The following is a 187,662-nucleotide window of genomic DNA, read 5'->3' on the forward strand; positions in this document are numbered from 1 at the left end:
GGATCGGCTCGCCTGTGGCGCTCATCCGCTCCCGCGTCGCCTCTGCGAGCTGGACGAGGGTCTTCGCCTCGAAAGGCTTTACCGCGAGCACCTGCTCGACCATCGCCGGGAGGTTCCGGAAACCGGACTTCCGAGCGACCGTCTCCGATCTCGGAGACTCGTCTTCGCGGCGCAAGAGTTCGCCAGCTACCTCAACGAGTGCGGCATCCAGCACGCGTCGGCGAGCCGCGAGCTCGCGGAGCACAACCACGATCTCCGCGTCCGGGAGACCCGTCAGCGGGCACCTCGCCTCGAGAAGCGCATCCACGACAGGCGTCTCCATTGACGACCGTGTCGACGACTGTCCTGACATCGCCGACGACTGTCGACCCGATTCCTGCTCCGCCTGCGATGCCACGATAACCTCCCCCAAGATTGATTCGAGTGTAGCAAATTGGCCCGGTTCGATCAACATTTGAACAGGACTTTTCCCAAGAAATTAGTCCTTAGTTTCGAATGCACAAGTGGAGGTTCTAACCAGGTACGCCCCGGTGTCACCGGCACGCGCTCCATCTCACGTCGCCGGAGGGAGCGCCCGGGCTGCCACGCGGGCCCGCCTCTCGGCTCAGCAGACCACGTGCCACCGACAGTGGGCCCGAGCTTCATCCCAGGCACGTCTGGCGATAGACAGCCGGCCCGGATTCCTCCCGACTCGCGCCGGACCCCTCCGGTCCCGGACATGCCCGTCCCGAAAGCGCCTGCCCTCGAAGGTGTCTGCCCTGGCAGTGCCCGCCCCCGAAAGTGTCTGCCCTGAAGGTGTCTGCCCTGAAGGTGTCTGCCCTGGCAGTGCCTGCCCCGAAGGTGCCTGCCCCGGCAGTACCCACCCCAAAAAGTGCCAGCTCCGATAGCGCGTCCTCCGGCAGCGCTCGCCCCCGAAAGCGCTCGCCCCGGCAGTGCCAGCCCCGGAAGCTACCCCTCGACTCGCGGCAGTGCGGCAGCGGCGACGACGTCGCCGCTTTCCCCGCGGATCTCGACGCTCGTGACCTCTTCGCGCAGCGCTGCAGCGTTGACGGCGCAGTTGATCTCGACCTCGGAGCCGAGGAAGGTCCCTGATCCGACGTCGTCTCCGGTCGCATCCACGACGACCACCGAGTAGAACTCGCCGCTCGGCAGGCCGGTGACGGTGAGGAGGGTCTCGGTGCCCCAGGTGTGCGCGACGACGCTGCCGTCGATCTCGACGCCGGCGGGTTCGCCTTGGAAGTCGACGGGTTCGACGGCGCCGAGCGTTCCTGGGTCGCCGACGGGCGGCGGCGTCTCGGGGCGGGGGAGGAAGAAGCCGCCGACGACGCCGACCAGGAGGCCGACGGCGGCGACTCCGGCGAGCAGGGCGCCGCCGAAGCGCCGGCGACGCAGTGGCGTGACCGGCGCGGCCTGCGCTTCTGCGTCACGGTCACTGCCACTGCCACTGCCACGGTCACTGCCACTGCCACGGTCACCCGATTGAGGACCATCGGCACCGCCGTCGACGGCCCCGAATGCCAGCACGGCGTCACGAAGCTCATCGCTGGGCGTCGCATCCAGCCACTTGGGGTGGTCGGAGAGCTGTCCCGTCAGGGCGTGCAGCTCGGCCAGCTCGGCGTCGATGGTGGGGTCGGAAGCGCGCATCCGCTCGAACTCGGCGGCCTCGACTGCGCTGAGTTCGCCGACGAGGGCGGCGGCGATGAGCTCGCCGCGGCGGTCTGCGTTGTGGTCAGTCACGAGCTCCTCCAGGTTCGTCGAGGTGGCCGCGGACGGCGCGGAGGCCGTAGAAGACGCGGGTGCGGAGAGTGGCGACGGGCACCCCGCAGCGGGCGGAGAACTCAGCGTAGCTGTACCCGGTCAGGTGGATGGCGACGATCGCTTCCCGCTGCTCATCCGGCAGGCGGGCGAGCGCTTCCGTGAGGCCGAGCCCGGTCAGCGGGTCCGGGATCTCGGCGGGGAGGTCCGCGGGGGCGGTGGATGCGTCGGGGGCTGCGATGCGGGGGAGCCGGTCGCGGGCTCGCAGCGTGTCGGAGATGACGTTGCGGGCGATCGCGAAGAGCCAGGTTCGCTCGCCGCCCTTGGTGGGGTCGAAGCTGTCTCGGGCGCGCCAGGCTCGGAGGAAGGTCTCCTGCACGCAGTCCTCGGCGAGCGGCCGGTCGCGGAGGGCGTTGACGGTGAAGCCGAGGAGCACGCTGCCGTGGTCGCGGAACGCCGAGTGCAGGTCGAACGAGTGGGGCGCATCCGCCATACGGGCGTGTCCTCTCGTCGTCGACCACCGTGCGCGGTCAACGATAACGGCAGTGCTCACGGCTGCTCCCTCCGGTGACTCAACTCGGGTTGGTATACCCCAACTCGGGTTGGTACAGGGGAGTACCGCCGGATCGGGTCCAGCGTTCAGGGGGCTTCCCGAAATCTTCGTCAGAAAAAGTTCGAAGTCCGATGAACGCGCGACGGGTCGCCGCCGTATGCCCCTGTACGACGGCTCCATCGGGGAGCTGCGAAGCAGGAAGGCACCCCTCATGCCCAAGCACACGTTCGCGAAGTCGCTCGCCCTCGGCGCCACAGCTGCCGCCGCCATCGCCCTTGTCGCCGCCGCTCCCGCCACCGCTGAGACGGAGGTCGCCGAGCCGGACTCGTTCACGAGTGCCTACACGGTCATGGCGACTCCGGATGCGGTCATCAACAACGACGGTGTTGTGACCCCGGGTGAGCCGGGGGCGATGGGCCAGTTCGACTTCCGCATCAACTCGGACCTGAACATCATCTGCTACGACATCACCCTCACGGGAGTGACCGGCGAGTACGAGAGCCCCGCGAAGACCGCGACGCACATCCACGAGGCTGCCGAGGGCCAGGCTGGTCCGCCGCGCATCGCCTTCCCGAACCCCACCGACAACGGTGATGGCACGCGCACGAGCAGCGGATGCCTCGAGGGCCCGTTCACGACGGGCCTCAACTCGGACGCCGGCACGGACACGGGTGAGGGCTTCACGCTCAAGCAGATCGAGGCGAACCCGGCCGGCTTCACGGGCGACTCGCACACGGCTGACTTCAAGGCCGGCGTCGTCCGCGGCCAGCTCGTGCAGGTTCCGGTCGGCGGCGTCGACACGGGTGCCGGCGGAGCCGCAGCCGCTGGTGGCCTCGACGCGATGACGCTCAGCTTCCTCGGTCTCGGTGGCCTCGCCGTTGCCGGCGTCGCCGGGCTCGCGGTTGCGCGCAAGGCTCGCGCAGCGGGTCAGTGACCAGGAACTCTTCTCGGGCGCCGGGGCGCGCGTTGCGCGTCCCGGTGCTCGTCGTTGCGGCCGCGCTCCTCGTGAGCGGATGCGCGGCCGCCCCGAGCGGGGACGCCTCGCCTCCCGAGGGCGTCCAGTCTTCGACGACTGCGGTCGAGTCCGCTCCGGAGTCCGCTCCCGAATCCGCTCCGGAGGCGACCCCGCCGGCGCAGGTCGAGTCCCCGGCGGCACCCCCGGCGGGTGGTGTCGAAGTGCTCCAGGAAGGCGTCGCCCCTACGGCGGTGTCGATTCCGGCGATCGGCGTCGAGGACACGCTCATCGACCTCGGCATCGCCGCCGACGGCAAGATGGAGGTGCCCGTGGACTTCGACGAGATCGGCTGGTTCACGGGTGGCGGCAAGCCTGGCGGTCGGGGGCCGACGGTCATCGCGGCCCACGTCGACGGTCTCGCCGGCCCCGCCGCGTTCTTCCGGCTCGACGAGCTCGCCGCTGGCGACGTGGTGGACGTGAGCGACGTCGAAGGTGGCATCACCAGCTATCAGGTCACCGAGGTCGTCACGGTGGAGAAGGCCGAGTTTCCGACGGCGCGCGTCTTCGGCGCGGTGCCTGGCGACGAGCTGCGGCTCATCACGTGCGGCGGCTACTTCGATCGCGACGTGGGGCACTACGACAAGAACGTCGTCGTGTTCGCGACGGCGGTCTAGCGCTCGGCTCGGGGTTCGGCTCTCGCCGCTCGGCCGGTTGCTCAAGATCGGTCTGTGGCTCATCGCTGAGGGGCGGCCGGTTGCCCAGGTCCTGCCTGTGGCCAGTCGCTGCGGCGAGTCCCGTCGCGCCTAGAAGAAGGTGGAGATCGCCGTGGCGATTCCGGTGCTGATGATGACCACCACGCCGCAGATGGCGATGGCCTCTCGTGGCATCGTGCTGCGCTGGTAGGCGTCCCAGAAGCCGTCGGCGGGGGTTGCCTGTCGGTTCTCGACTTCGTGGTCGACGCTTGTATCGGACATATAGCTAGTCTAACTAACTAATCCCGAGGAGCAAGCCAAACGACGATCTGAGTTGGGCCAGCGCAACCGGAGGTCACGGTCACGCATCAGCACTCGAAGGCTCGCAATCCCATCTCTCATTCGCTCCGAATGGATGGCAGGCGCGGCGATGCGCCCGGGTTCCGCGGGCCACTCGAAGGAGTGGGGAGCCCTCCAAGAGTGGCGCGTCTGATCTCACGTCGGGCAGCCGGAGGTGAGGTCCGTGTCCATGCTTGCCCTTGACGCTCCACGGCAGACATCCGCCGCATCCCGACCGAAGACCCGCGGTCGCTCGCAGGCCCTCGCACAGTTCCGGAGTGTGGCGGACGCCGACGACAGCGATGAGTTCCTCGCTGGCCTCGCCTCGCTCGGCGACGCGCGCGCCTTCGACCTGCTCGTGCAGCGGTACCGGACCCTCATGTACGTCTGCGCGCGGCGTCGCCTCGGCTCCGACGCAGAGGCCGACGACGTGGTGCAGGAGTCGCTCGCTGACGCGTGGACCAAGATCTCGACGCTCAAGGATCTGGCCGCAGTGCGGTCCTGGATGCTGCGCATCGTCGCATCCCGAAGTGTCGACGTGCTCAGGCGCCGACGCGAGCACGACAGTGTCGAGGACGGCGACTATGCCGCGTCGGACACGCAGTCGCCGACGACCAACGCGCAGCTCGCGCTGCTCTCCGCCGCCCTGCACATCGCACTATCGCGGCTTCCCGAGCAGCAGCGGCGCTGCTGGGTGATGCGCGAGCTGGAGTCGATGAGCTACCAGGACATCGGCGACGAGCTCGAGCTGCCCGTGAGCACCGTCCGCGGTTCGATCGCCCGGGCCCGCAAGGCCCTCGCGATCGCCATGGCCGACTGGCGCTGACCCGCGTTCGGGGTGCATCCGGTCGTGACGGCTGCCGGCGCATCCTTGCCTGCGCACCTGGGTGACGCTGCTTGCAGGGCGCATCGAATGATTGTGGCCCGCGGGGCTGTTCTCTAGGCTCGGGTTCATGAGAGCGACGCGTCTGCTGGCCGTGCTGAGTGCATCCGCCGTGTCGCTCGGCGGGTTCGTGGGATGCGTGAGCGACGTGACCTATACGCGCAACGGCGTCGAGGTGACCCCGGATGAGGCGCTCGTCGTGTCGGGCTACGCCGACATCGACCCGTGCACGGCGATCTCCGACGAGACGTTGAAGGCGGCGGGGTTCATGTCGCCGTCGTCAGGGCAGACGCTCTCGCCCGACCCTGATTGCGAGTGGCGCGATGGCATGAAGTCGGCGCCGACGCTGCTGCTGTGGGTGGATGGGCCGACCGAGGCCGACGAGCTCTCGCAACTCATCGAGGTGAGCGGCGTCGAGGTCGAGGTGTTCTTCCAGGCCGGCGCATCGGGCCGCTACGTCGCCAGGTTCGACGACCTCACGCTGACGCTCAACGCCGACCTCGAGCTGGAGGGCGAGTTCGACGAGAACTCCGACGCCTTCGGCAAGGACATCCTCGCGCGGGGGCTGACCGACGCGATGGAGGCGTACGGGAAGCTCTGAGGCGTCGCTAGGCGGGTTCCCGCGCTTCGGCATCGTCAGCCGACCCGTCCAGCCGCTCCCCGACGAGCGCCAGCGCGCGCTGCTGCGTCGCGTTGAGCACCGACTCGGAGTACTCGTCGAAGAGGCCGGCCGCGTCCGACAGGTCGAGGTCTGGCGCATCCGTCCGCAGCGAGTCGACGACCTGCGCGAAGGTCGCCACGAACCGCTCGACGAAGTCGTCGAATGCTGCCTCGCTCGTCTCATCACCGAGTCCGTGGAAGTCAGCCGTGATGGCCACGATCTGCGGCACCAGCGCGGGGTCGCTGAGCTGCTCGTAGTACCCGACCAGGTGCGGCATGCCCTCCTCGCCGACGAGGTGGGCGAGCAGCACCGTCTGGTCGCGGTCCATCTGCTCGAGCTCGGGGGAGAGGTGGCCGGCGAGCGTGCCCATGTACGCGGCGAGCTCCGGCGGCAGGTCCGGCGTGGTCGGGAGGGGTCGCAGCTGCGCGATGAGCTCGCGCTGTGCGGTGAGGTGGTCGATCTGCGCCGCGAGCTCGGCGTCGAGCCGGTCGAGCACCGCTGGCGCCTCGGCGCCGTGCTCGTCGAGGAGGCGCGGCATCTCCTCGAGCGCAATCCCGAGCGCGGAGAGGCGGCGGATGCGCAGCACCCTGATCAGGTGGTGCACCCCGTACTGCCGGTACCCGTTCGAGGAGCGAGGCGGCTCATCCAGGACTCCGACCTGGTGGTAGTGCCGCAGGGCGCGCACCGTGACCCCGGCGCGACGGGCGAGCTCGCTGCTGTTCACCGCACACCACCCGCGTTCGCGCTCGTTGCCTGGGGCTCCAGTGTACGAAGCGGGCGGGCGACGAGGCCGTAGAGGAACGCGCATCCCCACGCCCCGAGCAGCGCCAGCGCGGCGATGTTGACGCTGGTGTACTCGGTGAGCACGGCCGCGAGCATGATGCCGAGCGACGGGGCCGCCGTGGTGAGGGCGTTCTGGGTGCCCATGATGCGGCCGCGCAGCTGCTCGGGGATGCGCTCGATCATGAGCACGCCCATGAGGCTGCCGAAGAGGCCGCTCGCGGCGCCCATGACGAAGGCGCCCGCGAACACGACCCAGACCGAGGTGAGGAGGCTGATGAGGCCGATGCCGATGGTCGTGCCGATCATGCCGACCACGAACCAGGCGCGGCGGGGGCCGCGCGTGCCGGCGACCGCGTAGGCGCCGCCGCCGAGGAGCATGCCGAGGGCGAGCGCGCTGAGCACGAACCCGAGCAGTCCCGGCTGCTCGACCAGCGTGAAGTAGACCGGCAGCACGAGTCCCTGCAGTCCGGCGAGCACAAACACCGAAACGAGGCTCAGCGCCGTGGTGGCGACGAGGAACGGGCTGCGGAACAGAGCCCGCCAGCCGTCGCGCAGCTGCGTCCATCCGGTGCCCGTCGGGGCGGATGCGCGAGATCCGTCGTCGGCGACGATCACGCCGACCGCCCGCGGGATGAGCAGGGAGATGAGGGCGGCGAGGAGGGAGGTGGCGGCGGTGATCCACAGCACGGTGGAGCCGTCGAAGAGCACCATCAGGGTGCCGGCTGCGGCGGGGCCGACGAAGATGGCGACGGCGCTGAGACTCTCGCGTACGCCCACGAGCCGTTCGGCGCTGATGCCGCCGTGGCGGACGATGGCCGGGAGGAGCGCTTCGCGGGCGGTCATGCCCGGCACGTCGCCGAGGGATCCGACGATGCCGAAGAGCACGAACCAGCCGAGGTTGAGCCCTGAGACGAGGTCGATGATCGGGAGCGCGGCGATCGAGGCGGCCGAGATGAGGTCGGTGACGACGGACGAGGTGCGCCGGTTGATGCGGTCGATGACGACGCCCATGAAGAGGCCCGCGAGCACCGCCGGGATGGCGGTGGCCGCCGCGACCGTGCCGGCCCCGAGGGCGCTGCCCGTCGTCGAGAGCACGATGAGCGGAAGGGCGATGCCGGCGATCGAGTTGCCGAGGAGGGACAGGACATGCGACGCGAGGTACGTGACCGGCAGGAGGTTCATGCGGTCAAGCAGAAACTATGACGTTGGGGCGGGGTCAAGTAGGGCAGGTCTGTCAGCGAAACGCACGCTCAAGCCCGCAGTTGGACCTGCAACGCTTGGCGCAAGATGTCCAGGGGCTGCGATCTCCGGGGAATTCGCGACTCCGCCCGACTCGACATTCGTATTTGATGTCTGCATGTCTCCTGAAGCCAGCGTCAACACCGTGTCGATTGCCTTCGATCCTGAGCGCCTCGATGAGCCCGCCTTGCGCAGCGGACTGGACGCAGCCGAGCCGTCGGAGCTTCGAGTAGCTCCGCTCCTCCAGGTGTCCGGGCGAGCGGGATTCGACCGGACCGTGGTGATCGGCTACTGCATCATTACTGCCCCCGCGAAGGACGAAATTCAGGTGCGGGTCATCGTGCAGGCTGCCTGGACGGCGCACCATTCGGAGGGTGGTCGTGGTCGCGCATCGGCCTTCGCGGTGGTGCCGATCAGCAACGTCGGCGACGCGAACCCGTCCAGGCGGCGTCCGAGCGTGGACAGAGTGAGCGTCTCGCGCGATTTAGAGCAGTTCATCGTTGAACACCTTTCTTCGACACCTTCAGCCGATCCCGCCTCCTCGGTCTCTTCTGCGGCAAAAGCGTTGTCGGAGGGGTCTCGAGGCATGGCCGGTGAATTGCGAGAGCTCAGGTATGTTCTCGAGGAGGAACTGGCGCGAATTGCGGGCGGTCCGCAGGCCTCGAGTCAAGCGTCGGCGGTTGGCGCGCTGCTGCAGCTCGGCGTTGTCGCCGATCGGGCAAGGGACATCGTTCGCGAAATTGAGCGTGAAGGCCTGTATCTCCACCTCACAGAGCCGGATATCTATCACGCATATCGCCAGCTCCAGGACCCGCGGCTCCTGACGGGCGTGACGCCGGCGACACAGAAGACCGCGCCTTGGATCCGACAACATGATGCTGCCATTCGCCAGTGCCGGGCCATGCTCAGTCAACTGGATGAGGAGTGCAGATCCATCCGGGCACTGCTCAATGCAGCCGCGAGTATCTCAAGCTCACACGAGGCTGACACACAGGCGAGATTCAACGTCATCGCCGCCATCGCCTCTATTGCGCTCGGACTTCCCGCCCTCGTGCTCGCTCTCTACGGAGCCACCGTCATGCTGCCGATGGACGAGTCGCGGCTTCCACTGTTTCTGCCTGTCGTCATCGCTCTCATGACCGCCGCGGCTATCGCCGTCTGGCAGGGCATCGCGTTGAGGAGGGGGTTCGTCTGGATAGGAGTTGCTGTGCTCGTGCTCGCGCTGGTCGGTGTGCTGCTGTTCTGGGCCGGGACTACAGCGTCATCTGCTGCGGGATTGAGTCTCTGAGCGGTACGCAGAGAAGTTGCGCGGACTAGGGGCGAGTTTCTGCGGAATTCCCTCCGAGCGGTGCGAACTCACCGCCTCGTTCTTCGCTGGTGGTGGAAGCGAGTCTGAGCGACTGATCGAGTTCGCACGGGTGAATCTTGCGGTTCCCCAGGTAAACGGCCGATCGCGGTAGCTTCTATTCTTCGGTTATGCGCCGTCTCCTTACCCCAGTGGCTCTCATCCCGATCTTGTTCCTTGCAGCATGTTCGGGTGTCGACGGCGAACCTGCCAGCGCTCCGCCCGCGGGATCGAACGACACTGCGGCTGCTGTCGAGACGCAGGCGCCGCCGGCGGCGCCACTGGATCTCACCGGTGACTGGGTGCAGACCAACTCGAACTCCGAGTCGAGCTATCAGGCGGCCACCATCAGCGACGGCGAGATCGTCATCAACTGGGTCAACGATGCCGAATCGACGAGTGCGCTCTACTGGGCCGGCACCTACGTTGCTCCCACCGAGGATGTCGAGAGCTACACCTGGGATTCCGCGAACGACACCACCCAGACAGAATCGGCGCTCATGGCGTCAGGCGATGCGACAAAGGTGTTCACGTTCGAAGGCGACGTCCTGACCTACGAGCTCACAGCCTTGGGCGTGACGATGACCGTGGAGATGAGCCGCCAGTAGCGCAGTCCAGCGCCCTGCGCCTCCATCCCGCGCCACGCCACCTCGAGGCCGGCCCGGCAGCGCGCTCGCGCGGCGGGGTCGTCGAAGCGGCAGCCGCGGACGACGAGCTGGTAGTAGAAGATGCCGGCGATGAGGTCGAAGCAGGCCTCGACGTCGAGGTCTGCGCGCAGCGACCCCTCGGCGATGCCGGCGCGGAGGGCATCTTCGATGGGTCGCCGACGCACGGAGACGTGCGACTCCCAGTACGCCTGCTGCAGCTCCCGGTCGCTCATCACGAGGCGGATGCGCTGCCGGAACCGCTGGTCGGGGTAGCTGGTCTCGTCGAGGTCGGCGGATGCGCCCATGAGGAAGTCGACGATGCCGGCACGCAGGTCGCCGGGTTTGCCCAGCGTCGGGGGTATCGTGCGCCGTCGCCCGGAAGAGTGGTGCGCAGTCTATTCCGCCGTGACGTGACGGGTGAGTGCTCGCTGCCGGTTCCACTCGTCCGCGAACTCGTCGTCCACGGACCAGAACCACTGTCCGCCGCGATCTTCGTAGAATACTGGTCCACGGTCACGGGCGAACTGGCTCCGCACCATGGTGGTCAAAGCCCCGAGCGCGCTATGCGGGTGCGAAGTTAGGTTGCGCTCCCGGAAATCTGCCCCCGACCAACTTCTGCGCGGCGTGCTCGAGAGAGCATCGAGCACCGTCATCAGTGTCTCGCCGGCCCGTCCCGAGATGGTTGCAATGTGAGCGGGTCCCCAACCCTGGTCGTCGGTGAATTCGACAGGCTCGTGAAGATCGGCGAGTGCTTCCACCTGCAAGCTCTCGTCTGGCCCAGGCCAAATCCGTGCGATGTCCGTGACGACTTCCTTGGACCGCCTGCGAATATCACCTTCAGTCCATTCAAGGACGTGATCGTGCACTATCTCCTTGTTGAGTACCAACAGACTGTACTGCTCGAGCAGTGCTCGCTTACCTTTCCCTGGGGCGCCTCCCTCGCTAAGGGCAACGGACGAGGCGTCGGTCCATGGCCTGTTTGACAGCGATCCATTGAGAGATCTAGTAATCAGCGTGAGATTGCCAATCGTGTGTACGAGTCGGTCCCGAGCTGCTGCCTCTTCTGCGTTCAATCGCGGTTCAAGATCCCAGTGGGTGCGCCACGCTCGGGGCATAACGTGCTCGAGCTCGAGACGCTCGGGTACTGGGACATCTTCGTGCATTGGATTCGATGCGCGCTTGAACTGCTCCACTGCTCCAAGAATTACCCGGAGTCGGCTCTGACGAATATTCCCGTAGACCTTGGCATCCGTGAGTGCTGAATTCAGGTCAGCATCGGACGGCCAGATCCTGCTGGTTGCGGTCTGCCGTGACAGCAGCTCCACGATCAGCTCTCCGAGATCTCGTCCGTCGGCTGAGGAGAGCGCTCGCAACACGACGATCATGAACTTGTTCACATCCTTGGTGGTCAGCTGCAGGAGAGTGCGTCGAATCACCCAGCTCTCCACTGCTTCCAAAGCACGGTGGCGCTCGTCCGGAGTCGTTGGATGATGCGGGGAGAGCAGCCAGAGGAAGACGGGTGTGGTCGTGGCGAGTTCCATGGCTTCGATCACGCGACGGTAGAACCGACCCTCAGGCGATGACTCATCAAGCTGGGCGAACGCGCGATACGTGTCGGCGTCTGCCCGGAGGCTTCGGAGAAGTGACTCGGCACTGTCTACGGTTGTCGTCTGTGATTGCGCGTGTGACACGAAGTCGCGGAAGATGTTGTCGCCACGAACATCGTCCGCCGTGCGCATTGTCAACCAGTACTGGAGGAAAATGTCGATGCGCGAACGCTGCGTTCGCCCCTGTCGTATCTCCTCTCTCCACCAGGAACCATCGAACTCGGCCCAGTAGGTTCCGGCCCAGCGGTCGACGTCCGCGCCAACGTCCTCGCCACGGCGAAAGATCCAGTTCTTAATCAGGTCTGCTTTGAGGAGCGGGGTGCCGCGGTCGTTGAGCGTTTCGAAGATCATCTGCGAGTCGTCGTGACCAGAGAGATCGATGGCGACTACGACAAGGCGATCCTGGAGGGTACCAGAGAGCGCGTGGGCCCGCGCCGCAGCAGTTCCGGGCGGTGGCGTGCCATCGAGATCGGAGACTCCGCTGACCCAGTTGAAAACTTCTCCACGGAAGTACGCGTGTGCTTCGAGAATCCGTGACGGTAGTTCTGCGATTGCATGGCTCGTGGGGTCCATCGCGCGTTCGAACGCCGCGCGGTCAGTTTGTGACGGCCAGAGCTTAAACCGTTCGCGGGTTCCACGGAACTTCGATTGCGAGTTGAGCACAAGTCCCTCCAACGCCTCTGCCTCATCGTCGTAGCCCAGGGTCGCAAAAACCTCGTGTGCCGCGTCGATGGCGACCTGCAGCGTTGTCATTCGCTGCTGCCCGTCGATCACATCGTGCCGGACGACATCCCCCGAAACCGCAGGCCTTGAGCCGTAAACCACTGCTCCGAGGAAGTGCTGGGCCACGTCCCTCGTAGCCATCGTTTCGGCGGCCAAGGCGCTATCGGCGACGCGGACGATGTCTTCCCAGAGCGGTTCCCATTGCTCCTCGCGGCTCCATACATAGGGCCGTTGGAACGTGGGGATCTCGAAGTGCACTCGTCCTTCGAAAAGATCTCTAGGGGTCAGCGGGTTGGCTTCCAATGTTGAGCTCCTCGCGTCGATGTTTTGACTACTCCACGCTACAGATTGAACGCAACTGCTCGTCAATCTATCGAACTTCGAAGCGCTTTTTCGGGGCGTCTCGCTCGTCTTCCTGGCCGACGCTTCGCAGCGCCACCAATAGGTTCGCCTTGGTGCCCCGCGAGTGCCTACAACTCCTGCCTGGCAAGCTACGGTCAGGCTAGAGGCGGATATATTCTCAACGGGACGGTGTCGCATGGCTTCAGCAGCTTCCTTGTTGCCTGAGACGGCTTCAAGCGTCGGAGGCTGATCGCGGAGAGCGTGACGGAATGGCAGGAAGCCGTAGCCGAGGTCAAGCCCAGTAGGTCGAGCGCCGTCCGGCAGGGTGTTGCTGGCTCGGTCACACCCAGATTCATGGGAAAAGCCGCAGCCGCTGCGGTAGGAGCGGCCCATTGTGCAGGGCAACCATCACACACAGTGCGAGTGTGCTAGAGCGATGGCAAGTCCTCCCTACTGAAACTGCCCGAGAGGCTCTTCGTGCACCGCGAACTCGTGCTCAAGTCCAAGCAGGTGGCAGCGGAGGTACGTGAATCGATGTCGAGACCAGAGGTGTCCGCTTCCCCACCCCTTGCCGAGCAGGTGCTCTCGCAAATCTCTGTTCTGCTTCAGGACAAGCTGCCGTCGTGAGCCTCGAGGAAAGGTGAACCGTCGCCCTCCAGCGCTGCCAGCCCCGTCGGCCTTGGCAGCACACCTCAGACAGCTGGCGTCGTTGCGCGACGACGGGATTCTGAGTGAGGAGGAGTTCTCGACCAAGAAGGCGGAGGTCCTGGCCCGCCTTTGAGCTGGGGTTGGAGCGAGCCGAGGGCAAGTTTTCAGTTGATTCGGGCGTAATTCGAGACCTCGTGTGGCACCGTCGCCGAGTTTGTAAAAGTTGAAGTGGGCGCCCGCGACCGACCAGAGAACCGCGCTGGCGGCGGCGACGGGGATGCCGAGCAGGAAGCGCGCTCGCGGGATCGAGAAGGCGCGTTCGAGACGGTCGCGTTCGCTCGGAGTAAGCGAGGGTGCCGTGGATGCGCGGGGCGGTTTAGGCGCGGTGGTTGTCATCGTGGGCCTCCTCGTCGTCGTAGAGCACGGAGAGCTTCTCGGCATCGAGCGCGCCGGTGGGGGCTGAGACGAGCATCTCGCCGTGGCGGAGGCCGATGATGCGGTCGGTGTGGCGGAGCGCGAGGGGCAGCACGTGGAGGCTGACGAGTACAGGGATGCCGTCGCGGGTGGCGATGTCGCGCAGCAGTTCGAGGACGGAGTCGGCGAGCTTCGGGTCGAGGGATGCGACGGGTTCGTCGGCGAGGATCACGCGCGGCTGCTGCATGAGGGCGCGGGCGATGGCGACGCGCTGCTGTTGGCCGCCGCTCAGCGAACGGGCGGGATCTTTCGCCTTGTGGGCGATGCCGACCCGGTCGAGGAGTTCCATCGCGCGTCTGCGGTGCTCGCTGCTGAAGCCACCGACGAGGTTGATGGGGCCCGCGCTGTGGAGGGCGCCGGTGAGCACGTTCGTGAGCACACTGAGGCGGGGGATGAGGTTGAACTGCTGGAACACCTGCCCGACGCCTGCGCGCAACTGCCGCAGCTCGCCCCGGCGGAGGTTCGTGACGTCGTGCCCGGCGACGCGGGCCGTGCCGCTCGTGATGGGGGCGAAGCCGGTGAGGCTGCGCATGAGCGTCGACTTGCCGGAGCCGGACGCGCCGAGGAGGGCGACCAGCTCGCCGGGGTGCAGGTCGAGGTCGACGCCGTCGAGCACGGTCGTCTCGTCGTAGGCGACCCGGAGGCCGCGCACGGTGACGAGGGGGAGGCGGGTGAGTGCATCCATGTCACTGGCGGTGGTTGCTGCTGACGGCGCAGCGTTGGCGCTAGGTGCCGGGGCCAGGTTCGTCATTCGAGGTCCTCGAGCTTCACGCCAGCGACGCCGGCGATCTCCACGAAGCCATCGAAGACGGAGGGCTCGGGGTCGACGGAGACGGGGAGTCCGATGAAGCCGGAGCCGAGGGCGCCGAGGGCTTCGGCGTTCTCTTCGACGAAGACCGCCTGGATGGCGTCTTGGATGACGGTGCGCTTCTCGTCGCTGAGTTCGGGGCTGCCGAGGACGCTGCCCATGACGGGCATGGGCGCGCTCTCGCCGACGCCGCGCCACTCGCCGTCGGCGAAGGGGAACATGGGTTCGCCGAGCTCGGTGAGCATGATGGAGGTGCAGGCGGCGTCGACCTGGCCCTGTTCGAGGGCCGCGAACGAGCCCTAGTGGCCGCCCGCGAAGATCGCCTCGTAGTCGGTGCCCTGCTCGAGGCCCGCCTCGTGGAGCATATGGACGGGCATGAAGTAGCCGGAGCTGGAGGCCTGGTCGGCGAAGGCGACGGTCTTGCCCTCAAGATCGGTGAGCTCCTGCACGGGGGAGTCGTTCAACACGACGCAGGTGGAGACGGGGTCTTCGCTGCCCTCCCAGGCGAGCAGCGCATCCACTTCGCCGGTGTTGACGGCGAGCGCGGAGGGGAAGCCGCTCATGATGCCCATGTCGACGTGGTCGGCGCGGATGGCTTCGACGACGCTGAGGTAATCGGGTACGTCGGTGACCTCGACCGTGTAGCCGGTCTCGGCTTCGAGGAGCTCGACGAGGGCGTCGATGGGGTTCGCCTGCGTGGGGTCTTCGCCGAGGGGGATCGTGGCGATGGTGATCGTCGTGTCGTCTGCGGTGGCTTCGGCCGTCTGGCAGCCGGTGAGGGCGAGGGCGCTGACGCCCATGATGCCGAAGGCGAGGAGCGGTGAACGGCGCATGTTCGGGGTCCTTCCGAGGGATGCTCCCGGGATTTCGAGAACACCGGTATGCAAACTCGCGAAGGTGACCGGCAATTACGAGACCGGTGGACTGGAAATTGGCGCGGAAGTGGACAGTTGGGGCGGGTTCACGTAGCACGCAGGTTCGCGCGCATTGAAGCAGGCCTTCGAACCGTCGATGCCGCCAGTGTCGGACTCTGTCGCGTTTCTCCCGGTGCCCGGTTTGCTTTCTTGTTGCTCAGTACCAACGGTACGGAAACTTCGCAGAGGGTCGCGGTGGGTCGGCGCCATGGGATGAAGCGTTGCCGCACGCATGAAGCAATCCCGGTCAGTCGAGCGATGGCGCTATTGACGGTTTTAGGGACTTTATTCACCGCGATGACAGTGGAGAGGTCGGCGACCGCTGAGCGGCAATTTCGGTCGTGGCTGCCCTGAGTTCCCAGGTCGTGGCCAGTGGTACCGGCTATGCAGTTGCCGCAACAGGGAAGAAGTGCGTAGCGCGCGGCCTTAGCGGGAGCTGCGCACTGTCCTCCAAAGAACACGGCCGGGGGGAAATGAGCTTACTCACCTCCACCTAGGAGGTGGGCGGTGCCGCTGTTTGGTTGCCGAGTTTTCAAACAGTTATAGATGTGCCGGGTGGTGCACCCTATTTGGCGGTGAGCTCTCCGACGGTGTCGGGCGGCGCAACGCATCCAGGTTGATTGCAAGGCGGAGCCGGTTTCGTCTGTTTCCAAGAAATGGTTCGATGCGAGTCCCAGATCTTCTTAATGTCGACTACCTCAAGGTTCTTATGCATGGCTCGCAGCGCGTTGTCGGAATATCTACGCACCCTTTGACTGCCGAATTTGAAGACGTGTGAGAAATGATCGTTTGCGTCGTCCAACCCCAGATGTCGACGTAGCGCTGTTGCCTGGACTCGACCTACGCCCGCCCTATCAGCAAGATCGTAAGCGCCCATGTGGAACTTCCTCTCGAGGTCCACTTCACGGATCGCTGCCGTCTCTGCCGCGGGGTCCTTCGTAAAGGTGACAGCGAGCCCATCAGTCTTAACAAAACGTACTTCAATCGCTAGACCCGTCCCAGAAGACTCTGAGGTAATTCCTGTGAGTTTAGGGAACACTTGTTGGCGATCCTTTCCCTCACGAATACCGCGTGCAGTGCGATCCACATCTGACTCGCTTATGTCGATCGCGTCCGGGTCAGACAGCGCCTCAGTGGCCAGAAGGCTCCGAATCCTTCCCTTCGCCTCTGCAGTCGCTCGCCGACCTGGCTGCAGTAGGTCAGCGATTCTCGAGTACTCGCGATCTATCAGAAAGTCCAGTTCCTGGGGAGGTTCTGAACTTATGGGCAAGACCCGAAGGGGCAGATGTTCTGAGAGTCGCTGTTCCCAAACTCGATGCAGTAGATCGTCGAATAGAGTGACAGCGGCGCGAGAATGCGTATAGAGAAGGCCCTCATCCACTACCTGATGCCAATGCTGCTCGCCGTCACGGAGATTATCTAGGACACGGATCGTTCCAGCCTCTGAGTCCGAGAGCTTTATCCCTACCTGTTGCTGACACCGGTTTATGCAAGATTCCATACCTATGGCCATGCGCTTTCGCTTGTCGAAGACCGTCTTATCGCCAGTTGCGAGAAGTGCAGCTTTGAGTAGCATCTCGAAGGAGTGCTGCAGACTGAGCAGTACTGAGGTCACGCGCCCCTGCTCATCCAGTGAGTTAAACGAGGAGACGCCAGCTCTCAGTGAGTTAACGGCCTTAGAACGCAAGACCCGAACATTGTATGACTCTCTTGGCACAGTATTGATGCTAACAGGGTTAGTCGCTCAGCGCGACTCAGAATTCGTGTCCAGTCGATGTTTGAGCAGTTCAGGCGGTCATCCAGAGGAGACCCTCGCGACAATGCACCCTTAACTGCACTTGGAGGTGAATCCATATATGTCTCTGGACGACGTCCAGTGCCTCAGGTCGATGCTTGCTTTAGATGTCCTGAATGCTTCACCTCGACGGGGTGCCGTAACAGTCCTTGACGTGAGTGAATAGACCTTTTGTTTGCGCTCATGGTGCCCCATCTCAGCGACATGGAAGACCACGTGACTGTGAGCTATTCGCTCGGGGTAAACGAGAGAGCAGTTTGAACGCACAGGTCAGCATTCGCTCATATGGCACCCAACATCAGGGTAATTGGACCGCTTGTGGCGGAACTGCGCCCAGAGCGCGACCTGATCTATCGTTTGACTAGAATAGTTGACGAACGATTTGGAAAGTTCTAAGTGCATACAGGTGCTGAGGTCAGCAATATCCTAGGCGAGTCCGTAGGCCTCTAGAATCAGCCTAAATAGAGGTTCAGCTGCGCGGTGTGCTGTGTGTGTTTTTCCTCGATTTTGTTCTGGAGATTTAGGAATGCGATAACTGTAGCGCTGAGGTTGACTTGCTCTCCGGTCTGCTTGGAGCTGGCCTGCGTAAACTCTAGACTCATGTCCCTGGAAAACTTCTCACTTTGGCCGACCACGAGAATCAGTACGACTATGCTTGGCTCGCTGCCGTTCTCGTCTTGTGAAGAGTCAACAAATGACGGACGCGGGCCTGTGAGTCTTCGAATGGGCCGACCTGGTAGAGGCCATCTACAAATTTGTCGACTTCGGTATGTGCCTTCCTTAGAACTCGGGGCATAAGTAGTGGGTCGTAGAGGTTTGACATGGACTCACCCTTCTCGGCTGACCGAGCGGTGAGTACTCGTTGGCCCAGTTCAGTCAGGGCCTGTTTGTCTGCTTCGCTTATTTGTGGAAAAACGAAGTTGTTGTACACGACATCTTTCGAGTATCGAAAATCACTCTTTATTCTGCCGCCCACAACCCCAAGCCAAGCCATGTGCATTCGCGAAGTAAGCACCGCGAACTGCCAAACCTCGGCATTTGGGATCACGAGGCACGCGTTGGTGGCAACGGTTCCAGCTTCGTAGAAACCCATCGGAACGTAATCCCTACGAGCAGAACTGTGTGCCGGGATGAGTAGGAACGGTTGGGTAGGCTTTTGTGTTCTCTGTGCGAACAGGTGTGGAATCTCCGCCAGATCTGGCCTTGCCGACTCTTTCCGCACTTCTTGTACTAGTGCAATCCGCTGGAGGACGAGCGGCATCGCTTTACGTTCACCGAGCGTCGAGCCCTCGAGCCAAAGGCAGTACCTTGCCTTGCTTCTCAAGAATTCTCGCGATCCCAAGCAGGGATAAATCCACTTTTCCGCCTGAGGTTCTTTGAGTATGAGGTCAGCCCTCTCGGTCTCAGACAAAAGAAGATTTCCCTTGTCGGCGGGCATGTTTCCCCACGCAATTTCAGCTTCCCCAGAGATCTGTTTGCCACGATTGGTCACGACATGCTCATCTCCACTGATCAAGTAAGGGCTGATTGCGTCAACCAAGTCCAGGATTGGTTCGCCCGACACGTCGGGGTAGTCGAAAAGCTGCTTTTGTTCGCGCTCATTTCGGCCGAATCCGACAATGACGCAATGGACATTGGCTTCGCCGGGTGCACCATTCATCCACCGGAAGGTTCGGTGAGCAAAATTGATATGGTTGCCGTGCTCGAAGAATGTGGGCCAAACAATACCCGGTTGCTCGCCTTGTGCGATCGAATTCGTCGATACGAGCGCAACTTCGATTTTTGGATTCAAATCCAAGAACCGGTCGGCGAGAATGTACCAAGCGGTGACGTAGTCGAGGAAACCAATGTGCTTGAACCCTTTGGCGACTGCCTTCAGCTCTGCCTTCTGTTCCTTTTCCATTGTGCGTGAGCCATTAAAGGGTGGGTTTCCCATGATGTAGTCGATCTCCGACGCATCGAACATGTCAGCCCAAGGCCGAGTTAGTGCGTTAGACCAGTGTATGTTTGCGCCTTCAGTGAGGGGGAGGCGAGTGTAATGCATTCCGAGTTGCGCGCTGGCCTCAAGGTTCATCTGGTGGTCTGTAAGCCATAAAGCCGTCCGTGCAACGAGGGCTGGGAACTCCTCGATTTCTATTCCGTGGAATTGCTCCACGCGAACGTTCAGTAAATCACGTACGTCGAGGAGGGCTGTTCCTTCGGACATTGCGGCAACGACGCGGTGCTCGAGGCGACGGAGTTCTCGGTAGGCGATGACTAGGAAATTTCCACAACCGCATGCGGGGTCTAAGAAATCTAGGTTCGCAATCTTAGAGTGAAATTCATGCAGTTTCCCCAATCGACGCTCTCGTGTTCTAGCGTCCTCGCGCCGTTCCTGGTGAGTTCGACGTCGACGGGTAGCAAGCGGCTCGAATTCAGCATATAAGTCGTCCAGGAAAAGAGGTTTGATGACCCTGAGGATGTTCTCCTCGCTTGTGTAATGGGCACCTATGTCGTGTCTCTTCTTCTCATCCATCACGCCCTGGAACATCCCTCCGAAAATGGCAGGAGATACCTTTGACCAGTCGGGTCTACTTGCCTGAAGGAGCGTTAGTCGAAGAGGTGCGTCGAAGTCTGCGGCTACTGTTGTTTCCGCGAACAGTCCTCCATTTATGTAGGGGAACGCTGCGATATCCTCGTCGAGTTTGGACGAGCGATTCTTGATTGGCGTATTGAGTATCTCAAAAAGTTTGTTCAGGCGTGGTCCCAAGTCGGTTCCGTCGTCGTCTGTACGGTCTCGAATGAAATTCTCAAATTGCCTTGGCGTGAAAATTTGCGAGTCCTCGGCGAATAAGCAGAAGACCAGCCGTACCAACAATAGCTCGAGCTTATGTCCGTTATAGCCGGAGTCGGATAGTACGTTGTGGAGGGCTGCCATGCGTTCAGCTGCCTCTCGGTTGACGGGGTTCTGTTCCTCGTATTTCTGGGGTTTTTCGTCTACTAGCACGGCTAGCATGCGTACGTGCTTGGGCAGATCTACTAACGGGAACGATGTGGTCTCGCGAGTATTGAGGTCCAGTATCTGGAAGCTTTGAAAATCGCAAGCAATGATAATCTCTGGGAGGTCGTAATCGACGATTCCGTCGAGGTAGCCGAGGGCTTGGCCTTGCGCTGTGGATAGGTCTCGGCCTGCACTTTTTTGTTCCACGAGCAGCTTGCCGGGGAGGAACATGTCGATAAACCCATACTTTTTGCCGGCGAGCTTGACTCCGTACTCGAAGTAGCCACCCGCTCTTCGGCGATTAACGCCAAAGACTTCGAGGAGTTCGGTCCAAAACGATTGCGATTCACCTTTTTCGTAGGTTGTCTCAGACCAATCTGTCGCAAATTTTCCCGCCCGGGCGGTGATTTCATTCCAAGAAAGACGCACAGGTGCAGTATATGGCCGCGGGAGAGTCGTTCAGCGTCGGCACAAACAACCCGGTGCCTGACCGAGGAAGCGCACGTTGAGGTTGCCGAGTTTCGCGTCGCGCGGCAGCTCCGCCAAGGGTTGACCGGATCTGCAACGCGTCGTGCGCCGAGCATCAGTTTGAGCAGGCAGTCGTGCTCCTTGGCTCATGCGTCGCTGTCTCTTGAGGCTAGATGTCTCAGATAAATCTGCACGGTTGAGTCACTGGCCTGCGTGCTGTAGCTCAAGCCAAGTATCAATCCGATCGGCGGTGGCCGAGCCTGTGGCACCGTCGGGGCCCCGAGCAGCATGAGCCACACGAGAACATCTGGCGTTCCCTAGGGTGCCCCGCGAGCTCGTGCACGGTGTTCTACCCTGATGAACCCGCTCTCCGACAGCGTCCGCGCGTGCCGGGGCAGATGCAGCCGGAACGCCGTCTATGCGTTGACGGGCGCATTAAGAAGTGAGAATCTGCTTACTCAGTCGGGCAACTTTTCGCAGGTGGCCCCGGCCTAGGAGCAGTGGCGCGCGGCTCACTAGACTGTCCGAATCAGGGAAGGGCTTCGCGAACCTGTGTGGGCACGCCTGATCCGTGGTTTGCGACCACGTCTGGGGTGCCATCGAAGCTTGGTAGGCCGTCTCGAGTTCCGGATCGTGAATTAGGCCGATTTTCCAAGCTGGTCGGTAGGACGAGCACCAGCACAGCTGCATCTGCGTCTCGGTCCAGTGTGGTTGCGTTCGCGCTGTCACCGGAACCCGCCTAAAGTTAGCCAGGCCAGCAATAGCGCTCTTGCGCGCAACCCAGGGTCAGGTGCCCCGAGGTTTCGGAGGCATCGATCGCGGCCGCCGCGCCCATCACCGTGGTCGCCGCGAACCTCCCGATCATCTTCGGCGTCTCCGGCTCCGTCGGCGCACCGCTCATGGCGCTTGTCGCGACCGCGATCCTGCTGCTCGCGAAGCGCGGGGCGGAGGCCAACGGGATGCCGACGATCGACCTGCGTCCGCCGGAGCCTTCCCGAACGTAACCTTGGACACGGCGCCGCGAGTTTTAACTTTAAACGCACTAAAGTTAAGCAAGTACCCGCGCGCCAAATCATGGAGAGGAGAGCCCATGGTCTACGTCGATCGCAGCAGGGAACCACAGGACACCTTCGGCGTGAGCCGGAAAGACCGCGCGGGCGGCCGCTACCGCGCCTTCGTGCCCGACGAGCTCGACCCCGCCCTCACTCCGCTTTCGCCGGCTGCCGAACGCGCGGCACAGGACGCGCTCCAGGCGCTCACTCGCGCAGACGAGCGCGTAGGAACGAATGGCCGGTTCCTCAACCACCTGCTCATTCGATCCGAGAGCATCTCCTCATCCTGGATCGAAGGGAACCGCGTCACGCCAAAGCGCCTGGCGATCGCCGAGCTCTTGCGCCAAGGCAAGCCCGTGGCGCTCGACGTGGTCGCCAATGTGCGCGCCACGGAAGACGCGATCGCCGCCCTCGCCGACCACACGCGACCCATCCAAGTCGCCGACATCGAGGCGCTCCAGCACACCATCGAACCCAGCCTCACGCTCGGCATCCGCACCGAGCAGAACTGGGTCGGCGGCCCGGGCTACTCACCCCTCCGCGCAGACTTCATCCCGCCGCCCGAAACGGACGTTCGTCGCCTCATCGGCAACCTGTCCGAATTCGTGACCGCCACCGACGGGAACCCCGTCGTTCGCGCCGCCATCGCGCACGCGCAGTTCGAGACGATCCACCCCTTCGTCGACGGCAACGGGCGCACCGGCCGTGCCCTCATCCACACCGTCCTCAAGCGCGCGGATGCCCTTCGCAACATCCTCATCCCCATCAGCACGGTCTTCGCGGTCGCCAAGAACGCGTACATCGATGGTCTCACCCAGTACCGATCGGGACGCGTCGACGAATGGGTCATCGCGTTCTCTGAGGCCGCGGAGCTTGCGGCCGCCAATGCGGTTCGTCTCGCGGACGACGTGCAACGACTCGACGAAGAGACCCTCGAGCAGCTCATCGGATGGCGCACCCAGCAGCAACTGTCGCCCGCACGTCCCAGGCGCGACGCGGTCTCGCTGCGCATCCTCGGCCGGCTGGCAACCGAGCCAGTTGTCACCACCGACTCCGTTGCTGCGGCCCACGGCGTGTCCAACGTTGCCGCCCACAAAGCTCTGACGCAACTCTGCGATGCCGGGGTGCTCTCCCGCAACACGGACCACAAGGGGCGCGTCGTCTGCTGGAGTGCCGACCGACACCTGGCGCTCGTTGCACTCACCGAACGCAGCAATAGAGTCGGCGGCGCCGACACCGCGGGCCGCACGCCACCACGCGGGCCAGACGCCCCCGATCGCAGTGTCGTCGGGAACCTCCGAGGCGACTGACGCCTGCTTCCGAGCAACAGCCATCGGCCACGGTGCCGGAAGAGCCCGAATCCCAGCGCGCACTGCTCGGCTCCGCGCATCCGTGTGGGCCCAACCCCACTACAGTTCTCAGGTACCCGCGCGAGCCCCACCCCCTTCTTCGGCTCGCCCGAGAAGAGGACTACCCCTTGACGCAAACGCTCACCCGCAAGCTCGGCGTGCCCGGAATCGTGTTCATGGTGATCGCGGCCGCCGCGCCCATCACCGTGGTCGCCGCGAACTTCCCCATCATCTTCGGCGTCTCCGGCTCCGTCGGCGCACCGCTCATGGTGCTCGTCGCGACCGCGATCCTGCTGCTGTTCTCCGTCGGCTACGCGTGGATGACCCCGCACGTGCCCGACGCTGGCGCCTTCTACTCGTACGTCGACCGCGGACTCGGGCGACGCCTGGGACTGGGCACCGCATCCATCGCCCTCCTCTCGTACGTGCTGCTCACTGTCTCGATGACCTGCTACCTCGGCGTGCAGGCCGGCAACCTCTTCGAGCTGTGGACCGGGATGCAGGTGCCCTGGTGGCTCATCTCGGGCCTCATGATCGCGATCGTCGGGTTCCTCGGCTACCGCAACATCGACCTCTCCGCGAAGGTGCTCGGCGTCGTCCTGGTGCTCGAGGTCGTCGCCGTCGTCGTCATCGACGTGGGCGTGCTCGCCTCCGGGCGGGAGCTCACGACGCTGCCGTTCAGCATCAGCGAAGCCGTCTCCGGCACCCCGGGCCTCGGCCTGCTGTTCGCGTTCCTCGGCTTCTTCGGGTTCGAAGCCACAGCGGTGTTCCGCAACGAAGCCCGCGACCCCGAGCGCACCGTTCCCCGCGCCACCTACATCGCCGTCATCGCCGTCGGCGCGCTCTATTTCGTCTCGTCCTGGCTCGTCATCACGGGCCTCGGCGCCGACAACGCGGTCGCCCTCTCGAACGAGGACCCGGCCGGCGTCGTCGTCGGCCTCGCGGGCGAGGTGGTCGCGCCGATCATGGCCGACATCGTGCAGGTCCTCGTCGTGACGAGCATGTTCGCGTGCATGCTCGCGTTCCACAACATCGTCACCCGCTACCTGTTCACGCTGGGGGAGCGCGACGTGCTGCCGCGCACCCTCGCCGCCGTGCACCCGAAGCACTCGGCCCCGTCGCGCGCATCCCTGTGGGTGACGATCATCACCGGCCTCGTGGTCGTCGTCTCCGCGCTCGCCCAGCTCGACCCCGTGCTGCAGATCTACACCTGGTACTCCGGCGCAGGCGCGGTGGGTGTCATCGTCATGATGACCCTCGCGAGCTTCGCCGTCGTCGCCTTCCGCGCGCGCCTCAAGCGGGATGCCGCCGAAGGCACAGCCTCGTCGTGGGTCACCGTCGCGTCCCTGGCCGGCGGCATTGGGCTTGTCCTCGTGCTGATCATCGCCATCTGGAACTTCCCGTTCCTTGTCGGTGGCATCGTCGCCGCGATCATCTGGGGTGTCGTGCTCGCCGGCTTCTTCGCGATCGGGATGCTGCTTCCCGCTCGAGTCGCGGCGAAGGAGCGGATCGAGGAGAACGCGTGAACGCTGAGTAACCCGCTGCGATTCCCCGGGGAGTCCTGCAGGGGTCGAGCTGGCCTATCATTCAGGAAATTCCCAGCGAGAGAACGCGAGCCTCCGATGTCGATGCAGCCACCGGCCCCTCACTACGGCCACCCGAACCAGCCGCAGCAGCAGTACTTCGCGCCGGCGCCGGTTGTTCAGCCGCGAACCACGAGCGCGATCTCCTGGACGGCGCTTGGATTCGGCATCACGGGGATGCTGGCAGCGATCATTCCCGGGGTGTCCTTCTTCGCCTGGATCTTCACCCTGGTTGCGCTCGTTCTCGCGATCGTCGGGCTCGCCCAAAAGCACCGCGCGAAGGCAGTCGCCGGTGTTTCGCTGGGGCTCTCGACCGTCGCCTTCGTGACCGCCGTCATCGTCTCCATGGCGACTCTGGGGAGCGCAGGCACCGAGGGAGCTGAGATCGTCGCGGAGCCGGAGATAGTCGCAGAATCCGCAGCCCCCGCCGCATCGGTCGAAGAACCGGAAACTACTCCAGAGGCGCAGCCTGAGGTGTTGGCTCCGGTCGGGATCGGACAGACCGTCACCGGCCATTACGGCGTCACGTTCACCGTTGACGCTGTGACGTGCGGCATGACGTCGTACTCGTATGCCAGCGGATACCTGGAGGAGACCGCGCTCGGTCAGTTCTGCGAGATTCGATTCACCACGTTCAACGGCAGCACGTCGCCGTTCGATTTCTACTCCGACAGCGTCTCCGGCACCATCGGGGACGCGTACTACGAGGCAGAGTCATCGCTCAGCACGGTCGGTGAGGACTCCTGGTTCAGCACCGTGAACCCGGGTCTAACTGTCAGCGGCGTCACCGTCATCGACATCCCCGTCGGCGCGCAGCTCGAAACCGTGCACCTGCAGACCAACTACTTCAACGGACAGGACATCGTCGTTCAGCTGGTCTGAGCGAGCTCGTCGGATGTTCAGGGGGGAACTCACCGCACGACGCTCACCCCGGCTCAACTCGACCGCTCCCGCGGTGCCGTGCTCGCCGGACTCTCTGTGATCGGGATGTTGCTTCCGAACGGGCGCTGAGCATCTGCGTCCGAGCCGCCACGACTACACACCGTCGAACCTGATCGCCGTCTCAGCGCATTCCGCGGTCGTGCCGACTCCCTCGAGCGCGCATCCACCGTCGACAAGCGCACGCGAACCGAGGGGCTCGGTCAGGGCGACGGAGATGCGGACGGCGTCATTGCCCGGACAACTCTGCGGACCCCCACCGACCGGGGCGACGTCCACGCGAATCAGGATCTGTTCCGCCTCGTAGGTGACCTGGGGTTCGAGGACCTCCCCGGTGGTGCCGCTCGCGCAGCCGAGGCGAGTCACCTCGATATCGATCTGCTCGCTGTCAGCAGTCACCGCGGTCGGGTCCGCCAAATGCCACGTCGCTGGTTCACCGTTGCTCGCCGGCGCCGACATCTGCTGACAGGCGGCAAGCGAGAAAGCAGCTGACGCGAGCAGGACTGCCGTCAGGGCTGTTCTTGTCGACCTCATGTGCTCATCCTGGCCCAGGCGGCTCCCTCCCAACTACCCCGACCGGTCACAGGCGGTGTCAGTGCTCCTCCACCCGTCCTCAGAGACGCAGGCACTCCACGCGCTTCGGCACGGTCGCCTCCGCACAGCCTCCGCTCGGCCCCTGAAGTGCTCTTCTGAGCGCGCATGTGAGCACGTTTCGCGAGTGGCAGTGCTCACATGAGCAAAGCACTGCTCAGCTGTTGCCGAGGGCCTCGCAGCCGACCTACCTTGTCCTCAGTCATCCGGACCAAGGAGGTCATTTCAATGAAGAAATCGGGCTTGTTTCTCACCACCGTCGCCGCAGCATCGTTGCTGCTGACCGGCTGCTCTGTCACCACCACCCCAGGAGGGGAAGGCGCCAGCGCAGGTGGAGCCGACGACGGCACCATCTCCATCGGCTTCAGCCAGGCCACGCAGCAGTCGCCGTTCTACGTCGAGCTCGGCGTCGGCGTGCAGGAAGCCGCAGACGCGGCAGGCGCTGAACTCGAGTACGTCGACGCCAACGGCGACGTCACCAAGCAGAACAACGACATCGAAGACCTCATCACCAAGGGCGTGGACGTCCTCCTCATCAACCCGGTCGACCCGCAGGGCATCGCGCAGAGCATCGCCTCCGCCGAGGCCGCGGGCATCCCCGTCGTCACCGTCGACCGCTCCGCGGAAGGCGCCATCGCCCACGTGGGTCGCGACAACGTCGAGATGGGCAAGCTCGTCGGCGAGCAGGTCAAGGAAGCGCTCGGCGCCGAAGGCGGCAAGATCATCGAGATCCAGGGCGACGCCGGCGGAACCGTCGCCATGGACCGCTCGGAAGGCTTCCACAGCGTCTTCGAGGGCGACTCGTCGGTGAACATCGTCGCTGGCCCGTACGCGGAGTACATCCGCTCGAACGCCGTCACCGCCATGCAGGACCTCCTCCAGTCGAACTCCGACGTGAAGGTCGTGTACGCCCACAACGACGACATGGCGCTCGGCGCCCTCCAGGTGCTCCAGGAGAACGGACGCACCGACGTCCTCGTCGCCGGAGTCGACGGACTCATGGAAGCCGTCGACGCGATCGCCGAAGGCGAGCAGTACGTCGCGACCTCGCTCAACGACCCGATCGCCCTCGGCACCGTTGCGGCCGAGACCGCACTCAGCGCCGCGGCCGGCGAAGACGTGGAAGCGGAGATCGACGCGGGCACCGAACTCGTGACCAAGGACAACGCGGGCGACCTGGTCGGAGACACCCTCTTCGCGCAGGGCGGCAAGTAATCCTCTCGCCCCGAGCGACACCACCAACCATCATCGATTCCTGGAGGAAGCGACAATGACCGAGACGATGACCGCGGCAGTGATGCACGCGCCGGGCGACATCCGCGTGGAAAGCGTGGACGTGCCAAAGCCGGGCACCGGCGACGTGCTGCTCAAGGTCGCCGCGTGCGGCGTGTGCGGCTCCGACATCCCGCGGATGAACTTCGCCGGCGCCTACCTGCTGCCCATCATCTGCGGGCACGAGTTCTCAGGCCACATCGTCGAGATCGGCGCTGACGTCGAAGGCCTCGAGATCGGCCAGCTCGCGACCGTGCCACCGCTCATCCCGTGCAACGAATGCGAGAGCTGCCTCGACGGGCACTTCAGCCTCTGCGAGAACTACGGCTACTTCGGCAGCCGCCAGGACGGCGCCTACGCGCAGTACGTGGTCGTCAACGCGGGCAACATCTTCCTCATGCCGGAGGGCGTCGACCCGCGGGCGGCGGCCATGATGGATCCGTCCGCCATCGCGCTCCACGCCATCTACAAGACGAAGCTCGGCGAGGGCTCCCGAGTCGCCGTCATCGGGGCCGGCCCCATCGGGCTGTTCGCCATCCAGTGGGCGAAGCTCATGGGGGCGAGCGAAGTGCTCGCGGTGGATGTGAACCAGCAGAAGGCCGACATGGCGCTCGAAGCCGGGGCCACCCTCACGGCCGTCAACGACGAGGAAGCCATCGCCCACGCGGGCAAGGGCTTCGACGTCATCATCGAGTCCGCCGGCGTGCCAGCGACGATCGCCCTCGCGACGCAGCTCACGGCACGCCACGGCGAGGCGGCCTTCATCGGCATCCCCCACAAGACGGTGGAGCTCGAGAAGGCGGTCTTCAGCCACTTCCTCCGCAAGGAGGTGTCGCTCCACGGCAGCTGGAACTCCTTCTCGGCGCCCTTCCCGGGCCGAGAATGGGTCGAGTCGGCGCGAGCCTTCGCGGACGGCAGCCTCAAGTGGGAGTTCATGATCACCCACGAGCTCAGCCTCGACGAGCTTCCGCTCACCATGAAGCAGCTCGGTGAGCGCTCCATCTTCAGCTCGAAGGTGCTCTTCCTCCCCAACCGAGACTGACCCCCGCCCGCGCACCCCAACACAACACGAAGGACAGAACAGTGGCGTTCTACTTGGCAATCGACATCGGCACGGAAGGCGCGCGCGCCGGAGTGTTCGACGAGGCGGGGACACGAGTCTCCACCGCGTCGGCCCCGTATCAGACCGCGTACCCGCACCCAGGCTGGGCCGAGCAGAACCCGCGCGACTGGTGGAGCGCCACCGTGCGCGCCTCCAGGGAAGCCCTGGAGGCGGCCTCGGTGCGGTCCGTCCGCGCCGTGGGCGTCGCCACGACCTCCTCCTCCGTCGTCGTGCTCGACGACACCGGTGCCCCCATCCGCCCCGCCCTGCTGTGGATGGACAGCAGAGCGGGCGCGGAGTCCGAGCGCACCGCCGAGATCGACCACCCGTCGCTGCGGTTCGCGGGCGGCTCGGACAGCTCCGAGTGGCTGGTCCCGAAGGCCATGTGGCTCGCCCGCAACGAGCCGGAGAACTACGCGGCAGCCACGCACATCGGCGAATCCGTCGACTACATGACCCTCCGCCTCACTGGGCGCTGGGTGGGCTCGCGGCTCAACGCGACCTGCAAGTGGAACTACGACCACCGAGAGGATGCGCTCCCGTCCGACCTCTACGCGCAGCTCGGCATCCCCGACCTCGCCGAGAAGCTGCCGCACGACATCGCCGCGGTCGGCGACGTCGTCGGCGAGCTCAGCCGTGCGGCCGCCGCCGAGCTGGGATTGGAGCCGGGCGCCATCGTCTTCGCCGGCGGCATCGACGCCCACCTCGCGCTCGTCGCCCTCAGCGGCGTCAGCAGGAACCCGGTCGCGATCGTCGCCGGAACGTCGAACGCCTTCATCGCGGAGCTCGACGAGCCCGTCTTCTCGCCCACCATCTGGGGGCCGTACCCCGGCGCGCTCACGCACGACCGCTGGCTCATCGAGGGCGGCCAGGTGTCTGCCGGGTCCGCGCTCTCGTGGCTCTCGGAGCGCATCCTCGGGGTGCCCCGCGACAGGCTCGGTCAGCTCGTCGCCGGCGCGAGCGAGGTGCCGGCAGCCGAGCACGGCATCCTCGTGCTCGACCACTTCATGGGCAACCGCACACCCCACCGCGACCCGAGCCTCCGCGGCGCGGTGCTCGGCCTCTCGCTCGGCGCGACCCCGGCCCAGCTCTACCGGGCCACGGTCGAAGCCGTCTCCTTCGGCACCCGACAGGTGCTCGAATCCTTCGAGGCCGTCGGGGTCGACTCCGACGACGTCTTCCTGACCGGCGGCATCCGGCACAACCCGCTCTGGCTGCAGACGACAGCGGATGCACTCGGCCGCCCCGTCAACCTCGTCTCGGGGGAGAACCTCACGACCCTCGCGCTCGGAATCCTGGGGGTCGCCGCAGACACCGGCGAGGACCGCGCCGAGGTCGCCAGACGCTTCGCCCCGGACCACGTCATCGTGGAACCGAACCCCGCCGCGACCCAGCCGCTTGCGGACGCCTACGAGCGGTACGAGCGGTCGACGCAGCTGCTCACCGGCATGAGCCACGAGCTCGTGAGATCGACGCAGACGACCGCGAGAGTCGGCGCAGCATGAACGGCGAGGACGAGCTCCTCGCGATCCGCGCCGCCGAGCTGTACTTCCAGGACGACAAGAACCAGTCGGAGATCGCCGCCCGCCTCGGCGTGACGCGCTGGAAGGTCGGTCGCCTCCTCGCGCAGGCGAAGGAACGCGGCTTCGTGCGCATCGAGATCGTGCACCCCAAAGCCAGGCGGCTGCCACTCGAGCGCGAACTGCAGGAGCTCTACGGGCTCGCCGACGCGATCGTCGTCCCGAGCTCGAACAACGACGCCGAGACGCGCATTCGAGTCGCCGAAGCAGCAGCCGACTACCTCGCGACGCTCCGACCCCGCGTGCGAACGCTCGGCGTCTCCTGGGGGCGCACCCTCCAGCAGGTCGCCGACGCGCTGCCAGACGGGTGGGCAGACGGGGTCGACGTCGTCCAGGTCAACGGAGGCGTCACCGTCAACCGCCGCGTGGGCATGGCATCGATGACGGCCACCACGATCGCCTCGAAGGGCAGGGGGACCGTCACGCTGCTCCCGAGCCCCGCGATCCTCGAGCAGGCAGCCACCCGCGAGGCGATCGAGAGCGACCGGTTCGTGTCGACGATCCTCGACAAGGCGCGGGAGGCGTCGACGGTCGTCTTCAGCGCAGGCCCAGTCGACACGAAGTCGGTGCTTGTCTCGAGCGGCTACCTGACCGCGGACGACGTGCGAACGCTCGAACGCAAGGGCGCCGTCGGCGACGTCCTCGGCCGGTACATCGACGCCGACGGACACATCGTCGACCCGGGCCTCGACGCCCGAACGCTCGGCCTCGAACTCGACACCCTCAGCAGCGCCCGCACCGCCGTCGCGGTCATCTCGGGGCGCGAGAAATGGCCCGTCTGCCACGCGGTCGTCGACAACAAATTCTGCTCGGTGCTCGTCACGGACGACGAGTGCGCCAACTACCTCAGAGAAGCGAGGAAACGATGACTGCTGTCATTGAAGAAGCAACGCCTCCGGTCCTCACGATGCGCGGCATCCGCAAGGGCTTCCCGGGCACGCTCGCCCTCAAGTCGGTCGACCTCGACGTCTATCCGGGCGAGGTGCACTGCCTCCTCGGCGAGAACGGGGCAGGCAAGTCGACGCTCATGAAGATCCTCGCCGGTTCCTACACGCCGGACGCGGGAGTGATCTCCATCGGCGGTGCGGAGGTGAAGTTCTCCGGTCCGCTCGACGGCATCCGCGCCGGCATCAGCGTCATCTACCAGGAGCTCGATCTCTTCGCCGACCTGACCGTGGCGCAGAACCTGTTCCTCGGCCACACGCCGAGCGTCGGCGGCCTCGTCAAGCGCTCGACGAGGCGACGTCTCGCCGCCGACTACCTCAAGCGCGTCGGGGCGAAGTTCTCGCCGGACGCCGTCGTCGGCACCCTGCCGCTCGCCGACCAGCAGCTCACCGCCATCGCGCGCGCCCTCACGACGGATGCCCGCATCATCGTCATGGACGAGCCGACCGCAACGCTCGGCGAGGCCGACGTCGAGAACGTCTTCAACGTCATCCGTCGCCTCACCGACGAGGGCCGCGCCGTCATCTACATCTCGCACCGGATGGACGAGATCCGGGACATCGGAACGCGCATCACCGTGCTCCGTGACGGGTACAACGCCGCCAAGTACGCCGTCGCGGACACCGACGCGGATCGCTGGATCGGCGACATGATCGGCGACAAGAAGGCCGAGCTGACCGAGCACCGGGATGCACGGGAATTCAGCGACGTCGAGGCCCTCAACATCAAGAGCGTGTCGATCGACGGCCTCATCGATGTGCGGGACATCGTCGTCCGCAAGGGCGAGATCGTCGGGCTCGCCGGCCTCGGCGGGGCCGGGCGCACCACGCTCCTCTCCGCGCTCTTCGGAGCACGCAAGGCCAAGCGCGACGTCCAGGTCTTCGGCAAGCAGGCGACCCTCACCTCCGTGCGAGCCGCGGTCAACCACCACTTCGGCCTCGTTCCCGAGAGCCGAAAGACGGAGGGGCTGTTCCTCGGGCTCTCCGTGGCCCGAAACGCCGGCATCGCCTCGCTCCGCGGCTCCTCCCAAGTGCTGCCGCGCGAACGGTCCTGGGCGACGTCTGCCCCCATCCTGGAACGCCTCTCCGTCAAGTTCGGCAAGCCCGGCCAGGAGATCCGTCTGCTCTCGGGCGGCAACCAGCAGAAGGTCGTCCTCGCCAAGTGGCTCGCTCGCGACACGAGAGTGCTGCTGCTGGACGAGCCCACTCGAGGCCTGGACATCGGCGCCAAGGCCGACCTCTACCGCCAGGTCCGCATCCTCGCGGACCAGGGCGCCGCCGTGCTCGTCGCATCAAGCGAGCTCGGCGAACTCATGGCGAATGCCGACCGCATCGTCGTCATGCACGAGGGACGCAACGTCGCGGACTTCGACCCGCTCATCTCGAGCGAAGCACGCATCAGTCACGCAATCATCAGCGGGAAGGCATCATGAACGCGACCACCACAACGCCGGCTCCAACCGAGGAGCGCGCGAGCGCGAAGACCTGGAAGCAGCGCAGCTCGAGCTGGCTCATCAAGGGCAACCTGCTCATCGTGTTCGTCATCATCTGCGCGCTGGCGGCCATCCTCAGCCCCGAGTTCCTCACCGTCCGGAACGTCTCCAACCTGCTGCAGCAGTCGAGCCTCACGGGCATCATCGCCATCGGCATGACCCTCGTGATCCTCACGAGCGGCATCGACCTCGCCGTCGGCTCGATCGCCGCCTTCAGCGGCATGACCGTGGCGATCCTGCTCGACGGGCGCATGCCCGTGGTGCTCGCGATCCTCATCTCCCTGGCCGCCGGCATCGGCATCGGGCTCCTCATGGGCGCGGTGTCGTCCTGGGTGCGACTCCCCGCCTTCATCGTGACGCTCGCCGGACTCACCGCCGTGCGGGGCTGGGCCTACACGCTCACCGACGGGCGCCCGGCTGGCACCAACCTGCCGGCCGAGTTCACGATCATCGGCGGCGGCTACCTCGGGCTGCTCCCGCTCACCGGCCTCATCTTCATCGGCGTCACCCTCCTCACCGCCGTCATCCTCCGCTACACGACCTTCGGCGAGTACATCTACGCCGTCGGCAGCAACGAGGAGGCAGCACGCCTCTCGGGCATCCCGGTCAACTGGGTCAAGGCCGCGGTCTTCGGCTTCTCCGGGTTCACGGCAGCGCTCGCCGGGGTGCTCCTCACGAGTCGCCTCACGATCGGCCAGCCCACGGCCTTCCAGGGAGCCGAGCTGGATGCGATCGCGGCCGTCGTCCTCGGCGGCACGAGCCTCTTCGGCGGTCGAGGCGGCGTGGGCGGCACGTTCATCGCCGTCCTGCTCCTCTCCGTCCTGAAGAACCTCTTCAACCTCATGGGAATCGGGTCCTTCGTGCAGATGATCGCGACCGGCATCATCCTCGTGCTCGCCCTCATCCTCAACAAGTTCCTCGACAGCCGCGCGCAGGCATCCGCGGCGTGACGACCTCCAACCAGCAAAGGACAGCAGAACCCATGACCAGTGCACGCCCCCTCGCCACGTACCTCGACCACACGCTCCTCAAGCCCGAGGCCACCCGCGCCGACGTCGAGGCCACCATCGCCGAGGCAGCGGAGCTCGGCGCCTACAGCGTCTGCCTCTCGCCCTCCGTGCTGCCCGTCACCCTCCCGAACGGCTCCGACCTCAAGCTCACGGTCGTCTGCGGGTTCCCGAGCGGTCGCCACCAGAGCAACGTCAAGGCGCTCGAAGCGAAGACGGCCGTCGAGCAGGGAGCCGACGAGATCGACATGGTGATCGACATCGGGGCGGCGATCGACGGCGACTACGACTCCGTCGAGGAGGACATCCGTGCGGTTCGTGACGCAGCACCGGCTCCGATCGTGCTCAAGGTGATCATCGAATCGGCGGCGCTCTCGGACGATGCCATCGTCGCCGTCTGCCGCGCGGCCGAGCGCGCCGGTGCCGACTTCGTGAAGACCTCCACCGGGTTCCACCCCGCCGGTGGCGCCAGCGTGCACGCGGTCGAGCTCATGAAGAGCACGGTCGGCGATCGGCTCGAGGTCAAGGCCTCCGGGGGTGTCAGGACGCGGGCTGAAGCGGATGCCTTCATCGCGGCGGGAGCGACCCGTCTCGGCGTCTCGGGCAGCCGAGCGCTGCTGAACGACGACGCCGAGTCCTCGGCGCCTGCCGGCTACTAGCGTCCCCGACCCCTCCCGCCAGCGGTGGCCAGTCGATGCTGGCCACCGCTTTGTCGGCGGTTCGTTGGACACTGGAGCCATGACACTCACGCCAGCCCAACTCGACCGTGCCCACGGCGCCGTGCTCGCCTCCGCCGTCGGCGACGCCCTCGGCTCCCAGTACGAGTTCGGGCCGCCGCTCTCAGACGACACACCCGTCGTCTACGGGGTCGGCGTCTTCGGGCACGGCGCGGGGGAGTGGACCGACGACACCTCCATGGCCATGCCGATCCTCCAGGCGCTCTCGGGCGGAGCATCCCTGAACGACCCGGCAACCCTCGCGAGCGTCGTCGTGGCCTGGCGCGAGTGGGCCCGCGACGCGAAAGACGTCGGCGCCCAGACGCGGACCGTGCTCTCCGTCCTCGAAGGGGACGTCACGGAAGACCGGGCTCGCGCCGCCGCCCACGACGTGCACACGCGAGCCGGCCGCAGCGGCGGCAACGGCGCCCTCATGCGCACCGGCCCCGTCGCCCTCGGCCACCTCGCCGACGGGCAGGAACGCGCCCTCGTCGAAGCCGCGACCCGCATCGCCGAGCTCACCCACTGGGAGAGCGACAACGCCGACGCGTGCGTGCTCTGGTGCCTCGGCATCCGCCACGCCATCCTCACCGGCGAACTCGATCTCCTCGGCCAGCTCGACGCGATCCCCGCCGAGCGTCGAGACCGCTGGCGCGCCTTCACCGAGGAGGCCCTCGCACCCGGTGCGCACCCACGCGACTTCTCGCAGCAGAACGGCTGGGTCGTCCGCGCCTACCAGGGCGCCCTCGCGGCCATCGCCGGCGCCAGCTCCCTCACGGATGCACTCGAACGGGCGGTGCGGGGAGGAGGCGACACCGACACCGTCGCGGCCATCGCCGGTTCCCTCGCCGGCGCGGTCCACGGCTCGCGGGCACTCCCCGCAGCACTCGTCGAGACGGTGCACGGCTGGCCCGGCCTCCGCAGCGGCGACCTCGAAGCGCTCGTCGACACCGCCGTGATCATCTAAAATAGAGATGTAAAACTGTTGGCAATATCTCCGTAACATATTCGAAACGAGGGGCCATGCGCTCACCAGGCCGCAGCGACGTCTCGCTCACGCAGCTCCGCTACTTCGTGGCGGCCGCCGAGCACGGCAGCATGACGTGGGCCGCCGACGAGCTGTTCGTCGCCCAGTCCGCGGTCTCCACGGCCATCGCCAACCTCGAGACCGCCGTCGGCGCGCAGCTCCTCATCCGCCGCCGCGCCAAGGGGCTGCAGCTCACCGCGACCGGCGCCGATTTCCTCGTCCGCGCGCGCGGCATCCTCGCCTCCGTCGACGACGCCCTCGGCGCCCTCCGCCCCGAGAACACGGCCGGCCGCCTCACCGTCGGCTGCTTCCGCACCCTCGCACCCTTCTACCTGCCATCCGTCATCAGCGGACTCGCCGACGAGCATCCCGAACTCCTCGTCGACGTCACCGAGATGACCGCCGAGCAGGTCCCGGATGCGCTCGCCAGCCAGGCCATCGAGATCGCCCTCACCTACGACCTGGGCTTGGACGCCGCCGTCGAACGCGAAGTGCTCGCCGAAGTTCCCCTCTACGCGGCCGTCAGCGTGCACCATCCACTCGCCGACCGCGACAGCGTGAGCCTCGCCGAACTCGCCGAGCTGCCCATGGTGCTGCTCGACATGCCCGTCAGCCGCGACTACTTCCTCCAATGGTTCACGCGCGCCGGCCTCCGCCCCCACGTGCGCTACCGCTTCGCGAGCTTCGAGGCCGTGCGCGCCATGGTAGGAAGCGGGCACGGATTCACGCTCCTCAACCAGCAGCCGCGTGTCGCCTCCACCTACTCCGGCGGCGAACTGCGGCACCTGCATATCACCGACGACCTGCCGCCCCTCGAGCTCGTGCTCGCCCGCTCCGGAGGCTCGAAGCAGCTCACCAAGAAGGCCGAGCTCTTCGCCGCCCAGTGCCGGAAGTCAGTCGCCGAGCAGGACGCGACAGCGCCTCACGGCGCCTGGTAGACGACCACCCCGCCGACGTACGTGCGGCGCACGCTCGCCGAACCGTAGGCGTCGAGGTCGCTGAGGTCGGCGTCCACCCACACCAGATCGGCGAGGCGGCCGGCCTCGAGCCGACCCGTCTCGCCCTCGAGCCGGTTCACCCAGGCCGCCTCCGCGAGGTACGCGTCCAGGGCGACCCCGAGCGGCAGGGCCTGCTCGCCGAGCAGCGGATGCGTGAGCACGCCGTCGCCGATCGCGTGCGGATCCTCGACCAGCCCCGTGCGCGTCACGGCCGTGCGAATCGACCAGAGCGGATTCGGCGTCGTCACCGGCCAGTCGCTGCCGCCCACGATGCGTGCCCCCGCACGATGCAGGTCGCCGAACGGGAAATGCGTCAGTTCCCGCTCGGCGCCGAGGAGCGGCAGCTTGCGGTGCACGATCTCCTCATCCCGCCGCGCCCACACCGCCGTGACGTTCGCCGCCACGTCGAGCTCCGCGAACCGCGCGATGTCGGACGGGTCGATCAGGTCGAGGTGCGCCACGTGGTGGCGATTCCCGCGGCGCCCATTGCGGCTGATCGCCGCCTCCACCGCGTCGAGCGCGTGCCGGGTCGCCGCGTCGCCGACGGCGTGGAAGTGCACCTGGAAGTCGGCCGCGTCGAGCGCCGTCGTCAGCTCGACAAGCGCCTCGGGGGAGAGGAAGGCGATGCCCACGTCTCCCGGGTGCCCCGCGAACGGTTCGAGCATCGACGCCGTGTGGTTCTCCACCATGCCGTCGATCATGACCTTCACGGTGCCCGCACCCACCCCCACCGCGGCGGCCTCCGCCCGGACGCGCTCGAAGTCGGCGATCTGCTCCACACCACGCGCCCGGTCCCACCACTGCGCGAGCACGACCCGCGCGGTCAGGCGGCCGTCGGCCGCGAGGCGCAGGTACGCGGGGAGCGGGTTCGGGCCGAGGTCGCTGTCGCCGACGGCCGCGTCCTGCCACGCCGTGACCCCCACCGAGTGGAGCTCGCGCTGCGCCGCCTCGAGGGCCGCCTCGACAAACGCCTCGTCCGGTGCCGGCATGAGGTGCTCGACCAGCGCGACCGCAGACTCCAGCAGCATGCCCGTCGGCTGGCCCAGTCCGTCGCGGATGAGGCGGCCGCCCTCCGGATCCGGAGTCGCCCCGTCGATCCCGGCGGCCCGCAATGCCGCAGTGTTCACCCACATGCCGTGCGCGTCGTGGCTGTGCAGCATGATGGGTCGCTCGTCGACGCCCTCCAGCTCGGCCGCCGTCGGGAACCCGCCCTCGAAGACGTCGCCGAACCAGCCGCCGCCCGTCAGCACCGGCGCCGTAGGGTTCGCGGCCGCGTAGTCCGCGATGAGTCGCAGGTACTCGCAACGGTCGTGCACGGGCTTGAGGTCGATGCCGAGCGATTGCAGCCCGGCGAGCAGTGGGTGCACGTGCGCGTCCTGGAACCCCGGGAGCAGCGTGCCGCCCGCCAGATCGACCAGGTGCGCGGCGGTCGGGAGAACGCCGCCGGCGGGGATCACGTCGACGATCCGGTCGCCGACGACCAGCAGCGACGCCCGCTCGAAGGCGCCCGCGCCGAGGTACAGCGTGCCGTTCGTGAAGAGAGTGGCGTCCATGGGGCTCCCGTCTCGCGCGGCCGCGGTGACCGACGCTCCTCGCCACACTGAGCACCCCATGTTTCGTATGCATTTCGCCGATATTGCTGGTCAATTGCATCTCTCTTTTGGATCTCGAGCTTCGAGTCTCGCTATTTGCTTGTCGCCAAGGACCTGCCGATTCTTGACCCAAGTCGCTCCCAGCGAATCCGTCCCGGAAGGACCCTCATGACCACCACCAAGAACGCACTCCGCACCGTGGGCGCCCTCGCGTTGAGCGCCGCGCTGCTCGCCACCACCGCCTGCACGGCGGACTCGGCAGCCTCGAGCGAAGGCGACGCGGAAGCCGTCGGGATGGGCATCCAGCCCTGGCTCGGCTACGGCCCCTGGTACATCGCACAGGAGAACGGCTACTTCACCGACGCCGGCGTCGAGGTCGAGATCACGAACTTCATGAACGACGCCGACATGACCGCGGCGTTCGCCGCCGACCGCATCCAGGTCGCGAACGTCGCAAGCCACAGCGCGCTCCAGTTCATCGAGCAGGGCCTCGACGTCAGCATCGTGCTGCTGCTCGACGCGTCCCTCACGGCCGACGCCATCCTCTCCGACGGCAGCGTCACCGACGTCGCCGACCTGGCCGGCCAGCAGGTCGCCTTCGAGGAAGGCTCCGTCAGCAACCTCCTCCTCGGCTACGCGCTGCAGGAGAACGGCCTCTCGCTCGACGACATCGAGCCCGTCCCCATGGACCCCTCCGAAGCGGCAACCGCGCTCATCGGCGGCAGCGTCCCCGTCGCCGTCACCTACGAGCCCTACATCTCCGAGGCCCGGTCTTCGAGCCCCGACATCACCGAGATCTACACGGCGGCCGAGAACGCGGGCCTCATCAGCGACGTCCTCGTCGTCGACAACACCTACCTGGCCGAGAACGGCGAGACCGTGCAGGGCATCGTCGACGCGTGGGGCCCATCAATCGACTTCTACGAGTCGGACACCGACGCGGCGCGCGCGATCATCGCCGAGAACATCGGCAGCGACGTCGAGTCGCTCGACAGCGCGTTCGACGGCGTGCAGTTCTTCACCCTCGAGGAGAACGCCACCGAGCTCGGCGGCCACTACCTCGACACCGTCCTCCCCAGCGTCGACAGCGTCGCCACCGACATCGGCATCCTCACGGGCGGCACCGACCTCCCCTCCGTCGTCGACCTCACCTTCGTCGGCGGCGCCGAGTAGCCACCGGCACCGCGACGGCACAGGCACCCAGCACCCCCCGGCACCAGTAGCCACCGGCGCACAGCAACCACAGGAGACCAGAGCCCCATGGCAGTTCAGAGCACGGCCCCGGTCGCGAGCACGCAGCCCGCGACCGGGGCGCGCCGGAAGCCGGTCAGAGCACCGCTCACCAGGCGCCAGTACCTCATCACGTCCGTCATCACCTTCATCCTGCTGCTCGCGGCATGGACGGCGATCTCGACCAGCGGCCTCGTCCGCCCCCTCTTCCTGCCGTCGCCGATCGCGGTCACCGAGAAGCTCATCGACCAGGGCGTCAACGGCCAGCTCTGGTCGGACATCGCCGTCAGCACCTACCGCGTCATGGTCGGCTACCTCCTGGCCAGCGTCATCGCCGTGCCGATCGGCGTGCTCTGCGGTTCCATCCCGCGGGTCGAGGCCGCGATCGAGCCGATCATGGACTTCATCCGCTACATGCCGGTCGTCGCGTTCGTTCCGCTGACCATCCTCTGGGTCGGCACCGACGACTCGCAGAAGGTGCTCATCATCTTCCTCGGCACCTTCTTCCAGCAGGTGCTCATGGTCGCCGACGCCGTGCGGCGCGTGCCCATGTCGTACCAGAACCTCGGCGCGACGCTCGGCCTCAGCCGCACCAAGATCCTCATCCGCATCGTCTTCCCCTCCGCGCTCCCGCGCATCTGGGATGCGCTCCGCATCAGCCTCGGCTGGGCCTGGACCTGGCTCGTGGTCGCCGAGCTCGTCGCCGCGACCGAGGGCATGGGCTACCGCATCACGCAGGCGCAGCGCTTCCTCGAGACCGACCTCATCATCGGCTACGTGATCGTCCTCGGGCTCCTCGGCCTCCTCTTCGACCAGGTCATGCGCGGGCTCGGTCGGCGCTTCTTCCGCTACCTGAAGGGACGTGTCTGATGACCGTCGAAACCGCCCTCCGCGACCCCAAGGTCGTCGTCTCCGACGTCACGAAGCGCTTCGGCGAGGTGACCGCGCTCGCCGACGTCGACCTCGTGCTCGGCGACCGCGAGTTCGTCTCCGTCGTCGGCGCATCCGGATGCGGCAAGAGCACCCTGCTCTCCGTCATCGCGGGCCTCGAGGCACCCACCTCCGGCACGGCATCGCTCAGCGGCCACGAGATCCTCGGGCCGGGCCGCGACCGCGGCGTCGTGTTCCAGCAGGCGACGCTGCTGCCGTGGCTCAGCGCCATCGACAACGTCGTCTTCGCCCTCGACGGCGAGCCGGGCCTGACGAAGAAGCAGCGCATCGACCGGGCTCGGGACGTGCTCGACCAGGTCGGCCTGACCGGCTTCGAGTCGAAGTACCCGGCGCAGCTCTCCGGCGGCATGCAGCAGCGCGTCGCCCTCGCCCGCTCGCTCGCCTACGGCCCGGACGTGCTCCTCATGGACGAGCCGTTCGGCGCCCTCGACGCGCTCACCCGACGCACCATGCAGGAGCTGCTCACCGAGGTCTGGGAGCGCCACCGCATGACGGTCATGCTCATCACCCACGACATCGAGGAGGCCGTCTTCCTCTCCGACCGCGTCATCGCGATGACCCCGCGCCCCGGCAAGGTCGCGGCCGAGTACGCGATCGACCTCCCTCGCCCCCGCGAGGTCGACGTGCTCGGCAGCCCCGAGTTCCACGGCTACTACACGGAGATCCTCGACCTCATCCACCGCGGCTGATGACGGTGCCGCGGCCCGGCATACTGAAGAGATGTCACACGAAGCTGAAGCCGACCGCCGATGGATGCAGAACGCGATCCGGATGCTCGAAGCCGACGCCAACCGCAGTGCTGACACGCACCTGCACGTCTTTCCGCTGCCACGCGAGTGGGGCATCGACCTGTACCTGAAGGACGAGTCGGTGCACCCGACAGGCTCGCTCAAGCACCGCCTCGCCCGCTCCCTCATCCTGTACGCCATCGTGAACGGGCAGGTGGGGCCGCGCACGACGCTCGTCGAGGCGTCGAGCGGCTCCACAGCCGTGTCGGAGTCGTACTTCGCCCGGATGCTCGGCCTGCCGTTCGTGACCGTCGTGCCGCGAACCACGAGTCCGGAGAAGATCGAGCTCATCGAGTTCTACGGCGGCCGCTGCCACCTGGTCGACGAGCCACTGCAGGTCTACTCGGAGGCGGAGCGCCTCGCCGCCGACGTCGACGGGCACTACCTCGACCAGTTCACGAACGCCGAGCGCGCCACCGACTGGCGAGGGAACAACAACATCGCCGAGAGCGTCTACTCGCAGATGTCGCTCGAGCGCTTCCCCATCCCGAGCTGGATCGTCGTCAGCGCCGGAACCGGCGGCACCTCCGCCACCTTCGGTCGCTACGCCAGGTACTGCGGGCACGACACCCGCCTCGCGGTCGTCGACCCCGAGGGGTCGGCGTTCTACGAGGCCTGGAAGACGGGCGACCGCACCCACGCGACCGGCCGGGGGTCCAAGATCGAGGGCATCGGACGCCCGCGCGTGGAGCCGTCGTTCATCGAGACGGTCATCGACGACATGATCCAGGTGCCGGATGCGGCCTCGGTCGCGGCGATCCGCGTGCTCCGCGAGAAGACGCAGCACTGGGCGGGCGGATCGACGGGAACGAACCTCGTCGGCGCGTTCCAGATCATCGCCCGCATGCTCGCCGCGGGGGAGCAGGGCAGCGTCGTGACACTCATCTGCGACGGGGGAGCGCGCTACGCGAACACGTACTACGACGATGCCTGGGTTGCGGCCCAGGGGTGGGACCTCGAGCCGCACCTCGAGCGGATGCACCGCTTCCTCGACACGGGCACCTGGGTCGACTGACTTGGCTGCGGCCGGTCAGACGACCTTCTTGACGACGCTCGATTTCAGCTGCATCTGCCCGAAGCCGGGCACCTTCGCGTCGATGTCGTGGTCGCCGACTCCGTCGGAGATGAGGCGGATGCCGTTGACCTTCGTGCCGACCTTGACGGTTCCGCCGCCCGCGCCCTTGACCTTCAGGTCTTTCGCGATCGTGACGGAGTCGCCGTCGGCGAGCACGTTCCCGACCGCATCCTTGATCGCCGGTGCCGCGTCGCTGTCGCGGTCGCTGTCAGCGTCAGCGTCGCCCGGCGCCCACTCGTGCCCGCACATCGGGCAGACCAGCAGCGCACCCATCTCGTAGGCGAGGTCGCTCGCGCATTCCGGGCACGGGGGCAGCTGCTCAGGCATCGAAGGTGGCCTCCAGGAGAACTCGCCGATCAGGGAACATCGACCACGTTAGGGCACCGGGCGGCCCGATCTCGCCGATCCCGTGTTGCGTGCGCAACCGTGCGAGTCCATTTTCTGGACAACTGTCCTAAACTTGCTAGGCTCGTGGTGTGCCAACGACCGCCACACCCCGCTCGCCCGACCCTCGTCCAGCCCGCACCCAGGCCGCGATCATCGACGCGGTCGAGCGCCTCTCGGCTCTCGGCGAGGAGGTCACCGTGCCGGCGATCGTCGCCGAAGCCGGCGTGAGTCGCTCGACGTTCTACACGCAGTTCCGCGACCTCGACGCGCTTGCCGTGCGCATCCTCACCGAGGTGTTCGCCGAGATCGAGGCGCTCGATTTGCGACTCCGCGCAGCCGCGACCCCCATCGAGACGGCGAGGGCGACCACGTCGCAGCTCGTCGCCGAGTTCGCGAAGCGGCGCACCCTCTACGCAGGGGTGCTCGGCAGCCGAACGACGACGGAGGCCCACCGGACGGTGCGCGCCGCGTTCGCCGACCAGGCCCTCGGCACCATGCAGCTCACCGTGCCGGAGGGCCTCGACCCGAAGGTCGCGGCCGACTACGTCGCCGGCGGCACGCTGGCCGTGCTCACCGCCTGGCTGCTCAGCGACGCCCCCGAACCCACCGAGCGCGTGCAGCAGCAGCTGCTCGCGCTCCTCCCGACCTGGCTCATCAACGAAGACAAGGACCCAACCTCATGACCCGTACCTACGTCGTCACCGGCTCCGCCTCCGGAATCGGCAAGGCCACCGCCGAGAAGCTCCGCGCCGACGGGCACACCGTCATCGGCGTCGACCTCAAGGGCGCCGACATCAACGCCGACCTCACGACCGCCGAGGGCCGGGAGGCGCTCGTCACCCGCGCGAGCGAGCTCAGCGGTGGAGTTGTCGACGGTGTGCTGGCCATCGCGGGCCTCGTCATCCCGGCCCCCGTCACCGTCGCCGTGAACCACTTCGGGGCCGTCTCGACCCTGGAGGGGCTGCGGCCGCTGCTCGCGAAGTCCGACGCGCCACGCGCCGCGGTCGTCGCGTCCCTCGCCGCCCTCGAGGAGGTCGACGGGCAGCTGCTTGATCTCATCGAGTCCGGCGACGAGGCCGCCGCCCTCGCCTACGCCGACTCGCTCGGTGCGACCGCCAACGCGACCGGCTCGTCGGTGCTCTACACGACCTCGAAGCTCTCCATCGCGCGCTGGGTGCGCAAGAACGCGCCGAGCGCCGAGTGGGCGAAGGCCGGCATCGCGCTCAACGCCGTCGCTCCAGGCGTCATCCTCACGCCGATGACCGCCGCGGCCCTCGAGACCGAAGAGGGCCGAGCGGCACTGGATGCTGGCGCCCCGGCACCCTACAGAGGCCCGGCCGCCGACCCCCGCCAGGTGTCCAACCTCCTCGCCTGGCTCACGAGCGAGGACAACGGCTACGTCACCGGCCAGGTCATCTTCATCGACGGCGGAGCGGAGAGCATCCGCCGCCCCGAGCTCGTCTGACTGGCGGCCGCTCGCGTCGGCAGGCGTCAGCGGGCGTCGGCAACCGTCGCCGATAGGTCACTTTCGCACCGTGTGGAGCGCTCGGGTGGGGTGAAAGTGCCCCATTGTTGGCGGGTACATCCCACAGTCTCGCCTGTGGGTCACTTTCGCGCCGTGTTCAGCGCTCGGGTGGGGTGAAAGTGCCCCATTGTTGGCGGGTACATCCCACCCCCTCGCGTGTGGGTCACTTTCGCACCGTGTGGAGCGCGCAGGTGGGGTGAAAGTGCCCCATCGTGGGCGGGCATATCCCACAGCCTCGCGTGTAGGTCACTTTCGCACCGTGTGGAGCGCGCAGGTGGGGTCAAAGTGCCCCATCGGCGGAGGCGGAGGCGGAGGCGGAGTCGGAGTCGGAGTCGGAGGCGGCGGCGGCGGCGGTGGGGCGAGCGGCGGCGGGGCGAGCGGACCGGTCCGGTCCGGCTAGGCTGGGGTGGATGGATGACTCCCTGGTGCTCAGAAGCGTACTTTCGCTCGTGATGATCGGATCCGGACTCCTCGTGGTCTGGATGGCGAGCGCGGCAGCCTCCGGTCAGCTGCAGCGGAACTCGCTCGCGGGCATCCGCACGCCGAGCACGATGTCGAGCGATGTGGCGTGGGTCGCGGCGCACGTGCGGGCGAAGCGCCCAACGATGATCGCCGGATACCTCGCGCTGGCGACCGGCCTTGTTGTCCTCATCCCGATGCCGGAGTGGGGGATCGCGGTGGTTGTGCTCGGCGGATGCGGGGCGCTGCTCGGATTCGTGCTCTACGGGGCTCGCGTGGGCGTCCAGGCTGCGAAAGCCGTGCTGAAAGCTCCCGGCGCCAAGCCTGCGGCCGAGCCTGACGCCTAGTCCGTGGGTGGCACGTCGCCGTCCATGACCACAGACTGCGTGTCCTCATCCCACGTGAAGGTCGCCTGGACCCGCCCGCTGGATTCGGCGTTCGCCTCACCGGGCAGCGTGTACGTGTAGGTCACCTCGATGCTCGCGTCGTCCAGGCGGGCGACGCTGGGCAGGAAGCCGTACGCGTCCGCGGTCGCGGTGCCCAGGTAGCGGCCCTGGTTGAAGAGCATGATGTGGCACGGCGTGGAAACGGTGCCGCCAGACAGCGTCACCACGACGTAGGAGAGTTCCGCGCACTCGTCGTACGTTGCCGCGTCTGGCGTGGCGGCGACCCACTCGTTCGACTCGAGGCCCGGGAACGGGGCGATGGAGCCGATCGACGCCGAGACGGCTTCCTCCTGCGTGAGTCCGGAGCACGCAGGCACCTCCGGCGTGGCGGTTGCCGTCTCCGCCGGACTGGCCGGCGGTGCCGACGCCGGAACGGTCTGCGTGACCGTGACGGTCGGGGCGGCGGATTCGGGGGCCGCCGACGGCGAGCATCCGGTCAGTGCGACCAGCGTCAATGCCGCACACGCGACGACAGATGGTGTCAGGAAGCGGGGAGCCATGCCCGCAACCTAGCACCGGGACTCAGGCGGATGGCCCGACTTTGGCTTCGATTTCCACGAACGTGAACGGTACGTCGCGGTCGTTGACGAGGTTGTGGTGGGCTCCGGGCTCTCGGCTGTAGCTGACACCCGCCGTGCAGTCCATGGCGAACGGGTCCGCCGACGTCGTCTCGACCGTCAGGGTGCCGGTGGTCTGCGGCACCACCACGTAGGGCAGCTCGTGGGTGTGCCAGCCGGTCTCCGCTCCGGGCGCGAACCGCCACTCGGTCACGCGGAAGCGATCGTCGTCGACCTGGATGGTTGGGGTGGCGCTGGGGCGAGTCATGTCTCGACGCTAGCGGCTGCGCTGCGTGCCACGCGTGCGCCTAGTTCTGCTCCTCTGCCGGGTCCTCGTCTTCCTGCTTCGTCTCCTCGGTGCGGTCGCGCAGCTTGTCGGCCATCGCGGCTGCACCCTCGCGTCCGTGTTCGCTCTCGACCTGTTCGATGATGTCGCGCAGGTTCTCGCCGCCGGTCGAGTCGTCGGATGTGGGGGACGCGTTCTGTGGGGTGGTCATGCCGCGACCGTACGCACCGAGGCTGGGCGGCCGCACATCACCGCCGGACTGCGGGCTCCCGTGGGTCCGCGGGGCGCTCGCTCCGCTGGAGCCCCAGCTTCTCGATCGCCCGCACCGCGTCGCGTCCCGCCCGGTTCGCGCCGACCGTCGACTGCGACGGGCCGAAGCCGATGAGGTGGATGCGCGGCTCGTCGGCGACCTGCGTGCCGCGCATCGTGATGCCGCCGCGGGGGTTGCGCAGCCCGAGCCCGTCGAGGTGCGCGAGGTCGGCGCGGAACCCCGTGGCCCACAGGATCGCGTCGACCGGAGTGAAGGACCCGTCGGCCTCGCGCACGCCGTCCGGCTCGATGGCGGTGAACATGGGCCGCCGCTCGAGCGCGCCCCGATCCCGGGCCGCTACCGCGTAGGTCGACCAGCCGAGGCCCGTGTACGAGACGACGCTGCTCGACGGCTTGCCCGCCTCGACGTCGGCCGTCACCTTCGCGATGGTGCTGCGCCCCTCCACCTCCGGGTTGAAGCCGTTCTCGAGGAAGACCGGCTCGCGTCGCGTGTACCAGAACGTCTGCGCCCCGCGCGAGATCTCCTCGAGCTGCTGCACCGCCGAGATGCCGCCGCCGACGACCGCGACCCGCTGGCCTTCGAAGGCCGACGCCGACACGTAGTCGCGCGTGTGCAGCTGCGTGCCGCGGAACGAATCCTGGCCCGGGATGCTCGGCAGCAGCGGGTTGTTCCACGTTCCGGTCGCGTTGATGATCGCGTCGGCGCGCCACCCTCCGGCGCAGTCGGTCGCGACGAGGAGCGCTCCCTGCGGGTCGTCATCGACGCGCGACACCTCGAGCACCTTGACCGGGCGCAGGATGGGCAGGGGCTTCGCGCGCTCGAACTCGGCGAAGTACCGGGGCACCGCGTCGCGACTCGGCTCGTCCTCGCTGCCAGGGGTGCGCGCGAACGTGGGCAGGTCGAAGATGCCGTTCACGGTCGCCATCGTCAGGGACTCCCAGCGGTGCTGCCATGCGCCGCCGGGCTTGGGGTTCGCATCCAGCAGCACGAAGGTGCGCTCGGCGTCCGGCTCGTCGAGGGCGCTCGCGAAGCCGCGCCGCGATAGGTGGAAGCCGGCCGAGAGGCCCGCCTGGCCGGCGCCGATGACGACGACCGTCGCGGAGCGTGGTGCCTCAGGCACGGTCGGCGCCGCCCTCCGCCTCGTCGAGCCCCAGGTGCTCGCGCAGGGCCTCCGTGATCGACGCCACCTGGGTCAGCTGCTCGGGCGACAGTGCGTCGAGGAAGAGTTCCTGGATGGCCTTGAGGTGGGGCACCGAGCCGTGCCGGAACGCGGCGGCGCCCTCTTCGGTGAGGCTCACCATCGAACCCCTGGTGTCGTCGGCGCAGGGGTCGCGGCGCAGGAGGCCGCGCTTCTCCATGCGGCCGAGCTGATGCGAGAGGCGACTGCGCTCCCAGCCGATCGTCGCCGCGAGCTCCGACGAGCGCAGGGAACGGCTGGGCGCCTCGCGCAGTGCGAGCAGGACGCTGTAGTCGCCCGTCGAGAGCGCTGATTCGCTCTGCATGCGGCTCGCGAGGCGCGAGTTCAGCACGCTCGTGGTCTCGATGAACCCGCGCCAGACCCGCAGCTCCTCGGCGCTGATCTGCGTTCGCTTCTGCGTGCCCATGGGTCCTCCATCGCTGGTTTCGCCCCCATCATGCCACGTAGTTGACATATCAACTACTCGGATGCATGATTGACGCGTCAACTACCTGGAGGACCCATGAGCACGCAGAAGGGCACGCAGATGAGCGCAGTGGATGCAGCCCAGTTCGGATTCGAGATCGGCCTCAACTCGTTCGGCGACGTGCCGAACGTCGACGGCCGTCCCATGTCCGACGCCGAGACGGTGCGCCTGCTCGTCGACGAGGCGCGCCTCGCCGAGCGGGTCGGTCTCGACGTCTTCAGCATCGGCGAGCACTACCGGGAGGGCTTCGTCGACTCCGCGACCCCCGTCATCCTCGCGGGCATCGCCACGGCGACGGAGCGCATCGGGCTCGGCTCTGCCGTCACCGTCCTCAGCACGAACGACCCCGTGCGCCTCTACAACGAGTTCTCGACCCTCGACGCGCTCTCGAACGGGCGCGCGCAGATGGTCGTGGGGCGCGCATCCCAGACCCAGTCGTTCCCGCTCTTCGGCTACGACATCGCCGACTACGAGCAGCTCTTCGAGGAGAAGCTCGACCTCTTCATGCAGCTGCAGCGCAACTCCTCGGTGACCTGGTCTGGCACGGTCCGCGCGCCGCTCGTCGACCAGACCCTGCACCCGACGATGCGCCCTGGTGGCATCCCCACGTGGGTCGGCGTCGGCGGCAGCCCCGACTCGGTCGTGCGGGCGGCGCGCTACGGTCTGCCGCTCATGCTCGCTATCATCGGCGGCCAGCCCGAGCGATTCGCCGGCCACGTCGACCTGTACCACCGCGCGCTCGAGAAGTTCGGGATGCCAGCGAATCGCGTCGGCCAGCACGCGCTCGGCCTCGTCGCCGAGACCGACGAGGAAGCGGCCGAGACCTGGTGGGAGTCGTGGAAGCCCATGGTCGAGATGATGGGCAGGGAGCGCGGCTTCTCCCCGCCCACGAAGGACCGCTACCTCCAGGAGCTCGAGACGGGCGCCCTCTTCGTCGGCTCCCCGGACACGGTCGCGAAGAAGATCGTGCGCATGGTCGACGCGCTGCGCATCAGCCGCTTCGACCTCAAGTACGACGTCATCGGCCTGCCAATCGATGCACGCTCGCAGACCATCACCCTGCTCGGCACCGAGGTCGCACCCCGCGTGCGCGCCCTGCTCGCGAAGGAGTCCATCGATGTCTGACGCTCAGCCCAACCCGGGCCGGACGGCAGCGAGCCTGCCCACGATCGGCATCCTGGGGGCCGGCAAGGTCGGCACGGTACTCGCTCGCCTCCTCATCGCGAGCGGCTACCGGGTGCTCATCGCGGGTTCCGGCTCCCCGAGCAAGATCGAGCTCATCATCGACGTGCTCGTGCCCGGCGCGACCACGGGCACCAGCGCCGAGGTGGCCCGGCAGGCCGACGTCGCCATCCTCGCGCTGCCGCTCGGGAAGGCCCTGCCGCTCGATGGGCACGAGGCGATTCCCCGCGACGAGCTGCGCGGGAAGCTCGTCATCGACGCCATGAACTACTGGTGGGAGATCGACGGCGTGCGCGACGACCTCAACGACCCGTTCACGGCAACAAGCGAGCTCGTCCAGGAGCTGCTCTCCGAGTCGCGAGTCGTCAAGGCCTTCAACCACATGGGCTACCACGACCTCGACGAGGGGCCGAAGCCCGCTGGCGCCGTCGGCAGGAGGGGGATCGGCATCGCGGGCGACGACCCCGCGGACATCGCCGACGCCTCGCTGCTCGTGGATGCCGCCGGCTTCGACCCCGTGCTCGTCGGCACCCTGCACGACAGCTTCTCCCTGCAGCCGGGCAGCGAGCTCTTCGGTGCGAACTTCGCCGCAGCGGAGGTGCGCTCGACCGCCGCGCGCTTCCCGACCACCGAGCGGGGCCTCGAACTCGAGGCCCTTCGCGAGGAACGGATGGGCACGGTACCAGCCGGGCAACCGCGATCCTGAGTCGCGCCAAGCTGCCGCACACCGCGCATCCACGTGCGGATGCTGGACTCGTCGCATGGCGCAATCGCGTCGAACCGACGAAGTGAAGGAGACCGAATGGTATTCGAGAACATCGGCGACAAGGCAGCGCAGGCGGCGAACAGCGAGCAGGGCGAGCAGTTCACCGATCACGCGTTCGACGCGGCCGGAGACCACGCGGACACCGCGATCGGCAATCAGCACGACGAGCACATCCAGAAGATGCGCGACGGCGCCGACGCGGCAGTCGGCACCGAGTAGCACCGCCGTCGCGGCGCAGCCGCAGACCACGAAGGCCCGCCCAGGTGGCGGGCCTTCGGCGTCTGCTGGCGGGCTGGCGGGCTGGCGCTGGCGGGACGGCGTCAGCGGATGCGGGTGCGCAGCTCCTCGGTCGACGTCACGCCGTCGTCGATCACGGCTCGGGCCGCGTCGCGGAGCGCTTCGCTCTCCCCGACGTCCCAGAGCAGCACGCCGACGGGTGCCCCCGACTCGTCGCGGAAGTAGCTGACGCGGCTGTGGTCGGACTCACCGGACTCGGGGAGCGGCGCGTCCAGCACGTCGAGCTCGGGGTCGAGGGTGCCGACCGCTTCCCACCGCGTGCCGAACACCATCGAGTAGAAGTACGGGGTGTGCGAGTACGGTTCTGCGGCGCCCGCCATCGAACGGCCCGCGGCCGCCCCCATCTCGGTGGCGTTGTCGACGTGCTCGACGCGCGTCTGGCCGAGCACCGGGTCCGGGTAGACGGCGATGTCGCCGGCCGCCCAGATGGCCGGGTCGATGGTGCGGAGCTGCTCGTCGACGACCACGCCTCCGTCGTCGACCACGAGGCCGGAGTCCTCAGCCAGGTCGACGACGGGCTTCGCCCCGAGGCCGAACACGACGAAGTCGGCCTCCGTCTCCGCTCCGTTGTCGAACACGACGGTCACACCATCCGGGGTGGTCGCGGGGGAGGGGGCGCCAGTCGCGGTCTCCACGGTCTCCACGGTCTCGGCTGCCTCCGCGGTCGCCTCGTCGTAGGGTGCCCGCACCTCGGCGCGCACGCGCTCGACGCGGCGCCCGGGCACGAGCCCCACGCCGTGCTCCACGAACAGCGCCTGGAATCGTTCGGCGAGCGACGGCGGGAACGTGGATGCGCCGAGCACCTCGTCGGGGAAGACCAGGTCGACCTCCACGTGGTTCTGCGCGAGGGCCGCCGCGATCTCCGTGCCGATGTATCCGCCGCCGACGACGACCGCGTGGGCGTTCCCCTCGCTGAGCTCGCGCAGGCGTCGGTAGTCGCTCGCCGAGCGGAAGAAGAGGATGCGCGTGCTCTCGGGCACGTCGATCTCGACGGGCTTCGACCCCGTCGCGAGCAGCAGCTTGCCGTAGCTGACGGTCTCGCCGGTGTCGGTCGTGACGGTCTTCGCCTCGCGGTCGATGCCCGTCACGAGCGTGCCGAGCGTGATCTCGGCGCCCGTCGCGTCGCTCGTGCCGAGCGGCGTCTGCTCCCACGTGAAGTCGGGGTCGACCCAGAGCTTCTTCGAGAGCGCGGGCCGCGCGTAGGGTTCGTCGATGTCGGCGCTCAGGATGCCGATGGTGCCCGTCTCGTCTCGTTCGCGGATGCCGCGGGCGGCCGCATCCGCGACCATTCCTCCGCCGATGATCAAGTAGTCGTAAGCGCTCATGTGCTCCACGCTACGAACCGAGCTCGGGTGGCGCCTGGGAGCGGGGGCGGGGAGTTGCCCGCTGCTCGGGCTCGCGCGTGCGGCGAATCGGAAAGCGCTCCCTGGATCACTGACGGTTGTCTCGCGGATCATTCCACGTTATGTTGGAGCAATCGGGAAAGCGGTTACCCACCGTGAGAGCTCAACCGGGTGCCGCGTTCGACCGAGTCCCCTCTTACAACGCTGTAAGGAGCTCCGCATGACGAGCGCAACCACCAACACCCCAGTCATCGGCTCGCCGACTGACGCAACGCCCCCACCCGTGAAGCGACGCTCCATCGCCAAGGGACTCTCCGGCTACACCTACCCGGCCATCTTCCTCATCGTCGCGTTCGCGGCCTGGTGGGCGGTGACGGAGACCGGGACCGTCGCCTCCTACATCCTGCCCTCGCCCGCCGACACCCTCGCGGCGTTCACCGACAACCCGCAGTACCTGTGGGACAACACGTGGGTGACCACCGTCGAGACCGTCATCGGCTTCGCCCTCTCCGTGGTCCTCGGCGTCGCGGTCGCCGTGATCATGGTCTACTCCCGCACCCTCGAGCGCACCTTCTACCCGCTGATCCTGTTCGCGCAGGTCATCCCGAAGATCGCCATCGCGCCGCTCTTCATCGTGTGGATGGGGTTCGGTCCCGAACCGAAGATCCTCGTCGCCGTGCTCATGGCCTTCTTCCCCATCGTCATCGCCGGCATCAGCGGTCTCCGCACGATCGACCCCGAGATCCTGGAGCTCACGAGCACCATGGGCGCTTCACGATGGAAGACGTTCGTGAAGGTGCGCTTCCCCGCCGCGCTGCCGGAGCTGCTCTCCGGTATGAAGGTCGCCGCGACGCTCGCCGTCACGGGAGCCGTCGTCGGCGAGTTCGTCGGCGCCAACGCCGGCCTCGGCTACGTCATCCTGCAGGCCAACGGCAACGTCGACACCGCCATGCTGTTCGCCGCCCTCATCATCATGTCCCTCCTCGGCATCCTCCTCTTCGCCGTCATCCTCGTCGCCGAGCGCTTCCTCGTGCCCTGGCACGCGTCGCGTCGCAACCTCGAGAGCTGACAGCAGCCATCTCCCACCACCTCGACCCACACCGCCTCGACCCACAACTGGAAAGGCCCCTCATGTCAAAGAAGACAATCCGCAACGGGCTCGTCACCGCCGTCGCCGCCAGCGCGCTCCTCCTCACCGCGTGCTCCGGGAACGCATCCCCCGAACCGGGAGCCGCCGGAGCCGACGGCGAAGCCGGCCTCACCGACGTGACGCTCATGCTCAACTGGTACCCGTACGGCGAGCACGCCCCCTTCTACTACGGGGTCGAACAGGGCATCTTCGAAGAGCACGGCATCAACCTCACGATCCAGGCGGGCCAGGGGTCGACGAAGACCGCCCAGGCCGTCGGCCAAGGGCAGGTGGACTTCGGCTGGGCAGACACCCCGGCCGTGCTCGCCAACATCGACAAGGGCGTGAGCATCCGCAGCGTCGGGGTCTTCCTGCAGACCACGCCGTCCGCCGTGCAGGTCTTCACCGACTCCGGCATCTCGACGCCCGCCGACCTCAAGGGCAAGACCATCGCGACGTCCGCGGGAGACGCGCCGACGACGACGTTCCCGCTCTACCTGGAAGCCGCCGGCCTGGAAGAGGGGGATGTCACGCAGCAGAACCTCGACGCCGCCGGCAAGATGGCCGCGATGATCAACGAGCAGGTCGACGGGCTCATCGGCTTCGCCCACGACCAGGGCCCGACGATCGCCGCGCAGAGCGGCAAGGACGTCACCTACCTGAAGTACTCCGACGTCGGACTGAACTTCTTCAGCAACGGCCTCATTGCCAACACCGACCTCATCGAGAGCAACCCGGACCTCGTCGAGAACATGGTCGCCGCGACCTCCGAGGCGTACGCGGCAGCCACCGAGGCGCCTGAGGATGCCGTCGCCGCCATGGACGGCAAGGACCCGCAGATGCCCGCGGCCGAAGTGCTCATCGAGCAGTGGAACAACACCATCCCGCTCCTCACATCCCCCGAGAGCGACGGCAACGCCCCCGGCGTCAACACGACCGGAGACTGGGAGGCGACCATCGAGGTGCTCTCCACGGCCGGGCTCATCGAGGAGGCGAAGCCCGTCGAGGACTACTTCGACGCGAGCTTCGAGCCGAGCGGAGCGGCAGAATGAGCATGACGGTCAACGAGCGCACGGCGCCCTCCTCGGCGGGCGGCCACCAGGACTACCTGCTCGGCATCGACGACGTCGGCATCCGCTTCGAGACGAAGCGACGCAGCGTGCAGGCGCTGCGCGACGTCGACCTGCACGTCCGCAAGGGGGAGTTCGTCTCCATCGTGGGGCCGTCGGGATGCGGGAAGTCGACCCTGCTGCGGGCGGTCGCCGGCCTCACCGTGCCGACCGAGGGAACCATCGAGCTGCGCGGCTCCCGAGTCACCTCGCCGCGGCAGGACGTCGGGTTCGTCTTCCAGCGACCGGCCCTGCTGCCGTGGCGAGACGTGCGCGGCAACATCCTGCTGCAGGCCGAGATGCGAGGCCTCGACAAGGCGGCAGCGTCGAAACGGTGCGACGAGCTCCTCGAGCTCACGAGCCTCACCGACTTCGCGAAGGCCCTCCCGCACGAACTGTCTGGCGGCATGCAGCAGCGCGTCTCGCTGTGCCGGGCCCTCCTGCATGACCCCGATGTCCTCCTCATGGACGAGCCATTCGGGGCCCTGGATGCGCTCACGAGGGAGCACCTCAACGTCGAGCTCCAACGCCTCTGGGCGCAGACCGACCTGACCGTGCTCCTCGTGACGCACTCCGTGCCCGAGGCTGTCTACCTGGCGAGCAGGGTGGTGCTCATGGGGCCGCGCCCCGGCACGATCATCCAGGAGTTCGACGTCGACCTGCCGCGCGAACGCGAATACGAGCCGACGCTCGAGGACCCGCGCTTCCACAAGGTCGCCGGGCGCATCCGCGAACTCCTCGGCAGCCCTCTCGGCGGCGACTGAACGCCCCGCCGAACCGCGACCCTCGAAGCACCTGGCCCGCTCGCCGCAAGGTGGGCGGGCCTCTTCGTGCGCCGGCAGGTCCGCCCCGGGTCCCGGCAGAGCAGCGCGGGCACCGTGCGCCCGCACGCCCGCGCCCGGCACGCCCATCCCGTGCTCCGGCAGAACAGCGCGGGCACACAGCAGAGCGCCTGCCCCGGATCGGGGCAGGCGCTCTGCTCGCTCGTGCGGGGGCTGGCCTCAGCCGCGCACCGGCAGCGCGAGGTGCGTGCCGACGTGCGTTCCGAAGGCCTCGACCGTGTCGGCGAGCGCCTCGTCGAAGTCCTTCGCCCACAGCTCGGCGTTGAAGACCTCGACCTCGACGTCGCCCGTGTAGCCGGCATCGGTGACCCAGCTCGTGAGCTCAGCGAAGTCGATGATGCCGGCGCCGGGGAGGTGGCGGCTCAGCAGCACGTCGGCGGGGAGGGGAGTTGCCCAATCGCACACCTGGTACGAGGCGATTCGGCCGTCTCTCCCGGCCCGGGCGATCTGCTCCTCGGCATCCGGATCCCACCAGACGTGGAACGAGTCGATCACTACGCCGACGGCGGGGCTCCCGACACGATCGGCGAGGTCGAGCGCCTGCTTGAGGGTCGAGAGCACCGCCCGGTCGGACGCGTACATGGGGTGCAGGGGCTCGAGCACAAGCGTGACGCCCGCCGCCTGCGCCTCGGGCGCGAGCTCGGCGATGGCCTCCTCGAGGCGGCCGCGGGCCCCCGCGAGGTCGCGGCTTCCCTCCGGGATGCCGCCCGCGACGATGATGAGCGACGCGGACGACCCGGGAGCGCCGGCTGCGGCAAGCGTCGCCGCCTCCTCGATGGCCCTGCGGTTGTCGTCGATGGCCGCCCGACGCTCAGCGCCCTCCGGCATCGTCACGAACCCGCCGCGGCAGTGGCTGGAGAACCGCAGCCCGGAGTCGGCGAGCATGCGCGCCGACTCCGCGAGGCCGACATCCGCGACCGGCTCCCGCCACAGCCCGATGCTCTGCACGCCCTGACGCACGGTCGCATCGACGGCCTGCCGCAGCGAGGCGTGCTTGATCGTCGCCTGATTGATCGACAGGCGGGGGTGCGCGCTCATGCGAGCACCCCCGAGGTGGCGTCGACGCCGTTGAGGCGCAGCATCGCGTGCCAGCGTTCAGCCGCGAGCTCGGGCCGCTCGAGCGCCCCGGACGTGTTCGCGAGCTCCACGATGCGCGAGAGGTGCGGGAGGCTGCGGGCCGCGTGCAGCCCGCCCACCATCTGGAACGCATCCTGGTGGCCGTTCAGCCAGCTGAGGAACGCGACGCCCGTCTTGTAGTAGAAGGTGGGTGCGGCGAAGACCTGCCGCGACAGCTCCTGCGTCGGCTCGAGGATGCGCCGGAACCCAGCGGGGTCGCCCGCGTCGAGGGCCTGCACGGCAGCGGATGCGCTCGGCGCGAGCACGCTGAACGCGCCGAGGAGGGCGTCGGAGTGGATGCCGTCCGCGTCGTCCTCGATCAGCTCGACGTAGTTGAAGTCGTCGCCCGTGAACATCGTGACGCCCTCGGGGAGGCGTGCGCGAACGGCCCGTTCGGCGTCCGCATCCAGGAGGCTCATCTTGATGCCGCTGACCTTGTCGGCGTGCTCCTCGATGAGGGTGATGACAAGGTCGGACGCCTGCTGCCAGGCGTCGGCGCCGAAGTAGCCGCGCAGAGCAGGGTCGAACGCGGTGCCGAGCCAGTGCAGCACCGCCTTCGACGAGACGGCGCCGAGCACGCGCGTGTAGACGCGGGCGTAGTCGGCGGGGGACTGCGCCGCGCGGGCCAGGTGTCGGCTCGCCATGATGACGGGAAGTGCGCCTTGCTCCTCCGCGAACGCCAGCTGCTCGAGGTAGGCGCGCTCGATCTCGTCGAGGGTCAGCACCTCCTCCGTGCGGGAGTCGGTGTTGACGCCGACGGCGATGCTGCCGCCCTCCTCGCGCGCGGCCGCGGAGCTGCGGGCGATGAGCTCGCGCGTCGCCGGAGCGTCGAGTCCCATGTTGCGCTGAGCCGTGTCCATGGCGTCGGCGACGCCGAGCCCCCACGACCAGAGCTGCCGGCGGTAGCCGAGCGTCGCATCCCAGTCGATGTCGGCAGGCGCGCCAGGCACGTTGTCGGCCGTCGCGCGGGGGATGACGTGCGCCGCCGCGTACAGCTCACGGGAGCGGAGCCCGCCCGCCGGGCGCTGGAAGGCGGGGGCCTCGAGCAGCTCGACCCGCGACGACTCGCCGGCGGGGGAGAGCAGGGCGAGCCGAGTGCCGGTCGCCGTCCGGGGGCTGTCGATCACCTGCGTCGCCGTCACTTCGCACCCGCCTGATCTGCGAGCGATACGCGGCGGCCAGACGCGTTCGACTCGAGCGCGGCCTCGGCGAGCAGCATGCCCTTGGCTCCCGAGCGGAAGTCGTAGTCGTGGGTGCCGTCCTCGAGCACGTAGCGGAGGAACTCGATCCACTGCAGCTTGAAGCCGTTGTCGACGGCGTCGTTCTGCGGCACCTCGATCCAGTCCGCGGAGTAGTCGTGCTCGTCGCGCAGGTCCGGGTTCCAGGTGGGCTTCGGGGTGACGTTGCGGGGCTGCACCTTGGCGCCGAAGAGGCCGACGACGGCGCTCCCGTGCGTGCCGTCGACGTGGATCTCGACGAGCTCGTCGCGGTTGACGCGCACGGTCCAGCTCGAGTTGAACTGCACGATCGGTCCGTCGGCGAGGTCGAAGATCGCGTACGCCGCATCGTCGGCGGTTGCCGTGTAGCGCTTTCCCGCCTCGTCGACGCGCTCGGGGATGTGGGTGCGCGTCTCGGCGTAGACGGAGGAGATCTCGCCGAAGAGGTTCTCGATGACGTAGTTCCAGTGCGGGAACATGTCGACGACGATGCCGCCGCCGTCCTCGGAGCGGTAGTTCCAGCTCGGTCGCTGCGACGGCTGCCAGTCGCCTTCGAAGACCCAGTAGCCGAACTCGCCGCGCACCGAGAGGATCTCGCCGAAGAAGCCACTCTCGATGAGGCGGCGCAGCTTGATGAGGCCCGGCAGGTAGAGCTTGTCGTGGACGACGCCGTTCTTGACGCCGGCCGCCTCCGCCTCCTCGGCGAGGGCCAGCGCGTCGGCGTAGCTCTCCGCCGTGGGCTTCTCGGTGTAGATGGCCTTGCCGGCGGCGATGGCCTTGCGGATCGCGGGGACGCGCAGCCGCGTGATGAGCGCGTCGAAGTAGACGGGGAAGTCTTCGTCGGCTAGGGCGACGTCGAGGTCGATCGTGTACTTGTCGATGCCGTGCTTCGCGGCCAGCTCGCGGAGGCGTTCCTCGTTGCGGGCGACGAGGTAGAGCTCGATCGGGCGACGCGTGCCGTCCGACAGCGGGATGCCGCCCTCGTCGCGGAGGGCGAGCAGTGAACGGACGAGGTGCTGGCGGTAGCCCATGCGCCCCGTCGCGCCGTTGACGATGATCCCGAGCTTGTCCGTGGTCATATCCATCCTCTCGTCTGAGTCTCGGCGTTGAGACTTCGACCAGCGTATTGGAAAGCGCTTACCGAAACAAGCGCGAGATCGAAGCGGGGGGTACCGGCCTGGTCTGTGGCCCGGATCGAGGGCGGTCTCCAAGGCGCGCCCGCCAACGGGTCAGCCGCGGCGCGGAGTGCTCTCGCGGATCACGACGGCCGTGTTCACGGGCAGCACGACGGGGCCGTCCTTGCCGCGCTCCGCGAGGGCGAGGCGCACGGCGCGGTAGCCCATGTCGCTCAGGGGTGCGACGACGGTCGTGAGGGGAGGGGTCACGTCGCGCACGAGCGCGATGTCGTCGAAGCCGGCGACGGACACGTCGCGGCCGGGTTCCTTGCCGAGGTCCCGGAGGGCGGTGAGGACGCCCGTGGCCATGAGGTCGCTGGTCGCGAAGATGGTGTCGGTGTCCGGGAAGCGGGAGAGGAGCGTGCGCAGCGCCTCGTAGCCACCGTCGCGGGTGAAGGCGGTGGAGATGACGGCGTCGTCGTCGATGCCGAGGTCCGACTCCGCGAGCCCCTCGGTGAAGCCATCCACTCGGTCTCGGTTGGTGAGCAGCTCCAGGGGCCCCGTGATGATCCCGAACCTCCGGCCGCCCTGGTGCACGAGCTGACGAGCGAGCTCCTGCGCGCCGTCGCGGTTGCGGAGCTCGACGACGTCGAAGGGGGAAGGGGCCTGGGCGACGAGCACGACTCGCCCGCCGGAGGCGTCGTACGCGAGCAGCTGCTCTTCGAGGGCCGCCTGCTGCGGGTCGTCGATGCGCCGGGACCCGGTGAGGATGATGGCGCGGGGGCGCTGCCCGCGCAGGGTGCGCACGATCTCGAGCTCGTTCGTGACGCTCCGCTCTGCCGCGGCGATGGTCACGATGAGGTTGGCTTCCTCGGCGCCGCGCATGACGCCCGCCGCGATGGCGCTGAAGTACGGGTCGGCGATGTCGCTCACGACCACGGCGATGGTCGAGGAAGCGCCCCTCGCGACGGCCTGCGCGCTCAGGTTGGGTGAGTAGCCGAGCCGGTCGGCGGTCTCCTGGACGCGCTTCTTGATCTCCTCGTTCACGCGCCTGCCAGCGCTGCCGTTGATGGCGCGCGAGGCGGTTGCGATCGAGACGCCGGCCGCCTGCGCGACCTCGCCGAGCGTGACGTGGTTTCCGTGTCGACTCACGTGTCTCCTCCCCGGCGCGCGACGGTGCGCGCCGCCCTGAATATCTGGAGCCTAGCGGGAAACGCTTTCCTCGGGCGCGTTCCGGTCGGTAGGTTGGGGGCATGCAGCGCCGCACCGTCATCGCACCGGATTCGTTCAAGGGCACCGCTTCGGCGGCCGAGGTCGCCGCGGCGATCAGGCGGGGCTGGCTTCGCGCCAGACCCGGGGACGAGTGCGTCGAGGTGCCGATGGCCGATGGCGGCGAGGGGACGACCGCGGCCATCGCCGGCTCGGTTCCAGGCGCGCGAGTGGCATCGGTGCGCGTCGAGGGGCCGCTCGGTGCCCCCGTTGACGCTGAGCTCGTGGAGCTCCCGGACGGCACCTGGGTCGTCGAGCTGGCGGAGACGAGCGGCATCGCGCTGCTCGACGGGGTGGACCGCGAGTCGTGCGCCCGAGCGTCGACCATCGGGCTCGGTCAGGCGATCAGGTTCGCGGCGGAGCACGGCGCGAGGCGAGTGCTCGTCGGGCTGGGGAGCAGTGCGTCGACCGACGGCGGCGCGGGGATGCTGTCGGCGCTCGGCGTGCGGTTCCTCGACGCCGCTGGCGCCGACATCCCGCTCGGGAATCGCGGACTGCACTCGCTCGAGAGCGTCGACATCTCCGGGCTCGTCCGGCTCCCCGACGACGGCCTCGTCGCGCTGACCGATGTCGTGAATCCGCTCTTCGGGGTGCTTGGGGCCGCCGCCGTATTCGGGCCGCAGAAGGGCGCATCCGTTGACGATGTTCCCCTGCTCGAGGCCGGGCTCACGCGGCTCGCGCAGGTGCTCGACGGGGCGCCGGAGGCGAGCGGCGATGTCCTCGCGCTCGCGGCGCATCCCGGTGCCGGTGCGGCGGGCGGCACGGGATTCGGCCTGCTCGCGGTCGGCGCGGAGGTCTCGGCGGGCGCCGTGGCGGTCGCCGAGGCGGTCGGCCTGCGGGAGCTGCTGCGCGGGGCCGACCTCGTCATCACCGGGGAGGGCAGCTTCGATGCGCAGTCCGAGGCAGGCAAGGTCCCCTCGCTCGTGCGCAAGCTCGCGCAGGAGGAAGGCGCACGCTTCGGGGTGATCGCTGGCCGTGTGGGCCTCGGCGCCGAGGAGCGGGCGGTGCTCGCGCGGGACGGGGTCAGCATCGTGTCCTTGTCAGAGCTCGCAGGCTCCGGCCAGCGCGCCATGGACGAGACCCTCGACTGGGTCGAGGTCGCGGGGGAGCGGATGGCGGGCACGCTCGAGTTCTGACCCGCCTGCCCGGGAAGGGCTTCAGGCGTCAGGCGTCAGCGGCGCGATCGCGAAGCTCGCGCTCCACTCGGGCGAGGAATTCGGGGTCGCGCACGACGATGCGCACTTCCTCGACCTGCGACCCCGAGCCCGAGATGGTGTCGATGGCGGCGGCGATCGCGTCCTCGAGCGGCCAGGCGTAGATGCCGGCGCTGACGAGAGGGAACGCGACCGAGGTGGCGCCGAGCTCGTCGGCGACCTCGAGCGAGCGCCGGTAGCAGGAGGTGAGCAGCGTGCGATCGCGCTGGCCCGAGCCGTAGTCGGGCCCGACGGTGTGGATGACCCATCGGGCTGGCAGCTCCCCGGCGGTCGTATATCCGGCATCCCCGGTCGCAAGGCCGTCGGGGAACCTGGCTACGCAGTCACGGAGCACCTCGGGGCCGCCCGCACGGTGGATGGCGCCGTCGACCCCGCCGCCCCCGCGCATCCCGTTGTTGGCCGCGTTCACGACCGCGTCGACGGCCTGCTCAGTGATGTCTCCGAGAACTGCCACGATTCGCGTCATGAGAGCAGTCTGTCGCAGTGGCGCCGAGCGAAACGGCGGATGCGGTGACAGCTCAGCGCGGGGCGCGGCGAATCCGGCGAACGCAGAGGCCGGGGCCGAGGCAGCGGCAGCAGATCGGGCGGCACTTCGCCGGTGAAACGCTCGCCCCGCGAGACCCATGCCCGCTACTGTGACGAGCAGAGCTCAGCGCACGCTCCCCAGCGCTCTCGAGCTCACGATGGACGGAGCTTCTCATGTGGATGCAGGACATCGACCCGTTCGGAAATCCCTGGTTGTCGGCGCTCGTCGCCGTGATCCCGATCGCCATCTTCTTCATCTGCCTCACGGCGCTCAAGATGAAGGGCATCCTCGCCGCCAGCATCGCCGTCGTCGCCGAGATCCTCGTGGCGCTCGTCGCGTTCGGGATGCCGGGGACCGCCGTCGCAGGGTCGGGGCTCCTCGGCGTCCTCACCGCCATCTGGCCCATCGCGTACATCATCGTCATGGCCGTCTGGCTGTATCGCCTCGCCGTCGCGAGCGGACGCTTCGACGTGATCCGCGCCTCCATCTCGGGCATCTCGCCGGACCAGCGCATCCAGGTGCTGCTCATCAGCTTCGCGTTCGGCGCGTTCCTCGAGGGCGCGGCGGGCTTCGGGGTGCCGATCGCGATCTGCGCGGCCCTCCTCGTGCAGCTCGGCTTCAAGCCGGTGAAGGCCGCCATGCTGTCCCTCGTCGCGAACGTCGCGGCGGGAGCATACGGCGCGATCGGCATCCCCGTGATCGTCGGCGCGCAGGTGGCCGGCGTCGAGGTGCTCGAGATGTCCCGCATGATGACGCTGCTCCTGCAGCCCCTCACATTCCTCGTGCCGTTCCTGCTCGTCATGATCCTCGACGGCTGGCGCGGCCTCCGCGAGACCTGGCCGGCGACCCTCGTCGTGAGCGTCGTCTTCAGCGGCGTGCAGGCGTCCGTGCTGTGGTTCCTCGGGCCGGAACTCGCCGACCTCGGGTCGGGCCTCGCGGCGATGCTCGCGCTCTTCGTGTTCGGCCGCGTCTGGCAGCCGAAGCGCATCTTCCGCGAAGGCGGTGGGGAGGCGCCGGCCGTGGAACGTCACAGCGTGCGCGAGATCGCGGTCGCCTGGAGCCCCTTCTACATCCTCACGGGCCTCATCCTCGTGTGGAGCATCCCCGCGTTCAAGCAGCTCTTCGCCGTCGACGGGCCGCTTGCCGCCGCGGTCATCAAGTTCCCGATTCCGGGCCTCACCGGCGAGATCGCGCTCTCGAGCGGTGACCCCGTCGCGACCACCTGGGACTTCGCCCCCATCAGCGCCACCGGCACCGCCATCCTGCTCGCCGTCATCGTGTCGTTCCTCACGACGCCGAGCCTCAAGGCCGCAGACCTGTGGGGGCAGCTCGCCGCCACGTTCCGCGAGCTCTGGCAGGCGCTGGTGCTCATCGCGCTCATCCTCGTGCTCGCGAACATCGCGAACTACTCGGGCGGCTCCGCGAGCATTGGCAGCGCGCTCGCCGCCGTCGGCCCCGTCTTCCCGCTCCTCGCGCCCATCATCGGGTGGCTCGGCGTGTTCCTCACCGGATCGGTCGTCAACAACAACACGCTCTTCGGGCCCCTGCAGGTCGCGACGGCCGGACGCATCGGCGTCGCGCCCTCGCTGCTCGTCGCCGCCAACACGGCAGGCGGCACGACGGCGAAGGTCATCTCGCCGCAGTCGATCGCCATCGCCGCGGGCGCCGTCGGTCTCTCGGGCCGCGAGGGAGAGATCCTCCGCAGCTCCATCGGCTACAGCCTCGGGATGCTCGCCTTCATCTGCGTCTGGAGCTTCACCCTCTCGATGCTGCTGCCCTCCTGAGTGCGCTGGCGCCCGCTGGCGCGAGCCGGCGCGAGCTGGCGCGAGCTGGGGCCCGCTGGCGCAAGCGGGGACGCGCCGGGACGCGCGCAGGGTTGTGGCTGGGTGCGGTCGCGGACCTCCCGAGGAGCGTTTTGCCACAACTCTGCGGCGCTACTGGGTGAGCGGGGTGAGCGGGTGTGGCGTCCGGTCTGGTGCGCGACCGCGCGGGGTGAGCCGGCCTCGGCGCCTGGTCCGATGCCTGGTCCGGTGCGTGTCGGTCGGCGCGTGCCGGGACGTACACAGAGTTCTGGCTTGGTGCGGTCGCGGAGCCCCCAAGGAGCACTTCCCCACAACTCTGCGATGGCGCCGGGGCGCGGCGGTGCGGGCGCGCGTTAGGCGGGCGCGTGCGGGTCCCCGCGCGCAGGGTTGTGGCTTGGTGCGGTTGCGGTTCTCCCAAGGAGCGTTTGCCCACAACTCTGCAGCGGTGCCGGGCGCGCGGTGGTGCAGGAGGTGTGCAGGGTTGTGGCTGGGTGCGGTTGCGGAGCTCCCAAGGAGCGTTTTGCCACAACTTTGGGGGCGGCGCGGGGTGAGTCGGCTTCGATGCCTGCTCGGGCGCGCGTTGCGCGGGCGAGTGCGTGTCCCCGCGCGCAGGGTTGTGGCTTGGTGCGGTTGCGGTGCTTGCGAGGAGCGTTTCCCCACAACTCTGCGGTGGTGCCCGGCGCGCAGTGGTGCAGGATGCTCGCAGCGTTGTGGCTTGGTGCGGTTGCGGTGCTCAGCAGGTGCACCAAGCCACAACTCTGTGCGGGGGAGCTGTGGCCGGAGGCGCTAGCGCGGCACCTACTTCGAGACGAAGAACTCCAGCGCGATCTGATCGGGGTCCTTGAAGCTCAGCGCGTAGCCATACGCCGCCTCGACAATGCCGCTGTGCTCGATACCGTGCTCGCTCAGGTGGCTTGCCCACGCCTCGAGCTCATCGCGGCTCTCGACGGTGAGCCCGATGTGATCGAGTCCCGGCGAGAACGGCGAGAACCCTCCGCCACTCGCCCCGTCGGTGCCGCCGTCGTGCTGCGTGAGTCCGAGGTTCGTGCCGCCCGGCAGCGCGAACAGCTTGCGGTGCAGCGATTCGTCGTCGATCTCGGTCGCCGGGGCGAAGCCGAAGACCTGCTCGTAGAAGGCGACGCTCGTCTCGAGGTCGCGGACGGTCACCGCGAGGTGATGGATGTTCGTGAAGGTGGGCATCGTCGCTCATTCCTGCGCGCGTCGGGGCTGCGCGCTCCGCCATCCATCTAACGCCGGTCCCGCTGGGAAGAACCGGGATGCTGCGGGCTCCGAGCGGCACGGGAATCCGAGCGGCCGGCTTTGACGGCAGCGGTGTGGCCAAGTGCGGTTGCGGTGCTTCGCGAGCGCACTTACCCACAACCTTGGCGCCGGGACAGCGAGCGAGGGGCCGCGAAGGAGGCTGCGAGGGAGGGGCTGAGAGAGACTCAGCGGGAGAGCTCGAGGGGCGAGAAGCCGGGAGCCGATCGGCAGGGCCCCGAGACGCCGGGAGCCGATCGGCAGGGGGCCCGAGACGCCGGGAGCCGATCAGCAGGGCCCCGAGACGCCGGGAGCCCGAGCGGAGGGTCCCGAGCGGCACGGGAATCCGAGCGGCCGCCTTTGACAGCAGCGGTGTGGCCAAGTGCGGTTGCGGTGCTTCGCGAGCGCACTTACCCACAACTTTGGCGCCGGGACAGTGGGGGAGCGCGAAAGGAAGCGAGAGGAAGGCCGACAGCGCGAGAGGAAGGCCGACAGCGCGAGAGAGCCCGAGGAGCGCGGGGGCGCCCGCAGACGCAGGCTCCCGCAGACGCAGATGCCCGCAGACACAGCTGTGGCGAACCGGCACCCAGGAGTCCGCGGGTGCGGTTCGCCACAGCGTCCGACCGGCCAGGCAGCGCAGTCTGCCCGCCCGGTCTCCCCAGTTGTCAGCGCAGCGCCGACACCCCACGGAAGCGGAGCGTGACCAGCTGGAACGGGCGCACCGACAGGGCCAGGGCCCCCTCGGCATCCACGATCGCCGTCTGGTCGACGTCACGTTCGAGCAGGTCGGTCTCAGCGACCGACTCGAACGCGAACCCGGGCGTCACCGTCGCCCGAGCCTTCGCACCGCGAGCCTCATACAGGCGGACGACGACGTCGCCGCTCTGGTCTTCGGCCAGCTTCACGGCCTCCACCACGACGGCCGGGTCGTCGACCGTCAGCAGCGGCTCGATGGCCGCGGCTCCGGTCACGGCGCGCGGTGCGACGTTGAGCCGGTAGCCCTCGGCGGCCGCGTCCAGCACATCCGCACCCACTCGCACCGAGGTGCGGAGCACGTGCCGGCCCTGGTCGGCGTGCGGGTCCGGGAAGGTGGGAGCCCGCAGCAGCGACTCCCGCACGAGGGTGGTCGTGCCGCCGGATTCTCGGGTCGTGCGGGTCACGTCGTGCCCGTACGTCGAGTCGTTCGCGACGGCGACCCCGTAGCCGGTCTCCCCGACGTGCACCCAACGGTGTGCGCTCGTCTCGAACCGTGCGACGTCCCACGACGTGTTGCGGTGGATGGGGCGGTTGACGTGCCCGAACTGGATCTCGGACGACGACCGCTCCGCGTGCACATCCAGCGGGAACGCCAGCTTGAGGAGCTTCTGGCGCTCGTGCCAGTCGACATCCGTCGTCAGGTCGAGCGTCGGACGCCCGGCGCCCAGCGACAGCTCCTGCACGAAGGTGCTCGAGCCGTGCGAGCGCGACACACGCACGACGACCCGGTCGGCGTCCTCCGAGACGACCTCGATCGAGTCGACCGAGCGGATCGGGCGGCCGTGGCGCTGGTAGTGCACGTCGATGTCCCACGCATCCCACTGGGCTGGGGTGTCGCGGTAGATCCACAGCTCGGCGGCGCGCTCGCCGGCCGGAACCAGCTCGCGATCCGCGGCGACGTCGAAGAGCGACGACACGAGACCGTCCGCGTCGATCGTCACGCGCACCAGCGAGTTGTCGAGCACCAGGGTGTCACCGGAGCGCGTGAGCGTCACCGGGCCACCGTGCGGGGCGGCACCCGAGGCGGCACCGGATGCGCCACCACCGAGCGCGGGCACCCCGTCCACCGCGTACGGTCCGGCGTTCGCGAGCAGCGCCGTCTCCCCGGCGCCCGTCAGCGAGCCGAGCGCCGACGAGATGAGCGTCTCGAGCTCGCCCGCGACCCGCTCGTAGTGCTCCTCGGCGACCTGGTGCACCCAGGCGATGGAGGAGCCGGGAAGGATGTCGTGGAACTGCTGCAGGAGCACCGTCTGCCAGGCCGACTCGAGCTCCGCGTACGGGTACGCGGCGCCCGTGCGAATCGTCGCCGCACTCGCCCACAGCTCCGCCTCGCGCAACAGGTGCTCGCTGCGGCGGTTGCCGCGCTTCGTGCGCGCCTGCGACGTGTAGGTGCCACGGTGGAACTCGAGGTAGATCTCGCCGGACCAGACGGGCGGCTGCTCGAGCTCGGCCTCGGCCTGCTCGAAGAACGCCTGCGGGCTCGTCATCTCGACCGTCGGCGAGCCTTCGAGGTCGCGGGTGCGCTCCGCGGCCGCGATCATCTCGCGGGTCGGGCCGCCGCCGCCGTTGCCGTAGCCGAACGGCACGAGCGAGGAGTTGGCTTCGCCCTTCTCCTTGTAGTCGCGCTGCGCCTTGTGCAGCTCCTCCTGCGAGAGCACCGAGTTGTAGGTGGCGACGGGCGGGAAGTGCGTGAACACCTGCGAGCCGTCGATGCCCTCCCAGTTGAAGGTGTGGTGCGGCATGACGTTCGTCTCGTTCCACGACGGCTTCTGCGTGAGGAAGTACTTCGAGCCGGCGGCCTTGACGATCTGGGGGAGCGCGGCCGAGTATCCGAAGGAGTCGGGCAGCCACACCTCGGGCGGCTCGATGCCGAACTCGCGGATGAAGAAGCCCTTGCCCGCCACGAACTGGCGGGCCATGGCCTCGCCGCCCGGCAGGTTCGTGTCCGACTCCACCCACATGCCGCCGACGGGCACGAAGCGCCCCTCGAGGACTCGCACCTTGATGCGCTCGAACAGGTCCGGGTAGTGCTCCTTCATCCACGCGAACTGCTGCGCCGACGAGCAGGCGAAGAGGAAGTCGTCGTTCTCGTCCATGAGCGAGAGCACGTTGGAGAAGGTGCGCGCGCACTTGCGGATCGTCTCGCGCACCGGCCACAGCCAGGCCGAGTCGATGTGCGCGTGGCCGACGGCGACCACGTGGTGGGCGCTCGCGTAGGCGGGGGAGGCGAGCAGGGGAGCGAGCACCTCGCGGCCGGCCTTCGCCGTGCTGGAGATGTCGTCGGGGTCGAGGGTGTCGATGAGGCGCTCGAGCCCGCGGAGGATCTCCGCACGCCTGGGTGTCTCCTCGCCGAGCTCGCGCCACAGGCCGTCGAGGGTCCACACGTCCTGCGCCAGCTCCCACACGGGCACGTCGCGCAGGCCGATGTCGAGCACCCGAGTGCGGTAGATGGGGGCGTCACCGGAGGTGGCGAGGTCGCCCATGGGGGTGGGTGCGTAGACCGACTCGCCCTGCACGTCCGGGTTCGACGCCGCCTCGATGTAGAGGTCGATGCTGTCGCCTGGGCCGATCTTCAGCGGCACCGCCGTGTTGCGGGGCTCGATGGCCTTCAGGATGTGGCCTTCCGGGGTCCAGACGAGGCCCTCGGCCTGGAAGCCCGGGTGGCCGCTCACGAAGCCGAGGTCGACGAGCACCTCGACGCGTGCATCCGTCATCTCCCAGTCGGCTGGGACGGTGCCGGTGATGTGGAACCACGTGGTTCCCCACGGGCGGCTCCACTCGTCACCGACCCGGAAGGGCGTGAACTGCTGGGTGACCGCCTCGGCGAACGGCACGGGCTCGCCCGGAACGTCCCAGGAGGTGACGGTGAGCTGTTCGCGCTCGCGGTAGATGGCTGGGGTGAGTCGTTCGGACACGAACCGGCGGATGCGGAGGTCGACGAACTGCGTGGGATCAGGCATGAAGCGCCTTTCTGCGTTGAAGGAGACGTTGGAAGTCGTGGATCAGCCCTTGACGGCGCCGGCGAGCGCGAACGAGCCGCCGCCGAGGCGGGACACGAGCACGTACAGCGCCAGGACCGGCAGGGAGTAGAGGAGCGAGAACGCGGCGAGCTGGCCGTAGGCGACCGCGCCGTACTGGCCGAAGAACGAGAAGATGCTCACCGCGGCGGGCAGCTTGTCGGGGCTCAGCAGCAGGATGAAGGGGATGAAGAAGTTCCCCCACGTCTGGATGAACACGAAGATGAACACGACGGCGATGCCGGGGCGCATGAGCGGCACGACGATGAGCCGCAGGGTCGCCATGGCCGAGGCGCCGTCCGTCCAGGCCGCCTCCTCGAGGGAGACGGGCACCGAGTCCATGAAGTTCTTCATCATCCAGATCGCCATGGGCAGCGAGGTCGCGGCGAGGAACAGGATGGTGCCGAACATGTTGTCGATGAGGTTGAACGCCACGAACAGGGCGTAGACGGGCACCATCATCGCGGTGATCGGCAGGCAGGTCCCGAACAGCACCCCGTACAGGAACGGCTTGTTGATGCGCGACTTGTAGCGGGAGAGCGGATAGGCGGCGAGGATCGCCGCGAGCACCGTCACGATCGCGCATCCGCCGGACAGCACGAGGCTGTTCCAGAGCGGGATGAGGGAGATCTCCGGGGTGAGGACGGCGAGGAAGTTGTCGAGCGACGGTGCTTCGGGCCACTTCACGGACAGGCTCGCGGTCGAGTCGAACGATGCCAGGAGGAGCCAGACGAGGGGGAGCAGGAAGATGATGCCGATGACGCTGAGCACGATGTTCGCGAACCAGCGCATCGCGCGACCCCGAGGGGCCGCCATGCTCGTCTCGACGTGGTGGCCGCCCGTCGCGATGGACCTGGTCGTGACGGCGGGGTCAGCCGCGGCCACGGACGTGTTGGTTGACATGATCAGTCCACCTCCGGTTTGAGCGCCCTGATGTAGGCGACCGAGAACAGCGCGCCGACAAGCAGCAGCATGGTGGCGATGGCGGTGCCAAAGCCGAGCTGGCCGAAGCGGAACGCCTCCTGGTAGGCGAGCAGCGGCAGGGTCGTGCTGTCGGTGCCCGGTCCGCCGTTGGTCATCACGAAGATGAGCGCGAAGACCGAGAGCGTCTGCAGGGTCGTGAGCATGAGGTTCGTCGAGATGCTGCGGCGGATCATGGGCAGCGTGATGAGCGTGAAGCGCTGCCAGCCTCTCGCGCCGTCGACCTCGGCCGCCTCGGTGATCTCCGGCGGCACGTCGTTGAGAGCTGCCCGGTAGACGAGCATCGAGAAGGCGGTGCCGCGCCACGTGTTGGCGAGGATCACGCTCAGCAGGGGGAGCGTGTAGAGCCAGTTGGGGCCGGTGATGCCGATCGCGGCGAGCATCGTGTTGAGCGTGCCCGCATCGCTGAAGAACGCGTAGGCCGCGAACGCGGCGACGATCTCCGGCAGCACCCAGGCGGTCACGACGATGGTGCTCACGGTGCTGCGGACGAACTTGTTCGACGACTGCATGAGCACGGCGAGGCCGAGACCGAGCACGTTCTGCCCCAGGATCGCGGAGGCGACGAGGAAGATGAGCGTGATGAGCACGGACTTCGGGAAGTCGGGGCTCGCGAAGAGGTCGAGGTAGTTCTGGAACCCGACGAACTCCGCGCTCGAGGCGCCGACGCCGCTCAGCGTGGAGTTGGTGAACGAGCCGTAGAACGACGAGATGACGGGCCCGAGGAGGAAGACGGCGAGGAGGCCGACCGCTGGGATCAGCGGCACACCGCGGGTGACCCGCTGCAGCGCCTTCCGCTTCCTGGGGGCGGGCCGCCCCGTCTCGGGAGCGCGGGGCGCTCCCGAGACGGGGGAGAGGGTGGCGGTCATCAGCTCGACGCCGACGTCGTGTTCTCTTCGCCGACGATGCCGATGACGGCCTTGTCGTAGGCGGCGGCGGCTTCCTCTGGTGTCTGCTGACCCGTCATGACGGCTTCCATGGCGACCGTGATCGCGGCGGAGACCTGCGAGTAGTCGGAGTTCGCTGGGCGGAAGTTCGTGTCGGGCACGAGGTCCGCGAAGAAGCCGAACGTCGGGTTGGCGTCCGTGTACTCGGGGGCTTCGGCGACGTCGGTGCGCACCGGCACCTGGCTTGCTGCCACGTCGTAGCTCAGCGCGTTCTCCTGGTTGAGGGCGAGGCTGATGAAGTCCCAGGCCGCGTCCGGGTTCTTGGTCCCGGCGCCCATGGCGAGGGTCCATCCACCGGACATGCTCGTGACGCCCGGGTCCTGGCCGTCCTGCGTCGGCATCGGCGTGACCTGCATGACGTCCGACCATTCCGGCCACGGCTTCGAGCCGGAGTCGAGCCAGGTGCCGCTCACCCAGGAGCCGTCGAGGCTCATCGCGAGCTGCCCGTTCGGGATCCATTCGGTGTTGATGCTGGTGCCGACGTTCTTGTCGAGCGCCTCCTGCGGGGTCGGTCCGAGGCCGCCCTGGTAGATGTCGCCGACGAAGGAGAGCGAGTCGATGAAGCCCTGCGAGCCCGTGACCCACTTCTGCTCGTCGGTGTTGAAGAGCTCGTCCTCCGTGCCGGTGAGGAGCATCTGGAAGCCCTGCATCGAGGCGCCTTCTGACATGGCCTTGCCCGAGTAGATGTTGAAGGGGCGGATGTTGGGGTCGTGCGCCTTCACGGCTTCCGCGGCCGCGATGATGTCGTCCCAGGTCTTCGGCTCCCACGGCACCTGCACGCCGGCCGCCTTCAGGATGTCCTGGTTGTACCAGAGGGCGCGCGTGTCGGTGCCCATCGGGATGCCGTACACCTTGCCGTCGTCGCCGAGTCCGGCCTGGCGGGCGTTCTCGGGGAACTGCTCCCAGTCGGCCCAGTTCGCGACGTAGTCGTCGAGCGGGGCGAGGTAGCCGGCCTCGACGTCGGTCTTGACCATGAACGTGTCCTCGTACATGACGTCCGGCGCGGTGGCGGGGGAGCGGTTCATGAGGGCGAGCTTCGCGAAGTAGTCGGCTTCCTGTGCCTCGATCGGGATGAGCTCGACGGTCATTCCCTCGTTGGCCGCTTCGTACTCGGCCTTGACCTTCTGCATGTGGTCGTCCATCTGGGTGAACTGCCCGAACTTCTGGTAGGCGACCTTGATGGTGTTCGAGTCGCCTCCGCCCGAGTCGCCGCCCGCGCAGGCGGACAGTGCGAGCACAGAGGCGGCGGCGAGTGCCACGACCCCGAGTGTGCGATTTTTCATGGTGCTCCCTTGCTCCACGACCGTTCTCCGTGCGGCTCGACATCGGTGTCGCGCCTTCGGCCTGCTATAAGTAAACCGATTGGACTAACTCATGTCAAGAGCTTCTTGCCACCACGCGGCGGCCGGGGCTGGGAGGGTTCACGGCAGGGTTGCCGGCAGGCTGACCGCACGGACGACGGCACGGGTGAACGGCCTCGGGACGTGCGGCCGGTGCGTGAGCTGGACGTGCGAGCTGAGTGCGACCCGGCAGCGCTCAGCGCGAGATCAGGAGCGCCGACGTGTGGGGCGCGAGGGTCTGGTCGAGCACGAGGCAGCCGGCGCCGACGGCGGCGACGTCCTCGCCGATCGTGGAGTTCGGGACGAAGATCGGGTGGTGGGGGATGAGGGCCGCGTCAGCGTTGACGAGCTCCTCGATGCGCGAGCGCAGCGCTGGCTCGATGCGCCGCCAGAACGGCCCGCCGCAGACGACGGTGTCGATATCGAGCAGGTTGATGAGGCTCACGAGGGCGCGCGCGATCTGCGTCGCCGCGGCCTCGATGACCTCCATCGAGCGGGGCTCGCCGCGGACGGCGGCCGCCGCGAACTCCGTGAAGAGCCGGTCGACCTCGTCGAAGTCGGACCGGTCGACGCTCTCCTCGCCCGGGAGCGCGCCGATGCGGATGGCGTGCTTCACGAGGCGGTGCGGGACGACGAGCTCGCCGACGCAGCCGCGGCGACCGCACGAGCAGACGGGGCCATCCGCCTGCACCATGATGTGTCCGAGGTCGCCGGCGTTGTCGCTCGCGCCGCGGAGCACCTCGTGGTTGACGACGAGACCGATGCCGATGCCGGTGCCGTAGTAGAGGAACGCGAAGTTGTCGCGGCGGGGGCCGGAGTCGAGCCAGAGCTCGGCGACGGCCGCGGCGGTGACGTCCTTCTCGAGCACCACGGGGAAACCGGTGGCCTCGCTGAGGGCGTCGCGCAGCGGCACCGACTCCCAGCCGTCGAGCATGGGCGGGTCGAGCACCACGCCTCGCGCCGAGTCGAGCGGACCGGGGGCCGCGATGCCCACGCCGAGCACCCGGTCGCGGGGGATCCCGGCGCGCTCGAGGATCGCGGCGATCTCCCTCGTCATGTCGGCGATGACGACGCCGGGGTCCGGCTCGGTGGGGGTGCGCGTGCGGTGGTCGACGACGACGGCGCCCGCGAGGTCGAGGACCGCGTAGGTGATGACGGTCGGGTCGAGGTGCACGCCGACGGCGTAGCGGCTCGTCGCGTCGAGACGCAGCCTGGTGCGGGGTTTGCCCGGCCCGGTGATGAGGCGCTCGCCCTCCCGGACGAGGCCCCCGTCGATGAGGCGGCGGGTGACGTTCGACACGGTCTGGGCCGAGAGGCCGCTGGCCTGGGCGACCTCGACGCGGCTCACCCCGTCCGGGGCCCGGCGGATGAAGTCGAGGATGACGGCCTGGTTGTAGTCGCCGACGGCCAGCAGGTTGTGTCCTCGTCGCATGCGCCACCTCCCATCAACCCTGATCTTGGGAACTGACGTTCTCACATTTTCCGGCCGGCCGCGGACGTTCGCGATCGAATCCGCTGCGGCGCGTCGACTCCGGGCGTCCCAGTCGGCGCAGAGGGACGGCTCGGGGGTGAGTACGCTTGGACGGCGCCGCGCCCTTGAACGGGGCACGCGCATCCGGCACCGGATGCGCGTCGGCAGTCACAGGTTTCAGCACGAAGGAGCAACGATGACGGCAGCAAGAGTCACTCCCCAGGAAGCGTGGGACGACCTCGTCCAGGGCAACGAGCGCTTCATCAAGGGCGATCTCCTCCACCCGCAGCAGAGCGCGGCGCGCCGCACCGAGATCTCGGGCAGCCAGGCACCGAACGCCGCGTTCCTCGGCTGCTCCGACTCGCGTGTCGCCGCCGAGATCCTCTTCGACTGCGGCCTCGGTGACCTCTTCGTCGCCCGCAACATGGGGCAGATCGCGAACGAGAACACGACCGCGACCATGGAGTTCGCCGTCGCCGAGCTCGGCGTGGCCCTCATCGTGGTGCTCGCGCACGGCTCCTGCGGCGCGGTGAAGGCCGCCATCAACCAGACCACGGCGCACCCGCGCGACGTGACGCCCGCCATCAAGGACGAGCTCGCGCGCATCCAGCCCTCCGTGCAGGAGGAGTGGTTCACGAGCGACCAGTCGACCCCGTACGTCGACGAGGCGCAGATCGACGTGGAAGCCGTCGGCCGCCGCCACCTGTACTCGACCATCAACTCGCTCGTGCGCAGCTCGCGTGTCATCAGCGACGCCGTCGCGAGCGGCGCGCTGAGCATCGTCGGCTGCCAGTACGAGCTGTCCGACGGCCGCGTCGCCCCCGTGACCGCGATCGGCCAGCTCGCCATCACCCGCTGAGCGCCGCGTAGCTGCGCCGACACGACTCGGCGCTCACTTCGAGGTGCGTCGAAGTGCCTCGATGAGCGTCGAGGAGCGCCGATGAGACCGTCCGGGCCTCCGTTCGTCGCGCTCGCGCGGATACGGACCTGCTCGGCAGGGGCTTCGAAGGCCCGCCCGCTCGCCGCGATCGTCGCCGAATGGGTCGCTTTCACCCCATAGCGGCCGCCGAAATGGGGTGAAAGTGACCCATTCGGCGGTGGCGGTGGCGGTGGTGGCGGCGGCGTCGTCGGCTGCGGGGCGGATGCGGGGCGGATGCGTCAGTCGGCCGAGCCCGAGGTGCTCGCGGGGTCGCGCAGCGAGTGCACGAACGCGAGCTTCTCGACGACTTTGTCCGGCAGGACGAACGGGTAGAGGTCGCGCTGCCCGAGCGAGCGGTTGACGACGTTCATGGCGGTCGCGAACGGCATCCAGCTGTCGGCGACCACGTCGCGGGCGGACGCGCCCGCCTCCGGCGCGGGCAGCAGCTCGAACGCGACGGCCGTCTCGAGGGTGTCCTGGATGTGCAGGTAGTGCGCCCAGGTCTCCGCGAAGTCCTCGTACGGGTGCATCGTCGCGTAGCTGCTGAGGTAGTCGCTGCGCCAGTTCTCCGGCGGGCCCTCCTCGTAGTGGCGGTCGATCTCGGCCTGGTAGTCGGCGCGCTCGTCGCCGAACAGCTCCCTGGCCTCGTCGATGCGGGACGTCTGCTCGACGAGCTGCCACTCGTAGTAGTGGCCGCTCTCGTGGCGGAAGTGCCCCAGCATGGTGCGGTACGGCTCGGCGAGGCGCTGCCGGACCTGCTCGCGGTAGCTGTCGTCGCCCTCCGCGAGGTCGATCGTGATGACGCCGTTGGCGTGGCCGATCGTGACGCTCTCCGACACGCTCGACAGCAGGTCGAAGACGGGCGTCTGGCCGACCGTGGCGGGCTCGCCGCTCTCCTTGGGGCGCGTCGCGAACCCGAGGCGGGTGAGGTCGCGTACCAGGTGCCGCTTCGACTCCTCCGCGATCGGGAAGAGGCGCAGGCCCTTCGCGTCGGCGTCGCTGGGGCGGGTGCGCGTGAGCTGGCAGCTCTCGCAGAGCCCGCCGGCCTGCGCGGTCAACCACGTGCATCCGGCGAGCTCGGCGTTGCTGCACCGCCGCAGGCCGGCATCCGTCGCGGATGTGCCCCCTTCGACGAGCACGTCGTCGAGGCTGAGCACGTAGCCGAGCTTGGACGAGCATCGCTCGCAGGACACCGAGTCGAAGAAGACCTCGTTCTCGCACACATCACAGTCGAACCGTCGCACGGGGGGAGCCTCTCTTCTGCCGCGGCTCAGGGGTGCCGCGGCGACCGACGGATCACTGTACGCGGGCGCACATGGGGGGCCGCGACGCTTGACAAGACCCTTCCCGGGCAGTCGGCGGCGCACCGGGTCAGACGGGGAGGCCCTTCTGGCGCAGGAGCGCGTTGAACCGCTCTGGGTCGGAGGTGCCGTCCTCGTTGTGCTTGCGGATGCGGGCTTCCCGCTCCAGGTGCCGACGCGCGTCGTGCAGCAGCGACTCCGCCCGCTGCGCCGGGACGGCGAGCACCCCGTCGAGGTCGCCGAGGATGAGGTCGCCCGGGTTCACGACGAGGCCCGCGATCGAGACGGGCACGTTGATCTGGCCGGGGCCGTCCTTCGTGGGGCCGCGGTGCGTGTGCCCGAGTGCGTAGGCGGGCATGCCGCCTTCCCGCCACTCGGCGACATCGCGCAGGGCCCCGTCGAGGACGAAGCCGCCGAGGCCCTTCGCGAGCGCTGACGTGCGGATGAGCCCGCCGATGACCGCCTGGCTGAGGTCGCCGCCGCCCTCGATCACGATGACATCGCCGGGGTGGGCGTCCATCATGGCCTTGTGGATCATGAGGTTGTCGCCCGGTCGGATCTTGACGGTCACGGCCTGCCCCGAGAGGGGGGCGTCGCCGTGGTAGGCGGTGAGGCCGAGCGCTCCCACGGAGCGTCCGAGGCAGTCGCCGGCGACGGCGACCGGGATGGCGCGGAACGCGTCGATCAGCGCAGCCGGCAGCTCTGGCGCGCGCTCGCCGATGAAGTAGCCGGTCGGCCAGGCGGGTGCTTCGGTGGGTTCCTGCTGGGTCATGCGGTGCTCCGTTCGGGCGAGAGGGTGGTGGGGTTCGCGCAGGAGCGCGCGTCCGGGATGGCGCCGTCGAGGTAGTCGAGCACGTTGTGGGCGGCCGCCAGCGCCATCGCCTCGAGTGCCGCAGGGGTCGAGCCGCCGACATGCGGCGTGATGACGACGTTCGGGCAGGCGAGCAGCGGGTTGTCCTGCTCGATGGGCTCAGCCCAGGTGGTGTCGAGGCCCGCGGCGAAGAGCCGTCCGCTGCGGAGCGCGTCGACGAGGGCTGGCTCGTCGACGATCTCTCCCCGCGCCGTGTTCAGCACGATGGCGTCTGCCGGCAGCAGGGCGAGCTGGGCGGCCCCGATGAGGCCACGCGTGTGCTCGTTGAGTGGCACGTGGAGGCTCAGCACGTCAGCCTGGCCGAGCAGTTCCTCGAGGGTGCCGACCATCGTGAGCTCGGGGATGGGGGCGTCGAGGCTGAGCCCGGGATCGAAGGCCAGCACTCGCATGCCGGTCGCCGCCGCGGTGCGGGCGACCCGCTGCCCGATCTGTCCTGCCCCGACGAGGCCAAGCGTTGCGCCGGCCAGCTGCCGCCCATCCTGCGCTCGACTCCAGCGGCCCTGCCGGATCTCCGCGTCCATCCAGGACACTCTGCGGGCGGCGTTGAACATGAGTGCGATCGTGAGCTCGGCGACGGACTGGGCGTTCGCCCCCGGTGTGGTGAGCACCGGGATGCCGCGCCGAGTCGCGGCTTCGACGTCGATGTTGCCGACGCCGACGCCGTGCTTCGTGATGACTCGAAGCGACGGGCACGACTCGATCGCCTTTGCCGACAGCTCGACGGTGCGGGAGATCACGGCGTCGACCGCTTCGCGCGCCAGGATCTCCTCGACCTCAGCCCGCCCGCCACCTTCAGGCAGGTAGATCACCCTGCTGCCGGACTCGGCGAGGGCATGCACCCCCGACTCGCCGAGGCGAGGGGCCGTCACGAACACCGTTGCGCTCATCGCACCGTCTCCTTCGTCGGTTCACAGTCCTGCTCGAGGTCCTGCTCAGAGTCTTGCTCTCGGTCCTGGTCCTGGTCCTGGTCCTGCTCCGCTCGCGGCGCTGGCCGTCTTCGGCCGCGCCCCTCTTCACTCGAGTGCCGGGGGCAGTCCGGTGCGCGGCACGTCGCGCACGCAGGCGCGCAGCGCGTCGACGAACTCGGGGATGCGCGCGTCGACGAATCTCGCGGTGGGCCCGCCGAGCACGACGACGACGGGTTGCAGGTGCGGTCGCTCGGGATTCTCGGGGACGAGCATCGCCAGGCCGCTGTTGCCGGACTCCCGCTCGCCGTGGCTGAGTCCCCAGCCCCGCTCGCGGATCTCGTCGACCCGGTGTCGGAGGGCGGCGGTGTCGACGTCGATAACCGGGTCTGCGTCGAGCTTCGCGAGCACGGCGTCGAGCATCTCCGGGCGCTCGCCGCTGAGGAGCGTCGTGGATGCGGCGCCGCGCCAGATCGGGAGCTCGTCGCCGACCTGGACCACGTGGCGGATGGTGTGTCGCCCGGGGGCCTGGGCGATGGCGACGCGCTTGAGGTCGCGGCGGACGTAGAGGCTCACCGTCTCGCCCGTCTGCTCGGCGAGCTCGCGGAGGCGCTCAAGTGTGGGGGCCGGCGCCGACCAGGCTGCCTTCGCGAATGCTCCCCAGCGGATCATGCGGGGGCCCACGCTCACGCGTCCGTCGGGGAGGAGCTGCAGCATCCGCTCGCCCACCAGGGTGTCGACGAGGCGCAGCACGGTCGTTCGCGGGAGCTCGCAGCGGCGGACGATGTCGGCGATGGCGAGCGACTGGCCCTCGTTCTCGAAGCAGTCGAGGACATCGAGGGCTCGGCTCACGGCGCGGATGCCGCCCGGTTCTGACCGCTGGGCTGGTGCGTCGTCGGCGCTTGTCATGGGGTCTCCGGCTTCGGATCGTTTGCTTGCCCGGTCACACTAGCGTACCATCTGGTGGACAGATATGTCCGCTGTGTGGACAGTCAATCACAAGGGAGTGATCGTGACAGCAAAACGGAAGCTCATGGGCGCGGTGGGCATCGCCGCGACCATGGTGCTCGTCGGAGTGGCCGCGTTCGACGCGAGCCAATCGACGACGGGGACCGACCCCAGCACCAAACTGACCTTCATGTCGCCCTCCGCCCCGGGCGGCGGCTGGGATCTCGCGGCCAGGGAATCGCAGCAGGCGCTCCGGGCCGGCGGCATCGTGAACAACGTGCAGGTCGTCAACGTGCCAGGAGCTGGCGGCACGATCGGCCTCTCCCAGTTCGTCGGCCTCGGCGCCGACCCGACCAACCTCATGATGACCGGCACGGTCATGATGGGCGCCATCAACGTCAACAAGTCAACCGTTGACCTGTCGGACACGACCCCCATCGCACGCCTCGCCGAGGACTACGAGGTCTTCATCGTCCCCGCGAACTCGCCGTACGAGACGCTCGACGACTTCATCGCCGACTGGAAGCAGAACCCGCACTCCGTCGCGATCGGCGGGGGAGGCGTCGGCGGGACCGACCACCTCCTCGCCGGACTGGTCGCCGAGGAAGCCGGCATCGACCCGGGCGACATCAACTACGTCTCCTACGCGGGCGGCGGAGAGGTGCTCACGTCGCTGCTCTCCAACACCGTCGCGATCGGGGTCAGCGGCTACAACGAGTTCAGCGACCAGATCGAGGCGGGCAACCTCCGTGCCCTCGCCGTCTCCGCTGAGGAGCCGATCGACGGCATCGACGTCCCGACGCTCATCGACCAGGGCGTGGACGTGCACCTCCCGAACTGGCGAGGCATCGTCGCGCCTCCCGGCATCACGGAGGCCGAACGGGACCAGCTCGTCGCCATCTTCGAGGAGATGGCCGCGACGCCGGAGTGGCAGGACACCCTCGAGCGCAACAGCTGGGAGCCGGCCCTCCTCACGGGAGACGATTTCGCCGCGTTCATCGAGGAAGACCAGGCGAGAGTCGACCAGATCATCGAGGAGCTCGGACTATGACCGGCGTCATCCCCACCTCCGCGTGGACGCAGCACGACACCACCTCCAGGCCAGGCTGGTGGCGTCGCCGAACGGGCCTCGTCGTGCCCGGCATCCTCACGCTGACCGGCATCGGCCTCACCATCGGCACGATCACCATGGACGTTCCCGGCAACGTCTCGCAGCCAGGTCCGCAGGTCTTCCCGGCCATCGTCACGGTCGCGGTCTTCGTGATCGCGGTGCTGCTGGCCATCGACGTGATCCGCAACCCGGAGCCGGAGCGCGTCGCCGAACCCGACCAGGCCGAGCTGCGCGGAGAGCGGCGAGTGATCGAGGAGGATCCCGACTACGACCTCGACGAGCTCGCCGTCGCCCAGGACCGCGAGCTGCAGGCCGAGCACATCCGCCCCCGCACCAACGTGCGCTCGCTCCTCGGCGCCCTCGGCACGACCATCGTGTTCATCGCGGCGCTCACCCCGCTCGGCTGGCTGCTCTCCGGAGCCTTCCTCTTCTGGGGCATCTCCCGGGCGCTCGGAAGCCGGCGTCCGTTCTTCGACATCTTCCTCGCCCTCGCGATGTCCTCCATCGTGCAGATCGCGTTCTCGATCGGGCTGGGCCTCAACCTGCCCCCCGGCATCTTCGTAGGAGTCCTCTGATGGATACGCTCGCCAATCTCGGGGAGGGGTTCCTGACGGTCCTCACCCCCATCAACATGCTGTGGGTGCTCATCGGCGCCGTGCTCGGCACCGCCGTCGGCGTCCTCCCCGGCCTCGGGTCCGCGATGGCCGTCGCCCTCCTGCTCCCCGTCACCTTCTCCCTCGACCCAATCGGCGCGTTCATCATGTTCGCGGGTGTCCTCTTCGGCGGACTCTTCGGCGACTCCATCGCCGGTATCCTCATGAACACCCCGGGCAACAGCACGGCCATCGCGGGCTCCATCGAGGGCCACATCATGGCCAAGAACGGTCGAGCGGCGCAGGCACTGGCGACGTCGGCCATCGGCGCGTTCATCGGCGGCATCCTCGCGTCGATCCTCGTGGTCTTCTTCGCGCCCCGCCTCGCCGAGCTCGCGACCCTGTTCGGCCCCGCCGAGTACCTCGCGCTCGCCGTGTTCGCCTTCATCGCCATCTCCGCCGTCGTGACGCAGTCGATCATCCGCGGCCTCGCCGCCCTCGTGCTCGGCCTCGCGATCTCGGTCGTCGGCATCGACTCCATCTCGGGCGCCTCGCGCTACACGGCCGGCATACCGGAGCTGTTCGACGGCATCGACATCGTCGTCATCACCGTCGGACTCCTGGCCCTCGGCGAGGTCTTCGCGGTCGCCGGCCGACGCGGCTACTCCGACGACACGGGGCTCATCCAGTCGAAGGGGCGCCTCTGGCTGTCCCTCCGCGAGCTCCGCCAGGCGATGCCCGCATGGCTTCGCGGCACCGCGATCGGGATTCCGTTCGGCATCATCCCCGTCGGCGGCGCCGAGGTGCCAACGTTCCTCGCCTACGGGACCGAGCGCAGGCTCGACAAGCGCCGGAAGAAGCCCATGTTCGGCCTCGGCGCCATCCAGGGCGTCGCAGGCCCGGAGGCCGCTGGCAACGCGACCGCCGGAACCGCGATGGGCGCGCTGCTCGCGCTCGGACTGCCGACCTCGGCGACCGCCGCGATCCTGCTCGCCGCCTTCCGGCAGTACGGCCTGCAGCCAGGGCCGCTGCTCTTCGAGCGGTCGAGCGAGCTCGTCTGGGCGCTCCTCGCGAGCTTCTTCATCGGCATGGTCGTGCTCCTCATCCTGAACCTGCCCTTCGCTCCGCTCTGGGCGAAGCTGCTCAAGATCCCGCGTCACTACCTCTACGCGAGCATCACGCTCTTCGCGATGCTCGGCGTCTACGCCACGAGCGGCAAGATCCTCGACCTCGTGCTCGTCGTCGTCATCGGCCTCATCGGCTTCACGATGCGGCGCTACGGGCTGCCGGTCGCCCCGATGCTCATCGCGATCATCCTCGGGCCGCTCGCCGAGACGGAGTTCCGCCGCGCGATGGCGGTCAGCGAGGGCGACCCGAGCGTGCTGATCGACAGCCCCATCACCATCACCCTCTACTCCGTTCTCGCGATCACGGTGGCGTTCGTCATCGTGCGCGTCATCCGCGCGAAGCTCGCCACCAGAAAGGAAGTCACGGTTTGACGGACAAGACATCGGGACCCCTCGCGGGAGTGCGCGTGCTCGACATGACCAACGTCCTCGCCGGGCCGTACGCGTGCTACCAGCTGGCCCTCATGGGGGCCGAGGTCATCAAGGTCGAGGTGCCGAAGGGGGGAGACCTCGCACGGAGCCTCGGGTCCGACTCGGAGCTGAACAGCGAGCTGATGGGGGTCTCGTTCCTGGCGCAGAACGCCCAGAAGCGATCGATCACCCTCGACCTGAAGTCGGACGGGGGCAAGGAGGTCATGCGCCGCCTGGTCGCCGAGGCCGACGTGCTGTGCGAGAACTTCCGACCGGGGGTGCTCGCGCGTCTCGGCTTCGGCTGGGAAGAGCTGCGCGCCATCAACCCACGCCTCGTGTACTGCGCGATCTCCGGATTCGGGCAGACGGGGCCGCTCCGATCCAAGCCCGCGTACGACCAGATCATCCAGGGCGGCTCGGGCATGATGAGCGTCACCGGCACGCCGGAGACCTCCCCGCTCCGAGCCGGCTACCCCATCGCCGACACGCTCGGCGGGCTCGCGGCCGCGTTCGCCATCACCTCGGCACTGCACGGGCGCGAGCGCACGGGCGAGGGATCCAGCATCGACGTGTCGATGCTGGAGACCGCCGTGACCGCCATGGGCTGGGTCGTCTCCAACCACCTCGTGGCCGGCCAGGTGCCCCGAGCGCTCGGCAACGACAACGGCACTGCCGCGCCGTCCGGCACCTTCCAGACGGCGACCGGGGCGCTCAACATCGCCGCGAACAAGCAGGAGCAGTTCGAAGCTCTGACGCGGGTCATCGGGCGCCCGGAGCTGGCGGCGGATGCCCGCTTCCGCGACCGGGAGGACCGCAAGCGATTCAGGGCCGAGCTCACGAGCGAGATCGAAGCGGCCCTTGGCGCCGAGGACACGGCCTACTGGGAGGAGCGGCTCTCGGCGGCGGGAGTGCCGGCGGCGGCGGTGCTCACGGTTCCCGAGATGCTCGAGAGCCCGCAGATCGTCGACCGTGAGCTCGTGCACGACCTCCCGTTCCCGGGACGAGAGGGGGAGACGCTGCGGGTGCTCGGCAACGGCATCCGCCTCGACGACCGCCCGAGCGCACCGACCATGCCGCCTCCGGGGCTCGGGCAGCACACCGACGAGATCCTGCGCGAGCTCGGCTACGACGCCGCGCAGATCCGAGCATTCCACGAGGAGCGAGCCGTATGACCAGCAGCGCCAGTCCCGCCGACCAGCCCACCGTCGCCGACACCACGGCGTGGTGGAGCACAAGCGTGACCCGGATCGCCCCGGGGGAGATCGAGCTGCGGGGGTATCCGATCGAGCAGGTCATCGGCAACGTCGGCTTCGTGAGCACGATCTGGCTGCTCACGACGGGGAGCCTGCCGAGCGCGACGGTCTCGAACCTCCTCGAGGCGACCCTCGTCGCGAGCGTCGATCACGGCCCGCAGGCGCCCTCCATCGCGAGCGCACGCATGGCCGCCACGTGCGGCGTCGGCCTCAACTCGGCCGTCGCCAACGGCGTGAACGTCCTCGGGGATACCCATGGCGGCGCGGGCCAGCAGTGCGTGCAGCTGCTGAACGACCTCGTCGAACGGCACGAGACCGAGGGCGTGCCGCTGGATCAGCTCGCCCGCGAGGCGATCGCCGACCACAAGAGCCGGGGCGTGTTCGTGCCGGGCTTCGGGCACCGCTTCCACCCCCGCGACCCACGACGCGACCCGCTCCTGACGCTCGTGGAGGACGCGCTCGCCGCGGGAGATATCTCCGGGAGGCACCTTGCCGCCGGGCTCGCGGTGGAGCGGGCCCTCGAACGGGGGGAGCGGCGCATCCCCATGAACATCGACGGCATCTCCGCGATCGTCTACGCGGAACTCGGCGTCGAGCCGGAGCTCGCGAGGGGCCTGTTCGTGCTCTCCCGCTCCGTGGGGATCCTCGCCCATGCGTGGGAGGAGAAGCAGGCGGGCCAGCGCATCAAGGGGCCGCTGCCCCCGCCCCTCCTCGCCGACTACACCGGCGAGCCGACTCGGGACGTGCCAGGCGCACGCCGCCCAGCTACTCCCTGACCGCCCCCTCGAGCATCCCCTGGATGAAGTGCCGCTGCAGGAAGATGTAGAGCACGACGACGGGCAGCGCGACCATGATGGCGCCCGCCGCGAGCAGCGCGGTGCCCTGCGTGTACTGCCCCTGGAAGAAGGCCAGGCCCAGTGGCGCGGTGCGCACGCTGCCGTTCGGCGACATCACGAGGGGGATGAGGAACTCGTTCCAGGTCCACATGAACGTCAGCAGCACGAGCGTCAGGATGGCGGGCCGGCCGATGGGGACGAGCACCTGCCACAGGATGCGCATGGAGCCAGCCCCATCGAGCTTGGCCGCGTCGATGAGCGCCTGGCTGGAGGAGCGGAAGTAGGTGCGCATCCAGAACGTGCCGAACGCGATCGACATGGCGATCTGCGGGAACGCGACGCCCCACACCGTGTTCGTGAGGCCGACGGTGCGCAGGTCGAAGTAGAGGGGCACGATGAACGCCTCGGTCGGCACCATGATGCCGAGCAGGAAGAGGTAGAAGATGGGCGTCGCGCCGCGGAACTTCATGGTGCCGAGCGCGTAGCCCGCGAGGATCGACGCGAGCACTGCGACCACGACCACGATGACGGCGACGACGACCGAGGTCAGCATGTACTGCCCGAACCGCGCGACCTCCCACGCCGTGGGGAAGTTCTCCCAGTGGAAGACGCGCCCTTCCTGCGCGACGCTCGCGTTCTCTGGCCCGAACGCGAGCGTGACGATGACGCTGATCGGGCCGAGGATGACCAGCCCGAAGACGCCGAGGATGAGGTAGTTCGCGACCTTCTCGAACACGGAGACGTTCATGCGCGGTCCCCGATCCGGTTCACGACGAAGTTGATGGCGAACACGATGAGGGTGAGCACGGCGCCCACGGCCGTCGCGGCCCCGACCTCGCCGAGCTCGAACGCGCGCCGATACACCTCGAAGCTGGGCACCGTCGTGGACGTGCCAGGACCGCCGCTCGTGGTGACGTAGATGAGGTCGAAGGTCTTGAGCGCCGCGACGATCGTGAGCGTCAGCGCCACCGTGATCTCGCCCCGCACCGAGGGCAGCGTGATCGAGAAGAACTCGCGCACCGGGCCCGCGCCGTCGAGCCTGGCCGCCTCGTAGAGCTCCTTCGGCACGCGGCTCATCCCGGCCATGAGCAGCACGGTCACGAGCCCGAGCGACACCCACGAGCCGATGAGGCCGACGGCCGGCAGCGTGAAGGTGTAGTCGCCGAGCCACGCCCGCGTCCAGCTCTCCAGCCCGACGAGGCGCAGCAGCCCGTTGAGGGGCCCGTCCGGCGCGTAGATCTGCCGCCACGTGACCGCGACGACGACCATCGCGATGACCTGCGGCAGGAAGATGAGCGTGCGGAAGAAGCCGAGTCCCCGCACCCGCGCCCGCGTGAGGATCGCCGCGAGCATGAGGCCCACCGCGAGCGGCAGGATCGAGTAGAAGAAGATCAGCACGAACGCGTGCCCGAACGCTTCCCGCAGCCGCTCGTCCTGCACGATCTGCACGTAGTTGTCGAACCCGACGAAGGTGGATGCGCCCAGCCCGTCCCACTCGAAGAACGAGAACTGCACGGCACGGCCGAGCGGGAACAGCAGGAACGTGCCGTAGAGGAGGAACGCGGGCGCGAGGTACGCGAACGGCACCCAGGCGGGGGTGCCGCGGCGGGCGCCCTTCGCCGGGCGACGTTCGCGCGCCGTCGCGCTCGAGCTCGTCATTCGGGGCGTCGCTCGGGCTGCGCGGGCGCCACCGGGCGCAGGCTACTCATTCGCCGCGATGAAGTCGGCGTAGTCGGTCTCGAGGGTCTCGGTGAACTGCTCCGGCGTGAGCTGCCCGTCGATGAGCCCCTGCAGGGACTGGCCGATGGTGTCGCCGAAGGTCGGCGTCGCGTAGTCCAGGTAGGGGAGCACGCTGCCCGACTCGGTGACCTCGCCGAACGCCCCGTAGATGTCGGCGAAGACGCCGGACTCCGGCGCGAGCTCAGCCGAGTTGTTGACGGGCAGGTTGCCGGTGTCGGCCAGGATCTGCATGGCCTCGTCGCTCGTCAGGAAGTCGATGTAGGCGGCCGCGACGTCCGTGTTGTCTGCCGCGGAGGTCATCGCGAACGGGAGTCCGGTGCCTCCGGTCGTCGCGAGCGCCCCGTCGCTGGTCTTCGGGACGAAGAAGCCCAGGTCGTCGCCCATGCTCGCCTCGAGGTCGGCCGCGAGCCACGAGCCGCCGATGAGGAACACGCCGTTGCCCTCGGCGAGCGCCTGCCAGGCCGCGTCGTAGTCGGTGCCGTTCACTCCCGTGTTGAAGTAGCCGTCGTCGACCCAGCCCTTGAGCGCGGTCGCCGCCTCCACGTTCTCCGGAGTGGTCCAGCTCGCGCCGGGGTTGCCGAGCCCGAGGTTCGTGATGGTCTCCGCATCCACATACTCGCCCTGGAGCGGGCCGAACACGTGGCCCGCCGGCCACTGCTCGATGTTGCCGAGCTGCATGGGCGTCTCGCCTGCGGCCTTCGCCGTCGCGAGCGCCGCCTCGAACTCGGGCCACGTTCCCGGCACCTCGACGCCGAGCGACGCGAGCTTCGCCTTCGAGTAGAAGATGCCGACGACCTCGCCGACCTGCGGCAGGCCGTAGAGGTTGCCGTCCCCGAAGACCTTCGCGTCCTCGCTGTACGTCGAGTACTGCAGGATCGACTCCTGGTAGCGGTCGAACCAGCCGTAGGCCTCCGCGTAGTCGTCGAGCGCGCGCAGCTGCCCGGCCTCGACGAACGCCCCCATCGTGTTGCGGCCGTTGTTGGCCTGCACGACGTCCGGCGCGTTCTCGTCGGTCAGGGCGAGGCGCAGCGTCGTCGCGAGGTCGTCGAAGGCCTGCGAGTTCCGCTCGATGGTGACGTTCGGGTACTTCTCCTCGAACGCAGCGTTCAGCTGCTCGATCTGCTCGTTCTGCCCGCCGCGCACCTCCTGGTCCCAGACGGTCAGCGTGACGTCGCCGACCTGCGAGATGTCGGTGCTGATCTCCGCCGTGGAGGCATCGGGGGCAGCCTGCTGGCCCGTGCCGGGCGCGCATCCCGCGAGGGCGAGCGCGAGTGCCAACCCGCCGGCGACCGCCGCGGTTCTCCGATGCTTCTCGTTCATGTTCGGCTTCCTTCTTTCGCTGAGGGTGCGTTGCGTGCGATGGGGGACCAGCGGTCAATTGTCGCGGATGCGGTGCCGACAGCCCGGCTGGGTCGGCTCTGGCGCGCCGGTCAGACTCCGGGGAAGTGGTCGACGAGGCGGAACGTGGCCTCCGCGCGGCGGACCGCGCCTGGGCGCTCCGACGGCAGCACGTCCTGCAGGAAGCCGTACCGCTCGGTGAGCTCGGTGTCTCCCGAGGCGCGCGTCGCATCCCACCAGTCGGCGATGTCGCCCCAGCCGGGGGCCGCGAGCGATCCGCCGAACTGCTGCACGGCGAGGGCCGAGCAGAGCGCCGAGAACTGGAGGCGTTGCTCGAGCGGCCAGTCGCGCAGCGAGCCGAGCACGAAGGATGCGCCGAACACGTCCCCGGCGCCGGTCGCGTCGAGCGCGCGGACGGGCACGGCGGGAACCCGGACCTCTTCACCCGTCGCGGAGTCGATGCCGATCGCGCCGTCCTTGCCGCAGGTCACGACGACGATGGGCACGTGCTCGGCGAGGGCGCGGGCCGCGGCGAGGGGTGAGCTGGTGCGCGTGTACTCGACGGCCTCCCGCTCGTTCGGCATGAAGGCGTAGCAGGACGACAGGGGCTCGAGCACGGCTCGGTCCCACACGCCCGTGTCGTCCCAGCCCACGTCGGCGAAGATCCGGGTGCCGTCGGCCGCCGCGCGCAGCCACCACGGCTCCTGCTCGAGGCTCGTCATGGTGCCGAGCTCGGCGAGCGCGGTGCGGCTCGAGACGCCGTCGCTGAGGAGCGCGTCGCTCGAGATGGGGCTCGGGTGCCCGTGCGTGATCATGCTGCGGTCGCCGTCCTGCGCCACGGAGACCGTGACCGCGGTGTGCCAGTTCTCGAAGCGCCGCGAACGGCTGAGGTCGATGCCCTCGTGCTCCTCCAGCAGCTCCCAGCACCAGCGCCCGTAGACGTCGTCGCCGAAGACGGAGGCGAGCGAGGTGGTGAGCCCGAGGCGGCTGGCCGCGACGGCGAGGTTGGCGATGCCGCCCGGCGTCGACCCCATGCCCTCTGCCCACACCTCCGTGCCCGCGCTCGGCGAGCCGTGGAGATCGGTGAAGACGATGTCGAAGAAGACGGAGCCCGCGAGGACCACATCGAATCGCGCACCATCGACCGAGTCGGTCGGGGGTGTGTCGTGATGGGCCGAAGCCATCGCGGCTCCTCTCGGTAGCAACAGCGGTGTTGCTCACACATCCTGCGCGGTGATCGTTCGTGCGTCAAGTCCCGCTCGTTCGTGCTTGCGACGTGCTCGTTGGTGACTGCTACGATGCCTCGCATGCTCACCACGACGCGTCAGGCTCGCATCCTGCAGTCGCTGCGCGCGGACGGTCAGGTCACGGTCGAGGAGCTCGCCGTCGAGTTCGGGGTGTCGCCGTCGACGGTCCGGCGGGACCTCAACGCCCTCAGCGCCGAGGGGCTGCTGCGCCGCGTCCGCGGTGGTGGCGGCGTCGAGCCCGACCGGGTGCCGTTCGCCGAGGTCGCGACCCACCAGAGCGCGCAGAAGACCGCCATCGCGGCGCGGGCAGCCACGCTCGTCCGGGACGGCGACGTCGTCCTCATCGACATCGGCACCACGACGGCGCTGCTCGCCAGGCAGCTGCGTGGGCGACGTATCACCGTCATCACCTCGAGCCTCGCCGTGGTGGACGCGCTCCGCGACGACGACGCCGTCGAGCTCATCGTGCTCGGCGGGGTCGTGCGGAAGAACTACAGCTCGATGGTCGGGGTGCTGACCGAGCAGGCGCTCGCGCAGATCCGCGCGACCGTGTGCTTCCTCGGCACGAGCGGCATCAGAGCAGACGGCACGATCTCCGATACGACCGGCACCGAGGTGCCCGTGAAGCTCGCGATGATCGCCTCCTCGCAGCGCACGGTCGTGCTGGCGGATGCCACGAAGTTCCCTGGAGTCGGTCTGCTGAGCGTGTGCGGCGCATCCGCCATCTCCGCGATCGTCACGGAAGACCATGCGGACCCGGCGACGCTCGCCGTGCTGCGGACAGCGAAAGTCGAGGTGATGTTCTCGTGAAGCTCACGATCATCGGAGGCGGAGGGTTCCGCGTCCCCCAGGTGTTCGAGGCGGTGGCCTCCGACGAGGCGCCCGTGCGCATCGACGAGCTGAGCCTCTACGACGTCTCGCCGGAGCGGCTGGCGATCATCCGCGTCATCGTCGAGCGCATCGCGAGCGAGAAGCGCTTCGCGCCGCGCATCAGCGTCACGACCGACCTCGAGGAGGCGCTGCGCGGGACGGACTTCGTGTTCAGCGCCGTCCGCGTGGGCGGCACGGCCGGCAGGGTCGCGGATGAGCGCATCGCCCTCGAGCTGGGGGTGCTCGGCCAGGAGACGGTCGGGCCTGGCGGGCTCGCGTATGCGCTGCGCACGATCCCGATCATGGTCTCGCTCGCCGAGACCATCAAGCGGGTCGCTCCCGATGCCTGGGTGATCAACTTCACGAACCCCGCCGGAATCGTCACCGAGGCGATGCGGGGCGTGCTCGGCGACCGTGTCGTCGGCATCTGCGACACCCCGATCGGGCTCATGCGCCGAGCGGCGGCGGTTGCGGGGGCCCGCGTCTCCGCCGGCCCCGAGGGTCGGGGAGAGCCCTCGGTGGTCGCCTTCGACTACGTCGGCTTGAACCACCTCGGCTGGCTGCGCTCGCTGCGGGTCGACGGCGTCGAGCGCCTGCCGGAGCTGCTCGCGTCCGACACGTCCCTGCAGCGCATCGAGGAGGCGCGCCTCCTCGGCTTCGACTGGGTGCGGGCGCTCGGCGCCCTGCCCAACGAGTACCTGTACTACTACTCGTTCACGCGTGAGGCCAACGCCAGCATCCGCGCCGCGGACGCGACCAGGGGCGAGTACCTCGACGCGCAGCAGGGCGAGTTCTTCGCGAACCCGGGCGCCGACCCCTTCGAGTCGTGGATGCGTACCCGCCACGAGCGCGAGGCGAGCTACATGGCCGAGAGCCGCGAGGAGGGGGAGGAGCGCGAGGTCGAGGATGTCGCGGGCGGCGGCTACGAGAGCGTCGCGCTCGACCTCATGGCGGCCCTCTCCTCCGGGCGGCCAGCCACCATGATCCTGAACGTGCGCAACGGCTCCCTCGTGCCCGCGCTCCCCGACGACGCGGTTGTCGAGGTCGGCTGCGTCGTCGACGCCGATGGCGTGCATCCGTGGCCGGTCGCGCCCGTCGAGGGCGAGATGCTCGGGTTGATGGTGCAGGTGAAGTCCGCCGAGCGGCTGGTCATCGAGGCCGCGACGCGCGGCTCCCGCGAGCTCGCCTGGCGCGGCTTCGCGGCGCATCCGCTCGTCGACTCGGTCGGGGTGGCGCGGAAGCTCGTCGACAGGTACAGCCAGCACTTCGCCGGGATCGGTGCGCTGCTGCGCTAAGCCGAGCGTGGCGCGTGTCGTCAGCGTGAGCGCGAGGCCCGGCTCATGGCGCGCAGCAGCAGCTTCCGCGGGACGAGTTTCGAGGCGATCGTCAGGGACGTGTTGATCGGGCCGGGGACGACGGAGGGTCCAGGGTTCGGCTTCTTGAGTTCGCGGAGCGTCAGGCCGACGACCTTGCGGGCCGTCATCTTCGGCAGGCCGGAGCCGATGTCCTCGCCGGCGACCTCGAAGAACTCGGTTGCGGTGGGGCCGGGGGAGAGCGCGAGAACGCGCAGCCCGGTGCCTGCCGACTCGGCCCACAGCGCCTCGGTGAAGCTGCGGACGAACGCCTTGGTCGCGCCGTAGACGGCGAAGCCCGGCGTGGGCTGGTAGCCGGCGACGCTCGCGACGTTGACGAGGAAGCCGTCGCCCGCGCGCAGCTGCGCGATGAAGGTGTGCGTGAGGTCGACGAGCGCCGCGACGTTCAGCGCGATCTCGGCGCGCACCCGCTCGGGGTCCTCCTCGTGGAAGCCGCCGCTCGTGCCGAACCCCGCGTTGTTGATGAGGCTCGTCACGCTCACTCCGCGGCCCTCGAGCTCGGTCCCGAGTGCGGACGCGGCGCCCGGCTCACCGAGATCGGCGGCGATCGTCGTCACCGTCACGCCGAACCGGTCGCGCAGCTCGGCGGCGAGGCTCTCCAGCTTCGATTCGCGCCGGGCCACGAGCACCAGGTCGCTGCCGCGAGAGGCGAGCTGGCGGGCGAACTCCGCCCCGAGCCCAGAGCTCGCGCCCGTGATGAGCACTGTCTGGGATCCGAAACGAAGGGGGAGCATCCGGGAAGTCATGCCGTCAATGTACGGGTGCGTGACGGTGGAAGCCTGCGCGTGGGCCCTGCCGTCCCCGCAGCTGCCGGGACGCGGCTCGGGGGTTGCCCGCCCGGGCACGCCCCGCTCCGCTCCGCCCCGCTCCGCTCCGCTCCGCCCCGCTCCGCCCCGCTCCGCTCCGCCTCCGTTCCACCTCCGCCGCGGCGCGGCCAGTTCTCCGGCGTCGCGCAGCCAGACGAGGAATGCAGGCTCGTTCGGAAACGAGCCTGCATTCGCCGTGGGGATGCGTTCCGCCTCAGCGGCGGTCAGCGGCGGACTGCGGGGGCAGCGGAGTCAGCGCGGGTCAGCGTGCGCCGGCGGTCTGACGCGCCTCGCGCTTCTCGTCCCGATCCGTGTCCCTCGCCCGCATCGCCTTCTCGTCGTCGAGCCAATTCGCGCCCTTGTTGTGGAGGAAGAAGACGTAGACGACCAGCGACGCGGCGATCGCGATGGTGGCGTAGACGATGAACAGCGGCACCTGCTGCGCTTCGCCGGCGGCCGTGTAGAGGAGCGGCGCCGTGCCGCCGAAGATGGAGTTCGCCATGGCGTAGCCGAAGCCGACGCCGAGGGCGCGGATGTGCGTCGGGAACAGCTCGGCCTTCACGACGGCGTTGATCGACGTGTAGCCGGTGAGGATCACGAAGCCGCCCACGAGGATGCCGAACGCCGCGAACTCGTTGGTCTGCTGCGGCAGGTAGGTGAGCAGGAACCACGTGTAGAGCACGCCGCCTGCGCCGAAGAACACGAGCAGCGTCTTGCGGCCCACGATGTCGGACAGCCAGCCGCCGATGGGCTGCAGCAGCATGAGCACGGTGAGCGCGATGAGGTTCAGGATCGTGCCGGACACGACGTCGTCGCCCGCGAACGCCTTCTTCACGATGCCGGGGCCCGTGACCGAGTACGTGTAGAAGGCGACGGTGCCGCCCATCGTGATGAGGAAGCAGAGCAGCAGCGGGCGCCACTGGTGCAGGATGAGCTCCTTCATCGAGCCGGAGGAGCGCGACTTGCCGTCCTTGACCGACTCGAGCGCCGACTCGCTGAGCGACTCGTCCATGGTGCGTCGCAGGTAGAAGACGACGATCGCGGCGACGCCGCCGATCGCGAACGCGATGCGCCAGCCCCACTCTGAGATCGCCTCGGTCGGCATGGCCAGCACCATGATGAGGAGCGTCGCCTGCGCGAGCACGTGGCCGCCGACGAGGGTCACGTAGTGGAACGACGAGAGGAAGCCGCGGCGGCCGCGGATGGCCGCCTCCGACATGTAGGTCGCGCTCGTGCCGTACTCGCCGCCCGTCGCGAAGCCCTGCACGAGGCGGCAGACGATGAGGATGATGGCTGCTCCGGCGCCGATGACGGCAGCGGAGGGGGTGAGGGCGATGACAAACGAGCATCCGGCCATGATCGACACCGACACGGTGAGCGCGAGGCGACGCCCGTGGCGGTCCGCGAAGCGGCCGAAGAACCAGGCCCCGATGGGGCGCATGAGGAACGTGACGGCGAAGATCGCCCAGATGTAGATCTGCGAGTTCTTGTCCTCGGAGTCGAAGAACTGGAACTCGAAGTACGAGGCGAAGACCGAGTAGACGTAGACGTCGTACCACTCGACGAGGTTGCCTGCCGAGCCCTTCAGGGTGTTGGAAACCGAGCGGCGCAGGCTGCCCGGCACTTGTGTCGTCGTCATTGACTTCTCCATCGTCGTTGATCTTCATCTGCCAGCAGGCGGAGCCCTGGCCCCACCTCGGTGTGGGTGTACTGGACAACTCTCTGCACCGGGCAAGGGGCGCGAGCGGATCCTTACATTCCCTTTACGTGGACCTCGCATCTCTGCCCGCGCCTACCATTGGGGGTATGCGTGTGCTCGTCGCCGAGGATGACGCGTCCGTCTCCGCCGCCCTCGCGGCCGTGCTCGGCCGCGCCGATCACGCCTGCGTGCAGGTCGCCCGCGGCAGCGACGTGCTGCTCCAGCACCGAGACGCCGAGCTCGTGCTCCTCGACCTGGGACTCGAGGACATGGACGGCCTGGAGGTGCTCAGGCGGCTCCGCCAGGTGAGCCAGGTGCCCGTCATCGTCGTCACGGCCCGCGGCGACGAGCGCTCGACGGTGCGAGCGCTCGGCCTCGGTGCCGACGACTACCTCGTCAAGCCCGTTCGCATGCACGAGCTGCTCGCCCGCATCGACGCCGTCGCCAGGCGTCGCGCGCCCGCGGCTGAGCCCGAGGTGGTGCAGCTCGGCGACGCGAGGATCGAGCTGCTCTCGCGGCGAGTCGTCGTCGGCGGCGCCGAGGTCTCGCTCACGCCGACCGAGTTCGAGCTGCTCGCGATTCTCGCGAAACGGCTCGGCAGGGCCGTGAGCAGGCAGGAGCTCCTCGACCAGGTTTGGGGCGACGCCTACGCCGCCACCTCGCGCTCCTTCGACGTGCACCTCGCGCAGCTGCGCCAGAAGCTGCCCGCCGTCGCCATCACCACGATCCGCGGCTTCGGCTACCGGCTCGAGACGAAGCCGGCGCGATGAAGCTGCAGGTGCTGCTGCCCCTCATGCTCTTCGGGCTGCTCACGGTCATCGCCATCATCGTCCCGGCCAGCGAGGGCATCGCCGTGAACCGCACCCAGCAGCTCACCCTGCAGCGCGCCACCTCGATGGACCAGATCGTGCAGCGCGCGGAGACGGCGGTGGCCGCCGACGACGCGTCCGGGCTCGAGCGCTACCTCGAGCGCTTCGCCGAGACGTACGGCGAAGCGGCGATGGTCGTCGACAGCGAGGGCCAGGTCGTGTCCTCCGTCGGCGGCCTCGAGCTGGATCCGCAGGTCGCGTCGCTCGTGCTCGCCGCGTCGCGCACGGTGCCGCAGCGCTCCATCTCGACGATCTACCCGTGGAGCGACGACACCCACCTCGTGGCCGAGCCGTTCGCGAACGGCGCGAGCGCCGCATCCGGGGCGGTCGTCCTCGAGGTGAACCAGACGGAGGCGAAAGCGCAGATCACCGGCTGGTGGGCGCTCGTCGCGCTCGCGGGCCTGCTGCTCCTGCTGCTGCTCTTCGCCGCGTCGCAGTTCTGGACCAGCTGGGTGCTGCGTCCCGTTCGTGCCCTGGACGCGGCCGCGAACGCCCTCGCCGAGCAGCGGGAGCCCGACCTCGCGGCCGCGACGGGGCCCCTCGAGCTCAGGCGCCTCTCCTCCTCGTTCGCGCGCATGTCGAGGGGAGTCGAGGACGCGCTCGAGCAGCAGCGGGGGTTCGTCGCGGAGGCGTCGCATCAGCTGCGCAACCCGCTTGCCGCGATCCGCCTGCGCATCGACGCCCTCCCGCGCGACGAGGCGGAGGAGGCGGCGCTGGAGGCCGTCGGCGGCGACCTCGACCGTCTCGAGCACGTCGTCGACCGGATGCTGGTGCTCGCCGATGCCGAGCACCGCGCCACGGCAGAGGCGAGCGGCAGGCGCACGGGCTTCGCCGACGGCGCCGCGCGAGAGCACCTCACCTCGGCGGCCATGCTCACGGCGCCCCACGAGGAGCGCTTCCGCGAGGAGGGCATGCGTCTGCGGTTCGACGGCGACGAGGAGATCAGGGTCGCGTGCCGCAAGAGCGACCTGGAGGAGATCGTCGAGACCATGCTCGACAACGCGCGGAAGTACGCGGGCGAGGGGGCGAGCGTCACGATCCGGTTCGCCGCGGCGCCCAGCTCCGGGTGGTCCGCGGCGGCGCCCGGCGAGGGGGAGCCTGACGGTGCGTTCGACGGCCGCAGCCAACCAGCTGAGGCGTTCGAGGCGTTCGAGATCGACGGTCCACGCGCGGTGCTCGAGATCAGCGATGACGGACCAGGCGTCGACGAGGACGAGCTCGCCCAGCTCGGCACGCGGTTCTGGCGCTCGCCGAGCCACCGATCCCTGCCGGGGACCGGGCTCGGCCTCGCGATCGTCGGGGAGCTGGCACGCGCCAACCGCGCCACCGTCGACTACGACCGCGCCCCAGAAGGAGGGCTCCGCGCCCGCATCAGCTTGGTGCGGACGTGGTGATCCTCACGAGGCGGGGCCTGCTGTTCGGCGCCGGTGCGGCCTCGGTCGCCGCCGCGACCTTCGCGCTCGCCGGATGCTCTCTCGGGCAGCCGTCCCCGCGCATCCGCATGGCCTGCGGCGAGCAGGGCGGCACCTACGTGCAGTTCGGCGAGCTGCTCCGCGAAGCGCTCCGCCGAGACGGCACTGCGGGGCTCGACGTGGTCACGACGGGTGGCAGCGTCGAGAACCTGGCCATGCTGCAGGCCCGCGACGCCGAGCTCGCCATCGTGCTCGCCGACGCGGCGGCGACCGACGCGCAGAACAAGGTCGCGATCGGGCGCGTCTACCAGAACTACCTGCAGTGCTTCGTGCGCTCAGACGGGCCCGTCAGCGCCATCGGCGATCTCGCCGGGCGGCGCGTCTCGGTCGGGGCGCCCCAATCCGGTGCGGCGCTCACCGCCAGGCGGCTCCTCGGCACGCTGGGCCTCCTCGAGGGCGCGGGCGCGAGCGTCATCTCCGAGCTGTACCTCGACGAGGCCGTCTCCGCCCTCCAGGCCGGCACCGTCGACGCGATCTTCTGGTCGGGCGGACTGCCGCTCCCCGCCGTGCAGGACCTCGACACCGCGGTGGAGCTCGTCGACCTCACCGATGCGCTCCCGGCCCTCGAGCTCGAGCATCCCGGCGTCTACACGCTCACGGCGGTTCCTGCCAGCACCTACGGGAGCGCCGAAGCGGTGCCCGCGATCGGGGTCTCCAACTACCTGCTCGCCAGGCCCGACCTCCCGGACCAGGTGGCGAGGGCGCTCGTCGACGTCCTCATCCGAGACGCCGCGCAGCTCGTGCCGGAAGGGTCGCTCGGCGTGCAGTACCTGACCGCGTCGAACCTCATCGACACCCTCCCCATCGCGCTGCACCCCGCCGCCCAGAGACGCTACCGGGAGCTCTACGGCTGACCGGCCTCGAGACAGTGAAGGATGCTGGCCGCGGGACCTCAGCCGAGGAAGGCGTGGGCGACCGTGAAGATCGTCACGCCCGCGAGGGCGCCCACGATCGTGCCGTTCAGGCGGATGTACTGCAGGTCGCGGCCCACCATGAGCTCGATCTTCTCGCTCGTCTCATCGGCGTCCCAGCTGGCGACGGTGTCCGAGATGATCGACGAGATCTCGTGCCGATACCGGTCGACGAGGAACACCGCCGCGTCGATGACCCACGTGTTCACCCGCTGCTGGAGCTGCGCATCCGTCGTCAGTCGCTGACCGATGTCGACGAGCGCCGCCGTGGCGCGGGTGCGGAGCGCGCTCTCCGGGTCGGCGAGCGAGCGCAGGAGGCCCGTCTTCGCGGCGTTCCAGGCCTCCGCGGCGAGCTCGCGCATGCGGGGGCTGTCGAAGATGTTGCCCTTGGCGCCCTCGAAGCGGGCGATGAGCTCCGGGTCGTGCTGCAGCTGGTCCGAGAGGCGAGCCAGGTAGCCGTCGATGGCGGCCCTGGCGGGATGCGCGTCGTCCGCTCGCACCGCCGCGACGAACTTGACCGCCTCGTTGTACGCGGTGTTGTCGACGAGCTTGGTCGCGACCGACGGAACCCACGAGGGGAGACGCCTCGACACGAGGCCATCGAAGGCGCTCTGGTTGGCGGCGAGCCACGCGGCGGCGCTGTCGGCCGCCAGGTCCACGGCGCCCCGATGCGCGCCGGTCGCGACGACGCGCGACATCCACTCGCCCAACGGGGGAGCCCACTGCGGTTCGACGAGGTGCTCGCGAGCCAGGTCCTCGATGAGGCCCTGGACGTCGTCGTCGCTGAGCGCCTCGAGCACGCCCGTCGCCATGATGGAGGCCTCGGAGGCGATTCGCTCGGCGTGCTCCGGCTGCTCGATCCATTCGCCGAGGCGGGCCGCGATCGAGGTGGCCTGCAGCTTCGTCCGCACCACGTCGCCGCGCAGGAACTCGGTCTCCACGAACTCGCCGAGCGTGCGGCCGATCTCGTCCTTCCGCTTCGGGATGATCGCCGTGTGCGGGATCGGGATGCCCAGCGGGTGCCGGAAGAGCGCCGTCACGGCGAACCAGTCGGCGAGCGCGCCCACCATGCCGCCCTCCGCGGCGGCGCGGACGTACGCGAACGCCGGCACATCTCGTTGCAGCGCGAACGCGACCACGAACACCACCGCCATGAAGAGGAGGGCCCCCAACGCCACCGCCTTCATGACTCGCAGGCTGCGCCGGCGCTCCTGGTCTGCGGGGCTCAGAAGCTCGGTCGGGGTGCGCGACATGCGGTCATCTTTGCACGCCCGAGCCGGACGGCGACTGCGGGGTGCCCCAGGTCTGCCTCGGGTCTCCGGGGATTCCCCGGCGGGCCGAGATCGACAGACTGGACGCATGACTTCGCACTCCAGGGGCTCGTTCCGGTCGGCGGCCGACGGGGCGTCCACGACCTCGTTCATGTGGTGGATGGTGTTCGTGCTCGTCGGCGCGCTCAGCGGAGTCGTATCGTCGCTGGCGTCCGCTCAGCTCGCGGTCGGCACCCAGCAGCAGGAGGCGCTCACGATGATCTTCTGGGTGTCCCTCGTCGTGAGCGGCATCTGCGCGATCGGTGCCCTGGTCGCCTTCATCCGCACGATCTACGTGCTGCTCGACCGCAGCGACCGGCGCTGGAGCGGGGAGTAGGGGGCGGGGCAGGGGCAGGGGCACAGTGCACGGGCAGGGGACAAGGGCGCAGGGGCCCGGACGGGCAGACGCGCGGGCACGGCCCGGCGGTCGGCGTCCGCGATCTCCGTCGCGCAGCCGATGCGCCGGCTGGGGCGGATCTCGTACCGTGGGCCGCATGGATATCTCGTCGATGATCATGGGAGCGGCAGTGGCATCCGTCATGTGGATCGGATTCGTCCCGTGGGCGCGACTCAAGCGCCTCCGCGAGCTCGAGGCGCGGTACGCCGCAGGCCGGCCCGAGTCAGGGGGAGCCGGCGAGGGGCCGACCCCAGCTCTCTAGCGCCGCCGGTCGCTGCCTCCTACCCGCTGCCGACTGTCCGTCGCGCGTTGCTGGCTGCCCGACGCGGTTATCTGTTGCTTGCTGCCGCTGGTCGTTGCCGGCTACCCGCCCCGCGCTACCAGGGTCTGCCCCGGAGGTCGACCACACCAGGAGGCCAGCAATCGACGCTCTGCCGGATCGGCGAGATGAGCACCGGAGACCCCGCTTCGACGACTGCCTCGACACTCGTCTCCGCTCGCATCACTGTCTCGGGTGGCATCATCGTCTCGGGTGGGAGCGAGCGCGGAGTGCTTCGCTCGACGACGCGGATGCGATGCCACCCGGTCCGCTCGTAGAAGGGCACGACGTCTTCCCGGCATCCCAGATAGCCGTACTCGAGGTCGGGGGAGGCTCGCATCGCACCTCGAGCGAGCGACATCGCGAGCTCGCCAAGGCCTTGGCCTCGGAGCCCGTCATCGACGAGCACGCCACCCGTGCCGGCCACGACGACCTGGGCGCGGCCGACCGTGATCTCACGTCGCTGGAACCCGACGTGCGCCACGGCCGAACCTGCTGCGTCGAAGACGATCGCGTGCGTGGAGGCCGGGGCGTAGCCGTAGGGCTGCTCGGGATCCCACTCGCCGTGCACTGAGCGGTACTCGCGATCGAAGAGTGCACGCAGGGCCGTGAGCTCGGCCGGTGTGAGGGCTGAGTGCTCGACCACTCGGGGGAGGTAGGTCATCACGTCAGCGTAGGACGCTGCTGTGCTCCTCCTCGCTCGGCAGCGGCGCGGCTCGTGCCCGCTCGGGCGGGGCCCGTGGCGAAGTGCGGGTGGATTTCCTCTGCTCACCTGGGTATTCCGGGGCAGATCTTCCGTTCGAAGCTAGATCCTATTTTCTCGAAGAAAACCTGGTCCTGATATAGATTTTGGTGCGGTCCAGTGCTAGTCTGATGGTGATCTTGGGGGAGGTTATCGTGGCATCGCAGGCGGAGCAAGAATCGGGTCGACAGTCGTCGGCGCAGCCAGGACAGTCATCGGCGCGGTCGTCAATGGAGACGGCTGTCGTGGACGCGCTTCTCGAGGCGCGGTGCCAGCTGACGGGTCTCCCGGACGCGGAGATCGTCGTTGTGCTCCGCGAGCTCGCTGCTCGGCGACGAGTGCTGGATGCTGCTCTGGTGGAGGTCACGGGCGAGCTGCTGCTGCGTGAAGACGAGTCTCCGCGAGCGGAGACGGTCGCTCGGAAGTCCGGGTTTCGGAACCTTGCGGCGATGGTCGAGCAGGTGCTCGCGGTGAAGCCCTTCGAGGCGAAGACCCTCGTGCAGCTTGCAGAGGCGACGAGGGAGCGGATGAGCGCTACAGGCGAGCCGATCCTCCCGAGGTACGCGGAGGTGTCGAAGGCGGTGGGCTCCGGGGTTCTGTCGGTGGCGCAGGCGACCGCGATCACGAAGGGGCTCGACCGCACCGGCAACCGCGTGGACGTCGACGAGCTCGCGCGCGGCGAGATCGAGCTCGTGGCGTCCGCGTGCGGCCTGAATCCGGAAGATGAACAGCCCGCGGTGCCGAAGGTGCTCGAGGTGCAGGCCGCGACCTGGGTTTCCTACCTCGACCCCGACGGCGACGAGCCGCGCGCCGACAAGATCGCCGAAGAGCGCGGCCTCTGGTTTACGCGTCGCGCCGACGGTGCGGTGTCAGGGAAGTTCGTCGCGACGCCCGAGCAAGGCGAGCAGCTGCTCTCAGTCTTCGACGCCCTGCTCTCTCCGCGCCGTGCCGTGGAGTTCCCGGCCGCATCCGAGTGCGGGGAACCGACCGCGCCAGCGCTCGGTGCCAACGAGGTCCCGCTCGCTGCCGGCCACGACGACAGTACTTGCGGGGGTGACGACGCTGCTCCCGGTGGTGACAGCAGTGACGACCGTGCTCGCGGGCGTGACGATGGCGACGTCGGTGCTGACGGTGCTCGCGGCCGTGCCGTTGGCCGCGACGGTGACAACCACGGCGACGTCGCTGCGGACGAGATCGTCGACGTCCCACTGGTTGACCCGCGGTCGATCGAGCAGCAGCGCATCGACGCGCTCACGATGATCGTCCGCGCCTACGCCGAGTCACCCGACGCGCCCCGCACCGGCGGCGAGGCGCCAACGGTCATCATCGTGACCACCACCGCCGGACAAGACGGCACCGCCACCCGACCCGAAGACCTGCCCCACCTCGAGCGCACCGGAGAGCCAATCCCACCGTCGGTCGCAGCCCAGGTCGTCTGCGACGGGCTCATCCGCATCGCGAGCACCGACACCAACGGCGAGATTCTCGACCTCGGCCGCAAGCAACGCCTCTTCACCACAGCCCAACGGCGGGCGATCGCGACCCGCGACCGGCAATGCCGAGCGCCCGGATGCAGCGCACCAGTCCGCTGGTGCGAAGTGCACCACGCGATCCCCTGGAGTCAGGGCGGACCAACCGACGCGAAAGACGGCATCCTGCTGTGCTCCTTCCACCACCACGAAGTCCACCGCGAACGCCTCACCCTGACTCGCAGCAGCAACGGACGCTGGCACGTCGTACCCGCGCTCGGGCGGCACGTCCCGCCCAGAGCCAGCCGCCGCCGCGGATACCCGCCACCGGCAGCCAACTCCCGGGCAGCCAACTCCCGGGCTGCCAACTCGCGCGCCGCCAACTCCCCGGCGGCCACCCGCCCACAGGTCAACCGAAGACCCTGAGACCGCCACGACGGCCTGGCCCGGAGAGGCACAGTTTGGCCCGGAGAGGCACCGTTTGGCCCGGAGAGGCACAGTCTGAATCAGGAAGACACCGCCTGGCGCGGAGAGGAGCGGCGCGGCTCAGAGGGCCCCGCTAGGGCGCGCAAACGCGAAAGTGCCGCCGTGGTCACGAAGACCAGGGCGGCACCGTTTGCTCACCAAGACCCTCCCAAGCCCTCTCAATCGAGAGAGCGCAGCAGCGCGATGAAGTGCTGCGATGAGTGCTGCGAGGAGAGCTGCGACGAGAGCTGCTGCTAGAGCTGCGGCTGACGAGTGTTGTAGCCGAAGCGCGTGGGGCGCTGCGCGTACCCATCCTTGCGGACGGCGCGAACAGTCTCCGCCGCGAAGGCGACAACCGCCACAACCCCGATACCAAGAGCGAGAAGTTCCATGAGTCCACCTCCGTGATCTGCCGGCAAACACCGGATACTGCAATCCAATCGGAGACGCCCGGGCGTGTCGCGGTCCACCCGAAGGTCAGTGGACTGGTCGCGCCAGGTCAACCCGCGCTTCCGGCGAGCCAATCTTCGAGGAACACCGCGACACCGTCATCGGTGTTGCTCGGAATCACCGACTCCACCACCGCGAGCGCCTCCGGGCGGGCGTTCGCAACGGCGATCGGGTGGCCGACGACCTCGAAGGCCGGCAGGTCGTTGAAGTTGTCGCCGGAGTAGTAGAGGTCCTCCCGCGCCACCCCCAGCAGGTCAGCGACCGCGAGCAGGCCCGTGCCCTTCGAGCACGCTGCGTTCGCGATCTCCAGGTACGTGTCCTTCGACCGGTACGTCACGACGCCCGAACGGTCCGCGAGGGCCGCCTCCAGCGCATCGACCAGGGCAGGGTCACCCATGCACATCACCTTGTGCGGCGGCGTCACATCCACACCGCCAGAGGCGACGAACTCCAACGTCGAGGCAGGCTCCGGGAACACCCACGTGTGGGTGCGCTCCCGGTCCGTCCACTCGTCCTCACCCCACGCATACCAGTGCTCGCCGGCGAAGAAGCTCGCGTGCAAGCCGCTCGCCTCGCAGTGATCGGCGATGAAGCGCGCATCAGCGGCCGAGATGGCAACGTCGTGTCGCACCTCGCCGTCGCCGGACAGCACCAGCCCGCCGTTGAAGGCCACGAGCGGCGAGCCGATGCCGCCGTACAGGCGCTCGAGCACCCGCATCGACTCCGGGGGCCGGGACGAGCACAGCACGAAGTGATGGCCGGCCGCTCGCACCGCCTCGATCGCCGCGATCGTCCGTGGAGAGAGCGTGCGCTGAGCGCTGAGCAGCGTGCCGTCGATGTCGCTGAGGAAGAGAACCATGGACTACACCATCTCAGGAAGACGCGTATCCGCCATCGATCGCACGTCGCGCGCCGAGAGTTGCGCCCAGGATTCGGCGAGGATCCGCGTGCCAGCTTCGAGATCGGCGACGGGTGCCGTGAACGGGACCCGAAGGAACCGCTCGAGGCTCCCATCGATGGAGAACTTCGGGCCCGCGACCAGGGCCAGGCCGCGCGCCTCCGACAGGGACGTCATGGCGGAGCTCGCCGGCTGCGCCAAGTGCACCCACATCGACAGTCCACCGTCTGGCCACGGCACGTGCCACTCCGGCAGGTGGAGGCTCAACGCGGCGTGCAGGGCGTCACGGTGCAGGCGCATCTGCTCGCGCCGCCGGGGCAGCAGCTCCGGAAGCGCCCGCACGACACGCTCCGCGAGGAGCTGCTCGATCTGCGGCGTCCCCAGATCGCCGGCCGGACGGGCCTGCACGAAGCGGCGGATCAGAGCTGCATCGGCGCGGATCCACCCGATGCGCAGACCGGCCCAGGCCGCCTTGCTCAGAGAGCCGACCGTCACGACCCCCGAGCCGGAGAACGGGGACGCGCCGCGCGCGTGACGAGCGAACGGGCCGTCATCCCACGGCCGGTCGATCGACAGGTCCGCGGTCGTCTCGTCCACGACGAGGATCGTGCCGGCCGCCCGAGCCGCCTCCGTCACGCGCACCCGGTCTTCCGGCCGCATCGACGCGCCCGTCGGGTTGTGGAAATCGGGGATGAGGTACGCGAGCGCGGGGCGCATCCGCTCGATCGTCTCGATGACGTGCTCGATCTCCCAGCCGCCAGTGGTCACCGGCGTCGCGATGAGTCGAGCGCCCGCGCGGCGCATCGCCTCGTAGGCGTGCGGATACGTGGGCGACTCCACCAGGACGAGATCCGAGCGCGTGAGGAGCGTGTGGGCCGTCAGCGAGATCGCGTGCTGGGCGCCCATCGTCACGATGATCTGCTCGGGCGTCGTCGGCAGCCCGCGCGCCGTGTAGCGCTCGGCGATCGCCGAGCGCAGCGACAGGGTGCCGAGGAGGTCGAAACCGGGGGCGCCGAGCGCAAGCGGCATCGAGCTCGCGGCGTCCGCGATGATCTCGGCCAGCCCCTCGACGGGCGGCGGCACCGCGCGAGCGAAATCGACCCCGAAGTTCTCTCCCTCGCCACTCGGGCGGTAATCCTGCCTGCCGAGGCGGGGGAGCGTCACCCGGCTCCCCGAACCCTGCCGGCTCAGCACATGCCCGCTGTCGCGCAGCGACTGGTAGGCGGCCACGATCGTCGTGCGACTGCGCCCGGACTGCACAGCCAGCTCGCGCTCCGAGGGCAGGCGCGTCCCCACCGGGATGCGCCCATCGACGATCAGTAGGCGGATGCGCTCCGCGAGGGCCTCGTAGGCGGACGAGTCGTCACGAAGCTCACCAGCCAAGGAGAGCAGCGTGCGTGCGGATATGCGAGAACCAGATGTCGACTCCATGGGTCCAGTATGCGCCAAGTGGACCGCGACGGCCAGGCCAATGTGGCGATTGGATGTGCCTATCTGCAGTACTCGTCGACTGTCACGGAGGTGGCCCCATGGAACTCATCACGCTCATCATCACAGGAATCGTCGTCGCGGCCATCGCCGTTGCCGGAGTGACCGCGACCCTCGTCGTCATGCTGCGCGACGGCTACGGGCACCGCGCATTCCAGTCCAGTTACGACACTCGCCAGCCGAGGTAGCGAGCGGCGCCCTCGGAGTGCCCGCTGGACCGGGCTCGGAAAAACGGGAAGCGCCCGGGAAACTGGAAGAGGTTAGAAGAGGTTAGAAGAGGTTGACGAGCACGACGAAGGTCGCCGTGCCGAGTCCGACGCTGAGCAGTGTCTTGCGCCCCAAGCCCAGGTGCACGCCCACCGTCACGGCGAGCGCGAGCGCCGCCCAGAGTGCCGTGCCCGGCTCGCTCGCGAAGTCGCTGAAGGTGACAGCGGCGAGGATCGCGAGGATTCCGGCGGGCATCCAGACCGAGAGTCGCTGGACCGTCTTGGAGTCGCGAAGCGGCTTGAGCGCGACGAACGGCAGGGCGCGGAGCCCGAACGTGATGCCGCCGCACACCGCGAGTGCGCCCACGAACCACCAGGCGTCAAACATCGCTCACCGGTGCCTCCGTGCGGTCTCGCCGCGCGGCGAAGAGCGCGCGCACCGCGAGCGCGACGGCGAAGAGGATGAGCGCCGCGAAGAGGGGCGCCCCTGGCACGAAGAGCAGCCCGAAAGAGACGCTCAGGCCGGCGATGAGGAGCGACGGCACGTCGTCACGGGAGCGGATCGCGTCGAGGGCGAGCACCGTGAAGAGCGCGCACAGCGAGAACTCGAGGCCCTTGATCTCGCCGGGGAGGACGCTCGCGAGTGCCACCCCGAGCAGGCCCCCGCCGACCCAGTACGTCTGCAGGGCGAGCTGCAGGGTGAGCAGTCGCGTCGCGGACCGCTGCTCACGGGGGATGGGCGTGACGATCGCGTAGGCCTCGTCGGTCATCGCCCAGATCGAGTAGAGGCGCGCGAGCCGGCCCCGTACGAGGTGCAGGGGGAACGAGAACGCGTAGAACACGTGCCGGAAGTTGACGAAGAACGTGGTGAGGGCCATCGTCGCGATGGGCATGCCCGCGGCGATGAGCCCGACGAGCAGCAGCTCGATCGAACCCGCGTACACGAACACCGACAGGGACGGGGCGACCCACCAGGGCAGGCCGGCCTGCAGGACCAGCACGCCGAACGCCACGCCGAGCGGCACCACCCCGAGCCCCGCGGCGAGCGAGTCGCGCAGTCCGGCCCGGATGCGCTCCCCGCGAGTCGCCGGGATCTCGGCGGGTACCCCCAAGAGCGCTCCCGCGGTTGGACCCGCGGCAGGCTCCGTCTGGGGCGCCGCGGATCCCGGCGGGCGGGTGCCGCGCGCTTCTGGATCTGCGGTGGTCATGCGGAGATCTTGGCACGGAAGCCGCGCATTCCGAGAGCGGATGCGTGCCTCCAGGCGCCACATTCGGCAATAATCAAGTGTGGACACCATCGATCGCGCAATCGTGCGCGAACTGCAGGGAAACGCCAGACTGACGAACGCTGAACTCGCGCAGCGCGTGGGGCTCACCCCGGCGCCCTGCCTGCGCCGAGTTCGCCGCCTCGAGGAGGACGGGGTCCTTCTCGGCTACCACGCCGAGGTGAACCCCGACAGGGTCGGACGCGCCTTCAAGGTGCTCATCGACGTCGACCTCACGAGCCAGGCGCACGCCACGGTGGAGGCGTTCGAGTCGCAAGCCGTCGAGCTCGACGAGGTCACCGAGGTTCGCCGCATGTTCGGCTCGCCCGACTACGCGATCCGCGTGGAGGTGGCCGACCTCGAGAGCTTCGAGAAGCTGCTCCGCGAGAAGATGTGGCGACTCCCCGGCGTCCACCGGGTGACCTCGCACTTCACGATGAAGGTGCTCAAGGGATGACCCAGCCGACGGCGGCGTCTGCCGCGCGCGGCAAGCGCTCGTGGCTCGCCGCCGCGCCGGCCGTGCTCATGATGGCGTGGGGTGGCAACCAGTTCACCCCGCTCCTGCTGCTCTACCGGAAGGTCGAGGGCTACTCCGCCCTGCAGGTCGACCTCTTCTTCGGCGCGTACATCATCGGGCTGATTCCCGGGTTCCTCATCGCCGGCTCCCTCTCCGACCGCTTCGGGCGGAAGCCCCTCATGGCGGTCTCCGTGGTCCTGAGCGTGGTCGCCGCGGTCGTGCTCGCTCTCGGCAGCGCGAGCCCCACCGCCATGATGATCGGGCGCCTCCTCTCCGGCCTCTCCGTGGCCGTCGCGATGGTCGTCGGAACCACGTGGATCCGCGAGCTCTCGACCGGCACCGTGCCGCCAGCCGTCACCGCCAGACGCGCATCCCTCACCATCACGGCGGGCTTCCTGCTCGGCGCGGTCGCCGCCGGAGTGCTCGCCCAGTGGGCCGCGTGGCCGACCATCACGCCCTACGTCGTGCAGCTCGTCCTGACGAGCGCCGCAGCCGTCGCGCTGGCTCGCGGCATCGAGACCGCCGGCGATCGATCTGGCCCGAAGGGAAGGGGATGTGAGCGTCGCCCGCTCGTGGATGTCGTCATCGCGCCCGAGCATCGTCGGCGCTTCTTCACCGTCGTGGTGCCCATGGCGCCGTGGGTATTCGCCGCCCCGGCGCTGGCCTTCGCCGTGTCGCCCGCCATCGTCGTCGAGCGGCTCGGGGGCCTCGAGATCGCCTTCGCGGCCCTCCTCACGCTCGTGTCGCTCACCGTCGGCTTCCTCATCCAGCCGAGCGTGCCGCGCATCGCCGCCCGCGTCGGCGGAGCCTCCGGTTCGGTGGGGCTCGGGCTCCTGGCCCTCGGGACCCTCCTCGTCGCCGCCAACGTCGCCGTCCAGTCTCCGCTCGTCGCCTGCGCCGCCGGGGTGCTCCTCGGCGGCTCCTACGGCGTCTGCATGCTCACGGGGCTCGTCGAGGTGCAGGCGATGGCCGGCGGCCGCAACCTCGCGGGACTCACCGGCCTGTACTACGCGCTCACCTACATCGGCTTCGCGCTGCCCGCCATCCTCTCCGCCCTCGCCCCGACCTTCGGCATGCTCCCGCTGCTCGTCGCGGTTGCGGTCCTGGCAATCGGATGCGCGGCGATCGTCGCGTTCGGGGTGCGGCGCACGCGGTAGCCGCGCGGGAAGGTCGGGGCGCGCGCCGCGCAAGAAGCTGGGAGCGCGTGCACCCGCTGGTCAGTGAATGCCCACGTTCGGTGCCTAGCGTTGATTCGGTCCCGGCCGGGGGCGCACCTCGTCACGAGAGCCTCCCGCCAGTCACGACGCACGACCGACCCCACGGAGGCGCACGATGACCGCACTCACCGACCCCCGCTCCCTGTTCCGCGAGAGCGGATTCCCCGGCCAGGGGCAGCAGCAGCCTGGACTCACGGGCGAGACCACCCCGGCCCCCGACCACGGCGAGCGGAGCTACACCGGCCACGGCAGGCTCAAGGGCCGCCGCGCGCTCATCACCGGGGGAGACTCCGGGATCGGCCGCGCCGTCGCCATCGCCTACGCCAGAGAGGGCGCCAAGGTCGCGATCTCGTACCTGCCAGAGGAAGAAGCCGATGCGCAGGAGACGGCGCGCCTCATCAACGAGGCGGGCGAGACCGGGCTCCTCCTGCCGGGCGACCTGCGCAACGAGCAATACTGCGCCGAGATCGTCCACGCGACCGTCGCCGCCTTCGGGGGCATCGACCTGCTGGTCCTCAACGCCGCCTACCAGCGAGACCGCACGAGCATCGGCGACACCCCGACCGACGAGATCAGGCGCGTGATCGCGACGAACCTCGAGGCGCCCATCTACACGCTCCGAGCAGCTGAGTCGCACCTCCCACCCGGCGCATCCGTCATCTTCTCCTCGTCGGTGCAGGGCTACGAGCCGAGCGATGGGCTCTTCGACTACGCCATGACGAAGGCGGCCCTCGTCTCGCTCACCGAGTCCATGGCCAAGGAGTTCGGGCCGAAGGGCGTGCGCGTGAACGCCGTCGCTCCCGGGCCCGTCTGGACGCCGCTCATCCCCGCCACCGGATGGGACGAGGAGAAGCTCGCGAGCTTCGGGCAGGACACGCCACTCGGGCGCGCCGGCCAGCCCGCCGAGCTCGCTGGCGCCTACGTCTACCTCGCCTCCGACGACGCCAGCTACACGACGGGCGCCATCATCGCCGTCACGGGCGGCAAGAACCTCTGAGCGGGCACCGCGAGCGAGCGGGCACGAGCACAGGGCGAGCGTCAGCTCACGAGCGAGAGGAACAGTCGATGGCCAAGAAGAAGTCGGGCGCCGACAACCAGCCGAGCCTGAAGGACGAAGAGCTCTACGAGAAGCTGCGCGACGAGGGCAACTCGAAGGAGAAAGCCGCCAGGATCTCGAACGCCGCCGCCCGGAAGGGGCGAAGCGAGGTCGGCAAGAAGGGCGGGGAAGTCGGCTCCTACGAGGATTGGACCGTCGACGAGCTGCGGAAGCGGGCCAAGGAGCTCGAGCTGACCGGATACTCCGGCAAGCGCAAGAGCGAGCTCATCGACCTGCTCCGCGATCACTGACGCCGGGCCGACCGGTGCGGGCCGGAGAGCATCAGCTCAGCGGGGCCGGGCGTCAGTCGAGCTCGAGCGTCTCGAAGGGCTGCAGGTCGATGAGGTTCGCGCCGACCCGGTCCGCGGATTCCCGCAGACGCGTGACCGCGAGCGTCTTGCCGACCTTGGCCAGCAGCATCTCGTGCACGGGCAGTACTCGCTTGGGGCGCACCCGCTCGACGTAGTCCATGGACTCGGCGAGGCGCATCCACGGCGCGTTCGCGCAGACCGCGAGCACGTCGATGTCGACCCCCTCCGGCGCGACGTAGGCATCGCCGCCGTAGTAGAGCGCGCCTCGTTCCACGAGCACGCCGATGTTCTCGATGCGGGGGATCGAGCTGTGGATGATGGCGTGCTCGCCGCCGAAGAACTGCAGGTCGAAGCCCCCGACCAGCACCGATTCCCCGGCAGCGACGTCGATGACCTCGCCGATGTCGGGGAGGTCTGCAGCGATGATCTTTTCCGCCGCGGACGGCGTGGTGAAGATGGGCGTCCTCGGATTCCGGGACAGGATGCGCGTCAGCTGCTCCGGCGTCCAGTGGTCGTCGTGCTCGTGCGTGATGACGATGGCGACCGTCCCGGCCGCCTCAGTGATCGGGGTCGTGAACTTGCCCGGGTCGATGAAGAGACGCGAGCCGCTCTTCTCGATCGAGAGTGCGGCGTGCTCGAGCTTGGTGAGGCGCATGTTCCCCCTTGGTGGCGGCGGCCCCGTGCAGGCCCAGACGAAGTGCAACGCTAGCAACTCGTGACTGACGGACTCCTCGACGGGTGGCCCGTTCCACGGATCATCGACCGGCAGGACGGCCTGCAGCGCGGCTGGCGCGTGGCCCGAGTCGTGGCCCGGAATGGCGGGCGACGCGCCGACTCCGAAAACCCGATTTGCTTTGCCGTTCCTCGGTGTGCCAGAATATCCGAGTTGCCAAAACGGTCCCATCGTTTAGCGGCCTAGGACACCGCCCTCTCACGGCGGCAGCGCGGGTTCGAATCCCGCTGGGATCACCAACACAAGCCCGGTTCGAGAATTCTCTCGCACCGGGCTTCGTGCATTCCGGCCGGGCTCTGTACATTCCGGCCTGGCTCTGTGTGCGTCACCGGGTCTGTGCGCCCCGGCTGTGCTCTCGGGAATTCGAACGGTTCTCGGCGTCCAGTGCTAAAGTCTTCGCGTTCTTGTCCCCGAAGATCGGCAGGCCGGTGAAGACTCTCGACGCCCCCGCACCGCACGCTGTGCGCTGACGCCCGTCGAACCCACCTCCTGAGGCTCCCGGTGTCAGTGCGCGCACTGAACCTTCAGGGAGCACCGTGTCTCAGACGACACCGAAGAACAACCACCCACTCTCGTTCGACCGCCTCAGCCTGAGCTGGCCGGACGGGTCCCCGGCCATCGATGCGCTCACCGGGGCCTTCCCGCCGGGCCGAACCGGCCTCGTGGGCCGCAACGGCAGCGGCAAGTCGACGCTGCTGCGCCTGCTCGCGGGGGAGCTGGCGCCGACGGGAGGCGCGGTCCGAGCTGATGCGGACGTGGCCTACCTGCCGCAGCAGCTGACCCTCGACACGGAGCTTCCCGTCGCCGCGCTCCTCGGCGTCGATCGCAAGATCGCCGCCCTCCGCGCCATCGAGGGCGGCTCCGTCGACCCCGCCGACTACGACGTGCTCGGAGACGACTGGGACATCGAGACGCTCGCCGCGGCCGAGCTGCGCGCCATAGGGCTCGACGAGGAGATGCTCACGCGCACCCTCGGCGGCCTCTCCGGCGGCGAGGCGATGCTCGTCGCCATCGCCGGGCTCCGCCTCGGCAGGGCGCCCATCGTGCTGCTGGACGAGCCGAGCAACAATCTCGACCGGGATGCGCGACACCGCCTCGCGGCGCTCGTCGAATCATGGCGAGGCACGCTGGTCATCGCGAGCCACGACGAGGAGCTGCTCGAGCACGTCGACCAGATCGCCGAGGTGAGGGGCGGTGAGCTGGCGGTGACCGGCGGCGGGTACAGCGCCTACCTGCTGCAGCTCGAGCGCGAGCAGGCGGCGGCCGCGCAGGCGCTCCGATCCGCGGAGAGCGCCCTGAGGTCAGAGCAGCGCGATCGGCGCGAAGCCGAGGCGAAGATCGCGAGCAGCCTGCGCGCGGGGAAGAAGGCGCAGGCCAACAAGCGCGCGCCCAAGATCCTCCTCAACGGGCAGAAGGCGCGAGCCCAGGTCTCCGCCGGCAGGCTCCGGAGCCAGCACGACTCCCGCCTCGCGGGGGCCGAGGCGGCGGTGGAGCTCGCCGAGGGGCGAGTTCGGGACGACGCGAGCATCCGCATCCACCTCCCGGACCCGGATGTCGCGACCTCCCGCCGCCTCGTGACGCTTGAGCTGGCAGCGGCACGCGCTGACCCCGCGCGCGCCGAACCGACGCAGCCCGGCCCGGCGCACGCTGAGCCTGCCCGGCCCGAGCCTGCGCGGCCCGAACCCGCGCGGCCCGAGGCCGCCGGGCGGCTGGTCATCATGGGCCCGGAGCGCATCGCCCTGACGGGAGCGAACGGCTCCGGCAAGACCACGCTCCTCGACGCGATCGCCGCGTCGGCGCAGTCGCTCGGGGTGAACGGATCCGGATCCGGAGCCGGCGGCGAGCGCATCGAGACCCGAGGGGGAGCCTGGGTCACGGCGTCCACGAGCCGAGTCGGATACCTGCGCCAGCGCCTCGACGGGCTGGACGACGACGCGAGCGTCCTCGAGAACGTGCAGCGCTCCGCCCCCGAGACCGCCGCCCAGGAGCTCCGCGCCCAGCTCGCGCGGTTCCTGCTGCGAGGCGCCGTCGTCGAGCGGCCCGTCTCCTCGCTCTCGGGCGGCGAGCGCTTCCGGGTCTCCCTCGTGCGTCTGCTGCTCGCCACCCCGCCCGCGCAGCTCCTGCTGTTCGACGAGCCCACGAACAACCTCGACCGGGAGTCGACGGCGCAGCTCGTCGACGCGCTGCGCGACTACCGTGGCGCGCTGCTCGTCGTGAGCCACGATGAGCGCTTCCTGGGACGGCTCGGCGTGACGCGCCGCATCCGCCTCGACCGGCTCGGCACGATCCTGGACGGGGTGTGAGAGTCCGACGGTGTCGCGGGCCGGTCTCGCAGCAGCGCCGCCGCAATGCCACAATGGACGCACGCGCGATCTACGCGTACAAGGTGTGCCTTCGGGGCAGGCCACCCGGGCAGAGTTCCAGAGGTGCTATTTGTGAATACTGAACTGGCTTCGTCGTACGCACGCGCGGAGGAAGCCGTCGCGCTGCGCGTGAGCGCCGCCAGCGACGTCGGAAGCGTGCGCCAGGTGAACGAGGACTCCGTGCTGGCGCGCATGCCCGTCTTCTTCGTCGCAGATGGAATGGGCGGTCACGCCTACGGCGACCGCGCGAGCCAGACCGTCGTCGCGACCTTCGACGAGGAGTTCCAGGTCGAGGAGCCGGCAACCCCGGACCGCGTGCTGCGCACCATCGACCGCGCCAACCGTGCCGTGCAGGACCTCGTGACCGAAGCCGACGGGCCAGGCGCCGTGGCGGGAACCACGCTGTCCGGCATCGCCCTCGTCGACCTCGCCGACCTCGGCGCCGAGCTGCTGCACTGGATGATCTTCAACGTCGGCGACTCCCGCGTGTACGGCTGGAACGGTCGCGCGCTCGTGCAGGTGACCGTCGACCACTCCGCCGTGCAGGAGATGGTGGCCATGGGCCTCATCTCGGCAGCGGATGCGCTCATCCACCCCGACCGGAACGTCATCACGCGGGCGGTCGGCTCCGAGAGCGACGTCGAGGCCGACATCTGGCTCATGCCCGTGCACGGCCATCAGGTCTTCCTCGTCTGCTCCGACGGACTCACGAAGGAGCTCAGCGACGAGCAGATCTCGCAGGTCATGCTCGAGTACCACTCCGATCCGGAACCGGAGCTGACCCTCGCGGAGACGCTCGTGCAGACGGCCGTCGAGGTCGGCGGACGAGACAACGTGAGCGTCGTCGTCATCGACTCCGAGTACGCGAACGCCGATCAGGCATCGGCGACCCCGCCCGTCACGACGGGGCCGATCGCAGCCCCGGCCGCAGACGACACCTTCGAAGACACGACGCCGAGGTAACCATGACCGAGGCACCCCACGAGGTCGAGGCAGAAGCCCCGGTGGTCTTCCGCCAGCGTCGACATGCCCTTCTTCTGGTGCGCCCGTCTGCCCCATCGCATCCTGCGGAGTCGACCCCCGCGGATGCGAGCGCCGAGTCTCGTGGCGCCCGCGAGGGGACCGGGACCATCGGGGCCGCACGCCTCGCGTTCGCCGACGGTGCCCTCTCCCTCGACAAGGTCTTCGCCGCCATCATCGGCACAGGACCGCTCAGCGAGGTCGCCCCATTCGTCTACCTGACGCGCGAGGGCAACGGGCTGCGTGTCTTCGCGCGAGGCCCCCTCCGCGTCGAGGAGCTGCCGAGCGCACCGCACGTCGGCATCCGACCGGCCGTCATCAGCGCGGGGGAGGCATCGACGTGGGTCGAGGTGCTCCTGCCGTCGGCGCGAGGCGTCGAGGTCACGGTGGAGAACGATCGGCGGGGACTCGACCAGGTCCCGATCCAGCTGCTCTTCGCCGCCTGCGACGAGGAGATCTCCGAGACGCGCGCCCCCGTGGGCGTGGGACCGGAGACGGTCGTCGCCCCAGACCCGGATCTCGACACGCCGAACCTGCACTCGCGGGCCCTCGAGTCGCGCGGCACCCACGGTCCGGACAGCTCCGATGGTCCGGACGGTCCGGACGGCCCGGACGGTCCGGACACAGACGCGGCTTCAAGCCTCGATGGCGAAGACAGCGGGCACATCGGCGACAGCGGGCACAGCAGCGACGCCATCTCCGAAGCGACCATCCTCGACCTGCCGCCCGAGGCCACGACGACACCCGGCTCCGACTCCGACTCCGACTCCGGCTCCGACGACGGCGTCGATGCGCCGCGACTCGACCGCGACGAGCTGCCGATCCTCGACCAGTCACCGATCCGTGACGTCCAGACCTTCCCCGTGCCGATCCTCGACCCGGAGGTCACTGCGGATCAGGTCGGGGAGCACGACGGCCGCACGATCCTGAGCGCCGAGGCGAGCCGCATCCGCCAGGAGGCCTCAGCGCGCAGCGCCGCACGCCAGGAGTTCCGGGACGGCAGCGCCCAGCAGCCTGCGGCCCACTCGACCCCTCCGGCCTCCGAGGTGCTCGAGGCCCCGGCGGCGCTCGACGAGGTCGGGGAGCACGACGGCCTCACGATCGTCGGCGGCTCCCTCCGAGACCTCCGCGTCGACGACGCCCACCGCCACGAGTCCGCCCCGCGTGGCGGAGACCTCGCTGACACCGTGCTCGTCCAGGCGCTCTCCTCCGAGACGCGCCCGGAGAAGGACCTCGCCTCCCTCACCGCCCACGCCGCCGACCAGCGGCGGCATCAGCGCGCCGTCGACGTCTCACCGGACTCGTCAGCTGAGCAGAACCCGCCTGAGCAGAACCCGCCAGAGCAGCGCGCCAGCGGGGGAGAGGCGTCGTACATCGTCGAGCTGTCCACGGGTGCCACCGTCGATCTGGCGGGTCCGCTCGTGCTCGGAAGGGCGCCCAGCATGGGCGCGGAGCAGACGGGCGGCGTCCTGCCTCGCCACGTCAAGCTGACCGGCGCCACCGACATCTCACGCAACCACGTGCTCCTCACCGTCGAGGGCGGCGTCATCGTCGTCACCGACCTCCACTCCCGCAACGGCACCGACGTCGTCATGCCCGGACGCGGCCCGCAGCGCCTGCGAGCGGGGGAGCCGACCGCGGTCATGCCGGACACGGTCATCGACCTCGGAAGCGGGGTGTTCCTCACTGTGCGGAACCTCGCCATGACGGCGAGGCGCTAGCCATGGCAGGGCAGCGACGATCCCCAGCCGAGCCGCCCGAGATCCCTGGCTACCTCTACCGAAAGCACTTAGGTTCCGGCGGGTTCTCCGACGTCTTCCTGTATGAGCAGCAGTTCCCGAGGCGCCTCGTCGCCGTGAAGGTGCTCCTCGGCGGCGACGACCTCGGCGAGACCAGCAGGCAGGCGTTCATCGGCGAGGCCAACCTGATGGCGCAGATGTCGTCGCACCCGTACATCGTCACGATCTTCCAGGCGGATGTGGCCGGCGACGGGCGTCCCTACTTCGTCATGGAGTACGCGTCCGGGCTCAGCCTCTCGGATCGCTACAAGCGCGAGCAGATCCCCGTCGAGGAGGCGCTGCGCACGGGCGTGCGCATCTCCAGCGCCGTCGCGACGGCGCACACCGTCGGCATCCTGCACCGTGACGTGAAGCCGGCGAACATCCTCACGAACGACTTCGGCTGGCCCGCCCTCACCGATTTCGGCATCTCGTCCGCCGTCGACGACGAGCTCGCAGAGGCGGACGACCTCGTCGAGGCGCCCCCCACTGGTGGTGGCGGCCTGTCCGTGCCATGGTCGCCGCCGGAGATGTTCGAGGACGAGCCCAAGCCCGACGTGCGCAGCGAGGTGTTCTCGCTGGGCGCGACCGTCTACTCGCTCGTCGCCGGCCACACTCCCTTCGAGCGCCCCGGTGAGCGCAACACGACGCTCGACCTCATCTCCCGCATCGAGCGCGGCGCCATCTCGCCGATCCTCCGCGGCGACGTGCCCCGGTCGCTCGTGAGCGTGCTCCACAAGGCCATGGCCCGCAACCCAGCCCACCGGTACCAGAGCGCGGTCGAGTTCGCCTACGCGCTGCAGCGCGTCGAGCTGGAGCTCAACTACGCCCCGACGGCGATCGACGTGCCCAACATGACGATCTCGGCGACGGCCGCGACCGGCGGCGGCGATGCGGACGCCACGAGCCTGCGGCCCGTCTCCCTCATCAACGCCCAGGTGCACGAGGGGGCCCGCGCCAGCAAGGCCGAGCTGACCTCGGCGCGCGCCGTGGTCAGGGTCGCGGCTCAGCAGTCCCGGGGCGGGTTCGCCGCGAGGTACGAGACGGCCAGCGGACCCCGAACCGGCAGGCGGCCCCGCGGGACGGAGCACACCGGGGCAGCACCGAGCGACGACTCGGGTCCGACGACGGCTCGCCCCATCACGACCCCCGCTCGCACGGACGCCGTGGCCGCCGCGCCCGCTCGAACGTTCGGAGAGGCATCCGGGAGCACGATCGACGCGCCAGCGTCGAGGGCAGACGAGCTGGCGCGCGAGCGCGCGGCGAACGCCGCCGCCTCGTCGAGGAAGCTCTCCAGGAACGGGCTCGTCGGCGTCATCGCCGGAGGACTCGTGCTCGCGATCGGCATCGTCGCGGCGATCTCCTGGATGCTCGCCCCCGCAGACGAGGAGATCGGACGTGCGACGACGACCCCCGTCTCCATCCAGTCCGGCGGCTTCCCCCCGGTGCTCGTCGCCCCCGTCGCCGTCCGGAGCCCCGACGGATCCGTCACCTTCTCCTGGTCGAACCCCGACCCGCAGCCGGGCGACGTCTACTACTGGAGGCTCGGCGAGGGCGGCAAGGAAGGGGCGACGACAAGTGAGACCTCGGTCGTCATCCCCAACGTGCAGGACGGCGCCGTGACGTGCATCGAGGTCGAGATCCGCCGTGGAGGGAAGGTCAGCTCCGAGCCGCTCGAAGTCTGCTATCCGCAATGACCTCGCCGATCCGCCATGATGGTGTCATGAGTGAGAGCAAGTACACCTCGGCCGCGGAAGCGAACGAGGCTCCGGAAGAGTCCATCGAGATTCCGGATTCCGATGAGCGAATCGTGAGCCAGGTGCCCCCGCTCGGGCCGCTCCGCGTCGAGTTCGTCGGCGAGTGGTACGAGCTGAACCCGGCTGAGCCCTTCACGATCGGCCGAGACGCCGACCTCGTGATCGACGAGAACCCGTACCTGCACCGCCAGTTCCTGGTGCTGCAGGCGGAGTTCGGCATGTGGTGGCTCTCGAACGTCGGCTCCGTGCTCTCCGCGACGGTCACGGACGACTCCGGCCAGGTGCAGTCGTGGCTCTCGCCTGGCGCCAAGCTCCCGGTCGTGTTCCAGCACATGCAGGTCATGTTCACGGCGGGATCGACGACCTACGACTTCGCGATCCACTCCGCGTCCGACTTCTACAACACTTCCCACGTGAACATGTCGCCGTCCGGCAACACGACGCAGGCGGTCATCCACCTCACCGAGTCGCAGCGCGAGCTGATCCTCGCCCTCGCGGAAGACGTCCTGCGCAACGCCGTCCCGGGTCGCGGGGTCATCCCGAGCTCGGCGGATGCCGCGGCTCGCCTCGGCTGGACGCTCCCGACGTTCAACCGCAAGCTCGACAACGTGTGCGACAAGCTCGACAAGTTCGGCGTCTCGGGGCTGCGCGGCGGCCGCAGCAAGCTCGCCTCGAACCGGCGAGCACGTCTCGTCGAGTACGCCATCTCGACTCGCCTGGTGACGCCGGACGACCTGGACACGCTCGACCGCCGCTGACGGCACTCGGCGGACAGGCGCACGGCGCCGCACTCGCCGGGCCACGGGCAGCACTCCCTGTCGCGCTGGCATCGGGTCCTCGTGCACAATGAAGTCTCGTGCGCTCCGAGGTGAGGCACTGACGAGCTCTGCTGGGGGTGGGTACGCATGCGCCGAACAGCGCCGACCCCGCGAAGCCGCCGACAGCTGGCGATGGCGCTGGTCATGGCGCTCCTCATCGGCACGCCCCTGCTCTTCGCCCTCCTGCACGAGGGATTTCCCGCGGCCGAGGTCGAACTGGAGAGCAGCGACGTCTGGGTGTCGAACAGCTCGGACCTCCGAGCGGGCCGCCTCAACGCGCAGATCCAGGAGCTCGACGCGAGCGTGAGCCTCGTGACGGCGGATGTCGGCATCCTGCAGGACGGCGACACCGTCTTCCTGCACGACCAGACCAGCGGCTCGCTCGGCCGCGTCGACCCCGCGCTCACCGACCTGCGCGAGAGCATCCTGACGCCCGCGGGCAGTCGGAGCTCCTACGGCGGCGGCGTCCTGGCGCTCCTCGACCCGGCGACGGGACGGCTCTGGCTCGTCGACGCCACGCAGCCGCTCGCGTTCGACGCCGCGACCGCGGAGCCCGTGGCGGAGCTCGGCGCCGACGCCCAGGTCCTCGTGACCTCGCTCGGCACGGTGCTCGCCGTCGCACCGGAGCAGCAGCAGATCCTGCGCATGGAGGGCATCGGCGGCGAGCAGCTCTGGGAGCCGCTCGCGGGAGCCCCCGTCGACTACGAGTTCACTGCCGTCGGCGAGCAGCCGGTGGTGTTCGACACCGCCGCACGTGCGCTCCTCGTCGACGGGCAGGCCCGTGAGGTGCAGGAGAGCGCGCTGCGCGTGCAGCTCCAGGGCGCGGCATCCCCCGATGTGGTGTTCGCGACCGGCGACGGGATCCTGCGCGTGCCGCTCGGCGGTGGCGAGGCCGTTGCGCTCCCGGCGGGCATCGATGGCTCGCTGGCGACCGACCAGGGCACGGCGCGCCCCGCCGTGGTCGCGGGCTGCGCGCACGCCGCCTGGGCGCAGGCGGCCGTCACGATGGTCGCGTGCGGTGACGAGCAGCCGAGCGTGCAGTCCATGTCGACGCCGCCCCTCGGCGAGCTCCTCTACCGCGTCAACCGCAACGTCGTCGCACTCAACGACGTCGCCACGGGCCAGGTGTGGCTGCCGCAGGAGAACATGCGCCTGGTCGAGAACTGGAACGAGCTCGTCCCGCCGGAGGACACCGACGGCACGGAGGGCGAGAACGAGGCCACCGAGGAATCGTTCGAGGCGACCCTCGCCGAGCGAGGCGAGGAGAACACCCCGCCGGAGCTCGTCGACGACTCCTACGGGGTCCGTGCCGGATCGACCGCCTACCTCACGGTCCTCGACAACGACTCGGACGTCGACGGCGACATCCTCACGATCACCAGCCTCTCCGCCGACCCGCCGCCATCGTTCGGCGAGCTGCGGGTCATCGACGACGGCCGGGCCCTGCAGTTCCGCGCCACGGAGGGCGCGTCCGGCGAGCAGACGCTCACGTACACGGCCTCGGACGGCAGGCCCGGCGGCGTGGCGGAGGCACGGGTCACGATCCGCATCCAGCCGGCCGACGCGGAGAACCAGGCCCCGACGACGAACCGCGCGAGCGCCGTGGCGGTCGAGGCTGGCCAGAAGATCTCCTACAACGTGATGCCCGACTGGACGGACCCGGAGGGCGACCCCGTCTTCCTCCAGGGGGCCACCGCTCCCGTGGGCGACACCGTCAGCTTCACACCGGACGGACGCCTCACCTTCACCGCCGTCAGCGCAGAGCTGGGGGAGCGGGTCGTGCCGTACCTCGTCTCGGACGGCACCGCGCAGGTGGCCGGCGAGCTGCGCATCCGCGTCGAGGCGCCCGGCACGCTCGGGCCGATCGGCACGCCGGACTTCGCGCGCGGAGTGGTCGGCGACTCCATCACGGCACAGCCGCTCGTGAACGACCTCTCGCCCAACGGTCAGGCGCTCGAGCTCGTCGAGATCGCCGAGCTCGGCACCAGCACGGGGGGCGCGAGCTTCAACCCCGACCTCGGCACCGTCACCTTCACCTCGGCGAGCGCCATGACCGCGTACGTGCAGTACACGGTCTCGGCGGGGGCGGCCACGTCGGTCGGCATCATCCGCTTCGACGTCGAGGAGCCCGTCGAGGGCGTGGCGCAGGTGACCGCGGTGCGCGACCTCGCCTACCTCCGCCCTGGCCAGTCGAACGTCGTGGACGTGCTCGGCAACGACGTGTCCACCGGAACGGGCGTGCTGTCCGTGCAGAGCGTGGAGACCACCGACGAGGCCCGCACGGCAGGCCTCGCCGTCGAGCTCATCGACAACACGATCGTGCGCCTCTCCTCGCAGTCCGCGATCCAGCAGACCATCGAGCTCCCGTACACGATCACCGACGGCGCATCGACGTCGGTCGGCTACATCGTCGTCGTCCCGGTCGAGCCCGCCGTGACGCACGAGCCGCCCGTCGCCGTCGACGACACGAGGCGCGTGCGCGCCGGCGACTACACGAGCGTCTCCGTGCTCGAGAACGACTCCCACCCGGACGAGGCGCAGATGTCCCTCTCGCCCGCCCTCAGCACCGTGCAGGTCGGAGACGGCTACGCCTTCGTCTCCGGCGACGACGTCCGCCTCCAGGCCCCGTCCGAGCCCGGCACCTACTCGCTCGGCTACACCGTCGTCGACGAGCACGGCGAGCAGGCGGGGGCGACCGTGTCCTTCCAGGTGACGGCGCCCGACGAGTCGAGCAACCGGCCCCCGGCCCCCGGCGTCGACACCGCCAGGGTCTTCGAGGGCGCGAGCGTGCGCATCGAGGTGCCGCTCGACGGCATCGACCCGGACGGCGACTCGGTCGAGCTCACGCAGCTCGTCGACGTTCCGACGCTCGGCTCCGTGAGCGAGCTCACACAGACTTCCTTCGTCTACGAGGCGTTCCCTGGAGCCACGGGCACCGACGTGCTGCGGTACGAGGTCGTCGACGGGTACGGCCAGCGCGCCGAGGGCACGATCAGGGTCGGCGTCGTCGCCCGTCCCGCCGCGACAGCGCCCCCGATCGCGGTCGACGACAACGTGCGCGCCAAGCCGGGCCTGCGCATCGCGGTCCCCGTGCTGAAGAACGACTCCGATCCGAACGGCTACACGCTCGAGGTCGTGCCAGAGCTCGTCGGCGTCGACCCGAGCCTCGAGGCCGAGGTCGACGGCGACTCGGTCATCATCACGGTGCCGAGCGATGGCGAGTTCATCTCCGTGCCGTACACGATCATCAACGGCCAGGGTGGGCAGGATGCCGCGTTCATCCACGTCACGATCAATGCGGATGCGCCAACGCTTCCCCCGACTGCGGTCGACCACGTGGTGCGCCTCGACGACTTCGCCGGCGCCGAGACGCTCAGCATCAACGTGCGAGACGGCGCCACCAACCCTGGCGGGAGAGTCAGCGAGCTCGCGGTCGATCTGGCGGGGGCCGGCGCGGGAGCCGCGACGGTCGAGGAGGACGGACGGGTCACGGTCTCCCTCAGCGACGCCAGGCAGATCGTCGTCTACCGGCTCACCGCCGAGGACACGGGGCTCACCGCGGCGGGCTTCATCATGGTGCCAGCCCTCATCACGGAGGAGTCCAAGCGCCAGTCCCCGTTCCTCATCCCTGACCTGCCCGCCCAGAATGCGAAGGTCGGGGAGTCGATCTCGTGGGACGTCAACGACCTCGTGCGCGCCCCGTCCGGCAACCGCGTCTCGCTCATCAACCCCGAGCAGGTGTGGGCCGAGCAGGCCGACGGCAGCCCGCTCGTGGAGAGCGACACCAGGCTGAAGTTCACCCCGAAGCCCGGCTTCCGCGGGCCGGCATCCATCACCTTCCAGGTGAGCGATGCGGAGAGCGCCGACGACCAGAACGCCGGCATCGCGACCATCCGCGTCCCGATCACGGTCGGCGACCCCGACTTCTACGACGTCGCACCGACCTTCGTCGCGCCCCAGCTCACCGTCGAGCAGGGCACCGAGCAGAGCTTCGACCTCCGCACCGCCACCGGCCACCCGAACAAGGACGTCGTCCCCCAGGTGGAGTTCTCGAAGCTCACCGGCGGCACGGGGGAGCTGCAGTCGAGTCTCGACGGCAGCACCGTCAAGGTCGCCGCCGGGGTGGACGCGAAGGTCGGCACCGTCGCCAAGTACACGGTCACCTACACCTTCCGCGACTTCGTGCAGACCGGAACCGTCACGGTGACCGTCGTCTCCACCTCCAAGCCGCTGCCGCGCGCCGTGCCGGACGAGCAGCTGGCCCGCCGCAACGGGCCCGTCCTGGTCGACGTCACCGCCAACGACTTCAACCCGTTCCCCGAGTCCCCGCTGACGCTCATCTCCGCGAGCGAGGTCGCAGGCTCCGCCACCGAAGCGGCCGTCTCGCGCGTCGACGGGCAGGTGCGGGTGGTGCCGGCGACGAACTTCATCGGCACCATCACCATCAGCTACCGCATCGGAGACCAGACGGGCGACCCGCTGCGCGAGACGACCGGGCTCGCGACCGTCGAGGTCCAGGACGTCCCAGGCGCCCCGGGCGACGTGTCGCTCGAGAAGGGCGGCGCCCTTGGGACGCTCGCCGTGAACTGGTCTGGCGCCGTCTCCAACGGGCCGGAGATCACCGAATACGAGGTGACGCTCGCGGGCGGCGGTGCGGTCTTCACCAAAACGACGGCCGGCGACGTCTACAGCGTCACGTTCACGGAAGACGACGGCCTCGTCCCGGGCAACGACTACACGGCGACGGTCCGGGCCCTGAACTCCCTCGGCTACGGGCTCCCCGCGAGCTCGACCAGCGCCAAGCCCATCACCCTCCCGCAGGCCCCGCAGAATCTGAAGGTCGCCGACGGCCAGACTCCGCCGGGGGAGCTCACCGGCACCCTCACCGCGGAGTGGTCGGCACCGACCGCGAGCGGTGGCGGTCTCAGCGGCTACGACGTGACCGTGCAGGTCGGCACGGAGGCGCCGAGCACCACGAGCGTGCCCGCGACGCAGCTCTCGTTCGCCATCACGGGCATCCAGGTGCCGAAGTCCTCCTCCACGCCCGTGAAGGTCTCGGTCGCCGCGAAGAACGAGGCCGGCGTCTCCACCTCGACAGACCAGGTCACCGGCTACCTGCACTACACGGCGCGCATGAGCGTCGAGGTCATCGGCGGCAAGAAGGTGCCTGGCAAGCCCGACGAGGTCCGCAGCTTCGTCATCAAGGGCCAGGACTTCTCCGACGTGCCCTACACCGTCGAGTGCTACAGCACGGCGAAGTCCGGCGAGGACAAGCTCGTCGGCACGCAGACGAACGTGAGCGGGGCCGCGATCAACGGCGAGTCGGGCACTGTGCTCGAGAAGTGCCGGGGCAGCCTCGGCGGGTACACGGTGGTCGTGTACCTGAACGGTGCGGAAGTCGCCAGAAGCCAGAAGCCCCTCGACTCGTGGTAGCAACGATGTCGGTGGTCGAGCAGACAATCGAGAGAACCGGCGCGCACGAGCGTCGCGAAGAGGAGTCAGCATGACCGTGACCGAAGAGCAGGCCGCCTGGTTCAAGGACGCCTTCGAGCGCCTGACGACCAACATCGAGCAGGCCGTCGTCGGCAAGCGGCACGTCGTCGAGCTCACGCTCACGACCCTCTTCAGCCAGGGCCACCTCCTCCTCGAGGACGTGCCTGGCACCGGCAAGACGGTGCTCGCCAAGGCGCTCGCGAAGACCATCGACGGCAGCAACAGCCGCGTGCAGTTCACCCCCGACCTGCTGCCCTCCGACGTCACTGGCGTGACGATCTTCGATCAGGGCACGCGCGCCTTCGAGTTCCACCCCGGCCCGATCTTCGCCTCGATCGTGCTCGCCGACGAGATCAACCGCGCCTCGCCGAAGACCCAGTCCGCCCTCCTCGAGGTGATGGAGGAGGGGCGAGTCACGGTCGACGGCACCCCGCATCCCGTTCCCGTGCCGTTCCTCGTCATCGCCACGCAGAACCCCGTCGAGCAGGCGGGCACCTACAAGCTCCCTGAGGCCCAGCTCGACCGCTTCCTCATGAAGACGTCCCTCGGCTACCCCGACCACGCGAGCACCGTGCGGCTGCTCATGGATGCGGGCAACCGGCAGCGCGCCGACAGCGTGCCCGCCATCCTCCACGCCGAGAACGTCGTCGTCATGCAGGAGCTCGCCGCCGAGGTGCACGTCGACGAGTCGATCATGGCGTACGTCTCGGAGATCGTCACCGCCACGCGCGCCGACCGCGACGTGCTCGTCGGCGTCTCCGTCCGCGGCGCGCTCGCGCTCGCGCGCGCCGTCAAGGCCTGGGCGCTCGCACACGGTCGCCGCTACGTCGTGCCCGACGACGTGCGCGACCTCGCGCACCCCGTGCTCGCGCACCGGCTCATCCTCGACCCCGAGGCGGAGTTCTCCGGCACGACCCCGGATCAGGTCATCGACCGCTGCCTCATCGAGGTCGAGCCTCCCCAGCACCGAGCCGCCTGATGACCGAGGGGCACGTCTCCACCGAAGCTGAGGCCGAGTCCGCCGAGCGCGACCGCCTCACGATCGGCGACGCCATCAGGTGCGTCACGCCGCTCGGGTGGATCGTGCTCGTCGCCGGCGTCGTGCTCCTCGTCGCCGGAACCGCCTTCGGCTGGCTCGAGCTGATCGGCATCGGGGGCGTCCTCGTCGGGGTCTTCGCCGCCGCGGTGCCCTTCACGATCGGACGCGAGAGCTTCGGCGTGCAGGTCGAGCTCGAGCCCAGGCGAGTGCGCGTCGGCGACCGGGCCCTCGGCCGGCTGCAGGTCACGAACCTCGGCGAGCGCCGCGTGCTGCCCACCCGCCTCGCGCTGCCGGTCGGGCACGCGACGGCCGAGTTCAGCATCCCGCAGCTCGCGCCCGACGAGACGCACGAGGACCTCTTCGCCGTGCCGACCAGCCGCAGGGCCGTCATCGAGGCCGGACCTGCCAGGTCGCTGCGCGGAGACCCGCTCGGGCTCCTCGAGCGGTCGACCAGGTGGACCGGGGTGCTCGAGCTGTTCGTGCATCCCCGGACGGTTCGCCTCACCGCCCAGGTCGCCGGGCTGCTCCGCGACCTCGAGGGCGTGACGGGGGAGCGCATCACCGACGACGACCTCGCGTTCCACGCGCTGCGGCCCTACGAGTCCGGCGACGACCGGAGGAACATCCACTGGCGGACCAGCGCACGCACGGGTCTCCTCATGGTCCGGCAGTTCCAGGAGACGCGTCGCTCGCAGGCCAACGTGCTGCAGACCCTCGAGGCCGCCGCCTACGCCTCGGAAGACGAGTTCGAGCTCGGCGTCGAGGTGCTCGCGTCCCTGACGCAGGAGCTCATCCGCTCGGGCGTCGCCGTGAGCGCCCTCACGCAGAGCGGTCGTCTGCCCACCCGAGCGGTCTCGTCGATGCTCGATGGGAGCAGCAGGCTCGAGGCGTGGACGGCGAGCTCACCCTCCCTCCGCGATTTCATCGCGCTCAGCGTCAGGCGCCTCCCGCAGGCGAGCATCGTGTTCCTCGTCTGCGGAAGCGCCACGACGGACGCCCAGCTCGGGCAGCTGCAGTCCGTCTACGCGGCGGACGTGACCCTCGTCGTCTTCCGCTGCGCCATCGGGCACCCCGCGAGTCGCACGCGGCTGCGCGAGACCGTCGTCTGCACGGTGCCGGAGCTCGACGACCTACCGCGCCTGGTCCGCGAGACGCGGGTGCGCACGTGACGGCGGCCGCGGCAGACGGGACCCTGGACGGGGAGACCGGTCCACGGCCGGCCGAACGGGGCAGGACGCGGCCGGGCAGGACGCGGCCTGGCAGGCCACGGCCGGGCCGGGCAGGACGCGCCAAGGAGGCACGTGGACACCTCAGCCCTGGCCTGGACTCGCGGACCCTCATCGACGCCGTGGTCATCGCGGTCCTGACGCTGCTCGCCTCGCTCGGCTTCGCTCCGGCCTTCGGCGGCGCCTGGTTCCTGCTCGCGGTCGCGGGCGGCCTGATCGTCGGCATCGGATCAGCGGTCCTCGCGCGCTGGCTCGACCTGACACGGCTCAACGCCCTCCTCGTCGCCACCGCTGCCTACTTCCTGCTCGGCACCGCCTTCGCGTTGCCGGAGGCGGCCTTCGCAGGAGTGCTGCCGAGCTTCTCGACCCTCGCCGACCTCGCCCGCGCCCCGGTCTTCGCCTGGCGCGACGCCGTGACGCTCTCCACCCCGCTCCTCGCCCCCGCGTACCTCGCGGTGCTCCCGTACTTCGCGGCGGCCGTCACCTCCCTCGTCGCCATGCTGCTGCTGCTGTGGGTCGCCCCGAAGCGGCCTGGGGCGATCTGGCCTCCGAGCCTCGCGCTCCTCGGCCCCCTGGCGGTCCTCGCGAGCGCCATCTTCGTCGGCACCGAGGACAGCGTCGCCGGCGTGCTGCGCGGCGGTGCCTTCGCCGTCGTCGCGCTCGTCTGGCTCAGCTGGCGCCGCGGCCTCGGCAACATCGCATCGACCGAGGCGAGGCGGGCCCTCGCGCGCTCCCGTGCGCTCGGCACCGCCGTGATCGTCCTCGTCGCCGCCGTCATCACGACCGCGGGCGGCTACGTCGCCTCCGCGACCGTCGCCGAGCAGCGCGTGGTGGCGCGCGAGCAGGTGACGCCGCCGTTCGATCCGCTCTCGCACACGAGCCCGCTCGCCGGATTCCGCGAGTACTCGAAGCTCAGACCTGACTCGACGCTGTTCGACGTGACCGGCCTCGAAGGGGGAGACCGGCTGCGCCTCGCGACGCTCGAGAGCTACTCGGGCAAGTCCTGGCAGATCGCAGATCCCGCCGCGACGCTCGCCTCGACCGGCAGCTACAACCTCTCCGGTCGAGTCGTCCCGAGCGACCCGCTGGTGACCTCATCCTCCGAGCGATCGATCGACGTCACGATCCGCGACTACTCCGACATCTGGCTGCCGAGCGTCGGCGTCCCCACCGACGTGAACCTCGCAGGCGGCAGCCTGCCGGACCGCAGCGGCGACTTCCGCTACAACGCCAGAACCGGGGGAGGGCTCATCACCTCGGGGCTCCGCGAGGGCGACAGCTACCAGGTCTCCGCGCTCGTCCAGGACCTCCCCGTCGAGGGGCAGCTCGACAATGCGGCAGTCCTCGACCTCGACTATCCCGCGATGCCGTCGGCGCCCGCCGCCCTCGTCGAGCGGATGCAGAGCTACATCGCCGGAGAGACCTCCCCGTACCTGCAGCTCAAGGCCATCGAGAACGCGCTCATCGCCGAGGGCTTCTTCAGCCACGGCACGGCGAGCGACTCCGTGCCATCGCGCGCCGGGCACGGGCTCGACCGCATGCAGGAGCTCTTCGACCTCCGCTACCTCGTGGGCGACCAGGAGCAGTACGCGTCCGCGATGGCGATCATGGCGCGCCAGCTCGGGTTCCCCGCCCGGGTGGTCATGGGCTACGCGCCGGAGCAGATCTCGGCAGACGGCACCACCGAGGTGCGCGGGTCCGATGTCACCGCCTGGGTCGAGGTGCCGTTCGAGGGCTTCGGCTGGGTCGCGTTCGACCCGACGCCGGAGCAGACCGACGTGCCCGTCAACACGACCACCGACCCGCAGTCCAAGCCGAAGGCGCAGGTCCGTCAGCCCCCGCAGACGCAGGAGAAGCCAGACGAGCTCCTCACGAGCGCCGACGAGCGACGACAGGAGGAGGAACCCGACGACGAGGAGACGTGGCCGGCTTGGGCGCTCACGCTCGGGATCTCCCTCGCGGTCCCGCTCGCGCTGTTCCTCGTCCCGCTGCTCGCCGTCGCCCTCCTCAAGCGCAGGAGGCGGAGCCGGCGGCTGCGCGAGGGCAGCCCCGACCAGCGGGCGGCGGGGGCGTGGAGCGACAGCATCGACCGCTTCGCCGAGCTCGGCTACCCGATTCCGCGCCGAGCGACCCGGGTCCAGACCGCTGGTGCCGTGCATCCCTCGCTCGTCCCGCTCGCCGACCGAAGCGACCGGGCCGTGTTCGGGGGCGACCCCGTGAGCGACACGGACCTGGCCTCGCTGTGGGCTGACGCGGACGCCGCCGTCGCCGAGGCGAGGGGCTCCGTCGGCTTCTGGCGCCGTCTGCGTGGACGATTCACGTTCCGCCGCGCCCCGCGCCCCGTATCATGGCCCCGTGGAACATTCTGGGTTCATCGGGGTGCCGCCCGGGCTGATCGGGCAGGGCGCGATCGTGCCTGAGGCAGCGAACACGTCGGGGCGGCCCGAATGGTCGCCGCCGTCGGCAGCGAACGGCGGGGCGCAGGAAGCCCCAGCCGGCGACTGGCTGCGCGCTGAGCTCGACGACGAGTACCCGCTTCCTCCGATGCCGGCGCCACGGCCGAGGCTCTCCCCGCAGCAGCCCTCGCTTCCCGACCACGCGCGAGCGGCGCATCTGCCAGCAGCGCCCTCGACGAGCGACCAGCTCGCGGTGCCGTCCGCGGCCCCCAGCGCGGCCCCGTTCGGCAGCACCCCGCAGCCGGGTCTCTCGCCCGAGTCGCCGGCCGGGCTCACCGGCGCGGCGCCTGCTTCCGAGGCGAGGCTCGAGCAGCCGGGCCACGACGCCCCTGGCGCCGGCGCCGAGCAGCCTCTGCCCGAGTGGGTGGTCGTCCTCGCCGACGGCGTCAGCGTCCCCATCTACGGGCCCGTCGTCATCGGTCGAAACCCCTCGCAGGATCGATTCCCCGACGCCTCCGTCTCCGCGGTCCCCGACATCACGCAGACCATGTCGAAGACGCACGCTCGCTTCTGGGCCGACGGCGAGCGCCTCTACGTCGACGACCTGAACTCCACGAACGGCGTCGCCCTCTTCCCCGGCGGGAATGCGCACGGTGCGCTCGCGGTTGAGCCTGGAGTCCCAGCGGAACTCCGCTCAGGCGACGTCGTGCAGCTGGGCGAATACCGGCTCTCGATACGCCGGAGCTAGCTGCCGCCTCGCCTTCGCCCAGTCAGGAGCCGCGTGCCCGAACGGATGCAGCTCACGGCCCAGAACCCGCTGAAAGGCGCAGTGTTAGCATGGTTCGCATGTCTGCCGGTCTGCTTCTCCTTTGCTGCCGCGACGGGGCCTAACTTCGCAGGTGCATCCCGTCGCGGTGTCGATGGCGCCTGAGCAGATGCGAGGAGACGCAAGCAACATGAAGACGGAAGACAGCACGAACGAGGCACAGTCGCAGCCGAGGACCCTGGCCCAGAAGGTCTGGGAAGACCACCTCGTCGCGAAGGGTGAAGACGGCTCGCCCGACCTCATCTACATCGACCTGCACATCATGCACGAGGTCACCAGCCCGCAGGCCTTCGACGGTCTGCGAGTCGCGGGCCGCCCGGTGCGGCGCCCCGACCTCACCATCGCGACGGAAGACCACAACACGCCGACGGTCGATATCCTCAACCGCATCGCGGACACGACGAGCCGCACCCAGATCGAGACGCTGCGCCGCAACGCCAAGGAGTTCGGCATCCGGCTCCACCCCCTGGGCGACGCCGAGCAGGGCATCGTGCACGTCGTCGGGCCGCAGCTCGGGCTGACGCAGCCGGGCATCACGGTCGTCTGCGGCGACTCCCACACGTCGACGCACGGCGCCTTCGGAGCCATCGCGTTCGGCATCGGCACGAGCGAGGTCGAGCATGTGCTGGCCACACAGACGCTCGCCATCAAGCCGTTCAAGACGATGGCCATCAACGTCGACGGCACGCTCAAGGAGGGCGTCACGGCGAAGGACATCATCCTCGCCGTCATCGCCAAGATCGGCACGGGCGGCGGAGCCGGCTACGTGCTCGAGTACCGCGGCTCGGCCATCGAGGCGCTCTCCATGGAGGGCCGCATGACCGTCTGCAACATGTCCATCGAGGCGGGCGCTCGCGCCGGCATGGTGGCCCCGGACGACAAGACCTTCGCCTACCTGGAAGGCCGCGACCACGCCCCGGTCGGCGACGACTGGGACGCTGCCGTCGACTACTGGCGGACCCTCAGGACCGACGACGACGCGAGCTTCGATGCCGAGGTCTTCATCGACGCCGACACCCTCGAGCCGTTCGTCACGTGGGGAACCAACCCGGGCCAGGGCATCTCCCTCAGCGGGGTCGTCCCGGAGCCGTCCGACTTCGCGGACCCCAACGACCGCCAGGCCGCCGAGCGGGCGCTCGAGTACATGGCGCTCGAGGCCGGACGACCCATGAAGAGCATCCCCGTGGACGTCGTCTTCATGGGCTCCTGCACCAACAGCCGCATCGAAGACCTCCGTGCCTTCACCTCCGTCATCCGCGGCCGCCAGAAGGCCGACGGCGTCCGCGTCATGGTCGTGCCAGGCTCGGCACGCGTGCGCCTCGAGGCGGAAGCCGAGGGCCTCGACAAGATCATCACCGAGTTCGGCGCAGAATGGCGCTTCGCCGGCTGCTCGATGTGCCTCGGCATGAACCCGGACCAGCTCGAGCCCGGGCAGCGCTGCGCGTCCACCTCCAACCGCAACTTCGAAGGCAGGCAGGGCAAGGGCGGACGCACGCACCTCGTGTCGCCCCTCGTCGCCGCTGCGACCGCGGTTCGGGGTACGCTCTCCAGTCCGTCTGATCTCGACGAGCCCGCCGCGCCCGCCGCGAGCACCGACACCCGAACGCCGCAGGAGGTGGCCGTCTGATGGAGAAGATCACCCGCATCGAGGGAGCCGCCGTGCCGCTGCGCCGCTCCAACGTCGACACCGACCAGATCCTGCCCGCCGTCTACCTCAAGCGCGTCACGAAGACGGGCTACGAGGACGCGCTGTTCAACGGCTGGCGGCAGGACCCTGACTTCGTGCTCAACCGGCCCGAGTACCAGGACGACCCGCGCATCCTGCTCGTCGGACCGGACTTCGGCACCGGCTCCTCCCGGGAGCACGCCGTGTGGGCGCTCAAGGACTACGGCTTCCGCGCCGTCATCGGATCCCGCTTCGGCGACATCTTCCTCGGCAACGCCGGCAAGCAAGGACTGCTTGTCGCCACGCTGGCCGAGCACCTCGTAGAACAGCTCTGGGACGCCGCCGAGGCGGCCCCGGGTGCGACTGCGGTCGTTGATCTCACCACGAACACCGTTACTGTCGGAGACATGACGGCGACGTTCGAGATCGACGACTACACGAGATGGCGTCTGCTCGAGGGGCTCGACGACATCTCGTTGACGTTGCGTGACGAACACGCGATCTCCACCTTTGAGTCACGCCGAGAGGCGTGGCGTCCGCGGACTCTTCCGATCCGCAGGTCCACCACCGCAGGGAGTGCAACTCAGTGAACACGATCACCAACGACTCGGCTCGCGCCGGCGCATCAGTCGGTCTGACCGGCGACACCATCGTCTTCAACGGCGGACGCCCGCTCTCGGGTCGCATCGAGGTGCGTGGCGCGAAGAACCTCGTCACCAAGGCCATGGTCGCGGCGCTGCTCGGCGAGGAGGTCAGCGTCCTCCGCGACGTGCCGGACATCTCCGACGTGCGCGTCGTCGCCGGTCTCCTCACGCTGCACGGCGTGAAGATCGACCGCAACGAGGTCTCCGGCGACCTTCGCCTCGACCCGACGAACGTCGAGACGGCCCACATGGCCGAGATCAACGCGCACGCCGGCTCCAGCCGCATCCCGATCCTCTTCTGCGGCCCGCTGCTGCACCGCCTCGGCGAGGCCTTCATCCCCGACCTCGGCGGCTGCCGCATCGGCGACCGGCCCATCGACTTCCACCTCGAGGTGCTCCGCAACTTCGGCGCCGTCATCGAGAAGCTCCCGAGCGGCATCCGCATGAGCGCCCCCGAGGGCCTCCACGGTGCCAAGGTCACGCTCCCGTACCCCTCGGTGGGCGCCACCGAGCAGGTCCTGCTCACCGCCGTCCGCGCGGACGGCCGCACGGAGCTGCGCAACGCGGCCATCGAGCCCGAGATCATGGACCTCATCAACATCCTGCAGAAGATGGGCGCCATCATCTCGGTGGATGCCGACCGCGTCATCCGCATCGAGGGTGTCGAGCGTCTCGGCGGCTACAGCCACAAGGCGCTCTTCGACCGCAACGAGGCAGCCAGCTGGGCCTCCGCGGCACTCGTCACGCACGGCGACATCTTCGTCGGCGGCGCCAAGCAGCCCGAGATGCTCACGTTCCTCAACGTGTTCCGCAAGGCAGGCGGAGCGTTCGAGATCCACGACGACGGCATCCGCTTCTACCACCCGGGCGGCGAGCTGCGCCCCGTCGTCATCGAGACCGACGTGCACCCCGGCTTCATGACCGACTGGCAGCAGCCGCTCGTCGTGGCCCTGACGCAGGCGCACGGCGTCTCGATCGTGCACGAGACGGTGTACGAGCAGCGCTTCGGCTTCGTCGACGCGCTCGTCGAGATGGGCAGCGACATCCAGCTGCACCGCGAGTGCCTCGGCAGCCAGGAGTGCCGCTTCGGCCAGCGCAACTTCCAGCACTCGGCTGTGATCTCCGGCCCGACGAAGCTCAAGGCCGCCGACATCGAGGTCCCCGACCTCCGCGGCGGCTTCAGCCACCTCATCGCGGCGCTCGCGGCAGAGGGCACCTCGCGGGTCTCGAACGTCGGCATCATCGCGCGCGGCTACGAGAACTTCATCGCGAAGCTCGAGACCCTCGGAGCCGACTTCACGGTTGAGGCGTAGGAGTGTCCGCTGGGAAGCGCGGATCGCCTGAGAAGACCAAGCCCTCGATCTTCTGGTTCCTCGCGGCGATCGCCTTTCCGCTGAGCTGGCCGATCATGCGCTGGGAGATCAAGGGCACGCTGCCGGAGCGGGGCGCGTTCATCGTCGCCCCGAACCACACCAGCGAGGTCGATCCGCTCCTCATGGGGATGGCCGTGTGGAAGCTCGGCCGCGCGCCGCGCTTCATGGCCGCCGACCGGCTCTTCCGCGTCAAGGGACTCGGCTGGATCCTCCGCAAGAGCGGGCAGATCCCCGTCTCGCGCGACGCGCGCGGCGCCAACCAGGCCGCGATCGCGTCCGCCCAGCAGCTCGCGAGGCTCGGGCAGGGTGTCATCATCTACCCGGAGGGCACCCTCACCCGCGAGCCGAACCTGTGGCCGATGCGCGGCAAGAACGGCGCGGCGAGGGTCGCGCTGAGCGCCGACATCCCCGTCTACCCGACCGCGATCTGGGGTGCGCAGAACATCCTGCCGCGGTACGCGAAGAAGCCGACGCTCGGATGGCGGACGAAGATCACGGTGCACGTCGGCGAACCGGTGAGCCTCACGGAGTTCACCGGACGTATGCACAGCGCGAGCGCCATGAAGGGCGCCACGGAGCTCGTCATGCACGACGTGACCCGTCTCCTCGAGGGCATCAGAGGTGAAGAGGCTCCGGCTGAGCTGTACGACCCCGCGAAGCACGGCCAGAGCGAGCACGGCAAGTTCCCCCAGGACCGGGGCGGCTCGTCCCGAGAGGCGGGGGGAGCGTGAGCTCGGCGCAGCGTGCCGTCGTCCTCGGCAGCGGCAGCTGGGGCACGACCTTCGCGAAGGTGCTCGCGGATGCGGGCCACGACGTGACCCTCTGGGCGCGCCGAACCGAGGTCGCGAACGAGATCAACGAGTCGCACCGGAACACGGGCTACCTCCCCGGCATCGACCTGCCGAGGAACCTGCACGCGACGCCCGACCTGGTCGAGGCGGTCCGCGGGCAGCAGTTCGTCTTCGTGTCGGTGCCGGCGCAGACCGCCCGTGAGCTCTCCGCCCAGCTGGCCCCCCACATCGAGGGCGACGCGGTCGTCGTGAGCCTCATGAAGGGCGTCGAGCGGGCGAGTGGGCTTCGCATGAGCGAGGTGCTCGAGGGCGTCCTGCAGATCCCGGCCGAACGGGTAGCTGTCGCGAGCGGGCCCAACATCGCGCTCGAGATCGCGAAAGAGCAGCCCACGGCGATCGTCGTGGCATCGGCGAGCGAGGCCACCGCCGTCAGCGTCGCGAAGCTCGCGCGCAACGACTACCTCCGGTCGTTCGTCAACGTGGACGTCGTCGGCACCGAGTTCGGTGGGGTCCTCAAGAACCTCATCGCCATCGCCGTCGGCATCGTCGACGGCGTCGGCTACGGCGAGAACACGAAGGCGTCCGTGATGACGCGCGGGCTCGCCGAGATCTCCGACTTCGCCGTCGCGATGGGTGCGCAGGCGTCCACCATGATCGGCTTGGCGGGCCTGGGAGACCTCATCGCGACCTGCGAGTCGCCCCTGTCCCGCAACTTCACGGCCGGGCGCCTCCTCGGGCAGGGCTACGTCTACGACGACGTCGTCGCCCAGATGCAGCAGACCGCCGAGGGGCTTCGCTCCGTCGGCGCGATCCTCGAGCTGGCCGAGCGCCACGGCGTGGAGATGCCCATCGCGACGCAGATCGACGACGTGCTCCACGGCCGGATGAGCCCCGCCGACCTCGCCCCCCACCTCGCGACCGACGAGGGCCCGAGCGGCGAGTAGCGCCCGGTGCGGCTTGGGCGACCCCGTACCCCAGCCCACCCGCTCCCGTCGCCCAGCCCCCAGCCTCCCGCTCGCGCCTGGCCAACTTCCGTGATCAGACGGCCCGCCAGGGGCTCGGTGGACCCATCCGGGTGCGTTCGTCACGCAACCTGGACAGTCGGGCACGTGGGTTCGCGGGGCGGGTCTCGGCGGTCACGCTTGGGCGACCCCGTACCCTTGTGCGGTGAGCGAAGAGTCGCTCGTGGAAGGAAACCTCATGTCGACAGCTCAGCTGAACGCCTCCGCCAGCTCAACCCCCGCTGGGGATGCGCGGCCGCTCATCGCCGTCGTCTTCGGCGGCCGTTCGAGCGAGCACGCCATCTCGTGCGCGACGGCGAGCGGTGTCCTCGGAGCTATCGACCGTGAGAAGTACCGGGTGCTGCCCATCGGTATCACGCGCGACGGCGCCTGGGTGCTCGAGGACGACGACGCCGACAAGTTCGCGCTCGACCCCGAGAACCTGCCGGAGGTCGTCGACAACGGCACGCGCATCCACCTGCCCGATTCGGCCAAGCACCGCGAGGTGACGGTCTCGCGTGTCGAGGGCGACGCTCACGGTGCCGAGGCGGGAGCCGAGCGAACCGAGCGCACGTCGCTCGGCGAGGTCGACCTGGTGTTCCCGATCCTCCACGGCCCCTTCGGCGAGGACGGCACCGTGCAGGGCATGCTCGAGCTCGTCGGCCTGCCGTTCGTCGGCTCGTCGGTGCTCGCCGCGAGCGTCGGCATGGACAAGCACTACACGAAGATCGTGCTCAGGGACGCGGGCCTGCAGGTCGCCGACGGCGTCACGATCTCGCAGCACCAGTGGGACACGCGGGGTGCGTCGCTGGCCGCAGAGACCGTCGACCGGCTCGGGCTGCCGGTGTTCGTCAAGCCCGCCCGCGCTGGCTCGAGCGTCGGCGTCAGCAAGGTCGCCGCGCTCGACGAGTTCGCAGCCGCCATGACGACGGCCCTCGCGGAGGACGACCACGTGCTCGTCGAGGCGGCGGTCGTGGGCCGCGAGGTCGAGATCGCCGTGCTCGAGTCGCGGCCGGGGGAGCGGGCTCGCGCCTCGGTCGCCGGCGAGATCGTCATGACGAAGGCGGAATTCTACGACTTCGAGGCGAAGTACCTCGATGACTCCGGGGTGGAGCTGCGGTGCCCCGCCGAGCTGAGCGACGAGCTGCTCGCGGAGATGGCGGAGCTCGGGGTGCGTGCCTTCGAGGCGCTCGGCGCCTCCGGCCTGGCCCGCGTCGACTTCTTCCTGACGGACGACGGGTTCGTCGTGAACGAGATCAACACGATGCCGGGCTTCACGCCCATCTCGATGTTCCCGAAGTGCTGGCAGGCGAGCGGCATGAGCTACCCGCAGCTCATCACCGAGCTCATCGAGGTCGCGAGCGCGCACGCCGCAGCCCGCGAGGCGCGCCTCACGCGCTAGGAGGCCCGCCGTGCGGGAGCTGGTCGTGCTCCGGGGCACTGGGGCCGCAGTCAGCTCGGCGGCGCTCTCCGGGGTGGTGCTAGCCGAGGACGTCGTCGGCGCCGACGCAGGCACCGGTCTTCGGCAGCCTCGAGACGGCATCGTCGAGGTCGACGAGCACGGTGGTGCCCGATGCGACGTCCGAATCGACGACGACCTCGACGGCGGGTGTGCGGCCGTAGCTCGTGAACCGGTAGGTGGGCGCCTGGCTGTCGTCGACGATCCAGTCGATACCGCTCAGGCTGACGCACTGCTCGGAGGTCGGCCCCGGTGTCGGAACGCCGCAGCGGAGCAGCACGCCGGCCGGGGTGCCCCAGGCTCCCGTCGCCTGCGCGTTGGTGAGGCGCAGCTCGAGCCCGTCGACCGTCGAGGGCAGGCGGACCGAGACCTCGGCGCACTCCGGGGCGGCCGCGTCGGGAGCCGGTTCCATGGGAACGCTCGCGCTGTTGCAGGCGGTGAGCAGGACGACGGATGCGGCGGTCGCGATCACGGCGGAGCCGATGCGCGAGGCGGAGCGGAAGGTTCGAGACATTTGCTCCCAGGCTATCGTGAGCGGGTGCCTGCTCTTCCCGACGACGCCATCCGCCGAACCCCCGCTGACGTGCTCACGGTCGGCGCGTGCGGCGAGGCCGATCTGCTCCAGCGCATCCTCGCGCGGGTCCCGGCAGCCGATGACGCGGTGCTCGGGGCTGGCGATGACGCCGCGGTGCTGACGGCGGGCGATGGGCGGGTCGTCATCACGACGGATCTCATGATCGAGGGCCCCGATTTCCGCTCGGCCTGGTCGACGGCGCGCGATGTGGCGCGCAAGGCGTGCGCATCCAACCTCGCGGATGTCGCCGCGATGGGCGCTGCCCCGACGGCGATCACGGTGGCGCTCGCGCTGCCCTCCTCGACGCCGGTCTCCTGGGTCGAGGAGCTCGCGGACGGCTTCGCGGCGGCCCTCGCCGACATGGCCCCTGGCTGCGGCGTGGTCGGCGGCGACCTGTCGACGAGCGAGCAGCTGACGATCGCGATCACCGCCTTCGGCGACCTGCGCGGGGGCGACCCGGTGCGGCGATCGGGTGCCAAGGCGGGCGACGTGCTGGCGCTCAGCGGCCCCGCGGGGCGCAGCGGTGCGGGCCTCTCCCTGCTCTACTCCCTCGCGAGGGACGCGCGCGGGGAGGCGCTCGCCGAGGGAATCGAGGCCCTGCGGTCGAGGGGCGACGCCGTGCGCTCAGTCGTCGACTGGCACCTCGCGCCGACGATCGACGCCTCCCTCGGCCTCGCCGCGCGAGCTGCCGGGGCGACGGCCATGATGGATGTGTCCGACGGCCTGCTCCTCGACGCCTCGCGCCTGGCGAGGGCCAGCGGCGTCCGCGTCGAGGTCGAGACGTCGTCCCTCGCCGTCGACATCGCCGCGGTCGAGGCGGCGCTGCGAGCCGCCCTGCCCGGGGTCGGGACCGCCGAGCTGCACGCACGAGCCGTGGACCTCGTGGTGGTCGGCGGGGAGGATCACGGCCTGCTCGCCACCTTCCCGGCTGGGACGCCGCTGCTGGTGGGGTTCCGGGCGATCGGCCGCGTGCACCCGCATGAGGACGGACCGGTTCCCCCCGTGCTCGTCGACGGCGCTGGCCGGGCCGCTCGCGGGTGGGACCCCTACGCCTGGGACTTCTCGGCCCCCGGCTCGTCGACGGGGCTCACCTCGTAGCTGAAGACGATGGTCTCGCCGTAGGACTTCCGGCGCAGCAGCTCGAAGGACTCTGGCACCGTGGGAGCTGGGGAGCGCGACCCCCGCTCGACGACGACGACCGCCTCCGGTGCCAGGTGCGGCACCAGGGCCTCGAGCGCCCCGGTGAGCTCCGCTTCGCCGAGCTCGTATGGCGGGTCGACGAAGACGAGCTCGAAGGGCTGACCAGGAGCTGTCCGCAGGAAGCTGTCGACGGAGTTCTGCGCGACGCGGGAGGCGATGGCCCGGCGACCCTGCTCTCGGGTCACGCGCGCCAGCAGCTCGGCGTTCGCGCGCAGCACGTTGGCGGCCGACTTGGACTGCTCGACGAGCACGGCGCTGGATGCGCCCCGGCTGAGCGCCTCGAACGCGAGCGCACCGGAGCCCGCGTAGAGGTCGAGCACGGCGATGCCGCCGAGGTCGAGCAGCGATTCGAGCGAGGAGAACATGGCCTCGCGGACTCGGTCGCTCGTCGGACGCGTGCCGCTCTTCGGGACGGCGAGCGAGTGGCCCTTGGCGGCTCCGGCGATGATGCGTGTCACGCTGCGATCGTAGCCGCGACTGCGTCGACCCATCCACCGCGTGGAGAAGCTGGCCGAACTTGTCGGGGGTGCGTGGAATGATGGGCACTTGAATTCGGAGGTGGCCATGGAATACGGCAACGGCGCGGAAACCGCGGCGGCGAGGGCTCTGCCCGCAGAGCCGGCTGGGCGCGAGCGCGCATCGAGCACGGCGGTCGCACTGCAGGACGGCGCGCGGCAGATCCGCGAGAGCGTCGCATCGGTCATCTCAGGCAAAGACGAGCAGGTGCACCTCGCGGTCGTCGTGCTCCTCGCCGGCGGTCACCTCCTGGTGGAGGACGTCCCCGGGGTCGGCAAGACGGTCCTCGCCAAGACGCTGGCGGCGGCCATGGACTCGAGCGTGAGCCGCATCCAGTTCACGCCAGACCTCCTGCCCTCGGATGTCACGGGCGTCGCGATCTACGACCAGGTCGAGCGGCGCTTCGAGTTCCAGCAGGGCCCGGTGTTCGCGAACGTCGTCATCGGCGATGAGATCAACCGCGCCTCCCCGAAGACGCAGTCGGCGCTGCTGGAGTGCATGGAGGAGGGGCAGGTCACGGTCGACGGCGTCACGCACCGACTGCCAGTGCCCTTCACCGTCTTCGCGACGCAGAACCCCTCCGAGATGGAGGGCACCTACGCGCTGCCGGAGGCGCAGCGCGACCGCTTCATGGCGCGCATGTCGATGGGGTACCCCGAGCGCGACGACGAGCTCGCGATGGTCGACCGGCGCGACTCGAGCGACCCCTTGTCGAGCGTCCGCGCCTCGCTCAGCGCGAGCGACGTCTCCAGCATGATCGAGCAGACCTCGCGCATCTACGTCGCGCCCGCCATCAAGCAGTACATCGTCGACCTCGCCCGTGCCACCCGCGAGCACGCCGACGTCCGTGTCGGCGTGAGCCCGCGCGCGACCCTGCACCTCGTGCGTGCCTCGAGGGCGGCCGCCGCGGTCGCCGGTCGCGACTTCGTGGTGCCGGACGACGTCTCGAAGCTCGTCGGCCCGGTCTTCGCGCACCGGCTCGTGCTCAGCGCCCGCGGCTCTCGGGGAACGGCGGCGTCGGCGTCAGCCGCCCGCATCATCGACCAGATCTGCCAGCAGATCGCCGTCCCAACGAGCGCGGCGACCGCGTAGCGCGTGGCGACGAGGCGCATCGAGAGGCGGCTGCGACCCACCAGCCGAGCCATCGGCCTGGTGGTGGTCGGCGTGCTGCTGGCCGCAGCCGCCGTGGTGTTCGGCCGGGGTGAGCTGCTCGCGCTCGGCGGGTTCCTCATCGCCCTGCCGCTCGTCGCCTTCGTGCTGCGCCTCATCTGGCGACCACGGCTCGACGCGGTGCGCACGATCTACCCGACCACCCTTGCCGTCGGCGACCGGATGCGGGTCGTCACCGAGGTGCGCAACCGTTCGCTCATCGCGCTCGAACCGAGCTCCTACCTCGACCTCCTGCCCGGTGCGGAGCCGTCCAGCATCGGCGGGGTGCTGCCCGCTATCGGCTCGCGACTCCACCGCAACGAGGACAAGCGCCGACGTCGCGTCGCCTACGGCGTCGACTCGATGCGCCGCGGCGTCCACGAAGTCGGCCCGCTCTTCTTCGACAATGCCGACGGGCTCGGTCTCACGAGGCGAGTCCTCAAGATCGGCGAGGCCACCGAGGTCGAGGTCTGGCCTCGAGTGGCAGAGCTGCCCGCCATGTCCGTGCCGAGCGGCAAGAGCGGGGGCGAAGTCGAGGCCGGGGTCGCGCAATCCGGGGACTCCGACGACGTCCTCACCCGCGACTACCGTCGCGGCGACCCGCTCAGGCGCATCCACTGGCGTGCGACGGCGCACGCGGGCGAGCTGCGCGTGCGACAGGAAGAGCACCACGCGGAAGACACCTCGGTGGTCATCCTCGACACGAGCGCGACGGCCGCCGCCGAGGAGCCGAAGGCGCCGCTGACCCTCGTCGACCTCATGAACGAGCAGTCGGCACCGGCGACGGCCATCGACGCGGAGTTCGAGCTCGCCGTCTCGCTCGCTGCCTCCGTGCTCGCTCGCTTCCACCGCTTCGGCTACGAGACCGAGCTGTTCGAGACGCACGCGGGCCTCGACGGCGACACGGAGAGCACACGCACCCCCTCCGAGGAAGCGCTCGAGTCGGTCATGCGCAGGCTCATGCTGACGCAGCCGGACTCGGCGGCGGGGGAGCGGCGAGAGGCCTGCGCCGAGGTCGTCGACGACATCTCGCGTGTCGCGCGCACGCCGGTCGTGTACGTGCATCGGAACCTGGCCGGCGACGGGCTGACCGCGATTCGCTCGCTGTCGGCGGTGGCCGCCCCGGCCCTCGCACTCATCGTCTCCGCGAAGCCGGTGCCGCGCGCCACCCTGACATCGTTCACCGATGCGGGCTGGAACGTCGCCGTCTACTCGCCCGCCAGAGCCAAGCCCTTCACGCCGCTGCTCGAACTGGAGGCCACCGCATGAGCTCGCACGCGACCACGACCGCGCAGATGCGTCGTCGGCAGGGCTGGAAGGGCACTCCGGGAGCCAACGGCTCCTGGGTCGTCACCGTCTCCCTCGCGGTCCTGATCTTCAGCGCGACGAACCTCCTCTGGCCGATCTTCGACACGAACACGTGGTCGGCGAAGGCGATCGTGCTCGTCACGATCATGCTCGGGGTCGCCGCCCTCGTGCGCACCTTCACGGGCTCGCAGCTGTGGGCGCTCGTCGCCTCGATGGTGGGCGGCGCGGTTGTCCTCGTCGGATTCACCGGGCGGGGCTCGCCGCGCGCCACGGTCGAAGGGTGGGGAGTGCTCGCCGAGCAGCTCGTCGAGCAGCTCCGCTCGGACGCCGCCCCGCTGCGCGAGACCGAGGCGATGACCATGCTCGTGCTCATCGGCGTCGCCGTCATCGTCGTGCTCTGCGACTTCTTCGTGTTCGGCATCAGGGGCCGCTCGCTCGCGACGCTGCCCCTGCTCGCCTTCCCCCTCATCCCGATGGCGCTCGGCATCGACGCCTTCAACGGCTGGTCGTACGTCTTCGCGGCGCTAGCCCTCGCGGTGTTCCTCTACGCCGTCTCGAGCTGGCACCAGCGCGTGCACGACGAGGAGCTCTCCTACCAGGGGTTCCTGGTCGACAGTCGAGGCGTGGCCGGCCTCGGCGGGGCCCTCGCGGTCACCGCCGTGTCCCTCGTCGCCGTGCTCGTGGCCTCCACGATCGTTCCAGCGCCGACCGGCATCGACGCCATCCGGCAGACCTCGACCTCCGGCCTCTCCACCAACCGCGCGAACCCCATCATCGACCTGGGCGAGGACCTGCGGCGCAACAACCCGGTCGAGGTGCTGCGCTACGCCACGACCACCGACCAGGGCTCGCTCCCGTACCTCACGCTCCAGACCCTCAGCGACCTCAGCGGCGAGGACGACTGGATGCCCGGCGACTTCGACGGCAACCTGAGCGTCGACGGCGGCGACCTGCCGCTGCCCGACGGCGTCTCGGCCGGGGCTGAGTCGAGCGAGTTCACGACGCGCATCGTGCTCAACGACGGCGTCAGCTCCTTCCTCCCGCGCCCGGGGTTCGCGGCCAACATCATCGACCTGCAGGGAGACTTCCTCCTCGACGAGCAGACGGGCGACGTCCGCAGCGCCGGTGACGAGGCGCTCGCGCAGAACTACGAGATCCAGACCGTGGTGCCGACCCCCAGCTTCGAGGCGATCTCGCAGCTCGACGCCGAGGTGCCGGCGGGTCTCGAGGCCCTCACCGAGGTGCCGGAGGGGCCGAGCACCGACCGCATCCGCGACGTGGTCGGCGAGATCGTCGACGAGGACGCGCCCGCCGGGACACAGGCCCTGCAGCTCCAGTCGTTCTTCGCCGACGGGTTCGCCTACTCGGAGACCGCGCCCGTCCAGCAGGGGTACGACGGCACGAGCCTCGACGTCATTGCCCAATTCCTGGAAGCGCGGGCCGGCTACTGCGTGCACTACGCATCGTCGATGGCCGTCATGGCGCGCATGATCGGCATCCCGTCCCGGATCGGGGTCGGCTTCACGCCCGGCTCCGCCGGCGAGCTGAACGCGGAGGGCCAGCCCGTCTACACCGTGACGAGCAACCAGCTCCACGCGTGGGCCGAGCTCTACCTGCCCGGCCACGGCTGGGTCATGTTCGAGACGACGCCGGCCGGCGCGCTCGGCAACCTCGTCGCCCCCGGCCCCGGCGAGACGACGGCGCCGACGATGACGCCTGAGGTCGCCCCATCGGCCTCGCCGTCGCCGGTCGAGACCGAGAGCAGCGCCGCCCCGACCGTGCCGCCTGAGACCGAGACGCCGACCCCGACGCCGACACAGGGCGCCGAAGGGGCAGGCGAGCAGGATGGCGAGAGCGGAGCCGTCGACCTCACGGCCCTCTTCATCACCCTCGCCGTCATCGGCGGCGTGCTCGCCCTGGTCGCGCTCCTGCTCATCCCCGCCTTCCTGCGGGGCGCCAGGCGCCGCGCGCGTCGCGTCGCGGTCCTGGCAGGCTCGCCGCCTCAGCATCCGAGTCCCGGCAACGCCGCCTGGCAGGAGGTGTCCGAGAGCGCCGTCGACTACGGGGTGCCGCTCGGCACCGGCCTCACGCCGGCAGCCGTCGTCGTGGCCATCGCCGCCGGCTTCGAAGCCCCCGAGCGCGCGACGGGCGACGGCGCCGGCACCGGGGTCCCCGCTGCCACCGCCCAGCGCGTCGCTGACGCGCGGAGCGCGCTCGAGCGCCTCCGGATCGAGCACGAGCACGCCGCGTTCTCGGACCCGGGCGCGTCGCACGCGCTGAGCCAGCACGAGCGGGAAGGCATCTGGAACGACGTCCTCCTGGTCCGCTCCGCGCTTCGCGCGTCCGCCTCGTCCGCAGCGCGACGCCGGGCGGTGCTCGCGCCAGCATCCCTGTCAGGAAGGCGCTGATGGACGACATCGGTCTCGATACTCCGCTCGAGGACGTCCTCGGCAAGCGCGACGCGCAGCAGCTCGCGAAGCAGCTCGACGTGACGACCGTCGCGGGCATGCTCGAGCACTACCCACGACGCTACGCGCGTCGAGGCGAGATGACGGCCATCGAGTCGCTGCCGCTCGGCGAGCACGTCACGCTCGTCGCGCGGGTGCTGCGTGTCAACGAGCGGCAGATGCGCGCACGACGAGGCTCGATCGTCGAAGTGGAGATCACCGACGAGAAGGGCATCGTCTCGCTGACGTTCTTCAACCAGAGCTGGCGTGCCAAGCAGCTGCAGCCGGGAGTGACCGGCATCTTCTCTGGCAAGGCCTCCGCGTATCGGGGAGCCATCCAGCTCGCCCACCCCGAGTACGAGCTCTTCGAGAACGCGCCACTCGAGGCCCTCTCAGAACGACGCGACCAGTGGCTCAAGGAGCCCATCCCGATCTATCCGGCCACCGCCAGCCTGCCGACCTGGAAGGTCGCGGCGGCCGTCCAGGCGGTCCTCGACGCCGTGCCGTTCCTCCGCGACCCCGTGCCGGTGGAGACGCGCGCCATGTTCGGGATGTACAGCTACGACGAGGCGATGCGCGCCATCCACCAGCCCGAGACGTTCAAGCTGCTGGAGCGGGCGCGGGAATCGCTGCGCTTCACCGAGGCGTACGTGCTCCAGGCGGCGCTTCTCCAGCGCCGGGCGATCTCCGAGCTCGTCGCGGCGAGAGCGAGGACCGACGCGGTCGGACCGATGCTCGAGGCCTTCGACCGACTCGTGCCGTTCGAGCTCACGCCCGACCAGAAGACGGTCGGGCGGCAGATCGCGAAGGACCTCGCCCGCGGCGTGCCCATGCACCGTCTCGTCCAGGGCGAGGTCGGCTCGGGCAAGACCCTCGTGGCCCTGCGCGCGATGCTGCAGGTCGCCGACGCGGGCGGGCAGTCGGCCATGCTCGCGCCGACCGAGGTCCTCGCCTCCCAGCACCACCGCTCGATCATCGACTCCCTCGGTCCGGAGCTCTCCGCGCAGCTCATGCCGACCCTCATCACCGGCAGCATGACGAAGACGGAGCGCAAGCGCGCAGCGCTGCGCGTCGTCGCCGGCGAGGCCAAGATCGTGGTGGGCACCCACGCGCTTCTGAGCGACGACGTGATGTTCGACGACCTCGGCCTCGTCATCGTCGACGAGCAGCACCGCTTCGGGGTGGAGCAGCGCGAGTCGCTGCGCGCGAAGGGCGCTCAGCCTCCGCACCTGCTGGTCCTGACGGCCACTCCCATTCCGCGCACGGTCGCCATGACGGTCTTCGGCGACCTCGATATCTCGAGCATCGTGACCATGCCGAAGGGGCGGCAGAAGATCGAGACGTTCGTCGTCGCCACCCGCGAGCATCCGCACTGGCTGGAGCGTGCCTGGCAGCGCGTCGCGGAGGAAGTCGACCGGGGGCGGCAGGCGTTTGTCGTGTGCCCCGCCATCGAGCCAGCCGAACCCGCAGAGCCGGTCGATGGCGAGGAGCCGGCCCAGCCCGTGACCGCCGTCATGGAGCTCGCGCCGACGCTCGCCGTGCATCCGCTCTTCGCGGGCAAGCGCGTCGCCGCCGTGCACGGGGCGATGCCGAGCGATGAGAAGGATGCCGCCATGCGGGCCTTCGCCGAGGGCAAGATCGATGTGCTGGTCGCGACGACCGTCATCGAGGTCGGCGTGAACGTGCCGAACGCCTCGGTCATGATCGTCATGGATGCCGACCGGTTCGGGGTCTCCCAGCTCCACCAGCTGCGGGGCCGCGTCGGACGAGGAGAGCACGCCGGACTGTGCCTGCTCGTCTCGAACACCGAGGAGGAGTCCACCGCTCGCGAGCGGATCAACGCGGTCGCCGAGACGCTCGACGGGTTCGAGCTCGCCGAACGCGACCTCGAGCTGCGACGCGAGGGTGACGTGCTCGGCACGGCGCAGTCGGGAGGACGCACGTCCCTCAAGCTCCTGCGCGTCATCGAGGACACCGAGCTGATCCGCTCCGCCAGGGACGAGGCGGCGCTGCTCATCGACGACGACTGGAGCCTCAAGCGGTGGCCCGACCTCAAGGCGGCCATCGGCCGGCACAGCTTCGAGGAGCGGGAGTTCCTCGGCAAGTCCTGACGGCTCGAGCGCCTCGGCCGGCGAGCGTGCCCTGGCCTACGATGGGCGGGTGACCTCTTCCTCCTCCGCACACGCGCTCCGCGTCGCCTCCCGCCTCATGCTGGCCGCCATGCTGGCGTTCCTGGCCCTCGCGCTCGGTCTCGGCTCGCAGTTCGCTTCCGCGCACGACCAGCTGATCGAGTCGAGCCCGGCCGCCGACGAGTCGGTCGACGTGGCTCCGGAGAGCGCGACCCTGACGTTCTCCGCTGAGGTGCAGTCGGAAGGCACGCTCGGCCCGCAGGTCGAGCTGTTCGCGGTGACCGCCGTGGAGCAGACAGCGGTCGAGCTGGAGTCGGCGGCCACGGCCGACGGTTCGGTCGTGACGCAGGCGCTCCCGCAGCTCGCTGCGGGGGACTACGCCCTGAACTGGCAGGTCGTCTCCTCTGACGGCCACCCGATCTCCGGCACGATCCCGTTCACTGTGTCGGTCGGCGTGGCGCCGGCTGAGGACGCCGCACCGCTCGCGTCCGCCTCTGCTGGGTTCGGTGCCGCCGAGAACACCGAGGGGGCCGCGATCACGAACAGCGACGCGGGAACGTCGGATGAGGCGTCCCAGTCGACGGCCGCTACCTCCGGGATCCCGCCGTGGGCCTGGGTGCTCATGGGTCTCGCCGGTGTGGCCGTGGTCTTCGTCTCGTTCATCCTCTTCCGGCGCAAGGCCGCGGATCTCGAGGCAAGCAGCACGCCGAGGCCAGAGGAGCCGCTGGCCGATGGAGACGACGACACGCCCACCCGCGTCTAGCTCGCATCCGACCCTGTCGGGCCTGCTCCACTCGTCCCGATCACGCGATGAGCGCTCCATGTGCGCGACGTGCAGGGACCGCCCCGTAGTCTTGTGGGCATGAGCAGAATCGCTGTCGTTCCCGGCTCGTTCGATCCGGTTACCCTTGGCCACCTCGACGTCATCCAGCGTGCCGCAACGGTCTTCGAGGAAGTGCACGTCGTAGTCGTGCACAATCCCGACAAGCACGCGCTCCTGCCCATCTCGCGCCGCGTCGAGCTCATCGAGCAGGCGGTATCGGCGACCGGCATCCGCGGCAACGTCCGCGTCGCGTCGTGGAGCGTCGGCCTGCTCGTCGACTACTGCACCGACGTCGGCGCGAAGGTCATCGTGAAGGGCATCCGGTCGCAGGCGGATGTGACCTACGAGACGCCGATGGCGATCGTGAATCGCAACCTCGCCCGAGTCGAGACGATGTTCATGCTGCCAGACCCGAGCCACGCGCACGTCTCGAGCTCGCTGGTCCGTCAGGTCGCCTCGCTCGGTGGAGACGTGTCGCCGTACGTGCCTCGTGTCGTCTACGAGTACCTGCAGGGCGACACCGACACCTCCATCGAGTAGGTGGCTCGGGATGCACTCCGCGACGAGGGCGTACAATCTCCCGGTGACTTCCTCTCCGTACTTCGTGAACATTGCGACCATCGTGGGCAAGCCCGGCACGATGCGCGAGCTCGAACTCGACTTCGATGCGCCTGAGCGCATCGGCGAGGGGCTCGGCTACATCGAGAAGGGCACGCCGGTCGAACTCGACGTTCGTCTCGAGGTGCTGCACGACGGCATCCTCGCGACGGTCGGCCTCGAATCGAGGATGGCCGGGGAGTGCAGCAGGTGCCTGACGCCGCTGGACGAGCCGCTCCGGGTCGATTTCGCAGAGCTTTTCGCGTATGCTCGCGACGAAGCCCTCGAGTACGAGGTTCACGACGACATTGTCGACCTTGAACCGCCCGTTCGCGATGCGGTAGTGCTCGCACTGCCATTCCAGCCGGTTTGTCGGCCGGACTGCCTCGGCCTAGATCCTGAAACCGGCGAGAAGCTGGTGGAGCCGCTCGAAGAGCAGGCACCAGCGGTTGACCCGCGTTGGGCGGCGTTGGCAGGGTTTGGCGCTTCAAGAGAAGCACCCGAGGAACCAGCAACGGGTTCCGAGGAAGCCGCGGGTCCTCGTGAGACAGAATCTCCTGAGGGTGCGCGCAACCATGATTACAAGGGGGAGCCGGGCCAGTACTGAGCCCGCCTCCCTGCACGATGAAAGATGAAAGGTAGACGCCGATGGCTCTCCCCAAGCGCAAGATGAGCCGCTCGAACACGCGTTCGCGCCGTTCGCAGTGGAAGGCCTCCGTGCCGACCCTCGTCAAGACCGTTGAGAACGGCAAGGTCACCTACAGCCTCCCGCACCGCGCGAAGGTTGTCGAGGACGCAGCTGGCACTCCGCTGTTCTTCGAGTACAAGGGCCGCAAGGTCGCAGACGTCTGATCCTCGCGTCATGCACGACGTGAAGATCATCGACCCCGACGCCGCACCGTCAGCTGAGCTGGCACGCGGCCTCGGGGTCGACTTCGTTCCCTCGCTCCTCGAGCTCGCGTTGACCCACCGGTCGTACGCGGTCGAGAACGGTGGCATCCCCGACAACCAGCGCCTCGAGTTCCTCGGCGACTCGATCCTCGGGCAGGCCGTCACCGTCATGCTGTACCGGACGTACCCCGATTACTCGGAGGGGCAGCTGTCGCGTCTGCGCGCATCCCTCGTCTCGACGGTGGCGTTGGCGGAGATCGCGCGGGGCCTCGGCCTCGGCGCCTACCTGCACCTCGGTCGCGGCGAGCACCTGACGGGCGGCAACAAGAAGGATTCCGTCCTGGCGGACACGGTGGAGGCGGTCATCGGCGCCGCGTACCTCTCCGCCGGGGTCGAGGTCGCGACGGAGCTCGTCCTGCGCCTCGTCGAGCCGAAGCTGGCTGTGGTGTGGCGTCTCGGGGCCGAGCAGGACCCGAAGACCGCACTGCAGGAGCTTGCGGACACGCGGGGCGCCGAGCCGCCGCGCTACGAGGTGGAGGGGTCTGGCCTCGAGCACGACCGCAGCTTCACGGCGACGGTCACGGTGCTGAAGAAGAAGCGCATCCTCGCGCAGGCGCAGGGCGTCGGCACGAGCAAGAAGCAGGCGGAGGTCGCTGGCGCGCTTGCCGCGTGGCATCAGCTGAACGACGGCGGCGACGGCGCCCCTGCGGGCTCCTAGCCGTGCCGGAGCTGCCTGAAGTCGAGGTCGTGCGCCTCGGCCTTGAACCCGCGGTCACGGGTGCCGTCGTGTCGGCCGTCGAGGTGCTCGACGAGCGCTCGCTGCGTCGACACGCTGGCGACTCGGCCGAGTTCGTCGGTGCGCTCGAAGGGGCGAGGATCTCGAGCGTGTCGCGGCGCGGGAAGTTCCTGTGGCTGCCGCTCGCGGGCCGCGAAGAGGCGCTGACGGCGCACCTCGGCATGAGCGGTCAGATGCTGCTCCGCACGTCGGACGCGCCCGACGACCGGCACCTGCGAGCGCGCATCCGCGTCGATGGTCCCGCCGGCGATCTTGTCGTCGCCTTCGCTGACCAGCGCGTCTTCGGCTCGCTGGCCGTCGACCGCCTCGTGCCGACGGCGGACGTAGAGGGCGAGCGTGTGCCGTCGCAGGTGGCGCACATCGCACGCGACCCGCTCGATCCGAACTTCGATGACGACGCGTGGGTGGCGGCGCTGCTGCGCCGCAGGACGGGCGTGAAGTCGGCGCTCCTCGACCAGACGCTCATCTCGGGCATCGGCAACATCTACGCCGACGAAGCGTTGTGGCGGGCGAGGCTGCACTACGGGCGCGTGACCTCCGGGCTGTCGCCGTCGAAGGCGAGGGAGCTGCTGCTGCACGTGCGGGAGGTGTTCGCGAAGGCGCTCGCCGAGGGTGGCACTTCCTTCGATGCGCAGTACGTGAACGTCAACGGGCAGGCCGGCTACTTCGCGCATTCGCTCAACGTGTACGGGCGCCAGGGGAAGCCGTGCCCGAGATGCGGGCGGCCGATCGTTCGCGAGAAGTTCCAGAACCGGGGCTCGCACTTCTGCGAGAAGTGCCAGCGAGAGCGGTAGGCGCTAGAACCAGCGTCGCTGTGCGCTCAGCGTTGTTGGCTGTGGCGACGAGCGGTGAGCTCAGTGAGTGCTGCTGGAGGCCGACTCGACCGCCGCGACCGCCGCATCCACTCCTGAGCTCCAGGGCGCTCCGTGTCCTGGCAGCACCCACTTCGCCTTCGTGTCGACGATGGCGCGGAGCGACGTCATGGCCTGTGCTGGCTCGTCGGTGAACGGGGCCGCTTGTGGGCCCTCCTGCCCGGTGAGCACGTGGCGGGTCGTGAGCGCATCCCCGACGAAGACGGCGTCGGCGGCGGGGACGAAGACCGCGATGCTGCCCGGCGAGTGGCCTGGCATGCCGATGATCTGCGGCGAGCCCGGGAGGTCGAGCGTCGCTCCGTGCTGCACCTCGACGACCTCGGAGAGCCACGTGGTTTGCGCTCCGCCCTTGCGGAGCGTGTAGGCGGCGAAGGTGAGCAGGGGGCCGAGCTTCATCGACTGCTTGGCGTTCGAGGGCTTCGGCCCGCCCTTCGCGCGGGCGGCGTCATCCGCATGCACGTAGACGGGAACGCCGTGGTCGCGTCGCAGCCGCTCGGCGAAGCCGACGTGATCGGAGTCGCCGTGGGTGAGGATCACGCCCTTGATGTCGTCGACCGAGCGTCCGATGGATGCGAGCTCGGCGACGAGCTCGCGCCAGTGGCCGGCGAGGCCGGCGTCGATGACGGTCACGCCCTCCGGGGTGGTGACGAGGTAGGCCGCGACGATGTCGTTGCCGATGCGGTGGAGGGAAGCGTCGAGTCTCATGAAGGCTATGGTACGTAGCCATCATGGCTACTGTCAATAGCTATAGTGGGGGCATGCCTACTCCGGACAGGACCTCCCTCGACGCGATCGTGCTCGCCGCCCGCGACCTCCTCGAAAGCGAGGGGCTCCCCAGGCTGAGCATGCAGGCGGTCGCCGTCCGGGTGGGAGTCCGTGCGCCCTCGCTCTACAAGCGGGTCGCGAATCGTGAGGAGCTCATCCAGCTCGTTGCCGAGGCGACCCTCGTCGAGCTCGGAGAGCGGCTGGACGCCGCCGGCGATCTCGAGCAGCTCGCGGATGCGTTCCGGGCGTTCGGACACGAGCGCCCGGCCGCGTTCCAGCTCGTGATGACGCCGGGGGCCGGAACACCTGCCGCACGGCCGGAATTCGGTGCGGACGCGAGCGCGAGCATCCTGCGCCTCGCGGGCGAGCTCGCCGGTCAGGAGCGAGCGCTCGAGGCGGCCCGCACCCTGACCGCGTGGGCTGCCGGCTTCGTCAGCATGGAGCTGAATCGAGGCTTCAACCTCGGTGGAGACATCGACGAGGCCTGGCGCTACGGACTCGCGGGCATCGTTCGCGCCATCGGCGCCCGCGGCTAGGGTCGTTGTCATGGGCTACTCGCTGAACTTCATGCGCATCGAGGGTGGCGAGCACGTCGATGCGGACCGGCACGAACTCGCGGCGTTGCTCGCCGCCCGGGGGCTGCACGTCGTCCCCGACGAGAGCACGGGGGCACTCTTCGATGCCGGAGGGCAGCCGCTCGCCTTCGACGGGAACTGGTCCGATCTCTACCTCGACCCGCCCGAGCAGGAGGCACCGCTCGCCGGCGGCATCTTCCACGCCACGCTCTCAGAGGCTGAGCTTGGCTTCATCTTCGAGCTCTGCGTCGCGGCAGGCTTCCTCATCGTCAACCCGCAGGGAAGTCCGACGTACATCGTCCCCGCGGAGAACCACCCGCCACAGGCGCTCGATGACCCCGAGGACACGGCCTGGGTCGGCGACGCCGCCGAGCTCAGGCAGGCCCTCTCCGGCAGCTTCTCCGACTTCGTCCGGTTCCGCGACCTCGTCCTGTCGCGCCCGGTGTCGGAGACGCTCGCCGCGCGGGAGCGCAGCCGGCAGCGTGCCGAGCAGCCCAGCCCGCGGGAGCTCGCAACCCTGTCGCTGCTCGCGCAGCAGTACCGCGAGCATCCGGCGGACTCCGCGGCCTTCCACGGCTACTGGGCACGAGCCATGGTGCGCGGCACCTGGGTGGTGGCGCTCGACCCCAGCACGTCCCGGCTCGCGATCTCCGAGGACGACGGAGTGTCGACCGTGTTCGCGTTCACGACGTCCAGGCGAGCCTCGCTCGGCACGCCCGGACCGGCGCCGCGCTTCGTCACGGCGACGCTCCAGCAGGTAGCCGACGAGATCGATCACGGGGGAGTGCGTCGGGTGGTGCTCGACCGTGGGCTCGACGACGCGAGTCTCGACGCCGCCTGGCTGCGAGGCCTGGTCGAGACCTACGCCGAGCAGCCTCACCTCTCGACGAGACCGGTGGTGCTGCCGCGCGCCGCAGAGGGAACGGTCGCCGACAAGCTCAGGACCACGCAGCAGGAGATACTGCAGCTGGTCGCGGCGGGCCTCGACCTCGAGGAGACCGAGACGGCCAGCCGCTTCACGGTGCTCGGCAACCACGCCCGCGTCGGTCACCCGATCGCCGTCATCCTGGGCCTCGGCGCCGACCCCGAGCGCACCGACAGCAAGGGCTACCGGCCGCTCCACCACGCGGCAAACGGCCTCCACGTCGAGAACGTCCGCCTCCTCCTGCGGTCCGGCGCGGAGGTGAGCGCGCAGCGTGTGCTGCCCGGTGCCCGCACCGGTTCGGCGGGCACCGGCACGAGCCAGGCGCCGACGCCGCTGCTGGCGCTCGAGCTGGCCGCAAGCCGAGGCGTCGTCGGCGACGGCCTCGACGATCTCCTCACCCTCACGCAGCTCGTCGAGCTCCTCGTCGCGGCAGGCTCTCCCGTCACCGATGCGGTGCGCGCCGACATCACGCTCGCGGCGCGTTCGAGCGAGGCGAGGCGCATCCTGCTCTCGGAGGAAGACGCCGCGACTCAGGACGCCGCGCTTGCACGCCTCTCCGAGCTCACGGGCGCGCAGCCAGCCGAGCGGATCACCGCGCCGAGCGCCTCCCTGGCCCGCGCGATCGGGGACACGGACGCGGAGCGCTTCGCGAACCTGCGTGGCCAGCTGGTTCCCGAGGTCGGCCGAGCAGCGACCGTGCAGGGTGAGGTCGTCCGCATCGTCGACGTCATCCTCGCCGAGATCCGCGGCAACGACGGCCTGGACTTCACCGAGGCGCACGTCGATCTCGCACGCGCCTGGCACGGCTACCTCGAGACCGGACTCGACAACGGCATCAGCGGCCCTGGGTGGGACTGCGTCCTCGAGATCCAGGAGCATCTCGCCACGCGTCGCGGATTCGAGGACGCCTCCTGGGATGAGCTGATGCGGTCAGTGGCGGTCACGTGGGTGGCGCAGAACCCGCAGCTCATCCCGCTCGGCGACGTCGCCTATCGCCTCTGACCGAGCGACGCTCGCTGTACTGCTAGCCGCGACCCAGCGCCTGGTCGACGCCCTTGTTCGCGAGCATGTCGGCGCGCTCGTTGCCGACATCACCCGAGTGGCCCTTCACCCACCGCCACTCGATGGTGTGTCCGCTGTCCTCGACGAGCGCGTCGAGCTCCTTCCAGAGCTCCGCGTTCTTGACGGGCTGCTTCGAGGCGGTCTTCCACCCCTTCGCCTTCCACCCCGTGATCCACTCCGTGATGCCCTTGCGAACGTACTGGCTGTCCAGGTAGAGGGCGACGCTGCAGGGCTTCTTGAGCGCGCTGAGCCCCTCGATGACGGCCTTGAGCTCCATGCGGTTGTTGGTGGTGTTCAGCTCGCCGCCGAACAGCTCCCGCTCGTGGTCGCCCGACCGCAGCCAGACTCCCCAGCCGCCGGGGCCGGGGTTGCCCTTGCAGGCGCCATCCGTGTACATCACAACATCATTCACGTGCGTCCCTCATCTCCGTCGCCGACCACGCAAGAGTAGTCGGGTGCCGAGGCTCAGCCCATTCGGCGCAGGAGCACCACGCTGTCCTCGAGCGTGCCGGGAGCGCCTTCTGGGGAGGCGACGTCGCGGGTCCGCGACTCGGCGATGACCGTCTCCCACTCTTCGGCGGGCAGCGCCAGCTCGGCGATCTCCCGGTCCGGCTGCACGAAGAGGTGCGCGGGATGCTCCGAGTCCTGCACCCACGACGGCGCTCCGGCGTGCGCGACGGTCAGGAGGTGTCCGCCGGGTGCGAGCATGAGGGCGGCCCTGCGCAGGATCTCCGCCCGAGACAGGTGGACGGGCGACTGGAAGAAGCTCGCCGTGATGAGGTCGAGCCCATCGTCCGGGGACCAGGTCTCGAGGTCGCCCGTCGCAAAGTCGAGCAGCGCGGCGTCGACGCCAGCGTCGATGGCTGCGGCGCGTGCGCGCTCGATGGCGACGGTCGAGATGTCGATGCCGGTGACCCGCCAGCCCTGCTGGGCGAGCCAGATCGCGTCGCCACCCTCGCCACATCCGAGGTCGAGCGCACGGCCTGGTGTGAGCGTGCCGGCGACACTTGCGAGGTTCGCGTTCACGCGACCGGACCAGACGGCGGGCTTCGCCTTGTAGAGCTCGTCCCAGAACTCGAGGGGCGGCTGGGCGGTCGCTCCGGCGCCAGGCTCGTCGGGGCTCGAGCCTGTGGCGGCGTGGTGGTTGTGCGAGGTCATGCGCTCAGCATGCGCACCAGATCGAACATCTGCAACCTGGTTTGCGAGAACCGCAAGCGCCGGGTGTTCGGCTCCTGGGGTTTCGTCTCTCACGCAGCCATGCAGCCACGCAGCCTCACAGCCGCTTCTGCCAGCCGCCTTCCGGCGCGAGGGGAACGAAGCCGAGCGCCTCGTTGACCCGCAGCATGTGGGCGTTCTCTTCAGCGTTCCACGTGAACACTCCGGTGCACTCCGGGTAGCGCTCGGCGAGCTGCACGAGGTTCGCGGCCTTCACGAGCATCCCGAGTCGCCTGCCGCGGTGCGTCGACGTGACCAGCGTGTTGTCCTGCTGCGCCGGCCGCGTCGTGTCGTCGAGGTCGAGCTGCAGCATGGACTGGGCCACGAGGGTGCCGCTCGGGATATGCAGCACGGCGGCGTTGAGGAACGTGGAGCCGGCGGCGAGCACTCGACGCTCCATCTGCGAGACGCGCTCGGCGTCCCAGTGCTCCTCATCGGCCTCGAGGTCGCCAGCCGGTGCGTCGATCGACATGTCGCCGTTGAGCCGCGCCAGGTCGTCGAGGTACTCGGGGTCGCTCTCGCCCTCCCAGGTCAGCAGGCGGTAGGCCGCACCAGCCCGGGCCACCGCGGCTTCGACGTGCGCACGCAGACGTCCCGCCGGCACGGGCAGGCGCAGCTCGCTGATGCGCTCGACCTGCCCCAGCTCCCACCCGTGCGTCCAGAGGAAGCGCGCCGCCGGGTCCGCCGCCGAGACGCTGCCATGTCCCGTTGGCGCGAGCACCCGCTCCCCGCCGGCCGCTGGATGCTCCACCCAGGCCTGCAGGGAGGTGCGCCCGTCGGCCCGAGCGAGGTCCTCGAGGTGGGCCGCGACGAAGGTGCCGATGCCGCGTCGCCGGTGGGGCGCATCCACAACGAGGTGAGGATAGGCCAGCGAGGGGGAGTCGCGGGGCGAGACCATGAGCTTCGCAGCGGCGACGGGACGCTCGGCCTCGAGGTCGCTCGCGCCGCGCTGGAACGCGAGGAAGAGGCGCGTGGTGACCGGTCCTGGCATGGTCCAGTCGGCGAGGACCCGCTGGCTCGTCTCGAGCAACCGCCCCTCACCGTAGGTGCCCGCAGAGCCGCGGTTGACGATGTCGGCGAAGCGCTCGAGCAGGCCCCAGGCCTCAGCGTCTCGGTCCGACGCTGGATCTGGAGGCGTGAGCTCCCGAATGAAGTAGTCCACTCCGGTACCGTAGCTGTCAGGTCAAGGCGTCGACAGCCCCGCCAGCGCGACGATCCAAGGCGCACTCGCGCCGGAGTGAGCGACCAGTCCATCCCGCCCGACCAGCCCATCCCGACCGACCCAGTCAACCCCGACCACCAACTCAGCCCGACCGACCCACGAGCGATGTCCGACCACCAGCGAGAGGCCAGCGAGCGCGCATGCATCTGAAGAGCCTCACGATGAAGGGCTTCAAGTCGTTCGCGCAGCCGACGACGCTCGCGCTCGAGCCCGGGGTCACGTGCGTCGTCGGGCCGAACGGCTCAGGCAAGTCGAACGTCGTGGATGCGCTCGCCTGGGTGATGGGCGAGCAGGGCGCGAAGAGCCTCCGCGGCGGCAAGATGGAGGACGTCATCTTCGCCGGAACCGCGACCCGCGGGCCGCTGGGCCGCGCCGAGGTGACGCTCACGATCGACAACGCCGACGGGATGCTCCCCATCGAGTACAGCGAGGTGACGATCCGTCGCACCCTGTTCCGCAACGGCGGTTCCGAGTACGCCATCAACGGCGACGGCGTTCGGCTGCTCGACGTGCAGGAGCTGCTGAGCGACACCGGTCTCGGCAAGGAGATGCACGTCATCGTCGGGCAGGGACGCCTCGACGCCGTGCTCCGCGCGACGCCGGAGGAGCGCCGAGGCTTCATCGAGGAGGCAGCCGGGATCCTCAAGCACCGCCGCCGCAAGGAGAAGACGGTGCGCAAGCTCGAGGCCATGGAGGCCAACCTCACGCGCCTGCGTGACCTCACGAACGAGGTGCGCCGGCAGCTGAAACCCCTCTCCCGGCAGGCCGACATCGCGAGGCGAGCGCAGGGCATCCAGGCCATCGCCCGCGACGCGAAGGCTCGCCTGCTCGCCGACGACATCGTGCAGCTGCGCGCGGCCCTCCGGCTCGCGACCGGCATCGAGCAGGAGCGCTCCGAGGAGCGGGTCGTGCTGCAGGAGAAGCTCACGGCCGCCCTCAACCGGGCCGAGCTGCTCGCCGCCGAGAACCGCGGAGACGCTGCCGACGGTGCGCGCCGCGTCGTGTTCGACCTCGAGAGCGTGCGCGAACGCATCCAGAACCTCAACGCGCTCGCCTCGCAGCGCAAGGGGCTCCTCGTCTCGCGCCTCGAGTCGCCGGCGTTCGTGCCGACCGTGACCCTCGAGGCGGTGGACGCAGCGCGCCGGGAGACGGAGGCGCTCGCGGGGCGTGCCGCCGAGGCCGAGGCGCTCTGGGAGGCGACGAAGCTCGCCACGCAGGATGCGCGTGCCGCCCTCGACCGCATCGACGTCGAGATCCAGGCCCAGGCGACCCGGATCTCCGCCTACGACCTCAGCCGCAGCGAGCTGCGCGGCGCCGCCGACACTGCCGCCTCGAAGCTGGCGTCCGTGCGGGGCGAGGTGCTCAGGCAGCGCAACGCGCGCGACGCTGCAAGCGACCGCCTCGCGCAGGCGACGAAAGCGAAGGAGGAGCTCGACGCGACCGCAGTCCAGAGCGCCTCCGACTCGAGCGAGCTCGACGCCGCCTACAAGCGAGCCGAGGCGGCACAGCGTGAAGCAGAGCAGGCTCTCGACGCCGGACGCACCCGCGCCCACGAGCTCGAGCGAGAGCGCGACGCCCTCCAGGCGCGCGTGCAGGCGCTCACCCTCGCGACAGCCGCGAAAGACGGCACCGCCGCGCTCCTCGCCGCACGCCTCGAGGGGGTCGAAGGCCCCGTCGCCGAGCACCTCCGCATCGACGAGGGCTACGAGGCCGCCATCGCCGCCGCCCTCGGATCGACGGCCGATGCGGTCCTCGCGAGCAACGCGGATGCCGCGTTCCGAGTGCTCGCCCACGCCACGGGGGAGAAGCTCGGGCTCGTCGAGATCGTCGCCGAACTCGGCGAGGGCGGGCCCATCCAGGCGGGTTCCACGAACCCGACGCTGCCGGAGGGCCTCCGCCCCGCGGCAGCTCTGGTGCAGGGGCCACCCGCCATCACCGCCCTGCTCGCCCACGTGCACGTCAGCGAGACGCTCGACGAGGCACGCGCGGCGATGGCCGCGCTGGTGTCCTCGGATGCCGCGGCCCCCGCAGGCGCGGGGCTCACCGTCGTCACCAGAGCAGGCGAGGTCGTCACGAGCACCTCGCTCCGCGGCGGGTTCGCGGAGGAGGGCACCAGCCGCCTCGAGCTGCTTGCCGCCCGCGACCGAGCATCCGCGCGCCTCACCGTGGTCACGGACGAACTCGACCAGGCGGCGCTCGCGCTCGCCGAGCACCGGGCCGCGTCGCAGGCGGCGAAGGCCGAGGCGAAGCGCACGCTCGACGCCCTCCGCGCCTTCGACGGCGCCCTCGCCGCCGAGCGAGAGCAGCTCAACCGGGCCAGCGCGCGAGTGGATGCGGGCAGCGCCGAGCTCGCGCGCGCCGCGAAGGCCTTCGACCTCGCCTCGAGCGGCGTCGAAGCCGCAGAGCAGGCGGCGCTCGCCGCGAAGGCGGCGCTCGCCGAGCACGAAGCCCTCCCGCGCCCCGAGCTCGACTCCTCGGCGCGCGTCGACGCCAACGCCGCCGTCGAACGTGCGCGTGAAGCCGAGGTCGAGGCCCGGCTGCAGCTCGAGACCCTGCGCGAGCGGTCCCGAAGCGAGCGGCTTCGCGCCGAATCCCTCGTCCGTCAGCTCGACGCCGACCGCCAGGCTGCCGACAAGGCCGCCAGGGAGACGGTCGTGCGCCGCGCCGAACTCGCCCAGACCGAGCGCGTGCTCGCCGCCATCCCGAGCCTCACCGCAGCCGTCCAGGCGTCGCTCGCCGAAGCCCAGCAGCAGCTCGCCGAAGCCGAGCGCGAGCGCGCCGCCCAGCACGAGGAGCTCGGCCAGCTCCGCCAGACGGAGCAGCAGCTGCGAGCGCGCCTCAGCGAGATCACCGAGGACGTGCACTCGATCGAGCTGCAGATCTACGAGAAGAAGAGCTCCCTGCGCTCCACCCTCGAGCGGGCAGCGAGCGAGCTGCGCCTCGCCGAGGCGGTCCTCGTCGCCGAGTACGGTCCCGACCAGCTCGTGCCGGCGGACGACGACGCGCTCCGCGCCAAGGCCGAGCGCATCGCCTCCGCGCTCGCCGAGCAGCGAGCCAGGCACGAGGTTGCGGGCGAGGGCGAGGCGGCCGCAGAAGCCGAGGACTCGGCGGCGGCGAGCGGCGTAGTCGAGGCCGTGGGGGCTGTGAGGGAGGGCGAGGCCGCTGACACAGCCGGCCAGCCGAGTGCGTCCAGCGCCGCCAGCGCCACAGACACCGACAGCGCCGAGCACTCCGACGCCACCACCGAGCAGGTCGAGAGCAGCACCGCCGCCCAGGCCGCGGCAGCGATCTCGGCCGGGGCCGTCCCCGCGCTCGCCGAGCAGCTCGACGACGACCTCGCCGCGACTCTCGAGGGGGACGCCGAGGAGGAGTTCGTGGGCGTGCCGTTCGTTCGCGCGGAGCAGCAGGCGCGTCTCGCCGCGGCAGAGCGCAAGATGTCCACACTCGGCCGCATCAACCCGCTGGCGCTCGAGGAGTTCGCGGCGCTCGAGCAGCGGCACGCGTTCCTCGCCGACCAGCTCGACGACCTCGCGGCGACGAAGGCCGACCTGCTGCGCATCGTGGGCGACATCGACGAGCGCATGCGCACCGTCTTCGAGGCCGCCTTCGAAGACACCCGAGCCGCGTTCCACACGGTCTTCCCGATCCTCTTCCCCGGCGGCTCCGGCGACATCACGCTCACCGCCCCCGACGACATGCTCACGACGGGCATCGAGGTCTCGGTGCGGCCGGCCGGCAAGAAGATCGAGCGCCTCTCGCTTCTCTCCGGCGGCGAGCGCTCGCTCGCGGCGGTCGCGATCCTCGTGTCCATCTTCAAGGCCAGGCCCAGCCCGTTCTACATCATGGATGAGGTCGAGGCCGCCCTCGACGACGCCAACCTCGGTCGACTCCTCGCGGTCTTCGAGGAGCTCCGCGCGTCCAGCCAGCTCATCGTCATCACCCACCAGAAGCGCACGATGGAGATCGCCGACGCCCTCTACGGCGTCTCGATGCGGCAGGACGGCGTGTCTGCCGTCGTGGGCCAGCGCATCCACCGCAGCGAGGACCAGCCCGCCGCCTGAGCGCCGCCCCGCGGCCGCTGCCTGCCTGCCTGCCTGCCTCTTGCCGCCCGCGCCCGCGCCCCCGCAGCCCGCGGCGCGCCCGGCGTGGGACGATGGAGGCAATGACTTCCGTCGACGGCACCTCCGCCCCAGCCCCCGCCATCCCCGAGCCCAAGCTGGGCCTCGTGACGCTCCTGCCCGACCCGTACGACGCGGACTCCATGTTCGAGGCGTTCGAGCTGTGGACGACGAGCCGCGGCATCACGATGTACCCGGCGCAGGAGGAAGCCGTCATGGAGCTGGTCTCCGAGGCGCACGTGATCCTCTCGACGCCGACGGGCACGGGCAAGTCGCTGGTCGCGATCGCGGCCCATGCCGCCTGCCTCGCGCAGGGCGGCCGCAGCTACTACACGGCGCCGATCAAGGCGCTCGTGAGCGAGAAGTTCTTCGCCCTCGTCGAGATCTTCGGCGCCGCGAACGTGGGCATGGTCACGGGCGACAGCTCCGTGAACCCGGACGCGCCCATCATCTGCTGCACCGCCGAGATCCTCGCGAACCTCGCCCTGCGCCAAGGCTCCGACGCCGACGTCGACCAGGTCGTCATGGACGAGTTCCACTACTACGGCGACCCCGACCGTGGGTGGGCGTGGCAGCTGCCGCTGCTCATGCTGCCCGACGTGCAGTTCCTGCTCATGTCGGCGACCCTCGGCGATGTCACCGAGATCGTCGAGGACCTCGAGCGGCGCACGCAGCGCGACGTGTCCCTCGTGACGGGCGTCGAGCGCCCCGTGCCGCTCGACTTCTCGTACGTGGTCGCGCCGACGCACGAGACCGTCGAGAAGCTCGTGGAGGAGCGCAAGACGCCCATCTACATCGTGCACTTCTCGCAGGCGGCTGCCATCGAGCGCGCGCAGGCGCTGTCGAGCCTGAAGGTCGTCGACCGGGCCGGACGCGATGCCATCGCCGATGCGATCGGCGGCTTCCGCTTCACGACCGCGTTCGGCAAGGTGCTGTCCCGGTACGTGCGCGCCGGCATCGGCGTGCATCACGCCGGCATGCTGCCCCGCTACCGACGCCTCGTCGAGACGCTCGCGCAGAAGGGCCTCCTGCGGGTCATCTGCGGAACCGACACCCTCGGTGTCGGCATCAACGTGCCCATCCGCACGGTGCTCATCACGGCGCTCGCGAAGTTCGACGGGCAGCGGATGCGGCACCTCTCGGCGCGCGAGTTCCACCAGATCGCGGGGCGTGCCGGACGCGCGGGTTACGACACGGCAGGCACGGTCGTCGTCGAGGCGCCCGAGCACGAGATCGAGAATGCCGCAGCCGTGCGCAAGGCCGGAGACGACGAGAAGAAGCGCAAGCGCATCGTCAAGAAGAAGGCGCCCCAGGGCTTCGTCTCGTGGGGTGAGAAGTCGTTCGAGAAGCTCGTGTCTGCCGAGCCTGAGCCGCTCACCTCGCACATGCACATCACGGCGTCGATGATCATCAACGTCATCGCTCGTGGGGGAGACGTCTTCGGCAACGCCAAGAGACTCGTCTACGACAACCACGAGAAGCCTGCCCGTCAGCGGGAGCTGGCGTTGCGCGCGATCGGCATCTTCCGCACGCTCGTGACCGCCGGCATCGTCGAGATCGGCCGGCAGGGTCGCATCACGCTGACCGTCGACCTGCAGGCGAACTTCGCCCTCAACCAGCCCCTGTCGCCGTTTGCGCTCGCCGCCATCGAGCTGCTCGACCCGGAGGCGGAGGCTGCCCCCGGCGACCGCGGCTCCGAGGAGAACACGAGCGGCGAGGGCGCCGTCGGATCCGGCCACTACGCGCTCGACGTGGTCAGCATCATCGAGGCCACCCTCGACGACCCGCGCCCCGTGCTCTCGCAGCAGCAGTTCAAGGCGCGAGGCGAGGCAGTCGCACAGATGAAGGCCGACGGCATCGAGTACGACGAGCGCATGGAGCGACTCGAGGAGATCACGCACCCGAAGCCGCTCGAGGGCCTGCTCGCCCAGTCGTTCGAGCTGTTCGCGCAGCACGAGCCGTGGGTGCGCGACTTCGAGCTCTCGCCGAAGTCCGTGGTGCGCGACATGTTCGAGCGGGCCATGAGCTTCGCGGAGTACGTGAACTTCTACCAGCTCATGCGCAGCGAGGGGCTCGTGCTCCGCTACCTGAGCGACGCGTACAAGGCGATCCGCCAGACGGTGCCGGACGAGGCGAAGACAGAGGAGCTGCTCGACATCATCGAGTGGCTCGGCGAGCTCGTCCGCCAGGTCGACTCGAGCCTCATCGACGAGTGGGCCTCCCTCGTCGACCCGGAGCAGCAGGCCGCGAGCGACGAACCGGTCGTGCCTCCCGCGCCCCCCAGTGTCGTCGGCAACCGCCGCGCCTTCACGGTGCTCGTGCGCAACGAGATGTTCCGCCGCGTGCAGCTCGCGGCCCTCGAGCGAGACGAGGCGCTCAGCGAGCTCGACCCCGACGTCGACTGGTCGAAGGCCCTCGACGACTACTTCGCCGACCACGACACGATGGGGGTGGATGCGGCCGCCAGGTCGCCGAAGCTCCTCACGATCGACGACTCCGAGGGGCGCCAGTCCGGCGGACTCTGGAGCGGCGTGTGGCGTGTGGAACAAATCATCGACGACCCGGCGGGCGACCACGACTGGCGCATCCGCGCCGAGGTGGACCTCGCCGAGTCGCACGAGGCGGGCGAGGCCATCGTGCGTGTCACCGAGGTCGCGCGGCTCTAAGCCGCGCGCCGGGCGCTGCCTGCCGGGCGCTGCCTGCTGGGCGCTGCCCACCAAGCGCGGCCTGCTGGGCGCCGCCTGCCGGGCGCTGCCTACTGCGCGCCGCGTGCCAAGCGCGGCGGCACTCCGGCCACGCGCCAGGGGTGTCCTCCGGGACGTTCCGCAGACCTGGGGCTTGTGCACCCGCTTGACCGAGTTCCGGTGCGTGCTCCACAGGTCTGTGCTGCAGCCTTCTGCAGACCTGGGGCTTGTGCAGGCGGCTGGCCGAGTCCAGGTGCTTGTGACATAGGTCTGTGCCGGTGCGTCCGCAGACCAGGGGGTTGCGCACCCGCTTGACCGAGCTCCGGTGCGTGTGCCACAGGTCTGTGCTGCAGCCTTCTGCAGACCTGGGGCTTGTGCAGGCGGCTGGCCGAGTCCAGGTGCCTGTGCCACAGGTCTGTGCCGGCGCGTCTGCAGACCCGGGGCTTGCGCACGCGCCTGGCTGAGCTCGGGTGCTTGTGCCACAGGTCTGTGCTCGCGCGTCTGCAGGCCTGGGGCTTGTGCAGGCGGCTGGCTGAGCTCAGGTGCGTGTGCCACAGGTTTGTGCCAGTGCGTCTGCAGGCCTGGGGCTTGCGCAGGCTTCCGGTCTGCGTCAGGTGCCTGTGCCACAGGTCTGTGCCAGTGCGTCCGCAGACCTGGGGGTTGCGCAGGCGCCTGGCCGAGTCCAGGTGCTTGTGCCACAGGTTTGTGCCAGTGCGTCCGCAGGCCTAGGGGTTGCGCACGTGCCTGACCGGGGCCAGGTGCTTGTGCCACAGGTCTGTGCCAGTGCATCCGCAGACCTGGGGGTCACGCACCCACAGCGAGGCACGCGGATGCGCGGACCCCAGGTCTGCAGCGGGGCACCGGAGGGCGCACAGGTCCCCGCTCTCGCGGCTCCCTCGCTCCCATCAGCACAGACCGCTCCCATCAGCACAGACGTTCCCCTCAGCACAGACGACGAAACCGGATGCTCGCGACTGGCGCGTGCATCCGGTTTCGGCGTTGCTGGTGTCTGTCGGGCCCCGACTAGCGGCGGTCGGGCTCGCTGCTCGCGACGGGGGCCGCGTCCGTGGCCTCCGCAGCGTCCGGCGTGGTGCCCTCGACGCCTGCAGCAGCGGCCTCCGGGCCGCCAGCCGCCGAGCCGACGGTGCTCGGTGCGTCGTCACCCTTGGCGCGGGTGTAGATGATGCTCGCGATCGTGGCGACGATGAGCACGCCGAAGATGAACGTGAGCGACAGCCAGATCGGAATCTCGGGGATCCAGAGGAGCGGCTCTCCGCCGTTGATGAACGGCAGCTCGTTCTCGTGGAGGGCGTGGAACATGAGCTTCACGCCGATGAAGCCGAGGATGAACGCGAGGCCGAGGTCAAGGAAGACCAGACGCTCGAGGAGTCCGCCGATGAGGAAGTACAGCTGGCGAAGGCCCATGAGCGCGAACGCGTTCGCCATGAAGACGAGGTAGGGCTCCTGCGTGATGCCGAAGATGGCGGGGATGGAGTCGAGCGCGAAGAGTAGGTCGGTGAAGCCGAGGGCCACGATGACCAGGATGAGCGGCGTCCAGACCTTCTTGCCGTTCTCGAGGATCTTCCACTTGTCGCCGTCGTAGTGCTCGCTGGCGGGGATGATCTTGCGCACGAGGCCGACCCACTTGGGCATCTCGGGCTCTTCGTCCTTGAAGGAGTCGATGGCCTGCTTGACGGCCATGTAGAGCAGCCAGGCGGCGAAGATGTAGAAGACGGAGACCCAGGCTTCGAGGATCGCGGCGCCCGCGATGATGAAGGCGAAGCGCATGACGAGCGCGATGGCGATGCCGATGAGCAGCGCCTTCTGCTGCGCGATCTTCGGCACCTTGAAGCTCGTCATGATGATGAGGAAGATGAAGAGGTTGTCGACGGACAGCGCCTTCTCAGTGGTGTAGCCGGCGATGAACTCGCCCGCGTGCTGCCAGTCCCACACGAAGCCGAGCGCGACCATGAAGACGACGGCGAGCGCGATGTAGAAGATCGACCACCAGCCGGCTTCCTTGAGGCTCGGTTCGTGCGGCGTCTTCACGTGCGTGAAGAAGTCGAATACGAAGAAGCCGATGACCACGGCAATGGTCACCGCCCAGATCCAAATGGGAACGTCCACGGGTCCTCCGGAGGGGTGAGTTCGGCGAATCGGCCGAAGGTCTCTTCCGTCGGCAGAAACCGACCGACGCGCCCGGGTGACTGATGACAGTCGCCGTGATGACGAGCGCGCCGCAGGAGGAATACTCCCCTTCAACGAAGCTCATAGTACACCGCGAGAGGGGCGGCACCAGGGGCGGGATCGAAGCTGTGAGCGAAGGCGAGGGGCGGCTACGGGGTCGGGACGAGTGGGTAGCCGTTCAGGAGGGTCACGACGAGGGCCCCATCGGCGCCTGGGCGCAGGATGCTGAGGGCGAGGTTTCCGATGTGGGGAGCCTGGGCGCCGAGGATCGAGGTGAGCACGAGGCGGATGACGCTGCCGTGGCAGACGATGAGCGAGTCCTCGTCGGGGTGCGCTGCGGCGACTTGCGCGATGGCGGCCAGCGACCGCTCGACGACGACGCCGGTCGGCTCGATGCTCGGGTGATCGAGCGGACGACGCGTGCCGTCCGGCATCCAGTACTTCTGCCCCTCGAGCTCCCCGAAGCTGCGCTCGATGATGCCGGGCAGCAGCGTGGGGGCTCCGAGGCCAGTGCCCTGGCCGATGATCTCGGCCGTGGTTCGCGCACGCGACAGCGGGGAGCTGTAGAGGTGGCTCCAGCCCTGGCCGACGAGCAGCCCAGCCGCGTCGTTCGCCTGGTCGAGGCCCCGGGAGTTCAGCGGGATGTCGGTGGCTCCCTGCAGGAGTCCGGTCGCGTTCCAGTCGGTTTCGCCGTGGCGGATGAGGCCGATGCGCATAGTGCTCCGTTCGAGGATTCCGCCCGCTGCCTGATCAGGATTCTGCCGTTGGCTGAGGGGCGAACTCCCATGGTGTCAGAGCGCTGACTACGCTTGGCACATGGCTGAACGCACTCCCTGGTCACTGTCCGGCGCTCTGCGCGGCATGTTCGGCAGGCAGAAGATCGATGAGACGACGTGGGACGACCTCGAGGAGGCGCTGATCACGGCCGATTTCGGGCCCGACATCACCGACGAGATCGTCGAGCAGCTGCGCGACCAGGTCGATCGGTTCCACACGGAGGACCCCAAGGACCTGAAGCGGATGCTCCGCGAGCTCATCGAGGAGCGTCTGTCGAAGTTCGACACGACGCTGAACCTCCGGGAGCGTCCCGCGGTGACGCTCGTGGTCGGGGTGAACGGCGTCGGCAAGACGACGACGATCGGCAAGTTCGCGAACTTCCTGCGCATCAACGGCCGCACGGTGGTCGTCGCGGCGGCCGACACGTTCCGCGCGGCCGCCGTGGACCAGCTCGCGACGTGGGCGCAGCGCGCCGGCGCGGGCATCGTGCGCCCGCAGCAGCACGGCCAGGATCCGGCCTCCGTCGCCTATCAGGCGGTGGAGATCGCCATGCGCGAGGGGCTCGAGATGGTGGTCATCGATACGGCTGGCCGCCTGCAGACGAAGAGCGGCCTCATGGACGAGCTGTCGAAGATCCGCCGCGTGGTCGAGAAGCTCGCCCCCATCTCGGAGGTCCTGCTCGTCCTGGACGCGACGACGGGGCAGAACGGTGTCGCGCAGGCCGAGGCGTTCATCCAGCATGCCGGCGTGACGGGCCTCGTCGTGACGAAGCTCGACGGATCCGCCAAGGGCGGCTTCGTGCTGGCCGTGCAGGAGCGCACGGGCCTGCCCATCAAGCTCATCGGCCAGGGTGAGGGCATCAACGACCTCGCCGGCTTCACACCTCACGTGTTCGCGGAGAAGCTCGTCGGCTGACCGTCGCTGATCGATGAGGGGAGGGAGTCTGGTGGACTCCCTCCGCGGAGGAGAAGGAGGAGCCTGCTGTGGAACCCGACGGAATGATCGCTGTCCTCTCGTCCGCGCTCGCGGTGGCCCTCGCGGGAGCCGGCGGGGTCCTGCTCGGAGTCGGCGGGGTGCCGGTCCGGTCGTGGCTGGTGACGGTGATCGCGATGGCGAGCCTGCTCGGCGGGGTGCTGCTGATCTTGTCCGACCTGGGTTCGCCGCCGTGGATCGGCGTGGTCTTCGCGCTGGTCGTCGTCGGCGCGAACGCGGTGACAAGCGCGCTCCGGTGGCGGAGGCTCCCGCAGCTCAGCGGGGCCCGGCTGCCTGAGCTGTTCCGGCTTGTCCTGCTGCGCCCGGACATCCTGCGGCGGATGGCCGCGGATGCGGTGCAGCTGGAGGACGACCGGCGCCGCAGGCAGGGCGGGCGCGGCGCCGCCCCCGGCGCCAGGCGACAGCGGGGTCCGAGGCGCTAGCGCAGGTCCGCGTCCGCGCCGTGCCTCACCCCGAGCTGCCCGTCGGAGACGCTCACCGGCTTGTCGGCGTCCCGGAGTACGCTTCAGGCCACGTGCCGAGGAGGTCGCTCATGATGACGGATGGGCTGTTCGTGTTCCTTGCCTACGCGCTCGCGGTGGTGCTCGCGGGCGGCGGCGGTGTGTTCCTCGCGCTCGGGAGGGTGCCCGTGACCTCGTGGCCGGTGACCGCGTTCGCCATGGCGAGTCTCATCGGTGCTGGGCTCCTGGTGTGCTTCGCCTTCCCGTCGTTCACGTGGATTGGCGCCATCTACGTCGTCGTCGCGGTCGCGGCCAACGCCGTCGCCAGCGCACTGCGGTGGAAGAGCCTCCCGGTGTTCCGCGACGAGCCCTTGCCGGAGCTGCTGCGCTTCGAGCTGCTGCGGCCGTCGATCCTGCGCCGTATGGCAGCGGATGCACAGCGGGGCTCAGACGGTGCGGGGCATCCCGAAGACGCCCGAAGCGTGTAGCGCGCTCGGTTTTCCCATGCCGCGAGACAAATCCTCGAATTCGCGGGATCGCGGAAGGAATGGCGGCCGCGACGGGTTGCCTGCCTCGTGACCCGCCAGCAGCGCCAGATCCTCGTCATCGCGATCCTCTCGTCCTTCGTCGCCTTCCTCGACGGGTCGGTGACGAACGTCGCACTGCCCGCGATGGTCTCGGAGCTCGGCGGCGGCCTCGGCACGCAGCAGTGGATCGTGGACGCGTACCTCATCACCCTCGGCTCGCTCATCCTCCTCGCGGGCTCGCTGTCCGACGTGTTCGGGCGCATCTCGGTCCTGCGGTTCGGGCTCATCGGCTTCGGGGTGACGAGCGTCGCCATCGCGCTGTCGCCGACTCCCGAGTTCGTCATCGTCGCGCGGGCGCTGCAGGGGGTCGCGGGTGCGCTGCTCGTTCCGAGCTCGCTGGCGCTCATCATCTCGGCATTCCGGGACGCGGCCCAGGCGAAGGCGATCGGCACCTGGACGGCGTGGACGGGCGCGGCCTTCCTCGCCGGCCCGTTCCTGGGTGGCCTCGCCGCCGACTACCTGACGTGGCGGCTCGTGTTCGGCATCAACGTCATCCCGATCCTCGTGACGCTGTGGATGCTCACCCGCCTCGGCGCCGGCTTCGATGCGCCTTCGGGTGGCCGCATCGACGTGCTCGGCGCGGTCCTCGGGTTCCTGGGCCTCGGCGGGCCGGTGTTCGCGCTCATCGAGCAGGGCAACTACGGGTGGGGGAGTCCCGTGGTGCTCCTGCCGCTGGTCCTCGGCGTGCTGAGCTTCACCGCGTTCCTCGTCTGGCAGGCCCGCGCGCCCCATCCGATGCTGCCGCTCGGGCTGTTCCGCATCCGCAACTTCTGGGCCGGCAACATCGCCACGGTCTTCGTCTACGCGGCGCTGTCGCTCGGCGGGTTCGTGCTCGCCATCTTCCTGCAGCAGGTCGCCGGGTTCAGCGCGACCTTCGCGGCGCTGGCGACGCTGCCGACCTCGATCGCGAACGTCGCCCTTTCGTCGTGGTTCGGCTCGCTGAGCGGGCGCTTCGGGCCGCGCCTCTTCATGACGCTCGGGCCGATCCTGGCGGGTGTCGGCACCCTCCTGTACTCGGGGCTCGGCGCCGAGGTGAACTACTGGACTCAGGTGCTGCCCGGCGTGCTCGTCTTCTCCCTCGGCCTCTCGATGACGGTTGCGCCGCTCACGTCCGCCATCCTCGGCTCCGTGCCGACGGCGCAGTCGGGCATCGGCTCGGCGACGAACAACGCCATCTCCCGCGTGGCCGGGCTCGTCGCGATCGCCATGATCGGCGTCATCGCCGGGGGCACGATCGACGTGGACAGCTTCCAGCCGCTCATGTTCGTCACGGCGGGTCTGCTGTTCGCCGGCGCGCTCAGCTCGTGGCTCGGCGTGCGCAACCCGAAGGCGGAGCCAGCGCCCGCGGCGAGCTGAGCGTATCCCCGGCGCGGAGCGGGTCAGGATGCTTCGAGCGTGAACTCCAGGAGCGTGTCGTCACCGTCGCGCGGTGACCCGCGCCCGTCGGTGTTGTTCGTGAGCACGAGCAGGCTCCCGGAGGAGGTCACGACCGCGTCGCGGAGCCGGCCGAACTCGTCGACGTAGAGCGCTTCGTCGCTCGCCTCCGACGCCTCCGGGATGGCGATCTTCCAGAGCCGCTCGCCGCCCAGCCCCGCCATGAAGAGGGTGTCGCGCGAGTAGGCGAGGCCGCTCGGGCTTGCCTCGTTCGTCGACCACTGCAGCACGGGGTTCACGAACGTGGCGTCGTCGCCCTGCCCCTCGACGACGGGCCAGCCGTAGTTGCCGCCCGCCGTGATCCTGTTCAGCTCGTCCCAGGTGTTCTGCCCGAACTCGCTCGCCCACAGCGCCCCGGAGCCATCGAACGCGAGGCCCTGCGGGTTGCGGTGGCCCATCGAGTAGACGCGGTTGCCGAAGGGGTTGTCGGCGACGGGGGAGCCGTCGAGCTCCATGCGCAGGATCTTGCCGTTGAGCGAGTTCTGGTCCTGCGCCAGTTCGGTCTGGGATGCGTCGCCGGTCGCCGCGTACAGGTAGCCGTCCGGCCCGATGGCCAGCCTGCCCCCGTTGTGGTTGCCAGCCTTAGCGATGCCGTCCACGACGACCTCCGGGCTGCCGACGCCGACGCCGCCTTCCCAGGTGATGGGGAAGCGCATGATGCGGTTGTCCGAGGCCGCCGTGTAGAACGCGTAGAGCCACTGCGCCTCGTCGTCGCTCGTGCCGGCGATGGCGAGGCCGAGCAGGCCGCCCTCGCCGCCGGGCTCGACGTCGGCGATGGTCGTGACGACGCGGTTGGGGTTCGAGCCGTCGGCGGACACCTCGACGATCTGCCCCGTGTCGCGTTCGCTCACGAGGAAGTCGCCCGTCTCGAGCTCGACGACCGACCAGGGCGCCTGGAGCCCGGTCGTGACCACCCGTGGGTCGCCGACGGGGGCGACGGGGCCGGCTTCTTCGCCGGACGCCTCGGGTGTCGTGGGCGCCTGGGTCGTGGATGCTGGCGGCGGGCTCGCCGACGCGGAGGCGCTCGGCTCGGCTTGCTCCGGCGTCGGCGCGCATCCGGCGAGCGTCAGCGCTGCGACGGCGGCGAGGGCGAGCAGGGGAGCGGTGCGCTTGGTCATGACGGTGGCCAATCGGTCGACGAGGGATGCCACCAGTCAAGCCGAGCAGCCTGTGCTGGCGCTCCGTGCCCGTCGGGCCCCGGTCCGCGAGCGGCGACGCGGGTCAGCGGTGTCCGGTCTCCGCTCGCCTCGTCAGTTCGTCAGTTCGTCAGCAGGAGGATGCCGAGCAGTGCCTGGGCGATGCCGATGACAAGAGCCGCGAGCACCAGGACGGCGTGGACCGTGAGGAACCGCGTCGGGCGTCCGTTCTCGTCGCGTGCCCGCGGGTCGTTCGAGACTCGCCGGTAGAACGAGGGCCAGACGACGACGTTGAAGACGGCGCCGACGAGCAGCGCGATGCTTGCGAGGAAGACCATGCCCCCAGCCTATTGGCGCGTCGACGTCTCCTCGCCGCCACGCGCCTCGCCGAGCGTCACGGCCGCGCTCGCGGGACTCTGGCGCTTCGCGAGGGCGACGTAGCCGGCGGCGTGCGGGATGAACGCCTGGCTCTCCTCCGGTGTGAGCTCGCGTCGCACCTTCGCGGGCACGCCGGCGGCGAGCACGCGGTCGGGGATGCTCGCACCCTCGAGGACGACGGCGCCGGCAGCCACGAGCGCCCCGGTGCCGATCACCGAGCGGGACAGGCACGCCGCCTTCATGCCGATGAGGGATCCGTTCGCGATCGTCGTGCCGTGGAGGAGCGCCTGGTGGCCCGCCGTCACGTCGTCCCCGATGATCGTGTCGACGTCGTGTTCGACGTGCACCACCGTGCCGTCCTGCAGGTTCGAGCGTGCGCCGATGACGATGCGGCCGCCCACATCCGCTCGCAGGACGCAGCCGTACCAGACCGAGGAATCGGGGCCGATCTCGACGTCGCCGATGATGACGGCGCCAGGCGCGATCCAGGCGGTCTCGTGGATGCGGGGGGTCTTGCCCTCGAAGGGGAGGATCAGGGGAGCAGCGCTGGTCATGCTCCGATGATCCCAGTTGTGCTTCTCTCAGGCCACCCCGCACACCAGACTCCCCGGCCTCAGCTAAAATGGGCGGACTATGGCCATTTTCGGGAACCTCTCTGACCGGCTGACGCAGACGCTCGCCGGCCTCCGCTCCAAGGGCAAGCTCACGCCCGCCGACGTCGACGGCACCGTGCGCGAGATCCGTCGCGCCCTGCTCGAAGCCGACGTCGCGCTTCCCGTGGTCAAGGACTTCGCCGCGCACGTGCGCGAGCGCGCCCTCGGCGACGAGGTCAATCGCGCCCTCAACCCCGCGCAGCAGGTCGTGCAGATCGTCAACGAGGAGCTCGTGCGCATCCTCGGCGGCGACACCCGCCAGATCGAGTACGCGAAGCAGCCGCCGACGGTCATCATGCTCGCCGGTCTGCAGGGTGCGGGCAAGACGACGCTCGCGGGCAAGCTCGCGAAGCGACTCGCGGGCGAGAAGCACACGCCGCTGCTCGTCGCCGCCGACCTGCAGCGCCCGAACGCCGTCACGCAGCTGCAGGTCGTCGGCCAGCAGGCCGGCGTGCAGGTCTACGCACCCGAGCCGGGCAACGGCGTCGGCGACCCGGTTCGCGTCGCGACGGATGCCGTCCGCTTCGCGAAGGACAAGCTGCACGACGTCGTCATCATCGACACGGCCGGACGCCTCGGCGTCGACCAGGAGCTCATGAAGCAGGCGGCCGACATCCGCCGCGCCACGAGCCCCGACGAAGTGCTCTTCGTCATCGACGCCATGATCGGCCAGGACGCCGTCGCCACGGCCAAGGCCTTCCAGGAGGGCGTCGACTTCACGGGTGTCGTGCTCTCGAAGCTCGACGGCGACGCCCGCGGTGGTGCCGCCCTTTCGGTTGCGCAGCTCACCGGGCGCCCCATCATGTACGCGTCGACCGGTGAGGGGCTCGACGACTTCGAGGTCTTCCACCCCGACCGCATGGCCAAGCGCATCCTCGACATGGGTGACATCCTCAGCCTCATCGAGCAGGCTCAGAAGGCCTTCGACGAGGACGAGGCGATGGAGATCGCCGGGAAGCTCGCGACCGAGAACTTCACGCTCGACGACTTCCTGAAGCAGATGCAGCAGCTGCGCAAGGCCGGCAACTTCAAGAAGATGATGGGCATGCTCCCGGGCATGGGCCAGATGAAGGAGGCGCTCGAGAACTTCGACGAGCGCGAGCTGGTCCGCACCGAGGCGATCATCCAGTCGATGACCAAGGCCGAGCGCCAGACCCCGAAGCTGCTGAACGGCTCGCGCCGCGCTCGCATCGCCCGCGGTTCCGGCCGCACGGTCACCGACGTCAACGAACTCGTCAAGCGCTTCGAGCAGGCGGCGAAGATGATGAAGACCGTCGCCCGCGGCGGCACCCCGCAGATCCCGGGCATGGGTCCCATTCCGGGCCAGCACGGCGGACGCAAGGCTCCCGCGAAGGGCGGGAAGAAGAAGCAGCAGGGCAAGCGCAGCGGCAACCCGGCAAAGCGCGCCCAGCAGGCCATCGAGGAGGCGTCGGCTCCGAAGCGTCCAGGCGGCGCGTTCGGTGGCGCGGGCTTCGGGCGCCAGGCGGCCGGTGATGGTCAGCCGAACGAGGCCGAGCTCGAGCAGCTCCAGAAGTACCTGGGGCGCGGCTAGCGACAAGCTCTCGGGGCGGCGTGTCCGCCTCGCCGCGGGCGACGGAGAGAACTCTCCGTCGCCCGAGTAGCATTGTCACGTCATCAAGTCGTCCGAGGAGTGCGCCATTGAGCAATGAAGCTGCAGCAACAGGCGAGGCCCGACTCCCACTCGGGCTGTTCGTCGGCATCGACCGTTCGAGCCCTGTGCCCCTGTACCACCAGGTGTCGGAGCGCATCGAGAAGGCCATCAGGGACGACACGCTTCCGGCCGGATCCAAGCTCGAGAACGAGATCTCGCTCGGGCATCGCCTCGGTCTCTCCCGCCCGACCGTCCGGCGCGCCATCCAGGAACTCGTCGACAAGGGCCTGCTCGTCCGCCGCCGGGGCGTCGGCACGCAGGTCGTGCACGGCCCCGTGACCCGCAACGTCGAGCTGACGAGCCTCTTCGAGGACCTCGAGCGCTCGGCGCAGAAGCCCACCACGACGCTCCTCTCGCGGCGGGTGGAGGACGCGACCCCAGAGCTCGCCGAGACCCTCGGCATCGAGGTGGGGAGCCCGACGCTGCACATCTCGCGCCTTCGGAGTGCGGATGGGGTCCCGCTGGCGATCCTCGACAACGTGCTGCCGGAGCCGTTCGTCGAGCTGACGGAGGACGAGCTCGTCCAGCATGGGCTCTACCAGCTCCTCCGGGCCCGCGGCGTGACGATGCGCATCGCCAAGCAGCGCATCGGTGCGCGCACGGCTTCGCGTGAAGAGGAGCGCCTGCTGGACCTCTCCGGCGGTGCCGCGGTGCTCACGATGTCGCGCGTCGCCTTCGACGCGACGGGCCGCGCGGTCGAGTACGGCCGCCACTGCTATCGTCCAGACCTCTACACGTTCGAGATCACGCTCGTCGAGCGCTGACCCGACTCTGCTGCACGAGGAACGCCCACGGCTGAGCCGTGGGCGTTCTGCGATGGAGCGCTAGCCGCGGAGCGCTAGGCGCGGTTCGGCACCGCGAGCTCGCCTGTGAGGTACTGGGCGCGGCCGAAGCCGAAGGTCCAGTCCTCCGGCCCGTTCTCGACGTAGCCGATGAAGACGTCGTTGCCTTCGACGCCGCGCTCGCCGAGCGCCTCGGCGATGCGGGCGTAGAGCGACTGCTTCGCCTCGGGCGTGCGCCCGCGCTGCGTGAAGATCTGGATCATGACGACACCTGATGAGCGCTCGAAGCCGAGGCCGGCATCCTGGGCGATGATCTGCCCGCTCTGGTGCTCGGTGATGATCTGGAACCGGTCGCGAGCGGGAATCCCGTACTCGGCGACGATGGCGTCGTGGATGGCGTCGGCGATGGACGAGATCTGCTCGGGGCTGCGGCCGGCGTTGACGTCGATGCGTACGAGAGGCATGGTGCGGTGTCCTTGAGGTCGAGGGGGAGGTGACGTGTGTTGTCTGCGCTCCGATTCTAGTGGTAAAAGTCCTAATGTCCTAACAAATAGGGAACGCACCGAGACCACGAAGGGCCACATCCATGCGGATGCGGCCCTTGTGGTCAGGCGCGGGGCTCTCGCAGAAGAGTCGCACCCGAGTCTGAGGTGAGAGCGGGGTCAGAGTGGGGTCAGAGCGAGGCCTCGAGGGCTGCATCCGCGTCGGTGAGCACCTTCGCGGCGACCTCGAGGCCCTCGATACGGCCGAGCGAGGTGTCCTCGTGCTCGATGTTGACCCACATCTCCGGGTCGACCTCGTGCAGCGCGCGAAGGAACTCCGTCCAGAACGCCGTGTCGTGGCCGCGCCCGAGCGCGACGAAGTCCCACGCGGAGTTCTTCGGCCACTCGTTCGCCCACTCGTCGCCGCCCAGATTGGTGCGCGGCTCGTCCGCCGAGAGCTTGCGGAACTGGTTGTCGAGTACGCCGTAGATCGCAGCCGCCGGGTTGACGCGCACGTCCTTCGCTGCCGCATGGAAGACCCACTCTCCGAGGTCGCGGACGACTGCCACCGGGTCCATCTGCTGCCAGAAGAGGTGCGAGGCGTCGAGCTCGACGCCGATGTTCGTCGTGCCAGCGCGCTTGATCAGCTCGCGGAAGTTCGCGGGGTTGAACACCACGTTCTGCGGGTGCAGCTCGAGGGCGACCTTCACGCCGTGCTCGCGAGCGAGCTCGTCGATCTCAGTCCAGAACTCCGCCGCCACGTCCAGCTGGTAGTCGATGACGTCGAGCGCAGCCGAGTTCCAGGCATTGACGACCCAGTTCACGGTGGTCGCGCTGGGCTCGCCGCCGGGCAGTCCCGACATCGTGACGACCCGGTCCTGTCCGAGGCGAGCCGCGAGGCGGATCGAGCGACGGATGTCCTCGGCGTGCTGCTCGCCGATCGCACGGTCAGGGTGCAGTGGGTTGCCGTTGCAGTTGAGGCCGGCGATCGAGACGCCGGTGCCCTCGAACTGCGCGAGGAACGCGTCCCTGGCCTCGTCGCTCTCGAGGATCTCGTCGAAGTTCGGGATGTGCGTGGCGGGAAGGAACCCGCCGGAGTTGAGCTCGATGCCGGTGAGGCCCAGCTCGGAGACGACCTGGATCGCCTCGGGGAGCGAGCGGTCGTGGAGGATCGCGTTGTAGACGCCGAGACGCATGTCAGGCTCCGTTCTTCTGTGCGCTGGTGGGGGAGATGCGGACGGCTGCGCCGTCCGCCGCGGCCGACTCGGCGACGGCGTGGAGGAGCTCCATGTTGTGGATTCCCTCTTCGAAGCTCGCGCAGCGGGGGAGCGAGTCCTCTTCCGAGATCCCCGCCACCTCCTCGAGGAAGGAGCGGGCCTGGTAGGAGAAGGCCTCGTTCTGGCCGAAGCCGACGCTGGGGGCATCCATCGCGAGACCGCCGGCGATGTAGGGGTGCTCCGGGCCGAGGATGATCTGGCGGTACCCGTTCTGGGCGGATGGGGCGTCGTTGAGGAAAAGTTCGATCTCGGAGGGGCGGCGCTGGTCGTAGCGGGCGGCGCCGTTTTCGCAGAACACCTCGAAGATGAGGCTGTTCGCGTGGCCTCTGGCGACTCGGGAGACCTCGATGGCTCCTGCGCCCTGGGCGAACTTGAGCGAGAACGCCGCGTAGTCGTCGTTCTCGACGGGTTCGAACGTGTCGCTGACCGCTGCGTGGTCGTGCCCGAGCACCGCGCCGAGCGGGAGTGGCCGCTCGTGGATGACCGTGCTGAGGGTGCCTCCGCTGACTTCCTGGATCTCGCCACCGAGGAACTCCGCGATGTAGGTCATGTGGCTTCCGACGTCGGCGAGGGCGCCGCTGCCGGGGCCGCCCTTGAAGCGCCAGCTCATGGGGGCCGTCGGGCTGCACGCGTAGTCGGTCCAGTAGCGACCGCTGAAGTGCAGGAGCTTGCCGAGTGTTCCGTCCTGGATGAGCTGGCGGATGTACGCGATGCCGGGGGAGCGGCGGTAGGTGAAGCCGACGCGGGCGATGGAGTCCGCGCGCTCGGCGGCTGCCGCCATGGCGTGGGCGTCCTCGATCGAGTCGCTGAGCGGCTTCTCGCAGAGCACGTGCTTGCCGGCGGCGAGGAGGCCCTCGACGACCTCGCGGTGCAGCGAGTTCGCGATGACGACGCTGACGACGTCGATGTCGTCGGCCGCCGCGATGGCCTGCCAGGAGGAGTCGGTGCGCTCATAGCCGAAGCGCTTGGCGGCGAGTGCGCCGAACTCCGGGTTGACGTCTCCGATCGAGACGAGGCGGATCTCCGGCAGCGTGGGGCTGTAGAGGGTGGATGCGACGCGGTAGGCGGCGGCGTGTGCGCGGCCGGCCATGCCTGCGCCGATGACGGCGACGCCCAGTGGCTTTGTCATTGGTTCTCCTGTGTTTCTGCGAGAGCTGTGTTGGGTGAGCGCAGGCGACCGACGACGGTGTTGGAGCGCTACACTGGAAGGTAGGTCATGAAACAATGTCCTGTCAAACAATCGTCGTCCGGAGTGTCGAATGCCCCCTTCCCCGCGCCAGAAGCGCCCGACGATCTACGACGTCGCCGAACGCGCCGGGGTCTCGAAATCCCTCGTCTCGCTCGTGCTGCAGAACTCGACCCGCGTCAGCGACGAGAAGCGGGAAGCGGTGCGCGCGGCCATCCAGGAACTCGGGTACCTGCCGAGCCGGGCCGCCACGGCGCTCGCCGGGAACCGCACCCGCGCCATCGGCGTCATGATCGACGACTTTCGGAACCCCTGGTTCGTCGACCTGCTCGAGGGGATGCAGGCGGTGCTCGACGCGCCGGGCTTCCACGTCACCGTCGCCGACGCGAATCTCAACGCGCACCTCGAGCAGTCGCCCATCAGCGGCTTCCTGGCAGCGGGCGTCGAGGGGCTCGTCATCGGCGGCGACGTCGACGCGGTCCCTGCCGAGGGGTTCCCCGTGCCGACGGTCGTCGCCGGCAACCGTGCGATCGTGCCGGCGGGCGCCGACCTCGTCGCGAACGACGACGAGGCCGGCGCGCGGCTCGCGGTCGAGCATCTCCGCGACCTCGGGCACACGCAGATCGGCCATGTCACGGGAACCGGCCGCGCCGGCGAGCTCCGGCGGCGCTCCTACGAGCGCGCCATGCGCGACGCGGGGCTCGAGCCGCGTGTCATCGGCGGCTCGGGAGCGACCGACCAGGGCGAGGGGCGTCGCGCATCACGAGACCTCTTCGAGCGTTGGCCGGCCACGACCGCCGTCTTCGCGGCGAACGACGTCATGGCGCTCGGCGTGCTGGGAACGCTCGATGAGCTCGGCTTGCGCGTTCCCGCGGACGTGTCGATCGTGGGCTACGACGACTCGCACCTCGCGGGCTTCGACCACCTCTCGCTCACCTCGGTCGATGACCGAAGCGCCGAGGTCGGTCGCGCCGCGGCCGAGCTTCTCCTCGCCCGCATCGAGGGGGTGCGGGCGGCAGCCCGCGACGGGGCGGCAGGGGTTCCGTCCGGAGCGACGCGGAGGGTCATCCAGCCAACGCTCACCGTGCGCGGCTCGACGGCGACCGCGGCGAACGCCACGACCGGCTGAGGCCGCCACCGGTTCTCCAGGGACAGGCCAGCACGGGTGCCAGTCGACTGCGGCTCAGCGGTCGCGCCGCGCCCCAGCAGCGGGTTCGAAGGCCAGCACGAGCGGCTCTTCCCACCCCTGCTCGGCGTACGCTCCCAAGACGCTCTCGCGCAGCTCGTCGAACTTGCCTGCGGGATGCATGACGAACACCGAGCCGCCGAGGCCCGTGCCGGTCATGCGGGCGCTCGCCGCGCCCAGGTAGGTGGCCAGCTCGACCGTGAAGTCGATGCGCGCCGTCGAGACTTCGAAGTCCTCACGCAGCGACACCTGCGACTCCGCCAGGAGATGGTTCCGGGATTCGGGCGCCTCTCCGGTGCGCATGAGCTTCGTGAACTCGAGCGTGCGGGCTATCTCGGAGACCACGTGCCGTGCGCGCCTGAACACGGTGTCGTCGAGCCGCTCAGCCGCTGCGTCCAGCTCCGCCGGCCGCACCTCGCGAAGCGTCTGGAAGCCGAGGGTCTCGGCCGCCCGGGCGCAGTCATCGGCCCGCTGCGCGAACTCGGCCGACCAGTTGCGGTGTGCTTCCTTGGTGTCGATGAGCACGCGCACGAAGCCGGAATCGGCGGAGCTCGGCGCAGGCAGGATCGAGACGTCGGAGCCGCGAGCATCGAAGAACACGTCCTCGTTGCTCCGCGCGGCGTGCACGGTGATGTGGTCGCTCAGGCCGCTGGGCGCGCCGACGATCTCCGCCTCCGTCTGGCGCCCGATCTCGGCGAGCTCCTCGACGTTCATCCCGAGGCCCCAGAAGTCGTTGAGCGCCGTGCTGATGGTCGCGCAGACGGATGCCGAGGAGGCGAGCCCGGCGCCGACCGGCACGTCCGTCGTGAGGAAGATGTCGAGGCCCGTTCCCAGGAAGAACGGGACTCCAGGGTCGGTCTCGTCGCCGTCGCCGCGCGTGCCCTCCGGCGGGTTCTCGCGAGCGAAGCGGAGCATGCTCGCGACCGCGCCGAGCGGGTAGGCACGCCAGTCGCGTGCGGGGATCTCCGAGGCGATCGACCGCAGGTCGGTCACCGCCTCGTCGGGGGAGAGGTCGGTGACGATGCGGATGCGCCCGTCGTCGCGGGGCGCGATCGCCGCGCTGGAGCGCAGGGGGATCGCGCAGGCGTATCCGACGCCATCCTGCAGATCGGTGTGGTCGCCCATGATGCTGACCCGGCCGGGTGCCGACCAGACTCCGAGGGGCTCTCGCTCGAACGCGGCTCGGAAGCCGTCGCACACGATCGTCGTCAGGTCTCTGCTCATCTCGTCACCGTTTCTCAGGCATGGGCGAATGGGCGTCCGCCCCTGTGCATGCGCACGGTGATTCTAATAAATGCGTCCTGGACGAGCGCCGAAACCCCCGCGCGTGGGCCGTCCCCCTGGTCGGGAGGCGTTCGGCGTGCTAGGGTCGACAGCTTGTGGGTCCCATTTCCCACGATCGTCGTACCGTTTGTTGTTCGAGGGCACCTTTTCTGCCTCGGCACGATTTCACGAGTTGCGGCGAACGGGCACATTCGCCCGCATCATCGCCGCAAGAGCGCAGCACACGAGTGTTGTGCGTTCTCTGCGTGCCGATTGAAAGGCATGACCTCCATATGACGGAAACCACCTCAACTTTCGCCGAACTCGGCGTCCCCAAGTCGCTCGTGACCGTGCTCGACGCAGCCGGCAAGCACGAAGCCTTCCCCATCCAGCAGTCGACGCTTCCGAGCACTCTCGCGGGTCGCGACGTCCTCGGCCGTGGAAAGACGGGCTCCGGCAAGACGCTCGCGTTCGCCATCCCGCTCGTCGCGCGCCTCGCCGGTGCCGTCTCCGGTGGCAAGCGCCGCCCGGGCCGCCCGCTCGGCCTCGTGCTGCTCCCGACCCGCGAGCTCGCAACCCAGGTCGCCGCGGTCATCGAGCCGCTCGCGAAGGCCGCCGGCCTCACCGTGACGACCGTCTTCGGTGGCGTCTCGCAGCGCCCCCAGGAGACCGCGTTCCGCAACGGCGTCGACATCGTCGTGGCCTGCCCCGGCCGCCTCGACGACCTCATGAAGCAGCGCATCGTGAACCTCGACGCCGTCGAGGTCACCGTGCTCGACGAGGCCGACCACATGGCCGACCTCGGCTTCCTGCCCGTCGTCACGCGCATCATGAACGCGACGCCGCAGTCCGGCCAGCGTCTCCTCTTCTCCGCCACGCTCGACAACGGCGTGGACAAGCTCGTGAAGAAGTTCCTGAGCGACCCGATCCTCCACTCGGTCGACGAGTCGAACTCGCACGTCGCCGCCATGACGCACCACGTGTACGAGGCGGAGACGCCTGAGGCGAAGACCGCCCTCGTCCACGCGCTGGCGAGCGGCAAGGGCCGTCGCATCATGTTCATGCGCACCAAGCACCAGGCGAAGAAGCTCGCGAAGCAGCTGACCGCGTCCGGCATCCCCGCCGTCGACCTGCACGGCAACCTGTCGCAGAACGCCCGCGACCGCAACCTCGCGGCCTTCTCCGGTGGCGAGGTCAACGTGCTCGTCGCAACCGACGTCGCCGCCCGCGGTGTGCACGTCGACGCCATCGAGCTCGTCGTCCACGTCGACCCGCCCGCCGAGCACAAGGCGTACCTGCACCGCTCCGGCCGTACGGCCCGCGCGGGCTCCGAGGGTGACGTCGTCACGCTCATGCTCCCGAGCCAGCGCAAAGACACCGAGATGCTGCTGCGTCGCGCCAAGATCGGCGTCACCCCGCAGCGTGCGAACGTCAACTCGCCGTTCGTGAACGAGCTCATCGGCGAAGTCGCCCCGACCGTGCGCCCCGTCCCGGGCGGACCGGGATCCGGCAACGTCGAGGTCAGCCAGGGCCGTGGCACGTCGCAGGGAGCGAACGCTCGTCGCAAGCGCGACGCCGCACCTGCTCGCGGCGGCGCAGCTCGTGGCGGCTCCGGCAACGGCGGCGGCCGCGGTCGTGCAGCCTCGTCCTCCTCGCAGGGCTCGTCCGCGTCGCGTCCAGCGCGCGGACAGGCAGGCGAAGGCGCAGCCCAGGGCCAGCGTCGCGGAGAATCTCGTCCGCGTCGTGCTGGCACCTCCTCGCCGGCCACGCCTTCGCGTGGTGGCGAGCGCGGCGGTTCGCGTCGCGCCAGCTGGTCCTCCGGCCAGTAGTCAGCGCCTCACACGCAGCATCCCCGAACGGGCGGTCCGAGCAATCGGCCCGCCCGTTCGGCGTCTCTCGCGTGCGTCCCCTGTATGCGCCCCGCGCTCAGTCGCGTGGGGATGCGGTGCTGGAGGGTGCCTCAGGTGGGGGAGCCAGCAAGCAGGTGTGCCGTGAGGGCGTCGAGGTGCGCGCGCACCGCCGTCGGACCGTCGTGCTCGAGCAGGGTGAGGTAGCGCTCGTGGTCCTCGGCGAGCCCCTTGGCGCCGTAGTGCTCGTGCGCTCCCGCGAGCAGGAGCCTCACCTCGCTCTCGAGCGAGCGCGCAGTCTCGCTGATCCGCGGGCTCCCGGCCGCATCGATGATCGCCTGGTGCACGGCCGCGTGAGCTGCTTCCAGCTGCCGCCACGAATGTGCATCGGTCACCTCGAGCTCCCGCAGCCGGGCGATCTGGGCCAGGATCGGCGCCCGCACCTCGTCCGGCCAGCCGTCCGGGTGTCTGGAGTTCAGGATGCGCACGGCCTCGGATTCGAGCGCGCAGCGCAGATCCTGCATGGCGCGGATCTCGGCGTCGTCGAGGTTCGTGACCTCGACCCCCTTGTAGGGAGCTGAGTGGACGAGACGCTCGGACGCGAGCGCGGCCAGCGCCGTTCGCACCGTGTGCCGCGAGAGCCCGAACTCGGCGGCGAGGTGCTCCTCGCGCAGCGACTGGCCGCGGACGTAGCTCCCCTCGAGGATCCGGTCACGGAGGGTCGCCGCGAGCTTCGCGGACGCGGTCGGCCGGGGCGTGAGCGCGGCGGGCTCGGGGCGGGGCTTCTGGTGGATCATCGCGCGCCTCGGCCCGCCGGGGCCTGGCTCGCGTCCGCTGCGCGTGCGGTGAGCGGCCTGCCGCTGCGCGTGCGAGCACGAGTCGCGCCGAGCACGAGGACCACGATCCCCGCCGCGAGCACGATGAGGCCGAGGGCCTCGAGGCCAGCGAGCTGCTCTCGCAGCACGACCAGCCCGAGGATGCTCGCGGTCAGCGGTTCCGCGAGCGTCAGCGTCGAGACGGTCGCGGCCTGCAGCTTCGCGAGCCCGGCGCCGAAGCACAGGTAGGCGACGGTGGTGGTGACGACGCCCAGCCACGCCGCGGTCGCGAGGCCGGCCGGCGTGAGCATCCACTCGGCACCGCTCGCGAGGAGCAGGGGGATGCTCAGCACGCCAGCGGCGCCGAAGACGATGCCCATGGTGCCGTCGGCACTCCAGCCGCGGTTCATGAGGGCCTTCGCCGAGAGGGTGTAGATGCTGTAGCTCGCGCCGGCGCCGACCGACGCCGCGATGCCGCCGAGGTTCGCGCCGCCGGCATCGCCTGCCCCGGCGGCCGCGATGAGGGCGACGCCGAGGATGGCGATCGCGGTCGCGACGCCCCAGCTCAGGCCGGGGAAGCGGCGCTCGAGCCCCCACTGCAGGAGGCCGGTGATGACCGGGGCCGATCCGAGCGCGAGGACGGTGCCGACGGCGACGCCGCTGCCCGCCGTCCCAGCGAAGAACAGCGGCTGGTAGAGGAGCACGCCGAGCGCGCCAAGGGCGATGAGGCCGAGCTGGGCGCGATTCGTTTGGTGGATCCGGGCGGAATTGGGCCGGAGCTGCAGGGAGCCTCCGAGGGCAGCTCGGCGGCGCAACCCGGCGAACAGCGCCCAGGCGCCGAGGAGCGTGCCGCCGAGCGCGAGGCGAGCGGAGCCCAGCGAGAACGCGCTCACCTCGGGCGCGCCGAGTGCCTGCGCCGTCCCGGTCGTGCCGAAGCAGACCGCGGCGAAGAGGACGAGCAGGAGCGGTGTCATGGGCTGATTGTTACACAATCCGCGGTCCTGCGTCACCCGCGACGAGACAAGCGATGGGCCCGGCCGAATCGGCCGAGCCCATCGCTCGCTGGTGCAGCGGGAGTGCTACTTCTTGGCGGTCGGGAGGAAGATCGCGCCGGTCGTGACGTCCTCATCCAGTGCCTCGAGCGTGCGTCCACGAGTCTCGGGGATCTGCGTCGCGACGAAGAGCAGCGCGAGCACGCCGACTCCCGCGAACACGAAGAACGTGCCCGTGATGCCGAGCGCATCCACCACCGAGGGGAAGTACAGCGAGATGAAGCCGTTCGCGACCCAGAGGGCGAAGATCGAGACGCCCATGCCGATGCCGCGCATGTGCAGCGGGAAGACCTCGGAGAGGTAGACCCAGACGGCCACGTTGAGGAACGTCTGCATCGAGCCGACGAACGCGACGACGAGGAACAGGATGACCCAGGGCCGCAGCGGGTTGCCCGGCTCGAGGATCATGGACGAGAAGCCGATGAGCAGGTGGCAGGCGGTCGTGAGCGAGAAGCCGATGACGAACGTCTTGCGGCGGTCGAACTTGTCCATGTAGGAGAGGGCGATGAAGGCACCGACGACGGCGATGATGCCGGGGGCGATGTTGGCGATGAGCGCCGCGCTCGAGTCGAAGCCCGACTCGATGAGCACGATCTGGCCGTAGTACATGATCGAGTTGATGCCCGTGAGCTGCTGCGCGACACCGAGCCCGATGCCGACGAGCAGGATGCGGCGGAGCCACTTGTTGCCGAGGATGGCCTTGAATCCGACCTGCTTCTCCTGGCCCTCTTCGAGGGCGACCTTCTCGACCTGAGCGAGCTCAGCCTCTGCGCGCTCCGGGGAGCGGACGGTCTTGAGGACCTCGAGGGCCTCGGCGTCGCGGCCCTTCTCGACGAGCCAGCGCGGCGACTCCGGCATGCGCAGCATGCCGAAGAACAGGCAGATCGCCGGGATGGCGCAGATGGCGAACATGATGCGCCAGACGCCGTCGAGGTGCCCGAGGGTGTTGCCGAGGATGGCGTTGATGACGAACGCGGAGAGCTGGCCGATGACGATGGCGGCTTCGTTGCGACCCGAGATGGACCCGCGGATCTCGTACGGGGCGAGTTCGGCGAGGAAGACCGGCACGACCGTCGAGGCGCCACCGACGGCGAGGCCGAGGAGGATGCGGCCGACGACGAGCACTTCGAAGTTCGGGGTGAAGACGACGACGACGGTGCCGAGGAAGAAGAGCACGGCGAGCATGATGATCGTCTTGCGGCGGCCCCAGCCATCGGAGAGGCGGCCGCAGAAGATGGCGCCGATGGCGGCTGCGAAGACCAGGGAGCTGGTGACGACGCCTTCGGTGAGCGGCGTGAGGCCGAGCTCCTCGGTCATCGGGTTCAGTGCGCCGTTGATGACACCCGTGTCGTAGCCGAAGAGGAGACCGCCGAAGCACGCGACGATCGAGATCAGCCCGAGCCGCGAACGGTGCGGCCCAGCTGTGAGGGGCGGAAGTGATTTCTCGGCGGTGTGGCCCGCCGGGTGCGATGAGGCCATTTGGACGTCCTTGTCATGGATGCTGCGAGGTGGAGCGGGGTTGTGCGTGGTGCTGCGGGGTGCGTTTTCTGCGAACGCGTGTCTTGATGGTAACCGAAGAATGACGTGATGTGAATATGTCCTGACAAATAATCCGGAAGAGCGTGTGGCCCCGCAGCTCAGAGCTGCGGGGCCACACGGTGTCAGGAGGAGGCGACAAGCTCCCGGATCTTCTCGAGCTGGAACTTCGAGACCTCGTCGGCCCGTTCGTCTTCCGCGAAGACGTTCGAGACGATGAGCGCGTCCTCACGGTCGAGGTAGCCGATCTGCTTCAGCGTCGTGAACAGCTCCGCGAAGTCGACATCGCCGTCGCCGATGCGCAGGTGCTGGTGGATGCGCGCCTCGTTGCCCGGAGGGTTCGAGATGTAGCGCAGCCCGTGCGAGCGGTGATGGTCGAACGTGTCCGCCGTGTAGACGGCGCCCAGGCGCTCGCCCAGCTCGGGGAGCAGCGTCGTCGCGCGGTCGCCGTAGTGGAAGGTGTGCGAGGCGACGTACACGAAGCCCACGTTCTTGCTGTTGAGCCCGCGGATGACGCGCCACCCCTCGAGCCCGTCCTCGACGAAGTCGTTGGGGTGCGGGTCGATGTTGAGCTGGATGCCCTCGCGCTCGAGGATCGGCAGGAGCGTCTCCATCGAACGATGGAAGGCGTCCTCCGACTCGGTGAACTGTGCAGGCTCACCGCTGAACTCCGTGTTGATCACGGGGATCTCCAGGATCGAGGCGAGCTCGATGACGCGAGTGAAGTTGCGGACGGCGGCGAGGCGACCCGCCTCTTCTGGGCCCGAGATGCGCTGGACCGGGAGGATGGCGGGGATCGTGACGCCGGCATCCGCTGCGCGCTTCTTGAACTTCAGCGCGTACTCGTCGTCGGCCGACGGGTGGCGGAAGAACCACGAGAAGTCGGGGTGCGGCGTGATCTGCAGGTACTCGTAGCCCAGGCGGGCCGCGATATCCGGGAAGTCGAGCAAGCCGGCGTCGTGGTGGAACGGCGTCGGGTCCAGGGCGATGCGAACCATGGTGACTCCTTATGCCTTGTCGTAGAACGCGGGGCGCTCGACCTGCTGGACCTCGACGATGCCCCCGTCGAACGCCTTGACGCCCGCCTCGCAGGCCAGGGCCACGCGGTAGCCGTGGAACGCGTCAGGGCCGTCGATGGTGCCGCGGGCGACCGCGTCCACCCAGCGCTGGATCTGCACGTCGTAGGCCGCAGCGAAGCGGGTCACGAACGAGCGGTGCTCCTCCTTCGCGAACGCACCGTCCGACCAGGTCTGCACGCCGTTGGCCTGGCCGATGCGCGCGAGGCCGTTCGAGAAGACGGCCTCGGTCGCGACCTGGTAGCCGAACTTGATGCTCACGTTCATCTCGACGTCGACGAGGATGCCGTTCTCGAGCTCCAGGAGCACGAGGATCGGCTCTCGCAGTCGCTCCGGCGAGTTCGGGTTGCGGCGCATGTACTTGATCTCGATGCTGCGGATCTCGCTGCCGGCGAGCCACGGGATGACGTCGAGCTCGTGCACCACCGAGTCGTTGATGAGCATGTCCTGCGTGTACGTCTCGGGCACGTCGGGGTTGCGGTGCACCGCGCGGAGCGCGAGGAGCTCGCCGGCCTCGCCAGAGGCGATGATCTCGCGCAGCCGGGCGTATTCCGCGTCGAATCGGCGCATGAAGCCGAGCTGGATGAGGGGCCGTTCGGATGCGGCCATCTCGGCCTCGACGACCCGGAGCGAGGACGCGGAGTCGGCGGTCAGGGGCTTCTCGCACAGGATGGGGAGCTTCGCCGCGAGGGCGGGCAGGAGGACGGGCTCGTGGAACTTGCCCGGCGTCGCGATGACGACGGCGTCGACGGCGTTCGCCGCGATGGCGTCCTCGATGCTCGTGAACCACTGCGCCCCCGGGGCGTTCTCCAGGGCTGCGGTGCCGCGTCCCTCGTCGGGCTCGATGACGGCGGAGACGATCGCGCCGCTGATGCGCTTCGTGATGCGGGCGATGTGGTCGGCGCCCATGAGGCCGGCGCCGACGACGCCGACGCGGAGGTCAGTTGAAGTCATGGTGATGGTTCCTCTTCTTCAGGTGCTACTTGGCGCGGGCCGCGGGCGTGGAGCCGCAGATGTGCTTGAGCGTGCGCTCGGCGATCGGGTACGGGCGGTCGGCCGAGCAGCCGAACATGTCCTGCTCGACGATGCCGAAGATGTTCGGGTCGATCTCGGCGGCGCGGGCGACGATGGGTCCGAGCTCCGGGATGCCGTTGGGGGGCTCGACCATGATCATGTCGGCGGCCGCTTCCGCCCAAGACACGTCGTTCTTGAGCACGTCGAAGAGCTTGTCCGGGTCGACCTGCTTGAGGTGCAGGTAGCCGATGCGCTCGGGGTACGCGTTCATGAGGCGGAGGCTGTCGCCGCCGTAGTAGGAGAAGTGGCCTGTGTCGAGGCAGAGGTTCGTGTACCTGGCGTCGGTCTCGGTCAGGAGCCGCTCGACCTCGCGGTACGTGCCCACGTGGCTGTCCGCGTGCGAGTGGAACTGCTGCTTGACGCCGTATTCCTCGAGGAGCGCCTTGCCGAGGCGGTCGTGCCCGGCCGCGAGGCGCTTCCACTGCTCGGCGTCGAGCGTGCGTGCCTCCTTGGCCTGGCCCGTGATGTCGTCGCGCCACATGTCGGGGATCGTCACGAGGTGCTCGGCGCCGAGCTTCGACGCGAGGCCCGCGACGGCGATGGCCTGATCCCAGGCACGCTGCCACTGGCTCTCGTCCTCGTTGTGGAAGCCCGTGAAGACGGTTCCCGCGGAGAGCTTGAGGCCGCGCGACTCGAGCTCGTCGGAGAGCTGGTCGGGGTCGGTGGGGAGGTAGCCGTACGGGCCGAGCTCGATCCACGTGTAGCCGGCCTTGACGACCTCGTCGAGGAACGTCTGCCACGGGATCTGGCCGGGGTGGTCGGGGAGCCAGATGCCCCAGGAGTCAGGTGCGGTACCGATTCGGATGCTCTGCGACATCGTCGTCTGCTTTCTGTAGAGGGTCGTTCGTGTGCGGTTGGAGGAGTGCTTGCGGCGGGTCGGTCAGCCGAGCAGCGGCCGCTGTGCGGCCTTCTGCTGCAGGTAGTCCTCACGCGCGCTCTTCGTGGAGTCGAGCGTGGAGGTCTCGGCGACCGGCACGTCCCACCATCCCTCGCCGTCGGGGGCGTAGAGGAGGGGGTCGCTGTTGATGTGGATGAGCGTGGAGGTGTCGGACGCCTTGGCCTTCGCCATCGCCTCGCGCAGCTCGCCGATGGCGTTGGCGCTCGGCTCGATCTCGATCGTGTCGATCCCGTAGCTGCGGGCGTTCGCCGCGAGGTCGACCGGGAGGATCTGCTCGCCCTGGAAGTTGGAGCCCGCCTCGTCGAAGGCGCGGTACCAGGTGCCGAAGCGCTCGGAGCCGACCGTCTCGGAGAGGTGTCCGATGGAGGCGTAGCCGTGGTTCTGGATGAGCACGACGATGATCTTGATGCCCTCGGCGACTGCGGTGACGAGCTCCGTGTGGAGCATGAGGTACGAGCCGTCGCCGACCATGACGATGACGTCGCGGTCGGGGGCAGCGCGCCGCACGCCCATGCCTCCCGCGATCTCGTATCCCATGCAGGAGAACGCGTATTCGACGTGGTAGCCGAGCGGGTCGCGCACACGCCACAGCTTGTGGAGGTCGCCCGGCAGCGATCCTGCCGCCTGGACGATGACGTCGCGGGGGTCGCTGGACTCCTGCACGGCGCCGATGATCTCGGACTGGCCGGGCAGCTCGAGGCCGCTCGGCTCGAACGCCAGGTCGACGGCCGCGTCCCACTCGGTCTTCTGGGCCGCGATCTGCCGCGAGTAGTCGTCGCTCACGCGGAAGCCGGAGAGCGCTCCGATGAGCTTCACGAGCGTCTCGCGCGCATCCGCGACGATGGGCAGCTGCGAGCCGTGCTTGTAGGCGTCGAACGCGGCGACGTTGATGTTGACGAAGCGAACGCCGTCGTTCTGGAAGACCGTGCGGCTGGCCGTCGTGAAGTCGCTGTAGCGCGTGCCGATGCCGATGACGACGTCGGCCTGCGCGGCGAGGCGGTTCGCGGCGGTCGTTCCGGTCGCGCCGATGCCGCCCAGGTACTGCGGGTGGTCCCAGTCGAGGGCCCCGCCGCCGGCCTGGCTCGTGCCGACGGGGATGCCGGTGGCCTCGACGAAGGCGCGCAGCTCGTTCTCGGCGCCCGAGTAGATGACGCCTCCGCCGGCGACGATGATCGGGTTCTTCGCGTTCCTGATCGCCTCGACGGCGCGCGCGAGCGGGCCGGCTTCCGGGAGGGGGCGACGGATGTGCCACTCGCGCTCCTCGAGGAAGGCGAGCGGCACGTCGATGAGCTCCGCCTGCACGTCCTCGGGCAGCGCGATCGTCACGGCGCCGGTCTCGGCGGGGTCCGTGAGGACGCGCATGGCGGCGAGCGCGATCGAGTACAGCTGCTCTGGGCGCTGCACGCGGTCGAAGAAGCGGGAGAGGGGACGGAACGCATCCGTCACCTGGATGCCCGTGTCGTGCGGGAACTCGAGCTGCTGCAGGACGGGGTCGGCGACGCGCGTCGCGAACGTGTCGCTCGGCAGGAGCAGCGCGGGCAGGCGGTTCGCGGTGGCGAGTGCGGCGCCCGTGAGCATGTTGGCGGCGCCCGGTCCGACGGATGCGGCGCTCGCGTACGTCGCGCGGCGCCGGCGCATGCGCGCGTAGCCCACCGACTGGTGCACCATCGCCTGCTCGTTGCGCGCCTGGAAGTACGGCATGAGGCTCGGGTCCTCGACGTTGGCCTGCTTGAGCGCCTGGCCGATGCCGGCGACATTGCCGTGGCCGAAGATTCCGAACATGCCCGGGATCGTGCGCTCGCGCACGTCGCCGTCGACGGTGTACTGCTTGCCGAGGAACTCGACGAGGGCCTGGCCGACGGTCATTCGCTTGGTTGACATCTGCGTCATTTCCTTTTGGTGGAGCTGGTTGCTTGGAGAAGGCTGGCGGGTTACTCGGTGCCGTACGGCAGGCGGGAATCGAACTCCTGGGAGGCCCACTGCTCGCGCACCCAGCCGTGGGCGGGGTCATCGCTGATGAGCCATTCGCGTGCCTCGTCGGGGCCCGCCATGACGTTCAGGTAGTACAGGTCGTACCCGGGAGCCGCGACGGCGGGGCCGTGGTAGCCGAAGGGGACGAGGGCGATGTCTCCGGTGCGCACGATCTCGTTGATCGAGATCTCGCCGGCCGGCGACGTGTAGGTCGCGAACATGCCGAAGGCGTCAGCGCCCTCTGGCACGGTGGCGTTCTTCGTGGGCTCGCTCTCGAAGTAGTAGATCTCCTCGAGGCGGCTCTCGTGGCCAGGGTGGTGCTCGTCGTGCTTGTGGGGCGGGTACGACGACCAGTTCTCGGCCGGTGTGATGACCTCGCACACGATGAGCTTGGCAGCCTGCAGGGAGCCGGGGATGCCGAAGTTCTGCACCTGACGGCTCGAACGGCCGGCACCGCGCAGCTCCACCGGCACGTCGCTCTTGCGGAGCACCTGGAACGGGAAGACCTGGGTTGTCGGCGCCTCTGCGACGGCGACCCTGCCGTGTCCCGTGACCACGGCGCTGGTGCCGACGGGGAGGTAGGCGACGTCCGCCGGCCCGTCGAAGACCGAGGCACGGCCCTCGAGCTCGACGGATGCGGGCGCATCCGCCCCGTCGAGCTCGAGGGACGCGTCTCCGCGGAGGGGGATGACCATTCGCTCAATGTCGCCTGCGGGCAGCTCGAGGCGCACACCATCGGAGAGGTCTGCGACTCGGATGCCCGTGTGTTCCCAGCCGGGGAGCGTCGCATCGACAACGCTCTCCCAGCCGTCTCGCGAGAGGGCTCCGCGGGCCCTGAACCAGGTGTTCTCCGCAGCGTCCCGAGGGGTGGCTGATGTGTGTGAGGACATTGCTCGTGAGTCTTTCTGGTGAATGGTCGTGGTGGGGCGGCTCGTCGTGCTGAGCCGGGCAGCCGTGCTGCGCTGCCTCGTGGTGCTGTGTCGGCTAGTCGTTTTCGGGGAAGCCGAGGTTGATGCCGCCGTGCTTGGCGGGGTCGAGCCAGCGGCTGGTGACGGCTTTCTCGCGGGTGTAAAAGTGGAAGCCCTGGAGGCCGTAAGCCTTGGAGTCGCCGAACGCGGAGTCCTTCCAGCCGCCGAAGGAGTAGTAGGCGACGGGCACGGGGATGGGCACGTTGATGCCGATCATGCCGACCTGGATCTCGTTCTGGAAGCGGCGGGCGGCGCCGCCGTCGTTGGTGAAGATCGCGGTGCCGTTGCCGAACTGGCCGGTGTTGATGAGCTCCACGCCTTCCTCGAAGCTCTTCACGCGCACGATGCCCAGGACGGGGCCGAAGATCTCTTCCGTGTAGGCGCGGCTGGTGGTGGGGAGGTTGTCGATGAGGGTCGGGCCGAGCCAGAACCCGCCCTCGGCGCCTTCTGCGCTGATCTCGCGCCCGTCGACGAGCACGTCGGCGCCGTCGTCGTGGGCGATCTGGATGTAGGAGGCGATCTTGTCGCGGTGCACTTCCGAGACGATGGGGCCCATGTCGGGCTCGGCGTGCGTGTCGGTGGGGGTGCCGTCACCGATACGGAGCTTCGCGATGCGCTCCTTCACCTTCTCGATGAGCTGGTCCGCGACGGGCTCGATCGCGAGGACGATGCTGATGGCCATGCAGCGCTCGCCCGCGGACCCGTAGCCGGCGTTGATGGCCTGGTCGGCGACGAGGTCGAGGTCGGCGTCGGGGAGCACGAGCATGTGGTTCTTCGCGCCGCCGAGGGCCTGCACCCGC

Annotated in this window: 168 protein-coding genes and 1 tRNA gene (1 of these 169 cut by a window edge); 94 read left to right on the forward strand and 75 right to left on the reverse strand. The window is 69.2% G+C overall.

Annotated features, from left to right (window positions below):
• From C5B99_RS04015 to C5B99_RS04025, 3 genes are all read right to left on the reverse strand, one after another.
• A protein-coding gene (locus C5B99_RS04015) for an HNH endonuclease signature motif containing protein (protein ID WP_181064936.1) crosses the window boundary here: on the reverse strand, positions 1-322 show its start. 1,151 nt of this gene lie to the left of the window's left edge; 322 of the gene's 1,473 nt are visible here — the first part of the coding sequence; its start codon is at positions 320-322; the stop codon falls past the left edge of the window.
• Positions 323-948: 626 nt separating this feature from the next.
• On the reverse strand, positions 949-1,737 hold the full coding sequence (locus tag C5B99_RS04020; protein ID WP_104240508.1) for a hypothetical protein: 789 nt from the start codon (positions 1,735-1,737) through the stop codon (positions 949-951).
• Positions 1,730-2,308, reverse strand: coding sequence for an RNA polymerase sigma factor (locus tag C5B99_RS04025; protein WP_258063034.1), 579 nt, complete (start codon positions 2,306-2,308; stop codon positions 1,730-1,732). Before C5B99_RS04025 ends, C5B99_RS04020 begins: the two co-directional genes overlap by 8 nt.
• 211 nt (positions 2,309-2,519) lie before the next feature.
• On the opposite strand from C5B99_RS04025, the gene C5B99_RS04030 reads away from it, so the two are divergent.
• Together C5B99_RS04030 and C5B99_RS04035 are read left to right on the forward strand one after the other, a co-directional pair.
• Positions 2,520-3,242, forward strand: a complete 723-nt coding sequence (locus tag C5B99_RS04030) for a CHRD domain-containing protein (protein ID WP_104240657.1) — start codon at positions 2,520-2,522, stop codon at positions 3,240-3,242.
• Entirely contained in the window at positions 3,239-3,937 is a 699-nt protein-coding gene (locus C5B99_RS04035) for a class F sortase (protein ID WP_258063036.1), read from the forward strand. Before C5B99_RS04030 ends, C5B99_RS04035 begins: the two co-directional genes overlap by 4 nt.
• Positions 3,938-4,066: 129 nt before the next feature.
• Here C5B99_RS04035 and C5B99_RS19180 read toward each other — a convergent pair whose 3' ends face one another.
• Positions 4,067-4,237, reverse strand: coding sequence for a hypothetical protein (locus tag C5B99_RS19180; protein WP_160074469.1), 171 nt, complete (start codon positions 4,235-4,237; stop codon positions 4,067-4,069).
• A 247-nt stretch (positions 4,238-4,484) separates the two neighbouring features.
• Between C5B99_RS19180 and C5B99_RS04040 the strand changes: the two genes are divergently transcribed.
• Positions 4,485-5,120, forward strand: a complete 636-nt coding sequence (locus tag C5B99_RS04040) for an RNA polymerase sigma factor (RefSeq protein WP_146081932.1) — start codon at positions 4,485-4,487, stop codon at positions 5,118-5,120.
• Between the two features lie 127 nt (positions 5,121-5,247).
• Entirely contained in the window at positions 5,248-5,778 is a 531-nt protein-coding gene (locus tag C5B99_RS04045) for a hypothetical protein (RefSeq protein WP_146081933.1), read from the forward strand.
• Positions 5,779-5,785: 7 nt separating this feature from the next.
• Here the strand turns inward: C5B99_RS04045 and C5B99_RS04050 are convergent, their stop codons facing one another.
• Positions 5,786-6,562 (reverse strand): MerR family transcriptional regulator, encoded by a 777-nt coding sequence (locus C5B99_RS04050; protein ID WP_181064937.1) that lies wholly within the window; start codon positions 6,560-6,562, stop codon positions 5,786-5,788.
• Positions 6,559-7,803, reverse strand: a complete 1,245-nt coding sequence (locus C5B99_RS04055; RefSeq protein ID WP_104240514.1) for an MFS transporter — start codon at positions 7,801-7,803, stop codon at positions 6,559-6,561. The genes C5B99_RS04050 and C5B99_RS04055 overlap by 4 nt, the downstream gene beginning before the upstream one ends.
• 175 nt (positions 7,804-7,978) lie before the next feature.
• Between C5B99_RS04055 and C5B99_RS04060 the strand changes: the two genes are divergently transcribed.
• A complete protein-coding gene (locus C5B99_RS04060) occupies positions 7,979-9,148 on the forward strand; it encodes a hypothetical protein (RefSeq protein ID WP_104240515.1) in 1,170 nt (389 codons plus the stop codon).
• A gap of 188 nt (positions 9,149-9,336) precedes the next feature.
• Positions 9,337-9,813: a hypothetical protein gene (locus tag C5B99_RS04065; RefSeq protein WP_146081934.1), complete on the forward strand. Its 477-nt coding sequence runs from the start codon at positions 9,337-9,339 to the stop codon at positions 9,811-9,813.
• Here the strand turns inward: C5B99_RS04065 and C5B99_RS04070 are convergent.
• Complete coding sequence (locus C5B99_RS04070) at positions 9,759-10,214, reverse strand: TetR-like C-terminal domain-containing protein (protein ID WP_308471575.1); 456 nt, start codon at positions 10,212-10,214, stop codon at positions 9,759-9,761. The genes C5B99_RS04065 and C5B99_RS04070 overlap by 55 nt on opposite strands.
• Positions 10,215-10,247: 33 nt before the next feature.
• Complete coding sequence (locus C5B99_RS04075; RefSeq protein ID WP_104240518.1) at positions 10,248-12,917, reverse strand: DUF262 domain-containing protein; 2,670 nt, start codon at positions 12,915-12,917, stop codon at positions 10,248-10,250.
• Between the two features lie 247 nt (positions 12,918-13,164).
• Here C5B99_RS04075 and C5B99_RS19560 point away from each other — a divergent pair, with 247 nt between their 5' ends.
• On the forward strand, positions 13,165-13,305 hold the full coding sequence (locus C5B99_RS19560) for an SHOCT domain-containing protein (RefSeq protein WP_258063037.1): 141 nt from the start codon (positions 13,165-13,167) through the stop codon (positions 13,303-13,305).
• Between the two features lie 243 nt (positions 13,306-13,548).
• Here the strand turns inward: C5B99_RS19560 and phnC are convergent, their stop codons facing one another.
• The 5 genes from phnC to C5B99_RS18965 all read right to left on the reverse strand — a co-directional run bounded on the left by phnC (position 13,549) and on the right by C5B99_RS18965 (position 20,572).
• Positions 13,549-14,331, reverse strand: a complete 783-nt coding sequence (phnC, locus tag C5B99_RS04085; protein ID WP_104240520.1) for a phosphonate ABC transporter ATP-binding protein — start codon at positions 14,329-14,331, stop codon at positions 13,549-13,551.
• Positions 14,332-14,393: 62 nt separating this feature from the next.
• Positions 14,394-14,699 carry a hypothetical protein gene (locus C5B99_RS19565; RefSeq protein WP_258063038.1) on the reverse strand — a complete coding sequence of 102 codons (306 nt, stop codon included), beginning with the start codon at positions 14,697-14,699 and terminating at the stop codon, positions 14,394-14,396.
• 54 nt (positions 14,700-14,753) lie between these two features.
• A complete protein-coding gene (gene phnD, locus C5B99_RS19570) occupies positions 14,754-15,287 on the reverse strand; it encodes a phosphate/phosphite/phosphonate ABC transporter substrate-binding protein (protein ID WP_258063039.1) in 534 nt (177 codons plus the stop codon).
• Positions 15,288-15,933: 646 nt separating this feature from the next.
• Complete coding sequence (locus C5B99_RS04095) at positions 15,934-16,983, reverse strand: hypothetical protein (protein ID WP_219819612.1); 1,050 nt, start codon at positions 16,981-16,983, stop codon at positions 15,934-15,936.
• Between the two features lie 829 nt (positions 16,984-17,812).
• Positions 17,813-20,572 carry a DNA methyltransferase gene (locus C5B99_RS18965; RefSeq protein ID WP_146081935.1) on the reverse strand — a complete coding sequence of 920 codons (2,760 nt, stop codon included), beginning with the start codon at positions 20,570-20,572 and terminating at the stop codon, positions 17,813-17,815.
• 878 nt (positions 20,573-21,450) lie between these two features.
• On the opposite strand from C5B99_RS18965, the gene C5B99_RS19185 reads away from it, so the two are divergent.
• From C5B99_RS19185 to C5B99_RS04120, 4 genes are all read left to right on the forward strand, one after another.
• Positions 21,451-21,615 carry a hypothetical protein gene (locus C5B99_RS19185; protein ID WP_181064940.1) on the forward strand — a complete coding sequence of 55 codons (165 nt, stop codon included), beginning with the start codon at positions 21,451-21,453 and terminating at the stop codon, positions 21,613-21,615.
• Between the two features lie 86 nt (positions 21,616-21,701).
• A complete protein-coding gene (locus C5B99_RS04110) occupies positions 21,702-22,973 on the forward strand; it encodes a Fic family protein (RefSeq protein WP_104240524.1) in 1,272 nt (423 codons plus the stop codon).
• A 167-nt stretch (positions 22,974-23,140) separates the two neighbouring features.
• Complete coding sequence (locus C5B99_RS04115; RefSeq protein WP_104240525.1) at positions 23,141-24,538, forward strand: APC family permease; 1,398 nt, start codon at positions 23,141-23,143, stop codon at positions 24,536-24,538.
• A 96-nt stretch (positions 24,539-24,634) separates the two neighbouring features.
• Positions 24,635-25,477: a DUF4352 domain-containing protein gene (locus C5B99_RS04120; RefSeq protein ID WP_104240526.1), complete on the forward strand. Its 843-nt coding sequence runs from the start codon at positions 24,635-24,637 to the stop codon at positions 25,475-25,477.
• A 153-nt stretch (positions 25,478-25,630) separates the two neighbouring features.
• Here the strand turns inward: C5B99_RS04120 and C5B99_RS04125 are convergent, their stop codons facing one another.
• Complete coding sequence (locus C5B99_RS04125) at positions 25,631-25,933, reverse strand: hypothetical protein (protein ID WP_146080493.1); 303 nt, start codon at positions 25,931-25,933, stop codon at positions 25,631-25,633.
• A gap of 420 nt (positions 25,934-26,353) precedes the next feature.
• Between C5B99_RS04125 and C5B99_RS04130 the strand changes: the two genes are divergently transcribed.
• The 9 genes from C5B99_RS04130 to C5B99_RS04170 all read left to right on the forward strand — a co-directional run bounded on the left by C5B99_RS04130 (position 26,354) and on the right by C5B99_RS04170 (position 36,204).
• Positions 26,354-27,340 carry a substrate-binding domain-containing protein gene (locus C5B99_RS04130; RefSeq protein WP_104240528.1) on the forward strand — a complete coding sequence of 329 codons (987 nt, stop codon included), beginning with the start codon at positions 26,354-26,356 and terminating at the stop codon, positions 27,338-27,340.
• 55 nt (positions 27,341-27,395) lie between these two features.
• A complete protein-coding gene (locus tag C5B99_RS04135) occupies positions 27,396-28,439 on the forward strand; it encodes a galactitol-1-phosphate 5-dehydrogenase (RefSeq protein ID WP_219819613.1) in 1,044 nt (347 codons plus the stop codon).
• Positions 28,440-28,480: 41 nt separating this feature from the next.
• Positions 28,481-30,004, forward strand: coding sequence for a ribulokinase (locus tag C5B99_RS04140; protein WP_104240529.1), 1,524 nt, complete (start codon positions 28,481-28,483; stop codon positions 30,002-30,004).
• Positions 30,001-30,948, forward strand: coding sequence for a sugar-binding transcriptional regulator (locus tag C5B99_RS04145; protein WP_104240530.1), 948 nt, complete (start codon positions 30,001-30,003; stop codon positions 30,946-30,948). Before C5B99_RS04140 ends, C5B99_RS04145 begins: the two co-directional genes overlap by 4 nt.
• Positions 30,945-32,456 (forward strand): sugar ABC transporter ATP-binding protein, encoded by a 1,512-nt coding sequence (locus C5B99_RS04150; RefSeq protein WP_104240531.1) that lies wholly within the window; start codon positions 30,945-30,947, stop codon positions 32,454-32,456. The genes C5B99_RS04145 and C5B99_RS04150 overlap by 4 nt, the downstream gene beginning before the upstream one ends.
• Complete coding sequence (locus tag C5B99_RS04155) at positions 32,453-33,466, forward strand: ABC transporter permease (protein WP_104240532.1); 1,014 nt, start codon at positions 32,453-32,455, stop codon at positions 33,464-33,466. The genes C5B99_RS04150 and C5B99_RS04155 overlap by 4 nt, the downstream gene beginning before the upstream one ends.
• Positions 33,467-33,498: 32 nt before the next feature.
• Complete coding sequence (gene deoC, locus C5B99_RS04160) at positions 33,499-34,182, forward strand: deoxyribose-phosphate aldolase (RefSeq protein ID WP_104240533.1); 684 nt, start codon at positions 33,499-33,501, stop codon at positions 34,180-34,182.
• Between the two features lie 79 nt (positions 34,183-34,261).
• The gene (locus C5B99_RS04165; protein ID WP_104240534.1) at positions 34,262-35,206 is read left to right on the forward strand and encodes an ADP-ribosylglycohydrolase family protein; all 945 of its coding nucleotides are present in this window, start codon (positions 34,262-34,264) and stop codon (positions 35,204-35,206) included.
• A gap of 56 nt (positions 35,207-35,262) precedes the next feature.
• Positions 35,263-36,204 carry a LysR family transcriptional regulator gene (locus C5B99_RS04170; RefSeq protein ID WP_104240535.1) on the forward strand — a complete coding sequence of 314 codons (942 nt, stop codon included), beginning with the start codon at positions 35,263-35,265 and terminating at the stop codon, positions 36,202-36,204.
• On the opposite strand, the gene C5B99_RS04175 is transcribed toward C5B99_RS04170, so the two are convergent.
• Entirely contained in the window at positions 36,189-37,817 is a 1,629-nt protein-coding gene (locus C5B99_RS04175; protein WP_104240536.1) for an amidohydrolase, read from the reverse strand. The two genes, C5B99_RS04170 and C5B99_RS04175, sit on opposite strands and share 16 nt — an antisense overlap.
• 207 nt (positions 37,818-38,024) lie before the next feature.
• Here C5B99_RS04175 and C5B99_RS04180 point away from each other — a divergent pair, with 207 nt between their 5' ends.
• From C5B99_RS04180 to C5B99_RS04195, 4 genes are all read left to right on the forward strand, one after another.
• Positions 38,025-39,029 carry an ABC transporter substrate-binding protein gene (locus tag C5B99_RS04180; RefSeq protein ID WP_104240537.1) on the forward strand — a complete coding sequence of 335 codons (1,005 nt, stop codon included), beginning with the start codon at positions 38,025-38,027 and terminating at the stop codon, positions 39,027-39,029.
• A gap of 87 nt (positions 39,030-39,116) precedes the next feature.
• A complete protein-coding gene (locus tag C5B99_RS04185) occupies positions 39,117-39,956 on the forward strand; it encodes an ABC transporter permease (RefSeq protein WP_104240538.1) in 840 nt (279 codons plus the stop codon).
• The gene (locus tag C5B99_RS04190; RefSeq protein ID WP_104240539.1) at positions 39,956-40,726 is read left to right on the forward strand and encodes an ABC transporter ATP-binding protein; all 771 of its coding nucleotides are present in this window, start codon (positions 39,956-39,958) and stop codon (positions 40,724-40,726) included. Before C5B99_RS04185 ends, C5B99_RS04190 begins: the two co-directional genes overlap by 1 nt.
• 31 nt (positions 40,727-40,757) lie before the next feature.
• Complete coding sequence (locus C5B99_RS04195; RefSeq protein ID WP_104240540.1) at positions 40,758-41,840, forward strand: PLP-dependent cysteine synthase family protein; 1,083 nt, start codon at positions 40,758-40,760, stop codon at positions 41,838-41,840.
• 15 nt (positions 41,841-41,855) lie between these two features.
• On the opposite strand, the gene C5B99_RS04200 is transcribed toward C5B99_RS04195, so the two are convergent.
• Entirely contained in the window at positions 41,856-42,227 is a 372-nt protein-coding gene (locus C5B99_RS04200) for a zinc ribbon domain-containing protein YjdM (RefSeq protein ID WP_104240541.1), read from the reverse strand.
• Positions 42,228-42,376: 149 nt separating this feature from the next.
• Between C5B99_RS04200 and C5B99_RS04205 the strand changes: the two genes are divergently transcribed.
• From C5B99_RS04205 to C5B99_RS04215, 3 genes are all read left to right on the forward strand, one after another.
• The gene (locus tag C5B99_RS04205) at positions 42,377-42,970 is read left to right on the forward strand and encodes a TetR/AcrR family transcriptional regulator (RefSeq protein ID WP_104240542.1); all 594 of its coding nucleotides are present in this window, start codon (positions 42,377-42,379) and stop codon (positions 42,968-42,970) included.
• Complete coding sequence (locus C5B99_RS04210; RefSeq protein WP_104240543.1) at positions 42,967-43,752, forward strand: SDR family oxidoreductase; 786 nt, start codon at positions 42,967-42,969, stop codon at positions 43,750-43,752. Before C5B99_RS04205 ends, C5B99_RS04210 begins: the two co-directional genes overlap by 4 nt.
• 470 nt (positions 43,753-44,222) lie before the next feature.
• Entirely contained in the window at positions 44,223-44,618 is a 396-nt protein-coding gene (locus C5B99_RS04215; RefSeq protein WP_104240544.1) for an SdpI family protein, read from the forward strand.
• Here the strand turns inward: C5B99_RS04215 and C5B99_RS04220 are convergent.
• From C5B99_RS04220 to C5B99_RS04240, 5 genes are read right to left on the reverse strand one after another with little or no spacing between them, the layout of a single operon-like run.
• Positions 44,615-45,217, reverse strand: coding sequence for an LppP/LprE family lipoprotein (locus C5B99_RS04220; RefSeq protein ID WP_104240545.1), 603 nt, complete (start codon positions 45,215-45,217; stop codon positions 44,615-44,617). The two genes, C5B99_RS04215 and C5B99_RS04220, sit on opposite strands and share 4 nt — an antisense overlap.
• Before the next feature lie 22 nt (positions 45,218-45,239).
• Positions 45,240-45,542, reverse strand: a complete 303-nt coding sequence (locus C5B99_RS04225) for a cupin (protein WP_104240546.1) — start codon at positions 45,540-45,542, stop codon at positions 45,240-45,242.
• A 40-nt stretch (positions 45,543-45,582) separates the two neighbouring features.
• Positions 45,583-45,771, reverse strand: coding sequence for a hypothetical protein (locus C5B99_RS04230; protein ID WP_146081936.1), 189 nt, complete (start codon positions 45,769-45,771; stop codon positions 45,583-45,585).
• 37 nt (positions 45,772-45,808) lie between these two features.
• Positions 45,809-46,951 (reverse strand): NAD(P)-binding domain-containing protein, encoded by a 1,143-nt coding sequence (locus tag C5B99_RS04235; RefSeq protein WP_104240548.1) that lies wholly within the window; start codon positions 46,949-46,951, stop codon positions 45,809-45,811.
• A complete protein-coding gene (locus C5B99_RS04240) occupies positions 46,944-47,435 on the reverse strand; it encodes a MarR family winged helix-turn-helix transcriptional regulator (protein ID WP_104240549.1) in 492 nt (163 codons plus the stop codon). Before C5B99_RS04240 ends, C5B99_RS04235 begins: the two co-directional genes overlap by 8 nt.
• Before the next feature lie 96 nt (positions 47,436-47,531).
• Between C5B99_RS04240 and C5B99_RS04245 the strand changes: the two genes are divergently transcribed.
• From C5B99_RS04245 to C5B99_RS04255, 3 genes are all read left to right on the forward strand, one after another.
• Complete coding sequence (locus C5B99_RS04245; protein ID WP_104240550.1) at positions 47,532-48,620, forward strand: LLM class flavin-dependent oxidoreductase; 1,089 nt, start codon at positions 47,532-47,534, stop codon at positions 48,618-48,620.
• The gene (locus C5B99_RS04250) at positions 48,613-49,383 is read left to right on the forward strand and encodes an NADPH-dependent F420 reductase (protein ID WP_104240551.1); all 771 of its coding nucleotides are present in this window, start codon (positions 48,613-48,615) and stop codon (positions 49,381-49,383) included. Before C5B99_RS04245 ends, C5B99_RS04250 begins: the two co-directional genes overlap by 8 nt.
• 96 nt (positions 49,384-49,479) lie before the next feature.
• Positions 49,480-49,662 carry an antitoxin gene (locus C5B99_RS04255; RefSeq protein ID WP_104240552.1) on the forward strand — a complete coding sequence of 61 codons (183 nt, stop codon included), beginning with the start codon at positions 49,480-49,482 and terminating at the stop codon, positions 49,660-49,662.
• A 101-nt stretch (positions 49,663-49,763) separates the two neighbouring features.
• Here the strand turns inward: C5B99_RS04255 and C5B99_RS04260 are convergent, their stop codons facing one another.
• Positions 49,764-51,065 (reverse strand): NAD(P)/FAD-dependent oxidoreductase, encoded by a 1,302-nt coding sequence (locus C5B99_RS04260; protein WP_104240553.1) that lies wholly within the window; start codon positions 51,063-51,065, stop codon positions 49,764-49,766.
• 238 nt (positions 51,066-51,303) lie between these two features.
• On the opposite strand from C5B99_RS04260, the gene C5B99_RS04265 reads away from it, so the two are divergent.
• From C5B99_RS04265 to C5B99_RS04275, 3 genes are all read left to right on the forward strand, one after another.
• Positions 51,304-52,152 carry an ABC transporter permease gene (locus tag C5B99_RS04265; RefSeq protein ID WP_104240554.1) on the forward strand — a complete coding sequence of 283 codons (849 nt, stop codon included), beginning with the start codon at positions 51,304-51,306 and terminating at the stop codon, positions 52,150-52,152.
• Between the two features lie 62 nt (positions 52,153-52,214).
• Positions 52,215-53,264 (forward strand): ABC transporter substrate-binding protein, encoded by a 1,050-nt coding sequence (locus C5B99_RS04270; protein ID WP_104240555.1) that lies wholly within the window; start codon positions 52,215-52,217, stop codon positions 53,262-53,264.
• The gene (locus tag C5B99_RS04275; RefSeq protein ID WP_104240556.1) at positions 53,261-54,085 is read left to right on the forward strand and encodes an ABC transporter ATP-binding protein; all 825 of its coding nucleotides are present in this window, start codon (positions 53,261-53,263) and stop codon (positions 54,083-54,085) included. The genes C5B99_RS04270 and C5B99_RS04275 overlap by 4 nt, the downstream gene beginning before the upstream one ends.
• A gap of 237 nt (positions 54,086-54,322) precedes the next feature.
• Here the strand turns inward: C5B99_RS04275 and C5B99_RS04280 are convergent, their stop codons facing one another.
• The 4 genes from C5B99_RS04280 to C5B99_RS04295 all read right to left on the reverse strand — a co-directional run bounded on the left by C5B99_RS04280 (position 54,323) and on the right by C5B99_RS04295 (position 58,763).
• The gene (locus C5B99_RS04280; RefSeq protein ID WP_104240557.1) at positions 54,323-55,201 is read right to left on the reverse strand and encodes a sugar phosphate isomerase/epimerase; all 879 of its coding nucleotides are present in this window, start codon (positions 55,199-55,201) and stop codon (positions 54,323-54,325) included.
• Entirely contained in the window at positions 55,198-56,421 is a 1,224-nt protein-coding gene (locus C5B99_RS04285) for a dihydrodipicolinate synthase family protein (protein ID WP_374953460.1), read from the reverse strand. Before C5B99_RS04285 ends, C5B99_RS04280 begins: the two co-directional genes overlap by 4 nt.
• The gene (locus C5B99_RS04290) at positions 56,418-57,575 is read right to left on the reverse strand and encodes a Gfo/Idh/MocA family protein (protein WP_104240558.1); all 1,158 of its coding nucleotides are present in this window, start codon (positions 57,573-57,575) and stop codon (positions 56,418-56,420) included. Before C5B99_RS04290 ends, C5B99_RS04285 begins: the two co-directional genes overlap by 4 nt.
• 150 nt (positions 57,576-57,725) lie before the next feature.
• Complete coding sequence (locus C5B99_RS04295) at positions 57,726-58,763, reverse strand: LacI family DNA-binding transcriptional regulator (RefSeq protein WP_104240559.1); 1,038 nt, start codon at positions 58,761-58,763, stop codon at positions 57,726-57,728.
• Between the two features lie 101 nt (positions 58,764-58,864).
• Between C5B99_RS04295 and C5B99_RS04300 the strand changes: the two genes are divergently transcribed.
• Entirely contained in the window at positions 58,865-60,016 is a 1,152-nt protein-coding gene (locus C5B99_RS04300; RefSeq protein ID WP_104240560.1) for a glycerate kinase, read from the forward strand.
• Positions 60,017-60,044: 28 nt separating this feature from the next.
• Here C5B99_RS04300 and C5B99_RS04305 read toward each other — a convergent pair whose 3' ends face one another.
• Positions 60,045-60,560 (reverse strand): O-acetyl-ADP-ribose deacetylase, encoded by a 516-nt coding sequence (locus tag C5B99_RS04305; RefSeq protein WP_104240561.1) that lies wholly within the window; start codon positions 60,558-60,560, stop codon positions 60,045-60,047.
• A gap of 233 nt (positions 60,561-60,793) precedes the next feature.
• Between C5B99_RS04305 and C5B99_RS04310 the strand changes: the two genes are divergently transcribed.
• Positions 60,794-62,404 carry an L-lactate permease gene (locus C5B99_RS04310; RefSeq protein WP_104240562.1) on the forward strand — a complete coding sequence of 537 codons (1,611 nt, stop codon included), beginning with the start codon at positions 60,794-60,796 and terminating at the stop codon, positions 62,402-62,404.
• Positions 62,405-63,220: 816 nt separating this feature from the next.
• On the opposite strand, the gene C5B99_RS04315 is transcribed toward C5B99_RS04310, so the two are convergent.
• The 6 genes from C5B99_RS04315 to C5B99_RS04340 all read right to left on the reverse strand — a co-directional run bounded on the left by C5B99_RS04315 (position 63,221) and on the right by C5B99_RS04340 (position 72,152).
• Positions 63,221-63,622 carry a VOC family protein gene (locus C5B99_RS04315; RefSeq protein ID WP_104240563.1) on the reverse strand — a complete coding sequence of 134 codons (402 nt, stop codon included), beginning with the start codon at positions 63,620-63,622 and terminating at the stop codon, positions 63,221-63,223.
• Positions 63,623-64,344: 722 nt separating this feature from the next.
• Entirely contained in the window at positions 64,345-67,395 is a 3,051-nt protein-coding gene (locus C5B99_RS04320) for a glycoside hydrolase family 38 C-terminal domain-containing protein (protein WP_104240564.1), read from the reverse strand.
• 42 nt (positions 67,396-67,437) lie between these two features.
• Positions 67,438-68,268 (reverse strand): carbohydrate ABC transporter permease, encoded by an 831-nt coding sequence (locus C5B99_RS04325; RefSeq protein ID WP_104240660.1) that lies wholly within the window; start codon positions 68,266-68,268, stop codon positions 67,438-67,440.
• A gap of 89 nt (positions 68,269-68,357) precedes the next feature.
• On the reverse strand, positions 68,358-69,302 hold the full coding sequence (locus tag C5B99_RS04330) for a carbohydrate ABC transporter permease (RefSeq protein WP_104240565.1): 945 nt from the start codon (positions 69,300-69,302) through the stop codon (positions 68,358-68,360).
• A complete protein-coding gene (locus C5B99_RS04335) occupies positions 69,302-70,663 on the reverse strand; it encodes an extracellular solute-binding protein (RefSeq protein ID WP_104240566.1) in 1,362 nt (453 codons plus the stop codon). Before C5B99_RS04335 ends, C5B99_RS04330 begins: the two co-directional genes overlap by 1 nt.
• Positions 70,664-70,916: 253 nt before the next feature.
• Positions 70,917-72,152, reverse strand: coding sequence for an ROK family transcriptional regulator (locus C5B99_RS04340; RefSeq protein WP_104240567.1), 1,236 nt, complete (start codon positions 72,150-72,152; stop codon positions 70,917-70,919).
• A 235-nt stretch (positions 72,153-72,387) separates the two neighbouring features.
• Here C5B99_RS04340 and C5B99_RS04345 point away from each other — a divergent pair, with 235 nt between their 5' ends.
• The gene (locus C5B99_RS04345; RefSeq protein ID WP_104240568.1) at positions 72,388-73,050 is read left to right on the forward strand and encodes a carbonic anhydrase; all 663 of its coding nucleotides are present in this window, start codon (positions 72,388-72,390) and stop codon (positions 73,048-73,050) included.
• Positions 73,051-73,349: 299 nt separating this feature from the next.
• Here C5B99_RS04345 and C5B99_RS04350 read toward each other — a convergent pair whose 3' ends face one another.
• From C5B99_RS04350 to C5B99_RS04365, 4 genes are all read right to left on the reverse strand, one after another.
• Positions 73,350-74,354, reverse strand: a complete 1,005-nt coding sequence (locus tag C5B99_RS04350) for a putative zinc-binding metallopeptidase (RefSeq protein ID WP_104240569.1) — start codon at positions 74,352-74,354, stop codon at positions 73,350-73,352.
• A 127-nt stretch (positions 74,355-74,481) separates the two neighbouring features.
• Positions 74,482-75,183: an RraA family protein gene (locus C5B99_RS04355; RefSeq protein ID WP_104240570.1), complete on the reverse strand. Its 702-nt coding sequence runs from the start codon at positions 75,181-75,183 to the stop codon at positions 74,482-74,484.
• Positions 75,180-76,169 carry a hydroxyacid dehydrogenase gene (locus tag C5B99_RS04360; RefSeq protein WP_104240571.1) on the reverse strand — a complete coding sequence of 330 codons (990 nt, stop codon included), beginning with the start codon at positions 76,167-76,169 and terminating at the stop codon, positions 75,180-75,182. Before C5B99_RS04360 ends, C5B99_RS04355 begins: the two co-directional genes overlap by 4 nt.
• Positions 76,170-76,295: 126 nt before the next feature.
• Entirely contained in the window at positions 76,296-77,096 is an 801-nt protein-coding gene (locus tag C5B99_RS04365; RefSeq protein WP_104240572.1) for an IclR family transcriptional regulator, read from the reverse strand.
• A gap of 103 nt (positions 77,097-77,199) precedes the next feature.
• Here C5B99_RS04365 and C5B99_RS04370 point away from each other — a divergent pair, with 103 nt between their 5' ends.
• The 5 genes from C5B99_RS04370 to C5B99_RS04390 are packed head-to-tail and all read left to right on the forward strand — an operon-like array spanning position 77,200 to position 82,406.
• Positions 77,200-78,186 (forward strand): tripartite tricarboxylate transporter substrate binding protein, encoded by a 987-nt coding sequence (locus C5B99_RS04370; protein WP_258063047.1) that lies wholly within the window; start codon positions 77,200-77,202, stop codon positions 78,184-78,186.
• A complete protein-coding gene (locus C5B99_RS04375) occupies positions 78,183-78,821 on the forward strand; it encodes a tripartite tricarboxylate transporter TctB family protein (RefSeq protein WP_104240574.1) in 639 nt (212 codons plus the stop codon). Before C5B99_RS04370 ends, C5B99_RS04375 begins: the two co-directional genes overlap by 4 nt.
• The gene (locus C5B99_RS04380; RefSeq protein WP_104240575.1) at positions 78,821-80,338 is read left to right on the forward strand and encodes a tripartite tricarboxylate transporter permease; all 1,518 of its coding nucleotides are present in this window, start codon (positions 78,821-78,823) and stop codon (positions 80,336-80,338) included. The genes C5B99_RS04375 and C5B99_RS04380 overlap by 1 nt, the downstream gene beginning before the upstream one ends.
• Complete coding sequence (locus C5B99_RS04385) at positions 80,335-81,549, forward strand: CaiB/BaiF CoA-transferase family protein (RefSeq protein ID WP_258063048.1); 1,215 nt, start codon at positions 80,335-80,337, stop codon at positions 81,547-81,549. The genes C5B99_RS04380 and C5B99_RS04385 overlap by 4 nt, the downstream gene beginning before the upstream one ends.
• A complete protein-coding gene (locus C5B99_RS04390) occupies positions 81,546-82,406 on the forward strand; it encodes a citryl-CoA lyase (protein ID WP_104240576.1) in 861 nt (286 codons plus the stop codon). The genes C5B99_RS04385 and C5B99_RS04390 overlap by 4 nt, the downstream gene beginning before the upstream one ends.
• Here C5B99_RS04390 and C5B99_RS04395 read toward each other — a convergent pair.
• The 4 genes from C5B99_RS04395 to C5B99_RS04410 form a co-directional block, all read right to left on the reverse strand.
• Positions 82,396-83,214: a carbohydrate ABC transporter permease gene (locus C5B99_RS04395; protein WP_104240577.1), complete on the reverse strand. Its 819-nt coding sequence runs from the start codon at positions 83,212-83,214 to the stop codon at positions 82,396-82,398. The genes C5B99_RS04390 and C5B99_RS04395 overlap by 11 nt on opposite strands.
• A complete protein-coding gene (locus tag C5B99_RS04400) occupies positions 83,211-84,125 on the reverse strand; it encodes a carbohydrate ABC transporter permease (protein ID WP_104240578.1) in 915 nt (304 codons plus the stop codon). Before C5B99_RS04400 ends, C5B99_RS04395 begins: the two co-directional genes overlap by 4 nt.
• A 42-nt stretch (positions 84,126-84,167) precedes the next feature.
• Positions 84,168-85,526 (reverse strand): ABC transporter substrate-binding protein, encoded by a 1,359-nt coding sequence (locus tag C5B99_RS04405; RefSeq protein ID WP_104240579.1) that lies wholly within the window; start codon positions 85,524-85,526, stop codon positions 84,168-84,170.
• A 110-nt stretch (positions 85,527-85,636) separates the two neighbouring features.
• A complete protein-coding gene (locus C5B99_RS04410; RefSeq protein ID WP_104240580.1) occupies positions 85,637-86,728 on the reverse strand; it encodes a PfkB family carbohydrate kinase in 1,092 nt (363 codons plus the stop codon).
• A gap of 123 nt (positions 86,729-86,851) precedes the next feature.
• Between C5B99_RS04410 and C5B99_RS04415 the strand changes: the two genes are divergently transcribed.
• On the forward strand, positions 86,852-87,601 hold the full coding sequence (locus C5B99_RS04415; RefSeq protein ID WP_104240581.1) for a DeoR/GlpR family DNA-binding transcription regulator: 750 nt from the start codon (positions 86,852-86,854) through the stop codon (positions 87,599-87,601).
• Positions 87,598-88,956, forward strand: a complete 1,359-nt coding sequence (locus C5B99_RS04420) for a 6-phospho-beta-glucosidase (protein ID WP_104240582.1) — start codon at positions 87,598-87,600, stop codon at positions 88,954-88,956. The genes C5B99_RS04415 and C5B99_RS04420 overlap by 4 nt, the downstream gene beginning before the upstream one ends.
• 20 nt (positions 88,957-88,976) lie before the next feature.
• Here C5B99_RS04420 and C5B99_RS04425 read toward each other — a convergent pair whose 3' ends face one another.
• Both C5B99_RS04425 and C5B99_RS04430 read right to left on the reverse strand, forming a co-directional pair.
• Complete coding sequence (locus C5B99_RS04425; RefSeq protein WP_258063049.1) at positions 88,977-89,780, reverse strand: SDR family oxidoreductase; 804 nt, start codon at positions 89,778-89,780, stop codon at positions 88,977-88,979.
• A gap of 322 nt (positions 89,781-90,102) precedes the next feature.
• Positions 90,103-91,479, reverse strand: a complete 1,377-nt coding sequence (locus C5B99_RS04430) for an MFS transporter (protein ID WP_258063050.1) — start codon at positions 91,477-91,479, stop codon at positions 90,103-90,105.
• A gap of 167 nt (positions 91,480-91,646) precedes the next feature.
• Between C5B99_RS04430 and C5B99_RS04435 the strand changes: the two genes are divergently transcribed.
• From C5B99_RS04435 to C5B99_RS04445, 3 genes are read left to right on the forward strand one after another with little or no spacing between them, the layout of a single operon-like run.
• Complete coding sequence (locus C5B99_RS04435; protein WP_104240585.1) at positions 91,647-92,309, forward strand: response regulator transcription factor; 663 nt, start codon at positions 91,647-91,649, stop codon at positions 92,307-92,309.
• Positions 92,306-93,802 carry a HAMP domain-containing sensor histidine kinase gene (locus tag C5B99_RS04440; RefSeq protein WP_104240586.1) on the forward strand — a complete coding sequence of 499 codons (1,497 nt, stop codon included), beginning with the start codon at positions 92,306-92,308 and terminating at the stop codon, positions 93,800-93,802. Before C5B99_RS04435 ends, C5B99_RS04440 begins: the two co-directional genes overlap by 4 nt.
• Positions 93,796-94,734: a TAXI family TRAP transporter solute-binding subunit gene (locus tag C5B99_RS04445; RefSeq protein WP_104240587.1), complete on the forward strand. Its 939-nt coding sequence runs from the start codon at positions 93,796-93,798 to the stop codon at positions 94,732-94,734. Before C5B99_RS04440 ends, C5B99_RS04445 begins: the two co-directional genes overlap by 7 nt.
• 38 nt (positions 94,735-94,772) lie before the next feature.
• On the opposite strand, the gene C5B99_RS04450 is transcribed toward C5B99_RS04445, so the two are convergent.
• Positions 94,773-96,044, reverse strand: coding sequence for a DUF445 domain-containing protein (locus C5B99_RS04450; RefSeq protein WP_104240588.1), 1,272 nt, complete (start codon positions 96,042-96,044; stop codon positions 94,773-94,775).
• Between the two features lie 106 nt (positions 96,045-96,150).
• Between C5B99_RS04450 and C5B99_RS04455 the strand changes: the two genes are divergently transcribed.
• Entirely contained in the window at positions 96,151-96,438 is a 288-nt protein-coding gene (locus C5B99_RS04455; RefSeq protein ID WP_104240589.1) for a hypothetical protein, read from the forward strand.
• 157 nt (positions 96,439-96,595) lie between these two features.
• Positions 96,596-96,760, forward strand: coding sequence for a hypothetical protein (locus C5B99_RS19190; protein WP_181057766.1), 165 nt, complete (start codon positions 96,596-96,598; stop codon positions 96,758-96,760).
• Positions 96,761-96,875: 115 nt separating this feature from the next.
• On the opposite strand, the gene C5B99_RS04460 is transcribed toward C5B99_RS19190, so the two are convergent.
• Positions 96,876-97,481: a GNAT family N-acetyltransferase gene (locus tag C5B99_RS04460; protein WP_104240590.1), complete on the reverse strand. Its 606-nt coding sequence runs from the start codon at positions 97,479-97,481 to the stop codon at positions 96,876-96,878.
• 323 nt (positions 97,482-97,804) lie between these two features.
• Between C5B99_RS04460 and C5B99_RS04465 the strand changes: the two genes are divergently transcribed.
• Entirely contained in the window at positions 97,805-99,454 is a 1,650-nt protein-coding gene (locus C5B99_RS04465; protein WP_181064941.1) for an HNH endonuclease signature motif containing protein, read from the forward strand.
• 293 nt (positions 99,455-99,747) lie between these two features.
• On the opposite strand, the gene C5B99_RS19195 is transcribed toward C5B99_RS04465, so the two are convergent.
• The 3 genes from C5B99_RS19195 to C5B99_RS04475 all read right to left on the reverse strand — a co-directional run bounded on the left by C5B99_RS19195 (position 99,748) and on the right by C5B99_RS04475 (position 102,224).
• Entirely contained in the window at positions 99,748-99,885 is a 138-nt protein-coding gene (locus C5B99_RS19195; RefSeq protein ID WP_160072589.1) for a hypothetical protein, read from the reverse strand.
• 107 nt (positions 99,886-99,992) lie between these two features.
• Complete coding sequence (locus C5B99_RS04470; RefSeq protein ID WP_104240592.1) at positions 99,993-100,802, reverse strand: Cof-type HAD-IIB family hydrolase; 810 nt, start codon at positions 100,800-100,802, stop codon at positions 99,993-99,995.
• 3 nt (positions 100,803-100,805) lie between these two features.
• On the reverse strand, positions 100,806-102,224 hold the full coding sequence (locus tag C5B99_RS04475; protein ID WP_258063052.1) for a PLP-dependent aminotransferase family protein: 1,419 nt from the start codon (positions 102,222-102,224) through the stop codon (positions 100,806-100,808).
• A gap of 146 nt (positions 102,225-102,370) precedes the next feature.
• Between C5B99_RS04475 and C5B99_RS19200 the strand changes: the two genes are divergently transcribed.
• Positions 102,371-102,517, forward strand: coding sequence for a hypothetical protein (locus C5B99_RS19200; RefSeq protein WP_181057770.1), 147 nt, complete (start codon positions 102,371-102,373; stop codon positions 102,515-102,517).
• Between the two features lie 82 nt (positions 102,518-102,599).
• On the opposite strand, the gene C5B99_RS04480 is transcribed toward C5B99_RS19200, so the two are convergent.
• Together C5B99_RS04480 and C5B99_RS04485 are read right to left on the reverse strand one after the other, a co-directional pair.
• Complete coding sequence (locus C5B99_RS04480) at positions 102,600-102,923, reverse strand: branched-chain amino acid transporter permease (protein ID WP_104240594.1); 324 nt, start codon at positions 102,921-102,923, stop codon at positions 102,600-102,602.
• Entirely contained in the window at positions 102,916-103,743 is an 828-nt protein-coding gene (locus C5B99_RS04485; RefSeq protein WP_104240595.1) for an AzlC family ABC transporter permease, read from the reverse strand. The genes C5B99_RS04480 and C5B99_RS04485 overlap by 8 nt, the downstream gene beginning before the upstream one ends.
• A gap of 79 nt (positions 103,744-103,822) precedes the next feature.
• Here C5B99_RS04485 and C5B99_RS04490 point away from each other — a divergent pair, with 79 nt between their 5' ends.
• The 4 genes from C5B99_RS04490 to C5B99_RS04505 all read left to right on the forward strand — a co-directional run bounded on the left by C5B99_RS04490 (position 103,823) and on the right by C5B99_RS04505 (position 106,881).
• On the forward strand, positions 103,823-104,257 hold the full coding sequence (locus tag C5B99_RS04490; protein WP_104240596.1) for an Lrp/AsnC family transcriptional regulator: 435 nt from the start codon (positions 103,823-103,825) through the stop codon (positions 104,255-104,257).
• Positions 104,254-105,474, forward strand: coding sequence for an MFS transporter (locus tag C5B99_RS04495; protein ID WP_104240597.1), 1,221 nt, complete (start codon positions 104,254-104,256; stop codon positions 105,472-105,474). Before C5B99_RS04490 ends, C5B99_RS04495 begins: the two co-directional genes overlap by 4 nt.
• A gap of 175 nt (positions 105,475-105,649) precedes the next feature.
• Entirely contained in the window at positions 105,650-106,531 is an 882-nt protein-coding gene (locus C5B99_RS04500; RefSeq protein WP_104240598.1) for an SDR family oxidoreductase, read from the forward strand.
• Positions 106,532-106,599: 68 nt separating this feature from the next.
• On the forward strand, positions 106,600-106,881 hold the full coding sequence (locus tag C5B99_RS04505) for a Rho termination factor N-terminal domain-containing protein (RefSeq protein WP_104240599.1): 282 nt from the start codon (positions 106,600-106,602) through the stop codon (positions 106,879-106,881).
• Between the two features lie 52 nt (positions 106,882-106,933).
• Here the strand turns inward: C5B99_RS04505 and C5B99_RS04510 are convergent, their stop codons facing one another.
• Positions 106,934-107,596 carry an MBL fold metallo-hydrolase gene (locus C5B99_RS04510; RefSeq protein ID WP_104240600.1) on the reverse strand — a complete coding sequence of 221 codons (663 nt, stop codon included), beginning with the start codon at positions 107,594-107,596 and terminating at the stop codon, positions 106,934-106,936.
• Positions 107,597-107,837: 241 nt separating this feature from the next.
• Here C5B99_RS04510 and C5B99_RS04515 point away from each other — a divergent pair.
• The 17 genes from C5B99_RS04515 (at position 107,838) to C5B99_RS04595 (ending at position 133,267) form a co-directional block, all read left to right on the forward strand.
• Positions 107,838-107,913, forward strand: a tRNA-Glu gene (locus tag C5B99_RS04515).
• A 297-nt stretch (positions 107,914-108,210) separates the two neighbouring features.
• On the forward strand, positions 108,211-109,977 hold the full coding sequence (locus tag C5B99_RS04520) for an ABC-F family ATP-binding cassette domain-containing protein (protein ID WP_104240601.1): 1,767 nt from the start codon (positions 108,211-108,213) through the stop codon (positions 109,975-109,977).
• Positions 109,978-110,109: 132 nt separating this feature from the next.
• Positions 110,110-111,000 (forward strand): PP2C family serine/threonine-protein phosphatase, encoded by an 891-nt coding sequence (locus tag C5B99_RS04525; protein WP_258063054.1) that lies wholly within the window; start codon positions 110,110-110,112, stop codon positions 110,998-111,000.
• Between the two features lie 2 nt (positions 111,001-111,002).
• Complete coding sequence (locus C5B99_RS19575) at positions 111,003-112,778, forward strand: FHA domain-containing protein (protein WP_258063055.1); 1,776 nt, start codon at positions 111,003-111,005, stop codon at positions 112,776-112,778.
• A gap of 2 nt (positions 112,779-112,780) precedes the next feature.
• Positions 112,781-114,532 carry a serine/threonine-protein kinase gene (locus C5B99_RS04535; RefSeq protein ID WP_258063056.1) on the forward strand — a complete coding sequence of 584 codons (1,752 nt, stop codon included), beginning with the start codon at positions 112,781-112,783 and terminating at the stop codon, positions 114,530-114,532.
• A gap of 26 nt (positions 114,533-114,558) precedes the next feature.
• On the forward strand, positions 114,559-115,350 hold the full coding sequence (locus C5B99_RS04540) for a hypothetical protein (RefSeq protein WP_228497128.1): 792 nt from the start codon (positions 114,559-114,561) through the stop codon (positions 115,348-115,350).
• Positions 115,351-115,497: 147 nt separating this feature from the next.
• Positions 115,498-120,843, forward strand: a complete 5,346-nt coding sequence (locus C5B99_RS04545) for an Ig-like domain-containing protein (RefSeq protein WP_146081938.1) — start codon at positions 115,498-115,500, stop codon at positions 120,841-120,843.
• A gap of 70 nt (positions 120,844-120,913) precedes the next feature.
• Entirely contained in the window at positions 120,914-121,882 is a 969-nt protein-coding gene (locus tag C5B99_RS04550; protein ID WP_181057772.1) for a MoxR family ATPase, read from the forward strand.
• Entirely contained in the window at positions 121,882-123,111 is a 1,230-nt protein-coding gene (locus C5B99_RS04555; protein WP_104240604.1) for a DUF58 domain-containing protein, read from the forward strand. Before C5B99_RS04550 ends, C5B99_RS04555 begins: the two co-directional genes overlap by 1 nt.
• Before the next feature lie 179 nt (positions 123,112-123,290).
• Positions 123,291-125,588, forward strand: coding sequence for a transglutaminaseTgpA domain-containing protein (locus C5B99_RS04560; RefSeq protein ID WP_104240605.1), 2,298 nt, complete (start codon positions 123,291-123,293; stop codon positions 125,586-125,588).
• Positions 125,524-126,312 (forward strand): FHA domain-containing protein, encoded by a 789-nt coding sequence (locus C5B99_RS04565; RefSeq protein WP_146081939.1) that lies wholly within the window; start codon positions 125,524-125,526, stop codon positions 126,310-126,312. The genes C5B99_RS04560 and C5B99_RS04565 overlap by 65 nt, the downstream gene beginning before the upstream one ends.
• Positions 126,313-126,520: 208 nt before the next feature.
• Positions 126,521-128,017: a 3-isopropylmalate dehydratase large subunit gene (gene leuC, locus C5B99_RS04570; RefSeq protein WP_104240607.1), complete on the forward strand. Its 1,497-nt coding sequence runs from the start codon at positions 126,521-126,523 to the stop codon at positions 128,015-128,017.
• The gene (gene leuD / locus C5B99_RS04575) at positions 128,017-128,646 is read left to right on the forward strand and encodes a 3-isopropylmalate dehydratase small subunit (protein WP_104240608.1); all 630 of its coding nucleotides are present in this window, start codon (positions 128,017-128,019) and stop codon (positions 128,644-128,646) included. Before leuC ends, leuD begins: the two co-directional genes overlap by 1 nt.
• Positions 128,643-130,013 carry a UDP-N-acetylglucosamine 1-carboxyvinyltransferase gene (gene murA, locus C5B99_RS04580; RefSeq protein WP_104240609.1) on the forward strand — a complete coding sequence of 457 codons (1,371 nt, stop codon included), beginning with the start codon at positions 128,643-128,645 and terminating at the stop codon, positions 130,011-130,013. The genes leuD and murA overlap by 4 nt, the downstream gene beginning before the upstream one ends.
• A gap of 2 nt (positions 130,014-130,015) precedes the next feature.
• Positions 130,016-130,804: a 1-acyl-sn-glycerol-3-phosphate acyltransferase gene (locus tag C5B99_RS04585; protein ID WP_258063059.1), complete on the forward strand. Its 789-nt coding sequence runs from the start codon at positions 130,016-130,018 to the stop codon at positions 130,802-130,804.
• Complete coding sequence (locus C5B99_RS04590) at positions 130,801-131,808, forward strand: NAD(P)H-dependent glycerol-3-phosphate dehydrogenase (protein ID WP_104240610.1); 1,008 nt, start codon at positions 130,801-130,803, stop codon at positions 131,806-131,808. Before C5B99_RS04585 ends, C5B99_RS04590 begins: the two co-directional genes overlap by 4 nt.
• 256 nt (positions 131,809-132,064) lie before the next feature.
• Positions 132,065-133,267, forward strand: coding sequence for a D-alanine--D-alanine ligase family protein (locus tag C5B99_RS04595; protein ID WP_104240611.1), 1,203 nt, complete (start codon positions 132,065-132,067; stop codon positions 133,265-133,267).
• 79 nt (positions 133,268-133,346) lie between these two features.
• Here C5B99_RS04595 and C5B99_RS04600 read toward each other — a convergent pair whose 3' ends face one another.
• Entirely contained in the window at positions 133,347-133,838 is a 492-nt protein-coding gene (locus C5B99_RS04600) for a DUF3515 domain-containing protein (RefSeq protein ID WP_104240612.1), read from the reverse strand.
• A 24-nt stretch (positions 133,839-133,862) separates the two neighbouring features.
• Between C5B99_RS04600 and thiL the strand changes: the two genes are divergently transcribed.
• Positions 133,863-134,996: a thiamine-phosphate kinase gene (thiL, locus tag C5B99_RS04605; RefSeq protein WP_258063060.1), complete on the forward strand. Its 1,134-nt coding sequence runs from the start codon at positions 133,863-133,865 to the stop codon at positions 134,994-134,996.
• On the opposite strand, the gene rsmD is transcribed toward thiL, so the two are convergent.
• The gene (rsmD, locus tag C5B99_RS04610) at positions 134,945-135,556 is read right to left on the reverse strand and encodes a 16S rRNA (guanine(966)-N(2))-methyltransferase RsmD (RefSeq protein ID WP_181064942.1); all 612 of its coding nucleotides are present in this window, start codon (positions 135,554-135,556) and stop codon (positions 134,945-134,947) included. The two genes, thiL and rsmD, sit on opposite strands and share 52 nt — an antisense overlap.
• Before the next feature lie 106 nt (positions 135,557-135,662).
• Here rsmD and C5B99_RS04615 point away from each other — a divergent pair, with 106 nt between their 5' ends.
• The 10 genes from C5B99_RS04615 to mutM all read left to right on the forward strand — a co-directional run bounded on the left by C5B99_RS04615 (position 135,663) and on the right by mutM (position 146,548).
• Positions 135,663-136,706, forward strand: coding sequence for a MoxR family ATPase (locus C5B99_RS04615; protein WP_104240614.1), 1,044 nt, complete (start codon positions 135,663-135,665; stop codon positions 136,704-136,706).
• A gap of 3 nt (positions 136,707-136,709) precedes the next feature.
• Complete coding sequence (locus C5B99_RS04620) at positions 136,710-138,032, forward strand: DUF58 domain-containing protein (protein WP_104240615.1); 1,323 nt, start codon at positions 136,710-136,712, stop codon at positions 138,030-138,032.
• On the forward strand, positions 138,029-140,479 hold the full coding sequence (locus tag C5B99_RS04625) for a DUF3488 and transglutaminase-like domain-containing protein (protein WP_104240616.1): 2,451 nt from the start codon (positions 138,029-138,031) through the stop codon (positions 140,477-140,479). The genes C5B99_RS04620 and C5B99_RS04625 overlap by 4 nt, the downstream gene beginning before the upstream one ends.
• The gene (locus tag C5B99_RS04630) at positions 140,479-142,629 is read left to right on the forward strand and encodes an ATP-dependent DNA helicase RecG (RefSeq protein ID WP_104240617.1); all 2,151 of its coding nucleotides are present in this window, start codon (positions 140,479-140,481) and stop codon (positions 142,627-142,629) included. Before C5B99_RS04625 ends, C5B99_RS04630 begins: the two co-directional genes overlap by 1 nt.
• 49 nt (positions 142,630-142,678) lie before the next feature.
• Positions 142,679-143,410 (forward strand): copper resistance CopC family protein, encoded by a 732-nt coding sequence (locus C5B99_RS04635; protein ID WP_104240618.1) that lies wholly within the window; start codon positions 142,679-142,681, stop codon positions 143,408-143,410.
• Between the two features lie 99 nt (positions 143,411-143,509).
• A complete protein-coding gene (gene coaD / locus C5B99_RS04640) occupies positions 143,510-144,010 on the forward strand; it encodes a pantetheine-phosphate adenylyltransferase (protein ID WP_104240619.1) in 501 nt (166 codons plus the stop codon).
• A gap of 43 nt (positions 144,011-144,053) precedes the next feature.
• Positions 144,054-144,674 (forward strand): DUF177 domain-containing protein, encoded by a 621-nt coding sequence (locus C5B99_RS04645; RefSeq protein ID WP_258063061.1) that lies wholly within the window; start codon positions 144,054-144,056, stop codon positions 144,672-144,674.
• Between the two features lie 41 nt (positions 144,675-144,715).
• On the forward strand, positions 144,716-144,919 hold the full coding sequence (gene rpmF / locus C5B99_RS04650) for a 50S ribosomal protein L32 (protein ID WP_068484295.1): 204 nt from the start codon (positions 144,716-144,718) through the stop codon (positions 144,917-144,919).
• 10 nt (positions 144,920-144,929) lie between these two features.
• The gene (gene rnc, locus C5B99_RS04655) at positions 144,930-145,676 is read left to right on the forward strand and encodes a ribonuclease III (protein ID WP_104240621.1); all 747 of its coding nucleotides are present in this window, start codon (positions 144,930-144,932) and stop codon (positions 145,674-145,676) included.
• Positions 145,677-145,678: 2 nt separating this feature from the next.
• Entirely contained in the window at positions 145,679-146,548 is an 870-nt protein-coding gene (gene mutM / locus C5B99_RS04660; RefSeq protein ID WP_104240622.1) for a bifunctional DNA-formamidopyrimidine glycosylase/DNA-(apurinic or apyrimidinic site) lyase, read from the forward strand.
• Positions 146,549-146,608: 60 nt separating this feature from the next.
• Here mutM and C5B99_RS04665 read toward each other — a convergent pair whose 3' ends face one another.
• Positions 146,609-147,331: an MBL fold metallo-hydrolase gene (locus tag C5B99_RS04665; RefSeq protein ID WP_104240623.1), complete on the reverse strand. Its 723-nt coding sequence runs from the start codon at positions 147,329-147,331 to the stop codon at positions 146,609-146,611.
• A gap of 53 nt (positions 147,332-147,384) precedes the next feature.
• On the opposite strand from C5B99_RS04665, the gene C5B99_RS04670 reads away from it, so the two are divergent.
• Together C5B99_RS04670 and C5B99_RS19455 are read left to right on the forward strand one after the other, a co-directional pair.
• Positions 147,385-147,927 carry a TetR/AcrR family transcriptional regulator gene (locus tag C5B99_RS04670; protein ID WP_104240624.1) on the forward strand — a complete coding sequence of 181 codons (543 nt, stop codon included), beginning with the start codon at positions 147,385-147,387 and terminating at the stop codon, positions 147,925-147,927.
• Positions 147,928-147,937: 10 nt separating this feature from the next.
• Positions 147,938-149,893 carry a hypothetical protein gene (locus C5B99_RS19455; RefSeq protein ID WP_219819614.1) on the forward strand — a complete coding sequence of 652 codons (1,956 nt, stop codon included), beginning with the start codon at positions 147,938-147,940 and terminating at the stop codon, positions 149,891-149,893.
• A gap of 22 nt (positions 149,894-149,915) precedes the next feature.
• Here the strand turns inward: C5B99_RS19455 and rnhA are convergent, their stop codons facing one another.
• The 3 genes from rnhA to C5B99_RS04690 all read right to left on the reverse strand — a co-directional run bounded on the left by rnhA (position 149,916) and on the right by C5B99_RS04690 (position 152,330).
• On the reverse strand, positions 149,916-150,350 hold the full coding sequence (gene rnhA, locus C5B99_RS04680; RefSeq protein WP_201297737.1) for a ribonuclease HI: 435 nt from the start codon (positions 150,348-150,350) through the stop codon (positions 149,916-149,918).
• A 68-nt stretch (positions 150,351-150,418) separates the two neighbouring features.
• Complete coding sequence (locus tag C5B99_RS04685; protein ID WP_104240626.1) at positions 150,419-151,111, reverse strand: bifunctional 2-polyprenyl-6-hydroxyphenol methylase/3-demethylubiquinol 3-O-methyltransferase UbiG; 693 nt, start codon at positions 151,109-151,111, stop codon at positions 150,419-150,421.
• Positions 151,112-151,226: 115 nt separating this feature from the next.
• On the reverse strand, positions 151,227-152,330 hold the full coding sequence (locus C5B99_RS04690) for a GNAT family N-acetyltransferase (protein ID WP_104240627.1): 1,104 nt from the start codon (positions 152,328-152,330) through the stop codon (positions 151,227-151,229).
• 200 nt (positions 152,331-152,530) lie between these two features.
• Here C5B99_RS04690 and C5B99_RS04695 point away from each other — a divergent pair, with 200 nt between their 5' ends.
• Both C5B99_RS04695 and C5B99_RS04700 read left to right on the forward strand, forming a co-directional pair.
• Positions 152,531-156,451, forward strand: coding sequence for an AAA family ATPase (locus tag C5B99_RS04695; protein ID WP_104240628.1), 3,921 nt, complete (start codon positions 152,531-152,533; stop codon positions 156,449-156,451).
• A 101-nt stretch (positions 156,452-156,552) separates the two neighbouring features.
• Positions 156,553-159,174: an RNA helicase gene (locus C5B99_RS04700; protein WP_104240629.1), complete on the forward strand. Its 2,622-nt coding sequence runs from the start codon at positions 156,553-156,555 to the stop codon at positions 159,172-159,174.
• A 1,041-nt stretch (positions 159,175-160,215) separates the two neighbouring features.
• On the opposite strand, the gene C5B99_RS04705 is transcribed toward C5B99_RS04700, so the two are convergent.
• The gene (locus tag C5B99_RS04705; protein WP_104240630.1) at positions 160,216-161,319 is read right to left on the reverse strand and encodes a TerC/Alx family metal homeostasis membrane protein; all 1,104 of its coding nucleotides are present in this window, start codon (positions 161,317-161,319) and stop codon (positions 160,216-160,218) included.
• Positions 161,320-161,528: 209 nt separating this feature from the next.
• Entirely contained in the window at positions 161,529-162,095 is a 567-nt protein-coding gene (locus C5B99_RS04710; protein WP_104240631.1) for a histidine phosphatase family protein, read from the reverse strand.
• 100 nt (positions 162,096-162,195) lie between these two features.
• Between C5B99_RS04710 and ftsY the strand changes: the two genes are divergently transcribed.
• The 4 genes from ftsY to C5B99_RS04730 all read left to right on the forward strand — a co-directional run bounded on the left by ftsY (position 162,196) and on the right by C5B99_RS04730 (position 165,532).
• The gene (gene ftsY / locus C5B99_RS04715; protein WP_104240632.1) at positions 162,196-163,071 is read left to right on the forward strand and encodes a signal recognition particle-docking protein FtsY; all 876 of its coding nucleotides are present in this window, start codon (positions 162,196-162,198) and stop codon (positions 163,069-163,071) included.
• A gap of 68 nt (positions 163,072-163,139) precedes the next feature.
• Entirely contained in the window at positions 163,140-163,571 is a 432-nt protein-coding gene (locus C5B99_RS04720) for a hypothetical protein (RefSeq protein WP_146081064.1), read from the forward strand.
• A gap of 110 nt (positions 163,572-163,681) precedes the next feature.
• Positions 163,682-164,077: a hypothetical protein gene (locus tag C5B99_RS04725; RefSeq protein ID WP_104240634.1), complete on the forward strand. Its 396-nt coding sequence runs from the start codon at positions 163,682-163,684 to the stop codon at positions 164,075-164,077.
• Between the two features lie 87 nt (positions 164,078-164,164).
• Positions 164,165-165,532 (forward strand): MFS transporter, encoded by a 1,368-nt coding sequence (locus tag C5B99_RS04730; protein WP_104240635.1) that lies wholly within the window; start codon positions 164,165-164,167, stop codon positions 165,530-165,532.
• Positions 165,533-165,555: 23 nt separating this feature from the next.
• Here the strand turns inward: C5B99_RS04730 and C5B99_RS04735 are convergent, their stop codons facing one another.
• The 3 genes from C5B99_RS04735 to C5B99_RS04745 form a co-directional block, all read right to left on the reverse strand.
• A complete protein-coding gene (locus C5B99_RS04735; RefSeq protein WP_258063065.1) occupies positions 165,556-166,761 on the reverse strand; it encodes a sorbosone dehydrogenase family protein in 1,206 nt (401 codons plus the stop codon).
• 107 nt (positions 166,762-166,868) lie between these two features.
• On the reverse strand, positions 166,869-167,084 hold the full coding sequence (locus C5B99_RS04740; RefSeq protein WP_104240636.1) for an SCO4848 family membrane protein: 216 nt from the start codon (positions 167,082-167,084) through the stop codon (positions 166,869-166,871).
• A gap of 9 nt (positions 167,085-167,093) precedes the next feature.
• On the reverse strand, positions 167,094-167,678 hold the full coding sequence (locus tag C5B99_RS04745; RefSeq protein WP_104240637.1) for a gamma carbonic anhydrase family protein: 585 nt from the start codon (positions 167,676-167,678) through the stop codon (positions 167,094-167,096).
• Between the two features lie 79 nt (positions 167,679-167,757).
• Here C5B99_RS04745 and ffh point away from each other — a divergent pair, with 79 nt between their 5' ends.
• Both ffh and C5B99_RS04755 read left to right on the forward strand, forming a co-directional pair.
• Positions 167,758-169,329: a signal recognition particle protein gene (gene ffh / locus C5B99_RS04750; RefSeq protein WP_104240638.1), complete on the forward strand. Its 1,572-nt coding sequence runs from the start codon at positions 167,758-167,760 to the stop codon at positions 169,327-169,329.
• Between the two features lie 107 nt (positions 169,330-169,436).
• Positions 169,437-170,213: a GntR family transcriptional regulator gene (locus C5B99_RS04755; RefSeq protein ID WP_104240639.1), complete on the forward strand. Its 777-nt coding sequence runs from the start codon at positions 169,437-169,439 to the stop codon at positions 170,211-170,213.
• A 74-nt stretch (positions 170,214-170,287) separates the two neighbouring features.
• Here the strand turns inward: C5B99_RS04755 and C5B99_RS04760 are convergent, their stop codons facing one another.
• The 3 genes from C5B99_RS04760 to C5B99_RS04770 form a co-directional block, all read right to left on the reverse strand.
• Positions 170,288-170,695: a tautomerase family protein gene (locus tag C5B99_RS04760; RefSeq protein ID WP_104240640.1), complete on the reverse strand. Its 408-nt coding sequence runs from the start codon at positions 170,693-170,695 to the stop codon at positions 170,288-170,290.
• Between the two features lie 209 nt (positions 170,696-170,904).
• A complete protein-coding gene (locus tag C5B99_RS04765) occupies positions 170,905-171,909 on the reverse strand; it encodes a sugar phosphate isomerase/epimerase (RefSeq protein WP_104240641.1) in 1,005 nt (334 codons plus the stop codon).
• A gap of 1 nt (position 171,910) precedes the next feature.
• Complete coding sequence (locus tag C5B99_RS04770; RefSeq protein WP_104240642.1) at positions 171,911-173,119, reverse strand: Gfo/Idh/MocA family protein; 1,209 nt, start codon at positions 173,117-173,119, stop codon at positions 171,911-171,913.
• A 130-nt stretch (positions 173,120-173,249) separates the two neighbouring features.
• On the opposite strand from C5B99_RS04770, the gene C5B99_RS04775 reads away from it, so the two are divergent.
• Positions 173,250-174,305, forward strand: coding sequence for a LacI family DNA-binding transcriptional regulator (locus tag C5B99_RS04775; RefSeq protein WP_104240643.1), 1,056 nt, complete (start codon positions 173,250-173,252; stop codon positions 174,303-174,305).
• Positions 174,306-174,359: 54 nt separating this feature from the next.
• On the opposite strand, the gene C5B99_RS04780 is transcribed toward C5B99_RS04775, so the two are convergent.
• The gene (locus C5B99_RS04780; RefSeq protein ID WP_104240644.1) at positions 174,360-175,586 is read right to left on the reverse strand and encodes a galactokinase family protein; all 1,227 of its coding nucleotides are present in this window, start codon (positions 175,584-175,586) and stop codon (positions 174,360-174,362) included.
• A 332-nt stretch (positions 175,587-175,918) separates the two neighbouring features.
• Between C5B99_RS04780 and C5B99_RS04785 the strand changes: the two genes are divergently transcribed.
• Complete coding sequence (locus C5B99_RS04785; RefSeq protein WP_104240645.1) at positions 175,919-177,454, forward strand: DEAD/DEAH box helicase; 1,536 nt, start codon at positions 175,919-175,921, stop codon at positions 177,452-177,454.
• 131 nt (positions 177,455-177,585) lie between these two features.
• On the opposite strand, the gene C5B99_RS04790 is transcribed toward C5B99_RS04785, so the two are convergent.
• The 9 genes from C5B99_RS04790 to C5B99_RS04830 all read right to left on the reverse strand — a co-directional run.
• On the reverse strand, positions 177,586-178,269 hold the full coding sequence (locus C5B99_RS04790) for a GntR family transcriptional regulator (protein ID WP_104240646.1): 684 nt from the start codon (positions 178,267-178,269) through the stop codon (positions 177,586-177,588).
• Complete coding sequence (locus tag C5B99_RS04795) at positions 178,266-179,261, reverse strand: DMT family transporter (RefSeq protein WP_104240647.1); 996 nt, start codon at positions 179,259-179,261, stop codon at positions 178,266-178,268. Before C5B99_RS04795 ends, C5B99_RS04790 begins: the two co-directional genes overlap by 4 nt.
• Before the next feature lie 105 nt (positions 179,262-179,366).
• Positions 179,367-180,839, reverse strand: a complete 1,473-nt coding sequence (locus C5B99_RS04800) for a sugar porter family MFS transporter (RefSeq protein WP_104240648.1) — start codon at positions 180,837-180,839, stop codon at positions 179,367-179,369.
• A gap of 161 nt (positions 180,840-181,000) precedes the next feature.
• Positions 181,001-181,873, reverse strand: coding sequence for a sugar phosphate isomerase/epimerase (locus C5B99_RS04805; protein ID WP_104240649.1), 873 nt, complete (start codon positions 181,871-181,873; stop codon positions 181,001-181,003).
• A 9-nt stretch (positions 181,874-181,882) separates the two neighbouring features.
• A complete protein-coding gene (locus C5B99_RS04810) occupies positions 181,883-182,905 on the reverse strand; it encodes a Gfo/Idh/MocA family protein (protein ID WP_104240650.1) in 1,023 nt (340 codons plus the stop codon).
• 25 nt (positions 182,906-182,930) lie between these two features.
• Entirely contained in the window at positions 182,931-183,842 is a 912-nt protein-coding gene (locus C5B99_RS04815; RefSeq protein ID WP_104240651.1) for a sugar phosphate isomerase/epimerase, read from the reverse strand.
• A gap of 63 nt (positions 183,843-183,905) precedes the next feature.
• Positions 183,906-185,804 (reverse strand): 3D-(3,5/4)-trihydroxycyclohexane-1,2-dione acylhydrolase (decyclizing), encoded by a 1,899-nt coding sequence (gene iolD, locus C5B99_RS04820; protein ID WP_104240668.1) that lies wholly within the window; start codon positions 185,802-185,804, stop codon positions 183,906-183,908.
• Between the two features lie 50 nt (positions 185,805-185,854).
• Positions 185,855-186,784 carry a 5-deoxy-glucuronate isomerase gene (iolB, locus tag C5B99_RS04825; protein ID WP_104240652.1) on the reverse strand — a complete coding sequence of 310 codons (930 nt, stop codon included), beginning with the start codon at positions 186,782-186,784 and terminating at the stop codon, positions 185,855-185,857.
• A 94-nt stretch (positions 186,785-186,878) separates the two neighbouring features.
• Positions 186,879-187,662 (reverse strand): aldehyde dehydrogenase family protein (locus C5B99_RS04830; protein WP_146081940.1); only part of this gene is annotated, 784 nt, incomplete at its 5' end.

The sequence above is a fragment of the Pseudoclavibacter sp. Z016 genome, from assembly GCF_002931215.1.
Lineage (GTDB): Bacteria > Actinomycetota > Actinomycetes > Actinomycetales > Microbacteriaceae > Pseudoclavibacter.

Bases quoted from the DNA above. Each gene is read 5' to 3' on its own strand.
- C5B99_RS04745 (WP_104240637.1), bottom strand. From the start codon at position 167,678: ATGACCAGCGCTGCTCCCCTGATCCTCCCCTTCGAGGGCAAGACCCCC.
- C5B99_RS04810 (WP_104240650.1), bottom strand. From the start codon at position 182,905: ATGACTTCAACTGACCTCCGCGTCGGCGTCGTCGGCGCCGGCCTCATG.
- C5B99_RS04740 (WP_104240636.1), bottom strand. From the start codon at position 167,084: ATGGTCTTCCTCGCAAGCATCGCGCTGCTCGTCGGCGCCGTCTTCAAC.
- C5B99_RS04770 (WP_104240642.1), bottom strand. From the start codon at position 173,119: ATGACAAAGCCACTGGGCGTCGCCGTCATCGGCGCAGGCATGGCCGGC.
- C5B99_RS19200 (WP_181057770.1), top strand. From the start codon at position 102,371: ATGGAACTCATCACGCTCATCATCACAGGAATCGTCGTCGCGGCCATC.
- C5B99_RS04670 (WP_104240624.1), top strand. From the start codon at position 147,385: ATGCCTACTCCGGACAGGACCTCCCTCGACGCGATCGTGCTCGCCGCC.
- C5B99_RS04325 (WP_104240660.1), bottom strand. From the start codon at position 68,268: ATGGCGGCCCCTCGGGGTCGCGCGATGCGCTGGTTCGCGAACATCGTG.
- C5B99_RS04450 (WP_104240588.1), bottom strand. From the start codon at position 96,044: ATGTCGCGCACCCCGACCGAGCTTCTGAGCCCCGCAGACCAGGAGCGC.
- C5B99_RS04595 (WP_104240611.1), top strand. From the start codon at position 132,065: ATGTCGACAGCTCAGCTGAACGCCTCCGCCAGCTCAACCCCCGCTGGG.
- C5B99_RS04180 (WP_104240537.1), top strand. From the start codon at position 38,025: ATGACCACCACCAAGAACGCACTCCGCACCGTGGGCGCCCTCGCGTTG.
- C5B99_RS04685 (WP_104240626.1), bottom strand. From the start codon at position 151,111: ATGACCTCGCACAACCACCACGCCGCCACAGGCTCGAGCCCCGACGAG.
- C5B99_RS04780 (WP_104240644.1), bottom strand. From the start codon at position 175,586: ATGAGCAGAGACCTGACGACGATCGTGTGCGACGGCTTCCGAGCCGCG.
- C5B99_RS04165 (WP_104240534.1), top strand. From the start codon at position 34,262: ATGACACTCACGCCAGCCCAACTCGACCGTGCCCACGGCGCCGTGCTC.
- C5B99_RS04625 (WP_104240616.1), top strand. From the start codon at position 138,029: ATGAGCTCGCACGCGACCACGACCGCGCAGATGCGTCGTCGGCAGGGC.
- C5B99_RS04415 (WP_104240581.1), top strand. From the start codon at position 86,852: ATGCTCACCACGACGCGTCAGGCTCGCATCCTGCAGTCGCTGCGCGCG.
- C5B99_RS04340 (WP_104240567.1), bottom strand. From the start codon at position 72,152: ATGCGACGAGGACACAACCTGCTGGCCGTCGGCGACTACAACCAGGCC.
- C5B99_RS04280 (WP_104240557.1), bottom strand. From the start codon at position 55,201: ATGAGCGCGCACCCCCGCCTGTCGATCAATCAGGCGACGATCAAGCAC.
- C5B99_RS04545 (WP_146081938.1), top strand. From the start codon at position 115,498: ATGCGCCGAACAGCGCCGACCCCGCGAAGCCGCCGACAGCTGGCGATG.
- C5B99_RS04615 (WP_104240614.1), top strand. From the start codon at position 135,663: ATGGAATACGGCAACGGCGCGGAAACCGCGGCGGCGAGGGCTCTGCCC.
- C5B99_RS04815 (WP_104240651.1), bottom strand. From the start codon at position 183,842: ATGTCGCAGAGCATCCGAATCGGTACCGCACCTGACTCCTGGGGCATC.
- C5B99_RS19180 (WP_160074469.1), bottom strand. From the start codon at position 4,237: ATGTCCGATACAAGCGTCGACCACGAAGTCGAGAACCGACAGGCAACC.
- C5B99_RS04550 (WP_181057772.1), top strand. From the start codon at position 120,914: ATGACCGTGACCGAAGAGCAGGCCGCCTGGTTCAAGGACGCCTTCGAG.
- C5B99_RS04300 (WP_104240560.1), top strand. From the start codon at position 58,865: ATGCAGCGCCGCACCGTCATCGCACCGGATTCGTTCAAGGGCACCGCT.
- C5B99_RS04500 (WP_104240598.1), top strand. From the start codon at position 105,650: ATGACCGCACTCACCGACCCCCGCTCCCTGTTCCGCGAGAGCGGATTC.
- ftsY (WP_104240632.1), top strand. From the start codon at position 162,196: ATGGCTGAACGCACTCCCTGGTCACTGTCCGGCGCTCTGCGCGGCATG.
- C5B99_RS04355 (WP_104240570.1), bottom strand. From the start codon at position 75,183: ATGACCCAGCAGGAACCCACCGAAGCACCCGCCTGGCCGACCGGCTAC.
- C5B99_RS04210 (WP_104240543.1), top strand. From the start codon at position 42,967: ATGACCCGTACCTACGTCGTCACCGGCTCCGCCTCCGGAATCGGCAAG.
- C5B99_RS04175 (WP_104240536.1), bottom strand. From the start codon at position 37,817: ATGGACGCCACTCTCTTCACGAACGGCACGCTGTACCTCGGCGCGGGC.
- C5B99_RS04120 (WP_104240526.1), top strand. From the start codon at position 24,635: ATGTCGATGCAGCCACCGGCCCCTCACTACGGCCACCCGAACCAGCCG.
- C5B99_RS04075 (WP_104240518.1), bottom strand. From the start codon at position 12,917: ATGGGCCGCTCCTACCGCAGCGGCTGCGGCTTTTCCCATGAATCTGGG.
- C5B99_RS04255 (WP_104240552.1), top strand. From the start codon at position 49,480: ATGGTATTCGAGAACATCGGCGACAAGGCAGCGCAGGCGGCGAACAGC.
- C5B99_RS04240 (WP_104240549.1), bottom strand. From the start codon at position 47,435: ATGGGCACGCAGAAGCGAACGCAGATCAGCGCCGAGGAGCTGCGGGTC.
- C5B99_RS04250 (WP_104240551.1), top strand. From the start codon at position 48,613: ATGTCTGACGCTCAGCCCAACCCGGGCCGGACGGCAGCGAGCCTGCCC.
- C5B99_RS04410 (WP_104240580.1), bottom strand. From the start codon at position 86,728: ATGGCTTCGGCCCATCACGACACACCCCCGACCGACTCGGTCGATGGT.
- C5B99_RS04245 (WP_104240550.1), top strand. From the start codon at position 47,532: ATGAGCACGCAGAAGGGCACGCAGATGAGCGCAGTGGATGCAGCCCAG.
- C5B99_RS04220 (WP_104240545.1), bottom strand. From the start codon at position 45,217: ATGGCTCCCCGCTTCCTGACACCATCTGTCGTCGCGTGTGCGGCATTG.
- C5B99_RS04505 (WP_104240599.1), top strand. From the start codon at position 106,600: ATGGCCAAGAAGAAGTCGGGCGCCGACAACCAGCCGAGCCTGAAGGAC.
- C5B99_RS04425 (WP_258063049.1), bottom strand. From the start codon at position 89,780: ATGACTTCCCGGATGCTCCCCCTTCGTTTCGGATCCCAGACAGTGCTC.
- C5B99_RS04215 (WP_104240544.1), top strand. From the start codon at position 44,223: ATGGATGACTCCCTGGTGCTCAGAAGCGTACTTTCGCTCGTGATGATC.
- C5B99_RS04760 (WP_104240640.1), bottom strand. From the start codon at position 170,695: ATGCCTCTCGTACGCATCGACGTCAACGCCGGCCGCAGCCCCGAGCAG.
- C5B99_RS04460 (WP_104240590.1), bottom strand. From the start codon at position 97,481: ATGACCTACCTCCCCCGAGTGGTCGAGCACTCAGCCCTCACACCGGCC.
- C5B99_RS04315 (WP_104240563.1), bottom strand. From the start codon at position 63,622: ATGCCCACCTTCACGAACATCCATCACCTCGCGGTGACCGTCCGCGAC.
- C5B99_RS04435 (WP_104240585.1), top strand. From the start codon at position 91,647: ATGCGTGTGCTCGTCGCCGAGGATGACGCGTCCGTCTCCGCCGCCCTC.
- C5B99_RS04440 (WP_104240586.1), top strand. From the start codon at position 92,306: ATGAAGCTGCAGGTGCTGCTGCCCCTCATGCTCTTCGGGCTGCTCACG.
- C5B99_RS04345 (WP_104240568.1), top strand. From the start codon at position 72,388: ATGACGGCAGCAAGAGTCACTCCCCAGGAAGCGTGGGACGACCTCGTC.
- phnC (WP_104240520.1), bottom strand. From the start codon at position 14,331: ATGGATGCACTCACCCGCCTCCCCCTCGTCACCGTGCGCGGCCTCCGG.
- C5B99_RS04375 (WP_104240574.1), top strand. From the start codon at position 78,183: ATGACCGGCGTCATCCCCACCTCCGCGTGGACGCAGCACGACACCACC.
- C5B99_RS04260 (WP_104240553.1), bottom strand. From the start codon at position 51,065: ATGAGCGCTTACGACTACTTGATCATCGGCGGAGGAATGGTCGCGGAT.
- C5B99_RS04700 (WP_104240629.1), top strand. From the start codon at position 156,553: ATGACTTCCGTCGACGGCACCTCCGCCCCAGCCCCCGCCATCCCCGAG.
- C5B99_RS04150 (WP_104240531.1), top strand. From the start codon at position 30,945: ATGACTGCTGTCATTGAAGAAGCAACGCCTCCGGTCCTCACGATGCGC.
- C5B99_RS04110 (WP_104240524.1), top strand. From the start codon at position 21,702: ATGGTCTACGTCGATCGCAGCAGGGAACCACAGGACACCTTCGGCGTG.
- C5B99_RS04185 (WP_104240538.1), top strand. From the start codon at position 39,117: ATGGCAGTTCAGAGCACGGCCCCGGTCGCGAGCACGCAGCCCGCGACC.
- C5B99_RS19455 (WP_219819614.1), top strand. From the start codon at position 147,938: ATGGGCTACTCGCTGAACTTCATGCGCATCGAGGGTGGCGAGCACGTC.
- C5B99_RS04360 (WP_104240571.1), bottom strand. From the start codon at position 76,169: ATGAGCGCAACGGTGTTCGTGACGGCCCCTCGCCTCGGCGAGTCGGGG.
- C5B99_RS04305 (WP_104240561.1), bottom strand. From the start codon at position 60,560: ATGACGCGAATCGTGGCAGTTCTCGGAGACATCACTGAGCAGGCCGTC.
- C5B99_RS04785 (WP_104240645.1), top strand. From the start codon at position 175,919: ATGACGGAAACCACCTCAACTTTCGCCGAACTCGGCGTCCCCAAGTCG.
- C5B99_RS04055 (WP_104240514.1), bottom strand. From the start codon at position 7,803: ATGAACCTCCTGCCGGTCACGTACCTCGCGTCGCATGTCCTGTCCCTC.
- C5B99_RS04795 (WP_104240647.1), bottom strand. From the start codon at position 179,261: ATGACACCGCTCCTGCTCGTCCTCTTCGCCGCGGTCTGCTTCGGCACG.
- coaD (WP_104240619.1), top strand. From the start codon at position 143,510: ATGAGCAGAATCGCTGTCGTTCCCGGCTCGTTCGATCCGGTTACCCTT.
- C5B99_RS04195 (WP_104240540.1), top strand. From the start codon at position 40,758: ATGTCACACGAAGCTGAAGCCGACCGCCGATGGATGCAGAACGCGATC.
- deoC (WP_104240533.1), top strand. From the start codon at position 33,499: ATGACCAGTGCACGCCCCCTCGCCACGTACCTCGACCACACGCTCCTC.
- C5B99_RS04405 (WP_104240579.1), bottom strand. From the start codon at position 85,526: ATGAACGAGAAGCATCGGAGAACCGCGGCGGTCGCCGGCGGGTTGGCA.
- C5B99_RS04065 (WP_146081934.1), top strand. From the start codon at position 9,337: ATGCGCCGTCTCCTTACCCCAGTGGCTCTCATCCCGATCTTGTTCCTT.
- C5B99_RS19565 (WP_258063038.1), bottom strand. From the start codon at position 14,699: ATGCTCACCGAGCTCGGCGAACCCATGTTCCCCTTCGCCGACGGCGAG.
- C5B99_RS04130 (WP_104240528.1), top strand. From the start codon at position 26,354: ATGAAGAAATCGGGCTTGTTTCTCACCACCGTCGCCGCAGCATCGTTG.
- C5B99_RS04695 (WP_104240628.1), top strand. From the start codon at position 152,531: ATGCATCTGAAGAGCCTCACGATGAAGGGCTTCAAGTCGTTCGCGCAG.
- C5B99_RS04380 (WP_104240575.1), top strand. From the start codon at position 78,821: ATGGATACGCTCGCCAATCTCGGGGAGGGGTTCCTGACGGTCCTCACC.
- C5B99_RS04230 (WP_146081936.1), bottom strand. From the start codon at position 45,771: ATGACCACCCCACAGAACGCGTCCCCCACATCCGACGACTCGACCGGC.
- rnc (WP_104240621.1), top strand. From the start codon at position 144,930: ATGCACGACGTGAAGATCATCGACCCCGACGCCGCACCGTCAGCTGAG.
- C5B99_RS04775 (WP_104240643.1), top strand. From the start codon at position 173,250: ATGCCCCCTTCCCCGCGCCAGAAGCGCCCGACGATCTACGACGTCGCC.
- C5B99_RS04470 (WP_104240592.1), bottom strand. From the start codon at position 100,802: ATGGTTCTCTTCCTCAGCGACATCGACGGCACGCTGCTCAGCGCTCAG.
- ffh (WP_104240638.1), top strand. From the start codon at position 167,758: ATGGCCATTTTCGGGAACCTCTCTGACCGGCTGACGCAGACGCTCGCC.
- C5B99_RS19190 (WP_181057766.1), top strand. From the start codon at position 96,596: ATGGATATCTCGTCGATGATCATGGGAGCGGCAGTGGCATCCGTCATG.
- C5B99_RS04790 (WP_104240646.1), bottom strand. From the start codon at position 178,269: ATGATCCACCAGAAGCCCCGCCCCGAGCCCGCCGCGCTCACGCCCCGG.
- iolD (WP_104240668.1), bottom strand. From the start codon at position 185,804: ATGTCAACCAAGCGAATGACCGTCGGCCAGGCCCTCGTCGAGTTCCTC.
- C5B99_RS19195 (WP_160072589.1), bottom strand. From the start codon at position 99,885: ATGGAACTTCTCGCTCTTGGTATCGGGGTTGTGGCGGTTGTCGCCTTC.
- C5B99_RS04365 (WP_104240572.1), bottom strand. From the start codon at position 77,096: ATGACAAGCGCCGACGACGCACCAGCCCAGCGGTCAGAACCGGGCGGC.
- C5B99_RS04290 (WP_104240558.1), bottom strand. From the start codon at position 57,575: ATGACCACGGACAAGCTCGGGATCATCGTCAACGGCGCGACGGGGCGC.
- phnD (WP_258063039.1), bottom strand. From the start codon at position 15,287: ATGCGCCGTTCACCGCTCCTCGCCTTCGGCATCATGGGCGTCAGCGCC.
- C5B99_RS04330 (WP_104240565.1), bottom strand. From the start codon at position 69,302: ATGACCGCCACCCTCTCCCCCGTCTCGGGAGCGCCCCGCGCTCCCGAG.
- C5B99_RS04725 (WP_104240634.1), top strand. From the start codon at position 163,682: ATGATGACGGATGGGCTGTTCGTGTTCCTTGCCTACGCGCTCGCGGTG.
- C5B99_RS04335 (WP_104240566.1), bottom strand. From the start codon at position 70,663: ATGAAAAATCGCACACTCGGGGTCGTGGCACTCGCCGCCGCCTCTGTG.
- rpmF (WP_068484295.1), top strand. From the start codon at position 144,716: ATGGCTCTCCCCAAGCGCAAGATGAGCCGCTCGAACACGCGTTCGCGC.
- C5B99_RS04455 (WP_104240589.1), top strand. From the start codon at position 96,151: ATGACTTCGCACTCCAGGGGCTCGTTCCGGTCGGCGGCCGACGGGGCG.
- C5B99_RS04310 (WP_104240562.1), top strand. From the start codon at position 60,794: ATGTGGATGCAGGACATCGACCCGTTCGGAAATCCCTGGTTGTCGGCG.
- C5B99_RS04190 (WP_104240539.1), top strand. From the start codon at position 39,956: ATGACCGTCGAAACCGCCCTCCGCGACCCCAAGGTCGTCGTCTCCGAC.
- C5B99_RS04555 (WP_104240604.1), top strand. From the start codon at position 121,882: ATGACCGAGGGGCACGTCTCCACCGAAGCTGAGGCCGAGTCCGCCGAG.
- C5B99_RS04060 (WP_104240515.1), top strand. From the start codon at position 7,979: ATGTCTCCTGAAGCCAGCGTCAACACCGTGTCGATTGCCTTCGATCCT.
- C5B99_RS04135 (WP_219819613.1), top strand. From the start codon at position 27,396: ATGACCGAGACGATGACCGCGGCAGTGATGCACGCGCCGGGCGACATC.
- rnhA (WP_201297737.1), bottom strand. From the start codon at position 150,350: ATGTACACGGATGGCGCCTGCAAGGGCAACCCCGGCCCCGGCGGCTGG.
- leuC (WP_104240607.1), top strand. From the start codon at position 126,521: ATGAAGACGGAAGACAGCACGAACGAGGCACAGTCGCAGCCGAGGACC.
- C5B99_RS04145 (WP_104240530.1), top strand. From the start codon at position 30,001: ATGAACGGCGAGGACGAGCTCCTCGCGATCCGCGCCGCCGAGCTGTAC.
- C5B99_RS04045 (WP_146081933.1), top strand. From the start codon at position 5,248: ATGAGAGCGACGCGTCTGCTGGCCGTGCTGAGTGCATCCGCCGTGTCG.
- C5B99_RS04510 (WP_104240600.1), bottom strand. From the start codon at position 107,596: ATGCGCCTCACCAAGCTCGAGCACGCCGCACTCTCGATCGAGAAGAGC.
- C5B99_RS04495 (WP_104240597.1), top strand. From the start codon at position 104,254: ATGACCCAGCCGACGGCGGCGTCTGCCGCGCGCGGCAAGCGCTCGTGG.
- C5B99_RS04390 (WP_104240576.1), top strand. From the start codon at position 81,546: ATGACCAGCAGCGCCAGTCCCGCCGACCAGCCCACCGTCGCCGACACC.
- C5B99_RS04170 (WP_104240535.1), top strand. From the start codon at position 35,263: ATGCGCTCACCAGGCCGCAGCGACGTCTCGCTCACGCAGCTCCGCTAC.
- C5B99_RS04805 (WP_104240649.1), bottom strand. From the start codon at position 181,873: ATGGTTCGCATCGCCCTGGACCCGACGCCGTTCCACCACGACGCCGGC.
- C5B99_RS04710 (WP_104240631.1), bottom strand. From the start codon at position 162,095: ATGCGCATCGGCCTCATCCGCCACGGCGAAACCGACTGGAACGCGACC.
- C5B99_RS19575 (WP_258063055.1), top strand. From the start codon at position 111,003: ATGACCGAGGCACCCCACGAGGTCGAGGCAGAAGCCCCGGTGGTCTTC.
- leuD (WP_104240608.1), top strand. From the start codon at position 128,017: ATGGAGAAGATCACCCGCATCGAGGGAGCCGCCGTGCCGCTGCGCCGC.
- C5B99_RS04030 (WP_104240657.1), top strand. From the start codon at position 2,520: ATGCCCAAGCACACGTTCGCGAAGTCGCTCGCCCTCGGCGCCACAGCT.
- C5B99_RS04200 (WP_104240541.1), bottom strand. From the start codon at position 42,227: ATGCCTGAGCAGCTGCCCCCGTGCCCGGAATGCGCGAGCGACCTCGCC.
- C5B99_RS04275 (WP_104240556.1), top strand. From the start codon at position 53,261: ATGAGCATGACGGTCAACGAGCGCACGGCGCCCTCCTCGGCGGGCGGC.
- C5B99_RS04395 (WP_104240577.1), bottom strand. From the start codon at position 83,214: ATGAACGTCTCCGTGTTCGAGAAGGTCGCGAACTACCTCATCCTCGGC.
- C5B99_RS04400 (WP_104240578.1), bottom strand. From the start codon at position 84,125: ATGACGAGCTCGAGCGCGACGGCGCGCGAACGTCGCCCGGCGAAGGGC.
- C5B99_RS04540 (WP_228497128.1), top strand. From the start codon at position 114,559: ATGAGTGAGAGCAAGTACACCTCGGCCGCGGAAGCGAACGAGGCTCCG.
- C5B99_RS04665 (WP_104240623.1), bottom strand. From the start codon at position 147,331: ATGAGACTCGACGCTTCCCTCCACCGCATCGGCAACGACATCGTCGCG.
- C5B99_RS04270 (WP_104240555.1), top strand. From the start codon at position 52,215: ATGTCAAAGAAGACAATCCGCAACGGGCTCGTCACCGCCGTCGCCGCC.
- C5B99_RS04535 (WP_258063056.1), top strand. From the start codon at position 112,781: ATGGCAGGGCAGCGACGATCCCCAGCCGAGCCGCCCGAGATCCCTGGC.
- C5B99_RS04600 (WP_104240612.1), bottom strand. From the start codon at position 133,838: ATGTCTCGAACCTTCCGCTCCGCCTCGCGCATCGGCTCCGCCGTGATC.
- C5B99_RS04630 (WP_104240617.1), top strand. From the start codon at position 140,479: ATGGACGACATCGGTCTCGATACTCCGCTCGAGGACGTCCTCGGCAAG.
- C5B99_RS04155 (WP_104240532.1), top strand. From the start codon at position 32,453: ATGAACGCGACCACCACAACGCCGGCTCCAACCGAGGAGCGCGCGAGC.
- C5B99_RS04485 (WP_104240595.1), bottom strand. From the start codon at position 103,743: ATGACCACCGCAGATCCAGAAGCGCGCGGCACCCGCCCGCCGGGATCC.
- C5B99_RS04430 (WP_258063050.1), bottom strand. From the start codon at position 91,479: ATGACGACGACACAAGTGCCGGGCAGCCTGCGCCGCTCGGTTTCCAAC.
- C5B99_RS04040 (WP_146081932.1), top strand. From the start codon at position 4,485: ATGCTTGCCCTTGACGCTCCACGGCAGACATCCGCCGCATCCCGACCG.
- iolB (WP_104240652.1), bottom strand. From the start codon at position 186,784: ATGTCCTCACACACATCAGCCACCCCTCGGGACGCTGCGGAGAACACC.
- C5B99_RS04320 (WP_104240564.1), bottom strand. From the start codon at position 67,395: ATGCCTGATCCCACGCAGTTCGTCGACCTCCGCATCCGCCGGTTCGTG.
- C5B99_RS04265 (WP_104240554.1), top strand. From the start codon at position 51,304: ATGACGAGCGCAACCACCAACACCCCAGTCATCGGCTCGCCGACTGAC.
- C5B99_RS04225 (WP_104240546.1), bottom strand. From the start codon at position 45,542: ATGACTCGCCCCAGCGCCACCCCAACCATCCAGGTCGACGACGATCGC.
- C5B99_RS04480 (WP_104240594.1), bottom strand. From the start codon at position 102,923: ATGTTTGACGCCTGGTGGTTCGTGGGCGCACTCGCGGTGTGCGGCGGC.
- C5B99_RS04765 (WP_104240641.1), bottom strand. From the start codon at position 171,909: ATGCGTCTCGGCGTCTACAACGCGATCCTCCACGACCGCTCGCTCCCC.